Annotated in this window: 214 protein-coding genes, 7 tRNA genes and 4 pseudogenes (2 of these 225 running past the window's edge); 106 read left to right on the top strand and 119 right to left on the bottom strand. The window is 52.8% G+C overall.

All coding sequences use genetic code 11. The features are described from left to right. Together ACMYSL_RS11625 and ACMYSL_RS11620 are read left to right on the top strand one after the other, a co-directional pair. A protein-coding gene (locus tag ACMYSL_RS11625; RefSeq protein ID WP_434662945.1) for an ABC transporter substrate-binding protein crosses the window boundary here: on the top strand, positions 1-292 show its final stretch. 605 nt of this gene lie to the left of the window's left edge; only the last 292 of its 897 coding nucleotides appear in the window; its start codon lies off the left edge, out of view; it ends in the stop codon at positions 290-292. A gap of 46 nt (positions 293-338) precedes the next feature. After that, the gene (locus ACMYSL_RS11620) at positions 339-1,691 is read left to right on the top strand and encodes an LLM class flavin-dependent oxidoreductase (protein WP_434662943.1); all 1,353 of its coding nucleotides are present in this window, start codon (positions 339-341) and stop codon (positions 1,689-1,691) included. A 484-nt stretch (positions 1,692-2,175) separates the two neighbouring features. On the opposite strand, the gene ACMYSL_RS11615 is transcribed toward ACMYSL_RS11620, so the two are convergent. From ACMYSL_RS11615 to ACMYSL_RS11605, 3 genes are all read right to left on the bottom strand, one after another. Next, complete coding sequence (locus ACMYSL_RS11615; protein ID WP_434662939.1) at positions 2,176-2,976, bottom strand: phosphate/phosphite/phosphonate ABC transporter substrate-binding protein; 801 nt, start codon at positions 2,974-2,976, stop codon at positions 2,176-2,178. Then, complete coding sequence (locus tag ACMYSL_RS11610) at positions 2,969-3,952, bottom strand: fatty acid desaturase (protein ID WP_434662937.1); 984 nt, start codon at positions 3,950-3,952, stop codon at positions 2,969-2,971. Before ACMYSL_RS11610 ends, ACMYSL_RS11615 begins: the two co-directional genes overlap by 8 nt. 105 nt (positions 3,953-4,057) lie before the next feature. Continuing rightward, positions 4,058-5,197 (bottom strand): MFS transporter, encoded by a 1,140-nt coding sequence (locus ACMYSL_RS11605; RefSeq protein ID WP_434662935.1) that lies wholly within the window; start codon positions 5,195-5,197, stop codon positions 4,058-4,060. 93 nt (positions 5,198-5,290) lie between these two features. Between ACMYSL_RS11605 and ACMYSL_RS11600 the strand changes: the two genes are divergently transcribed. Continuing rightward, a complete protein-coding gene (locus ACMYSL_RS11600) occupies positions 5,291-6,058 on the top strand; it encodes an AraC family transcriptional regulator (RefSeq protein WP_434662932.1) in 768 nt (255 codons plus the stop codon). Here the strand turns inward: ACMYSL_RS11600 and ACMYSL_RS11595 are convergent. The 8 genes from ACMYSL_RS11595 to ACMYSL_RS11560 all read right to left on the bottom strand — a co-directional run bounded on the left by ACMYSL_RS11595 (position 6,043) and on the right by ACMYSL_RS11560 (position 16,911). Then, positions 6,043-6,795: a proteasome-type protease gene (locus ACMYSL_RS11595; protein WP_182239510.1), complete on the bottom strand. Its 753-nt coding sequence runs from the start codon at positions 6,793-6,795 to the stop codon at positions 6,043-6,045. The genes ACMYSL_RS11600 and ACMYSL_RS11595 overlap by 16 nt on opposite strands. Before the next feature lie 17 nt (positions 6,796-6,812). Beyond that, positions 6,813-7,628 carry a transglutaminase family protein gene (locus ACMYSL_RS11590; protein WP_181485839.1) on the bottom strand — a complete coding sequence of 272 codons (816 nt, stop codon included), beginning with the start codon at positions 7,626-7,628 and terminating at the stop codon, positions 6,813-6,815. After that, complete coding sequence (locus tag ACMYSL_RS11585; protein WP_182239514.1) at positions 7,625-8,554, bottom strand: alpha-E domain-containing protein; 930 nt, start codon at positions 8,552-8,554, stop codon at positions 7,625-7,627. The genes ACMYSL_RS11590 and ACMYSL_RS11585 overlap by 4 nt, the downstream gene beginning before the upstream one ends. Continuing rightward, positions 8,548-9,987, bottom strand: coding sequence for a circularly permuted type 2 ATP-grasp protein (locus ACMYSL_RS11580; RefSeq protein WP_181485837.1), 1,440 nt, complete (start codon positions 9,985-9,987; stop codon positions 8,548-8,550). The genes ACMYSL_RS11585 and ACMYSL_RS11580 overlap by 7 nt, the downstream gene beginning before the upstream one ends. A 196-nt stretch (positions 9,988-10,183) precedes the next feature. Beyond that, complete coding sequence (locus ACMYSL_RS11575; protein WP_434662926.1) at positions 10,184-11,074, bottom strand: alpha/beta hydrolase; 891 nt, start codon at positions 11,072-11,074, stop codon at positions 10,184-10,186. A gap of 117 nt (positions 11,075-11,191) precedes the next feature. After that, positions 11,192-13,972, bottom strand: coding sequence for a glycoside hydrolase family 3 protein (locus ACMYSL_RS11570; protein ID WP_434662923.1), 2,781 nt, complete (start codon positions 13,970-13,972; stop codon positions 11,192-11,194). An 84-nt stretch (positions 13,973-14,056) separates the two neighbouring features. Then, positions 14,057-15,448: a carbohydrate porin gene (locus tag ACMYSL_RS11565; RefSeq protein WP_434662921.1), complete on the bottom strand. Its 1,392-nt coding sequence runs from the start codon at positions 15,446-15,448 to the stop codon at positions 14,057-14,059. A 104-nt stretch (positions 15,449-15,552) separates the two neighbouring features. Then, positions 15,553-16,911 carry a glycoside-pentoside-hexuronide (GPH):cation symporter gene (locus ACMYSL_RS11560; RefSeq protein WP_434662918.1) on the bottom strand — a complete coding sequence of 453 codons (1,359 nt, stop codon included), beginning with the start codon at positions 16,909-16,911 and terminating at the stop codon, positions 15,553-15,555. A gap of 467 nt (positions 16,912-17,378) precedes the next feature. Between ACMYSL_RS11560 and ACMYSL_RS11555 the strand changes: the two genes are divergently transcribed. The 3 genes from ACMYSL_RS11555 to ACMYSL_RS11545 all read left to right on the top strand — a co-directional run bounded on the left by ACMYSL_RS11555 (position 17,379) and on the right by ACMYSL_RS11545 (position 20,952). Then, entirely contained in the window at positions 17,379-19,115 is a 1,737-nt protein-coding gene (locus tag ACMYSL_RS11555; RefSeq protein ID WP_434662915.1) for an alpha,alpha-trehalase, read from the top strand. Positions 19,116-19,263: 148 nt separating this feature from the next. Then, the gene (locus ACMYSL_RS11550) at positions 19,264-20,115 is read left to right on the top strand and encodes a hypothetical protein (RefSeq protein WP_434662913.1); all 852 of its coding nucleotides are present in this window, start codon (positions 19,264-19,266) and stop codon (positions 20,113-20,115) included. Between the two features lie 15 nt (positions 20,116-20,130). Continuing rightward, positions 20,131-20,952 (top strand): TIGR04222 domain-containing membrane protein, encoded by an 822-nt coding sequence (locus tag ACMYSL_RS11545; protein ID WP_434662911.1) that lies wholly within the window; start codon positions 20,131-20,133, stop codon positions 20,950-20,952. 55 nt (positions 20,953-21,007) lie between these two features. Here the strand turns inward: ACMYSL_RS11545 and emtA are convergent, their stop codons facing one another. After that, positions 21,008-21,619, bottom strand: a complete 612-nt coding sequence (emtA, locus tag ACMYSL_RS11540; protein ID WP_181485829.1) for a membrane-bound lytic murein transglycosylase EmtA — start codon at positions 21,617-21,619, stop codon at positions 21,008-21,010. A 95-nt stretch (positions 21,620-21,714) separates the two neighbouring features. Between emtA and ldcA the strand changes: the two genes are divergently transcribed. Together ldcA and ACMYSL_RS11530 are read left to right on the top strand one after the other, a co-directional pair. Further along, positions 21,715-22,629 carry a muramoyltetrapeptide carboxypeptidase gene (gene ldcA / locus ACMYSL_RS11535; RefSeq protein WP_434662908.1) on the top strand — a complete coding sequence of 305 codons (915 nt, stop codon included), beginning with the start codon at positions 21,715-21,717 and terminating at the stop codon, positions 22,627-22,629. 92 nt (positions 22,630-22,721) lie between these two features. Beyond that, positions 22,722-24,389, top strand: a pseudogene (locus ACMYSL_RS11530) (potassium/proton antiporter); the annotation flags it as partial. Positions 24,390-24,471: 82 nt separating this feature from the next. Here the strand turns inward: ACMYSL_RS11530 and dadX are convergent. Both dadX and ACMYSL_RS11520 read right to left on the bottom strand, forming a co-directional pair. Continuing rightward, positions 24,472-25,542, bottom strand: a complete 1,071-nt coding sequence (dadX, locus tag ACMYSL_RS11525; RefSeq protein WP_434662906.1) for a catabolic alanine racemase DadX — start codon at positions 25,540-25,542, stop codon at positions 24,472-24,474. Positions 25,543-25,554: 12 nt separating this feature from the next. Then, the gene (locus ACMYSL_RS11520) at positions 25,555-26,853 is read right to left on the bottom strand and encodes a D-amino acid dehydrogenase (RefSeq protein WP_182239530.1); all 1,299 of its coding nucleotides are present in this window, start codon (positions 26,851-26,853) and stop codon (positions 25,555-25,557) included. A 321-nt stretch (positions 26,854-27,174) separates the two neighbouring features. On the opposite strand from ACMYSL_RS11520, the gene ACMYSL_RS11515 reads away from it, so the two are divergent. Further along, complete coding sequence (locus tag ACMYSL_RS11515; RefSeq protein ID WP_110274239.1) at positions 27,175-28,707, top strand: SpoVR family protein; 1,533 nt, start codon at positions 27,175-27,177, stop codon at positions 28,705-28,707. Positions 28,708-28,764: 57 nt separating this feature from the next. Here ACMYSL_RS11515 and fadR read toward each other — a convergent pair whose 3' ends face one another. Further along, positions 28,765-29,484, bottom strand: coding sequence for a fatty acid metabolism transcriptional regulator FadR (fadR, locus tag ACMYSL_RS11510; RefSeq protein WP_110274240.1), 720 nt, complete (start codon positions 29,482-29,484; stop codon positions 28,765-28,767). Between the two features lie 245 nt (positions 29,485-29,729). On the opposite strand from fadR, the gene nhaB reads away from it, so the two are divergent. From nhaB to ACMYSL_RS11495, 3 genes are all read left to right on the top strand, one after another. Then, a complete protein-coding gene (gene nhaB / locus ACMYSL_RS11505; RefSeq protein WP_434664040.1) occupies positions 29,730-31,283 on the top strand; it encodes a Na(+)/H(+) antiporter NhaB in 1,554 nt (517 codons plus the stop codon). A 130-nt stretch (positions 31,284-31,413) separates the two neighbouring features. Continuing rightward, positions 31,414-31,944, top strand: coding sequence for a disulfide bond formation protein DsbB (gene dsbB / locus ACMYSL_RS11500; protein ID WP_110274241.1), 531 nt, complete (start codon positions 31,414-31,416; stop codon positions 31,942-31,944). Positions 31,945-32,060: 116 nt separating this feature from the next. Further along, positions 32,061-32,405, top strand: a complete 345-nt coding sequence (locus ACMYSL_RS11495; protein WP_434664037.1) for a DUF1971 domain-containing protein — start codon at positions 32,061-32,063, stop codon at positions 32,403-32,405. A gap of 9 nt (positions 32,406-32,414) precedes the next feature. On the opposite strand, the gene ACMYSL_RS11490 is transcribed toward ACMYSL_RS11495, so the two are convergent. From ACMYSL_RS11490 to ACMYSL_RS11480, 3 genes are all read right to left on the bottom strand, one after another. Continuing rightward, entirely contained in the window at positions 32,415-32,861 is a 447-nt protein-coding gene (locus ACMYSL_RS11490; protein ID WP_142670527.1) for a YcgN family cysteine cluster protein, read from the bottom strand. Between the two features lie 94 nt (positions 32,862-32,955). After that, positions 32,956-33,615 carry a fumarylacetoacetate hydrolase family protein gene (locus tag ACMYSL_RS11485; RefSeq protein ID WP_434662902.1) on the bottom strand — a complete coding sequence of 220 codons (660 nt, stop codon included), beginning with the start codon at positions 33,613-33,615 and terminating at the stop codon, positions 32,956-32,958. 17 nt (positions 33,616-33,632) lie between these two features. After that, on the bottom strand, positions 33,633-33,914 hold the full coding sequence (locus tag ACMYSL_RS11480) for a YcgL domain-containing protein (RefSeq protein WP_110274245.1): 282 nt from the start codon (positions 33,912-33,914) through the stop codon (positions 33,633-33,635). A gap of 126 nt (positions 33,915-34,040) precedes the next feature. Between ACMYSL_RS11480 and minC the strand changes: the two genes are divergently transcribed. The 3 genes from minC to minE are packed head-to-tail and all read left to right on the top strand — an operon-like array spanning position 34,041 to position 35,848. Further along, complete coding sequence (gene minC, locus ACMYSL_RS11475; protein ID WP_181486394.1) at positions 34,041-34,739, top strand: septum site-determining protein MinC; 699 nt, start codon at positions 34,041-34,043, stop codon at positions 34,737-34,739. A gap of 23 nt (positions 34,740-34,762) precedes the next feature. Continuing rightward, a complete protein-coding gene (minD, locus tag ACMYSL_RS11470; protein WP_110274247.1) occupies positions 34,763-35,575 on the top strand; it encodes a septum site-determining protein MinD in 813 nt (270 codons plus the stop codon). A gap of 3 nt (positions 35,576-35,578) precedes the next feature. Next, positions 35,579-35,848, top strand: coding sequence for a cell division topological specificity factor MinE (minE, locus tag ACMYSL_RS11465; protein WP_004103270.1), 270 nt, complete (start codon positions 35,579-35,581; stop codon positions 35,846-35,848). 86 nt (positions 35,849-35,934) lie between these two features. Here minE and rnd read toward each other — a convergent pair whose 3' ends face one another. The 5 genes from rnd to ACMYSL_RS11440 form a co-directional block, all read right to left on the bottom strand. Then, on the bottom strand, positions 35,935-37,050 hold the full coding sequence (rnd, locus tag ACMYSL_RS11460; protein WP_181486393.1) for a ribonuclease D: 1,116 nt from the start codon (positions 37,048-37,050) through the stop codon (positions 35,935-35,937). Positions 37,051-37,132: 82 nt separating this feature from the next. Then, positions 37,133-38,818, bottom strand: a complete 1,686-nt coding sequence (gene fadD, locus ACMYSL_RS11455; protein ID WP_110274249.1) for a long-chain-fatty-acid--CoA ligase FadD — start codon at positions 38,816-38,818, stop codon at positions 37,133-37,135. 208 nt (positions 38,819-39,026) lie between these two features. Then, positions 39,027-39,608, bottom strand: coding sequence for a Slp family lipoprotein (locus ACMYSL_RS11450; protein WP_331328969.1), 582 nt, complete (start codon positions 39,606-39,608; stop codon positions 39,027-39,029). Between the two features lie 44 nt (positions 39,609-39,652). Further along, the gene (gene tsaB / locus ACMYSL_RS11445; RefSeq protein ID WP_182239536.1) at positions 39,653-40,348 is read right to left on the bottom strand and encodes a tRNA (adenosine(37)-N6)-threonylcarbamoyltransferase complex dimerization subunit type 1 TsaB; all 696 of its coding nucleotides are present in this window, start codon (positions 40,346-40,348) and stop codon (positions 39,653-39,655) included. Positions 40,349-40,415: 67 nt separating this feature from the next. Next, positions 40,416-42,326, bottom strand: a complete 1,911-nt coding sequence (locus tag ACMYSL_RS11440) for an ATP-dependent DNA helicase (RefSeq protein ID WP_182239538.1) — start codon at positions 42,324-42,326, stop codon at positions 40,416-40,418. A gap of 132 nt (positions 42,327-42,458) precedes the next feature. Between ACMYSL_RS11440 and ACMYSL_RS11435 the strand changes: the two genes are divergently transcribed. Then, positions 42,459-42,803, top strand: a complete 345-nt coding sequence (locus tag ACMYSL_RS11435; RefSeq protein WP_004113724.1) for a RidA family protein — start codon at positions 42,459-42,461, stop codon at positions 42,801-42,803. Positions 42,804-42,921: 118 nt separating this feature from the next. Here the strand turns inward: ACMYSL_RS11435 and ACMYSL_RS11430 are convergent, their stop codons facing one another. From ACMYSL_RS11430 to ACMYSL_RS11410, 5 genes are read right to left on the bottom strand one after another with little or no spacing between them, the layout of a single operon-like run. Then, complete coding sequence (locus ACMYSL_RS11430) at positions 42,922-44,061, bottom strand: alginate lyase family protein (RefSeq protein ID WP_434664033.1); 1,140 nt, start codon at positions 44,059-44,061, stop codon at positions 42,922-42,924. 7 nt (positions 44,062-44,068) lie between these two features. Then, positions 44,069-45,163, bottom strand: a complete 1,095-nt coding sequence (locus ACMYSL_RS11425; RefSeq protein WP_304259874.1) for an ABC transporter ATP-binding protein — start codon at positions 45,161-45,163, stop codon at positions 44,069-44,071. Positions 45,164-45,173: 10 nt separating this feature from the next. Continuing rightward, positions 45,174-46,013, bottom strand: a complete 840-nt coding sequence (locus ACMYSL_RS11420; RefSeq protein WP_004121979.1) for a carbohydrate ABC transporter permease — start codon at positions 46,011-46,013, stop codon at positions 45,174-45,176. 9 nt (positions 46,014-46,022) lie between these two features. Next, a complete protein-coding gene (locus ACMYSL_RS11415) occupies positions 46,023-46,964 on the bottom strand; it encodes a carbohydrate ABC transporter permease (protein ID WP_228727498.1) in 942 nt (313 codons plus the stop codon). Between the two features lie 11 nt (positions 46,965-46,975). Continuing rightward, positions 46,976-48,265 (bottom strand): ABC transporter substrate-binding protein, encoded by a 1,290-nt coding sequence (locus ACMYSL_RS11410; RefSeq protein ID WP_434662898.1) that lies wholly within the window; start codon positions 48,263-48,265, stop codon positions 46,976-46,978. Positions 48,266-48,790: 525 nt separating this feature from the next. Between ACMYSL_RS11410 and ACMYSL_RS11405 the strand changes: the two genes are divergently transcribed. After that, the gene (locus ACMYSL_RS11405; RefSeq protein WP_434662896.1) at positions 48,791-50,029 is read left to right on the top strand and encodes an alginate lyase family protein; all 1,239 of its coding nucleotides are present in this window, start codon (positions 48,791-48,793) and stop codon (positions 50,027-50,029) included. Further along, on the top strand, positions 50,029-52,020 hold the full coding sequence (locus ACMYSL_RS11400; protein ID WP_434662895.1) for a heparinase II/III domain-containing protein: 1,992 nt from the start codon (positions 50,029-50,031) through the stop codon (positions 52,018-52,020). The genes ACMYSL_RS11405 and ACMYSL_RS11400 overlap by 1 nt, the downstream gene beginning before the upstream one ends. 52 nt (positions 52,021-52,072) lie before the next feature. On the opposite strand, the gene ACMYSL_RS11395 is transcribed toward ACMYSL_RS11400, so the two are convergent. Continuing rightward, on the bottom strand, positions 52,073-52,252 hold the full coding sequence (locus tag ACMYSL_RS11395; protein ID WP_110274258.1) for a YoaH family protein: 180 nt from the start codon (positions 52,250-52,252) through the stop codon (positions 52,073-52,075). Between the two features lie 90 nt (positions 52,253-52,342). Here ACMYSL_RS11395 and pabB point away from each other — a divergent pair, with 90 nt between their 5' ends. The 4 genes from pabB (at position 52,343) to ACMYSL_RS11375 (ending at position 57,492) form a co-directional block, all read left to right on the top strand. Then, positions 52,343-53,698, top strand: a complete 1,356-nt coding sequence (gene pabB, locus ACMYSL_RS11390; RefSeq protein ID WP_434662892.1) for an aminodeoxychorismate synthase component 1 — start codon at positions 52,343-52,345, stop codon at positions 53,696-53,698. A 3-nt stretch (positions 53,699-53,701) separates the two neighbouring features. Next, positions 53,702-54,280, top strand: a complete 579-nt coding sequence (locus ACMYSL_RS11385) for a CoA pyrophosphatase (RefSeq protein WP_110274260.1) — start codon at positions 53,702-53,704, stop codon at positions 54,278-54,280. Positions 54,281-54,442: 162 nt separating this feature from the next. Then, positions 54,443-55,807, top strand: coding sequence for an L-serine ammonia-lyase (sdaA, locus tag ACMYSL_RS11380; protein WP_181485818.1), 1,365 nt, complete (start codon positions 54,443-54,445; stop codon positions 55,805-55,807). Positions 55,808-55,926: 119 nt separating this feature from the next. Next, a complete protein-coding gene (locus ACMYSL_RS11375) occupies positions 55,927-57,492 on the top strand; it encodes an EAL domain-containing protein (RefSeq protein ID WP_434662889.1) in 1,566 nt (521 codons plus the stop codon). 45 nt (positions 57,493-57,537) lie between these two features. Here ACMYSL_RS11375 and yoaE read toward each other — a convergent pair whose 3' ends face one another. Further along, positions 57,538-59,097 carry a CNNM family cation transport protein YoaE gene (yoaE, locus tag ACMYSL_RS11370; protein WP_434662887.1) on the bottom strand — a complete coding sequence of 520 codons (1,560 nt, stop codon included), beginning with the start codon at positions 59,095-59,097 and terminating at the stop codon, positions 57,538-57,540. A gap of 446 nt (positions 59,098-59,543) precedes the next feature. Here yoaE and manX point away from each other — a divergent pair, with 446 nt between their 5' ends. From manX to mntP, 5 genes are all read left to right on the top strand, one after another. Continuing rightward, positions 59,544-60,512, top strand: a complete 969-nt coding sequence (manX, locus tag ACMYSL_RS11365) for a PTS mannose transporter subunit IIAB (RefSeq protein WP_304259892.1) — start codon at positions 59,544-59,546, stop codon at positions 60,510-60,512. A 60-nt stretch (positions 60,513-60,572) separates the two neighbouring features. After that, complete coding sequence (locus tag ACMYSL_RS11360) at positions 60,573-61,373, top strand: PTS mannose/fructose/sorbose transporter subunit IIC (RefSeq protein ID WP_110274265.1); 801 nt, start codon at positions 60,573-60,575, stop codon at positions 61,371-61,373. A 12-nt stretch (positions 61,374-61,385) separates the two neighbouring features. After that, on the top strand, positions 61,386-62,237 hold the full coding sequence (locus tag ACMYSL_RS11355) for a PTS mannose transporter subunit IID (RefSeq protein ID WP_110274266.1): 852 nt from the start codon (positions 61,386-61,388) through the stop codon (positions 62,235-62,237). A gap of 53 nt (positions 62,238-62,290) precedes the next feature. Next, a complete protein-coding gene (locus ACMYSL_RS11350) occupies positions 62,291-62,749 on the top strand; it encodes a DUF986 family protein (RefSeq protein WP_182239559.1) in 459 nt (152 codons plus the stop codon). A 421-nt stretch (positions 62,750-63,170) separates the two neighbouring features. After that, a complete protein-coding gene (gene mntP / locus ACMYSL_RS11345) occupies positions 63,171-63,737 on the top strand; it encodes a manganese efflux pump MntP (RefSeq protein ID WP_110274268.1) in 567 nt (188 codons plus the stop codon). A 3-nt stretch (positions 63,738-63,740) separates the two neighbouring features. Here mntP and rlmA read toward each other — a convergent pair whose 3' ends face one another. The 6 genes from rlmA to mgrB form a co-directional block, all read right to left on the bottom strand. Beyond that, a complete protein-coding gene (gene rlmA / locus ACMYSL_RS11340; protein WP_304259897.1) occupies positions 63,741-64,535 on the bottom strand; it encodes a 23S rRNA (guanine(745)-N(1))-methyltransferase in 795 nt (264 codons plus the stop codon). A gap of 61 nt (positions 64,536-64,596) precedes the next feature. Then, complete coding sequence (ftsI, locus tag ACMYSL_RS11335; protein WP_434662884.1) at positions 64,597-66,342, bottom strand: peptidoglycan glycosyltransferase FtsI; 1,746 nt, start codon at positions 66,340-66,342, stop codon at positions 64,597-64,599. Positions 66,343-66,533: 191 nt separating this feature from the next. Next, positions 66,534-66,743: a transcription antiterminator/RNA stability regulator CspE gene (gene cspE / locus ACMYSL_RS11330; RefSeq protein WP_001062678.1), complete on the bottom strand. Its 210-nt coding sequence runs from the start codon at positions 66,741-66,743 to the stop codon at positions 66,534-66,536. A 44-nt stretch (positions 66,744-66,787) separates the two neighbouring features. Further along, positions 66,788-66,904 (bottom strand): DUF2627 domain-containing protein, encoded by a 117-nt coding sequence (locus ACMYSL_RS11325; protein ID WP_071530300.1) that lies wholly within the window; start codon positions 66,902-66,904, stop codon positions 66,788-66,790. 623 nt (positions 66,905-67,527) lie between these two features. After that, positions 67,528-67,818 (bottom strand): YebO family protein, encoded by a 291-nt coding sequence (locus tag ACMYSL_RS11320; RefSeq protein ID WP_304259908.1) that lies wholly within the window; start codon positions 67,816-67,818, stop codon positions 67,528-67,530. 74 nt (positions 67,819-67,892) lie between these two features. Continuing rightward, positions 67,893-68,036, bottom strand: coding sequence for a PhoP/PhoQ regulator MgrB (gene mgrB / locus ACMYSL_RS11315; protein ID WP_002911375.1), 144 nt, complete (start codon positions 68,034-68,036; stop codon positions 67,893-67,895). Between the two features lie 159 nt (positions 68,037-68,195). On the opposite strand from mgrB, the gene ACMYSL_RS11310 reads away from it, so the two are divergent. Then, entirely contained in the window at positions 68,196-68,435 is a 240-nt protein-coding gene (locus tag ACMYSL_RS11310) for a YobH family protein (RefSeq protein ID WP_181485811.1), read from the top strand. Positions 68,436-68,488: 53 nt separating this feature from the next. On the opposite strand, the gene kdgR is transcribed toward ACMYSL_RS11310, so the two are convergent. Then, positions 68,489-69,280 (bottom strand): DNA-binding transcriptional regulator KdgR, encoded by a 792-nt coding sequence (gene kdgR / locus ACMYSL_RS11305; protein WP_110274273.1) that lies wholly within the window; start codon positions 69,278-69,280, stop codon positions 68,489-68,491. 177 nt (positions 69,281-69,457) lie between these two features. On the opposite strand from kdgR, the gene ACMYSL_RS11300 reads away from it, so the two are divergent. Beyond that, complete coding sequence (locus tag ACMYSL_RS11300; protein ID WP_304259910.1) at positions 69,458-70,831, top strand: MFS transporter; 1,374 nt, start codon at positions 69,458-69,460, stop codon at positions 70,829-70,831. A gap of 80 nt (positions 70,832-70,911) precedes the next feature. Here ACMYSL_RS11300 and htpX read toward each other — a convergent pair whose 3' ends face one another. From htpX to ACMYSL_RS11280, 4 genes and pseudogenes are all read right to left on the bottom strand, one after another. Continuing rightward, positions 70,912-71,793 carry a protease HtpX gene (gene htpX, locus ACMYSL_RS11295; protein WP_110274275.1) on the bottom strand — a complete coding sequence of 294 codons (882 nt, stop codon included), beginning with the start codon at positions 71,791-71,793 and terminating at the stop codon, positions 70,912-70,914. A 235-nt stretch (positions 71,794-72,028) separates the two neighbouring features. Then, positions 72,029-74,077, bottom strand: coding sequence for a carboxy terminal-processing peptidase (prc, locus tag ACMYSL_RS11290; RefSeq protein WP_110274276.1), 2,049 nt, complete (start codon positions 74,075-74,077; stop codon positions 72,029-72,031). 19 nt (positions 74,078-74,096) lie between these two features. Then, entirely contained in the window at positions 74,097-74,774 is a 678-nt protein-coding gene (proQ, locus tag ACMYSL_RS11285) for an RNA chaperone ProQ (RefSeq protein ID WP_110274277.1), read from the bottom strand. 81 nt (positions 74,775-74,855) lie between these two features. Next, positions 74,856-75,369, bottom strand: a pseudogene (locus tag ACMYSL_RS11280) (GAF domain-containing protein). A gap of 132 nt (positions 75,370-75,501) precedes the next feature. Here ACMYSL_RS11280 and yebS point away from each other — a divergent pair. From yebS to ACMYSL_RS11255, 5 genes are all read left to right on the top strand, one after another. Further along, positions 75,502-76,785: a membrane integrity lipid transport subunit YebS gene (gene yebS / locus ACMYSL_RS11275; protein ID WP_182239573.1), complete on the top strand. Its 1,284-nt coding sequence runs from the start codon at positions 75,502-75,504 to the stop codon at positions 76,783-76,785. Further along, positions 76,754-79,387 carry a PqiB family protein gene (locus ACMYSL_RS11270; RefSeq protein ID WP_182239575.1) on the top strand — a complete coding sequence of 878 codons (2,634 nt, stop codon included), beginning with the start codon at positions 76,754-76,756 and terminating at the stop codon, positions 79,385-79,387. Before yebS ends, ACMYSL_RS11270 begins: the two co-directional genes overlap by 32 nt. A 78-nt stretch (positions 79,388-79,465) precedes the next feature. Next, on the top strand, positions 79,466-80,899 hold the full coding sequence (rsmF, locus tag ACMYSL_RS11265; protein ID WP_182239577.1) for a 16S rRNA (cytosine(1407)-C(5))-methyltransferase RsmF: 1,434 nt from the start codon (positions 79,466-79,468) through the stop codon (positions 80,897-80,899). 115 nt (positions 80,900-81,014) lie between these two features. Then, positions 81,015-81,254 carry a YebV family protein gene (locus ACMYSL_RS11260; RefSeq protein WP_110274282.1) on the top strand — a complete coding sequence of 80 codons (240 nt, stop codon included), beginning with the start codon at positions 81,015-81,017 and terminating at the stop codon, positions 81,252-81,254. Positions 81,255-81,352: 98 nt separating this feature from the next. Next, complete coding sequence (locus ACMYSL_RS11255; protein ID WP_110274283.1) at positions 81,353-81,544, top strand: YebW family protein; 192 nt, start codon at positions 81,353-81,355, stop codon at positions 81,542-81,544. Here the strand turns inward: ACMYSL_RS11255 and pphA are convergent. Further along, entirely contained in the window at positions 81,541-82,194 is a 654-nt protein-coding gene (gene pphA / locus ACMYSL_RS11250; protein WP_304259915.1) for a protein-serine/threonine phosphatase, read from the bottom strand. The genes ACMYSL_RS11255 and pphA overlap by 4 nt on opposite strands. A gap of 165 nt (positions 82,195-82,359) precedes the next feature. Here pphA and ACMYSL_RS11245 point away from each other — a divergent pair, with 165 nt between their 5' ends. From ACMYSL_RS11245 to ACMYSL_RS11215, 7 genes are all read left to right on the top strand, one after another. Then, positions 82,360-83,304, top strand: a complete 945-nt coding sequence (locus ACMYSL_RS11245) for a VirK/YbjX family protein (RefSeq protein WP_304259917.1) — start codon at positions 82,360-82,362, stop codon at positions 83,302-83,304. Between the two features lie 118 nt (positions 83,305-83,422). Then, a complete protein-coding gene (locus ACMYSL_RS11240; protein ID WP_142514101.1) occupies positions 83,423-83,566 on the top strand; it encodes an Ecr family regulatory small membrane protein in 144 nt (47 codons plus the stop codon). 568 nt (positions 83,567-84,134) lie between these two features. Further along, a complete protein-coding gene (locus tag ACMYSL_RS11235; RefSeq protein WP_112213298.1) occupies positions 84,135-84,683 on the top strand; it encodes a Csu type fimbrial protein in 549 nt (182 codons plus the stop codon). A 22-nt stretch (positions 84,684-84,705) separates the two neighbouring features. After that, on the top strand, positions 84,706-85,224 hold the full coding sequence (locus tag ACMYSL_RS11230; protein ID WP_182239585.1) for a Csu type fimbrial protein: 519 nt from the start codon (positions 84,706-84,708) through the stop codon (positions 85,222-85,224). Positions 85,225-85,242: 18 nt separating this feature from the next. Then, positions 85,243-86,007, top strand: a complete 765-nt coding sequence (locus ACMYSL_RS11225) for a fimbrial biogenesis chaperone (protein WP_434662869.1) — start codon at positions 85,243-85,245, stop codon at positions 86,005-86,007. A 2-nt stretch (positions 86,008-86,009) separates the two neighbouring features. Further along, positions 86,010-88,337, top strand: a complete 2,328-nt coding sequence (locus ACMYSL_RS11220; protein WP_434662867.1) for a fimbria/pilus outer membrane usher protein — start codon at positions 86,010-86,012, stop codon at positions 88,335-88,337. A 17-nt stretch (positions 88,338-88,354) separates the two neighbouring features. Then, entirely contained in the window at positions 88,355-89,308 is a 954-nt protein-coding gene (locus tag ACMYSL_RS11215; RefSeq protein WP_434662864.1) for a Csu type fimbrial protein, read from the top strand. Positions 89,309-89,693: 385 nt separating this feature from the next. On the opposite strand, the gene ACMYSL_RS11210 is transcribed toward ACMYSL_RS11215, so the two are convergent. Genes ACMYSL_RS11210 through yobA form a run of 3 tightly spaced genes read right to left on the bottom strand, consistent with a single transcriptional unit; the run spans position 89,694 to position 91,297 of the window. Continuing rightward, on the bottom strand, positions 89,694-90,032 hold the full coding sequence (locus tag ACMYSL_RS11210; RefSeq protein WP_167492753.1) for a YebY family protein: 339 nt from the start codon (positions 90,030-90,032) through the stop codon (positions 89,694-89,696). A gap of 16 nt (positions 90,033-90,048) precedes the next feature. Continuing rightward, a complete protein-coding gene (gene copD / locus ACMYSL_RS11205) occupies positions 90,049-90,918 on the bottom strand; it encodes a copper homeostasis membrane protein CopD (protein ID WP_434662862.1) in 870 nt (289 codons plus the stop codon). Between the two features lie 4 nt (positions 90,919-90,922). Continuing rightward, positions 90,923-91,297 carry a CopC domain-containing protein YobA gene (gene yobA, locus ACMYSL_RS11200; protein WP_181485793.1) on the bottom strand — a complete coding sequence of 125 codons (375 nt, stop codon included), beginning with the start codon at positions 91,295-91,297 and terminating at the stop codon, positions 90,923-90,925. 135 nt (positions 91,298-91,432) lie between these two features. Here yobA and ACMYSL_RS11195 point away from each other — a divergent pair, with 135 nt between their 5' ends. Together ACMYSL_RS11195 and exoX are read left to right on the top strand one after the other, a co-directional pair. Continuing rightward, positions 91,433-91,663, top strand: coding sequence for a DNA polymerase III subunit theta (locus ACMYSL_RS11195; protein ID WP_110274295.1), 231 nt, complete (start codon positions 91,433-91,435; stop codon positions 91,661-91,663). Between the two features lie 78 nt (positions 91,664-91,741). Beyond that, positions 91,742-92,401: an exodeoxyribonuclease X gene (exoX, locus tag ACMYSL_RS11190; protein ID WP_182239597.1), complete on the top strand. Its 660-nt coding sequence runs from the start codon at positions 91,742-91,744 to the stop codon at positions 92,399-92,401. A 6-nt stretch (positions 92,402-92,407) separates the two neighbouring features. On the opposite strand, the gene ptrB is transcribed toward exoX, so the two are convergent. The 3 genes from ptrB to ACMYSL_RS11175 form a co-directional block, all read right to left on the bottom strand. Next, a complete protein-coding gene (gene ptrB, locus ACMYSL_RS11185; protein WP_434662860.1) occupies positions 92,408-94,468 on the bottom strand; it encodes an oligopeptidase B in 2,061 nt (686 codons plus the stop codon). Positions 94,469-94,587: 119 nt separating this feature from the next. After that, a complete protein-coding gene (locus ACMYSL_RS11180; protein ID WP_434662858.1) occupies positions 94,588-95,280 on the bottom strand; it encodes a tellurite resistance TerB family protein in 693 nt (230 codons plus the stop codon). A 151-nt stretch (positions 95,281-95,431) separates the two neighbouring features. After that, a complete protein-coding gene (locus ACMYSL_RS11175) occupies positions 95,432-95,788 on the bottom strand; it encodes a YebG family protein (RefSeq protein WP_434662857.1) in 357 nt (118 codons plus the stop codon). 134 nt (positions 95,789-95,922) lie between these two features. Between ACMYSL_RS11175 and purT the strand changes: the two genes are divergently transcribed. Continuing rightward, positions 95,923-97,101 carry a formate-dependent phosphoribosylglycinamide formyltransferase gene (gene purT / locus ACMYSL_RS11170; RefSeq protein ID WP_434662855.1) on the top strand — a complete coding sequence of 393 codons (1,179 nt, stop codon included), beginning with the start codon at positions 95,923-95,925 and terminating at the stop codon, positions 97,099-97,101. A 54-nt stretch (positions 97,102-97,155) separates the two neighbouring features. Here purT and ACMYSL_RS11165 read toward each other — a convergent pair whose 3' ends face one another. From ACMYSL_RS11165 to zwf, 3 genes are all read right to left on the bottom strand, one after another. Next, entirely contained in the window at positions 97,156-97,797 is a 642-nt protein-coding gene (locus tag ACMYSL_RS11165) for a bifunctional 4-hydroxy-2-oxoglutarate aldolase/2-dehydro-3-deoxy-phosphogluconate aldolase (RefSeq protein WP_110274301.1), read from the bottom strand. Positions 97,798-97,834: 37 nt separating this feature from the next. Beyond that, entirely contained in the window at positions 97,835-99,646 is a 1,812-nt protein-coding gene (gene edd, locus ACMYSL_RS11160; RefSeq protein WP_434662853.1) for a phosphogluconate dehydratase, read from the bottom strand. Positions 99,647-99,867: 221 nt separating this feature from the next. After that, positions 99,868-101,343 carry a glucose-6-phosphate dehydrogenase gene (gene zwf / locus ACMYSL_RS11155; RefSeq protein ID WP_110274303.1) on the bottom strand — a complete coding sequence of 492 codons (1,476 nt, stop codon included), beginning with the start codon at positions 101,341-101,343 and terminating at the stop codon, positions 99,868-99,870. Positions 101,344-101,663: 320 nt separating this feature from the next. On the opposite strand from zwf, the gene ACMYSL_RS11150 reads away from it, so the two are divergent. Both ACMYSL_RS11150 and pyk read left to right on the top strand, forming a co-directional pair. Further along, positions 101,664-102,569 (top strand): MurR/RpiR family transcriptional regulator, encoded by a 906-nt coding sequence (locus ACMYSL_RS11150; RefSeq protein WP_167492752.1) that lies wholly within the window; start codon positions 101,664-101,666, stop codon positions 102,567-102,569. A gap of 125 nt (positions 102,570-102,694) precedes the next feature. Beyond that, complete coding sequence (gene pyk, locus ACMYSL_RS11145) at positions 102,695-104,137, top strand: pyruvate kinase (RefSeq protein ID WP_110274305.1); 1,443 nt, start codon at positions 102,695-102,697, stop codon at positions 104,135-104,137. 73 nt (positions 104,138-104,210) lie between these two features. Here pyk and lpxM read toward each other — a convergent pair whose 3' ends face one another. The 3 genes from lpxM to znuA all read right to left on the bottom strand — a co-directional run bounded on the left by lpxM (position 104,211) and on the right by znuA (position 107,585). Beyond that, positions 104,211-105,185, bottom strand: a complete 975-nt coding sequence (gene lpxM / locus ACMYSL_RS11140; RefSeq protein WP_142514107.1) for a lauroyl-Kdo(2)-lipid IV(A) myristoyltransferase — start codon at positions 105,183-105,185, stop codon at positions 104,211-104,213. A 117-nt stretch (positions 105,186-105,302) separates the two neighbouring features. Beyond that, complete coding sequence (gene mepM / locus ACMYSL_RS11135; protein ID WP_304259958.1) at positions 105,303-106,625, bottom strand: murein DD-endopeptidase MepM; 1,323 nt, start codon at positions 106,623-106,625, stop codon at positions 105,303-105,305. A gap of 15 nt (positions 106,626-106,640) precedes the next feature. Further along, entirely contained in the window at positions 106,641-107,585 is a 945-nt protein-coding gene (gene znuA / locus ACMYSL_RS11130) for a zinc ABC transporter substrate-binding protein ZnuA (protein ID WP_304259961.1), read from the bottom strand. A gap of 78 nt (positions 107,586-107,663) precedes the next feature. On the opposite strand from znuA, the gene znuC reads away from it, so the two are divergent. Then, complete coding sequence (znuC, locus tag ACMYSL_RS11125; RefSeq protein WP_181485783.1) at positions 107,664-108,416, top strand: zinc ABC transporter ATP-binding protein ZnuC; 753 nt, start codon at positions 107,664-107,666, stop codon at positions 108,414-108,416. Further along, the gene (gene znuB / locus ACMYSL_RS11120) at positions 108,416-109,201 is read left to right on the top strand and encodes a zinc ABC transporter permease subunit ZnuB (RefSeq protein WP_434662849.1); all 786 of its coding nucleotides are present in this window, start codon (positions 108,416-108,418) and stop codon (positions 109,199-109,201) included. The genes znuC and znuB overlap by 1 nt, the downstream gene beginning before the upstream one ends. 50 nt (positions 109,202-109,251) lie before the next feature. On the opposite strand, the gene ruvB is transcribed toward znuB, so the two are convergent. Together ruvB and ruvA are read right to left on the bottom strand one after the other, a co-directional pair. Further along, entirely contained in the window at positions 109,252-110,262 is a 1,011-nt protein-coding gene (gene ruvB / locus ACMYSL_RS11115; RefSeq protein WP_112213280.1) for a Holliday junction branch migration DNA helicase RuvB, read from the bottom strand. An 8-nt stretch (positions 110,263-110,270) separates the two neighbouring features. Continuing rightward, positions 110,271-110,882: a Holliday junction branch migration protein RuvA gene (gene ruvA, locus ACMYSL_RS11110; protein ID WP_304259972.1), complete on the bottom strand. Its 612-nt coding sequence runs from the start codon at positions 110,880-110,882 to the stop codon at positions 110,271-110,273. Between the two features lie 457 nt (positions 110,883-111,339). Between ruvA and ACMYSL_RS11105 the strand changes: the two genes are divergently transcribed. Continuing rightward, positions 111,340-111,942 carry a YebB family permuted papain-like enzyme gene (locus tag ACMYSL_RS11105; RefSeq protein ID WP_434662845.1) on the top strand — a complete coding sequence of 201 codons (603 nt, stop codon included), beginning with the start codon at positions 111,340-111,342 and terminating at the stop codon, positions 111,940-111,942. 1 nt (position 111,943) lies between these two features. On the opposite strand, the gene ruvC is transcribed toward ACMYSL_RS11105, so the two are convergent. The 4 genes from ruvC to aspS form a co-directional block, all read right to left on the bottom strand. After that, positions 111,944-112,465 (bottom strand): crossover junction endodeoxyribonuclease RuvC, encoded by a 522-nt coding sequence (ruvC, locus tag ACMYSL_RS11100; RefSeq protein ID WP_110274314.1) that lies wholly within the window; start codon positions 112,463-112,465, stop codon positions 111,944-111,946. A 37-nt stretch (positions 112,466-112,502) separates the two neighbouring features. Then, the gene (locus tag ACMYSL_RS11095; RefSeq protein WP_182239618.1) at positions 112,503-113,243 is read right to left on the bottom strand and encodes a YebC/PmpR family DNA-binding transcriptional regulator; all 741 of its coding nucleotides are present in this window, start codon (positions 113,241-113,243) and stop codon (positions 112,503-112,505) included. A 149-nt stretch (positions 113,244-113,392) separates the two neighbouring features. Continuing rightward, on the bottom strand, positions 113,393-113,836 hold the full coding sequence (nudB, locus tag ACMYSL_RS11090) for a dihydroneopterin triphosphate diphosphatase (protein ID WP_181485778.1): 444 nt from the start codon (positions 113,834-113,836) through the stop codon (positions 113,393-113,395). 1 nt (position 113,837) lies between these two features. Beyond that, complete coding sequence (gene aspS, locus ACMYSL_RS11085) at positions 113,838-115,625, bottom strand: aspartate--tRNA ligase (RefSeq protein WP_434662842.1); 1,788 nt, start codon at positions 115,623-115,625, stop codon at positions 113,838-113,840. Between the two features lie 268 nt (positions 115,626-115,893). On the opposite strand from aspS, the gene ACMYSL_RS11080 reads away from it, so the two are divergent. Genes ACMYSL_RS11080 through cmoB form a run of 5 tightly spaced genes read left to right on the top strand, consistent with a single transcriptional unit; the run spans position 115,894 to position 119,523 of the window. Then, the gene (locus ACMYSL_RS11080; protein WP_434662840.1) at positions 115,894-116,460 is read left to right on the top strand and encodes a hydrolase; all 567 of its coding nucleotides are present in this window, start codon (positions 115,894-115,896) and stop codon (positions 116,458-116,460) included. Continuing rightward, the gene (locus ACMYSL_RS11075; RefSeq protein ID WP_434662837.1) at positions 116,457-117,275 is read left to right on the top strand and encodes a DUF72 domain-containing protein; all 819 of its coding nucleotides are present in this window, start codon (positions 116,457-116,459) and stop codon (positions 117,273-117,275) included. Before ACMYSL_RS11080 ends, ACMYSL_RS11075 begins: the two co-directional genes overlap by 4 nt. Before the next feature lie 53 nt (positions 117,276-117,328). Continuing rightward, entirely contained in the window at positions 117,329-117,724 is a 396-nt protein-coding gene (locus tag ACMYSL_RS11070) for an MAPEG family protein (protein ID WP_110274320.1), read from the top strand. Positions 117,725-117,763: 39 nt separating this feature from the next. Next, a complete protein-coding gene (gene cmoA, locus ACMYSL_RS11065; RefSeq protein ID WP_434662834.1) occupies positions 117,764-118,507 on the top strand; it encodes a carboxy-S-adenosyl-L-methionine synthase CmoA in 744 nt (247 codons plus the stop codon). After that, positions 118,504-119,523 (top strand): tRNA 5-methoxyuridine(34)/uridine 5-oxyacetic acid(34) synthase CmoB, encoded by a 1,020-nt coding sequence (gene cmoB / locus ACMYSL_RS11060; RefSeq protein ID WP_434662831.1) that lies wholly within the window; start codon positions 118,504-118,506, stop codon positions 119,521-119,523. Before cmoA ends, cmoB begins: the two co-directional genes overlap by 4 nt. Positions 119,524-119,620: 97 nt before the next feature. Here cmoB and cutC read toward each other — a convergent pair whose 3' ends face one another. Both cutC and ACMYSL_RS11050 read right to left on the bottom strand, forming a co-directional pair. Continuing rightward, on the bottom strand, positions 119,621-120,364 hold the full coding sequence (gene cutC, locus ACMYSL_RS11055) for a copper homeostasis protein CutC (RefSeq protein ID WP_434662828.1): 744 nt from the start codon (positions 120,362-120,364) through the stop codon (positions 119,621-119,623). Between the two features lie 76 nt (positions 120,365-120,440). Beyond that, entirely contained in the window at positions 120,441-121,010 is a 570-nt protein-coding gene (locus tag ACMYSL_RS11050) for a VOC family protein (RefSeq protein WP_434662825.1), read from the bottom strand. Between the two features lie 230 nt (positions 121,011-121,240). Here ACMYSL_RS11050 and argS point away from each other — a divergent pair, with 230 nt between their 5' ends. After that, positions 121,241-122,974 (top strand): arginine--tRNA ligase, encoded by a 1,734-nt coding sequence (argS, locus tag ACMYSL_RS11045; RefSeq protein ID WP_434662822.1) that lies wholly within the window; start codon positions 121,241-121,243, stop codon positions 122,972-122,974. Positions 122,975-123,150: 176 nt separating this feature from the next. Here the strand turns inward: argS and ACMYSL_RS11040 are convergent, their stop codons facing one another. Next, positions 123,151-124,290, bottom strand: a complete 1,140-nt coding sequence (locus tag ACMYSL_RS11040; protein ID WP_434662820.1) for a glycoside hydrolase family 88/105 protein — start codon at positions 124,288-124,290, stop codon at positions 123,151-123,153. 4 nt (positions 124,291-124,294) lie between these two features. Further along, a complete protein-coding gene (locus ACMYSL_RS11035; protein WP_434662817.1) occupies positions 124,295-125,878 on the bottom strand; it encodes an MFS transporter in 1,584 nt (527 codons plus the stop codon). 351 nt (positions 125,879-126,229) lie between these two features. On the opposite strand from ACMYSL_RS11035, the gene uspC reads away from it, so the two are divergent. Beyond that, positions 126,230-126,658: a universal stress protein UspC gene (gene uspC, locus ACMYSL_RS11030; RefSeq protein ID WP_434662815.1), complete on the top strand. Its 429-nt coding sequence runs from the start codon at positions 126,230-126,232 to the stop codon at positions 126,656-126,658. Between the two features lie 28 nt (positions 126,659-126,686). Here the strand turns inward: uspC and otsA are convergent, their stop codons facing one another. The 6 genes from otsA to ACMYSL_RS11000 all read right to left on the bottom strand — a co-directional run bounded on the left by otsA (position 126,687) and on the right by ACMYSL_RS11000 (position 133,459). Next, positions 126,687-128,111, bottom strand: a complete 1,425-nt coding sequence (gene otsA / locus ACMYSL_RS11025) for an alpha,alpha-trehalose-phosphate synthase (RefSeq protein ID WP_434662812.1) — start codon at positions 128,109-128,111, stop codon at positions 126,687-126,689. Beyond that, positions 128,086-128,889 (bottom strand): trehalose-phosphatase, encoded by an 804-nt coding sequence (gene otsB / locus ACMYSL_RS11020; RefSeq protein WP_434662810.1) that lies wholly within the window; start codon positions 128,887-128,889, stop codon positions 128,086-128,088. The genes otsA and otsB overlap by 26 nt, the downstream gene beginning before the upstream one ends. A gap of 160 nt (positions 128,890-129,049) precedes the next feature. Next, entirely contained in the window at positions 129,050-130,030 is a 981-nt protein-coding gene (gene araH / locus ACMYSL_RS11015) for an L-arabinose ABC transporter permease AraH (RefSeq protein WP_110274331.1), read from the bottom strand. 14 nt (positions 130,031-130,044) lie between these two features. After that, positions 130,045-131,559 carry an L-arabinose ABC transporter ATP-binding protein AraG gene (gene araG / locus ACMYSL_RS11010; RefSeq protein WP_434662807.1) on the bottom strand — a complete coding sequence of 505 codons (1,515 nt, stop codon included), beginning with the start codon at positions 131,557-131,559 and terminating at the stop codon, positions 130,045-130,047. Between the two features lie 62 nt (positions 131,560-131,621). Beyond that, complete coding sequence (locus tag ACMYSL_RS11005) at positions 131,622-132,602, bottom strand: arabinose ABC transporter substrate-binding protein (protein ID WP_434662805.1); 981 nt, start codon at positions 132,600-132,602, stop codon at positions 131,622-131,624. 299 nt (positions 132,603-132,901) lie between these two features. Beyond that, complete coding sequence (locus tag ACMYSL_RS11000; RefSeq protein WP_304260011.1) at positions 132,902-133,459, bottom strand: DJ-1/PfpI family protein; 558 nt, start codon at positions 133,457-133,459, stop codon at positions 132,902-132,904. Positions 133,460-134,010: 551 nt separating this feature from the next. Between ACMYSL_RS11000 and ACMYSL_RS10995 the strand changes: the two genes are divergently transcribed. Together ACMYSL_RS10995 and ACMYSL_RS10990 are read left to right on the top strand one after the other, a co-directional pair. After that, positions 134,011-134,514 (top strand): non-heme ferritin-like protein, encoded by a 504-nt coding sequence (locus tag ACMYSL_RS10995; protein ID WP_304260014.1) that lies wholly within the window; start codon positions 134,011-134,013, stop codon positions 134,512-134,514. Positions 134,515-134,836: 322 nt separating this feature from the next. After that, positions 134,837-136,348 carry an MFS transporter gene (locus ACMYSL_RS10990; protein WP_434664029.1) on the top strand — a complete coding sequence of 504 codons (1,512 nt, stop codon included), beginning with the start codon at positions 134,837-134,839 and terminating at the stop codon, positions 136,346-136,348. Between the two features lie 45 nt (positions 136,349-136,393). On the opposite strand, the gene ACMYSL_RS10985 is transcribed toward ACMYSL_RS10990, so the two are convergent. Both ACMYSL_RS10985 and azuC read right to left on the bottom strand, forming a co-directional pair. Beyond that, positions 136,394-136,645: a DUF2766 family protein gene (locus ACMYSL_RS10985; protein ID WP_110274338.1), complete on the bottom strand. Its 252-nt coding sequence runs from the start codon at positions 136,643-136,645 to the stop codon at positions 136,394-136,396. 79 nt (positions 136,646-136,724) lie between these two features. Beyond that, complete coding sequence (azuC, locus tag ACMYSL_RS10980) at positions 136,725-136,808, bottom strand: stress response protein AzuC (protein WP_004136622.1); 84 nt, start codon at positions 136,806-136,808, stop codon at positions 136,725-136,727. Positions 136,809-137,017: 209 nt separating this feature from the next. On the opposite strand from azuC, the gene ACMYSL_RS10975 reads away from it, so the two are divergent. Beyond that, positions 137,018-138,439 (top strand): MFS transporter, encoded by a 1,422-nt coding sequence (locus ACMYSL_RS10975; RefSeq protein WP_434662802.1) that lies wholly within the window; start codon positions 137,018-137,020, stop codon positions 138,437-138,439. 47 nt (positions 138,440-138,486) lie between these two features. Here ACMYSL_RS10975 and ACMYSL_RS10970 read toward each other — a convergent pair whose 3' ends face one another. Continuing rightward, positions 138,487-139,125, bottom strand: coding sequence for an RpiB/LacA/LacB family sugar-phosphate isomerase (locus tag ACMYSL_RS10970; protein ID WP_110274340.1), 639 nt, complete (start codon positions 139,123-139,125; stop codon positions 138,487-138,489). 435 nt (positions 139,126-139,560) lie between these two features. On the opposite strand from ACMYSL_RS10970, the gene ftnA reads away from it, so the two are divergent. Further along, a complete protein-coding gene (ftnA, locus tag ACMYSL_RS10965; protein WP_110274389.1) occupies positions 139,561-140,058 on the top strand; it encodes a non-heme ferritin in 498 nt (165 codons plus the stop codon). A 36-nt stretch (positions 140,059-140,094) separates the two neighbouring features. On the opposite strand, the gene ACMYSL_RS10960 is transcribed toward ftnA, so the two are convergent. Beyond that, positions 140,095-140,334: a YecH family metal-binding protein gene (locus ACMYSL_RS10960; RefSeq protein WP_434662799.1), complete on the bottom strand. Its 240-nt coding sequence runs from the start codon at positions 140,332-140,334 to the stop codon at positions 140,095-140,097. 194 nt (positions 140,335-140,528) lie between these two features. On the opposite strand from ACMYSL_RS10960, the gene tyrP reads away from it, so the two are divergent. Further along, entirely contained in the window at positions 140,529-141,740 is a 1,212-nt protein-coding gene (gene tyrP / locus ACMYSL_RS10955) for a tyrosine transporter TyrP (protein WP_434662796.1), read from the top strand. Between the two features lie 29 nt (positions 141,741-141,769). On the opposite strand, the gene ACMYSL_RS10950 is transcribed toward tyrP, so the two are convergent. From ACMYSL_RS10950 to uvrY, 7 genes are all read right to left on the bottom strand, one after another. Further along, positions 141,770-142,438, bottom strand: a complete 669-nt coding sequence (locus tag ACMYSL_RS10950) for a YecA family protein (protein WP_434662794.1) — start codon at positions 142,436-142,438, stop codon at positions 141,770-141,772. A 186-nt stretch (positions 142,439-142,624) separates the two neighbouring features. Next, a tRNA-Leu gene (locus tag ACMYSL_RS10945) sits at positions 142,625-142,711 on the bottom strand. A 13-nt stretch (positions 142,712-142,724) separates the two neighbouring features. Next, a tRNA-Cys gene (locus ACMYSL_RS10940) sits at positions 142,725-142,798 on the bottom strand. A gap of 39 nt (positions 142,799-142,837) precedes the next feature. After that, a tRNA-Gly gene (locus ACMYSL_RS10935) sits at positions 142,838-142,913 on the bottom strand. A gap of 151 nt (positions 142,914-143,064) precedes the next feature. Next, positions 143,065-143,613, bottom strand: a complete 549-nt coding sequence (gene pgsA, locus ACMYSL_RS10930) for a CDP-diacylglycerol--glycerol-3-phosphate 3-phosphatidyltransferase (RefSeq protein WP_112213254.1) — start codon at positions 143,611-143,613, stop codon at positions 143,065-143,067. A gap of 57 nt (positions 143,614-143,670) precedes the next feature. Further along, on the bottom strand, positions 143,671-145,503 hold the full coding sequence (gene uvrC / locus ACMYSL_RS10925) for an excinuclease ABC subunit UvrC (RefSeq protein WP_434662791.1): 1,833 nt from the start codon (positions 145,501-145,503) through the stop codon (positions 143,671-143,673). Continuing rightward, entirely contained in the window at positions 145,500-146,156 is a 657-nt protein-coding gene (gene uvrY, locus ACMYSL_RS10920) for a UvrY/SirA/GacA family response regulator transcription factor (RefSeq protein ID WP_110274346.1), read from the bottom strand. The genes uvrC and uvrY overlap by 4 nt, the downstream gene beginning before the upstream one ends. A gap of 462 nt (positions 146,157-146,618) precedes the next feature. Between uvrY and ACMYSL_RS10915 the strand changes: the two genes are divergently transcribed. Beyond that, complete coding sequence (locus ACMYSL_RS10915) at positions 146,619-146,843, top strand: DUF2594 family protein (protein WP_110274347.1); 225 nt, start codon at positions 146,619-146,621, stop codon at positions 146,841-146,843. A gap of 67 nt (positions 146,844-146,910) precedes the next feature. Here the strand turns inward: ACMYSL_RS10915 and sdiA are convergent, their stop codons facing one another. The 5 genes from sdiA to tcyJ all read right to left on the bottom strand — a co-directional run bounded on the left by sdiA (position 146,911) and on the right by tcyJ (position 151,261). Further along, entirely contained in the window at positions 146,911-147,633 is a 723-nt protein-coding gene (gene sdiA / locus ACMYSL_RS10910; RefSeq protein ID WP_112213252.1) for a transcriptional regulator SdiA, read from the bottom strand. A 312-nt stretch (positions 147,634-147,945) separates the two neighbouring features. Then, positions 147,946-148,698, bottom strand: coding sequence for an L-cystine ABC transporter ATP-binding protein TcyN (tcyN, locus tag ACMYSL_RS10905; RefSeq protein WP_182239662.1), 753 nt, complete (start codon positions 148,696-148,698; stop codon positions 147,946-147,948). Further along, positions 148,695-149,363 (bottom strand): cystine ABC transporter permease, encoded by a 669-nt coding sequence (gene tcyL, locus ACMYSL_RS10900; RefSeq protein ID WP_110274350.1) that lies wholly within the window; start codon positions 149,361-149,363, stop codon positions 148,695-148,697. The genes tcyN and tcyL overlap by 4 nt, the downstream gene beginning before the upstream one ends. Positions 149,364-149,378: 15 nt before the next feature. Continuing rightward, positions 149,379-150,365 carry a D-cysteine desulfhydrase gene (gene dcyD / locus ACMYSL_RS10895; protein WP_182239664.1) on the bottom strand — a complete coding sequence of 329 codons (987 nt, stop codon included), beginning with the start codon at positions 150,363-150,365 and terminating at the stop codon, positions 149,379-149,381. 95 nt (positions 150,366-150,460) lie between these two features. Beyond that, positions 150,461-151,261, bottom strand: coding sequence for a cystine ABC transporter substrate-binding protein (gene tcyJ, locus ACMYSL_RS10890; protein ID WP_434662785.1), 801 nt, complete (start codon positions 151,259-151,261; stop codon positions 150,461-150,463). 201 nt (positions 151,262-151,462) lie between these two features. On the opposite strand from tcyJ, the gene amyA reads away from it, so the two are divergent. Next, positions 151,463-152,950 (top strand): alpha-amylase, encoded by a 1,488-nt coding sequence (gene amyA, locus ACMYSL_RS10885; protein WP_434662782.1) that lies wholly within the window; start codon positions 151,463-151,465, stop codon positions 152,948-152,950. 47 nt (positions 152,951-152,997) lie between these two features. Here amyA and yedD read toward each other — a convergent pair whose 3' ends face one another. Continuing rightward, on the bottom strand, positions 152,998-153,414 hold the full coding sequence (gene yedD / locus ACMYSL_RS10880) for a lipoprotein YedD (RefSeq protein WP_434662780.1): 417 nt from the start codon (positions 153,412-153,414) through the stop codon (positions 152,998-153,000). A gap of 461 nt (positions 153,415-153,875) precedes the next feature. On the opposite strand from yedD, the gene rcsA reads away from it, so the two are divergent. Then, a complete protein-coding gene (gene rcsA, locus ACMYSL_RS10875) occupies positions 153,876-154,499 on the top strand; it encodes a transcriptional regulator RcsA (RefSeq protein WP_434662777.1) in 624 nt (207 codons plus the stop codon). A gap of 42 nt (positions 154,500-154,541) precedes the next feature. Here the strand turns inward: rcsA and dsrB are convergent, their stop codons facing one another. Then, positions 154,542-154,730, bottom strand: a complete 189-nt coding sequence (dsrB, locus tag ACMYSL_RS10870; RefSeq protein WP_112213245.1) for a protein DsrB — start codon at positions 154,728-154,730, stop codon at positions 154,542-154,544. Between the two features lie 131 nt (positions 154,731-154,861). Between dsrB and yodD the strand changes: the two genes are divergently transcribed. Continuing rightward, positions 154,862-155,077, top strand: a complete 216-nt coding sequence (yodD, locus tag ACMYSL_RS10865; protein ID WP_112213244.1) for a YodD family peroxide/acid resistance protein — start codon at positions 154,862-154,864, stop codon at positions 155,075-155,077. Positions 155,078-155,407: 330 nt separating this feature from the next. Here yodD and dgcQ read toward each other — a convergent pair whose 3' ends face one another. The 3 genes from dgcQ to ACMYSL_RS10850 all read right to left on the bottom strand — a co-directional run bounded on the left by dgcQ (position 155,408) and on the right by ACMYSL_RS10850 (position 158,350). Continuing rightward, positions 155,408-157,075 (bottom strand): cellulose biosynthesis regulator diguanylate cyclase DgcQ, encoded by a 1,668-nt coding sequence (gene dgcQ, locus ACMYSL_RS10860; protein ID WP_434662773.1) that lies wholly within the window; start codon positions 157,073-157,075, stop codon positions 155,408-155,410. 107 nt (positions 157,076-157,182) lie between these two features. Beyond that, positions 157,183-157,362, bottom strand: a complete 180-nt coding sequence (locus ACMYSL_RS10855) for a YodC family protein (protein WP_110274359.1) — start codon at positions 157,360-157,362, stop codon at positions 157,183-157,185. Positions 157,363-157,438: 76 nt separating this feature from the next. Then, positions 157,439-158,350: a DUF808 domain-containing protein gene (locus ACMYSL_RS10850; RefSeq protein WP_304260046.1), complete on the bottom strand. Its 912-nt coding sequence runs from the start codon at positions 158,348-158,350 to the stop codon at positions 157,439-157,441. A 183-nt stretch (positions 158,351-158,533) separates the two neighbouring features. On the opposite strand from ACMYSL_RS10850, the gene yedA reads away from it, so the two are divergent. Next, positions 158,534-159,445, top strand: a complete 912-nt coding sequence (gene yedA, locus ACMYSL_RS10845) for a drug/metabolite exporter YedA (protein WP_434662770.1) — start codon at positions 158,534-158,536, stop codon at positions 159,443-159,445. Here yedA and ACMYSL_RS10840 read toward each other — a convergent pair. After that, a complete protein-coding gene (locus tag ACMYSL_RS10840) occupies positions 159,420-159,914 on the bottom strand; it encodes a very short patch repair endonuclease (protein WP_434662768.1) in 495 nt (164 codons plus the stop codon). The genes yedA and ACMYSL_RS10840 overlap by 26 nt on opposite strands. Positions 159,915-159,933: 19 nt before the next feature. Then, positions 159,934-160,584, bottom strand: coding sequence for a GntR family transcriptional regulator (locus ACMYSL_RS10835; RefSeq protein WP_434662766.1), 651 nt, complete (start codon positions 160,582-160,584; stop codon positions 159,934-159,936). 242 nt (positions 160,585-160,826) lie between these two features. On the opposite strand from ACMYSL_RS10835, the gene ACMYSL_RS10830 reads away from it, so the two are divergent. The 7 genes from ACMYSL_RS10830 to ACMYSL_RS10800 all read left to right on the top strand — a co-directional run bounded on the left by ACMYSL_RS10830 (position 160,827) and on the right by ACMYSL_RS10800 (position 167,583). Then, positions 160,827-161,600 carry an SDR family NAD(P)-dependent oxidoreductase gene (locus ACMYSL_RS10830; protein WP_434662764.1) on the top strand — a complete coding sequence of 258 codons (774 nt, stop codon included), beginning with the start codon at positions 160,827-160,829 and terminating at the stop codon, positions 161,598-161,600. 14 nt (positions 161,601-161,614) lie between these two features. Further along, positions 161,615-162,337, top strand: coding sequence for an SDR family oxidoreductase (locus ACMYSL_RS10825; RefSeq protein WP_434662761.1), 723 nt, complete (start codon positions 161,615-161,617; stop codon positions 162,335-162,337). A gap of 71 nt (positions 162,338-162,408) precedes the next feature. Beyond that, positions 162,409-163,689, top strand: a complete 1,281-nt coding sequence (locus tag ACMYSL_RS10820; protein ID WP_434662759.1) for an MFS transporter — start codon at positions 162,409-162,411, stop codon at positions 163,687-163,689. 17 nt (positions 163,690-163,706) lie between these two features. Further along, positions 163,707-164,846 carry a mandelate racemase/muconate lactonizing enzyme family protein gene (locus tag ACMYSL_RS10815; RefSeq protein ID WP_434662758.1) on the top strand — a complete coding sequence of 380 codons (1,140 nt, stop codon included), beginning with the start codon at positions 163,707-163,709 and terminating at the stop codon, positions 164,844-164,846. A 4-nt stretch (positions 164,847-164,850) separates the two neighbouring features. Then, positions 164,851-165,732 carry a D-hexose-6-phosphate mutarotase gene (locus tag ACMYSL_RS10810; protein WP_434662756.1) on the top strand — a complete coding sequence of 294 codons (882 nt, stop codon included), beginning with the start codon at positions 164,851-164,853 and terminating at the stop codon, positions 165,730-165,732. A gap of 9 nt (positions 165,733-165,741) precedes the next feature. Then, entirely contained in the window at positions 165,742-166,860 is a 1,119-nt protein-coding gene (locus tag ACMYSL_RS10805; RefSeq protein ID WP_434662754.1) for a mandelate racemase/muconate lactonizing enzyme family protein, read from the top strand. A gap of 3 nt (positions 166,861-166,863) precedes the next feature. Beyond that, entirely contained in the window at positions 166,864-167,583 is a 720-nt protein-coding gene (locus ACMYSL_RS10800) for a serine aminopeptidase domain-containing protein (protein WP_434662751.1), read from the top strand. Between the two features lie 193 nt (positions 167,584-167,776). Here the strand turns inward: ACMYSL_RS10800 and ACMYSL_RS10795 are convergent, their stop codons facing one another. Beyond that, positions 167,777-168,490 carry a FadR/GntR family transcriptional regulator gene (locus ACMYSL_RS10795; protein WP_434662749.1) on the bottom strand — a complete coding sequence of 238 codons (714 nt, stop codon included), beginning with the start codon at positions 168,488-168,490 and terminating at the stop codon, positions 167,777-167,779. 272 nt (positions 168,491-168,762) lie between these two features. Between ACMYSL_RS10795 and ACMYSL_RS10790 the strand changes: the two genes are divergently transcribed. Genes ACMYSL_RS10790 through ACMYSL_RS10765 form a run of 6 tightly spaced genes read left to right on the top strand, consistent with a single transcriptional unit; the run spans position 168,763 to position 176,494 of the window. Further along, entirely contained in the window at positions 168,763-170,475 is a 1,713-nt protein-coding gene (locus ACMYSL_RS10790; RefSeq protein WP_434662747.1) for a dihydroxy-acid dehydratase, read from the top strand. Positions 170,476-170,527: 52 nt separating this feature from the next. After that, positions 170,528-171,832, top strand: a complete 1,305-nt coding sequence (locus ACMYSL_RS10785) for an FAD-dependent oxidoreductase (RefSeq protein ID WP_434662745.1) — start codon at positions 170,528-170,530, stop codon at positions 171,830-171,832. A gap of 11 nt (positions 171,833-171,843) precedes the next feature. Further along, positions 171,844-172,740, top strand: coding sequence for an NAD(P)-dependent oxidoreductase (locus tag ACMYSL_RS10780; protein ID WP_434662742.1), 897 nt, complete (start codon positions 171,844-171,846; stop codon positions 172,738-172,740). Position 172,741: 1 nt separating this feature from the next. Then, positions 172,742-173,503, top strand: a complete 762-nt coding sequence (locus ACMYSL_RS10775) for an HpcH/HpaI aldolase family protein (RefSeq protein ID WP_434662741.1) — start codon at positions 172,742-172,744, stop codon at positions 173,501-173,503. 57 nt (positions 173,504-173,560) lie between these two features. Beyond that, positions 173,561-174,913, top strand: coding sequence for an MFS transporter (locus ACMYSL_RS10770; protein WP_434662739.1), 1,353 nt, complete (start codon positions 173,561-173,563; stop codon positions 174,911-174,913). 57 nt (positions 174,914-174,970) lie between these two features. After that, positions 174,971-176,494, top strand: a complete 1,524-nt coding sequence (locus ACMYSL_RS10765; RefSeq protein ID WP_434662736.1) for a UxaA family hydrolase — start codon at positions 174,971-174,973, stop codon at positions 176,492-176,494. A 46-nt stretch (positions 176,495-176,540) separates the two neighbouring features. Here ACMYSL_RS10765 and ACMYSL_RS10760 read toward each other — a convergent pair whose 3' ends face one another. Genes ACMYSL_RS10760 through drpB form a run of 3 tightly spaced genes read right to left on the bottom strand, consistent with a single transcriptional unit; the run spans position 176,541 to position 179,044 of the window. Continuing rightward, complete coding sequence (locus ACMYSL_RS10760; RefSeq protein WP_434662733.1) at positions 176,541-177,968, bottom strand: DNA cytosine methyltransferase; 1,428 nt, start codon at positions 177,966-177,968, stop codon at positions 176,541-176,543. A 56-nt stretch (positions 177,969-178,024) separates the two neighbouring features. Further along, positions 178,025-178,720 (bottom strand): phosphohydrolase, encoded by a 696-nt coding sequence (locus ACMYSL_RS10755; protein ID WP_434662731.1) that lies wholly within the window; start codon positions 178,718-178,720, stop codon positions 178,025-178,027. A gap of 42 nt (positions 178,721-178,762) precedes the next feature. Further along, on the bottom strand, positions 178,763-179,044 hold the full coding sequence (gene drpB / locus ACMYSL_RS10750; RefSeq protein ID WP_182239685.1) for a cell division protein DrpB: 282 nt from the start codon (positions 179,042-179,044) through the stop codon (positions 178,763-178,765). A gap of 642 nt (positions 179,045-179,686) precedes the next feature. On the opposite strand from drpB, the gene ACMYSL_RS10745 reads away from it, so the two are divergent. The 3 genes and pseudogenes from ACMYSL_RS10745 (at position 179,687) to ACMYSL_RS10735 (ending at position 182,676) form a co-directional block, all read left to right on the top strand. Next, a complete protein-coding gene (locus ACMYSL_RS10745) occupies positions 179,687-180,751 on the top strand; it encodes a porin (protein WP_434662728.1) in 1,065 nt (354 codons plus the stop codon). Positions 180,752-180,753: 2 nt separating this feature from the next. Continuing rightward, positions 180,754-181,035: pseudogene (locus ACMYSL_RS10740) on the top strand (H-NS family histone-like protein); the annotation flags it as partial. A 348-nt stretch (positions 181,036-181,383) separates the two neighbouring features. Then, positions 181,384-182,676, top strand: a complete 1,293-nt coding sequence (locus ACMYSL_RS10735; protein ID WP_434662726.1) for a haloacid dehalogenase-like hydrolase — start codon at positions 181,384-181,386, stop codon at positions 182,674-182,676. Positions 182,677-182,776: 100 nt separating this feature from the next. Here ACMYSL_RS10735 and ACMYSL_RS10730 read toward each other — a convergent pair whose 3' ends face one another. Together ACMYSL_RS10730 and ACMYSL_RS10725 are read right to left on the bottom strand one after the other, a co-directional pair. Further along, on the bottom strand, positions 182,777-182,986 hold the full coding sequence (locus ACMYSL_RS10730; RefSeq protein ID WP_434664026.1) for a tetratricopeptide repeat protein: 210 nt from the start codon (positions 182,984-182,986) through the stop codon (positions 182,777-182,779). Positions 182,987-183,484: 498 nt separating this feature from the next. Beyond that, positions 183,485-183,574: transfer RNA gene (locus tag ACMYSL_RS10725), tRNA-Ser, on the bottom strand. A 90-nt stretch (positions 183,575-183,664) separates the two neighbouring features. Between ACMYSL_RS10725 and mtfA the strand changes: the two genes are divergently transcribed. Continuing rightward, on the top strand, positions 183,665-184,465 hold the full coding sequence (gene mtfA / locus ACMYSL_RS10720; protein ID WP_304260063.1) for a DgsA anti-repressor MtfA: 801 nt from the start codon (positions 183,665-183,667) through the stop codon (positions 184,463-184,465). 100 nt (positions 184,466-184,565) lie between these two features. Further along, positions 184,566-184,641 (top strand) — tRNA-Asn (locus ACMYSL_RS10715). A gap of 880 nt (positions 184,642-185,521) precedes the next feature. On the opposite strand, the gene ACMYSL_RS10710 is transcribed toward ACMYSL_RS10715, so the two are convergent. Beyond that, positions 185,522-185,665 carry an IS1 family transposase gene (locus ACMYSL_RS10710; RefSeq protein ID WP_434662724.1) on the bottom strand — a complete coding sequence of 48 codons (144 nt, stop codon included), beginning with the start codon at positions 185,663-185,665 and terminating at the stop codon, positions 185,522-185,524. Between the two features lie 383 nt (positions 185,666-186,048). Here ACMYSL_RS10710 and ACMYSL_RS10705 point away from each other — a divergent pair, with 383 nt between their 5' ends. The 3 genes and pseudogenes from ACMYSL_RS10705 to ACMYSL_RS10695 all read left to right on the top strand — a co-directional run bounded on the left by ACMYSL_RS10705 (position 186,049) and on the right by ACMYSL_RS10695 (position 190,317). Further along, on the top strand, positions 186,049-187,563 hold the full coding sequence (locus tag ACMYSL_RS10705) for a bifunctional metallophosphatase/5'-nucleotidase (protein WP_434664024.1): 1,515 nt from the start codon (positions 186,049-186,051) through the stop codon (positions 187,561-187,563). Positions 187,564-187,803: 240 nt separating this feature from the next. Beyond that, positions 187,804-188,684: pseudogene (locus ACMYSL_RS10700) on the top strand (nucleoside-specific channel-forming protein Tsx). Positions 188,685-188,706: 22 nt separating this feature from the next. Next, complete coding sequence (locus tag ACMYSL_RS10695; RefSeq protein WP_434662721.1) at positions 188,707-190,317, top strand: bifunctional metallophosphatase/5'-nucleotidase; 1,611 nt, start codon at positions 188,707-188,709, stop codon at positions 190,315-190,317. Between the two features lie 460 nt (positions 190,318-190,777). Here the strand turns inward: ACMYSL_RS10695 and ACMYSL_RS10690 are convergent, their stop codons facing one another. After that, positions 190,778-191,827 carry an alpha/beta hydrolase gene (locus ACMYSL_RS10690; protein ID WP_304260124.1) on the bottom strand — a complete coding sequence of 350 codons (1,050 nt, stop codon included), beginning with the start codon at positions 191,825-191,827 and terminating at the stop codon, positions 190,778-190,780. A gap of 227 nt (positions 191,828-192,054) precedes the next feature. Between ACMYSL_RS10690 and ACMYSL_RS10685 the strand changes: the two genes are divergently transcribed. The 5 genes from ACMYSL_RS10685 (at position 192,055) to ACMYSL_RS10665 (ending at position 196,642) form a co-directional block, all read left to right on the top strand. Then, positions 192,055-193,239: an aldo/keto reductase gene (locus ACMYSL_RS10685; RefSeq protein ID WP_434662718.1), complete on the top strand. Its 1,185-nt coding sequence runs from the start codon at positions 192,055-192,057 to the stop codon at positions 193,237-193,239. A 13-nt stretch (positions 193,240-193,252) separates the two neighbouring features. Then, the gene (locus ACMYSL_RS10680) at positions 193,253-193,954 is read left to right on the top strand and encodes a heavy metal response regulator transcription factor (protein WP_181485738.1); all 702 of its coding nucleotides are present in this window, start codon (positions 193,253-193,255) and stop codon (positions 193,952-193,954) included. Then, positions 193,947-195,356 (top strand): heavy metal sensor histidine kinase, encoded by a 1,410-nt coding sequence (locus ACMYSL_RS10675; RefSeq protein WP_434662716.1) that lies wholly within the window; start codon positions 193,947-193,949, stop codon positions 195,354-195,356. The genes ACMYSL_RS10680 and ACMYSL_RS10675 overlap by 8 nt, the downstream gene beginning before the upstream one ends. Before the next feature lie 70 nt (positions 195,357-195,426). Next, positions 195,427-195,906: a (R)-mandelonitrile lyase gene (locus ACMYSL_RS10670; protein ID WP_434662713.1), complete on the top strand. Its 480-nt coding sequence runs from the start codon at positions 195,427-195,429 to the stop codon at positions 195,904-195,906. Continuing rightward, entirely contained in the window at positions 195,884-196,642 is a 759-nt protein-coding gene (locus ACMYSL_RS10665; protein ID WP_434662711.1) for a carboxymuconolactone decarboxylase family protein, read from the top strand. The genes ACMYSL_RS10670 and ACMYSL_RS10665 overlap by 23 nt, the downstream gene beginning before the upstream one ends. Here ACMYSL_RS10665 and ACMYSL_RS10660 read toward each other — a convergent pair whose 3' ends face one another. Continuing rightward, complete coding sequence (locus tag ACMYSL_RS10660; protein WP_434664021.1) at positions 196,643-197,545, bottom strand: LysR family transcriptional regulator; 903 nt, start codon at positions 197,543-197,545, stop codon at positions 196,643-196,645. It abuts the gene before it with no gap. A gap of 128 nt (positions 197,546-197,673) precedes the next feature. Here ACMYSL_RS10660 and ACMYSL_RS10655 point away from each other — a divergent pair, with 128 nt between their 5' ends. The 3 genes from ACMYSL_RS10655 to ACMYSL_RS10645 all read left to right on the top strand — a co-directional run bounded on the left by ACMYSL_RS10655 (position 197,674) and on the right by ACMYSL_RS10645 (position 200,074). Further along, on the top strand, positions 197,674-198,081 hold the full coding sequence (locus ACMYSL_RS10655) for a cupin domain-containing protein (protein WP_181485734.1): 408 nt from the start codon (positions 197,674-197,676) through the stop codon (positions 198,079-198,081). A gap of 125 nt (positions 198,082-198,206) precedes the next feature. Then, entirely contained in the window at positions 198,207-199,058 is an 852-nt protein-coding gene (locus ACMYSL_RS10650) for an aldo/keto reductase (RefSeq protein ID WP_434662709.1), read from the top strand. 26 nt (positions 199,059-199,084) lie between these two features. After that, positions 199,085-200,074, top strand: coding sequence for an aldo/keto reductase (locus ACMYSL_RS10645; protein WP_434662707.1), 990 nt, complete (start codon positions 199,085-199,087; stop codon positions 200,072-200,074). 34 nt (positions 200,075-200,108) lie between these two features. On the opposite strand, the gene ACMYSL_RS10640 is transcribed toward ACMYSL_RS10645, so the two are convergent. Next, on the bottom strand, positions 200,109-201,002 hold the full coding sequence (locus ACMYSL_RS10640) for a LysR family transcriptional regulator (RefSeq protein ID WP_182239710.1): 894 nt from the start codon (positions 201,000-201,002) through the stop codon (positions 200,109-200,111). A 153-nt stretch (positions 201,003-201,155) separates the two neighbouring features. Here ACMYSL_RS10640 and ACMYSL_RS10635 point away from each other — a divergent pair, with 153 nt between their 5' ends. Together ACMYSL_RS10635 and ACMYSL_RS10630 are read left to right on the top strand one after the other, a co-directional pair. Then, entirely contained in the window at positions 201,156-201,935 is a 780-nt protein-coding gene (locus tag ACMYSL_RS10635; protein ID WP_434662705.1) for an SDR family oxidoreductase, read from the top strand. A gap of 310 nt (positions 201,936-202,245) precedes the next feature. Beyond that, positions 202,246-204,843, top strand: coding sequence for a hypothetical protein (locus ACMYSL_RS10630; protein WP_434662703.1), 2,598 nt, complete (start codon positions 202,246-202,248; stop codon positions 204,841-204,843). Between the two features lie 167 nt (positions 204,844-205,010). Here the strand turns inward: ACMYSL_RS10630 and ACMYSL_RS10625 are convergent, their stop codons facing one another. Next, positions 205,011-207,698, bottom strand: a complete 2,688-nt coding sequence (locus ACMYSL_RS10625; protein WP_434662700.1) for a cation-transporting P-type ATPase — start codon at positions 207,696-207,698, stop codon at positions 205,011-205,013. A 50-nt stretch (positions 207,699-207,748) separates the two neighbouring features. After that, on the bottom strand, positions 207,749-208,180 hold the full coding sequence (locus ACMYSL_RS10620; RefSeq protein ID WP_016241528.1) for a universal stress protein: 432 nt from the start codon (positions 208,178-208,180) through the stop codon (positions 207,749-207,751). A 524-nt stretch (positions 208,181-208,704) separates the two neighbouring features. Here ACMYSL_RS10620 and ACMYSL_RS10615 point away from each other — a divergent pair. From ACMYSL_RS10615 to ACMYSL_RS10605, 3 genes are all read left to right on the top strand, one after another. Then, a complete protein-coding gene (locus tag ACMYSL_RS10615) occupies positions 208,705-209,790 on the top strand; it encodes an efflux RND transporter periplasmic adaptor subunit (protein ID WP_016241530.1) in 1,086 nt (361 codons plus the stop codon). Then, positions 209,790-212,846: an efflux RND transporter permease subunit gene (locus ACMYSL_RS10610; protein ID WP_434662698.1), complete on the top strand. Its 3,057-nt coding sequence runs from the start codon at positions 209,790-209,792 to the stop codon at positions 212,844-212,846. Before ACMYSL_RS10615 ends, ACMYSL_RS10610 begins: the two co-directional genes overlap by 1 nt. A gap of 192 nt (positions 212,847-213,038) precedes the next feature. After that, positions 213,039-213,962, top strand: coding sequence for an acyltransferase (locus tag ACMYSL_RS10605; RefSeq protein ID WP_434664018.1), 924 nt, complete (start codon positions 213,039-213,041; stop codon positions 213,960-213,962). A 226-nt stretch (positions 213,963-214,188) separates the two neighbouring features. Here the strand turns inward: ACMYSL_RS10605 and pagP are convergent, their stop codons facing one another. Next, entirely contained in the window at positions 214,189-214,764 is a 576-nt protein-coding gene (gene pagP / locus ACMYSL_RS10600) for a lipid IV(A) palmitoyltransferase PagP (protein ID WP_045270086.1), read from the bottom strand. A 231-nt stretch (positions 214,765-214,995) separates the two neighbouring features. Between pagP and ACMYSL_RS10595 the strand changes: the two genes are divergently transcribed. After that, positions 214,996-215,928: a nucleoside recognition domain-containing protein gene (locus ACMYSL_RS10595; RefSeq protein ID WP_181485724.1), complete on the top strand. Its 933-nt coding sequence runs from the start codon at positions 214,996-214,998 to the stop codon at positions 215,926-215,928. Here ACMYSL_RS10595 and ACMYSL_RS10590 read toward each other — a convergent pair. Further along, the gene (locus tag ACMYSL_RS10590; protein ID WP_434662697.1) at positions 215,920-217,461 is read right to left on the bottom strand and encodes an alpha/beta hydrolase; all 1,542 of its coding nucleotides are present in this window, start codon (positions 217,459-217,461) and stop codon (positions 215,920-215,922) included. The genes ACMYSL_RS10595 and ACMYSL_RS10590 overlap by 9 nt on opposite strands. Positions 217,462-217,630: 169 nt before the next feature. Between ACMYSL_RS10590 and ACMYSL_RS10585 the strand changes: the two genes are divergently transcribed. Next, entirely contained in the window at positions 217,631-217,888 is a 258-nt protein-coding gene (locus ACMYSL_RS10585) for a histidine kinase (RefSeq protein WP_434662696.1), read from the top strand. A gap of 132 nt (positions 217,889-218,020) precedes the next feature. Further along, positions 218,021-219,475, top strand: coding sequence for an AMP nucleosidase (locus ACMYSL_RS10580; protein WP_142512872.1), 1,455 nt, complete (start codon positions 218,021-218,023; stop codon positions 219,473-219,475). Between the two features lie 50 nt (positions 219,476-219,525). Here ACMYSL_RS10580 and ACMYSL_RS10575 read toward each other — a convergent pair whose 3' ends face one another. From ACMYSL_RS10575 to ACMYSL_RS10560, 4 genes are all read right to left on the bottom strand, one after another. After that, complete coding sequence (locus ACMYSL_RS10575) at positions 219,526-220,176, bottom strand: LysE family translocator (protein ID WP_434662695.1); 651 nt, start codon at positions 220,174-220,176, stop codon at positions 219,526-219,528. 160 nt (positions 220,177-220,336) lie between these two features. Continuing rightward, positions 220,337-220,412: transfer RNA gene (locus tag ACMYSL_RS10570), tRNA-Asn, on the bottom strand. A gap of 127 nt (positions 220,413-220,539) precedes the next feature. Further along, complete coding sequence (locus ACMYSL_RS10565; protein WP_434662692.1) at positions 220,540-221,976, bottom strand: EmmdR/YeeO family multidrug/toxin efflux MATE transporter; 1,437 nt, start codon at positions 221,974-221,976, stop codon at positions 220,540-220,542. A 95-nt stretch (positions 221,977-222,071) separates the two neighbouring features. Next, positions 222,072-222,164, bottom strand: a complete 93-nt coding sequence (locus ACMYSL_RS10560; protein WP_220138898.1) for a DUF5951 family protein — start codon at positions 222,162-222,164, stop codon at positions 222,072-222,074. 6 nt (positions 222,165-222,170) lie between these two features. Between ACMYSL_RS10560 and ACMYSL_RS10555 the strand changes: the two genes are divergently transcribed. After that, positions 222,171-222,246 (top strand) — tRNA-Asn (locus ACMYSL_RS10555). A 132-nt stretch (positions 222,247-222,378) separates the two neighbouring features. Here ACMYSL_RS10555 and ACMYSL_RS10550 read toward each other — a convergent pair. Together ACMYSL_RS10550 and ACMYSL_RS10545 are read right to left on the bottom strand one after the other, a co-directional pair. Continuing rightward, positions 222,379-222,681 carry a helix-turn-helix domain-containing protein gene (locus ACMYSL_RS10550; protein WP_182239731.1) on the bottom strand — a complete coding sequence of 101 codons (303 nt, stop codon included), beginning with the start codon at positions 222,679-222,681 and terminating at the stop codon, positions 222,379-222,381. 301 nt (positions 222,682-222,982) lie between these two features. Further along, positions 222,983-223,870: a LysR substrate-binding domain-containing protein gene (locus ACMYSL_RS10545; RefSeq protein WP_434662689.1), complete on the bottom strand. Its 888-nt coding sequence runs from the start codon at positions 223,868-223,870 to the stop codon at positions 222,983-222,985. A 109-nt stretch (positions 223,871-223,979) separates the two neighbouring features. Here ACMYSL_RS10545 and ACMYSL_RS10540 point away from each other — a divergent pair, with 109 nt between their 5' ends. Together ACMYSL_RS10540 and dctP are read left to right on the top strand one after the other, a co-directional pair. Further along, entirely contained in the window at positions 223,980-224,570 is a 591-nt protein-coding gene (locus ACMYSL_RS10540) for a nuclear transport factor 2 family protein (RefSeq protein ID WP_434662687.1), read from the top strand. 47 nt (positions 224,571-224,617) lie between these two features. Next, positions 224,618-225,676: a TRAP transporter substrate-binding protein DctP gene (gene dctP / locus ACMYSL_RS10535; protein WP_434662685.1), complete on the top strand. Its 1,059-nt coding sequence runs from the start codon at positions 224,618-224,620 to the stop codon at positions 225,674-225,676. 56 nt (positions 225,677-225,732) lie between these two features. Here dctP and hxlB read toward each other — a convergent pair whose 3' ends face one another. The 6 genes from hxlB to cbl form a co-directional block, all read right to left on the bottom strand. Then, entirely contained in the window at positions 225,733-226,299 is a 567-nt protein-coding gene (hxlB, locus tag ACMYSL_RS10530) for a 6-phospho-3-hexuloisomerase (protein WP_182239738.1), read from the bottom strand. Beyond that, positions 226,296-226,934 (bottom strand): 3-hexulose-6-phosphate synthase, encoded by a 639-nt coding sequence (gene hxlA, locus ACMYSL_RS10525; RefSeq protein WP_434662683.1) that lies wholly within the window; start codon positions 226,932-226,934, stop codon positions 226,296-226,298. The genes hxlB and hxlA overlap by 4 nt, the downstream gene beginning before the upstream one ends. A gap of 20 nt (positions 226,935-226,954) precedes the next feature. Further along, positions 226,955-227,896: a class I mannose-6-phosphate isomerase gene (locus ACMYSL_RS10520; protein ID WP_434662680.1), complete on the bottom strand. Its 942-nt coding sequence runs from the start codon at positions 227,894-227,896 to the stop codon at positions 226,955-226,957. Between the two features lie 21 nt (positions 227,897-227,917). Then, the gene (locus tag ACMYSL_RS10515; RefSeq protein WP_434662678.1) at positions 227,918-228,676 is read right to left on the bottom strand and encodes a DeoR/GlpR family DNA-binding transcription regulator; all 759 of its coding nucleotides are present in this window, start codon (positions 228,674-228,676) and stop codon (positions 227,918-227,920) included. A gap of 381 nt (positions 228,677-229,057) precedes the next feature. Then, the gene (gene ldtA / locus ACMYSL_RS10510) at positions 229,058-229,990 is read right to left on the bottom strand and encodes a L,D-transpeptidase (protein ID WP_434662676.1); all 933 of its coding nucleotides are present in this window, start codon (positions 229,988-229,990) and stop codon (positions 229,058-229,060) included. A gap of 87 nt (positions 229,991-230,077) precedes the next feature. Beyond that, positions 230,078-230,686 carry the 3' portion of an HTH-type transcriptional regulator Cbl gene (gene cbl, locus ACMYSL_RS10505; RefSeq protein ID WP_434662673.1) on the bottom strand. 342 nt of this gene lie beyond the right edge of the window, so the window shows 609 of its 951 coding nt (coding positions 343-951); its start codon lies off the right edge, out of view — the gene reads right to left on this strand; it ends in the stop codon at positions 230,078-230,080.

Genomic DNA, 230,686 nt, shown 5'->3' with positions numbered 1-230,686 from the left:
GCTGAACTCCGGCAAAATCGACGTCGCCACGGTAGTTTCAACCCAGGGTAACCTCGCCAAAGAAGATTGGGTGGTGCTGGAGGATGATAAACATGAACAGCCGAGCCAGAACGTGGTGCCGCTGGTACGCAAAGCCAGCCTGACGCCCAAAATCAGCGAAGTGCTTAACAAGGTCTCCGACAAGCTCAACAACGCCGCGCTGATCGAGCTTAACCAGCAGGTCGATTTACAGCATAAAGACCCGGCGGCGGTAGCCGAACAGTGGGTCAAAACGAACCTCAATGGCAACTGATTGCCGCCGAGCCAGGGAAGGCATTACCTCCAACTGAGCCGAGAAAATGCCAAATAATCATATGATCCTGAACCTTTTCTTCTTCAATCCGCAGGGTGACTACCGCTTTTCCTGGCGTCACCCGCTGGCGCCGGAGAAAGAAATCTTCAGCCTCAAGTACTATGCCGGCCTAGCCCGCAAAGCCGAGGCCGCCACCCTCGATGCTATTTTTGTCGCCGACCATATCTCCATCTGGGATACCGTGCCCAGCGGTTTAACCCACTACGCCAACGCCCGGCTCGAACCTATTACTCTGCTTTCCGCCCTCGCGGCGGTGACGGAACATATTGGTTTGATGGCAACGGCCTCCACCTCTTATAACGAGCCCTATAATCTCGCTCGCTATTTTGCCTCTCTCGACTTTCTCAGCAACGGACGAGCCAGCTGGAATATTGTCACCTCGTGGCTGGAGGAGGAAGCGGCCAATTTCGGTCTTGACCAGCTCCCGCAACACGGCAATCGCTACCAGCGCGCGGGGGAATTTATTGATGTTGTCACGCGATTATGGGATTCGTGGGAGGACGGCGCGGTGCTCTACGACAAAGCCAGTGGGCTGTTTGCCGATTCGCGCAAGGTGCATCATCTCGACTTTAAGGGCGAGTTCTTCCGCGTTCGTGGGCCGCTAAACGTGCCGCGTCCGCCGCAGGGGCATCCGGTGCTGGTACAGGCCGGGTCATCAGAAGCGGGTAAAAACCTCGCTGCCGCCTGGTCCGATATGCATTTTGTGTTTATCAAATCTATTGAAGAGGGGTTGGCCTACCGCGAAGAGATGAACCAGCGGTTGCGCAGCCACGGGCGCGATCCGGCGCATTTCAAAATCATCGCCGGGGTTTTACCGGTGGTGGTCATTTCAAATGCGGAAAAAGAGGAGCGCCAGCGGCTTAACGAGCAGTTGATGAGCGACCAGATGGCCATCGACCTGCTCTCTTCCTATCTGCGCATGGATTTATCCGCTTATCCCGTTGACCAACCGCTGCCGCCGCTACCGGATGAGGCGTCGTTTGATGGGATCCGCACCGCGCTCAAGCTTATTCGCGATTACGATCCGCAGTTGACAGTCCTGGAGTTAGGCAAGCAGCTGTTACAAAGTTCCGATAGCTGGCTGCTGATCGGCAGCGCCGAGGAGGTCGCCAGCGCATTGACGGAAACCTGGCGCGCTGGCGCGGCTGACGGTTTCAACCTGATGTTCCCGCTGCTGCCGGGAGATTTTGACCGCTTTATTGAGCAGGTAGTGCCTATTCTGCAACGCAGCGGCGCGATGCGGGAATGCTACCCGTCCGGAACCCTGCGCGAAAAGCTTGGTCTGCCAGTCGTCGAAAACAGTTTCGCCCGCCGGGATGGCAAACCGCAGGAGTCATAGCGCAGCTATTCCCCGGTAGCGGCTAGCGCCTTACCGGGGCTACGGGTTCCCCGACCTCTGCGGGCTGGTAGCCCGGACAGGCGCGTCAAGCGCCGCCTCCGGGGAATGTGCTGTGTCTGAAACCTCAGCGCGGTTTCTTCCCGCTGGCGCTGCGCTGACCGGGCTACGGTTTCACCGACCTCTGCGGGACGGTAGCCCGGACAGGTGTGTCAAGCGCCGCCTCCGGGGAATATGCTGTGTCTGAAACTTCGGTGCGGTTTCTTCCCGGTAGCGCTGCGTTGACCAAGCTACGGGTTCACAGCCCTCTGCAAGACGGTAGCCCAGACTAGGCGCGTCAAGCGCCGCCTCCGGGAAATGAGCCAAACCTGATACATCATGCGCTGCTTCGTCCCGGTGGCGCTGCGCTGACCGGGCTACGGGTTCCGCGCCGTCTGCAGGACGGTAGCCCGGACAGGCGCGTCAAGCGCCGCCTCCGGGAAAGCGCTTATAGCCGCGCGAGGCCCCGCGCCGCAACGTCTTCGCGCCACGCCAGCAGCGGCAGGTAGCTCTCACGCCGTATATCGCTATAGCCGCTGATAAACAGCGCTTCGCAAAGCGACCGATAGTGTTCATCGCTAACCAACTGCTGCAGCGCCTCTCTGAGCACACCCAACGTCGCCGCCGGGGTCTTTGCCGAAGTAATCAGCGGCAATCCCGGCGCCAACGGGCTATGCGCAATAACCGCCAGCCCCGCCAGCGCATCGGGCTGATGACGCTGTAACAGCGCCCAGGTCACGCAATCAATGGCGGCGATATCCGCCGTTCTCTGTTGAAGCTCGCGCAGCGATTGCCGGTGGCTGCCGCTGAACACCACCGTTGAAAAGAAACGCCCATCGCGCGATAGCGGCGCGACCATTTTTAACAGCACGTTATAACCGGACTGCGAATCCGGCGAATTACACGCCACCCGACGCCCGCGAAAATCAGCCAGCGTCTGCCGGCTCTGCGCTTCACGCACCACCAGCAGACTACGGTAATTTCGCCCTTCGCAGCCCGGCGCCGAATAGTGAAAACAGCCCACCGTTTGTACATCCGCTAGCCGCGTCACCAGCGGATAGCCGCAGGTCTGACTCAGCAGCAGCTCCGGGTTTCGCCAATGTCCCAGCAGATCTTCGGGAACCGAATATGACAGCATATCTTCAGCCGCCACGCCGCGCGCCGCCAGCAGTTCCCGGACCGCCCACCATAGCGCCAGGGTATCCTGCTCATTTACCGCATACATCGGAAACGCCAGCCGTTCACTCATGATGTTCATCCACCTTACCCTGCTGGTTAAAACCGGGATGGACATTCACCTCCACCGATTTTGTCAAAAAACGCCGCAGCCATTCACCATATCCACGTACCACAAACCCACCGTTACGCTGCTGGTAATCCACCTGATGATGCAGATAGATCTTTCGCAGCCCGTACCACGGCACGCCCGGTAAATCGTGATGCACTGAATGGTAATTGAGATTCAAAAACAGCACTCGCCAGACCAGCCCGGCTTCATTAATCACCGAACGGGCCAACGGATCGTCCGCAGCACGATGTTCAAGAAAGGAGCGAACTTTGGTCAACGCCAGCGCCGGATAGCTGACAGCCAGCACAAAATAGAGCGGCGAAAAACCCTGCTGCGCCATCCACGAAAACAGTGCCACCAGCAGCAGACCGTGAACCAGCCACATCGCCATTGTTTTAAGCTGTCGGCGACGAAACGCCGCGAGCGCACTCGCGAGGGTTTGGGCAATATCCAGCAGCGGCGCCACCAGTAACCTGCCAATAAACGTATTACGCAGATGAATAAGCTTGCGCTGCCAGGGGGCAAAACGTTGCCAGCTCTGCGGGGTAAAATAGTAGGATTCCGGGTCATCAACGGGCTGAGTCAGCAGATGGTTATGATGATGCGCCAGATGCGAGTCGCGATACAGGCCATAGGGATACCAGACCGCCAGCGGCAGCGTCCCCAGCAGTTGATTAAACCACGGACGCGAGGTGGGATGACCGTGGATAAGCTCATGCTGCAAGGACATGTACCAGGCGGTAAACCAGATAAGCAGCAACGTGGCAGGAAAAAGCCCCAGCGCCCGCCACCAGATCAGCGAGGAAAACCAGCCGCCGTAAACCGCAAAAATCAGTAGCCAGGTCGGCAGTTCACTTCGCCACAGCCGGCTACGGGAAAGATAATGAATCCGCTCTCGCTGCTGCGGGTGCAAATAGACCGACCTGTTTTTTGCCATTCCTGCCACTACCTTTTCGCGTTATCGTTTTGCTCTCCCGAAGATGTGAGATAACGCGTTAAATAACAAAGAATTTAAATCACTTAGCTTTGCCAGAAATCGGCCTTACTCCTTGTGGAGAGGAGTAATATATCGCCATCCCGCAATAACGCTCAGTCCGGCACAAGTCAGTAACGCTGCCCCCAGCGATTGCCCCCATCCGGCAGCCAGCAGACCGGCGCCAATCAGCACATAATAAAACAGGCCGAAAAAGGCACCGGCGGTGCCCCGGCAGTCGCCGTAGGCGCTCAGCGCCGACCCCAGCACCAGCGGGATCGCCATCGCATAAGCGAGAGTGACCAACGATACCGGCAGAACAAACCATATTGATTCCCGCAGCGCGTACACCGCGATGCCGCCGACCAGATGAAAAAAGCACGCAATCGTCAGTATCCGCCCCAGCGAAACATTCTGGCGCAGCAGCCGGCGGTTAAGCAGCGCGCCGAGCAGCGAACCGGCAGCCAGCGCCATCCCGCTATAGCCAAACGTCAGAGCATCCAGCCCCAGACTGGCAAAAATAAAGGGAGCCAGGCTGTAATAGCTAAACAGGCTGACGTTAAATGCCGCGATCAGTATTGCCGCCAGCGCAATTTTTTTATCAACAACCATCCGCTGCAACACGGCAAGAAACGCCCCTCCCCCGACATTTTTTGGCCGCGTTTCCGGCATCAACCACAGGCTACACAGCAAAAGCGCTGCAGCCAGAAGCGCCAGAGCGCTAAACACGCCGCGCATGCCCCAGATAGCAGTGAGCCCGCCGCCGATATACACCCCGATAGCCGGGCTCACCGCCAGCGCCAGGCCGATAAACGAAAAAATACCCGCCAGCTGTCGCCCGCTAAAACAGTCCCGCAGAACCGTCTGCGTCACCACTGAACCAGTCGCCGCGCCGAAGGCCGTGACTATCCGCGCCATTAACAACAGCGAAAAATCCGCCACCCACAGGGCCATCAGACACCCCATCGCGTAAACGCCTAATCCGGCCAGTAACGCCGGACGCCGACCGTAGCGATCGCTAAATCCGCCCCAGAACAGAACGCCTGCGGCAAAACCGATAAAGTAGACGGAAAGCGTTTGCGCCGCCTGCGGCGCACTCACGGAAAAATAGGTGCTGATATCGGTCAGCGCCGGGCTATAAATCGTTTCCGCAATTTGCGGGAACATCAGCAGTGCGGTGACCAGCACCATCGCAGAACGCCCCAACATATCCACCTCCTGATAATTAGAGGCGCTATTGTAGGTAAGCGATTTATCGAACATTATAAACATAATGACTTTAAATATCGGAAATCGGACATTATGGCCTGGCTTGACGCGAAGGCGGCATTCAATCCGGATGCATTAACAAACAGCCTGATTGGCGTGCAATCAGCATTAGGGGATCACGATTCTGGTACTCACCAGCATGGAATGGCGCAGATTCTATTTACCCGTCAGGGATGCGTGCGATTGACGCTCAACGATGGCGCTCTGCTGTGTCTGCTTCCGCCAGGGCGCGCGGCGTGGATCCCGGCGGGGATTCCCCATCGCGCGGAGATGAAAAACATTGTCGACTACCGTTCTGTCTGGTTTCAGCCGCAGCGCTACCCCGCACTGCCGCCCCAGTCGGCGATATTGAACGTTGTGCCGCTGCTGCGCGAGCTATTAGAACGCATCAGCGCCAGCCCCTGGGATACCGACTGGGAAGCCGAGCCGGCACGGTATCTTGCCGCCTTGTGTCAGGCCGAAATTAACGCGGCAGCCCGGGAACCGATGATGCTCGCGCTACCGCAGGATAAACGGCTGGCGATGCTTTCAGGCATCGCATTACCGCCAACGCTTAAGGATTTGGCTGCCCGCTGCGGTGCCAGCGAAAAAACCATTAGTCGGCTGTTTCGCCGCGATACCGGCATAACCTACCAGCAATGGCGTCAACAATGGCGATTAATGAAAGCCGTCGAGATGCTGGCGACCGGAAAGCGCATTACCGATACAGCCCAGGCGCTTGACTTCGCCAGCGATAGCGCCTTTATCTACTTTTTTCGCACCATGACCGGCATGACGCCGGGACGCTACTTTTCCACCTGACCCTGGCCGCCTGGCGTGAACGGCGGCAGCGTCAAAAAAGTGCTTTGCAACCCTTCGGACCACGCTTTACGAATGCTGTTGAAGTAAGGATCGCTTTCGGTAATGCGATGTTGCCCGGCGCTGCTCAGGCTACCGCTGCGATAAAGCAGCGTATCCAGCGGCAGGCCCACCGACAGATTGCTGCGCAGCGTTGAATCAATGGAAATCAGCGCACAACACATCGCCTGCTCCAGCGGCGTCTCCACCGTCAGCACTCGATCAATAATCGGTTTGCCGTATTTACTCTCGCCAATCTGGAAATAAGGCGTATCGCGGGTGGCTTCGATAAAGTTACCTTCCGGATAGATGTGAAACAGGCGGTGCGTTTCCCCGGCAATCTGCCCGCCAAGCAGTAGATTGCAGTTGAAGTTGGTGTTACCACAGTTTTGTTGATTGCTGCTGTCGCGCTGAATCACCTCCTGCAGGGTTTTGCCGATCAACATCGCTGCATCGTAAAGCGAAGTCACCTGCATCAGATTCGGCTCCTGCTGGGTGCGAATGCGCCCGCTGAGCAGGCTGATCACGCTCTGGGTTGTGGCCAGGTTACCTGCAGATTGCAGCACCATGACCCGTTCGCCGTCCTGATGGAAAACGTGCAGTTTTTTAAAGGTTGCAATATGGTCCACTCCCGCATTGGTGCGGGAGTCTGAGGCAAATACCAGTCCATCTGACAAGCACATGGCCACACAGTAGGTCATCGTTTTCGTTCCTGCCGTTATTGCTGCTGCGCCTGTTGCGAATGTTCGCGCACTTCAGCGTTGGTTAACATAATTTCGCCACCGCCGCCGAGACGGGTGCCGCGTACCGGGCAGGCATCAAGGTAGTCCAGCCCGGTCGCCAGCCGCAGATGCTGGTTCAGCCTGCGGGTATTATTGGTGATATCAAACGACAGCCAGCGCCCGTTTAGCCATACTTCAGCCCACGCGTGCATGGCGACATGCTGGGCGTTATCGCTGTAAACATAGCCACTGACGTAGCGCGCCGGGATCTCCAGCGCCCTGCAGCAGGCGAGGAACACGTGAGTATGATCCTGGCAAACGCCTTTCGCCCGCGCAAACGCATCGGCGGCGGAATCCTGCACCTGCGTCGCTCCCGGCGAGTATGGCATCCTAATCAGCAGTTCCGCCATTAACCGGTTCAGGCTCTCTTCCTGGGCGCCAGCCTGATACCAGCGCTGAGCAAATTCGCGAATCGGACCATCGGCGCGGGTCAGCGGCGTACTGCGTAAAAAGACCAGCGGTGACAGCAACTCCTGTTCATCGACGCCGATATCCTCACCGTCTTCAGCGATGTCAACGACCCCGCTGGCGCGGATAGTCATCTCGCTATGCGGATTATCCAGCGTCAAGACGTGCAGGACGTTGCCCCACGCATCGGTGGTGGTGACCGCCGCCCCCTCCGGCAGAGTCAGCGTCCAGGAAGCAATTTTCTGCCGCCCGGTGCTGCGCGGGGTCAGGCGTAAGTACTGGGTAGAAAACTTCACTTCTTCATCGTAGCCGTAGCGGGTCAGGTGATCGATAACCAGTTTCATAACGCCTCCAGATAAGTTTGTCTGATGCTGTCTGAAAGCGCGTTAATTCGCGCCAGCAGTTCATTGAGAGTGACCTGTAAATCCGCCTGAACCAGATCGTCGCGAGTACTAAAGCGTAAATCGACGTTGAGCTGATGCGCCAGGCGCAGCGGTAGGTGTGACCGATCGTTGGCGATCTGTTCCAGTTGCCCGACCAGATCGGAAATACTGGCGCGCAGCGAACGGGGTACATCGTTACGTAGAATCAACAATTCCATCACCGTTTCGCGACTCACCGGCTGGCGATAAATGCTGTTATACGCCTCGCGGGCGCTGACCGCGTTGAGCAGCGTATCCAGGCGGTAATACTCGCGGACCGGGTCCGGATCGTTGGTTAACTGCTGATCCTTAATCAACAACAGTTGCGCGGTGGAGGACGCCCGCTCGATCAGCGTACCGATGCCTATGAAGCTGAGCGCATCGTTGCGCAGCAGCGTGCCAAGTATCGCGCCGCGAAACAGATGCACCCGCTCTTTCACCCATTCGAAAAAAGCGTCGTTGCCCAGCTCGCTGATTCCCCGCTGGCGCAGTTTGCGCAGCTCGATTCGCGTGGCGTTGATGCTCTCCCACACTTCCGCCGACAGGCTACCGCGCACCGCGTGGGCGTTGTTCCACGCCATCTCGACGCAGCTAAAAATGCTGTACGGGTTGTTGCCATCGAGAGCGAAAAAATTGAGCAGGTTGCTCATGGTGAAACGCGCGTGGCGCGCCTGAAACAGCTCATGGGTCAGCGACAAATTTAGCGGTAAGGCTAAATCCCGCGACTGCTGGCTGTGGCGCGGGATCATCGACAGCTTCCAGGTGACATCCAGCACCCGGGCATAGCTTTCTGCGCGCTCAAGGTAGCGCGCCATCCAGAAGAGTTCACTCGCTGTGCGACTTAACATGATTCATCATCCTCCATCACCCAGGTATCCTTGGTGCCGCCGCCCTGGGACGAGTTCACCACCAACGAGCCTTCGGTTAGCGCCACCCGCGTGAGCCCGCCGGGCACCAGGCGGATCTCTTGCCCCGAAAGCACATAGGGCCGCAAATCGATATGGCGCGGCGCCAGACCCTCGTCGATAAAGGTCGGGCAAGTCGACAGCGCCAGAGTGTCCTGAGCGATATAATTCGCCGGGTTCGCCAGCAGGCGCTGGCGAAACGCCTCGCGCTCCTCTTTGGTTGAGCGCGGGCCAACCAGCATGCCGTAGCCGCCTGCGCCGTGAACCTCTTTAACCACCATCAGCTCAAGGTTGCTCAGCACGTAGCTGAGGTCTTCTGCTTTACGGCATTGCCAGGTAGGAATGTTGCTCAGGATCGGCTGCTCGCCCAGATAGAAGCGAATCATCTCCGGCACGTAGGGATAGATCGATTTATCGTCGGCGACGCCGGTACCGATAGCATTCGCCAGCACCACGCCTCCGGCGCGATACACCGACAGAAGCCCAGGTACGCCTAGCATGGAGTCGGCGCGGAAGGCCAGCGGGTCAAGATAGTCATCATCAATACGGCGGTAAATCACATCGACGCGTCGCGGCCCCTCGGTGGTGCGCATATACACCGCCCCGGTTTTAATAAACAGATCGGCGCTCTCTACCAGCTCAACCCCCATCTGCTGGGCCAGAAAGCTGTGCTCAAAATAGGCGCTATTAAACCGCCCCGGCGTCATCACCACCACGCACGGGTCGTCCACCGGCGAGCTTTCGCGCAGCGTTTGCAATAAATAACTGGGATAGCGCTCCACTGGCGCAATATGGTGCTGTTCGAACATTTCGGGATACAACCGCATCATCATTTTGCGGTTTTCGAGCATATACGAGACGCCGGAAGGCGTGCGCAGATTGTCCTCCAGCACGTAATACTGGCCGTCGTTATTACGCACCATATCCACCCCGGTGATATGGGCGTAGGTATTGTTGGGTAAATTGATCCCCTGCATGCAGGGCTGATACTGTTCGTTCGCCAGCACCTGCTGTGCCGGAATCAGCCCCGCGCGGAGGATATTTTGCTCGTGGTAGATATCGTAAAGGAAAGCGTTGAGCGCTTTTACCCGCTGGCGAATGCCGCGATCAAGTCGCTGCCACTCTCCAGCAGGAATAATGCGCGGCACGCTATCAAAGGGGATCAGGCGCTCGGTCCCTTCATCTTCGCCATAGACGTTAAAGGTGATGCCGATACGGTGAAAGAGCAGTTCCGCCTGCTCTTTTTTCTGCCGGATAGAGAATTGATCGGTGCTGCGAAACCATTGCCACCAGGCGTTATAGTGCTGACGCTGCTCTCCCTGCGCGGTAAGCATCTCATCATAATAATGCCCGTCAGGAAGCGTTATTTTTATCATGGCCGTCTCCTCCGGTTGTACTCACTTTGGGGTAATCCCGGGAAGAGATAAGCATTAATTATGCCAGGTCACACAGCGCGATGGCTTCACCATGCGCCGTCAAGCCGCACCGTTTCATTGCATAAAAAACAACCAGACGCTTTGCTTATTTATCGCCAAAAACGCACCAATATGGCGCAAGTTGATTCGCGCGATGCTAGCGCTTTGCTAACCACTGCGCGTAATGCGCGGGCCACTCGACGGTGGGCGTGCCGGGGCGCCCCATGGCAAAACCGTGACCACCGCGGGCGTAGCGGTACATGCTGACGGCAACCTGATGCTCACGACAGGCGGCGGCCATGATTAGCGTATTGTGTGGGTCAGAGACTTTATCGTCCTCTGCCTGAGCGAGAAAACAGGGCGGCGTCTGCGCGCTAACGTAAGTTTGTACCGACCAGGCGCGATCGACCTCTTCGCTGGCATGAGGTCCGGCGAGAATTCGATGCGTAGCGGTATGGGTATACGGCGGTTCGAGGGAAATAATCGGGTAAATCAGCGCCGCGCCGTCGACCCGGGGTGATATGTCATCCACGGCGTCGACTGGCGAGTAAGCGGCAAAATCGGACCGACAGGCCGCCATGCCCAGCAGATGCCCGCCAGCGGAAAAGCCCAACAAACTGACTTTTCCCTCGCGCTGGCGAATCAGGCGCAGCGCTCGCTGGGCATCCTGCAATGGTGCGAAGCCGCCCGCTTTCCATCCTTCACCGGGAAGGCGGTAGGTCAGCACATAGGCCGTATAGCCGCGCGCGGTTAGCCAGCGCGCAGCGGGCCAGGCTTCTTTCGCCATTTCAATGCGCCGATATCCACCGCCTGCGGCAATTAACACACCGTGACCGAGCGGCACGGCAGGACGCCATACCGTCAATTCAGGCTGAGCGATATGGCTTAGCGCGCCGCGTTCGGATAAGCGTCTGGGTCCGTCAGGACCGCCACCGCCAGGAGGCTCGCCCGGCCACAGGCGCAGCGTTGTCTGCGCTTCCATAGCCCGCGCGCGGCTCACCGCAAGCAGCGCGGCGGCGCTAAAGAATAAAAAATGACGTCGGTTCACTGGCGGCTCCTGATACGGGTATGACGGCAATAACACCATAAACGTTTTACCGATATCACATAATAATGTAGGCCGGGCAAGGTGCCAGCCGCCGCCCGGCAGAACCATCAATCATGGCTAATCATTTACGTGTCTCAGCTCCAGCCAGTCCACCACCAGACCCGGTTTGATAAAATCAAAGCCGACGCGATATTTCCCCGGTTGCAGCTCAAGCCGACACAGCTTCTGTACGATTTCTCGCCCGAGGGTACCGTTGGTCTGGATCGTCGCCACAAACTGGTCATTAAGCAGCAGATTGCAGGCGGTTTGCGCCAGCGCCGCGCCGTTAGCGTACACGCTCACCAGTACGTCATAAATCGCCGTCTGTTCAACGCTCAACACCAGATCTTCGTCATAGCGCAGCCGCGACTGCTCGGCAATTTTAATTGCCCCCTGACAGGTTCCAGCGCGCCCGGGTTCTGCCGCCAGGCGAATGATATCCGCCCGCGGTTTATCCCCGCGTTTAAAGACCTGGGTCTGCATGATAAAGTCGAGAATATTGATCGCACAGCGCTGAAGCTCGCCCAGGGTTAATTGGCCTTTTGCCAGCGCCTCCAGAGTATTATCCCCGCCCGCATTAACCTCCGCACCGTTATTATTCACCACCATATAAAGATCGTTCTGCGCGCGGATCATCGCCGCAGTGTTGTGGGTGCTTGCCGCGCCTCCGCTGACCGGATCGTTCATCGTTGCCCACCAGTCGGTCATCACAATACCGCGAAAGCCCCACTCCTCGCGCAGCACGGTGGTGGTGAGATCGTAATTAGAGGCAGCGTGATAGCCATTGACCGGGTTATAGGCGGTCATCACCGCGCTAGCGCTGCCGAATTTCACCGCGTACTCAAAGCCTTTGAGGTAGATTTCACGCAGCGCGCGCTCCGACACCACCGAGTCCGCTTTGGCCCTGGCGAACTCCTGGTTATTGCAGGCAAAGTGCTTAAGCGTCGCAATTCCGCCGCCGCTGCGAATGCCGCGAACCACCGCCGCCGCCATCATCCCGGTCAGCAATGGATCTTCGGAGAAATATTCAAAATTGCGGCCGTTGAGCGGATGGCGCTGGATATTCATCCCCGGCCCCAGCAGCAGGTCGATACCGTTACGCAACAGCTCTTTGCCCTCCATGACATATAGCCGTTCAACGAGAATCGGGTCCCAACTGGAAGCCAGCAGCGTGCCGCTGGGGAGCAGGGTCGCCTTCGCGCCGTTATCCATGCGAATACCTGAAGGGCCGTCGGCGGTCGATGCCAGCGGAATGCCTTTTTCCAGCAGGCTGTCGGCTACCCCGCCGAAGGCTGATGCGACGCCGGGGGTCACTTTATGGCTGCACATCCCTTCCCCGCGCACCAGGCAGGCCAGCTCTTCAACCGACAGCTGGGCAATAAACGCGTTCATCGTGGCGCGTCCTTCGGCGACGTCGCTAAGAGTCAGCCCCTGATTACCGGTGAGAGTGATGGTCTGCGGAAGACGCTCTTCGATGCGCGCACGCAGATTAATCTCCCGACGCGGAACATCCTCCCACTCAATCTGATAGCTGCCATCCTCGCCATCGGCAACCGGCTTAATGCGTACAAACGGCACCGTCGGCGCCAGTACCTGCTGATGGCGAGAGAGGACCCGCAGCGTCTTCTGCGTGTACCCGGCTTCTCCATCAACCGTCAGCAATTGCAAATCGCGAACGCTATTGCCCATCAGCAGGCGGTAAAGCCCCGGCTCCATCACATAACAATGGGGATGTCCGGTGGCTCCGCTGTCGTCCAGCGAGGCAAAGCGCTCCAGTGGGATACGCAGGGTTAAGGTTTCGCTTTCTCCCGGCTGTAACAGACGCGTTTTGGCGAAGGCCACCAGCACGCGCGCAGGTTTCCCCAGTGCGCCCTGCGGTGCCTGAAGATAAATCTGTACCACCTCTTTCCCCGAGAAAACGTCGCCGCTATTGGTGACCGTCACCGACGCCTGAATATGGTCGCCGAAAGCTTCTGCCCGCGCTGATTGCAGGGTAAAACGGGTATAAGAGAGGCCGAAACCAAAAGGGAATTGCAGGCGTTGTGGGCAAAAGGTTTCAAAATAGCGATAGCCGACGTAAATATCTTCCTGATAGAGATTTTGCGCTTGTGCTCCCCAGCAGGGTGATGCCGGATGGTCATCCAGCGACATAACGATGCTGCCGACCAGCTTGCCGGAAGGCGTCACATCGCCATACAGTAGCGAGGCTGCCGCCTGCGCGCCATCGGAGCCGCCGAGCCAGACGTACAGTAACGCGCGTATGCGCTTACGCAACAGGGGATCGTCAGCCCACGACAAATCAATCAGTCCGGCGGTATTCAGCACCACGACGACTTCATCAAACTCACGGCACACCTGGTGCAGCAGGCGCATCTCATCAGCGGTTAACCGATAGCCTCCTTCGACATCAGCATTATCCTGATCTTCACCTGCGGTACGCCCCAGCACAATCACCGCCTGCGTTGAAACGGCTCGCGCCTGGCGAATCTGTTCATCGCTCAGCGGCATTTCCTGCTGAAACCAGGGCTCAGCCGCCCATGCACCGCCGCCGTTATCAAACGGGTGATCATTGACCCACTGCTCATAAAGCGCGGCCAGTGACTCATTGAGCGTTCCACTGCTTCGCGCCCGTAAAGCCTGTAATAAGGTGGTATGACTCACCACGTTGACCGCCCCGCCCGAACCGGTGCCGCTGCGATAGTAGTTAATCTGCGTGCGGCCAAACACTGACACGGGCTGCTGAGCGCTAAGCGGCAACATGCCGCGATCGTTTCTCAGCAACACCGCGCCTTCGGCGGCGGCGGCGGTAGCAAATTCAGCAAACCCTTCCAGCGGGGTTCCCGCTTTACTGTCAAACATGGTGTCGTCCTGTTAACTCGCGCCTCCGTGGGAGGCTAAATGGCATAATGAGCAGAGCCCGCAAAAATGCGGGCTCTGTTTTGATCAGAAGAAATATTTGAAGCGGAGACGGCCGCCGTAACGGGAGTCTTCATTACCGTCACCGTGGGTCGGATTGGACTCAATCCATGACGCGTAGGCACCCAGGTAGACGTTGAAGTTCTTCATATTCATGACGTTCGGGAACAGGTACGAAGCATGAATGGTGTGGATGTCGTAGTCGCCCGGATCGGAGATCCAGCAGTTATCATCGCAGTTAGCGGCAAAATTGGCGGTGTTAAAGCTTTCAATTTTGTTGTGCGCGTAAATATAACCAAGCTCAAAACCATGCCACAGTGAGTTCACGCCAGCGGTGAAGTCAGTTTCATCCTCAGCGTCCATATAAGCCACGTTGAGATTAGTCACGACGCCATCTTCCGGATCGGTTTTTTGTCCGTTCCATGTCATCGTGTAGCCATAACCGGTACGGCTGGACTGGTCGACCCATTGGCCTTTAGCATTGTGATACCCGTAGGCATTGTTAACCACGTTGCTTTCCATCGCGATGGCCGTGGAGAAGCGCCCGCTATTCCACGCAATAACCGGGCGCAAATAGGCAACGTTTTTCTCATTTTCCAGATCGGTACCGTGATACTGCTCGTCCTGGAACAGCGTACTGCCATTTTCCAACAAAGTATTGAGTTCGAAATACCAGTTATCAACGGTTTTGCTCATCAGGAAGTTGCCGCCGCTGCTGCTACGACCGCGCCCTTCTTTCATCATGTAGATATAGCCGTAACCGTCGCTGTAGAGATCGTTGGCGGTGTTGCCAGAGTATTCAACAAAGGTATCCTGATTCAGCGGGAACATATCGTAGGCCTCAAAGCGCCCCACCTTCACCTTCCAGTCATTCTCCTGGCCAAAGAAGAAGACCGCATCATCAAGATTCATTTTGCCGGTCAGATCGGCCAGCGGCTGGACGGAAAAACCGGCAAAATTGCCGTTATCCATTTTGCGCATTCCGTCAAAACCCAACAGCAGACGACCGTTGATATCCCAGCGCTCGTTATTACCCGGTGCCCAGTCTTTATTGGCGGAGGTTTTTACCGAAGTCAGGCTACCGCTGCTGCTGGCGCCGTCCATATTGAATTCCACATCGCCATAAAACTTAATATCGCCATAACCGGATAGCGTCAGTTTGGTCGGTTCAGTCCCCGGAGCGACAGGCTCCGCTGATTCTACCTTCACTGTCGGGACATTTTTCGCCGCGACGGCCTGCTGCTGCGTTAGCGTCTGGATCTGAGCTTCCGCATCCGCAGCGCGTTGTTCAGCGTTAATTAATCTTTGCTCGAGCTGCGCAAGGCGTTTATTAATATCTTCGGAGGGACTATTTTTTGCTGCCATTACGCCAGTGGAAAATACGGCACTAATAACCAGAGCTAGATATTTCACTTTCATTATTACCATCCCTAATTTCGTTATTGTTTATTTCTTTCATCCTGGGCATAGCAGGGGCTATGTAGAAAATAATCTATATAACCCCTAAACCTGCTTTTGTATTATCAGGATTCTGCGAAAGTTCCGTTTTTCAAATCATCAACAATGCCATTCATTTTATTTTCGGTTAAGCCATAGAACCGAATGGATACTGCGGTAAGAACATAAAACACGGAGGGAACAAGGGTAAACAACAGCATCACGCCCTGCACGGCTGAAGCCGACTGCACTGCGGTATTAGCGGCATAATGGTAGTAAGCCAGCACCCAGCCGAGGATTGCGCCACCTACGGCCACGCCCAGTTTGATAACAAAAATATTGGCCGCGACGTTCATCCCGGTAATACGGCGCTGGGTTTTCCATTCGCCATAGTTATTGACATCGGTGATCATGGACCACTGCAACGCACCGTTACCACCCTGAATGATGGAAATCAGAATATGTACGCCAAGCACCAGAATCCAATATTGCACTGGAACCATAAAGCACACTACGCCCAACGCAGCAGTAATCAGGTTAACCCAGAAGGAAAATTTAATTTTGCAATAACGCGTACCGAACGGTTTTGCCAGCACCGAACCCAGCATTGAGGCAAACATCCCGCCGAGCATAAATATCGTTATCACATCAGCGCCTTTATTCAGCACGCTATTGACGTAATACACTACCGCACCACCGCGAATCACCACGGCAACCAGCATCATAAAGTTGTAGACCGAAAGAATACGCCACTGATCGTTACGAAAGAGAATTTTGACGTCACGAGTAATATTCAGATTCTCTTCTTTAATCGGCTGAACGCGTTCCTTGGTGGTCGCGAAGCAGATAATAAACATCAGACAACCGATAACACCGAATAACGCCATGGAGACCTGAATCCCGGTAGCACGGTCGCCCGGATAAAGAAAGTCAGCCAGCGGCAGGATAAATGCGGTACCCAGCGCACCACCAATTGGGGTGATGGCAAAACGCCAGGATTGCAGGGAGAGACTTTCACGCGGATCGGAAGTCAACGCGGCGCCCAGCGAGCAGTAAGGAATATTAATGGCCGTATACATCAACGTCATAAATATATATGCCGCTACCGCATAAACCACTTTACCTGAATCGGAGAAAGATGGAATGGAGTAAACCAGTACGCAGCTCACCGCAAATGGGACGCAAATAGCCAGCAGCCACGGACGGAAACGCCCCCAGCGGGTTGAGGTGGCATCCGCAATGGCCCCCATAATCGGATCGGTAATCGCATCCAGCAGACGGACCAGCAAAAACATCGTCCCCATCACGGCGGGCGGTAGACCATAAATATCGGTATAAAAGTAGGCCAGGATGGCCACGGATGAGTCAAACACGATATGACTCGCCGCGTCCCCCAAGCTATAACCTACTTTTTCTCTGACTGAAATTTTGTCGCCAGCAGACATACACCACTCCTTTATGCAAAAAATGAAACCGGTTTCTGTAATGTCTGCATTTTTCACTTATCTGGAGTCCTGATGCCATTATGTTTTTTTATAAATTATTTATGTTTTTTTATTTATGTGATCCTGTCAGGCATCAACGGTATTAATGCGCGGATTTTTGTTTGTCAGATCACATGTTTTAATCCGTGGCAGCTTATTTTTGAGTAAAAGGGCTGAGGTTATAAAAACCCCCATATAAGAATGCCATAGTGCTTGTCTATTTATTTTTCTTACTAGTGGATTACGTTTTTTATCAATTTTCTATATTCACCAAAATAATGTTTCCATCATTGATGGCAGGTCTACGGTAAATAGTCTGTTTTGGCGCAAAATGTTACCTCCGACACGCGCAGCGGCGGATATTCGTCTAAGGTTTTCTGATAACCGAATGCAGTGGCGCAAAGTCTACATGATAAGGAGAACCATCAATGAAGTGTTCTGTTTCCCATCGCCCCGCAACCCTGCCTTATGTTCTACGTCTGGCACTCGGCGGCGCGCTCTTCACCCTGGCGACGTTGACGGTACAGGCTGAAGAGCCTCGCCCAACCCCGCAATCACCGGACGTTCTGCTTGGCCCGCTGTTTAACGATGTGCAAAGCGCTAAACTCTTCTCCGACCAGAAAACCTTTGCCGATGCCGTCCCTAACAGCGACCCGTTGATGATCCTTGCTGATTACCGCATGCAGAAGAATCAGACCAGCTTCGACTTACGCCACTTCGTCGAGCTCAACTTTACCCTGCCAGGAGAGAGCGACCAGTACGTGCCGCCAAAGGGGCAGACGTTACGCCAGCATATTGACGGGCTGTGGCCGGTGCTCACCCGCAGTACCGTGGAAGTGGAAAAATGGGATTCGCTGCTGCCGTTGCCAAAACCTTATGTCGTTCCCGGCGGACGCTTTCGCGAGGTCTACTACTGGGACAGCTATTTCACCATGCTTGGCCTGGCGGAGAGCGGGCACTGGGATAAAATCGAAGATATGGTCACCAACTTCGCCGCTGAAATTGACGCCTGGGGCCATATCCCCAACGGCAACCGAACCTACTATCTGAGCCGCTCGCAGCCGCCGTTTTTCTCGTTTATGGTTGAACTACTGGCGACACATGATGGTGACGAGGCGCTTAAAAAATGGCTGCCCCAGATGGAGAAAGAGTACCAGTACTGGATGGATGGCGCGCAGGCGCTTGAGCCCGGCGGCGCGCACAAGCGCGTGGTGCGCATGGCTGATGGCGCGCTGCTAAACCGCTACTGGGATGATAACGACACCCCGCGCCCGGAATCCTGGCTGGATGATGTCACGACCGCCAAAAATAACCCTAACCGTCCGGCGACTGAGATCTATCGCGATCTGCGTTCTGCCGCAGCTTCCGGCTGGGATTTCAGCTCCCGCTGGATGGATAATCCCCAGCAGCTTGGCACCATCCGCACCACGAGCATCGTTCCGGTCGATTTGAACTCATTGATGTTCCATATGGAAAAGACCATCGCCCGTGCCAGTAAAGCGGCGGGAGACAACGCAAAAGCCGCGCAGTTTGACGCCTTAGCCAACGCCCGGCAGAAAGCGCTGGAACAATACCTGTGGAATGATAAAGAGGGCTGGTACGCGGATTACGATCTGAAAAGCCATAAGGTACGCAATCAGCTGACCGCTGCGGCGCTGTTCCCGCTGTACGTCAACGCTGCCTCCAGCGAACGCGCGGCGAAAGTCGCCGCCGCGACCGAATCCCGTTTGCTCAAACCTGGCGGCATAACGACCACTACGGTGAACAGCGGCCAGCAGTGGGATGCGCCGAACGGCTGGGCACCGCTTCAGTGGGTCGCCGCTGAGGGCCTGCAAAAATATGGTCAGGAGAAAATAGCCATGGAGGTGAGTTGGCGTTTCCTGAGCAACGTTCAGCACACCTACGACAGCAAGCAGAAGCTGGTTGAAAAGTATGATGTCAGCTCGACGGGTACCGGCGGCGGCGGTGGCGAATATCCGTTACAGGACGGCTTTGGCTGGACCAACGGCGTCACGCTGAAGATGCTGGATCTGCTGTGTCCGAAAGAGAAACCGTGTGACTCCGTTCCCACTACGCGCCCGGCGGCAAATGACGACGTCGGTCAGGCGGCACAGCCCGCAGCGAATGAACCGGCTACGCCAGAGGATAAAAAAGCCACACAATAAACCTTCGCGCGGCGGGCTTCCGTCGCGCATCTTCCTTTAGAGTATTTCCGCTGTTATCTTTTTACGGGTATCTTGAGCACCATACCACTCTGGCTACCGGGAAGGATCTCCCGAAAAATCATGCCATGACTGACACAAGGAATAAAAAGTGAAAACAGCCGTCAGTTTTATCTCCGATTTACACCCATTATCCTTTATGGGCTATTACGTTTTATCCACCACGGTGATATATATCCTGGTAAATATCATTATCAAGATGGCTCGCCCTTGTGAGAAAGGCACTCCGGTACCGCCCCCCTATTCCATTCCTCCCTCTTTTTTAGCCTGGCTGCATAATAAAGGCACCAGCGTTATTCAGTTGGCGATGTTCAGGCTATTAAGAAAAAACTACGTCACTATTATTCACTCCGCCCAGGGTATCGAGCTATGCGCAAATCAGCAGTACGCCGAGGACAAAATGACCTGTGTAGAAAAAATACTCTTTGATCATTTTTCTACGCCAAAACCCAGCGACAAGGATTTACCCATAACCCTCTACGTCGCCGAGAAAAATCACTGGTCTGAAGATACCCGCTGCGCAGGCCTGATGCTAAGCCCCACGCAACAAACGTGGAACACGCTGCTAATTGCCGTTCCTTCGATTTTTTTAATCGCCACCTTAGCCTGGAAAACGTTGTTCGATAATAATGCTCTGCTGAATTCCGGCGTATTCAGCTGGCTTGTTATGCTTGTGGTTTCCGGCCTGTGGTGGCTATGGATGTTATTCATCACCTTAAATGCGACCCGCTTCGACAGGGAAGGAATCTCAATTAATCTTCTGCGTGGTTATGTTGATAAATTAAAGGATACCCTTATCGCCGATAAGGAACAGATGACGGATGAAATAGCCGACTATTGCGTCGCCATCGGCAAAACCAACCAGCTCCCCGAGAGATATCGCGAATACCAGGAAGTCATCAGACTGGTAAATTATCCATTTTCTGTGCAACGGCTCGATTAACCAAAGGGGAATAGCGTGTGGGATTTCATTATGCATATGCACCCTCTGGTGTTTCTCGTCTGTTTTGCCATTATCATTCCGGTCATTTATTTTCTTATAGGGATTATCATCACCCTGACACGGCCTGCGGCTAAAACTCAACTGAACGTTACCGATATCGACCCGTGGTTATTGGCGTGGATTGATGGTGAAGGGACAAGGGTGATTCAGCTGGCAATGTTTAGCTTATTATATAAAAAATATCTGTGGAGCCCGGAGGCCGTGCTGATTTTAGCCAATGGCCGCTATGCGTCCTGCGAAATGAACGTTATAGAAAGAATATTATTTGACCATTTCGAGGTACGAAAACCGTGTCACGAAGATCTGCCCTCCAGCCTCAGCATCGCCAGAATCAACATCTGGCAGGAACATATACGCAATGCAGGTATTGCCTTAAGTCCACTACGCCGCTGGTGTAATGTGCTGATGATCGGCATTCCTTCGATGACCCTGGGAGCAATATTAGTTTGTAGAGTGCTTATCTATCACAACATCGCCGACAGCATCTTTAGTTGGTTGTTAATGCTTATAGGCTGTTCGCTGTGGTTGCCATTATGGATAAGCACCATATGGGAGCAAAACCGTCTGGATTTCAACGGTATCTCTCATAATGCCGCCCATGCCTGCATTGATGCTTTACGAGCAAAACTCGCGAGCAATGGGGATGAAATGAATGACGCCACGGCCATGCTCTATGTTGCGGTAAACGGCATGGATTCCCTTTCTGAACACTATCGGGAATATAAAGAGTTGATTGGGCCGATAAGTGATATCACTTCGCTTCGCACAGAGGATTAGGTTGCCTGAAAAGTTTACCCCGCAGGACGCAATACCTGCGGGGTGAGGGGATGTCTTACATCGCGTCCAGCGCTTTCTGTAACTTCCAGATATAGCGCGGGGCCTGCGGGGCTGGATGTTTCTTCGCTACGTGCTCAAAAAAATCATCGGCATCCATATCGTTAATGTCATCAATCGCATCCTGGCGATTAGACGAGAACGTGCGCAGCAGCGCGCCCGCGCCGTTGGCATAGGAAACCACCACCGCATAACGCATCACCTGAGGGTCCTTAATACCGGCCAGCGGACCGTTTTCAAGGATGCTCAGATAAGCGGCGCCCATGGAAATATTGCGCTCAGGATTTTTCAGCTCGCTCACCGAAGGATCGCCGCTCCAGCCCATGCGCCGGTAGACGTCGCGACCGGATGTCGAAGGTTTAAGTTGCATCAGGCCAACCGCGCCCGATTTGCTGACCACCGTCGGGTTGCCACCGGACTCAATGGCGATGATTGCGGTAATCAGCTGCGGGTCAACGCCCCACGCCGCACCGGCTTTTTCACTGATTGGCATCCACTGCATCGCCCGCTTAACCGGGACTTCCGCGTTCCACGGCGGATTACGATAATCATGTTTCGAGCTACAACCGGCCAACAAGACCACTAAAAAAACACACCATCTCAATTTCACACATCTATCCTTATTGGCTGAAGTTTGCCGCCTGAAGATGACAATAAACGCTCCAGGCGGCATGATAACCCTTTCATTCTTAGCAAGGAATTGTCATGTCTCAGTTTTATCTCATCGCTCCTTCCGGTTATTGCATCAACCAGGAGGCGGCGAACCGCGGCGTTCAACGTCTGCAGGAGGCCGGACATCAGGTCACGCACGAAGAGGTTATCCCTCGCCGGGCGCTGCGTTTCGCCGGAGCTGAGAGTGAGCGCCTTGCCGATATCAACCAGCTCGCCTCTCTCGACGGCAAAAACCGCATCGTGCTGGCGGTACGCGGTGGCTACGGCGCGACTCGCCTGCTGCCGCACATTGACTGGTCAGGGCTGGTCGCTCGCCAGCAGCAGGATCCTCTACTCATTTGCGGCCATAGCGATTTCACCGCAATTCAAATAGGCCTGCTGGCAAAGGGTAGCATAATCACTTTTAGCGGCCCGATGCTGGCCGGAAACTTTGGCGCTGAAACGCTTAATGAATTTACCGATCATCATTTCTGGCAGGCGTTGCATAATCCGGCGTTTACGCTTGAATGGCACGGCGATGGGCCGAGCTGTCGCGCCGACGGCACCCTGTGGGGCGGTAATCTGGCGATGCTAACCTCGCTTATCGGTACGCCGTGGCTACCGCAAATTAGCGACGGCATTCTGGTCCTGGAGGATATTAACGAGCATCCGTTCCGCGTCGAAAGAATGCTGTTGCAGTTGCTCAATAGCGGCATTCTGGCGCGCCAGCGGGCGATTATTCTCGGCAGCTTTACCGGAGCAAACGCCAATGACTACGACGCCGGATATGACCTGCCGATGGTATACGACTACCTTCGCGCGCAGCTTAACATCCCTGTCATCAGCGGCCTGGATTTCGGCCATGAACAGCGTACCGTGACCCTACCGCTCGGTGCGCGGGCGCTGCTGGTGAACAACGCGTCCATCACCACGTTAACCATTAGTGGGCATCCGGTGCTGGCCGAATAAAAATTCCTCTAACGCATATCCTGATAAGCGTCAGATTGTTAAAATGGTGTAGTTTTTAATTAATCTTCACGCCAGTAAGGAGTACGTCAACATTGGACGCCGCTGCGGTCATTAGTCTGTTTATTCTGGGTTCTGTTTTAGTAACCTGTAGCATCTTATTAAGTTCCTTTTCCTCACGCCTCGGCATCCCCATTCTGGTTATCTTCTTAGCTATTGGGATGCTGGCAGGCGTTGACGGTATCGGCGGCATCCCGTTTGACAACTATCCTTTCGCCTATATGGTGAGCAACCTGGCGCTGGCGGTGATTCTGCTGGATGGCGGGATGCGCACCCAGGCCAGTTCCTTTCGCGTTGCTCTGTGGCCCGCGCTTTCACTCGCCACGGTGGGGGTATTAATAACCTCCGCCCTGACCGGCATGATGGCAGCCTGGCTATTCAACCTCAATCTGATTGAAGGAATGCTGATCGGCGCAATCGTCGGCTCGACCGATGCGGCGGCGGTATTCTCGCTGCTTGGTGGCAAAGGCCTGAACGAACGCGTCGGCTCCACGCTGGAGATAGAGTCCGGCAGCAACGATCCGATGGCGGTGTTCCTGACCATTACTCTTATCGAAATGATTCAGCAGCACGAAACCGGCCTGAGCTGGATATTCGTGGTGCATATCGTACAGCAGTTCGGACTGGGCATTGCCATTGGTCTCGGCGGCGGCTATCTGCTGCTACAGATGATCAACCGCATTGTGCTGCCTACCGGTCTTTACCCTCTGCTGGCGCTGAGCGGCGGGATCATGATTTTTGCTGTAACCACCTCACTGGACGGCAGCGGCATCCTCGCAGTGTATCTGTGCGGCTTCCTGCTGGGCAACCGACCGATTCGTAACCGCCACGGCATTCTGCAAAACTTTGATGGCCTGGCGTGGCTGGCGCAAATCGCCATGTTCCTTGTGCTTGGTCTGCTGGTGACACCGTCCGATCTCTGGCCCATCGCTATCCCGGCGCTGATCCTGTCGATGTGGATGATTTTTATCGCTCGACCGCTGTCGGTGTTTGCCGGTCTGCTGCCATTTCGCGGTTTTAATCTGCGCGAGCGCATTTTCATCAGCTGGGTCGGCCTGCGCGGCGCGGTGCCAATTATTCTCGCCGTCTTCCCGATGATGGCAGGGCTGGAGAACGCGCGCTTGTTCTTCAACGTGGCCTTCTTCGTGGTGTTGGTATCGCTGCTGCTGCAGGGAACATCGTTATCGTGGGCGGCGAAAAAGGCCAAAGTGGTGGTGCCGCCGATTGGTTCGCCTATCTCCCGCGTCGGGCTGGATATTCACCCGGAGAATCCGTGGGAACAGTTCGTCTATCAGCTCAGCGCTGAGAAGTGGTGCATTGGTGCGGCCTTGCGCGATCTTCATATGCCACCAGAAACGCGCATTGCGGCATTGTTTCGCGACAACGTTCTGCTGCACCCCACCGGCAGCACGCGCCTGCTGGAAGGCGACATTCTCTGCGTAATCGGCCGCGAGCGCGATCTGCCCGCACTGGGTAAAATGTTTAGCCAGTCGCCGCCGGTGGCGCTCGATCAGCGTTTCTTCGGTGATTTCATTCTTGATGCCAACGCGAAGTTCGCCGATGTGGCGCAGATTTACGGCATTGACGGCGGCGAAGAGTTCCGCGACCAGCAGCAGTCGCTAGGCGACGTTGTCCAGCATCTATTAGGCGCAGCACCGGTTGTCGGCGATCAGGTGGAGTTTGCCGGGATGGTGTGGACGGTGGCGGAAAAAGAGGAAGATCACGTCCTGAGAGTCGGCGTTCGGATGGCGGAAGATGAGGCGGAGTGATCCGCCTCACATTAAGTTACAGCGTCACAACCGGCACTCGCGGCGCAAGAGCGCACATGAGTTCATAACCGACGGTGCCGCTGGTCGCAGCGACATCGTCAATTTTAATCTCTTTACCCCACAGTTCGACCGGTGTGCCAATCCCCGCCTGCGGGCAAGGGGTTAAATCCACCGCCAGCATATCCATCGATATCCGCCCTACGGTTGTCGTGCGTATGCCGTCAACTAGCACTGGCGTACCGCTCGGCGCTAAGCGGGGATAACCATCGGCATATCCGCAGGCCACGATGCCAATTCGCTGCTCCTGCGTGGTCCTGTAAATGCCGCCATATCCCACAGCTTCACCGGGTTTCAGATTCTGCACGCCGATAATCTCGCTGCTTAACGTCATCACCGGCTTCAGCCCGGTATTAGCCACATCCTGCCACAGACCGGAAGGCGAAGCGCCATAGAGTACAATCCCCGGTCTGACCCAGTTAAAATGCGACTCCGGATGCCACAGGGTTGCCGCTGAGTTAGCCAGCGATCGCGGGCAATCCAGCCCTTCGGCAGCCTGCTCAATGCGCCGCATCGGCTCCACAATTCCATGCGGATTTTCCGCTTCGGCAAAGTGCGACATCAGCGTCATTTCACTGACGTTCTTGAGCCCCCGTAGCTGCTGCCAGACGATTTGCAGACGGTCCGGCATAAAGCCCAGCCGATTCATGCCGCTATTAACCTTGACGTAAATATCAAGCGGTGCGTGGAGTTTTGCTTGCTGTAGCGCTTTTATTTGCCAGTTACTGTGCACGCTGGTCGTCAGGCGGTATTTATCAAACAGCGCCAGTTCATCAGCGTGGAAGAAACCCTCCAGCATCAGTATCGGCCCTTTCCAGCCCAGTTCACGCAGCAGGATCGCCTCTTCCAGATTTAACATGGCGAAACCGTCTGCCGCGCTTAGCGCATTCCAGACCCTCGCCAGACCGTGGCCATATGCATTCGCTTTAACGACCGCCCACAGGCGCGAGCCAGGCGCCGCGCGGCGAACAATTTGCTGATTTTGTCGTAAGGCTGACATATCAATGCTGGCCTTGACCGGACGGGACATGAAAGCTCCTTGTTAATTGTGAACACCGTGCAGATGTTGAGCGCGAGTCGGGATAAAACCACGACCGTAGCGGGCAACGGCAAGATCATCATACGGGATCGCCGGAGTACGCCCGGAAATCAGATCGCTAATCAGCTGTCCGGAACCGCAAGCCATCGTCCAGCCCAGAGTACCGTGCCCGGTGTTCAACCACAGATTTTTATACGCTGTGCGACCGACCACTGGCGTACCATCTGGGGTCATTGGGCGCAGCCCGGTCCAGAATGTCGCTTGTTCAACGTGTCCACCGCGCGGGAACAGATCGCGTACCACCATCTCCAGCGTTTCACGCCTGGGCTGCAACAGCTCTTTATTAAAACCGACAATCTCCGCCATCCCGCCGACGCGAATACGATTATCAAAGCGGGTGATGGCGATTTTGTAAGTTTCATCAAGAATAGTCGATACCGGCGCGCCGTCTTCATGTGCAATTGGAATCGTTAGTGAATAGCCTTTCAGCGGATAAACCGGAATATCCACCAGCCCTTTCAGCATCGCCGTTGAATATGAACCCATAGCCATGACGTAAGCGTCGGCTTTGATGATTTCAGCTCCGCACTTCACACCGGAGATTTGCTCTCCTTCATATAACAGAGCATCTACTGAAGTATTAAACCGGAAAGTCACGCCCGCCTGCTCAGCCATCAACGCCAGACGCGTGGTAAAGAGCTGGCAGTCACCCGTTTCATCATTCGGTAAGCGCAAACCGCCAGTCAGCTTGTGGCTCACTTCAGCCAGTGCCGGTTCAACTTCCAGCAGTCGATTCGCTTCCAGTAGTTGATAAGGCACCCCCGCATCCTGCAGTACCGCGATATCACGGGTGGCATTTTCGAACTGTTTGTCGGTACGAAAAAGCTGGAGGGTGCCGCCCTGACGGCCTTCATACTGGATTCCGGTGCTTTCGCGCAGCGCTTTCAGGCAATCGCGACTATATTCCGCCAGCCGTACCATGCGCCCTTTATTTTCCATGTAGTGGCGAGTGTCGCAGTTGCGCAGCATCTGCCACATCCATTTCAACTGGAACTGGGTGCCATCAAGACCGATGGCCAGAGGAGCGTGTTTCTGGAACATCCATTTAATCGCCTTCAGCGGCACGCCTGGTGCCGCCCACGGTGCGGCATAGCCCGGAGAGATCTGTCCGGCGTTAGCAGCACTGGTCTCTTCAGCGGGACCCGGTTGGCGGTCGATAACCGTCACCTGATGTCCTGCCTGGCTTAAATACCATGCACTCGCGACCCCAACCACCCCACTTCCCAGTATGACGATTCGCATAGCGACTCCGTAATAGTTAAAGAACAATCATCTGATTACAAATTGATAACTCAGATGAAAATATTATTCAACATACGCTTTATTTATGGTGACTTATCTCACACGATGCCGCGTGATACCTGACACCAATGTTTTACTATCTCCTGCTACGCTTCATTTTTACGCAGAATAAAATTCTGATTAAAGTAATGAATAACGCCTTTAAGATTGTGAAATCGCGAAGAAAAGAAATTGCTGGCGGACGCAGTTTGTAGCACCGTGTTCTATGCTTGTTATGAGGTTTTCCGTACAGAGAGAACCATCAACAACGAGGGCGCGCTAATGGCTACGATTGATTCCATGAACAAGGACACAACCCGTTTAAGCGATGGACCCGACTGGACTTTTGAGCTGCTGGAGACCTATCTGGCAGAAGTCGATCGGGTAGCGAAGCTGTATCGTCTTGACACCTATCCGCACCAAATCGAAGTCATTACTTCCGAGCAGATGATGGATGCTTACTCCAGCGTCGGCATGCCGATTAACTACCCGCACTGGTCGTTCGGTAAAAAATTCATCGAGACCGAGCAAGCCTACAAACATGGTCAGCAAGGTCTGGCCTATGAAATCGTCATTAACTCCAACCCCTGCATCGCGTATTTGATGGAAGAGAACACCATTACCATGCAGGCACTGGTGATGGCGCACGCCTGTTACGGACATAACTCGTTCTTCAAAAACAACTACCTGTTCCGCAGTTGGACCGATGCCAGCTCGATCATTGACTATCTGATCTTTGCGCGTAAATACATCACCGAATGTGAAGAGCGCTATGGCGTTGATGAAGTCGAAAAACTGCTCGACTCCTGTCATGCGCTAATGAACTATGGCGTTGACCGCTACAAACGCCCACAGAAAATCTCCCTCCAGGAGGAGAAGGCGCGGCAGAAAAGCCGTGAGGAGTATCTGCAAAGCCAGGTGAATATGCTGTGGCGTACCTTGCCGAAGCGCGAGGAGGAAAAAACCATTGAAGCGGCGCGCCGCTATCCTTCCGAGCCACAGGAAAACCTGCTCTATTTCATGGAGAAAAACGCGCCGCTGCTGGAACCGTGGCAACGTGAAATCCTGCGCATCGTGCGCAAAGTCAGCCAGTACTTTTATCCGCAGAAGCAGACGCAAGTCATGAACGAAGGCTGGGCAACGTTCTGGCACTACACCATCCTTAATCATCTTTATGATGAAGGAAAAGTGACGGAGCGCTTTATGCTGGAGTTCCTGCACAGCCACACCAATGTCGTGTTCCAGCCGCCCTACAATAGCCAGTGGTACAGCGGGATTAACCCGTATGCTCTGGGCTTTGCGATGTTCCAGGATATTAAGCGTATTTGTCAGTCACCGACGGAAGAGGATAAATATTGGTTCCCGGATATTGCCGGTTCTGATTGGTTAGAAACGCTGCACTTTGCGATGCGTGATTTCAAAGATGAGAGCTTCATCAGCCAGTTCCTGTCGCCGAAAATCATGCGTGATTTCCGCTTCTTTACCGTGCTGGATGATGATCACAATAACTACCTGGAAATTTCAGCTATTCATAATGAAGAGGGTTATCGTGAGATTCGCGCGAAGCTTTCAGCACAGTACAACCTGAGCAACCTTGAGCCGAATATTCAGGTATGGAACGTCGATCTGCGCGGCGACCGCTCGTTAACTCTGCGCTACGTGCCGCATAACCGCGTGCCGCTGGATAAGGGACGCCGTGAGGTCCTCAAGCATGTGCACCGACTGTGGGGATTTGACGTTTTGCTGGAACAACAAAATGCCGATGGCAGCGTTGAATTGCTCGAACGCACTCCGCCGCGGCAAAACCCGCTATAACCTTGAAAAGCAAAACGCCCGGTTTCTCGCCGGGCGTTTTTTATCATATGGTCTTGCTTAACGCATATTCATGGCTAAGTCGCCCGGCAGGTTTTTCTGCATACGATGCCAAATCTCACCGCTGTCATGCCCGTAGCGACGCACGATTTCATAAACCTGTTCATGTAGGCCCTCTTCACACACCTTTGCCAACTGGTGATAGAAGCCAAGCGCCAGGCTACGCGCTTCCGGATTAGCAAAGTAGTGGCGGCCAATTCGGGTATACAGCCCCTTCATCCCATTGATAATCAGGCCATAAATCGGGTTGCCTGAAGCAAAAGCCAAACCGCGGAAAACGTTGTAATCCAGCTCAGCAAAGGCATCGGCATGATCTTCGATTTCGCGCGCCCGAGCCAGCACTTCCAGCGCTTTGTCCGGATGTTGACGGAAAGCGGTACGAATGAAGATAGTTGAAATATTGGTGCGAACCGACAGCAGATTATCAATCAACTGCGGTACGCTATCGTGATCAAGGCGCGCCAGGGTTTCAAGAATATTAAGCCCTGAGGTTTCCCAGAAATTATTCACCTTCGTAGGTTTGCCATGCTGAATGGTCAACCAGCCATCGCGGGCCAGACGTTGCAACACTTCACGTAAGGTTGTACGGGTCACACCAATCAGTTCAGAAAGTTCACGTTCAGCGGGAAGGATCGTGCCGGGAGGAAAACGGTTATTCCAGATACTTTCAATGATGTACTCTTCAGCGAAACCCGCCGGGCTTTGCGCCTTAATGACCATAATAAGATTTCCATTACACAGCGTTGCAAATTCTACTCATCATACCAGAGCCGCTATAGGGCAGATAGCGCCTGAAAGTAATTAAAAAGGGATCGCCGTTTCATTTTCAACTTTTCATTTCACACTTTCACTTCCTGATGAACGCGATGCGAAGAAAGTTGCGCCCCTTTTTGCGCAACTGGTAATCTTGCATATAGTAACGTATAAAATCTTGTTTCAATTTTGACGGAGAAAGGATGTCTGTCGTGGAAATCTCTTATGGTCGCGCCCTATGGCGCAATTTTCTTGGCCAGTCTCCGGACTGGTATAAGCTCACTCTCATTATTTTCTTAATTATTAACCCGATAGTGTTTTATCTTCATCCGTTTATTGCCGGATGGTTGCTGGTTATCGAGTTTATCTTCACTCTGGCGATGGCTCTCAAATGTTATCCGCTGCTGCCGGGCGGTCTGTTGGCCATTGAAGCTGTTTTTATTGGTATGACCAGTCCGGGGCATATCCGGGCAGAGGTTGCCAGTAATCTTGAAGTCCTGCTGCTGCTGATGTTCATGGTGGCGGGTATCTACTTCATGAAACAGCTGCTGCTATTCATCTTCACCCGTCTGCTATTAGGTATTCGCAGCAAAATGCTGTTGTCGCTGGCGTTTTGCGTCGCGTCCGCCTTTCTTTCCGCCTTTCTGGACGCGTTGACCGTTGTGGCGGTGGTGATTAGCGTCGCCGTTGGCTTTTATGGCATTTATCATAAGGTTGCTTCGGCGCGGCCGGACGATGACGATCTGCTCGACGATAGCCATATCGATCAGCACTATCGCGATGTGCTGGAGCAATTTCGCGGTTTCCTGCGCAGCCTGATGATGCATGCCGGGGTTGGTACAGCGCTTGGCGGCGTAATGACCATGGTTGGCGAGCCGCAGAACCTGATTATCGCCAAAGCCGCGGGTTGGCAATTTGGTGAGTTTTTCTTGCGTATGATGCCGGTCACGCTGCCGGTATTCGTGTGCGGCCTGGTCACCTGTCTGCTGCTGGAGAAGTTCCGTATCTTTGGCTATGGCGAACCGCTGCCACCCACCGTGCGTAAAGTGCTGCAAGATTTCGACGATCGCAGCCGCCAGACTCGTAGTCGCCAGGATCGCCTGCGTCTTATCGCTCAGGGTATTATTGGCGTCTGGCTTATCACAGCGCTGGCGCTGCACCTTGCTGAAGTTGGCCTGATTGGTCTGTCGGTGATCATTCTGGCTACCACCTTCTCCGGGATAACCGATGAACACGCTATCGGCAAAGCATTTACCGAGGCCCTGCCGTTTACCGCACTGCTAACGGTCTTTTTCGCCATAGTGGCAGTGATTATCGATCAGCAGCTGTTTGCCCCAGTGATTGAATTTGTCCTGGAGGCTTCGCCGCATGCCCAACTGTCACTGTTTTATCTGTTTAACGGTCTGCTGTCGTCGATTTCCGATAACGTCTTTGTTGGCACGGTCTACATCAATGAAGTAAAGGCAGCCCTGGAGCAAGGCACCATCAGCATGCAGCAATTTGAGCTGCTGGCGGTGGCCATTAATACCGGTACCAACCTGCCGTCTGTTGCCACGCCGAATGGTCAGGCGGCATTTCTGTTCCTGCTGACGTCCGCTCTGGCACCGCTGATCCGTCTCTCCTATGGTCGTATGGTGTGGATGGCGTTGCCTTATACCATCGTCCTGGCCCTGGTAGGCCTGGCATGCGTCGAGTATAGCTTGATGCCAGCCACCCAGTGGATGCTGGATCAAGGCTGGCTGGTTACGCCGCAGTTGCTTAAATAAAAACGGGAGTACCCAGGCGGCAAGTTTGGGTACTCCATATTCGTTTACGTAATATTTTCAGACTAGCTGCTGGCGTCGCTTCGGTTTTCGTTTACACTGCCATGATTTAGCATGTTCCAGGGAAATGATTATGTTGCGATTTTTAAACCAGTGCTCAAGGGGACGCGGTGCCTGGCTCCTGATGGCGCTAACCGCGTTTATTCTTGAATTGGTTGCACTGTGGTTCCAGCACGTGATGTTGCTACAACCGTGCGTACTGTGTATTTACGAACGCAGCGCGTTGTTCGGCGTGATGGGGGCTGGTATTGTCGGCGCCATTGCCCCAAAATCACCGCTGCGCTATGTAGCGATTGTTATCTGGCTCTACAGCGCCTTACGCGGGCTACAGCTGGCATGGGAGCACACCATGATTCAGCTTCACCCTTCCCCCTTCCAGACCTGTGATTTTGCCGCGCGCTTCCCAACTTGGCTGCCGCTGGATAAATGGCTGCCTCAGGTATTCGTCGCTACCGGCGACTGTTCCGTGCGCCAGTGGGAGTTCCTGACGCTGGAAATGCCGCAGTGGCTGGTTGGGATCTTTGCCGCCTACCTGGTTATCGGCGTACTGGTGCTTATCGCTCAGCCGTTCAAGCCGAAAAAGCGCGATCTCTTCGGCCGCTAAAACCAGTTACAACTAAGGCGCTCCTTCGGGAGCGTTTTTTTTGCCTGCGAGTTGACGTCAGCCCCTTAAAGTTGCATATTAAATACATCTTATTCGTATTCACTAAGGAGCTCATGATGTCTCATCTACGTATTCCCGCTAACTGGAAAGTAAAACGCTCCACCCCGTTCTTCACCAAACAGAACGTTCCTGCCGCTCTGCTGACGCACCACAATACCACCGCCGGTGTTTTCGGCCAGCTTTGCGTCATGGAAGGAACGGTGACGTACTATGGTTTTGCTGATGAGCAGGCGACGGAGCCAGAGGCGGAAGTGGTCATCAATGCCGGTCAGTTCGCCACCAGTCCGCCGCAGTACTGGCATCGTATCGAATTAAGCGACGATGCGCAGTTCAATATCAATTTCTGGGTTGAAGATGACGCTGACGGCGAAAGCGGGCTGTTTCACGCGAAGAAAGATTAACTGAGCGCCTTATTGCGCCCAATCTGGTTTATTCAGGATGTGATCTTGCCAGTCCACTACGTTGGACTCTTTAACGGCAATATGGCGAACGGAGATACGTTCGCCATGCATCGCGGCCTTCGAGCCGGTCAACAACGGGTGCCAGTGCGGCAGCGGTTTACCTTCAGCCAGTAAGCGATAAGCACAGCTCGGCGGCAGCCATTCAAACGTCGGTAAATTGTCGCGGGTTAGCTTAATGCAGTCCGGTTCATATTCGAAGCGGCGCTCGTAGTTGCGGCACTGACAAGTTTTGATATTAAGCTGACGGCAGGCGACGTTAGTAAAGTAGATTTCGTCGGTATCCTCATCCATCAGCTTATGCAGGCAGCACTGTCCGCAGCCGTCACACAGTGATTCCCACTCCGCGTCGGTCATTTCATCCAGTGTTTTTTGTTGCCAGAAAGGTTGTTCGCTCATTGGGATGTCCGTCATTGCAATTCAGGGTGCACCTTATAACCAGTCTGGCACGCCGATGCAAGTTTTGCCGCCCGGAGAAGGCGGCAAGCGGACGTTACAGCACGCGGGTGGTCAACGATAATCCGTTGAAACCCACTTCCAGTTCGTCGCCGCTGCTTAGCGGACCTACGCCTTCCGGCGTGCCGGTCAGCACCACATCACCCGCCTTCAGAGTGAAGAAGCGCGACATGTAGGCAATAAGCGGCACAATTTTATGGATCATGTCAGCGGTTGTGCCCTGCTGGCGCACATCACCATTAATCTTCAGGCTCAACGGCGTGTTTTGCGCGTCACCGTGAAATTCTGCCGCAGGAACAAATCCGGAGATTGGACAGGAGTTATCAAAACCCTTCGCCTTTTCCCACGGCTGACCGGCTTTTTTTAATTTACCCTGCAGGTCACGCAAAGTCAGATCCAGCGCCACGCCATAACCTGCAATCGCTTTTAGCACATGATCTTCGGTTGCCTGACGCAGCGTGCTGCCAATCAGCACCGCCAGTTCGATTTCATGATGTACCGAACCTAATCCTTCAGGAAGCACCAACGGCTGGCGGATATCGCATAGCGCCGTTTCAGGTTTAATAAACAGCACCGGCTCGTCCGGCGTTGCACTGCCCATCTCCTTAATGTGGTTGGCATAGTTGCTGCCCACGCAAACCACTTTGCTCACCGGATAATCCAGTAACGCACCCTGCCAGTTATGATGTTGATACATTTTTATCCCTCTATGGGTTAATCAGATTTATTCCCCTGTTCCGCCAGGTGTTTCTTGAGTAAATTTTCAGTCGGAGGGGGAAGTTGCAGGTAATAGCCTTGTTCGGTCAGGGCCTGTTTCACCTTATCCAGGTCGGCGTGAATGGTTTTTTTCCGCCCATCAAGCGGCAGAATCATTGCCAATTTTGGTGTACCGAAGCCTTGCATTAATTCGTCGGGAACGCGGGAGAAATCGTCCCTTTTTTCGACATATAAATAGGTTTGCTCACGTTTAGTACTTCGATAGATCACACAAAACATAGTTTTACTCGGAATTAGACCTGTGGTCACTTGCCTCAATATATGAGTGACTATAACATGCCTTTTAGTCTTCGGAATATCACCGCACTTCGGCGGGTGATAAACAGCAAATTGAGTAAGGCCAGGATGTCAAATACGCCAATCGAACTTAAGGGCAGTAGCTTCACCTTATCTGTCGTTCATTTGCACGATGCAAATCCCGAGGTTATTCGTCAGGCGTTAGAAGACAAAATCGCCCAGGCCCCCGCCTTTTTACGTCATGCTCCGGTGGTTGTGAATATTAGCAGCATTGAAGATGCCGTCGACTGGCGCGCTCTTCATGAAGCGATTGCGGTCACCGGTTTGCGTATTATGGGTGTGAGCGGGTGTAAACTTCCTCGCCTGAAAACGGAAATTGACCGCGCCGGGATCCCTTTATTAACCGAAGGGAAAGAAAAAATAACCCGTCAGGCAGCACCTGAACCTGTCGCCCCGCCGCCGGTTGTTAATCAGATCACAAAAACGCGTTTGATTGATCAGCCGGTACGTTCCGGTCAGCGCATTTATGCGCCACACTGTGATCTAATTGTTACAAACCATGTGAGTGCCGGAGCGGAACTTATCGCCGATGGTAATATTCATGTCTATGGCATGATGCGGGGACGGGCGCTTGCCGGGGCTGGCGGCGACAGAGATGCCCAAATATTTTGCACTAACCTCTCGGCGGAACTGGTGTCCATCGCGGGGGAATACTGGCTGAGTGATAACATTCCGGCCGAATTTTATGGCAAAGCGGCGCGCCTGCGTTTGGGCGGCAGCGCTTTGACAATTCAATCGTTGAATTAATCCCTTTTTAACAAGGAATTTCTATGGCACGCATTATTGTTGTGACTTCGGGTAAAGGAGGCGTTGGCAAGACCACCTCCAGCGCGGCCATCGCTACTGGTTTGGCGCAGAAGGGAAAGAAAACGGTCGTTATCGACTTCGATATTGGCCTGCGTAACCTTGACCTGATTATGGGCTGCGAGCGCCGGGTCGTTTATGACTTCGTTAACGTCATCCAGGGTGATGCCACGTTGAACCAGGCGCTCATCAAAGATAAGCGCACCGAGAATCTCTTTATCCTCCCGGCTTCCCAGACGCGTGATAAAGACGCCCTGACCCGCGAAGGCGTGGATAAGGTTCTCGAAGAACTGAAAAAGATGGAATTTGATTTTGTCGTCTGTGATTCCCCTGCAGGCATCGAAACCGGTGCGCTGATGGCGCTGTACTTTGCTGATGAAGCCATCATCACCACCAACCCGGAAGTCTCCTCCGTTCGTGACTCCGACCGTATCCTCGGCATTCTGGCCTCCAAATCCCGCCGGGCAGAAAGAGGCGAAGATCCGATTAAAGAGCATCTGCTGCTGACGCGTTACAACCCAGGCCGCGTTAACAAAGGCGACATGCTGAGCATGGAAGACGTGCTGGAAATTCTGCGCATCAATCTGGTGGGCGTGATTCCGGAAGATCAGTCCGTACTGCGCGCATCTAACCAGGGTGAACCGGTTATTCTGGATGATGCCTCGGATGCGGGTAAAGCCTATGCCGATACGGTTGAACGTCTGCTCGGAGAAGAACGTCCTTTCCGCTTCATTGAAGAAGAGAAGAAAGGTTTCCTCAAACGCCTGTTCGGAGGATAAATTATGGCATTACTCGACTTTTTTCTCTCGCGGAAAAAGAACACGGCCAATATTGCGAAAGAGCGCCTGCAGATCATCGTTGCAGAGCGTCGTCGCGGCGATGCCGAACCGCATTATCTGCCGCAGCTGCGCAAAGATATTCTGGAAGTGATTTGTAAATACGTGCAGATCGACCCGGAAATGGTCAGCGTACAGCTGGAGCAGAGAGACGGTGATATTTCGATTCTGGAGTTGAACGTGACTCTGCCGGAAACCGAAGAGTCGAAACCCTGACCCTTTAGCACCCGAAAATGTCATTAAAAAACCGGCAACGCTGTGCGAAGCCGGTTTTTTTGTCTGAAACATTAGCCCGGTGCTGGTTAGCGCGGATACTCGCTTAATAATGCATTCAGACGATCGGCCATCAATTCACCACGCCAGCCAGAAACCAGTTCAGGTTGACCGTTGCCATTTTTCAGCCCCCAGTGCCAGTTCAACAGCTGGTTAATCTGTCTTCTTGACGCCAACAGCTCTGCGCTGACCCCTTTCTCGGCGCTGACAGCCTGTACAAGCGCTTTAATGTCCTTAAACACCTTGCGATAGCCCGGCATATCAATCAGGTTCTGTAGCGGCTCTGGTAACGCTTCTTCCGGCAGCGCCTGCGCTTTTTCGACGAGACTTATCAGCGTTTTGCCATGGAAGCGAATTTCGCTACCCGATAATCCCAGGCTATCCAGCTCACCCAGGCTGCCTGGCATATAGCGAGCCACGTTCCACAGATGCTCTTCACGAACCACAAAGTTGACGGCCAGATCGCGCTCACGGGCTTTACGTAAACGCCAGTCGGCCAGCAGTTGCAAACAGCCCAATTGGCGGGTACGCAGTTGCCAGGCGTTGCCGATGTCGCGCCATGCCTGCGCCGGGTCCTGGATTTCCTGACGACGCTGCTGCATCAGCTGACATTCATCCAGCGCCGCAGAGAGCCAGCCTGCGCTTTCGGTCTCGGCCATCAATTTGCTGGCAATCGGTAGCAGGTACCAGACGTCTGCAGCAGCATAAATGCACTGGCGTTCGGTCAGCGGGCGTGCCAGCCAGTCGGTACGGGATTCACTCTTGTCCAGCGCTACGCCGGTATACTCTTCAACCATCGCAGCAAACCCCCATGACATCGGGCGACCGCAAAAAGCGGCCAGAATTTGCGTGTCGATCAGCGGTTGTGGCATCAGATGAAAGGCGTTGAGAAACACTTCTAAATCTTCGCTGCCAGCATGCAGAAATTTAGTCACATTTTGATTCAACAGCAGTTCACGCATTGGCGCCCAGTCGGTGATAACCAAAGGGTCAATCAGAGAAACCTGTTCACCGTCGAATAACTGGAGCAGACCGAGCTGCGGATAATAGGTGCGGGTGCGGACAAACTCTGTATCCAGCGCAACCGCCGGGACCGCGCTTGCCGCTTCACAGATGGCGCGCAGGCCATCGTCGGTGGTGATCATCTGATAGTTCACATCATACTCTCTTAACTTGCGCCCATAAAAAACGCCGGCTTAGCCGGCGTCTGGCGATTCACTCATAGCTTCAGGCTTTATTGTCTACTTTAGCGCGAGCTTCGTCACGTAGTTCTCGACGTAAAATTTTGCCGACGTTGGATTTCGGCAGTTCATCACGAAACTCGACCAGCTTAGGTACTTTGTAACCGGTCAGTTGACGGCGACAAAAGGTAATCAGCATCTCTTCCGTCAGCGCGGCGTCTTTTTTCACCACGAAGATTTTCACTGCTTCACCGCTGCTTCCTGACGGTACGCCAACGGCGGCAACTTCCTGAACGCCAGAATGCTGCATCACCACGTCTTCAATTTCATTCGGATAGACGTTGAAACCGGACACGAGGATCATATCTTTCTTACGGTCGACAATACGCAGAAAACCTTCATCATCCATCACTGCGATATCGCCGGTATGCAACCAGCCATTCTTAATGATTTCAGCCGTGGCGTCCGGACGCTGCCAGTATCCCAGCATCACCTGCGGGCCTTTGACGCACAGCTCGCCCGGTTCTCCCGGCGCGACTTCATTATCGTCGTCATCGACCAGCTTGGCTTCAGTCGAGGGTACCGGCAAACCAATACTGCCGCTGTGGTAGTCGATATCATGCGGGTTCACGCTCACCAACGGCGCGCACTCCGTCAGGCCATAGCCTTCCAGAAGATATTGCCCGGTCAGCTTAACCCAGCGCTCCGCAACCACTTGCTGCACCGGCATCCCGCCGCCCGCAGAAAGATGCAGAGAAGAAAAGTCGAGCTGCTGGAACTCTTTGTTATTGAGCAATGCGTTAAACAGGGTATTCACCCCGGTCATCGCGGTGAAGGGATATTTCGCCAGCTCTTTGACCAGACCCGGGATATCGCGCGGGTTGGTGATCAGCAGGTTCTGCCCGCCCAGCTCAATAAACAGCAGGCAGTTCATGGTCAGCGCAAAGATGTGGTACAGCGGCAACGCGGTAACCACCAACTCTTTTCCACGATGCAGCAGCGGCCCGTAGGTACCGTTCACCTGCTCAAGGTTCGCCAGCATATTACGGTGGGTCAGCATCGCCCCCTTCGCTACGCCGGTTGTCCCGCCGGTGTACTGGAGGAAAGCGAGATCCTGGGGGACGATTTCGGGCTTGATATACTGCATACGGTAACCGTTCTGCAGCGCACTACGAAATGAGATAGCATCCGGCAGGTGGTATTTTGGCACCAGGCGCTTAATGTACTTCACCACGAAGTTAACCAGCGTACCCTTCGCCGTTGAAAGCTGATCGCCCATGCGCGTTAAAATCACGTGCTTAACCTGGGTTTTATCGACGACCTTTTCAAGGGTATGCGCGAAGTTGGAGACAATCACAATGGCGGCGGCACCGCTGTCATTGAGCTGATGTTCCAGTTCACGCGGCGTGTACAGCGGGTTCACGTTCACAACGATCATGCCCGCGCGCAGGATACCAAATAGCGCCACCGGGTATTGCAGCAGGTTGGGCATCATCAGGGCGACGCGGTCGCCTTTTTGCAGGCCCAGGCCCTCCTGCAGATAAGCGGCGAACGCCCGACTGCGCTCCTCCAGCTTACGATAAGTCATCACCTCGCCCATGTTGATAAATGCCGGTTGGTCGGCATAGCGCGTGGTGGATTGTTCAAACAGTTCAACCAGGGATTGATAGCGGTCAGGGTTTATCTCCGCAGGAACATCCGCGGGATAACGGTTTAGCCAAACCTTTTTCACTGCATCACCTCTGAAATAATTATTCGTCGTCATCACAACCCCTGATCAACAAACATTTTGTTAACATTATATTAACTCAGCGCACCAGTTTATTAATTAGGCGTTTTACAGGTTGCGAAGCGCGTCACTATTTATTTTTCTTATTTGACTGAAAACAAAGAAACAGCGGACCAGCCGCTGTTTCTTTTTGTTTATAAAAACTACAAAATCATTCAGTTACGACGTTTCTGACTTCTGCAGGGCCTGGGTTATACCAGCCCCAACCGCCGTATCCGTAGCCCCACGGGCGCGGGCCAAACATCCACGGATCAATGGGCTGCGGCGGCATCACCACCTGCTGCACGACGTTCCAGCGCTTGTAACCGCTGGCATTCATTAGCATAAATTTGTACGGCGTGTTACCAACTTTACCGTCCACGACGCCGACTATCGGGCCAACCACGGTCACCAGTTGACCGCGAAAATCAACCGGATCGATAAAACCATTTACATCGGCAAAAATACGCCCACGCGAAGGTTCACCCAGTTCCGGACGCGCTGCGCCGTCCAGTTGGACAGTGGCAATCTCTAAGCGAGTTTTACCCTGCTGATTCTGTACGCGGACGACCTTACCGCCAAACCGCGCTTCCTGACCGACGTAAAGCTGCGGCGCGTTCATCACGCGGACTAAATCTTGCTGCGGCGTCGGGGTAGTGCCTTTAATAGCATCCGGTACCGAAGCACACCCACTTAGCGTAGCGACAACCGCTGTCGCGACTAACCAACGTACTACCGTTTTTTGACCCGCCATGACGCGACTCCTTCCTTCTTCTCAGACTTATTAGTTACTGAGATTCACTCGCGGCCAGGAAGTTTCTTCCAGGCGACTTCATTACGTAAATAAACTGGTTCTGCGTGCTCAACGGCCACGGTTTTCCCTACCGTGAGCAGATGGCAAGCCAGCGGCAGCATATCCTGCGCTTCCGGTAACTGAATTTCACCATCAGTTAATGTTAGTCCGGAATCGTTAGCCATATCTGGCCATGCCTGCCAGCCGGTACCGACGGTTGCCCACTGCCCTTCGAGCTGTTGCAGGCGTTCACTGACGCCTTCCGGCTTGAGCACCGCTTCGCTCTCTTCGCCATGCCAGACGCCCTGCTCATCGCGCTGATATTCCGCCCAGTAGACTTCGCCCATTCTGGCATCAATTGCCGCCAAAACGCGGGTTGCGCCGGTTTTACGCCACGCGCCCTGCGCCATGGTTGCCAGCGTGGAAACACCAATCATCGGTAGCTCTGCGCCTAATGCCAGTCCCTGAGCAATACCGATACCGATACGCACGCCGGTAAAGCTGCCTGGACCACGCCCAAAGGCCAGCGCATCGAGTTCAGTAAGCATGATGCCGCTTTCGTTGAGGACATCCTGCACCAGCGGCAGGATCCGTTGAGTATGTTCACGGGGACAGATTTCGAAATGAGCACTGAGGGTGCCATCATTCCACAGCGCCGCAGAGCAGGCCTCTGTGGCGGTATCGATAGCCAAAATTCGCATGGGTTGTCGCGCTCTCGCTCTAGCAGATTGACAAAATGGCGCGCAGCTTACCACATTTTGCCACGCATTACCTCGCTGGCGGCACCGCCAGGAAACGCACCGCCCGACGGATATCGCGAGTTCGCGGCGCGGGCGGCAGGCTAGCGAGGAACGTTGCACCATACGGACGCATCACCAGGCGGTTGTCGCAGATAACCAGCACGCCGCGATCGTCGATATCGCGAATCAAGCGCCCGACGCCCTGTTTTAAGGTGATAACCGCGTCCGGCAGTTGAACCTCATCAAATGGGTCGCCGCCGCGCAGACGGCAGTCTTCCATTCGCGCTTTGAGTAGCGGATCATCCGGTGAGGTGAAAGGCAGTTTATCGATAATCACCAACGAGAGCGCATCACCGCGCACGTCCACCCCTTCCCAGAAGCTGCTGGTCGCCACCAGCAGGGCGTTACCCGCGCTAACAAACTGCTGCAGAAGTTGGCCCTTACTGGTTTCCCCTTGCAAAAGAACCGGCAGCGTCATGGTGGCGCGGAATTGTTCAGCGAGATCGCGCATCATGGCGTGCGAGGTACACAGCATAAAGCAGCGACCATCGTTGGCTTCAATCAGCGGTTTGAGCATCGCCGCCAGATGCCTTGCTGCACCGGGTTGATTGGGCAATGGCAAATTTCGCGGCACGCACAGCAGCGCCTGATGAGCATAATCAAAGGGGCTGGGCAGCAGCAGCGTTTGCGCTTCGCCAATTCCCAGACGATCGGTGAAATGGTGCAGATCATCGTTAACCGACAGCGTCGCCGAGGTAAAGATCCAACTCCCCGGTTTTTGCACCATCACTTCTTTAAATTTATCCGCCACCGTCAAAGGCGTCAGCGCCAGCGTAAAGTGGCGGGAGTTGCATTCGTACCAATAGCTGTAACCGGGCTGATTGGTATCCTTCAGCCGTTTAAGCCGCCCGCGGTATAACGTCGCCCGCTCGAAGGCAGCATCAAGCAGCGCTGAGCGTCCGAGAGACAGTTTTGCCACGTCGTAACACAGCTCAAGGGCATCATCGAGCAGCAGCAGCGCACGCTGAATATTGTTATCCGCCAGGAGCTCACGCAGGTTACCGCGATAGCCCGGATCGCCTAATTGCAGGCGAAAATCCTGCGCGCTCTGGGCCAGACGGTCAGCGCATTTCTGTAGCTGCTGAGTATCTTTAAGCTCGGTGCGATAAGCAATGGTAATATCTTTTGCCAGGTCCAGCAGCTGGCGGCTGGAGAGCGATTGACCAAAATATTGGCTGGCGATGTCCGGCAACTGATGCGCTTCATCGAAGATCATCACTTCCGCTTCCGGAATCAATTCGCCAAAGCCGCTCTCTTTCACCACCATATCGGCGAGGAACAGATGGTGGTTAACGACCACCACATCGGCATCCATCGCCTTTTTCCGCGCTTTAACGACAAAGCAATCTTTATACAGGGGGCAGTCGCTACCCAGACAGTTGTCGTTGGTGCTGGTGACCAGCGGCCAGGCCTGAGAATCTTCCGCCACGCTCACGCAGGTGCTGATATCGCCATCAATAGTTTGGTTCGACCACGATCGCAGCAGAATGACGTCGCTGAGGGTTTGCACCGGCAGGTCGCCCCCGGCAAGCGCTTGTTGTTCAAGACGCTCAAGGCAGAGGTAGTTCGAGCGCCCTTTCAGCAAGGCCAGTTTCCCGGCGAACTTCAGCGCTTTGGCCACGGTGGGCAAATCCCGGCTATAGAGCTGATCCTGCAACGCTTTCGAGCCGGTGGAGATGATGACTTTTTTATTTGCACGCAGCGCTGGCGCCAGGTACGCGTAAGTTTTCCCGGTTCCTGTTCCCGCTTCAACCACCAGCGGACGGGTTTCTTCAATCGCGCTGGCGACGGCGAAAGCCATCTGGCGCTGCGGCTCGCGTGGTTTAAATCCCGCAATCGCGCTGGCCAACTGGCCGTCTGCTGCAAAATCGTCGATCACATTACCCCCTGGTTATTTGGACAGTGATTATGTCAGGGTGGGCTGGTTTTCGCCAGTACGGGTAGTGACGCAGATGAAACATTGTGGCAGTCTGGCCGCAGTTTGATGAACCGGAATAAAGAGGAAATAAAAATGACAATTACGCGTATCGATGCCGAAGCCCGCTGGTCTGATGTCGTGATCCACAACCAGACGCTGTACTACACCGGCGTACCATCAAATCTGGATGCCGACGCCTGCGCGCAAACCGCTGACACTCTGGCGCAGATTGACGCAGTGCTGGAAAAACAGGGCAGCAGCAAGTCGCGCATTCTTGATGCCACTATTTTCCTCGCCGACGGCGCTGATTTTGCGGCGATGAACCAGGCATGGGATGCCTGGGTTGTCGCAGGCCACGCGCCGGTACGCTGCACCGTACAGGCCAAACTGATGAATCCAAAATACAAAGTCGAGATTAAGATTATCGCCGCGGTGTAAATTTTTGCGCCGAGCTTCCCCGGGGTCGGCGTAAACGCCTCGCCCGGGCTACAAAATACAATGCCCCGGAGTGTAGTAGCCCGGCCAAGCGCAGCGCCGCCGGGAATATTCCGGGCTATCAGCCCGGACACCACATTAACTGTTCTTTGAGCTGCAAAGTCTCCCGCGGCAAACACTTCAGCACTTCACGATAGTTGGCCGACTGTTTCGGATAACCACGTACCGACTGCAACAACAGGCGCAGCGCGCTATCCCAGACAATCCCCTGCAAATCACTGTACGGCCAAAGATCCGGTTCGCGAATAAACGGCACCAGATAATCAATCCCCTGTTTCACCCCGCGCCCGTCGCGAATGTGATTCCAGCGGTCAAATTCCACGTGCTCGGCGTAACGGTTAAGCAACAGATGCGCTTCCAGGTTAAACAGCGAGTAGTGGAACGGAATGGTGCGCTCCAGCTCCATCGTCTGCTTACCGTCCTGGTCAATTTGCGCCGCCATCCGCTGGGTAATCCCCTGCTCGATAATGCGCGCCGCCAGCCCCTTATCGCCATAAAACAGCGCATTGACCGTGCGCTGGGCGTCATACCAGGTACCGTGGTTATTGTGCCAGACGTATTCGGAATGGCCGATTTCGCTGTAGTACATCCAGTGGTTAAAATCGCGAAACCACTGATGCAGGCCGATAATATCGTCAGTATCCAGAACGCTGGCGGCATTAATCAGCCCGATGGTATCCACCACCATCCACAGCAGACGCGTATCGATAAGCCCGGTGCCGCGCCCGGAGACAATCCCCGGGATCGCCTGACCGTAGTTCAGATGCGGATTCATCCGTGTCTCGGCATCGAGGAACCAGCAGCGAATCTGTTGTGCCGCTGCCAGCGCATACTGCCGCTGGCCGGTAAAGTACCAGGCTAACCCCAGCGTCAGGCAGCGCTCGCACATGCGGATGATGCGTGAGGTGTCGGTGTCGTTATTCTCGCACTGCGGATTGATATGCCCGTCGCGGCGGATATAGGGCAGCCCATTCGGCCGCCGTGGATTTGGCCACCAGTAGGTGCCCAGGCTGTAGTAATCGTGCGCGTCACCGCTCGCCGGGCGCAATTTTTTATGCACCACGCTTTCCGGCGGTTCGCGCCTCACGACATCGGCCTCAGAGACCAGTTGACTCAGCGCCAACTGGAGCGGCGAGAATGGCTGCTTTAAGCTTGCGCGAGCATTTTCCAGACAGACTTCATCCAGGGTGTACAGCTTCATCGCCACCTTATTTTTCCTCCCCACACGCGATGCGCAGGCCGCTTTGCGCGTCAAACAGATGCACGCCGGAGAGCTTCGGCTGCAGCCAGATGTTATCACCCTCTTTGACCGGCAGACGCTGCTTGAACACCGAGGTGAACGCCCCACCGCCGGTGTCGCAGAATAGCTGCATATCCGAGCCGGTATTCTCCACCGCTGTCACTTTCGCCGCCAGCGCGTCGTCGCGGGCTTCGTGCACCACGTTGACCTGCTCCGGACGAATCGCATACACCACCTGTTGACCGTTTTTCACCTGCAACCCGGCAGGCAGCGCCAGCAGCGAACCGTCTTTCAGGCGCAGGCTGGTCCCGCTGGCGTTCAGTACCACTTCACCCGGTAGCTGGTTGATTTCCGGCGAGCCGATAAACCCGGCGACAAACAGGTTGGCGGGCTGGTCGTATAGCTCCAGCGGCGTTCCCGCCTGCTCAATGCGCCCGTCGCGCAGCACGACAATCATCTGCCCCATGGTCATCGCTTCGATCTGGTCGTGGGTCACGTACACCGAGGTGGTTTTTAACCGGCGGTGCAGTTCGCGTATTTCGCCACGCACCTGGGTACGCAATTTGGCGTCGAGGTTCGATAACGGTTCGTCGAACAGAAACACCTGCGGCTTGCGCACTATGGCACGACCCATCGCCACACGCTGACGCTGACCACCGGAGAGATCTTTCGGTAGACGCTCCAGCAGCGGCTCCAGCCCCAGCAGCGCCGCCGCCTCATTAACCTTCTGGTTGATATCCGCTTTCGGCAAACGCGCCATCTTCAGGGCAAAACCCATATTTTCACGCACCGTCATTTGCGGGTACAGCGCATAGCTCTGGAACACCATCGCAATATCGCGCAGCTTCGGCTCAACCTCAGTGACGTTACGTTCGTTGATGTGCACTTCACCGCCGGAAATTTCCTCAAGACCCGCAATCATCCGCAGCAGCGTCGATTTACCGCAGCCACTGGGGCCGACGAGGACGCAAAATTCACCGTCCGGGATAGTCAACGACACATCCTTAATGACGTGAGCATCACCGTATGACTTGCGCACGCTATTCAATACAACAGATCCCATCGCTAACCCCTTATCCTTTGACCGCGCCGGACATAATCCCGCGATTAAAATGTTTTTGCAGACCCAGATAGACGATGATGCTTGGCAGCATCGCCAGTAACGTAATGGCGATAAAAATGTTCGGCGTGATGCTCTCATCGGTACGCAGCGTGCCGAGGATCACCGGAATGGTGTTCAGGCTGTCCTGGTTAACCACAATCAGCGGCAGCAGGTACTGGTCCCAAATCATAATGAATCCAAAGGTCACTACCGTGCCCAGCGCCGGTTTCACCAGCGGCAGGATCACATGGAAGAAAATCTGCCATTCGTTAGCACCATCAATACGCGCCGCCTCCTCCAGCTCTTTCGGAATGGCTGACATAAATTCGGTCAGCACGAAGATGGAGAACGCCCAGCCCACCACCGGCAAGATCATCCCGAGGTAACTGTTGTACAGCGAGGCGTCGATAAACGGCAGCCGCCAGTTGATAATCATGTACAGCGGAATGGCGATAACCTCTTCCGGTAGCATCATGGTGGAGAGGATAACGAGGCTTACCAGCGCCACGCCGCGAAACTTTTTACGTGCCAGCGCATAAGCCGCCAGCGCACTGACTGAGACCTGCAACACGGTGCCGAAGAACACCACCAGAATCGAGTTCAGCAAGTACTGCCAGACGCCGATATCCATCCACGCAAAGATGAAGTTCTCGAAGGAGAACTGATTTGGCCAGGCCAACAGTTCCCCCGGCTTCACCGGCGCGCCGCTAAAAGCGGTCGCGACAATGCCCCAGAACGGCCCGACGAAGACAATCAGCAGCAGCGCGTAGATGCACCAGCGCCCTGCGGTATCCCAACGTTTACTTAACATCACGGCTCCTTAGTAACGTGCGATACGTTTTTTCAGCGTCAGATGACAAATGGTTAACAGCACCGTAAAGGTGAACAGCAGGAACGACACCGCCGAGGCGTAGCCATAGTCAAACTGCTCGAAACCCAGTTTATAGATGTGGGTCATCACCATTTCCGTAGAGTTTGACGGCCCGCCGCCGGTGGTGGCGTACACTTCGGCAAACACGCGGAAGCCACGAATAAAGGAGAGCATCAGCACCACCGACAGCGCCGGGATCATGCCCGGCAGCGTGACGTAGCGCAGGCGGTTCCACCAGTTCGCGCCGTCAACGTTTGAGGCGTCGTACAGATCACGGCTGATGCCCGCCAGACCGGCGATAAAAATCACCATGTTGTACGGCACCGCTTTCCAGATATGCAGCAGCATAATGACCCCCAGCGCCTGGTCAGAGCTGGCGAGAAAACCCTGATCCGCCACGCCAAACCAGCTCAGGATATGGTTCATCACCCCGTTTGGCGTTGGGTTGAACAGGATTCGCCACATTTCCGCGACAATCGCCGCGCTGGTCACCGCCGGTAAGAAGATAGCGGTACGGATAAAGCGCAGGTGGCGCGCCGGGCCTTCCAGCAGCATGGCGAGGAAGAACGCGAGTATTGCGGCGGCGAACATGGTGACCACCACGTACAGCAGCGTATTGACCACCGCCGCATGCAGCTCAACGTCGGCGAAGGCGCGGGTAAAGTTGGCAAACCCCACCCACTCATTCGGCTGATTAAAGTTGACCTTGTAGAAGCTCATCACCAGACCCTGAATCATCGGGATGAACTTAAACCAGCTAAAAATAATCAGCGCGGGGGCCAGAAACAGCCACGGGATCAGCGCCCGCTTGCGTTTTGCCGTCAGCCATCCACTCGCGTCAGGCGAAGCGGCTTGCTTTAGCGGCGAGGACTTCGTCTCGTGCAGCGTCATAACGTCATTCCTCACTTAGCCAGCACATTTTGTTTTTCCAGCTCAGCGTTCACCTTGCCGTCAATCGTTTTCAGCTCAGCAGAAATGTCGCTGTTGCAGTCGGCAAAGATACGGTTAAAGCCATCGGCTGCCACCTGGCGTACCGGCGTCCAGTTTGGAATTTGCGGCACATAGCGACCCTGCTCGTTGTACAATTTGGCGAAGGTTTCCCAGCGCGCATCCTGATACACCGCTTTGACATCGACGTTCTTATTCACCGGCAGGCGGACAACGGGAATATGTTTACTGCCTTTGCCCATACCAATTTCCTGACCTTCCGGCGAAATCATAAATTCGATAAACTGGCGCGCCGCATCTTTCTGCTTGCTGCTCTTCATCATGAAGACCGTGGTGCCTTCGGCGAGAGTGGCCTCACCTTTTGGCCCAACGACAGGCACAACCTCAAAGTTGTCTTTCCCAGGATCTTTATCAAACAGCGCAATGTGATACGGGCCGCTAAAGAACATGCCGCTCTGACCTGAACGGAATGACGGGATAACATCGGCAGTCGTGGCGTTAATGGCTCCCGGCTGAGTCACTTTTTCGCACATCATGGTGCGCATAAAAGTCATCGCCTGAGCGACTTCCGGGGTATTGAGCGAGGCGCTGAATTTACCGTTATGGTCGCTGACGAAATCCCCACCAGCCTGCCAGATAAAGTTGCTCATAAACCAGCTGGCATAGCCACGGGTGGTGGACGCCGGGACGATAAAACCGTAGGTATCATTTTTACCGTTGCCGTCAGGATCTTGTGTGGTAAAGGCTTTGGCGAGGGTCTGGATATCATCCCAGCTTTTCGGCGACGGCAAGCCCAGCTTTTCACGCCAGTCTTTGCGCACGAACAGGGCGAAGGTTTGTGCCGAAGTTGGCACGCCGTAATATTTGCCGTCGATATAGCGGGTACTGTTCCAGGCCGTCTGATAGAGCTCGTCGCCGCCGTTTATCGCTTTGGGGTCGATTTCATCAGCAATACCGAGCTGGATAAACTGCCCCAGCGATGCCGCATCGTTAAAGATCAGATCAGGTAAGGCGTTGCCCGCTGTGGCACGTGCCAGACGCTGCTCGAAATCGGTGGTCGCGTTGAAGTATTCGATTTTGATTGCGGTTTTTTCTTCAAACTTTTCCGCCTCTTGTTTGTAGATATTTTTCGAGTCGTTGCTTGCACGGATCCAGACGTTAAGGGTTGTGGCGGCGTAACTCTGCCCGACGCCCAGTCCCAGAGCGGAAAGAAGTAACAATGAACGTAATTTATTCGCAGACATGATTGCATATCCTTTATTGTTGGGCACAAAGGTAATTAAATTCGCAAAAGTACATTTTCAGAGAAAAATAAAAATCATTTCGATATTAATTCAATATGCGTAAAAATATTTACGATCATTAAATAGAAATATATTTCCCAATACAACCACACAAAAAAGAAATCGTATTTCAAAAATCAAAAAATTGAAGCAGGTCACACACAAACGTGACACAAAAAGTGACATTGAATTTTAATTCATTAAAATCAATGTGTTGTGTTTTTACCAATTCCGTTAAAATTTTAAACAAAAATAGAAAAACGCTTAATTCTGTGACTCACCTTGCATTAAATGCGTCATTTTTTATCCATAGCGATAAGCTTGACACTCATCACAAAAAAAATAACTTTGTCTTTTACACTGCACCGCATCGCTTTCATAAACACATTATTTTTAATTAAACCGCCTGTCTCTTATGCCTCTTAAATACGTGGCAGGTATAATTCTGTTGTTATCTTTTCTCTTATTTGCAGAAGGGTTATCACGATGAACTCAATACCTCACCGGAGAATATTCGGCATTGCGCTGCTTTGTTCTGGTTTAAGCACATCACTGTACGCCGCCGAGCCTTATACGCTCGATGGCAAAGATTTGGCCTTCAGCCGCCAGCAAATCGCCGCCAAAGACCCGTTATTTGTCCAGGCACAAAGCGCGCTGTTAAAAAAAGCGGACCTTGCATTAAAACACCCGCTGTTTTCGGTGATGGATAAAACGCTGGTCGCCGCCAGCGGCAACAAGCACGACTATTACAGTTTCCCACCGTACTGGTGGCCAGACCCGAACACGAAAGACGGACTGCCGTACATTCGCAAAGATGGGCAAACCAACCCGGACGCCAACAGCGATGCCACCGACAAAAACCGGTTGGTGAAGATGAGTAACGATGTGTCCACGCTGGCGCTGGCGTGGTATTTCTCTGAGGATAATCGCTATGCGCAGAAAGCTGCCGAGCAGATTAAAAGCTGGTTCCTTAACCCAGAAACTCGCATGACGCCAAACCTGCAATACGCGCAAGCGATCCCTGGCATTAATACCGGACGCGGCATTGGTATCATCGACAGCCGGGCGCTGGTTGAGGTGGTTGACGCTATCGCGGTGTTGCAATCCTCCGGCGCATTAAGCGAGACCGAGGTGGCTGAGCTTAAGCAGTGGTTCGGTGAGTTTTATCACTGGATGACCACCAGCCAGAACGGTTTTGAAGAAGAGAATTGGCATAACAACCACGGCACCTATTTTGACATGCAGGCCGCTACGTTTGCCCTGTTCAGCGGCAAAACCGATGAGGCGAAAAAGCGTTTAACTATCACGCAACTGCGGCGCATTGCCGGACAGTTTGACGTTGAAGGGCGTCAGATGGCGGAGCTTGAGCGTACCCGTCCGTGGCACTACAGCAACTTCAACCTCGAAGCCTACAACCGCCTGGGGCGTCTGGGTGAGAAAGCGGGCGTTGATATCTGGAACTTCACCCTCGACGACCATAGCCTGCGCAAGGGCTATCAGTATGTCGCTGGATTTATTAACAGCGATACGCCATGGCCGTGGAAAGACCTCGACAAAATGGACGATAAGAAAGCGCTGCGTAATATTGCCACCGCCGCCCACGCCTGGCCGGATGACATGTTATTCCGCGAAAAAGCCCAGTGGTTGCGCGCGAAATACCCTGACGATATCACCACGCTCATCGCCCCGCTTCCCGCGTCAGCAGAGGTCAAGGATAACCACTGATGAAACAATTTTCTGGGCTATGGCCCGACATTGCCAGACGTGCAGCCGGCAATAACGGCCTGATTGAACAGCTCGTGAAGAATGCACAACCGATGCTCGACGCCGCCGTGTGCATCCCGCAAACCGGTATTGCGAGCTGGAATCTCTACTATTTTTGCCCGCACCATGGGGTGCGGCTCACCTGGCAGGCAGACTCCCCTCATCATCACGCCTGCCCGGTTGACGGCGAAGTTTTTAGCGGCGAGCCGTGGGACGGAGCCTGGTGGCGGGAGATGAACGGACGCAACGCCAGCGCCTGTCAGCAGTTGGGGCTGCTGTGGCAGTTGACCGGCGAAACGGTGTATCGCGATAAAGTCCGCACGTTGCTGATGGGGTATGCAGACGTGTACCCCGCCTATGAAGTCCACGGCGATATCCCCAACAACGGTCCGGGGAAAATGAACGCCCAAACGCTGTGTGAAGCGAACTGTATTCTGGAGATGGCGCTGGGATACGACCTTATTCGCGACGGTTTAACACCCGCCGAACAGCAGCACATCAGCCAAAACCTGCTGCGCTGCGCGGCGACGTTTTTACGCGAGCATCGCAGCCCGCAAATTCATAATCACGAGGTGAAAATCAGCGCTGCGCTCGGCGTGCTGGGTTTTGTCCTTGAAGATGATGCGCTACTGGAGTTTGCCGTTAACCAACCCTACGGCCTGCGCTGGCAACTTGAGCATGGGCTGCTGGCGGAAGGCTTGTGGTTTGAGGGGTCGGTACATTACCACTACTACGCGCTGCAGGGGTTCTTTGCTTTCGAGAAGCTGGCGCGCGGCACCCGCTGGAGCCTGATTGATGGCCCGTGGTATCAGCCGATGCTGAAGTTTCCCCTCTCATTACTGTTACCGGATGGCACCTTCCCACGGCTCAATGACTGCCTTGCCGGACAGGAGAAACTGCATCACCGGGATCTGTACGAGTTTGCCTGGTTTATCTGGCACGACCCGCAATACGCCGCGGTGTTGCAGTTTATCGACGCGGAGCCTGACGAGCGCGAAACGCTGCTGTGGCGCGATCGGCCGCTACCGGAAACCACGCTGGCACTTATCCCTCAGCAGTCGCTGTTTGCGCCGGGTGCGGGGATCACGCTCTGGCGACGGCCGCAAGAAGTGCTATTGATTAAACATAGTCCGTGGGGCGGCGAGCACGACCATTACGACCGGCTGGGGCTGATGCTCTGGCAGCGCGAGGGTTGGCTGCTGCCGGACATGGGTACCACCGGTTACGGTGCCAAAATGCACTATGACTATTACAAGAATAGTGCCACCCATAACACGTTGACGGTCAATCAGACCAACCAACCTCCGGCTAACCCGGATGTGCTGGGTTGGCATATGGGCGAGGATTATCTCTGGCTGGACAGCGAAGTAGACTGGAGCAAACCGCCACCGGAACTGAACAGTCATTCGCGGGTCGAGTGGGACGTTAATGCCTGGCGCGAAGTGCGCTTTCGCCGCCGCTTGCTGTGGCTGGACGATATGCTGATCGACCTGTCGACGGTGGAGAACCCGCATCGCCAGCAGCTCGACTGGACGCTACATCTGGCGGCACAGGCGCTGGACCAGAGCGGCACGCCGCAGCCCTTCTCGCTCAGCGGGCCGCTGCGTCATATGGAAGGTTCCACCATGACGCCGCTGCACGGCTGTCAGCCACGCCATTTTGCCCGTGACGGCGATACGGTAGCGCTGTGGTTGGCGGGTGACGGTGAGCTGTGGCAAGGGTTGGCTCCGGATAACCCGGCGGTAAGCAATCTCAGTTATCTGGTGTTACGCAACCATCTACCGCAGGCGAGATTTGTCTGTCTGTGGGACCTGACGAAGTCTGCGCCGTTAACCGAGGTCAGCGTGAACCACACGGCTACTAGCACACAGCTCACCTACTGGCGTGGCGAAAGCATGGCGCAGATAACGCTACACGACGATCCCGAACGGCTACCTGATGTCATCAATTGACTTTCCGCCTTCTGCCTAAGGAAGGTGGCATGACACGAATGACGGTATTAGCTTACTCGTCTTCATCCTCAAAGCGCGCCACAATCCGATCGCCGGTATGCGAGGCGCGCAGTTCGTTAGCCACTAAAGAGATAGCCTCGCCGCTGCTCATGCCCTGCGACATCAGTTCCTGAATTCGTTCTACTGCTTTTTGCTGTTGCTCGTGGCTCAGCGAAGGTAAACCTGCAAACATCACTCACTCCTGCTACATTGTGGGGCGTAATTATTTCACGCCGTCCTCTAGTATACCAGCAGGCGGTAACGATCAGGATTGAAGAAGACGATGTTGTCCCCCGCGATTATTTCCCTGCCCTGGCGTGCGGATGCCGCTGAACATTATTTTAAGCCATTAAGTTCACAACCCTGGGCAATGCTGCTGCACTCTGGTTTTGCCAATCATGCACATAGTCGGTTTGACGTTATCGTCGCTCAGCCGTGCGCAACGCTGGTGACCCACGGTCAAACTACCGTTATAAGCGAGGGCGAAACGACCACAACGTCAAGCGCCGATCCGCTCGCGCTCGTGCATCAACAACTGGTGAAGCATAATCTGCAACCGCAAGCTCACCCGCATCTGCCGTTTCTTGGCGGCGCGCTGGGGCTATTCGGCTACGATCTTGGGCGGCGTTTTGAAACGCTACCGTCGCAGGCGGATGCGGATATCGCCCTGGCGGATATGGCGGTGGGGATCTATGACTGGGCATTAATTGTCGACAATCAGCGCGAGGAAGTGTCGTTAATCAGCTATGACGATCCGCAGCGCTGCCTTGCGTGGCTGGAGGCGCAATCAGCCCCGGTCGTTGAGCCTTTTGAACTGACTTCGCCGTGGCGCTCAAATATGAGCCGCGAGGAGTACGGCAAAAAATTTCGCCAGATTCAGGCTTATCTGCACAGCGGCGACTGCTATCAGGTCAACCTGGCGCAGCGTTTTAAGGCCAGCTATCGCGGGGATGAATGGCAAGCGTTCTGCCAGCTTAATCGCGCCAATCGCGCACCGTTCAGCGCCTTTATCCGCCTGCCTGAAGGGGCAATATTGAGCCTGTCGCCCGAGCGCTTTATTCAGCTACATCAAAGTGAAATCCAGACCCGACCGATTAAAGGCACCTTGCCAAGACTGTCCGACCCCGAGCTGGATGCACAGCAGGCGAAAAAGCTGGCGAACTCGCCGAAAGACCACGCAGAAAACCTGATGATCGTCGATTTAATGCGCAACGACATTGGCCGGGTTGCCGTGCCCGGTAGCGTTCGCGTCCCCGAACTGTTCGTCGTTGAACCGTTCCCTGCCGTACATCATCTGGTGAGCACCATTACCGCCAGATTGCCCGCTCATCTTCACGCTACCGACCTGCTGCGCGCAGCGTTTCCCGGCGGCTCAATTACCGGCGCGCCGAAGGTCAGAGCGATGGAAATTATCGATGAACTGGAGCCGCAAAGGCGCAATGCGTGGTGCGGAAGCGTCGGCTATATCAGCTTCTGCGGCAATATGGATACCAGCATCACCATCCGCACGCTCACCGCCAGGCAGGGGCAGCTTTTCTGCTCCGCCGGTGGCGGTATTGTGGCCGATAGTGAAGAAGCAGCGGAATATCAGGAAACTTTTGATAAAGTTAATCGTATCCTGCATCAACTGGAGAGCTAGAACATGGCGGACAGCGCCCTCGACCTTGACGACTTTCTTTCTCGTTTTCAGCTTCTGCGACCACAGCCCGCAGCCAGTGCGCTCAACCAGCGCCAGGCTGCGGTTCTGGTGCCAATTGTTCGCCGTCAGCAGCCGGGGCTGTTGCTGACCCAACGCTCGCCGCTGATGCGTAAACATGCCGGACAGGTTGCTTTCCCAGGCGGCGCGGTGGATAACAGCGATGCCACGCTTATTGCCGCCGCGCTGCGCGAGGCGCAGGAAGAAGTAGCGATACCACCAGAGTCCGTTGAAATTATTGGTGTTCTTCCGCCAGTTGATAGCGTAACCGGTTTTCAGGTGACGCCGGTAGTCGGTATTATCCCGCCTAATCTGCACTATCATGCCAGTCAGGATGAAGTCGCGGCGGTCTTCGAAATGCCGCTGGCTGAGGCGCTACGACTCGGGCGCTATCACCCGCTGGATATTCATCGGCGCGGTAATTCACATCGCGTCTGGCTGTCGTGGTATCAGCATTATTTTGTCTGGGGCATGACCGCGGGCATTATTCGTGAACTGGCGCTACAGATAGGCTCCCGTCCTTAACTATACTTAAACTTGGACGATGCTCTCAGCATTAGTAAATTCTCGGTTATCCATTAGTTTAATTCATGTGAATACTTAAGCTGATGGCACGGTTCCCTCTTACACTATGCGCAGTTATTGCATCGTTACCGCACCCGCGGTAACCCTGTCAGGAGTGTTATCGTGATTAGTATATTCGACATGTTCAAGGTGGGGATCGGTCCCTCATCTTCCCATACTGTAGGCCCGATGAAGGCCGGTAAACAGTTCGTCGATGACCTGGTCGAAAAGGGATTGCTTAATGAAGTGACTCGCGTGGCGGTTGACGTCTACGGTTCACTGTCATTAACCGGCAAAGGCCACCACACAGATATTGCGATTATTATGGGACTGGCAGGCAATCAGCCTGATACGGTCGACATTGACGCAATTCCGGCATTTATCCGCGACGTTGAAGCGCGCGGTCGCCTGCTGCTGGCGCAAGGGCAGCATGAGGTCGATTTCCCGCAGGATGATGGTATGCGTTTTCGTAGCGATAACCTGCCGCTGCACGAGAACGGCATGACCATTCACGCCTGGGCTGGCGATAAAGAAATCTACAGCAAAACTTATTATTCCATCGGCGGGGGTTTTATCGTCGATGAAGAGCATTTCGGCAAAGAAAATGTTGGTGAAGTCAGCGTCCCATACCCGTTTAAATCCGCGCAGGAGATGCTGGGCTACTGCAAAGAAACCGGCATGTCGCTTTCCGGCATGGTGATGCAGAACGAGCTGGCGCTGCACAGTAAAAAAGAGATTGAAGATTACTTTGCTAACATCTGGCACACCATGAGCGCCTGTATCGATCGCGGCATCAATACCGAAGGCGTGCTGCCAGGACCACTGCGCGTTCCTCGTCGCGCCTCGGCGCTGCGGCGTCTGCTGGTCGCCAGCGATAAACTCTCTAACGATCCGATGAACGTGGTGGATTGGGTCAACATGTTCGCCCTGGCGGTCAATGAAGAGAACGCCGCCGGTGGCCGCGTAGTGACTGCGCCCACCAACGGTGCCTGCGGTATTGTTCCGGCGGTGTTGGCCTACTACGACCACTTTATCGAGTCCGTCAGCCCGGATATCTATATTCGCTACTTCCTGGCCTCTGGCGCTATCGGCGCGTTGTATAAGATGAATGCTTCAATTTCCGGTGCGGAAGTTGGCTGTCAGGGTGAAGTCGGCGTGGCCTGCTCAATGGCGGCGGCGGGCCTGGCTGAAATCCTCGGAGCCAGCCCGGAGCAGGTTTGCGTGGCCGCGGAAATCGGGATGGAGCATAACCTCGGTCTTACCTGCGACCCGGTAGCCGGACAGGTGCAGGTTCCCTGTATCGAGCGTAATGCGATTGCCTCGGTTAAAGCGATCAACGCCACCCGAATGGCAATGCGCCGAACCAGCGAACCGCGCGTCTCCCTCGATAAAGTCATTGAGACCATGTATGAGACCGGTAAAGATATGAACGCCAAATACCGGGAAACGTCGCGCGGCGGCCTGGCTATCAAAGTTCAGTGCGATTAATGATTATTTAAACGAATGCGTCCGTCGGACGCATTCTTCTTTTTTATCGATTCCCACTACTCTTGCCCTATGGCGGCTGTTACTCTCATTGACACGTTCTAGCCGACAAGGCGTCGCGCATGCAGACTGCACAAAAAGTCATCACGACATACCGCAGGAAACGTATCCTGGTATGTTTGCTCGTGGCGCTATTAACGCTAACAACAACGTTAGTGATTCGATTTATTTCGCAGCGTAGTTTAAATCAGCAGCGTGTCCAGACGAGCACCAACAAAATGGTGGAGGCGATGGATAATATTTTGCGCCCCCTGGCCGCTCAGCACACTGCACTGCTTCATCTGGTGAACCAACCCTGTCAGGATGCCCACCTTGCGCTTCGCAAGCTGGCCTCATCGTTGCAAACAGTACGCTCCATTGCGCTGGTCCAGTCAAACCAGCTCTATTGCTCTAGTATTTTTGGTCAGCGCCATATTCCGGTACATCAACTACAGCCTGCATTACCGACAAATCATCCCCTGTTAGTCTTCAGCTACGACGCTTCGCTGCTTAAAGGAACCCCGGTACTTATTCAGTGGTATCCCGCCTCGCTTAGCGGTGCTGACGGCGTGCTGCTGCTCATCAATATTGAGCTGTTAGGTGGGTTAATTTTCAATGCAAAATCATCGTTAATTACCGGGATTGGTCTGCAGGTTGGCGAGAAAAGCTTTATCAGCGGTTCGGGTCTGATAAGACAGGAGATGTTGCCGGGAGAGCAGATTATCTACCGCCAGCGTTCCACAGAATTTCCTTTTACTATCAATGTCAGCGGTCCCGGAGCCTCGGCGGTCGCCCTTAGCGATCTTCCCAATGAATTGCCGCTGGCGCTGATCCTTAGCATGTTAATGACCGGCATCGCCTGGCTGGCGACTGCGGGACGAATGAGTTTCTCTCGCGAAATTAATCTCGGCATTACTGCGCACGAGTTCGAGCTTTGGTGCCAACCTTTACAAGACCTGCATACCCGAAAGTGCTGTGGAGTTGAGATACTGCTGCGATGGAATAATCCGCGACGAGGGGCTATTTCACCGGATGTTTTTATTCCCATTGCTGAAGGCTATAACCTGATTATCCCCCTCACCCGCTATGTGATTTCACAAACCGCACATAAATTAGCGCTGTTTCCTCAGGACAAACATTTTCACATCGGGATTAACGTCGCCGCCCGCCACTTCGCCAATGGCGAACTGCTGCGCGACCTGCACCATTACTGGTTTAGCGCGCATCCGGTACAACAATTGGTTGTCGAACTCACTGAACGTGACGTGCTACAGGATGGCGATCACCATATGGCTGAACACCTGCATTTCAAGGGGGTACAGCTAGCGATTGATGATTTTGGCACTGGCAATAGTTCCCTTTCGTGGCTGGAAAAACTGCGTCCTGATGTGTTGAAAATTGATAAATCTTTCACCAGCGCTATTGGTATCGATAGCGTCAACGCCACGGTGACCGATATGATCATCGCCCTTGCGCGTCGGCTAAAAATTGTCACGATTGCTGAGGGAGTCGAGACCCGGGAGCAGGAGGAATACCTGCGCAGAAATGGCGTGGATTTATTGCAGGGTTTTTATTATGCCCGCCCGATGCCAATAGACGACTTTCCACAGTGGCTGGCATCTGAAAAACACAAAGGGGTATTTACGTAGGGAATACCCTGCCGGCTTCATGATAAAGCCGACAGGGTTCAACCATTACTCTTCTTCGTCGTTATCCTGGCGTACTTTCACGACCCGTACCAGGTCGACACGGTAGTCGTTGGCTTCGACAATCGTGAACTGCAAAGGCGGTAAATCAAGCACATCACCCGCACGAGGGATGTGGCCGTTAACCGCAATCACCAGCCCGGCAACCGTTGCGATATCTTCATCTTCATCAACCAGATGATCCAGCCCCAGCGCCTGCTGCAACGCATGCACGTCGGTTGAGCCTTTCACCAGCCAGCCATCACCATCAATGACTATTTCCGGGGTTTCGTCAGCGTCAGGGAATTCACCGGCAATCGCCTCCAGCACGTCCAGCGGCGTGACCAGCCCCTGCACCACGCCAAACTCGTTGGTCACGATAACAAAGCTGCCACGAGCACGGCGCAGCACGCCCAACAGGTTGATCGGATCCAAAGTTTCCGGAACCACGATCGCCGGAGAAGCCGAGGCCAGCGCAGCAACGTTATCCCCCGCTTCCAGCGCCACCAGCATCTCTTTCGCACGGACGATACCGATGATTTCATCCAGCTCGCCCCGGCATACCGGGAACAAGCTATGCGGTGAAGACAGAAGCTGGCGACGAATTTCCTCTTCGCTCTGCTCGGCGTTCACCCAGCTAATTTCCCCGCGCGGTGTCATGATGCTGCGCAATGAACGCTGGGCAAGGGTTAGGACGCCGTTAATCATATAGCGTTCTTCTTCGGCAAAGGCACCATCCGATACCGGCACCACTGACGGACGATCGCCATCCTGTACCACGGAGTTCTGTTTACGACTGCCCATCAGACGCAGAATCGCATCGGCGGTTCGCGCACGCAGCGGCAGCATCGACTGGTGGCGGATAAAGTTACGGCGCGCCACCTGGTTGAAGAATTCGATGGTTATCGAGAAACCAATTGCGGCGTACAGGTACCCCTTCGGTATATGGAAACCAAAACCTTCAGCCACCAGGCTCAGACCGATCATCAGCAGGAAGCTCAGACAGAGCACGACGACCGTCGGATGCTGGTTGACGAAGCGGGTCAACGGCTTCGAAGCCAATAGCATCACCGCCATCGCAATCACTACCGCCGCCATCATCACCGGCAGATGGTTAACCATCCCGACAGCCGTAATGACGGCATCCAGCGAGAACACGGCGTCAAGCACGACGATTTGCAGTACCACCACCCAGAAACTGGCGTATCCCTTACCATGACCGGAATCATGCTGGCGGTTTTCCAGCCGTTCGTGCAGTTCGGTGGTCGCCTTAAACAGCAAGAATATCCCCCCGAGCAGCATGATGAGGTCGCGCCCGGAAAACGCGTAATCGGCAACGCTGAAAAGCGGTTTGGTTAACGTCACCATCCAGGAGATGACCGACAGCAGGCCCAGACGCATAAACAGCGCCAGAGAGAGGCCGATCAAACGCGCTTTATCGCGCTGTTTTGGCGGCAGCTTGTCAGCAAGGATGGCAATAAACACCAGGTTGTCGATACCCAACACGATTTCGAGGACGACCAGCGTCAGCAAGCCAACCCAAATAGAGGGATCCATTAAGAATTCCATGAGCAGCTCCAGTTAACGACAGACATAGTCATCGCTGTGTCATGCACAGACGAGACACTTGTTGCTGGTAAAAAAACGTAGCAGATGATGGCGGCAGACGAGTGCCTGAAGGTGAAAAGACGTCGGTGACGATCCATATAGCGGGCTATGCCCTATACTCCTGAGTAATTAAACGGAACGTAAACATATCAAAATATAGAGCCAGATTGGAAAAAATTTACCTGTCTTTGCAATAGCTAAGACTATTTTTTGCGCTGCAAAATAATCCCAAACTTATACATCATTAGCGGAGCTTCATCACATTAATTATTTTTTCACTGTCTAAAATAATTCGCTGTAGTAATTACTTTATATCTTACACCCTTACTGAATCGATTTTGTTCGCAAGAGTGATTCAGTATGTATCACAACAGATGATGCATTCACGATTATAAAGGAGGTAGCAAGTGACGATTGCTATTGTAATAGGCACACATGGTTGGGCTGCAGAACAGCTGTTGAAAACGGCAGAAATGCTGCTGGGCGAGCAGGAAAACGTTGGCTGGATCGATTTCGTTCCTGGCGAAAACGCAGAAACGTTGATTGAGAAGTACAACGCTCAGCTAGCGAAGCTGGATACAGCAAAAGGCGTGTTATTTCTCGTCGATACATGGGGAGGCAGCCCGTTTAACGCAGCTAGCCGCATTGTCGTCGATAAAGAACATTATGAAGTCATCGCGGGTGTCAACATCCCGATGCTGGTGGAAACACTGATGGCGCGCGACGATAACCCGTCGTTCGATGAACTGGTCGCGCTGGCGGTGGAAACCGGCCGTGAAGGCGTGAAAGCACTGAAAGCGAAGCTGGTGGAAAAGGCCGCCCCGGCACCGGTTCAGGCAGCAGCACCGAAAGCGGCAGCACCATTAAAACCAATGGGGCCGAAAGATTATATGGTCATCGGGCTGGCACGCATCGATGACCGTCTGATCCATGGTCAGGTCGCTACCCGCTGGACAAAAGAAACTAACGTTACCCGCATTATCGTCGTCAGCGACGAAGTGGCGGCAGACACCGTGCGTAAAACGCTGCTAACTCAGGTTGCTCCTCCGGGCGTTACCGCCCACGTTGTAGACGTCGCGAAGATGATTCGTGTCTATAACAACCCGAAATACGCAGGCGAGCGCATCATGCTGCTGTTTACTAACCCAACTGACGTTGAGCGCGTTGTTGAAGGTGGGGTGAACATCACTACTGTCAACATCGGCGGTATGGCTTTCCGTCAGGGCAAAACGCAGGTGAACAACGCTATTTCGGTCGATGAGAAAGATATTGAAGCGTTTAAGAAACTGGACGCACGCGGTATCGAACTGGAAGCACGTAAAGTTTCCACCGACCAGAAACTGAAAATGATGGATCTGATCGCCAAGGTGAAATAAGTCACCCCGCGATTCGCAACCCAATTTTCAACTTAAGACTTAATCAACAGGAGAAGTACAATGGAGATTACCCTTCTTCAGATTGTGCTGGTGTTCATCGTCGCGTGTATTGCGGGTATGGAGTCGGTACTTGATGAATTTCAGTTCCACCGTCCGCTGGTGGCCTGTACGCTGATTGGCGCCGTTCTCGGTGATATGAAAACCGGTATCATCATCGGTGGTACCCTGGAAATGATCGCTTTGGGCTGGATGAACATCGGTGCCGCCGTTGCGCCTGATGCCGCTTTAGCGTCAATCATCTCAACCGTTCTGGTTATCGCAGGTCACCAAAGCATTGGCGCTGGTATCGCGCTGGCTATCCCGCTGGCAGCAGCAGGCCAGGTTCTGACCATTATCGTTCGTACCATCACCGTTGCTTTCCAGCACGCTGCGGATAAAGCCGCAGAGAGCGGAAACCTGACGGCCATTTCCTGGCTTCACGTTTCGTCTCTGTTCCTGCAGGCCATGCGTATCGCTATCCCGGCGGTTATCGTGGCGATCTCCGTCGGCACTAGCGAAGTACAGGGTCTGCTGAACGCCATTCCTGAAGTGGTAACCGGCGGTCTGAACATCGCAGGTGGCATGATCGTGGTAGTCGGTTACGCGATGGTCATCAACATGATGCGCGCAGGCTACCTGATGCCGTTCTTCTACCTGGGCTTCGTTACCGCTGCATTCACCGATTTCAACCTGGTTGCTCTGGGCGTGATTGGTACAGTAATGGCTGTCCTCTACATCCAGCTGAGCCCGAAATATAACCGCGTAGCGGGTGCGCCAGCGCAGGCTGCTGGTAATAACGATCTCGATAACGAACTGGACTAACAGGTGAGCGAAATGGTTGATATGACTAAAAATACCACCGAGAAAAAACTCACTCAGAGTGATATTCGTGGCGTGTTCATTCGTTCTAACCTGTTCCAGGGTTCATGGAACTTCGAACGTATGCAGGCGCTGGGCTTCTGCTTCTCTATGGTACCGGCAATTCGTCGCCTGTATCCTGAGAACAACGATGCGCGTAAACAGGCGATTAAACGTCACCTTGAGTTCTTTAACACCCACCCATACGTTGCCGCGCCGGTTCTCGGCGTAACGCTGGCGATGGAAGAGCAGCGTGCTAACGGCGCAGAAATCGACGATGGTGCCATCAACGGTATCAAAGTCGGTCTGATGGGTCCGCTGGCAGGCGTAGGCGACCCAATTTTCTGGGGTACCGTTCGTCCGGTATTCGCTGCGCTGGGTGCAGGTATCGCGATGAGCGGCAGCCTGCTTGGCCCTCTGCTGTTCTTTATCCTGTTTAACGCAGTACGTCTGCTGACCCGTTACTACGGCGTAGCGTACGGTTATCGTAAAGGTATCGACATCGTTAAAGATATGGGCGGCGGCTTCCTGCAGAAACTGACAGAGGGGGCGTCAATCCTCGGCCTGTTTGTTATGGGGGCGCTGGTTAACAAGTGGACGCACGTGAACATCCCGCTGGTGGTTTCTACCATCACCGGTCAGGATGGTCAGACTCGCGTCACTACCGTGCAGACTATCCTTGACCAGCTGATGCCGGGCCTGGTGCCGCTGCTGCTGACCTTCGCTTGTATGTGGCTGCTGCGTAAAAAAGTAAACGCCCTGTGGATCATCGTTGGCTTCTTCGTCATCGGTATCGCGGGCTACGCTGTCGGCCTGCTGGGCCTGTAATTATTGTGCTGTGCGCCGGGGGCTTGCCCCCGGCTTTTTTATTTGGAGGATGGATGACAATCACGGACCTGGTGTTAATCCTGTTTATTCTCGTTCTGCTCGCCTTTGCGGTTTACGACCAGTTCATTATGCCGCGTCGTAACGGCCCAAGTCTGCTGGCTATCCCCCTGCTCCGCCGCAGTCGTGTTGATGGCATTATCTTCGTCGGCCTTATCGGGATACTGATTTACAACAATATGGCCAACCAGGGCGAACTTATCACCACCTGGTTATTATCTGCCCTGGCATTAATGGGGCTGTATCTGTTCTGGATCCGCACTCCGAAGATCATCTTCAAAAAGAGTGGTTTTTTCTTCGCCAATATCTGGATTGAATATAAGCGAATTAAAGAGATGAATTTATCGGAAGATGGCGTGCTGGTGATGCAATTAGAGCAACGCCGTTTACTTATTCGTGTGCGCAATATCGACGATCTGGAGAAGATATACAAACTTCTCGTTTCAACTCAATGAGTTAAAAATATAGCTCACGCTATATCTCACTATTTCCCAACGGATGATGTATAGCCAGTGCTATATTTCATCCGTCAAATATCCTCATATTTATTAACGAGTCATTCACGCCTAAATTAAAATGAAAATCGTTATCATTTGGTTATCAAAATAACCTAACTCTGTTATTGTTTTATATTCTAAAATTATGTTAAGGTTGCGCCCGTCGTTGGGGAGTAGCCGATTTCCTGCCAGTCAGGAAATGTACGTGTCAACATACTCGTTGCAAAACGTGGCACGTACGGGTTGAAGAAAGTATTCAATCAGGCGAGACCATAGACACATCACTGCTGTACGCAGCGCTTCATCATCAGGATGAGCTGCGTATGCTTACTGGGGGTAGCGATGTGTCATATGGATTATCCCCGGTCAGGACGCTCTAATGAATATTTCCGCTACCATTCTTCTTGCCTTCGGCATGTCCATGGACGCCTTCGCGGCTTCTATCGGTAAGGGCGCGACCCTCCATAAACCCAAATTTTCCGAAGCCTTGCGCACGGGTCTTATCTTTGGCGCTATCGAAACGCTCACCCCGCTCGTCGGTTGGGGAATGGGGATGCTGGCCAGCCAGTTTGTTCTTGAATGGAATCACTGGATTGCCTTCATACTGCTGGTGTTTCTCGGCGGTCGTATGGTTATCGAAGGATTTCGCGGCAGCGACGACGAAGAGTGTGAAGCTCCCCGCCGTCACGGTTTCTGGCTGCTTGTCACCACCGCTTTCGCCACCAGTCTTGATGCCATGGCTGTCGGCGTTGGTCTGGCGTTCTTGCAGGTCAATATTATCGCCACCGCGCTGGCCATCGGCTGTGCCACGTTGATGATGTCGACGCTGGGCATTATGGTAGGACGCTTTATCGGCCCGCTGCTGGGCAAACGGGCCGAAATACTGGGTGGTATCGTTCTGATTGGCATTGGCGCCCAAATACTCTGGAGCCATTTTGCCGGCTAGCCATCAGGCATCGCGCTGCCAGCAGTGAATAGCAAAATCGGTCTGGCAGCCAAATAGTTCCTGCTGACGTAAGGTTTCTCGAACTGCCGGTTTTGCCCGCCACGCAAACGGCGTCATCTGTAGTAACGCTTCTGCCTCACTTCCATTTAGCTGCATCGGATAGGCCAACTGCTGCTGGTGGCATAGCGTGAATCCCGTCATCTCTTCCGTGTTCTGCTCATGCAGGCGCACGTCGTCGTAAATTAATCCTTTGAGTTCCAATAAATGACGCGGACCAGGCGTCGCGGTGATCACCCAGCCGCCGGGCCTGACAACACGCGCCAATTCTTGAGCATTACACGGGGCATAAATTCGCACGACTGCATCAAGGCTGGCATCGTCAAACGGCAAGCGCTGGCTGGATGCGACGCAAAAATTGACTTGCGGATAACGTTTAGCCGCGGCGCGAATAGCGGATTTAGAAACATCCAGCCCCCAGCTATGGGCGGCTATGGCGGCAAAAGCATGAGTGTAATACCCTTCCCCGCAGCCGATATCCAGTAAATCAATCGGAGCGAAGGTTTGCAAATAAGCGCTGATAGCGTCTCGCAGAGGTTGATAATGACCCGCATCGAGAAACGCCCGACGGGCCTGCATCATCTCCGCGCTGTCGCCAGGATCGCGAGACCGCTTAAACTGCACCGGCAGCAAATTAACGTAGCCCTCCTTCGCCAGATCGAACTGATGCCGCTGTGGGCAAATATAGCTATTGTCGCGGCGCTCAAGCGGTGCGTGGCAAAGTGGACAACTGTAAGACATGACAACTCCGGTGTCGCTGAAAGGGCGAAAGTGTAGCGCTATTCGCCCTTTCAGACCACTGTTACAGCGCGGGGGACAAGGCCTCGCCGTTGTGCATTACGATGAGGTTTTCTGAATCCTGCGGCATTCCATCCGGCATAACGTTCTCCAGGCGCAGGACATCGCCCATGATCTGGCTGAATACCGGCGCAGAAACCGCCCCGCCGTAATACGACCCGTTGCTGGGGTCGTTCATCACCACCACCAGCGCAAATTTCGGGTTGCTGGCCGGCGCAACGCCAGCGGTATAGGCAACGTACTTATCAATGTATTTACCATCCGGACCGATTTTTTTAGCGGTGCCGGTTTTCACCGCCACCCGATAGTCACGCACCGCCGCTTTGATCCCGCCGCCGCCCGGTAAGGCCACGCTCTCCATCATGTGCTCAACTTCATGTACGATTTGCTCCGGCATCACGCGAGTGCCAATGACCGGCGGGTCGATGCGCGTGATCGACAGCGGCCGCTCGATACCGTAGCCGCCAATGGTGGCATAAACATGTGCTAGCTGAAGCGGCGTCACCATCAGACCATAACCGAAGGCGAAAGTCGCCCGGTCCAGTTGTCCCCAATAGCGACGCTGCGGCATCAGCCCCGCGCTCTCACCGGTCAACCCCAATCCGGTAGAGTCGCCAAAACCGAATACCTTATAGGTATCAATAAGATGCTGGATCGGCATCGCCAGCGACAAATGAGAAACCCCGGTATCGCTGGATTTTTGCAGGATGCCGGTGAGGGTCAATTCCGGATAGTACCCCACGTCGCGAATGCGATGGCCATCCAGCACAAAGGGATGGGTATCCACCACGCTATCTGGCTGCACGATGCCCTGCTCAAGCGCGGTCATCAGCACTAACGGTTTTACTGTCGAACCGGGCTCAAAGGTGTCGCTGATCGCGCGATTGCGGAAGTCATCCAACTTTGCATTATCACGATTATTGGGATTGAAATCTGGATAGCTGGCCATCGACAGAATTTCTCCGGTGTCGATTTTAATCAACACAGCCGCCCCCGACTCTGCTTTATTCCAGCGCACGGCATTGTCCAGCGCATCTTCAGTCACCGTTTGCAGCCGCTCGTCAATGCTCAACTGCAAATTGTGGGCAGGAACCGCCGCCATTTCGGTAATGTTTTCAATAACGTTGCCATGACGGTCTTTACGCACCAGCCGACGCCCCGGCTTACCAGTTAGCTGGGCATTAAAACTTTTCTCAACCCCTTCAATACCCTGGTTGTCGATATTGGTAAAACCAAGCAGGTTAGCGGCGACGTGACCAGCCGGATAGAAGCGGCGCGACTCATCGCGCAGATTAATACCCGGTAGATGAAGTTTATCGATCCATTCCGCCTGCTCCGGGTTTATCTGGCGTGCCAGATAGAGAAACCGCGCATGAGGATGCGCTTCAACACGGTGGGCCAGGTCGTTGAGATTGAGGTGTAAAGCCTCGGCCATGGCCTGCCAGCGGGGACCGTATCCCACCCCACCCTTTTCGATGGTCGTTTGCGGATCGACCCAAATCGCGCTTACCGGTACACTAACCGCCAGCGGGCGGCCTTCGCGATCGCTAATCATCCCACGTTGAACGTCAACAGGCTCCTCGCGCAAGGAGCGCATATCTTCTTGTTTAACCAGATTGTCTGGGGAGACAATTTGTAGCCAGCCCACTCGAGCCAATAGCAGCCCAAGACAACTGAGAATCGCCACGCACAGCAACCCAAAACGGATCGGGGTAAAATTGGCGGCTGACTTAATTTTGTTCTTTTGCACCTTAGCTCCATCATTATTTTGCAACCCTATGATTTAACAGAAAATAAGCAAAAAAGACTGCTAAACAATGCGAATAAGGGTGTTGTTTTGCAACAAAGCACAACGGAGGGGGGAAAATAGAAACGTTTTGCAATAGAGACTAAAAAGCCCCGCACAGGCGAGGCTTTCTTACAAGATTCAGTGGTCTTGAATCAGATAGCAGTTACGTTAACTGCTGCTGGACCTTTCTGGCCGTCCTGAATTTCGAACTCAACGTTCTGGCCTTCAGCCAGAGTTTTGAAGCCGTTACCCTGGATTGCAGAGAAGTGTACGAACACATCTTTGCTGCCATCAGCAGGAGTAATGAAACCAAAACCTTTAGACTCGTTGAACCACTTAACTTGACCTTTAATCTTTGCCATTTGCAAAATTCCTTAGACTGTTTTCTTTCTTCGCCCTTAGGCGCTTACATAGATAAAACTGACACATAACTGCATGAGGCACTAATATAAGGTTCGGCAGAGAAGCGGTATTCAACGACAACGTGTTTACTCAGGACTTCTTTACTGAAAATGCCACACATAAACAGAACTGTACCTCGTTTAACCCGAACGGTGTTATCACATACAACGTAAATAATGGCAAGCCATTTTTAGACGGGTCTCGATCCCTCGCACAGATTATAAGATAATCATTTGATCATCTGCACATTTATGCGTCTTAGCTCCCACAGACGAATCCTTCACTGTCATGCAGTTCTAGTAATAACAGATCCCCCATAACTGCTGCTTTTTCAACATAGCTCAACGACTTCAGAGTGTTGTCGTCGGTTCGCATACGAACTGCCAATTTTAGGGGTATACAAAGAAAACTGCATAATGATGCACATAAAAGCTCATATCGATAGTTGAAAATTCGCGTTAACTATGCGCATTCCATAATAATGAAACGCGTTAATTAAAGTGCTCAAAATATTGTCTACATTGCACGATAATAATGAAGTATTGATGACATGATGTTTGTTCTGGCAATTGACCCACATCATAATTCTTTTATTTGCGTGTCTAAACAAATCACAGGAGCATGCGGAGGAAATCATATCTTAACAGTTCAGACTGGCGCTGAAAGCGGGTAAATAGATAAGGATTAGTTATAGTCAGCTGATATGCAGGCGCACACCGCAGCGGTGCACACCTGTCAGTCGGATTACCGTTCTGCGACAAGGCGGATGAAGTCGTCGTCGCCTTTTCCCTTCTCAATTGCAGAAGGCTCGGCAACGTCCTCTTTCTCAGGCTCATTGGCTTCACACAGACGGCGGAGCAGCGCATTCTGCCGCTTTTGCTGATCCAGCAAGGCTTGCAGCAGAGCAATCTGCTCATTGGCGCGCGAGCTGGCGCGATTAACAAAAAACCACAACAACAGGCCGACAAGCAACAGCACAACCGACAATGCTACTGACGCCAGATTTACGATCCCAGGATTTAATAACTCACTCATTTCACCACCTCAAAGAGAAGGCGTTCATTCTACCACCCACACAGCAGAAGAAAATCGGTCATATTAAAAATGTCTTACCAGGGTATAAACTTGTTGATAGTGCAGATGCCGCTGAAGAACTGTACATCCTGATCGCACATTACGTTAAGCATCTGAGTCCATAGCAGTAAACAACCCGCTATGATAACTATCAGCAAAACCCACCGTAATTTTTTCACTCCACTCTCCGCATCAGTATCAGATGTCGCCAGGATAACATGACCTTCTTAAACCGCGGCTAACTGTAATACGAAAGGCAAGTTTAGGAATCATAGACTTGTATCAACTCGTGTTCATGTCAGAATTAACGCAAGGATAATACAAATATTGAGGCAACAATGCGATTGATCATACGTACCATTGTGGTGCTGGCTATCTTGTGGATCGGCGTATTATTAAGCGGTTACGGCGTATTAATGGGCAGCAGTGAGAATGCCGGAGGACTAGGATTGCAATGTAAATATCTTACGGCTCGCGGCATCAGCACCGCACAATATGTTCATTCCAGTAGCGGTATTATCGGCATTACCGATTGCCCTATTCTGCGAAAAAGCGTCACGGTTGTTGATAACGGCTAGTTATGATTCGGGCTACAATGTCAGTAGCCCGAATTCACAACAATTAAGACCTGTCAGAACGGATAATCGTTGTAACCCATCTGCTCAGAAATCTTACGTGCTGCCGTGTGCAGCATCTCAACATACTCGTTCAAACGCTCTTCAGAAAAACGCAGCGTCGGGAAAGAGATACTCAGGCCAGCAATAACCACGCCAAAGCGGTCGAAAACCGGCACGCCAATACAGCGCAACCCTTCTTCCTGCTCTTCGTTATCTTCGCCATAACCCTGTTCACGGACCTTATCCAGAACCGATAACAACTCTTCAGTACTGGTGATGGTGCGGTCAGTGCTGCGCTTGTACTCTACGCCTTCGAGAATCTGCTCAACTTCTGCGCGATCGCGCCACGCCAGCAGAACTTTACCGATAGCGGTACTGTACAGCGGGTTGCGGCGACCAATGCGCGAATACATGCGCAAGTTGTACATTGAGTCGATTTTATGGATGTAGACAATACTGTCTTCGTCCAGAGCACCCAGGTGGACCGTCTCTTTCGTCAGGCGAGAAAGTTCGCGCATCTGAATATCCGCACTACGTACCAGATCAACATTCTGCAATGCCCGCGCGCCCAGTTCGAACAGCTTCAGGGTCAGGGAATATTTCTCAGACTCGCCTTCTTGTGCCACATATCCCAACGATTTCATGGTCTGCAAAAAGCGATAAACGGTGCTTTTTGACATCATGACGCGCTGGGACAGTTCGGTAATGCCGATTTCACGCTCTTCGCCAAGCGCCTGCAAAATGCCAAAAACCTTCAACACCGAAGAGACAGAATCTGGCTGTTTATCCAAATCTGCAACTGCCATTTATCACCTCATCGCAACTGTTTTATAAAAACTAGAACCGGTTTTTATTATAAATTCGCATGCCGATACCCGCAATCGTTCTTCTGCCTATTCGTTACAAATCTGCGACATGCCGCTGAATAATCAATGCTAAAATTATTGTCCAGTAAATAGTTTTCACTAAGACATAGATTTCACATGGATAAAAACACTTCCGATGGGCTGCCATTACCGCAGCGTTACGGCGCAATTCTGACCATTGTATTAGGTTTGACGATGGCGGTACTGGATGGTGCTATCGCCAACGTGGCGCTGCCGACAATCGCCAGCGATTTAAATGCTTCTCCGGCATCGTCTATTTGGATAGTTAATGCCTATCAAATTGCCATCGTTATCGCGTTACTACCGCTCTCTTTTCTCGGCGATATGGTCGGCTACAGACGCATTTATAAGATTGGACTGGTAGTCTTTACCTTCACCTCACTCGCCTGCGCGCTCTCCAGTAGTCTGGAAATGTTGACTCTGGCACGCGTCGCGCAGGGTCTTGGCGGTGCGGCGCTGATGAGCGTCAATACCGCACTGATACGCCTGATTTACCCTCAGCGGTTTCTCGGTCGCGGAATGGGGATCAACTCTTTTGTCGTGGCGGTATCATCCGCGGCAGGGCCGACAATTGCCGCAGCGATTCTCTCCGTTGCCTCCTGGCAATGGCTGTTCCTGATTAACATTCCGCTGGGCATCATTTCGCTGGTTCTGGCAATGCGCTATCTGCCTGTCAACGCCGGGCGGAGTAAAATTACCCGCTTCGATCTGCCCAGCGCAATTATGAATGCGCTGACTTTTGGCCTGCTGATTACTGCCCTCGGCGGCTTTGCCCAGGGCCAGTCTACACAACTGGTTCTGGCTGAGGTCGTGGCGATGCTGGTCGTTGGATTCTTTTTTGTTCGTCGTCAACTCCAGATGCCGGTCCCCTTGCTACCCGTTGATCTGCTGCGCATTCCGCTGTTTTCGCTTTCGATTTGTACCTCTATCTGCTCCTTCTGTGCCCAGATGCTGGCGATGGTTTCGCTGCCGTTCTTCCTGCAATCCGTGATGGGGCGCAGTGAGGTTGAAACCGGTCTGCTCCTGACGCCGTGGCCGCTGGCTACGATGGTGATGGCACCGCTGGCAGGGTATTTGATTGAGAGAGTCCATGCCGGCCTGTTGGGCGCAATTGGCCTGATTGTGATGGCCTGCGGTCTGTTCGGCCTCGCTTTGCTGCCCTCTTCTCCTTCGGACCTGGATATCATCTGGCGAATGGCGCTCTGTGGTGCAGGTTTTGGTCTGTTCCAGTCACCAAACAACCATACGATTGTGTCGTCAGCCCCTGCCCATCGCAGCGGTGGCGCGAGTGGGATGTTAGGTACTGCACGCCTGCTGGGGCAGAGCACCGGCGCGGCGCTGGTCGCATTGCTGTTTAACCTGCTGGGGAATAGCGGAACCCACACCGCACTTCTGCTGGCCGGCACGCTTGCCGTTGTCGCTGCCGCCGTCAGCGGCCTTCGCGTCACGCAGCCGCGCGCCAGACTGTAAGCCGCAACCAAAATCAGGCATAAAAAAATCCGCAGCCCGAAGGTTGCGGATTTTTTATTTTTATTACCGAAAGCAGATAATTACTTCAGATATTCCCCGCTACGCAGGGCTTCAATACGTTTATCCAGCGGCGGGTGCGTCATAAACAACTCGCTCATGGATTTTGCTTTGCCGTTGATACAGAAAGCCATCATGCTGCTGGCTTCCTGCGGCTCATAGCTGGTTTTCAAACGTTGCAGGGCAGCAATCATTTTCTCACGCCCAACCAGTTTTGCCGAACCGGCATCCGCATGGAACTCACGATAACGAGAGAACCACATGGTAATGATGCTGGCCAGAATACCAAATACCAGTTCCAGTACGGTTGCAACGGCAAAGTAGATCAATGGGTTGCCGTTGCTGTTCTCCCCCTCATCGCGGTTGCCGCCGAGGAAACCGGCTGCAATCTGTGCGATAACGCGGGAGATGAAAATAACGAAGGTGTTCACAACCCCCTGAATCAGCGTCATGGTGACCATATCACCATTGGCGATGTGGCTGATCTCGTGGGCAATAACCGCTTCCGCTTCATCACGGCTCATGTTTTGCAGCAGGCCGGTGCTGACGGCAACCAGCGAAGCATCACGACGTGCACCCGTAGCAAAAGCGTTAATATCCGGCGCATGGTAGATAGCCACCTGCGGCATTCCAATACCGGCCTGCCGCGCCTGCTGTGCGACGGTGTTGACTAGCCAGCGTTCCGTTTCATTACGCGGTTGCTCAATGACTTCCCCACCCACTGATTTCAGCGCCATCCATTTCGACATCAACAGCGAAATGATAGAACCACCAAAACCAAATAACAGCGCCATGATCAGCAGCCCGGTCATACTGCTTGACTGAATTCCCGTCAGGCTTAGCACGAGCCCGAATACCACCATCACTGCCAGGTTGGTCAGCAGGAAAAGCGCGATTCGCATCATAATTTTCTTTTAACCTCGATTTAACAAAACGCACTATGCGATTACCCACATGGTGTGGGTAGAACGCCAATTTTCAACCATCATGCCCCGCTAAGTCACGAAAAAAACACAACTTTACATTTTGTAGCACCTTGCTGACGCTCATCAAAAACGTTGACATTTTGTTGGATTCAGGAAAAAAGCAGGCGGGCGGCAGAAATGAAAACGGGCACAATAACTTGTGCCCGTTGGGTGCTTATTTGCTAGCTGGCGGTTCCACCGCTGGCCTGTCTTTTTCCAGATGGGCCAGGTCGAGCGCGATATGAACCGTTTCATCAAGATACGGGTCCGGCTCCTGGTAATCCTTCGGCAGATCTTCCAGTTTCTTCAGCAGAGGTTTACCTTCGCGTTTCAGGCGATCGTTCACACGAGACAGGCGAATCGCATCATCTTCCTCATTCTCTTTCTCACGCTGTGCGTAGTTCAGGGAAACGATGTTGCGTTTGTCTTTCATCGCGTTGTAACGGGCAATATCCTTCATGATGTACTGGAATTCCGGATCTTTAACGATACGCTCATCGTGACGTTTCAGAATTTCCGCTTCAAATGGCGTCAAATCACCATATTTCACGAAGGTCGCGGCGTTAACGCTATCCCACGGCAGCGCGTTATCTTCATACTGCTCGCCGGTTTCACGCTCTTCGGTACCGGTCGGCATCATGATTTCCGGCGTGACACCTTTACGCTGAGTACTGCCGCCGTTAATACGGTAGAACTTCTGGATGGTGTACTGCACGGAACCCAGCGCTGGCCAGTCCGGACGCAGCATTTGATCGTAAATGCGGTTCAGCGAACGATACTGCTGGACGGTGCCTTTACCGAAGGTCGGTTCACCAACAATCAGTGCACGACCGTAATCCTGCATGGCGGCAGCGAAAATTTCAGACGCCGAGGCGCTGAAACGATCGACCAGCACTACCAGCGGGCCTTTGTAATACACCACGCCATCGGTATCGCTGTCTTCACGTACCTTGCCGTTGTTATCACGTACCTGAACAACCGGGCCGGATGGGATAAACAGGCCAGAAAGCGAAACAGCTTCGGTTAACGCCCCGCCACCGTTAGTACGCAGGTCGATAATAATGCTGCTGACGTTCTGTTTTTCCAGTTTCTGCAGCTGTACCTTAACGTCATCCGTCAGGCCAACATAGAAGCCAGGAATATCCAGCACGCCGATTTTTTCTTTGCCGACGGTTTTCACTGACATTTTAACCGCGCGGTCTTCAAGACGAATACGCTCGCGGGTCAGAGTAACAATGCGCGTTTTTGCACCTTTGCCAGCAGGTAGAACTTCCAGGCGAACTTTGCTGCCCTTCGGCCCTTTAATCAGCGCCACCACGTCATCAAGACGCCAGCCAATCACATCGACCATGCCTTTACCCGGCTGACCAACGCCAACAATGCGGTCGCCGACGCTGATAGCTTTGCTCTTCGCCGCAGGACCACCCGCGACCAGTGAATTAATCACCGTATAGTCGTCATCCATCTGCAATACCGCGCCAATACCTTCCAGAGACAGACTCATTTCGGTATTAAACTGTTCGGTATTTCGCGGGGAGAGGTAGTTGGTATGCGGGTCGATCTCGCGCGCAAAGGAGGTCATCGCCAGCGAGAAAACGTCTTCGCTGTTAGTTTGTGCCAGACGACGAATCGCAAATTTGTAGCGACGCGTTAAGGTCTCGCGGATCTCTTTGTCATCTTTACCCGTCAGCTTCAGGCTGAGCTGGTCAAATTTCACCTTGGCATCCCACAGCGCGTTCAGCTCGGCCTCATCTTTCGGCCAGGGGGATTTGCTGCGATCAAGGTTGAAGTTGTCATTGCCGGTAAAGTCCATCGGACGTTCAAGCACTTTCAACGCGTATTGATAGCGTTCGAAACGACGTTTCTGCGCCAGGTTATACAGGTCGTAAAAAACGTCCAGTTTCCCGCTGCGCAGCTCATCGCCAATTTGATTCTTTTTACTAGCAAACTGCGCCACATCGCTGGCCAGTAGCACGTTATGGCTATAGTCCAGCAGATTCAGATAGCGGTCAAAAATTTTTGCCGAAAAGGCGTTGTCGAGATCAAACTGACGGTAATGAGAGCGGGTAAAGCGCGATGTCACGCGCTCGCTCACCGTCGCGTGCTGCGGCTCTTCTTTCAGCACGGGGATTTGATCAATCCGGGTAATATCGTCCACAGCAAAGGCCTGGCCAGCTATTGCTAGCAGGCCCGCAAGCGCGGTGAGCTTAAAGAATTTGTTCATGCCTGGCCCGGCCTCCGTTTCAGAACACCAGGTGTTCTGCGCGTACAATCATTGACATACCAGAAGTCAGCTGTACACGAACGCCATCTTTGGTGATTTCCAGGACGGTGGCGTCCATTGCATTATTGCCCGCTTTCACCTTCAGTGCCTGGCCAACGCTCAGTACAGACACATCCGATACCGGGGTATGACGCTCTTCACGCGGCGCTTTGGCAACGGCTGCCGGACGCGGTTTACGCTGCTCAGTGCCTTCTTTACGACGCACCTGAGGACGCGGCTTACGCTCGCGACGAACCTCCCCTTCCGGCTGACCCGCTGCGGCAGCGGCTTCGCGTTTCTTCGCTTGCTGGGCTGCACGCTGTACCTGAACGCGCGCTTTTGCTTCTTCAAGCTGCTGGCGAGCATGAGTGACGTGCTGTTCTTCCAGTTCACCACATGGGTTACCATCGAGGTCAACGCGGATAGCGCCAGGCTTAACGCCATACAGATAACGCCAGCTCGAAGTATAAAGACGTAGAGCGGCTCGAAGTTGGGTTTTACTGAGATTCATCTCTCCACCAACACGCTCAACAAGATCCTGAAAAATACCAATTTTCAGGGGGCGCGCTTCGCCTTCAGCGCTGAAACACTGAGGGAAACGTTCGGCCAGAAACGCGATTACTTCTTTACTGCTATTCAACTTAGGTTGATTTTCCATGAAATTTCCTGATTACAACGGACGTAGCCAACAAGCCGCAGGCATGAACAGGCGTCATTATAATGACGTCATCGCTAAATGCTACGTTATCCGTTGATTATCCTGCGACGTGGGTGAATATTTTTTGATAATCAGTCGCAGCAATGAGTTTTTCCAAATGCACGACCAGCTCAGTCAACCCTTTCTCATCTTCAATAGTGAAGCGAGAGTATGCCGTACTGTCGATGTCCAGAACGCCGATAACCTGATTGTTCACCCGCAATGGAAAGACGATTTCCGAATTGCTGGCGGCATCACAGGCAATGTGTCCGTCAAACGCGTGGACATCTTCCACTCGCTGTAGGCGATTCTCTGCAACAGCAGTACCACATACGCCACGTCCAACTGGAATACGCACGCAGGCCAGCTTGCCCTGGAACGGGCCAAGGACCAGCGTATCGCCTTCCAGCAAATAGAAGCCAGCCCAATTCACTTCAGCCAGGCGCTCAAATAGCAACGCGCTGGTATTAGAGATCATGGCCAGAAAACTGGTTTCGCCTGCCATTAACGCCTGAAAATCGCGGTTCAGATCCGCGTAGAATTCTTGTTTGTTCATTTTATAATCACTTAGTTGTCTTACTACCTTACACTTACAGCCTACTAAAATAAGCTTTAAATGCATTCATGCTCAAGATGAATTCATTCCTGGGTTAAGATAGAGAGATACATTCATTTCCGTACGCTATCAATGCCACTAAAAACACCCCGGATTACGCCAGCGAAAAAAATGATCGTACATTCGGTCAGCGCCCCTATTGCGCACGCCCACTATCAACGCTGCCCGCAGTGCGACCTGCTATTCCGCTTACCGGTCCTCAAAAAGAGCCAAAGTGCCTGGTGCCCTCGCTGCAACGCTAAAGTGCGCGATGGTCGCGATTGGTCTCTTACCCGCCTGGGGAGTATGGCTATTACCATGCTGCTACTGATGCCTTTTGCCTGGACTGAACCGCTTCTGCGTTTGCACCTGTTGGGCGTGCGTATCGACGCGAACGTCCTCCAGGGGATCTGGCAAATGACCGGTCAGGGCGATCCGTTGACCGCGGCAATGGTGTTATTTTGCGCCGTTGGCGCGCCGACCCTGCTGGTGATCTCTATCGCCTATCTGTGGCTCGGCAACGTGCTGGGGATGAATCTGCGACCGGTTCTGCTGATGCTGGAGCGGCTCAAAGAGTGGGTGATGCTGGATATTTACCTGGTCGGCATCGGCGTTGCCTCTATCAAGGTTCAGGATTATGCATTCCTGCAACCCGGCATTGGGTTGATTGCGTTTATCGCGCTCACCCTGCTCAGCATCCTGACGCTTATCCATTTGAACGTTGAAGAGCTATGGGAGCGTTTTTATCCCGAGCGCCCGGCGCTGAGGCCGGATAACAATTTACAAGTTTGCCTTGGCTGCCACTATACCGGACACCGCGATTCACGCGGGCGCTGCCGCCGCTGCCACACCCCCCTGCGCCACCGACGCCGTCAAAGTTTGCAAAAAAGCTGGGCGGCGCTGATTGCGTCGATGATTTTTTTGATTCCCGCGAATCTGTTGCCGATATCAATTATTTACGTCAACGGCGCGCGTCAGGATGACACCATCCTTTCCGGCATTATGTCGCTGGCCAACAGCAACGTTGCCATTGCCGGGGTGGTTTTCATCGCCAGTATTCTGGTTCCATTCACCAAAGTTATTGTGTTATTTACGCTGCTGGTCAGCATACAATTCAAGTGTGAACAGGGGCTACGTACCCGCATCCTGTTACTGCGGCTGATTACCTGGATTGGCCGCTGGTCTATGTTGGATCTTTTTGTCATCGCATTAACCATGTCGCTGATCAACCGCGATCAGCTCCTCGCGTTTACGATGGGGCCCGCCGCGGTCTATTTTGGCGCCGCGGTAATATTAACTATCCTTGCTGTTGAATGGCTGGACAGCCGCTTACTTTGGGACGCACATGAGTCAGGAAACGCCCGCTTCGCCGACTGAGGCCAAAATTAAAACCAAACGCCGCATCTCGCCATTCTGGCTGCTGCCGGTCATTGCGCTGATGATTGCCAGCTGGCTGATCTGGACCAGCTATCAGGATCGCGGTACGACGATTACCATCGATTTCCAGTCGGCCAATGGTATCGTGCCGGGGCGCACGCCTATCCGCTATCAAGGGGTAGAAGTCGGCACCGTAGAAAATATCTCGCTAAGCAAAGACCTGAGTAAGATCGAGGTTTCAGCCAGCGTCAAAGGCGATATGAAAGATGCGCTGCGCAAGGATACGCAGTTCTGGCTGGTGACGCCGAAGGCTTCTCTGGCCGGCGTTTCCGGCCTTGATGCGCTGGTTGGTGGTAACTATATCGGCATGATGCCCGGCCAGGGTGACCCCGAGGATCACTTTGTCGCCCTCGATACTCAGCCGAAATACCACATTAATAATGGTGAGCTGATGATTCACCTCCAGTCAGCGGATTTAGGCTCGTTAACCAGCGGCTCATTGGTCTATTTCCGTAAGATTCCGGTCGGCCGGGTTTATGACTTCGCGCTTAATCCGAACAATCAGGGCGTCACTATCGATGTACTGATCGAGCGGCGATTCACTAATCTGGTCAAAAAAGAGAGCCGCTTCTGGAATGTTTCCGGCATGAAAGCGGACGTCAGCTTAAGCGGAGCAAAAGTCCAGCTCGATAGCCTCTCGGCGCTGGTGAACGGTGCAATTGCCTTTGACTCCCCTGATAATTCGCCAGAAGCTCAGCAAAACACCGATTATCACCTGTATGAAGATCTGGCCCACAGCCAGCGCGGCGTGGTGGTGAAGCTGGAGCTTCCCGACGGTGCCGGCTTAAAAGCGGGCTCCACGCCGCTGATGTATCAGGGCCTGGAGGTTGGTCAGCTCAGCAAGTTGAATCTCAACCCCGATGGCAAAGTGACTGGCGAAATGACCGTCGACCCAAGCGTCGTCAGCCTGCTGCGCGAGAAAACGCTGATCCAGATGAAGAAACCCAGGATTTCTCTGGATAATCCCAGCGTCAGTGCCCTGCTGACCGGTACAACCTTTGAACTGGTGCCCGGAGAAGGCGAACCGCGTAACCAGTTTGCGGTACTGCCTGCCGATAAATCGCTGCTCGAAGAACCGGATGTCGCCACGGTGACGCTGAGTGCGCCGGAAAGCTACGGTGTCGATGCCGGACAGCCGCTGATCCTGCACGGCGTCCAGATTGGCCAGGTCCTGGAGCGCAAGCTGAATGCCGATGGCGTCACCTTCCAGGTGGCGGTCATGCCCGAGTACCGTTCACTGGTTCATGGCGATAGCAAATTCGTGGTCAATAGTCGTATCGATGTCAAAGTCGGCCTCGACGGCGTGCAGTTCCTCGGGGCCAGCGCCAGCGAGTGGGTCAACGGCGGGATCCGCATTATTCCAGGCGAAAAGGGAGCGATGCAAAGCCGCTACCCACTTTACGCTAACCTGGAAAAGGCGCTGGAAAACAGTATGAGCGACTTGCCAACCACTACGCTCAGCCTCTCCGCCGAGACTCTGCCGGACGTACAAGCCGGTTCCGTGGTGTTGTATCGTAAATTTGCGGTGGGTGAAATCATCACCGTTCAGCCGCGCAAAAATGCCTTTGAGATCAACATCCACATCAAACCGGAATATCGCCATTTGCTAACCAGCAACAGCGTGTTCTGGGCCGAGGGAGGTGCGAAAGTACAGCTTAACGGCAGCGGTTTGACGGTCCAGGCCTCTCCGCTTTCCCGGGCGCTGAAAGGCGCAATCAGCTTCGATAATCTGAGCGGGGCCAGCGCCAGCGCACGTATCGACAACAAACGCGTGCTGTATGCGTCCGAAACCACCGCCCGCGCGGTGGGCGGGCAGATAACCCTACATGCGTTTGATGCGGGGAAAATGGCCGAAGGGATGCCAATTCGCTATCTGGGTATCGACATTGGTCAGATTCAGTCACTGAATTTGATTACCGCCAATAACGAAGTGCAGGCAAAAGCGGTGTTGTATCCGGAATACGTCAATACGTTCGCCCGTGCCGGGACGCGTTTCTCGGTGATCACGCCGCAGATTTCCGCAGCCGGCGTCGAACACCTGGATACCCTCTTCCAGGCCTACATCAACGTAGAACCGGGCCGTGGCTCGCCGCGTCGTGATTTCGAAATTCAGGAAACCACGATTAGCGATTCTCGTTATATTGATGGCCTGAGCATTATCGTCGAAGTGCCGGAGGCCGGTTCTCTGGGTATTGGTACGCCGGTGCTGTTCCGCGGGCTCGAAGTGGGTACGGTAACGGGTCTGATGCTCGGCTCAATGTCAGACCGCGTGATGGTGCAGTTGCGCATCAGTAAACGTTATCAATATCTGGTGCGTAATAACTCCGTGTTCTGGCTGGCTTCCGGCTATAGCCTCGATTTTGGCCTGATTGGCGGTCTGGTGAAAACCGGTACCTTTAATCAGTTCATTCGCGGCGGTATCGCCTTTGCCACGCCGCCGGGCACGCCGCTGGCGCCGAAAGCGCAGGATGGTAAACATTTCCTGCTGCTGGAAAGCGAACCGAAAGAGTGGCGTGAATGGGGCACTGCCCTGCCGCGTTAAGCGTAAAAACGCTCCGGTGTCCGCCGCCGGAGCGTTTATGGTAAACTGCGCACCCTTTTTTGTTGTGGTGCGCTCCCCGTGGCTCAAAACGCTGTCTATCTTCCTGAAGAATTCCTCGCTCAAATGCGTGCGGCCATGCCGATGCATCTCTCTTTCGATGACTTTATTGCCGCCTGCCAACGCCCGCTGCGCCGAAGTATCCGCGTCAATACGCTGAAAATCACCGTCGCTGACTTTTTACAGCTGGTGGCTCCCCACAGCTGGCAGCTGACGCCGATTCCGTGGTGCGAGGAAGGTTTTTGGATCGAGCGCGAAGATGAAGACGCCCTGCCGCTGGGCAGCACTGCTGAACATCTCAGCGGGCTGTTTTATATCCAGGAAGCCAGCTCCATGCTGCCGGTTGCCGCGCTGTTTACCGACGGAGAGATGCCGCAACGGGTGATGGATGTCGCCGCCGCACCGGGTTCAAAAACCACCCAAATCGCCGCTCGCATGGGTAACGAGGGGGGGATCCTGGCGAATGAATACTCCGCCAGCCGGGTCAAAGTCCTGCATGCCAACATCAGCCGCTGCGGGATAAGCAACGTCGCCCTGACCCATTTCGATGGTCGAGTCTTCGGTGCCGCGCTACCAGAGTGTTTTGACGCTATCCTGCTCGACGCCCCCTGCTCCGGCGAAGGGGTGGTGCGTAAAGACCCCGATGCGCTGAAAAACTGGTCGCCTGAAAGTAACCAGGAGATCGCCGTCACCCAGCGTGAGCTTATCGACAGCGCCTTCCACGCCCTTCGCCCCGGCGGCACGCTGGTGTATTCCACATGCACCCTGAATCGCCAGGAAAACGAAGAGGTCGTCAACGGGCTGTTAGCGCGCTATCCGCAGGCAGTAGAGGTGTTACCACTCGGTTCGCTGTTCCCGCAAGCCGGTGAGGCGTTAACCGAAGAGGGATTCCTGCACGTCTTCCCACAGATTTTTGACTGCGAAGGCTTTTTCGTCGCCCGCCTGCGTAAAACCGCGGCCATTGAGTCTTTACCGGCACCGGGTTATAAAGTCGGCAAATTCCCCTTTATGCCGCTGAAAACCCGAGAATCCGCCGCCATCATTGCCGCCGCGGCCGCCGTTGGCTTGCAATGGGATGCAAGCCATACCCTGTGGCAGCGTGATAAAGAGATCTGGCTGTTTCCCCAGGCACTCGAAGGTTTATTCGGTAAAGTTCGCTTTTCACGCATCGGAGTTCGTCTGGCCGAAACCTACAACAAAGGGTATCGCTGGCAGCACGAGGCGGTTATTGCTCTGGCCGCACCAGCCAGGCCTTTCGAACTGACCCCGGCCGAAGCGGAAGAGTGGTATCGTGGGCGCGATGTTTATCCTGAAACGCTCCCGCAACAGGATGATGCCATCATCACTTTCCAGGGCGCGCCGTTAGGTCTGGTGAAAAAAATCGGATCGCGTTTAAAAAACAGCTATCCCCGCGAGCTGGTGCGTGACGGAAAGCTTTTTGCCGACAAGTCGTGACAGAGTGCAAAAAAACAGCATTTTTTAACTGGCGGTTTACGCCCTGTTGTCTACGCTGAAAAATGTCGGCCTTAACTGGTCGTACCACAACTCAGAAGACAAACGGGGTGAATTTATGAGTAAAACCAATGTACGTATTGGCGCGTTTGAAATAGACGACGCCGTGCTGCACGGCGAACAGCAGGGAGAGCGAACGTTAAGCATTCCTTGTAAATCCGATCCGGATTTATGTATGCAACTTGACGCGTGGGATGCTGACACCAGCGTGCCAGCCATTCTTGATGGTGAACATTCCGTCCTCTACCGTAAGCACTACGACCGCCAATCCGATGCCTGGGTCATGCGCCTCGCCTGACTCAAATGAACCCGTCGCCTGAGACGGGTTATTTATTCCCCCCACGCCCCTGACATCTCCTACACTTATCAATATGTTTTTCCAGACATGAGGCCAGGATGTTTGCCTTAGTGCTATTTATTTGTTACCTGGATGGGGGTTGCGAGGATATCGTGGTGGATATTTACGATAACGAGCGACAGTGCACGAGAGCGATGGACGACCAGCGGATACGCCATGGGGGCTGCTTTCCGGTAGAAGATTTTATAGATAGCTTCTGGCTTCCTGCCCGCGAATACAGCGACTTTTAATGAGTTAACTGTAGCGCTACCAGCGTTAGCTCCCCGCCAAACACCGCGCCGGTATCAATATAGTGCTGGTTATCGCTGTCATAACGCCGTTTGAGCGGCGTATGGCCAAACCAGAAATGATCCGCCCCGTCGATAGCACCATGACGGCCAGCAAAGTGATCTGTGAGGCGCTGTCGACTCCATAGCACCTGATGCTCATCCACCGACTGCTGCCAACGATAGACCCTTGCGGGATAATCAGCATGAGCAATCACATGTACCTGCTCTGCGCTGTGGAGTTCAATAATCAGCGGCAGGTATCGGCAGCGGGCAATAAGTTCCGCGAGGTGTCGCCGCTGATTCACTGAGCTTTGCGTATACCAGTTGCCGCCGTTCATCCCCCACAACATCATGTCGCTACCCTCGAGTACCTCCAACGCCATCTGTTCATGATTTCCACGCACCGCGTAAAACCACCGACAGCGCAGTAAATCCAGACACTCCGCGCTTTGCGGCCCGCGATCGATCAGGTCACCCACCGAAAGAAGCAGATCCTGATAAGGGTCAAATTTGCGCTCCCGAAGCGCTGCCATTAGCCGCGCAAAGCAGCCGTGCAGGTCGCCAACTAGCCAGATATTACGCCAGGCGGAACCCTCAATACGCTGATACATAATATCGTCCTCCTGACACAATTATAGGAAAATTCCGCCACTGTTGCGCTCGTGAATTTATACCTCAATCAATTTTAAACGAAAGCCAAATATAGTCCGCGGGGGCATTAAGCTCTCTACGATATATCCATAGAATAGAGGCCAGATAATAACGAGGTATTCATCGTGACGGATAACAGCCTGCATTCAGTCAGCGTACTTGAGCAACGTTCAAATCTTATTGCCGATCTGGTGATGGGCCGAATCACTCCTGCGCCAATTTGGCAAAAACGCAATTACCGGCTTAAGTTTTTACTGCGCACGGCCCTATTTTATACACCAACGCGCGACATGCTGGAGAACCTTTCAGCGCGTGCGGATTTCAATCAGCTACTGGCCGCACAGGTAACGCTGCCGGGTAAAGTCCATCGTCAGTATCTGACGCGCGGCTTGAACGCCAGCCAGCGTGCGCAGGCGATTATCAACCATTATCAATTTATCGACTCGCTGCCCGGATCGCGCCTTGCCGCCGCTATGACTTCAGCAAAAGAGATCCCGCTGCTGGCGCTTACAGGCAAAGACGATGCCCTGTTTACTCTTTTCGCTTCCTCTGCGGGCAAAGCCGAACGTGAAGGCGAAACGACCCTATGGTTACGTGACAGCGATAATAACGTGCTTGCCAGCGCGACCTTTAGCGTCACCCGGCAGCAGGATCAATGGCAGCTAACCATCGGTGGTCTGCAAGGGCCGCGCAGTAACATCTCTCATGAGGTGATCAAACGCGCGACTCGCGCCTGCCATGGGCTGTTTCCCAAACGCCTGTTGCTGGAGTTTATTTGGCTGCTGGCGGCACGTTGTCATATTCACGACATATATGGCGTGAGCGATAACGGCCACGTATTCCGCGCACTGCGCTATCGTCTGAGCAAAGGACGTCACTTTCACGCCAGCTATGATGAGTTCTGGCAGTCCATTGAGGGTGTTGCTGACGGGGCCTGGCGCTGGCGTTTGCCACTACGGCTGGAACGAAAAAGTCTGGAGAGCATTGCCAGTAAAAAACGCGCCGAATACCGCCGTCGTTTCCAGTTGCTGGATGACATGGCATTCCAGGTGACGACGCTTATGAGTTAATTTTCACGCTAGTTATCTACAAAATTAACGCCGTTTAGCACCACGGCGTTTGCATCTTCTACTGTGCTTTCGTTACTATCATGGCTTCCTCGCACTCCTCCAGGCAGCTATTGAAGTTATGAGTAAAACAGAAATTTTCCTGCTGGCTATGCTGTTGATTATTTTAGCCGTTGCCGTTTGGTTTATTTTCAGCGATGAAATCTGGGTTTTAGTAAGCACTATCGAGACCTGGCTATACCCTTCCTTTGTGGCACCAGAATAAATATTCTATTGTTATTTTTGGACTAAAAATCTTCTTCTCACCCCTTCAATCAATAAGCAGAAACAATCCATAACAAATAAAAGCAAATAAATTTTTGCTCATTATTTAATTTGTCATACAAATGTATATACTTAACCACTTCCGATGTAGGCCCGTAAACTTCACCTGCACCATGGGCCTGATTTCGTGCAGGTGTCTTCTCTCTTACCTACGCTAAAGCGATGCGTTCAGAGTCTATTCCTGCTTTTTTGTCCATATTTTTTGTTTCAAAATTTGCGCCTGATTGTGATTTTAGAAAAAATTTTTATTCTCCCATCCAACATCACCACACAAAGAAAAAACAAAACACCAACAATAAATTAACATGCAGCATTTATGTCCAACATATTCAAATATAACAGATTTAAAAACTATAAAAATAAAAAAATCCAGCTAATAATGCAACATTACGCTTATCTCGCAGAAGTAGTTATATGTTAATCAACTAAACCGGAGCGCATGTTCGGTGATAAAAGCATAAAGCTCCATCGTTGTTTTTCTTCCGCGGCTTTCCATCAAGAGGTTCTCCATGAACGTCAAAACGATATCGCGCAGTGTCTTAGGCGGCTTATTAAGCGCAATCGTCATCATTCAGCCATCTTTTGCCGCGGGCACGCTAAGCGGTCAGATTGGCGTTCAGCTTACGCTTGGTAGCGGATGCCGGGTGTCGAATGGTTCCAGAGAGGGAGAACTTAACAAATGGGGGAACATCAGTTTTGGCGCCTACGGCGATTTAGCCAACTCCATTGATGCCGGAATGGTCGGCAGCGGCGGAGCCACTGCGGTCTCCATCGCCTGTACTGCGGATCTGCAATCAACGCTGACGCTGGATGGCGGCCAGCAAGGGTCAGGAGATCTTCGTTATATGAAAAATACAACGGGTCCTGCGCTAATTGCCTATCACCTGTACTCCGATGTGGGTCGTAATAACGAAATCCTGCCAGATGGTAGTATCGCTATCACCGGAACCGGCAGCCCGCAAGAAATCCCTATTTTTGCGCGTATCCGCCCTGAAGACCAGGATGCCCCTACCGCTGGCGACTACAGCGACATCGTCACCGCGACGTTAACCTGGTAACGACATAAGGGAAATGGGCGTCATGCTTCGACCAATGTGGCTTACATTATTTCTGCTTTTTGCCTCGGGCGCCCATGCAGCCACTGCCCAGAAGACGTTAAAAGTCTCCGCACAGATAACCGCAGGCTGTGCGCTTGGCGCCGGAGACGGCTCCCAAACGACGGATTTCGGCACGTTGAATTTCGGCACCATGTCATCGCTCTACAGCAATGTTGATGTCGCCAGTACGCCAGGCGCGGGGTCGATTATCGTGACCTGCACGCCAGGCACTGCTATTTCAATCGCTCTCGACTATGGCGTTAACGGTGGCTCAGCAGCCCAGCGTTATATGTCGAACGGCGGCGGTAATACCCTGGCGTATCAGCTTTATCAGGATAGCAACCGTGCCACCGTATGGGGTAACAGCACGCAGGCTTTGAGCATCGCATCATTTCCGAGCACCACGCAAACCTACACGGTTTATGGCCGCCTTTTTGCCACGAATGGCTTCCCGGCGGTGGGCTCTTATACCGACACGGTCACCGTCACGCTGACCTATTAGATAATGCACAGGTTAACTATGACTCGCTGTAGATTTGCGCTGTTTTTATTCGCTTTATCCGCCCCAGTTTCCGTTCTGGCCGCCAGTTCCGTACTGGTCTGGCCGATATTTCAAACTATCGAAAGCCACGAAAAAGGTTCTGAGCTGTGGCTGGAGAATCGCGGCAACACGCCGGTAAATTTACAGCTGCGCGTTTTTTCCTGGGATCAAAAAGCATCATCCGATGCCTATGCCGATCAAAACGATGTCGTCGCCAGTCCACCCTTCACCACAGTCGCGCCGGGACAGCGTCAGTTGGTACGACTGATGCGCGTTGCTCCCGTCGCGAATGGAAAAGAAAAATCCTACCGCATCGTTATTGATGAGATCCCTCCTGCGCAACCGGCAGTGCAAACGGATAAAAACTCCGCAGGACTGAGAATGCGCATGCGCTACGTTCTGCCGCTGTTTACCTATGGGCAAGGCATCACGCCGCTAAAGAACGATGGCTCAGTCGAAGCGGTCAGGACAACGCTGCGCTGGTCACTTTCCCAGCAGAATAGCCGTCAGGCGCTTTGCATCGACAATACCGGCAATCAACACGCCCGACTTAGTTCGGTTTACTGGGCAAACGCCAGCGGTAAGAGTCAAATTTCTCAGGCTAACGGCCTTCTTGGCTACGTACTGGCGCAGAAAAAAAACTGTTTTCCGACCGCAGGCAAATCTGCTGTTCCGTCAGGGATGCATCTGTTTGCTAAATTAACCGATAACGGTCAGGCGGTGGAAATTCCGGCGAACCGTTAACCATGAGAGACCTGAAAAGGGCGACCTATGGGGGGCTGCTGGCGATTGCGTCGGTAACAGCTTACGCCGCAACCTACGATTCGTTGCCTGCGCCAGCGGCATCGTACAGCGAAAAGCAGGAATATGAGCTGTACCTCGGTTTATCGGTCAACGGTAATACCCCTGCGGGTACCGTTCCGGTCAAGGTCATCAATGGTCATTATTGGGTCTCAGCCAGCGTTTTGCAGCAGTCGCATATCCCATTGAAGACCAGCGACACGCTGGTGGATATCACCACCCTCCCTTCAGTGAAGGTGGAATATGACCAGACCGGGCAAATGCTCAAACTGCAGGTCCCGGACAACTGGCTTCCTGAGCAGAAAATCGGCGAGGCATCAGGGCAAAATTACCAGGCCGCGATTAGCAGTCCAGGGATTTTATTTAACTACGATGCCTACAACCTTTTTTCATCCGACGGCACGCAAACCACCAGCACCTACAGCGAAACGCGTCTTTTTGGCCCGGCAGGTATCCTCTCCAATAATGCGGTAATCCGACAAAACTGGTCTTCAACAGGTTATGAGCAGCAGGTCTATATGCGCTACGACACCCTGTGGAAGTACAGCGATAGCGAGCGGATGATAAGCTACCAGGCAGGTGATGTGGTGAGCAACGCGCTCACCTGGAGCAGCTCCGTGCGTATGGGTGGACTACGCGTGAGCCGCAATTTCAGCGTTCGCCCGGATCTGGTGACATATCCGCTGCTCAACTTATCCGGCAGCGCGGCGGTCCCTTCAAGTGTCGACCTGTTTATTAATGGTTTTAAAACCAGCTCTTCGCAGATTAATGGCGGCCCCTATACGCTGACCAATGTGCCCTATATCAGCGGCGCGGGTGAAGCTACCGTGGTAACGACCGACGCCCTTGGCCGCCAGGTTTCCACCAATATTCCCTTTTACGTCTCAAATACCCTCCTGCGGGAGGGTCTAAGCGATTTTGATTTCACCGTCGGCGCCCTGCGCAACAATTACGGCATCAAAAATGCCGATTATGGCACCGGCGCAGTAAGCGCGATTTACCGCTATGGGTTAAACAATTGGCTAACCCTCTCAGCGCATAGCGAAGACCGCAAAGGATTAACCAATGCCGGGGTTGGCGGCGATATCGGCGTGGGTAATCTGGGGACCCTCAGTCTGTCGACCAGCGCCAGCCGCGGCGAAGGAAATGGTAACCAGTTCACTGCGGGTTACTCCTACTATGGCAATAGCTGGGGGATTAATTACCAGCATATTCAACGCAGCGCTAACTATGACAACCTCAGCACCTACGGCTCGACCAGCATGCTAAGCCGCCAGTCAGACCAGGCCACGCTGAGCCTGAGCCCATGGGGACGCGTATTGGGCTCTTTTAGCATTGGCTACTTCGATATCAAGGCCGAGGATAATTCACGAACGCGCCTGATGAACCTCTCCTGGAGCCGCAGCCTGTGGAAAAGCAGCAGCTTCAGCCTGAGCGTAAACCGCGATCTGCAAGAAAATAGCTACGCCAGCATGCTGCAGGTCATCATCCCGTTCGATTCGCAAAGTTCAGTGCAGTTAAGCGGCCAGCGCTCCAGCTCCGGTCAATGGGGAGAAAATATCAGTGTGAGTCGCTCTGCCCCGGCAGAAGGTGGATTGGGCTGGAATCTCGCCCACTCGGTTGGCGGCGATAATTATAGCCAGGCGGATCTCACCTGGATCAACCGCGTATCAACGCTGAGCGGGGGTTACTACGGCTCACGTGACGATCATCACAGCTGGTTTGAAGCTACTGGTTCGGTGGTGCTGATGGATAACAGTCTGTTCTTCGCCCGGCAAATTAACGACGCCTTTATCGTTGTTTCCACCGGCAACTACCCGAATATTGCGGTTAATTATGAAAATCGTAAGGTCGGCGTGACGGATAAGAACGGTCATCTGCTGATCCCCTGGGCTGCGGCCTGGTACCCGGGAAAAGTCACCCTTGATACGCTTCCTCTGCCAACGGATACCGAAGCCGCCACGGTGGAGAAGCGTATTGCAGTCCGTGAAGGCAGCGGCGCGCTGGTTGATTTTCCGGTAAACCGCGTGCGCTCGGCGACGATTGTCTTCGTCGATGCCCAAGGGCAGCCGCTGCCGGTTGGTACGCCGGTTGAGGAGAAAAACAGTAAACAGCAAGGTCTGGTGGGCTACGACGGCGTGGTTTGGTTCTCGCATCTCACACGCAAAAATGACGTCACGATAAACGCCGGGGGGGTGCGATGCCACGTGCAGTTCGAACTCCCGGAATCAACGCCCGTCCCGCAGCGGATCGGCCCGGTTAGCTGCAACTGATGACAACGGAGACAACGTTGAAACACCTTCTATTTTTATGTGTTGCGCTATTTTTGCTGACTCAATCGGTCAGCGCACTGGCTGCCTGCAACATCGTAGCCAGTTCGCCCAAAATCGGCCCGGTCGATTCATTTACGCTCAACAGCACGCCGCTGGGCGTCCTGGCGGGCGCAGGCTTTTACTGCTCTCCAGAAGTGGCATCACTTAATTCGACCAATACCTTAACCGCCACGCTGTCTTCAACGAATCAGAGCAACAAAATTCCGCTACTGCTTAATGGCGCCGGCGATGCGGTCCCATATAGCATCTGCGTTGACTCTTCATGCTCACCGGCCTATCAGGATGGCGGCGTGATTAGCTGGAGCAGAACAACGCTGCTCGATTTATTGGGGTTATTTAACACCAGCGACGGGACCATGCCGCTTTACTTCAGAACCACCCCCGGAGCAAATATCCCTGCCGGTACCTATACCGATACATTAAAAATTACCTGGGTGTATAGATTCTGCTACGTCGGGCTCGACCTGCTGGGCATTAAGATATGTATTCCGAATAACGGAACCCTGATATCCACGGTGAATGTGTCGTTGCAGGTGACCAATTTTTGCTATATCGACAGCGCGCCGGAAGTCATATTTACCTCTGCCGCCCTGCCGTCCAGTTTTAGCGACTACAGCGGCCAACTCGCCATCCGCTGCACTAAAAATGCGGCCTATACCGTAAACCTCACCAGCATCACCAACACCAGCGTCGGCGACTGGCGGCGGATGAGCCTACCGCAACAGACGGCCTGGCTGCAGTATCAGTTTTACCAGGCTAACGGCAGCGCATGGACGGAGAGCAATAATCTCAGCGTCACCGGTTCCGGCACGGCGCAATCTGCGAGCTACACGGTAAAGATTAACCCAGCGCAGAGTAACCAGCCTGCAGGTACCTATAGCGACACTATTCTGGTGACCGTCACTTATTGAAGTCCGGCAGGCAATTTTTTTGTAAAAGAAATGTTTGGGAAATTATTGTTGTGGTATAAGAAAAAAGTCCCGAAAAAACCATCCGGGATTTTGCAATGGAATCTGCGGCGTTCTGAATAATAGATAAAAAAAGACCGAACACGATTCCTGTATTCGGTCCAGGGAAATGGCTCTTGGGAGAGAGCCGTGCGCTAAAAGTTGGCATTAATGCAGGCTAAGTCGCCTTGCCTTATAAGAATAGTTTACCGTGTCAGGTTTTCCAGTCCGCGACAAAAGTGGACGAATAATTCCTGTCAAAATTGCGAATGCCAACAAAAAACCGCCACTCCCGGCAAGGGACGATGGCGGTTTTTTTCATGCAAATACAGTTGGATACTAGTACCGATCAGCAGAGTTTCTGCGCACGCTCAATAAATGGCGTCAGGCTCATTTTTTGTCCTGGCTGCTGCGGATCATCGACCTGGATCACAGAAATCGGCTGGGCGTTGGTCTTGCCGTCTTTCATCTGCTGCTCGGCGACTTCATTTAGCGGGTACTGCACCAGGGTGCTGGGGTTAATGGCAAACAGCGCATTGCCGGGACGGCAGGTCAGCATCACCTCTTCACGATTAAACGCCCAGCTCTCCTTACCCACTTCAAAGCGGCTCACGGTAATCACCTTTGGCGCCGCCAGCGCAGCGCCAGAACTTGCCAATAACAACAGTGTCAAAACGATTTTTTTCATGATTTAACCAGTTAATTCAGTAAGGTTCCCAGGTCGCAAACAGGCTGACGGCAAACAGTGCCAGCGCGCCCAATACTATTTCCATCTGCGTGGTTCGCACGATGAGCTGTTCCGCCCGCGTTCCGCTTGCCGAGATGCGTGGCACCAAAACATACCGGTTCACCAGCGCAATTGCCACCATTGCGGCCACCAGGGCACATTTGAACAACAGCATCCGCCCCCAGGGCGAGTCGCTGATGAGCCCTCCCTGGATAAACAGCGCATTCACTATGCCGCTGGCGATGGCTCCGGCCACCGCCAGATGCCCGTAACGCGAAAAACGCATCATGGTGTAAATAGCGGCCTGCCGCCAGCGCCCATGCGCCAGGCGTAAACAATAGATAAACGGCAACAAACCGCCAAACCAGCTGGCGACACAAAACAGATGCACTGCATGGTTTGTCCGTTGCAGTATCCCCTGCCAGCCTTCATTCATCGCGGCATGGCCAACACCTGCCAGCAGCAATAATTGTGCGCAAAGGAGGATCAGCAGCAAGCGGGCCGGACGCCGTGGTTTCAGCCATACCACCACCAGCGCGACCAGGGCCAACAAAATTTGCCACACCCACGCGCTGCCGAACTGCGTCCCGGCAACCGCCTGCCAGATGGCGGGTTGCCAGACATCCGGCCAACCGTTGCCCATTAACCCCCCCTGCGCCATCAGCATCAACAGCGCTGACAGCGCGCTCGCCAACAATAAATGGCGCATCAGCGGATAGAAGCGCTGCATCAGCAAACGACGCAAGGTCACCGGCGCCCACCACGCACCGTAAAGCACGCAGCCGAAGGCGATCATCAGCGAGATAAAATGGATAAAACGTAAGCTGACATAGACTCCGCTAAGCATCGGCTTACTTCACGGTAAAGGTGTATTGTCCTTTGGTCTTATGGCCATCTACGGAGACCACATGCCAGTCAACGGTATATTCACCCGGCGTTAACGCCTGCTCGACGGGCACCGTCAGTTGGGATTTGTTGCTCTCATCGCGGGTGGGTTTGCCGAGGGCAACCGTTTTCTGCTGCGGCCCGGTCAGGGTCACGCCGCTAAATTGCGTTTCGATTCCTTCGGAGAAGCTCAGCGTCAGCGCCTGCGGGGACGCATTCACCTCAGCGTTAGCTGCCGGAAGCTGCTGTTGCAGGTGTGCGTGGGCAAATGCGCCTGCTGCAGTCAGGCTGCAGGCGAGAAATAGAGACAGACGCAGCGCGCGTCCGGCGATGATTGGCATAGTCGTCATTCCTTTTTGTTATGTATGTAGCACAGAGAATAACCCTGTATAATGACACAGTCGAGCTAAGCGTCTGAGACTTGCCTTTTTGCCGTATGCTTAGTACTTTTTGCGGCATTATCAAAGGAGAAACCGATGGAAAAGAACCTGGCTAAAATTTCCCAGGAGGAGATGGACAAAGTGAATGTCGATCTTGCTGCGGCCGGCGTCGCCTTTAAAGAGCGCTACAATATGCCGGTAGTCGCTGATTTAGTCGAAAGAGAGCAGCCAGCGCACCTGCGCGACTGGTTTCGCGAGCGGCTGATTGCCCATCGTCTGGCATCAGTTTCTCTTTCCCGCCTGCCGTATGAGCCGAAACAGAAATAATTCCCGTCCCCTGTGGACATCTGAGTTGGCAAGACCTGCGCATTCTATTACGCTGGTTTCTTTGGCCTGGAGCAAGCCATGCTGCGCGTAATCGATACAGAAACCTGCGGATTGCAGGGGGGCATTGTTGAAATTGCCTCGGTAGATATAGTGGACGGACAAATTACCAATCCGATGAGCCATCTGGTTCGCCCCGACCGCCCCATCAGCCCGCAGGCGATGGCAATTCATCATATTACAGAAGAGATGGTCGCCGATAAGCCGTGGATTGAGGAGATTGTGCCGCTGTACATGGGCAGCCCGTGGTACGTCGCGCACAACGCCAGCTTTGACCGTCGGGTGCTGCCGGAAATGCAGGGCGAGTGGATTTGCACCATGAAGCTGGCGCGCCGCCTGTGGCCGGGAATTAAGTACAGCAACATGGGGTTGTATAAATCGCGCAAGCTCAGCGTTACCACGCCACCGGGGCTGCATCATCACCGGGCGCTGTACGATTGCTATATCACCGCTGCCCTGCTGCTCGACATTATCAAAACTTCCGGCTGGTCGCCGGATGATATGGCCACGATTACCGGCCGCCCGGCGCTGCTATCCACCTTCACCTTCGGCAAATATCGCGGCCAGGCGGTCTCTGAAATAGCGGAAAACGACCCCGGCTATTTGCGTTGGTTATTCAATAACCTGGATCGTATGAGCCCCGAGCTGCGCTTGACGCTTAAACACTATCTCGGGGAGTAACCAGCCCTACGCCTGTGCCCGGCCTGGCAGCGTCCCCTGCGCCAGGCCAATCAGAAACGCGAACTCCAGCGCCACGCCCTCGTAGCTTTTAAAGCGTCCGGATTTACCACCGTGACCGGAATCCATGTCGGTACACAGCAACAGCAGGTTGTCGTCGGTTTTCAGCTCGCGCAGTTTTGCCACCCATTTTGCCGGTTCCCAGTATTGCACCTGCGAGTCATGCAAACCCGTAGTCACCAGCATGTGCGGGTACGCCTGCGCCAGAATGCCGTCGTAAGGACTGTAGCTCTTCATATAGTGGTAATACTCTGCATCCTGCGGGTTACCCCACTCTTCAAACTCACCGGTGGTCAGCGGGATCGACTCATCAAGCATCGTCGTCACGACATCAACAAAAGGAACTTGGGCGACCACGCCGTGAAACAGTTCCGGTCGCTGGTTAATCGCCACGCCCATCAGCATACCGCCCGCGCTGCCGCCCATACCGTAGCATAAGTGGGGCGCGCCGTAGCCCTGCGCCAGCAGCGCATCGCAGACGTCGAGGTAATCGTTGAAGGTATTTTTCTTGCATAGAAACTTGCCGTCTTCATACCACTGCTGGCCCAGTTCGCCGCCGCCGCGAATATGAGCGATAGCAAAAACAAAACCGCGGTCGAGCAGGCTCAGGCGGCTGGCGCTGAAATCCGCATCCATGCTGGCGCCATAGGAACCATAGCCGTATACCAGCAGCGGGCTGGCTCCTTTGCGGAAATGTTCATGCCGGTAGACCAGAGACACCGGAACCTCAACGCCGTCACGAGCTTTGATCCACAGGTGCTCGCTGCGGTAATGGCTGGCATCAAAACCTTTTACTTCCTGTTGTTTGAGTACCCGCCGCTCGCCGGTATTCATGTCCAGTTCAAATAGCGTATCCGGCGTGGTCATGGAGGAGTAGCCGTAACGCAGACGGGAAGTTTCTGGCTCCGGGTTATAAGAGAGCCAGGTCACATAGGCCGGATCGTCAAACGCAATGCCCTGTGACTCCCGCATTTTGCGATTGATCTGCCGCAGACTAGTCAGCCCATGCTGACGTTCTTCGACCACCAACCAGTCGGTAAACAGGGTAAAGCCTTCCAGCATCACCTCGTGGCGGGCAGGAATTAAGGTTTCCCACTGTTGCTCATCGCGCAGCGTGCTGCGATAAAGGCCAAAGTTCTTACCTTCACGGTTAGATCGCAGATAAAAGGCATGCTGATAGTGATCGAGACTGTATTCATGATCTTTGCGACGCGGCAGAAAACAGATCGGCTCGGCATCGGTCATCTCTGCATTCAGCAGCAGTACTTCGCTGGTGGTCGCGCTGGCCAGATAAATCACCACAAACTGTTGGGAGGTGGTTTTGTGAACGCTGACGTAGAAGGTATCGTCCTGCTCTTCATATACCAGGATATCTGAACTGGCTGGGGTACCAAGACGATGGCGCCAGACCTGATACGGCAGCAGCGTGGTCGGGTGTTTACGCACATACCACAGGGTCTGTGAATCGTTACTCCAGGCAAAATCAGGCGAGACGTTTTCCAGCACCTCTGGGTATTCGTTATCGTTGTGCAGAGAGTACAAGCGCAAGCTATATTGCCGCCGTGAAAGATAATCTTCCGCGACCGCCATGATGTGGTTATCCGGTGAGATCCCTAAGCCGCCGAGGGTATAGAACTCGCTACCGGCCGCCCGTTTGTTACCGTCGAGCAGAACATCCCACTCATCCCACTCTTCTTTTAGCACCGACTGGCGTTGATAAATAGCGTATTCGCAGCCCGGCTCATAGACCTGACGGTAACGATAGCCATTTTTGCTGTACGGTGCCGATACTTCGCGCGGTGGAATACGATCAATAATTTCCTTCAGTACCCTGTCCTGCAGACTACTTTGCGAAGACATGACTTTTTTCCCGTACTCGTTTTCCTGGCGCAGATAATCAAGCACTTCCGGCTGAGAGCGCTCGTCATCACGCAGCCAGTAGTAATTATCAATTCGGGTATCGCCATGTAAGGTCATGGCATGAGGGATTCGTTTTGCTTTTGGTGGCATCTGCTTCGTCTTCTGCGGCTTATATTATTTATCCTTCAGCATGCCCCAAAGCGTGCTGAAGGATGACAGGTATATAAGGGTGGCAAAAGTCGCCAGCGATGCAAGCGAAACGTGAGGATTTAAGGCGCTATTGCCTGTTTTTGCGCCTGAATATCCTGTTCGATATCTTTGCGAACGTCCTGCGGCAGGTTTAGCGCTTCGCCGAGCGCATTCAGATAGCTGCGCTCCATAAAGTGGTCAATATCAATGACCGCACAGCTGATGTAATACACTTCGAGCGCCTCTTGCTCGTTGCTGATGCCCTGCGCCAGGCGCTGAGGGTCGAGAGGCTGAGACAGCGCCCTGTCGATTAATACCCGCCCCTGCACGTCAATGTTTGCTGCACGTAGCTGCTCTTCAATGCTGGCCCGTTCGCGTTCGTCAATATGCCCGTCGCTTTTGGCGGCGAAGACCAGCGCCATAATCAGCCGTTCACTGCGGGCGTCGAGCTCGACTTGCGTTGAAGATTGCGCCTGAATGGGCGCAGAGGCTGAAGGTGAGTAAGCCGGTTCCTGTGGCGAGCCTGCACGCATTTTTTGCTGATATTTATTCCACAACACGCTGCCTGCGATCGCCCCACCGCCGACCAGCAGCGCGCCAGTGCCGTATTTGGCCAACAGTTTACGCGATGATTTGCTGGCAACCAGTAGCCCTGCCAGCCCGCCAAGCGCACCCGGCAACAGCAGATTTTTGCCGCTTGATTGATCGTCAGATGAAGAAGACAGCCCCTGCTGACCCAGCAGAGACTGCAGTTGATTAAGCCAGTTAGCCATACTTTTCCTCGTTGCGCGATAAGCGATACCACCAGCCTAAACGACGCGATGTCAGGAAATGTTATGGGCTGCTAAAGAAGCGCAAATTTAGCCTCAAAAAGGGGCTTAACCGAATTTTTGCCGCCAGAGAACCCGGCGGCAGAGAGCACACTCAGGCGGCTTTTACTTTACGCGGTTTAGCCTGAACTTCAGCTGCTGCTTCAGGGACGGCGTCGGCATTATCCTCGACGATCTCCGCCTGGGCGTGTTGTTCATCAGCGCTGCTTTCGGCTTCCGGCAGTTTCCCGGACCGCAGAATATGATTTAAGGTCTCTTTGCGCTCGGCCAGCCACATTGACATGCTATCGCGCTGGGTTTCATCAAGCGTCAGCGGACAGTCAACTAGCCAGTCGTTGAGCACTTCCGCCAGATCGAGCATTTTGTCGTAAGCATCGGCCTCTTTTTTGCTGGCAAAAGACATTTTTTCCTCACCTTCGCGAATCACCACATATTTAATTTCAACCGCCATGATGCAGCCTCTTTATACTGTATTTTTATACAGTATAGCAAATTTTCGCGCTGAACTCAAATTACACACATAAAGACAGACGCAAACGTTTTCGTTTATAATGCGGCGCATGTTTTTTACTGCGGAAGAGAGTTATGACTGTATTAGGCACGGCGCTGCGCCCTGCGGCAACAAAGGTAATGCTGTTAGGGTCCGGCGAACTGGGTAAAGAAGTGGCTATCGAATGCCAGCGCCTGGGGATTGAAACCATCGCCGTCGACCGTTACCCGGACGCGCCAGCGATGCAGGTAGCGCACCGTTCACATGTCATCAATATGCTGCACGGCGAAACCTTGCAGGCGCTAATCGAACAGGAAAAACCTGACTTCATCGTACCGGAAATTGAAGCTATCGCCACCGATACCCTGGTGGCGCTGGAGCAAGCCGGGAAAAAGGTCGTCCCTACCGCGCGGGCGGCGAAGCTCACCATGAACCGCGAAGGAATCCGTCGCCTGGCTGCCGAAGAGCTGAAGTTACCGACCTCAGCCTATCGTTTTGCCGATAGCGAAGCGGCGTTTCGTGAAGCTGTCGCAGGGATCGGCCTGCCGTGCATCGTCAAGCCAGTGATGAGCTCTTCCGGCAAAGGTCAGAGCTTTATTCGCTCCAGCGAACAGCTGGCTGAAGCCTGGCAGTATGCACAGCAAGGCGGGCGCGCCGGAGCCGGTCGCGTTATCGTTGAAGGCGTGGTGAATTTTGATTTTGAAATTACCCTGCTGACCGTGAGCGCCGTGGATGGCGTACATTTCTGCGCACCGGTCGGTCATCGTCAGGAAGATGGCGACTATCGTGAATCCTGGCAGCCACAGCAGATGAGCGATTTGGCGCTGGAACGTGCGCAGGAAATAGCCCGCGAAGTGGTGCTGGCTCTGGGCGGTCACGGCCTGTTCGGCGTCGAGCTGTTCGTCTGCGGTGATGATGTAATTTTTAGCGAAGTCTCACCGCGCCCGCACGACACCGGCATGGTCACGCTGATTTCGCAGGATTTATCAGAGTTCGCCCTGCACGTTCGCGCCTTCCTCGGCCTGCCGATTGGCGCAATCCGCCAGTACGGCACGGCGGCCTCGGCGGTGATCCTGCCGCAGTTAAGTAGCCAGAACGTCACCTTCAGTAATATCCAGGCGGCGGTTGGCGCAGGTCTGCAACTGCGTCTGTTTGGCAAGCCGGAAATTGACGGTTCTCGTCGACTGGGCGTGACGCTGGCGATAGCAGATAGCGTTGATGAAGCGGTTGCGCGCGCCAAAACGGCGGCAGCGGCGGTCATGGTGACAGGATAAAATATAAAAGCCCGGTAGCTTGCGCAGACCGGGCCTCAGTTTAAAGCGCGAAGATTACTTCGCGCCTTCTACCGCTTCGCGAGCCAGTTTGGTAATACGGTCGTAATCACCAGCTTCCAGCGCATCCGCTGGCACCAGCCATGAACCACCGATGCACAGGACGCTGTTCAGCGCCAGATAATCGCGATAGTTAGCCGGAGAAATGCCGCCAGTCGGGCAGAAACGAATGTGCGCGAACGGGCCGCCAATCGCCTGCAGCGCTTTCACGCCGCCGTTAGCTTCAGCCGGGAAGAATTTGAACTCTTTCAGGCCATACTGCATACCCAGCATCAGCTCGGATACGGTGCTGATCCCCGGGATCAGCGGAATGGTGCCTTCGCCGGTTGCCGCTTTCAGCAGGGATTCGGTCAGACCCGGGCTGATGGCAAACTGCGCACCAGCTTCGGTGACTTCTTTCAGTTGCTCAACGTTAGTGACGGTACCCGCACCAACAATCGCTTCCGGGACTTCTTTAGCGATCGCACGGATAGCGTCCATTGCGCAGTCGGTACGCAGAGTCACTTCCAGTACGCGTACGCCACCTGCAACCAGCGCTTTCGCCATCGGCACAGCGTGTTCCAGCTTTTTCACCACGATTACCGGTACAACCGGGCCGGAGGTGAGGATTGCTTCTGCAGTTGTTTTCCAGTTTTTCATCAGATTTTCTCTCGCCAGATCTATAAATCGAATCGTCTTAAAAATTGATGCAGGTTGCGCCCTGTTCCGCTCCGGAGAGTTTCTCACGCAGCGCAGCAAACATTTCCCGGCCGGTTCCCACACGCGAACCGCTCAGGTCAGGAATATGCGGCTGACGCGCAGCCAGTTCAGCCTCATCCACCAGCAGCGTAAGTTCGCCGGTCTGGCCATTGACGCGGATGATATCGCCATCACGCACCTTCGCCAGCAGACCACCATCGTACGCTTCAGGCGTCACGTGGATTGCTGATGGAACTTTACCTGATGCGCCGGAAAGTCGACCATCGGTCACCAGCGCAATTTTGAAACGGCGGTCCAATAATACACCAAGTGGCGGCATAAGTTTATGTAATTCTGGCATGCCGTTCGCTTTTGGCCCTTGATGACGAACCACTACCACGCAATCTTTGTCCAGCAGCCCAGCTTCAAAGGCTGGCAGCACGTCGTGCTGACTCTCAAACACAATCGCCGGCGCTTCAATAATCTGGTTTTCTACCGGTACAGCGGAAGTTTTCATCACCGCGCGACCAAGATTGCCGCTCAGCACTTTAGTGCCGCCATGGCGAGAGAACGGTTTGTCAAAGGTGGCAATAACCTGGTCGTCCAGCGGCGCGGTCGCCCCTTCGCGCCAGTCAAGCTCGCCATTATTCAGCCACGGTTCCATGGTGTAGCGAGAGAGGCCAAAACCGGCCACGGTGTTAACGTCTTCGTGCAACAGGCCACCTTTCATCAGCTCGCGTACCAATACCGGTACGCCACCCGCCGCCTGGAAGTGGTTGATATCCGCCGGGCCGTTCGGGTAAAGACGCGCCAGCAGCGGTACCACGTCTGAGAGGTCAGAGAAATCATCCCAGTTGATGATGATCCCCGCCGCACGCGCCATCGCCACCAGGTGCATGGTATGGTTGGTAGAGCCACCGGTCGCCAGTAGCGCCACAATCCCATTGACCACCACTTTTTCGTCAAACATTTTGCCCAGCGGCATCCACTCATTACCGTTACCGGTCAGGCGGGTTACCTGGCGGGCAGCAGCAGCGGTTAATACTTCACGCAGCGGCGCATCCGGATGAACGAATGATGATCCCGGCAATTGCATCCCCATAAACTCAACCACCATCTGGTTGGTATTGGCGGTGCCGTAGAAGGTGCAAGTGCCTGGCGCATGGTAAGAGGCGGCTTCAGACTCCAGCAGCGCCATGCGGTCGACTTTCCCTTCCGCGTACAGTTGGCGGATGCGTACTTTTTCTTTGTTCGCCAGACCGCTGGCCATCGGGCCGGACGGAATAAAGATGGACGGCAAATGACCAAATGCAAGCGCTGCCATGGTCAGGCCAGGGACGATTTTGTCGCAAACCCCCAGGTACAGCGCGCCGTCAAACATATTATGCGACAGGCCGATCGCGGCAGACATGGCGATAACCTCGCGGCTTAGCAGCGACAGCTCCATCCCGTCCTGCCCCTGCGTCACGCCATCGCACATCGCCGGAACGCCACCCGCCACCTGGCCAACCGCATTAGCTGAGTGCAACGCTTTACGGATAATATCCGGATAATATTCATAGGGTTGGTGGGCGGACAGCATGTCGTTATAAGAGGTGATGATGGCGATGTTATTGCGCAGCATGCTTTTCAGCGAAGCTTTATCATCCGCCTGACAGGCGGCGAAGCCGTGTGCCAGGTTACCGCAGGCCAGTTGGGCACGATGGACGGTATCGGTTTTGGCCTGGTTAATCCGTGCGAGGTAGGCGCTGCGGGTGTCGCGTGACCGTTCGATAATGCGTTTTGTTACCCGTAACATTTCAGAATTCATAAAGGCTCCTCAAATTTCATCTGTCCGGCCACAGCGTTCTGACGATGTCTCTTGATGCTTAAGGCACCAGTACCGGGGCTCAGGGGCAAAATACTGAGTGCAGTGTAATAAAAAAAGCTCCGGGGGTGAATCCTCCCGGAGCTTAAAAGATTAAAAACTACGCGACTTTCTGCGTCAGATCATGTTACCGGTAAAATAACTCAACCGGATTAGCCTGTCGGTTACTCAAACTCGTTCCATGAACGGCCATCGCGGGTGATCATCGCCACGGAGGCGACCGGCCCCCAGGTGCCCGCCTGATAAGGCTTCGGCGCATCACGATCGGCAGCCCAGGCTTCGGTAATGGAGTCAACCCACTTCCACGCTTCTTCCACTTCATCACGACGCACGAACAACGCCTGAATACCGCGCATGGTTTCCAGCAGCAAACGCTCATAAGCATCCGCCAGATGCGTTTGATTAAAGGTTTCTGAGTAGCTCAGATCCAGCTTGGTGATCTGCAGGTTGTGCTTGTGATCAAGCCCAGGAACCTTGTTCAGTACCTGAATATCGACCCCTTCGTCAGGCTGCAGACGAATGGTCAATTTGTTCTGCGGCAGCTCCTGCCAGGTTTCTTTAAACAGGTTAAGTTCCGGCGTTTTGAAGTAAACCACGACTTCAGAGCACTTGGTCGGCAGACGCTTGCCGGTACGCAGGTAGAACGGCACGCCCGCCCAGCGCCAGTTGTCGATATCCACGCGGATAGCCACAAAGGTCTCGGTATGGCTGGCTTTATTCGCGCCCTCTTCTTCAAGGTAGCCCGGCACTTTTTTGCCTTGCGCAAAACCGGCAGAGTACTGGCCGCGTACCGTTTTTTCACGCACATTAGTGCGGTCGATACGGCGCAGAGACTTCAGCACTTTTACTTTCTCATCGCGGATGCTGTCAGCGCTCAGGTCCGACGGCGGCGACATCGCAATCATGCACAGAATTTGCAGCAGGTGGTTCTGGATCATATCGCGCATCTGCCCGGCCTGATCGAAGTAACCCCAGCGACCTTCAATACCGACCTCTTCCGCCACGGTGATCTCGACGTGATCGATAGTGCGGCTATCCCAGTTATTGACGAACAGCGAGTTGGCGAAACGCAGTGCCAACAGATTCAGTACCGTCTCTTTGCCCAGATAGTGGTCGATACGGTAGACCTGGCACTCTTCGAAAAACTCACCGACTTGATCGTTGATCTCGCGGGAGGTTTCAAGGGAGGTACCCAGCGGTTTCTCCATCACTACCCGCGCCGGTTTGGCGTTCAGTTTCGCTTCGCCCAGTCCTTTGCAAATCGCGCCAAACGTGCTTGGCGGCATGGCGAAGTAGTTGATGGTGACCCGCTCTTTCTGGTCGAGCATTTTACCCAGGCGGGTAAATGCTTTGGTGTCGTTGACATCAAGGTTACAAAAGTCCAGACGCCCGCTCAGGGTATCCCACAAACCTTCATCAATTTTTTCCTTCATGAAGGTTTCCATCGCTTCACGTACTACCTTGGTGTAAGCGTCTTTATCCCAGTCGGCACGCCCAACACCGATGATGCGAGTGTCAGGGTGAAGCTGGCCAGCTTTCTCAAGCTGATACAGGGAAGGCAGCAATTTACGTCGCGCCAGGTCACCCTTCGCGCCGAAAATGACCAGATCGCATGCCTGGGCCGTTTGCGTTACCGCCATGTCATTCTCCTTAGTTGATAGACTGGTGCTTGTGCCAGGCTATATTTGTAATTTTCTTTCACTGCATCGTACTGTGTTTACGAATTTCCCGAAACCCTCTGCCCCGGTTCCCGCGGCTAAATCGCACAGGGGGGAAAAATACAGGGCGACATTTTGGGCATACGGCTAATATTGTTCGTTGTTTCGACCGATTCTCAGTTACTAAAATACGACTCTGATCATGTAATGAAAAAAAACAACATTTTTTAAGGTCATTCCTCACCGTTTCCGACTACGGAGAGGTATATTCTTGCTAAAACGCCTGATGATTTCACCCATTAATGAAATCGTTTCCATTGATGAGCGCCTTGTTAATAATGAACATGCTGGAAAAAATCCAGTCCCGACTGGAACACCTTAGCAAATCTGAACGCAAAGTGGCGGAAGTCATCCTTGCAACCCCCGCGCAGGCCATTCATTCGAGCATCGCGGCCCTGGCCCTTGAAGCTGGCGTTAGTGAGCCGACTGTTAACCGTTTTTGCCGCAGTCTGGAAACCCGTGGTTTCCCGGATTTCAAACTGCATCTGGCCCAAAGCCTGGCACACGGGACACTCTATGTTAACCGCAACGTCGACGAAGACGACAGCGTAGAGGCCTACACGGGGAAGATTTTTGAATCGGCAATGGCCAGTTTAGATCAGGTCCACCATTCTCTCGACATGTCGGCCATCAATCGTGCGGTCGATCTGTTAACACAGGCCAAAAAAATTGCCTTTTTTGGCCTCGGCTCTTCAGCCGCCGTCGCCCACGATGCGATGAACAAATTTTTCCGCTTCAACGTACCGGTCATTTACTCCGACGACATTGTTCTGCAACGCATGAGTTGTATGAACTGTAATGACGACGACGTCGTGGTGATTATCTCACACACAGGTCGGACCAAAAGCCTGGTGGAGCTAGCGCAGCTAGCCCGTGAAAACGATGCTATGGTGATCGCTATTACCTCTCCCGGCACGCCGCTCTCTCGCGAGTCAACGTTAGCCATTACGCTGGATGTCCCGGAAGATACCGATATCTATATGCCGATGGTCTCCCGGCTGGCGCAGTTGACGGTGATTGACGTGCTGGCAACCGGCTTTACCCTGCGTCGGGGCGCAAAATTCAGAGATAACTTGAAGAGGGTCAAGGAAGCGCTCAAGGAATCGCGCTTTGATAAAGAGCTCAGTGTACACAGCAATGACCAATAAAAGTAGAAACAAAGCAGTAACCTATTACACCGTCGGTAATGTTCTGGCATAGCAACTTTGCTCGCTGGCGCTACCGAATCCATGTTCACGCAACACCAAAGTTGTTTCAGTCAACGGAGTATTACATGTCCAGAAGGCTTCGCAGAACCAAAATCGTTACCACCTTAGGCCCGGCAACCGATCGCGACAACAACCTTGAGAAGGTTATCGCCGCTGGCGCTAACGTGGTACGTATGAACTTCTCTCACGGTACCGCGGAAGATCACCAAATCCGTGCGGATAAGGTTCGTGAGATTGCGGCAAAACTGGGTCGTCATGTTGCGATTCTCGGAGACCTACAGGGTCCGAAAATCCGCGTATCTACCTTCAAAGAAGGCAAAATCTTCCTCAATATCGGCGATAAATTCCTGCTTGACGCTAACCTGGGTAAAGGTGAAGGCGACAAAGAGAAAGTCGGTATCGATTATAAAGGCCTGCCGGCTGATGTGGTTCCGGGCGATATCTTGCTGCTGGATGATGGTCGCGTACAGCTGAAAGTGCTTGAAGTGCAGGGTCTGAAAGTGTTCACCGAAGTCACCGTTGGGGGGCCGTTGTCCAACAACAAAGGCATCAACAAACTCGGCGGCGGCCTCTCAGCAGAAGCGCTGACTGATAAAGACAAAGCCGATATTATTACCGCCGCAAAAATTGGCGTTGATTACCTGGCCGTCTCCTTCCCGCGCTGCGGCGAAGACCTGAACTACGCACGCCGCCTGGCGCGCGATGCCGGCTGCGATGCTAAAATCGTTGCCAAGGTAGAGCGTGCGGAAGCGGTTTGCAGCCAGGACGCAATGGATGATGTGATTCTGGCATCCGACGTCGTGATGGTCGCCCGTGGCGATCTCGGCGTAGAAATTGGCGATCCGGAGCTGGTCGGCATTCAGAAAGCATTGATCCGCCGCGCTCGTCAGTTGAACCGTTCAGTCATTACCGCGACTCAGATGATGGAGTCAATGATCACCAACCCGATGCCAACCCGCGCTGAAGTTATGGACGTGGCGAACGCCGTGCTGGATGGGACCGACGCCGTAATGCTGTCAGCAGAAACCGCCGCAGGCCAGTACCCGTCAGAGACCGTTGCCGCGATGGCCCGCGTCTGCGTCGGTGCGGAAAAAATCCCTAGCCTCAACGTTTCTAAACACCGTCTGGACATCCAGTTCGACAATGTGGAAGAAGCCATTGCGATGTCAGCAATGTACGCGGCCAACCACCTGAAAGGCGTCACCGCCATTATCACCATGACCGAATCTGGCCGTACCGCACTGATGACCTCGCGCATCAGCTCCGGCCTGCCGATTTTTGCGCTGTCTCGTCATGAACGCACGTTGAACCTGACGGCACTGTACCGCGGCGTGACCCCGGTTCATTTCGACAGCGAAAGTGATGGCGTCGCCGCAGCCCATGACGCAGTGAATCTGCTGCGCGATAAAGGCTATCTGGTCACCGGCGACCTGGTTATCGTGACCCAGGGTGATGTAATGAGCACCATCGGTACCACCAACACCACCCGTATCCTGACCGTCGAGTAATTTTTCTCTGCCATAAAAAAACCTGCCAGCATTCGCCGGCAGGTTTTTTTTCGTCCGCACGCGTAAACGCGGATTACTTCTTTTTCGGATACAGCTCTTTGCGCTTATATGGCTCAATTTCGCCCGGCTTACGGGTTTTCAACAGCTTAAGGATCCAGGTGTATTGCTCGGTATTGGGCTTGACGAAAATTTCGACTTCTTCGTTCATCCGCCGGGCGATAGTGTTATCGTCCGCCTCCAGCAGGTCGTCCATTGGCGGGCGCACCAGCACCGTCAGGCGATGCGTTTTGCCATCATAAACCGGGAACAGCGGCACAACGCGGGCGCGGCACACTTTCATTAAACGCCCAATCGCCGGTAGCGTCGCTTTATAAGTAGCAAAGAAATCGACAAACTCGCTGTGCTCAGCACCGTGGTCCTGATCCGGCAAGTAGTACCCCCAGTAGCCCTGACGCACCGACTGAATAAACGGCTTTATGCCATCATTGCGCGCATGCATTCGTCCGCCAAAACGACGGCGTACGGTGTTCCAGACGTAGTCAAATACCGGGTTGCCCTGATTATGGAACATCGCCGCCATTTTTTGCCCGCCGGAAGCCATCAGCATCGCTGGAATATCGACCCCCCAGGCATGAGGTACCAGAAAGATCACTTTCTCGTTATTGCGCTGCATCTCGTCGATGATCTCTTTGCCCTGCCAGTCAACGCGGGAAAGAATTCGCTGCGGGTCACGCAGACCCAGTTCAGCCATCATCACCATCGCCTGCGGCGCAGACGCATACATCTGATCAATAATTTCTTCGCGTTCCTGCTCACTCTTTTCCGGGAAACAGTACAGCAGATTGATCTGCGCCCGGCGGCGCGAACTCTTTGCGAGGCGACCGACAAAGCGGCCCAGCTTGCCCAGAATAGGGTCGCGAAACGAGGCTGGCGTCAGGGCAATACCGGCGAATGCGAAAACCCCCAGCCAGGCGCCCCAATAGCGCGGCAGTAAAAAGGATTTTTCAAACGTTGGAATAAACTCACTATTATTTTTTTTCGTTTCCATGCCCAATCCGCAGAAGTTCCACTCAATAAAGATAATGGCTTAGTTTAGCGATACGTTGGGTAACGTACAAAAGAAAAAGCCGGCGCGCTATGGGCACCGGCTTTAACTGGCGGGTTGTTAGTCAAAGCGAAGCTGTGGGATAACCTCTTTTGCCTGCGCCAGATAATCCTTACGGTCGGAACCGCTAAGCCCTTCTGTACGCGGCAGTTTCGCCGTCAACGGGTTAACCGCCTGCTGGTTAATCCACACTTCATAGTGCAGATGCGGGCCGGTAGAACGCCCGGTATTGCCCGACAGCGCAATGCGGTCGCCGCGTTTCACCTTCTGACCGGGTTTCACCAGCAGCTTACGCAAGTGCATATAGCGCGTGGTATAGGTCCGACCGTGACGAACGGCAACGTAGTAACCTGCTGCGCCGCTGCGTTTAGCCACCACCACTTCACCATCACCCACTGACAGCACCGGCGTCCCCTGCGGCATCGCAAAATCGACGCCGCGGTGCGGGGCGACACGACCGGTAACTGGGTTAAGACGACGCGGGTTAAAGTTCGATGAAACGCGGAACTGACGCGCGGTCGGGAAGCGCATAAAGCCTTTTGCCAGCCCGGTACCGTTGCGGTCATAGAATTTGCCATCTTCGGCGCGAATCGCGAAGTAATCTTTGCCGTCGGAACGCAAACGTACGCCAAGCAGTTGGCTCTGCTCACGTTTGCCATCAAGCATTTCACGCGACATCAGGACCGAAAATTCATCGCCTTTTTTCAGTTTACGGAAATCCATCTGCCACTGCATGGCTTTGATGACCGCGCTGATTTCGGTGCTGGTGAGGCCAGCATCGCGGGCGCTGGAGACGAAGCTGCCGCCAACGGTACCTTTGAGTACATTGTTGACCCAATCGCCTTTTTGCAGTTCGCTGCTCATTTTGAAAGCGTTGGCCACCCGGTCGTAGGTTCGGGTTTCACGGCGCGACATCTCCCAGGTCAGGCTTTGCAAATCGCCATCCGCCGTTAGAGTCCAGGAGAGTTGCTGGCCGATTTTCAGATTACGCAGTTCCTTATCTGCCGAGGAAAGCCGCGCGATATCGCCCATATCAATGCCGTACTGGTTAAGAATGCTGCTGAGCGTGTCGCCTGTGGATACCACGTACTCGTGACCGCCAGAATCGCTATCCGCTTTATCATCCAGTTCATCTTGTGGGATGGCTTCTTCTTCCTGCGCCGCCTGATCAATGGGTTCTGAGGCTTCCGGCAGCAGTGAGCGAATTTCGCTTTTCTCCAGCTCGATAGTTCTGACAATAGGCGCGGATTCTGGATGGTGGTAGATATAGGGTCGCCAGACGGCGACCGCTAAGGTAAGAACGCTAAGTGACCCCAGCATAACGCGGTGAGGTCGTGGCAGATTGTTAAATGCCTGAGTGACAGCGCGGGCTATCTGTTGCACGTATTCACTTCCTCGTTATTCTCCTTTCAGGCAGCTTGAATACTGATTCGCCATTTGGCTCAGGAATTGTGGATAACTTTCTTTACCCAGCTTAATTCCGATTCCAAGTGGATCCAGGGTTCCCATGCGCACGGATGTTCCCCTGGCGACAGCTTCTATAACCGCTGGCCTGAACTGTGGCTCAGCAAAAACGCAAGTTGCTTTTTGCTCAACCAGCTGTGTTCTGATTTCGTGTAAACGCTGCGCACCAGGCTGTATTTCAGGGTTGACGGTAAAGTGGCCCAATGAGGTCAAACCGTAATGTTTTTCAAAGTAGCCATAGGCATCATGAAAAACGAAATATCCCTTCCCTTTCAGCGGTGCCAGCTCGGTCCCAACCTGTTTGTCGGTTGCGGCTAATTTTGCCTCAAAATCCTTCAGGTTGGCGTCAAGTTTGGCTCGACTCTGCGGCATAAGTTCCAATAATTTATCGTGGATTGCAACCGCCGATAGCCGCGCTATCTCTGGGGAAAGCCATAGATGCATGTTATAGATGCCATGATGGTGATCATCGTCACTTTTTTCACCGGCAGCATGATCGTGACCATCATGGTCGTCGTCATCGTCTGCCCCTTTCATGAGCAACGGTTTCACGCCGTCAAGCTGGGCAATCGTCACCTTTTTATTCGACGCAATGCTTTGCGTTGACTTATCCATAAACGCTTCCATCTCAGGACCAATCCAGACAACTAAGTCTGCGTTCTGTAAGCGTTTTGCATCTGATGGACGCAGTGAATAATCATGCTCTGAGGCCCCATCGGGCAGCAAAACCTGGGTATCCGTTACGCCATCGGCGATGGCTGAAGCGATAAAGCCCAGCGGTTTAAGCGATGTGACAACTGCGGCGTTTACCAACGGTGAATGGGCGAACAAAAAAGCGGCGCTAAGTCCAGCGCAAAGAAGCGTATTTTTATGTAACATAATGAGTCTAATCATCGTAATGAATGAGAAAGATGTGATATTATAACATTCACTCGCTTGTGCAACCCTTAATTTGACATGACAAATCTAATAACTCTGGAAAACGTCTCGGTGGTCTTCGGCCAAAGGCGCGTGCTGTCTGACATTTCGCTCTCCTTAAAACCAGGCAAAATTTTAACCTTGCTGGGCCCTAATGGTGCTGGCAAATCCACCCTTGTGCGAGTTGTTCTTGGTCTGGTAGCACCAACTGACGGTGTTATCAAACAGGATGGTCACCTGCGTATCGGCTATGTCCCGCAAAAGCTGCACCTTGATGCCACCATGCCGCTGACCGTCAGCCGCTTTATGCGCCTGCGTCCGGGTACCCATAAACGGGACATTCTGCCCGCGCTAAAACGCGTGCAGGCAGGCCATCTGATTGACGCTCCAATGCAAAAACTCTCCGGCGGCGAAACGCAGCGCGTCTTGTTGGCTCGCTCTTTACTCAATCAACCGCAACTGTTGGTGCTCGACGAGCCGACCCAGGGCGTGGATGTCAACGGCCAGGTGGCGCTCTATGATCTGATTAACCAACTGCGCCAGGAGCTTAACTGCGCCGTGCTGATGGTTTCCCACGACCTGCATCTGGTAATGGCGAAAACCGATGAAGTATTGTGTCTGAACCAACATATCTGCTGCTCCGGCGCGCCGGAAGTAGTCTCCATGCATCCGGAATTTATCTCAATGTTCGGCCAGCGCGGCGCGGAACAGCTGGGAATTTATCGTCATAATCATAATCACCGCCACGACCTGCAGGGGCGGATTGTACTGCGTCGGGGAAATGACCGCTGATGATTGAATTACTCTTACCCGGTTGGCTGGCCGGCGTTATGCTCGCCTGTGCGGCAGGCCCGCTCGGTTCGTTCGTCGTGTGGCGCCGTATGTCCTACTTCGGCGATACTCTTGCTCACGCCTCTCTGCTCGGAGTCGCTTTTGGTTTACTGCTGAACGTCAACCCTTTCTATGCGGTTATCGTTGTGACGTTACTGCTGGGGGGCGGCCTGGTATGGCTGGAGAAACGCCCTCACCTGGCAATAGATACTCTGTTGGGGATTATGGCGCACAGCGCGCTGTCGCTGGGTCTGGTGGTCGTCAGCCTGATGTCGAACGTGCGCGTTGACCTGATGGCCTACCTGTTTGGCGATCTGCTGGCAGTGACGCCTGAAGATTTGATTTCAATCGCTATCGGCGTCGTTATCGTGCTGGCGATTCTGTTCTGGCAATGGCGCAATCTGCTGTCGATGACTATCAGCCCGGACCTGGCTTTTGTTGATGGCGTGAAGCTACAGCGGGTGAAGTTGCTTTTAATGCTGGTCACCGCACTGACCATTGGCGTCGCGATGAAGTTTGTTGGGGCGCTGATTATCACTTCGCTGTTGATTATCCCCGCAGCGACGGCGCGTCGCTTTGCCCGTACGCCGGAGCAAATGGCAGGCGTAGCGGTTGGCGTGGGGATAATTGCGGTAACGGGTGGATTGACCTTCTCAGCGTTCTACGATACCCCAGCGGGGCCTTCGGTGGTGCTGTGCGCCGCGCTGTTGTTTATTATCAGCATGAGCAAGAAATCCGCAACCTGACCTGCGAGCATTGACGCAAACCCGTTGTCCGGGCATCGCCCGGGCAACGATTACGGCATTTCCGGCGGCGTGATACCAAAGTGATTCCAGGCCCGCACCGTCGCCATCCGCCCGCGCGGTGTACGCTGTAAAAAGCCCTGCTGGATCAGATACGGCTCCAGCACATCTTCAATGGTTTCCCGCTCTTCCCCTATCGCCGCTGCCAGGTTATCCAGCCCCACCGGCCCGCCGAAGAATTTGTCGATTACCGCCAGCAGCAGCTTACGGTCCATATAATCGAAGCCCTCGGCATCTACGTTAAGCATATCCAGCGCCTTCGCGGCAATCTCTACCGAAATGGTGCCGTCATGCTTCACTTCGGCATAATCGCGTACGCGCCTGAGCAGGCGGTTGGCAATACGCGGCGTACCGCGCGCGCGACGCGCGACTTCCAGCGCCCCTTCCTCGCTCATCTCCAGCCCCATAAAACGAGCGCTGCGCCCAACGATATATTGCAGGTCAGGCACCTGATAAAACTCCAGACGTTGCACAATACCAAAACGGTCACGTAACGGAGAAGTCAATGAACCGGCGCGGGTGGTAGCGCCAATCAGAGTGAACGGCGGCAGATCGATTTTTATTGAACGAGCCGCCGGTCCTTCGCCAATCATGATATCCAGCTGATAATCTTCCATTGCCGGATATAACACTTCTTCAACGACCGGCGAAAGGCGATGGATCTCATCGATAAACAAGACATCGTGCGGTTCAAGGTTGGTCAGCATCGCCGCCAGATCGCCCGCCTTTTCCAGTACCGGGCCGGAAGTGGTGCGCAGATTTACACCCATCTCGTTGGCAACAATGTTCGCCAGCGTGGTTTTCCCAAGCCCTGGGGGGCCAAAAATCAGCAGGTGATCGAGCGCATCACCGCGCAGCTTCGCCGCCTGGATAAAAATCTCCATTTGCGAGCGGACGTGCGGCTGGCCCACATATTCGGCCAGCATTTTAGGACGGATTGCACGGTCAGCCGCTTCTTCAAAACCGGTGCTGTCCGCCGATACCAGCCTGTCAGCTTCAATCATCCCTTACCTCACAGCGCAGCGCGTAGCGCTTCGCGAATTAGCGTTTCACTATTAGCATCCGGACGAACGATTTTGCTTATCATTCGGCTGGCCTCTTGAGGTTTATAGCCCAGCGCCACCAGCGCAGCAACCGCTTCCTGTTCTGCATCATCGTCAGCCGGACCTGCGGGCGATGTCAGTACCAGATCGGCCGCCGGAGTGAACAGATCGCCATGTAACCCTTTAAAGCGGTCCTTCATTTCAACGATCAGTCGTTCCGCAGTTTTCTTACCGATTCCCGGCAGTTTCACCAGCGCTGCCAGCTCTTCGCGTTCAACGGCATTAACAAACTGCTGTGCCGACATGCCAGAGAGGATTGCCAGCGCTAGTTTCGGACCAACGCCGTTGGTCTTAATCAGCTCTTTAAACAGTGTGCGCTCCTGTTTGTTATTGAAACCAAACAGCAGTTGAGCATCTTCACGGACGATAAAATGGGTAAAAATTATCGCCTCGTTGCCCACATCCGGCAGCTCATAAAAGCAGGTCATCGGCATGTGAACCTCATAGCCTACGCCTCCCGTTTCGAGTAAAACCAGCGGGGGTTGTTTTTCGAGAATGATGCCTCTGAGTCTGCCTATCACATGGAGCTCCTGGATTAAGGGCTGAAAGTCTAATGCAGTATCATAAAAAAAGGCTGGATAGATATCCAGATGAAAAACACATTATCCCTGTACATCTGCTGTCCGCAAACTGTTTGACCTGGACACGGCTAACCTTGTGGCGCTTTTTTAACCTCATGCAAAATAATCCTTCCGTCATTTGTGATTCTCTTACATTCCGAATATTTTTCATTCCAAAAAGACGCTGGATTTATATCGATAACAGTCAAGAGGTGGTATTTATTATTTTCAACGCATTTCTTTTTATGCATCACGAGAAAAATGGTGTTCGCGACTCCAATTTTTACAGAGGTTAATTAACCTAAGCCCTGACATGTTATTTATCAAATCTTTACTAATACTTTTCCATCAATGACGAATTGCCAGGATATGATAGCGGATACATCGTCTTTTTGTATAAAGCCAAAGGAATGACAAAATGCTTATTGATTCCTCCGTTAAATATGAAACCGGAGATATTGTTTTCACCTGTATTGGCACGGCATTATTTGGCCAGATATCAACGGCCTCTCAGTGCTGGTGTAACCATGTGGGTATCATTATTGGTCATAATGGTGATGATTACCTGGTGGCGGAAAGTCGGGTCCCACTTTCAGGAGTAACCACCCTAACGCAGTTTATTCACCGCTCAGCCAACCATAGTTACGCTGTTCGCCGTCTGCGCGGCGGTTTAACCACTGAGCAAAAGCTCTCGCTCATGGAACAAGTTCCCTCACGTCTGCATAAGCTTTATCACACCGGGTTTAAATACGATTCATCGCGTCAGTTCTGTTCAAAATTTGTGTTTGATATTTATAAAGATGCGTTATGTATTCCGGTGGGTAATGTTGAAACGTTTGAACAACTGCTGCACAGTAACCCGGAAGCAAAATTGCGATTCTGGAAGTTTTGGTTTTTAGGCTCTATTCCGTGGGAACGAAAAACGGTCACTCCGGCCAGCCTCTGGCTGCATCCAAATTTAGAGTTAATTTCAGCGAATGGAGTAGAAACGCCTCAGCCAGCAGTCGCCGAGGCGGTATAGATTAGCGTAACCGTCCACGCGCCAGATTCAGACGGCTTTCGCCTATCTGGGCGACGTTCTGGCTGACGTGGCAGTGGGTAATGGCGATAGCCAAAGCATCTGCCGCATCGGCCTGCGGGTTAGCCGGAAGCTTGAGCAACGTGCGCACCATGTGCTGCACCTGGCTCTTCTCTGCGCTGCCAATACCGACGACGGTTTGCTTCACCTGCCTGGCAGCATACTCAAACACCGGCAGATCCTGATTCGTCGCGGCGACAATTGCCACTCCGCGAGCCTGCCCAAGCTTTAACGCCGAGTCGGCATTCTTCGCCATAAAAACTTGTTCGATGGCGAAATAATCCGGCTGGAACTGAGTAATAATTTCCGTGACGCCCGCATAAATCAGCTTCAGGCGAGACGGTAAATCATCCACTTTGGTACGAATGCATCCACTGCCCAGATAGCTCAGCTGGCGTCCAACCTGACGGATGACGCCGTAACCAGTGACGCGCGACCCCGGGTCAATACCGAGAATAATAGCCATCACGCGCCTCCGGTTAGTCGTTTAACGGTCGGCAACATTAGAGCGTTGCGGCGACCTCATCAGAGATCTCACCATTATGATAAACTTCCTGCACGTCGTCGCAGTCTTCAAGCATATCGATCAGACGCAGCAGTTTCGGTGCAGTTTCTGCATCCATGTCCGCTTTGGTTGACGGGATCATAGAAACTTCAGCAGCATCTGCTTTCAGGCCAGCAGCTTCCAGCGCATCACGTACCGCACCCATCTCTTCCCATGCAGTGTAAACGTCAATCGCACCGTCATCATAGGTCACAACGTCTTCAGCACCCGCTTCCAGCGCCGCTTCCATCACTGCGTCTTCATCGCCAGCTTCAAAGGAGATAACGCCTTTTTTGCTGAACAGATAAGAGACCGAACCGTCAGTTCCAAGGTTGCCACCGGTTTTGGTGAACGCATGACGCACTTCAGCAACGGTACGGTTGCGGTTGTCGCTCAGGCATTCCACCATAACCGCGGTGCCGCCAGGGCCGTAACCTTCATAAATGATGGTTTCCATGTTCGCGTCATCATCACCGCCAACGCCGCGTGCGATAGCACGGTTCAGCGTGTCGCGCGTCATGTTGTTAGCCAGCGCTTTATCGATTGCCGCACGCAGACGTGGGTTAGAACCCGCATCGCCGCCGCCCAGACGCGCTGCGGTAACCAGCTCGCGAATGATTTTAGTAAAGATCTTACCGCGCTTGGCATCCTGTGCCGCTTTGCGGTGTTTGGTGTTGGCCCATTTACTATGACCTGCCATAAAATAATATCTCCAAAAAAGCCTTTTTCCGTCGCCTTTTAGCCCTCAGGCGCGTTGGCTACATTGGCCCTCACCCATCACTTACTCAAGTAAGCTCAGGGTGAAGTCCCAACTTGCCGCCTTCCTGATAACTAAAATTCTGGGGAAAATTAGTTGGCGTTAATTACAAATTCTTCAATCGCCTGCCGGTTGCTCCAGGACTTGGTCAACGTGGCGGCTTCCGACGCATCAACCCAGCGGTAATCCAGATGTTCCGTAAAGACAATCTGGCGTTCATGGGGGAGCGCAAGACGGAACCAAAATTCCGTATTACGCTCGACGCCCGGCGCATAGCGATGACGTAAATGAGAAAATATCTCGAATTCTACCGTGCGCTGACAGTCAACCAAAGCCAGTTGCTCACAAGCAACGTCAATGGCGACCTCTTCCATTACTTCACGCGCGGCAGCCTGCGGCGCGGTTTCACCCTCTTCCAGGCTGCCGGTGACCGACTGCCAGAACGCAGGATCGTCGCGACGCTGCAACATCAGCACCCGCTTCGTATCTTCGGCATAAATCACCACCAGAACGGAAACGGGCAGCTTGAATGACATCTTACTTATTCTCCAGAGACTCTTTTGTCTCTTTCGCCACAACCTGAATACCCAGTTCGCCCAAGGACGCCGGATTCGCGAAACTTGGCGCTTCGGTCATCAGGCAGGCAGCAGCGGTAGTTTTCGGGAAAGCGATAACGTCACGGATATTATCGGTACCCGTCAGCAACATGGTCAAACGGTCAAGACCAAATGCCAGACCGGCGTGCGGGGGAGTACCGTATTTCAACGCGTCCAGCAGGAAGCCAAACTTCTCGCGCTGCTCTTGTTCGTCAATGCCCAGAATACCGAACACGGTCTGCTGCATTTCGCCGCTGTGGATACGCACGGAACCACCGCCAACTTCATAGCCGTTAATGACCATATCGTAGGCGTTAGCAACAGCGTCTTCCGGCGCCGCTTTCAGCTCGGCGGCAGACATATCTTTCGGCGAGGTGAACGGATGGTGCATCGCGGTCAGGCCGCCTTCACCATCGTCTTCAAACATCGGGAAGTCGATAACCCACAGCGGGGCCCACTTGGCTTCGTCAGTCAGATTCAGGTCTTTACCCAGCTTCAGACGCAGCGCGCCCAGCGCATCGGCAACCACTTTTTTGTTATCTGCGCCGAAGAAGATCATATCGCCATCCTGCGCACCGGTGCGCTCAAGAATGGCTTCAACGATTTCGGCGTTGAGGAATTTAGCTACCGGGCTATTGATGCCTTCGAGGCCTTTCGCCCGCTCGGTCACTTTAATGTAAGCCAGGCCTTTCGCGCCGTAGATCTGCACAAACTTGCCGTATTCATCAATCTGCTTACGCGTCAGCGCGGAACCGCCCGGAACGCGCAGCGCCGCAACGCGGCCTTTGGCATCGTTAGCTGGACCCGCGAAGACCGCGAACTCAACGGATTTGACCAGATCGGCCACGTCCACCAGCTCCATCGGGTTACGCAGGTCTGGTTTGTCTGAACCATAACGGCGTTCGGCTTCAGCGAAGGTCATGATTGGGAAGTCACCCAGCTCCACGCCTTTCACGTCATTCCACAGACTGCGCACCAGCGCTTCCATCACTTCACGCACCTGCTCGGCGGTCATGAAAGAGGTTTCGACGTCGATCTGGGTGAATTCCGGCTGGCGGTCAGCGCGCAGGTCTTCGTCACGGAAGCATTTAACAATCTGATAGTAGCGGTCGAAGCCTGACATCATCAGCAGCTGTTTGAACAGCTGTGGAGACTGCGGCAGCGCGTAGAATTTACCTTTATGAACGCGAGAAGGCACCAGATAGTCACGCGCACCTTCCGGCGTGGCTTTGGTCAGCATCGGCGTTTCGATATCAAGGAAGCCGTGGTCGTCCATAAAGCGGCGTACGAGGCTGGTGATTTTGGCACGGGTTTTCAGGCGCTGAGCCATTTCCGGGCGACGCAGGTCCAGATAGCGGTATTTCAGACGCGCTTCTTCGGTGTTGACGTGGTTGGAATCCAGCGGCAGCGCTTCGGAGCGGTTGATAATGGTCAGATCGGACGCCAGCACTTCGATTGCGCCAGTTGGCATATCGTTGTTGACGTTTCTTTCGTCACGCGCACGCACGGTGCCGGTTATCTGGATGCAGAACTCATTACGCAGTTCGGAGGCCAGCTTTAATGCATCCGCACGATCCGGATCGAAAAACACCTGCACGATGCCTTCGCGGTCACGCATATCGATAAAGATAAGGCTACCAAGATCACGACGACGGTTGACCCAACCACACAGAGTCACTTGCTGCCCTACGTGGGACAGACGGAGCTGTCCGCAATATTCTGTACGCATGAGATATCCCTTAACTTAGCCGCAGGCGGATTGTTGCCTGCCTTGCAGGCGACGAGGTCGCAGCTTTAGCTGATGTCACAACTGAATGAAAAAAGGCGGCTATTATACTGGAAATTATGCCGTACGATAAGCCCGGCACAGCGTGCTGCGTTGCTTTGCTGTGCGCTTATTGCCTGTGCTCACAAAAATTAACAAAATTTGTTACCCTTGAGCAGGATCGGCAACGGTATTGTAGCGGCCAGACAACAAAAGAAGATACGGGGATATCATGTTAGAACTCAATGCAAAAAATACCGCGCTGGTGATCATCGACCTGCAAGAAGGTATTTTACCCTTTGCTGGTGGTCCGCACCGCGCCGATGAAGTGGTTGCCCAGGCGGCACGTCTGGCGCAAAAGTGCCGCCAGCAGGGTTCCCCGGTGGTGATGGTACGCGTTGGCTGGTCGGCTGATTTCGCTGAAGCACTGAAGCAGCCTGTTGACGCCCAGGCTGGCGCGCACGCATTGCCAGAAAACTGGTGGACCTATCCGCTCGCGCTGGGTAAGCAGGATAGCGATATTGAAGTCACTAAACGCCAGTGGGGCGCGTTTTACGGCACCGACCTTGAATTACAGCTCCGCCGTCGCGGTATCGATACCATTATTCTGTGCGGTATTTCGACCAATATCGGCGTCGAATCTACAGCGCGTAACGCTTGGGAACTGGGCTTTAATCTGATTATTGCCGAAGACGCCTGCAGCGCAGCCTCCGCCGACCAGCACCAGGGCAGCATGACGAATATCTTCCCGCGTATCGCCCGCGTGCGCAGCACCGAGGAAGTCCTTTCGGCTTTATGATTTATATTGGGCTTCCCCAGTGGGCGCATCCGAAGTGGGTGCGCCTGGGTATCACCAGCCTTGAAGAGTATGCTCGCCACTTTAACTGCGTGGAGGGCAACACCACCCTGTACGCCTTACCGAAAGCCGAGATTGTCAGCCGCTGGTATGAACAAACTCACGATGACTTTCGCTTTTGCTTTAAGTTTCCGGCCACCATTTCGCACCAGGCGGCGCTGCGCAACTGCGACGACTTAAGTCATGAATTTTTCACCCGGCTGGCCCCGCTGGCATCGCGCATCGGTCAATACTGGCTACAGCTGCCCGCCACCTTCGGCCCACGGGATCTCCCTGCCCTGTGGAACTTCCTCGACGCTCTTCCGCGTGAGTTCAGCTACGGTGTTGAGGTACGACACCCGGAATTTTTCGCTAAAGGCGAAGCGGAACAACAATTCAATCGCGGACTACATCAGCGTAGCGTCAATCGCGTGATCCTCGATAGCCGCCCGGTGCATAGCGCCGTCGCCCGAACCCCGGCGATGATCGATGCGCAAAAAAAGAAGCCTAAAGTACCGGTCCATGCGCTGGTGACGGCCCACCACCCACTGGTGCGTTTTATCGGCAGCGACGATATGGCGCAAAATCGCGATCTCTTTGGCGTCTGGTTGCAAAAATTACCGCAGTGGACGCAAACAACAACGCCGTATTTATTCCTCCACACCCCAGACATTACCCAAGCTCCGGAGCTGGTCGATACTCTGTGGAACGATCTGCGCTCTGCCCTACCGGAAATAGGTGATGCGCCGTCAATTCCGCAGCAAAGCACTCTTTTCTGATATCCTGCTATCCTGAATGGAGCCACCGGACGGAATGAAAGGGAGTTTTTAGTATGGTCAGCGCGCTGTATGCCGTTTTAGGTGCGTTATTGCTTATTAAGTTTTCTTACGACGTTGTCCGCCTGCGAACACAATATCGCGTCGGCTACGGCGACGGCGGTTTCAGCGAGCTGCAGGTTGCTATCCGCGTACATGGAAACGCAGTCGAATATGTTCCCATCGGACTGATTTTGCTACTGTTTATGGAAATGAACGGTGCGCAGATCTGGATGATTCACGTTTGCGGAATTTTACTGATTGCCGGACGCCTGATGCACTCTTACGGTTTTCATCATCGTCTGTATCGCTGGCGTCGTTCCGGCATGAGCGCCACCTGGTGCTCATTGTTGCTGATGGTGCTGGCTAACTTCTGGTATATGCCCTGGGAGTTGGTTTTCTCCGTCCGTTAGCGCACAATACGCCGTTTTCGATTTTTCGGGTTTAACGTTATGTCTCACCGCGATACGCTTTTTTCCGCGCCGATTGCCAGTCTCGGCGACTGGACCTTTGATGAACGGGTTGCTGAAGTCTTCCCGGATATGATCCAGCGTTCTGTTCCCGGCTATTCCAATATTATTTCGATGATCGGCATGCTGGCTGAGCGCTTCGTTCAGCCAGACACCCAGGTCTACGATCTTGGCTGCTCGCTCGGCGCGGCGACGCTGTCTATACGCCGCAACATTGCACATTCTGGCTGCAAAATTATTGCTATCGATAACTCCCCGGCGATGGTCGAGCGCTGTCGTCGTCATATTGACGCCTATAAAGCGCCGACGCCAGTCGACGTTATTGAAGGCGACATCCGCCACGTCACTATTGAGAACGCCTCAATGGTGGTGCTGAATTTCACGATTCAGTTTCTGGAGCCAGGCGAACGCCAGGCCATTCTGGATAAAGTCTATCAGGGGTTGAATCCGGGCGGCGCATTGGTGCTGTCGGAGAAATTCAGCTTCGAAGATGACAATGTCGGCGAGCTGCTGTTTAACATGCATCACGACTTTAAACGCGCCAACGGCTATAGCGAGCTGGAAATCAGCCAAAAGCGCAGCATGCTGGAAAACGTCATGCTCACCGATTCCGTAGAGACCCACAAAGCGCGCCTGCGTAAAGCGGGTTTCGAACATGCTGAACTGTGGTTCCAGTGCTTTAACTTCGGGTCGTTAATCGCCGTAAAATCCGGGGAAGTGGCATGATTGATTTCAGCAATTTTTATCAGTTGATTGCCAAAAGCCCGCTATCGCACTGGCTGGAGACCCTGCCCGCGCAGGTTGCGACCTGGCAACGCGAAGCGCTGCACGGCAAATATCGTGAGTGGGAACGTGCCGTTGAATTTCTGCCTGAATTTGCGCCGTACCGCCTGGATCTGCTGCACAGCGTGACCGCTGAGAGCGAAAAACCGCTCGGCGAGGGCCACCGACTGCGCATTGAAAATCTGCTTAAGAATTTGATGCCGTGGCGTAAAGGGCCTTATTCGCTTTACGGCGTGAATATCGATACTGAATGGCGTTCCGACTGGAAATGGGAACGCGTGTTGCCGCATCTTTCTGACCTCACCGGGCGCACTATTCTTGATGTCGGCTGCGGCAGTGGCTACCACATGTGGCGCATGATTGGCGCCGGAGCCCATCTGGCGGTCGGCATCGATCCAACGCAGTTGTTCCTTTGCCAGTTTGAAGCGGTACGTAAACTGCTGGGCAATGACCAGCGTGCGCATCTGCTGCCGCTGGGCATCGAGCAACTTCCGGCGCTGAACGCCTTTGATACCGTATTTTCAATGGGCGTGCTCTACCATCGCCGCTCCCCGCTCGATCACCTGTGGCAGCTAAAAGATCAGCTGGTTCCCGGCGGTGAGCTGGTACTTGAAACGCTGGTGGTTGAAGGGGACGAAAATACCGTTCTGGTCCCGGGTGATCGCTATGCCCAGATGCGTAACGTCTACTTTATCCCGTCTGCCGCCGCGCTGAAGATGTGGCTGGAGAAGTGCGGGTTTATCGACGTGCGCATTGTTGATGCATGTGTGACCTCAACTGACGAGCAGCGCCGCACCGAGTGGATGCCCACCGAATCGCTGGCCGAATTCCTCGACCCGAACGACCGCAGCAAAACGCTTGAAGGCTACCCAGCCCCGCTGCGCGCGGTGATTATTGCGACCAAACCAGAAACGCAGCAGTCGTTAGCGGCGAAAGAAAAAAGCAGGATGATAAGCTAACGCGGATTTTGGATAAAAAAAGGCCCCTGTTTAATGGGCAGGGGCCTGGTACGGGCAATCATCATATTGGGCGACATGATGTGCAGCTAAAAACGGTTTAATCTCTCTGCGCGGTAACAATACGCTTCATTTCCGCTACCGCTTCGCCATTCACGGCGTAGCGTAAGTATTCATCAGCGTCGGCATCCGTAGACATCGATAATCCGGGATTGCGAAAGCGCATCGGCGACGGTAACCACTGGCCTGCCGAGCTGTGTACCTCTTTAACCCCCGCCTGCAAAAACACCGACAGGTTGGCAGCGCGGACTCCTGCACCAGCCATAATGATTGGAGTATCGCTTCGGGAAATAAGTTCCCTGATTAATGAAATTCCTTTTTCGGCGGACGCCTGTTGGCCTGATGTCAGGATACGCTTAATGCCGAGATCTGACAGCTCAGAGCAGGCCTGGCGCGGGTCGGCGCACATATCAAAGGCACGGTGAAAAGTGACTGCAAGCGTTCCCGCTGCTACCATAATTTTTTCCATTCGCGTCGTATCAATCTGGCCGTCGGCATCCAGAATACCGACAACCAGCCCGGGAAACCCTAATTCTCGTACAGCGATGACATCATCAAGCATCGCCGCAAACTCGCCTGCGGTGTAGCAAAAGTCACCGCCGCGCGGACGAATAATCGGATGAACGGGGATCGTCACCGTATCACGAACCGATTTAAGAACGCCCAGCGAAGGCGTCAGGCCGCCTTCCTGCGGCGCGGCGCAAAGCTCAATGCGATCGGCACCGCTACGCTGCGCTTCTTGCGCGCACTCCATGCTGTAACAGCACACTTCCAGTAAAGTCATTCTTCTCTCCGTTGACATCGCAGGCACGACAGAATGTCACGATTTTTTGCTGCAGACACCGCGTCACTTCACACTGTCACCGTTCAGATTTTTCGCTGGCGACAATTTGCTCAATCGACCACGGATGGAATTTGATAGTGACCTTACCATCCGTCACCGCCAGCGTCGGGTTCGGCAGTCGCTCGTGTTCACCTTTCGGTGAGCTGGTTTTCACAAAAATCCCCGGCTGGCTGAGCCCTTCATCAGAAAGCAGCGCCAGCGCACGGGAATTCAGCGATTCAGGCTCACCTGGCAGAACGATTTCGACATGCTCCCAGCCCTCATGCGGATAGCGTTTTTCGCCCGGCCACGGCAGTTCAACGATGCTAAAACGCCAGTGCGCCATGCAAATCGGCTCATCCAGTTTAAATAAACAGATCGGGCGACCGTTGATGATATTCTCCGACAGCAGCGTACCGCATTGTTCAAAGCCGCGCCTCCAGCGCTCTGCCGTCGTATTCTGGTGGCAGCGCAGGGAAATATGGTCGGCATCATGCGGCGCAATATCGAGACCAAGCCGGCTAGCAAGCGCATTTAGCGCCTCGGTGAAACGCGGCAGGTCCGCGGAAATATCGTCCAGTTCATCAATTTGCTGCCAGTTTGCCATTGTAAGCCTCGGTACTCGCTAAAAAGAGCTAATCTAGCGCGTTTCCCCAGCCTGACCAACCCGCAATATTCAGTAATAACCCGTGAAAAGTTATTCATTAAGCGCGTGGCTTAGCAACCTATGCGCGATGCTGACTCATGGGCGCAAATGCAGTATACTCCCGCTCTTATTTGTCCACATTCCAGCGCCGCCCCGTCAGGGTCACGGTGTGTTAAACGTAAGGTATTTCGGTGAATATTCAGGCTCTTCTCTCAGAAAAAGTCAGCCACGCCCTGATCGCGGCAGGTGCGCCCGCCGATTGCGAACCTCAGGTTCGCCAGTCAGCAAAAGTCCAGTTCGGTGACTATCAGGCCAATGGCGTGATGGCCGTTGCTAAAAAACTGGGCATGGCGCCGCGACAACTTGCAGAGCAGGTACTGTCTCATCTTGACCTGAACGGCATTGCCAACAAGGTCGAAATCGCCGGTCCGGGCTTTATCAATATTTTCCTCGATCCGCTATTCCTGGCGGAAAACGTCAGCAATGCGCTGAAATCAGAGCGTCTGGGCGTAGCTCAGCCGCAGGCGCAAACTGTGGTCGTAGACTACTCCGCACCGAACGTGGCGAAAGAGATGCACGTGGGTCACCTGCGCTCGACCATTATTGGCGATGCCGCAGTGCGAACCCTGGAGTTCCTCGGCCATAAAGTGATCCGCGCTAACCACGTTGGCGACTGGGGCACCCAGTTCGGTATGCTGATCGCTTATCTGGAAAAACAACAGCAGGAAAACGCCGGTGAAATGGCGCTGGCGGACCTCGAAGGTTTCTATCGCGAAGCGAAAAAACACTACGACGAAGATGAAGCCTTCGCCGAACGCGCACGTAGTTACGTGGTTAAGCTACAGGGCGGCGATGAGTATTTCCGCGAAATGTGGCGCAAGCTCGTTGACATAACTATGTCGCAAAACCAGCTAACCTATAACCGCCTGAACGTGACGCTGACCCGTGACGACGTGATGGGTGAAAGCCTGTATAACCCGATGCTGCCGGGTATCGTTGCTGACCTGAAAGCCAAAGGTCTGGCTGTGGAGAGCGAAGGTGCAACCGTGGTGTTCCTTGATGAGTACAAAAACAAGGAAGGCGAACCGATGGGCGTCATCATCCAGAAGAAGGATGGCGGCTACCTCTACACCACCACCGATATCGCCTGCGCAAAATACCGTTACGAGAATCTGCATGCCGATCGCGTGCTGTATTACATCGATTCACGCCAGCACCAGCACCTGATGCAGGCGTGGACCATCGTGCGTAAAGCAGGTTACCTGCCGGATTCTGTGCCGCTGGAGCACCACATGTTCGGCATGATGCTCGGCAAAGATGGCAAACCGTTTAAAACCCGTGCCGGTGGCACCGTGAAGCTTGCCGACCTTCTGGACGAGGCGCTGGAACGCGCCCGCCGTCTGGTGGCTGAGAAAAACCCGGATATGCCTGCCGAAGAGCTGGAAAAACTGGCGAACGCCGTCGGGATTGGCGCGGTGAAATACGCCGATCTGTCGAAAAACCGGACCACCGACTATATCTTCGACTGGGACAACATGCTGGCATTTGAGGGCAACACCGCGCCTTACATGCAGTATGCTTATACCCGCGTGCTCTCGGTATTCCGTAAAGCGGATATTGATGAAAGCGCGCTGGCGGCGGCTCCGGTTATTATCACCGAAGACCGTGAAACCCAGTTGGCTGCCCGCCTGCTGCAGTTTGAAGAGACGCTAACCGTTGTCGCACGCGAAGGCACTCCGCATGTGATGTGCTCTTACCTCTACGATCTGGCGGGCCTGTTCTCGGGTTTCTACGAGCACTGCCCGATCCTGAGCGCCGAAAGCGAAGAAACGCGCAACAGCCGCCTGAAGCTGGCGCAGCTGACCGCGAAAACGCTGAAGCTGGGTCTGGATACGCTGGGTATTGAGACCGTAGAGCGTATGTAATTTGCAGGAAAAACCCGGCAAGCGCCGGGTTTGAGACCGATGACAGAGATTGCCCGGCGGCGCTTCGCTTGCGCGGGCCTACAGATACTGCGTGTTTTGTAGGCCGGCGTAAGGCGTTAGCCGCCACCCGGTTAAGATGCTAATATCCTTTTCACAGCTCGCCTCCTCCCGAATTTTCAAAAATATTTCCGTAAGTATTCCGTCAGGCACAGAATTGCCATCGCCTGGCCATACGGCATCGACGTGAGCGGAATTTCACGATAAAAATCAAGATTCGAGCCCATTCCGGTACCGAATGAGGTTTGCAGCAATTCCCCTTCAGGAGAGATATTCTGCACGATACCGCGAATCGCTTTCTCCGCCACTTCTGCATATTCCTGGCTCACATAGCGCTTGCGTACCGCTTTTAGGATCCCGTAGGCAAAACCGGCGGTGGCCGACGCTTCCAGATAGGAGTTTGGGTCATCAAGCAGCGTATGCCACAGGCCGCTGTCGTCCTGGCAGCGAGCCAGCGCCGCGATCTGCGCATTCAGCACCTGCACCAGATAACGGCGAACGGCGCTGCTTTCAGGTAGATCCACCAGCTCAAGGAAATCCGGGATCACAATCGTCAACCAGCTATTGCCGCGTGCCCAGCGAGCCCTGGCAAAATTATGCTGCCCCTGGTAGCTCCAGCCGTGGAACCACAGTCCGGTCTCCCGGTCCATCAGATTCTGTACATGCAGCAGGAACTGATACACCGCTTCCTCTACATATTCCGGGCGGTTGAGCAGTTTGCCGATTTTGGCCAGCGGCAGGACGGTCATCATCAACGTGTCGTCCCACATCTGCTGATGGTTCTCTTCCGCCAGGGTGATGTGCTGCATGCCGCCAAACTCGGTACGCGGCATATCGCGCATCGCCCACTCTGCCCAGCTGTCGAGCCAGGGCAGATATGCGCTATTGCCCGTCTCTTCATAGCGGTAAGCCAGGGTCAGAAACGGCGCCATCGTGTTGACGTTTTTGGTGGTTGCTCCTTCAGCAAAGCGATCAGTGAACCAGCTATCGATAATCTCGCGCATCGCGATATCACCAGTCTGCTGGTAATACTGATAGATGCCGTACAGGCCAACCCCGTGGGTCCACTCCCAGCCGTTCCAGCCTTTGGTGTCAATGATGCGCCCATCGTCCAGCCGCAGTAAAAATTTCCCGCTTTCATCCTTAATATTGACCAGGTTGTGCGTTACCTTCTGGATCAGCGCTTGCAGCTCATTACGGGCGATAAAACGCTCTGGCTGACGCAGTAATGGGCTATGTTTGACAGGCCAAACCTTCATATCCTTAACCTCTGTTATATGTCGAATTCAATTCTGAACGTTGTTTCAACGGCGGCGCGGCAGGTTTATTGCGATTCAGGTAGCCGATATTGTTGTTGCCCCACAGGGATTCGTACGGCATCCCGGCCAGCATCTCCACCACTTCACGATCCTGAGCGGTCGCCGTTTCCGGCTGCGCTCGACCGGACTCGCGCATTTTAAGCGTTTCCGCACGCAGGACGCTGTGGGTTTGCAGGTTGAGCTTAAAACGTAGAGAGACAAGAAAACCGCAGGCCAGTACCACTAATGTCCCCACGCTGAGAATCAGCAGGATTGTGTGGCTGACTTCATAAGGCTGGGTTTTCTGTCCGGAGACAAAGCCGGAAAATTGCATAATGATCCCCACCAGCATCACCGCGCCCGCCTGGGAGGCTTTACGGGTTAGAGTCATGATCCCGGCAAAGATCCCTTCACGGCGCTGTCCGGTAATCACTTCATCCACGTCAGCAATATAGGTGTAGGTATTCCATGGTACATAGTTGATACCGCCGCGTCCCAGGCCTGCAACTGCGGAAATCAGCAGCAGCAGCGAGTAAACATCGCTGAGCCCGGCGTAATACAGCACCGCGTAGGAGAGCGAGCTCAGACCAAACAACACCACCACCATCCGGTAGGATGGGGCTGGTCCGAAGCGGATGCACAGCGGGATCATGGCGATAACCGCGATAAACTGGAAGATAGCCATGGTGCCGAGCAGGTTAGAGGCCATGGAGGCTTCCTGCATCAACACAAACACCACATAGTAGGTAAAGACCGCGTTGAACACGTCCTGAGCGATATAGCCTCCCAGATACATGCCCAGATGCTGGCGGAAAATCTTAATCCGCAAGGTGGAGCTTAACTCAATAAACAGGCGGTTAAGGCTCTGGGACAGGGTCAGGTTTTGCTTCTCCTCTTCTGCCCGTAGCGCCGCTTCCGTCCACCCTTCTCGCGGGCGCTCCCAGGTAAAGAACCAGACAAAGGTCAGCATCATTGCGCACAGTACCGAGAACACCAGACTCGCATAGAAGAAAGAGACCGCATTATCCTTACCGAAGATAGTCAGCAGGACGCCCGGCAGGAAGGAAGCCAGGATCGCCGACATCTGCGCCATCGAAATACGCGCGCCGGAGAATTTGGTTTTCTGTTTAAAGTCATCGGTCATTTCCGGCACCAACGTTTCATACGGCACCAGAATCATGGTGTAGACAATATCAAACAGCAGATAAGTCAGCAGGTAGTACCAGAAGCCCATGTCCCCTACCCACATAATGGAGTAGCTAAAGACGAGCGGGATACCCAGCAGGATAAAGAACTTACGTCTGCCAAAACGTTTACCCAGCCAGGTCGAACCGAAGTTATCCGTCAGGAAGCCCATCAGCGGACTGATCACTGCATCCAGAACCCTGGCAGTGGCAAAGATAAGCGTCGCCTCAATAGGGGAAAGACCGCAAAAGGTGGTGTAGAAGTAGAGCAGCCATGCTGCAGTCAGTGCTGTGGTCCCCGCACCGAGGAAATCGCCCGATCCGTAGGCAAGGTAGTTAACCAAACCGATTTTACGTGTTTTCATCGCCGTAAATCCTGTGTCTTTTTTTAGAGAACTCCGACAATCCTTTTGGCGACTTCAGCCAAAAATGGAGTTGATATAGGACTACAGTAAGAGCATGGAAACGGCGTTACCTTTTCATTTTTGCCAGCCAAAAGCGTTCGATGGCAAAAATACAAAGAGTAGAGGAACACGCTTCACTTATTTATAAAACAACGTTTCTTTTAATGCAAAAGATCGGACCATTAATGAGAAATGGCTCTTTTTCAGATGAAACATAGCTCTTTTTTTCCGCTGCTGATAAACCTTGCGAAAGCTAAGGAATCGGAGTAAAGACAATAGAAAGGGTTATTTTGCGTATCTCAAGGAGGCTTGATGCCCTACTCACATCTGTTAGTCGCCGTTGCGCCGACCCCGGAAAGCCGGGTGCTGATTCAAAAAGCCGTTTCTATCGCCCGTCCGGTCAAAGCCAAAGTTAGCCTGATCACGCTGGCGACGGACCCGGAGCTGTATAACCAGTTTGCAGCGCCGATGATGGAAAACTTACGGGAAATAATGCAGGAAGAGACGCGCGGTTTTCTGGCCGAACTCGCTCACCACGCCGATTACCCTATCGAGAAGACGATTATCGCCAGCGGCGGGTTAGGTCATCACGTGAAGGATTTTTGCCAGCAGCATCGCGTTGACCTGGTGATTTGCGGTAACCACAACCAAAGCCTGTTTTCGCGCGCTACCTGCTCAGCGAAGGATATCGTCGGCAGCAGCGGCGTTGACGTGCTGCTGGTTTGTCTTGAAAAGGGCTAGCGCCGGGGAGACGCCAGCCGTTCAGCCTCTAGGCGAGTTTGGGGAAGGTCGCCACCTTGCGTTCTAAGTGGCTCTCCTCGCTCCTTGGCTCAATCTGCTTTAGATCGGCAATAAACCGCGCCTGCCAGTGGTGAATATCGTTCTCTTTAATCACCGCTAACATAGCCGAATGGCGCGTGATGCGTTCTGCCAGCGGCATGGTTAATGCCCGGTCCAGCGCGGCAGCGACCTCATCACGATCGTAAGGATTGACGATTAACGCTGTAGGCAGTTCATTCGCCGCGCCGGCAAACTGCGACAACACCAGCACGCCCGGGTTTTGCGGATCCTGGGCGGCCACATACTCTTTCGCCACCAGATTCATGCCATCGCGCAGCGGCGTGACCAGGCCAACATCTGAATAGCGGAAGATTTTCATCAACAGCTTGCGTTCAAAATGCTGGTTCAGGTAATAGAGCGGCGTCCAGCCCAACTGACCATACTGACCGTTAATCCGTCCGGCTGCGGTTTCCAACTGATGACGAATATCCTGATAGGCCTGAACATCACCGCGCGAAGTCGGCGCAATTTGGGTATAGCGAATCTTGCCGTGATGCTGCGGATAGTTCTCCAGCAGCGCCTCATAGGCCAGAAAACGTTCAGGTAAACCTTTCGAATAGTCCAGCCGTTCAACGGAAAAGATATTTTGTACGCCCTTAAGTTCGCTTTTCAGTTGCGCCAGTTTTGGCGGTAACGGCCCTTTTGCGCTGCGCGCAATTTCATCGGGATCGATGCCTATCGGATAAACTTCTGTGTGGAAAGGCTTGCCCCACGCGAGATGCTTTTTCCCACCGCGTGTCGTCACGCGGGTCTGCATTGATACGCTGTCGAGAAACGCCAGCCGGTCACTCTCGGTCTGGAATCCCAGCAGGTCGTAATCGCAAAGTCCCTCAAGCAGTTCAGCATGCGGCGGCAACGCATTAAAAATTTCTGGCGTCGGAAACGGGATATGCAAAAAGAAGCCAATGCGATTATTTACCCCGCGCTGACGCAGTTCACTGGCCAATGGCAGTAAGTGATAATCATGGATCCAGACGGTGTCGTCAGGTTCAATTAGCGGCAGCAGCTTATCTGCCAGCGTGGAATTCACCCGCTGATACCCTTCCCAGGCCTCGCGCTGAAAATTCACTAAATCAAGGCGATAGTGAAACGCGGGCCACAATACGGCATTGGAAAAACGATTGTAATATTCGTCGTGGTCCTGCTCGCTAAGGTTGAAAGAGGCCCAGGTAATATTCCCCTGAGTCACCTTTTTCAGCGGCTGCTGGTCATCGCCAATTTCCCCACTCCAGCCGAACCACAATCCTCCCGCTGCTTTTAACGCCCCCATAATCCCCACGGCCAGGCCACCGGCGCTGGCCTTTTTATCATCCGGCGGGGCAATACGATTAGATACTACGACTAAGCGACCCATAGCCATCTCTCCTGTCGGTTAGCGCGTCTGGTTGTTGCCCATTATTCGCGATGTTATTTATCCAAAGATGTACTGCGGCCACGTCCGGCAAGCGCCAGCGCGCCTGCGTTTCGCCACCCGCCACTTTGACCGATACGCCACCCAATTGATTGACGACGCCAAAACCCGCTTCATCGGTTAAGTCATCACCGACGAATACCGGTTTACGTCCCTTGAATGGCGCTTCCTGCATAAAAGCGGCAATCGCCTCGCCCTTATTCACTCCGCGCGGTTTGATCTCCACCACGCATTTACCTGGCTGCAGCGCCAAAATAGGATGGCGCTGCACGATTTCTTGTGCCAGCGCTAGCACCGCGCTTTGCTGCTGCGGCGCCTGGCGATAGTGCAACGCGAAAGCCATCCCCTTACTTTCCAGCTCGCAACCCGGTAGTGCACCCATCGCCGCTGTCAGCTGTGTTGAAAGGGTCTTGAGGAGTGAGTCAGGCAGAGTGACGATATGTGTTTCACCATTGATGTCACGGCGCTCAGCCCCGTGGACGCCGGCAAGCGGCAGTCGGAAAGGATGGGTAAGCTCATCGAGCTCAGCCATTGAGCGCCCTGAAATCAATGCCACCGCTCCATTTTGCTGCTGCACAAGCTGGCGCAGCGTTTGTAGAACATCAGCAGGAATAACCACCTGATCTGGATGGGGTTTGATACTGGCAAGCGTGCCGTCGAGGTCAAAGAAAAAAGCGTAGTTTCCGGTTAACGCAGGCGGTACGGAAATCTGGTCAGCCACCCTGGTTCCTCCTTATCATGGCCAGCACAATGCTGGGTGTTAACTAAATGTTAGCCATGTAAGTATAGACAGTGTGACCAGCCTCGCCATTTTTGATAGTCATTGCCAGCACAGCGGGCGCTGGCAATGGTTTAGGATTAAACTGAAAGGTTGGGGATAATCAAACCGTACGTTTCGCTTTTTGTTTGTAGCGGTCAAAGATTACCGCCGCCAGCAGAATCACGCCGCGCACCACATACTGCGAGAACGGCGAGATGTTCAGCAAGTTCATGGCATTTTCCACGGTCCCGAGGATCAGGATCCCGGCAACCACGTAGGAAATCTTACCAATCCCGCCTTTTAACGACACGCCGCCCAGCACGCAGGCCGAAATCACAATCAGCTCATAGCCAATCGAGGTCATCGGCTGACCGCTGGTCATACGCGAGGCCAGAATAATCCCTGCCGCTGCGGAAACCAGGCCGGAGAGGACAAAAATGATAATCTTGGTCCGCACCACCGGGACGCCTGCCAGACGCGCGGCTTCTTCGTTGCCGCCAATCGCCAGGGTATTACGGCCAAAGGTGGTTTTATTCAACAGCAGGCCAAAGATAATCAGGCAGCCAACCGTCAGCCAGATTGGCGCAGGCAGACCAAACCAGTTGGCATAGCCCAGGGTAAAGAAACGCTCATCCTCAATCCCGACCGCTTTACCGTCAGAAATAATATAGGCCAGACCACGGACGATCTGCATCGTCGCAAGCGTGGTGATCAGGGCGTTGATCTTTAAGCGGGCAATGACAAAACCGTTCACCAGACCGCTCAGTGCGCCTAGCAGCAGGCCAGCCGTAATGCCAATCCACATGCTTTCGGTCAGGTTAATCACCACCGCCGTGGTGACCCCCGCACAGGCGATAACCGAAGCAACCGACAGGTCAAAGTCACCGGATGCCAGGCAAAATAGCATCCCACAGGCCACCATCCCGGACATCGAGATAGCCAGCCCCAGACCTTTCATATTGATAAATGAGGCAAAATTGGGCACAAAAATCACGCAGCCGATAAACAGCACGGCGAAAACAACCAGCATGCCAAACTGATCCCAGATGCGGGAGAAGCTGAAAGCCGACCGGGAAGTACCTGAAGAGGTAACTGATGACATCATAAACTCCTTACTCAGGCGACCGCCTGGCTCACTTTGGGCATCGCAAGGCTCAATGCCTGCTGTTCATTCGCATGTTCATGCAACAATTCACCGGCGATTTCGCCCTCGCGCATCACCACGATACGGTCAGCGACGCCGAGAACTTCGGGTAAATCGCTGGAGGCAAAGACCACCGCGACGCCTGATGCCGCTAATGCGTAAATAACGTTGTAAATTTCATGCTTAGCGCCGACATCAATGCCGCGCGTCGGCTCATCGAGCAGGATCACTTTCATCTCTTCCGATAACCAACGGCCAAGAATAGCTTTCTGCTGATTGCCGCCAGAGAGATTCATAATCAGCTGCTCCGGGCCCGGCGTTTTGATGTTGAGCGATTTGATATGCTGGTCAGCGTTTTCCTCTTCCCAGGCGTTGTTAATCACGCATCCTGCAAGAATATGCTTACGACGTGCGCTGATATTGATGTTGTCGCGCACCGAGTGAACCGGAATAATCCCTTCGGCTTTGCGGTCTTCCGGACAGAGCATCATTCCAGCCTGAATCGCCTGCGCGGGTTTGCGGATGTCGATAGCCTGGCCGTCAATGTAGACCTGGCCACTGGTTATCCTGCTGCCGCCAAATAAGCCTTTCATCAGCTCGCTGCGCCCGGCCCCAACCAGCCCGAACAGGCCAACGATTTCACCGCTGCGCACCGACAGGCTGATCGGCTGACGCACGCCCGGTGCCTTCACCTGCTCCAGACGCAAGCGTTCGTTGCCGTATTCACGCGGTTGCCAGCCGTAGATATCGCCCAGTTCACGGCCCACCATCGCCTGCACCAGGGCGTCGTGGTTAACCTCTTGCATATTGTCAAATGTGCGCACGTAGCGACCATCTTTGAACACGGTGATGGCATCACTTAATGCAAAAATCTCTTCCATACGGTGAGAGACATAAATAATGACCCTCCCCTCCTCGCGCAGTTCGCGAATAACCCGGAACAGGTTTTCGATTTCCCGCGCAGACAGGGAGCTGGTTGGCTCATCAAAGGCGATGATTTTGGCGTTACGCGCCAGCGCTTTAGCAATCTCCACCATTTGCCACTGACCGATAGAGAGATATTTGAGCGGTGTTTCCGGGTCGATATCGAGTCCCAGATGCTCAAGCTGTAAGCGGGCTTCATAATTAAGTAGCGAGCGGTTAACGATCCCGCCCTTGTGTGGAAGCTGTCCGAGGTAGATATTTTCCGCCACGGTCATTTCCGGGATCAGATGCAGTTCCTGATAAATAATCGCCACTCCGGCATTCAAGGCTTCGGTGGTGTGGTTAAACGCCATCTGCTGGCCGCTGATTTGCAGGCTGCCGGCCGTCGGTATGTAGTTGCCGCTGAGCACTTTCAGCAGCGTAGATTTCCCGGCGCCGTTTTCTCCCATCAGGGCGTGAACCTGTCCGGCATAGCAGTCAAAGCTAATATCGGACAGCGCTTTAACGCCCGGGAAAGTCATGGTGATGCCGTGGAATGAGAGATAAGGGGTAGACTGTTGCATAACGACTCCGCTTTTCTGGACTGAGCCTCCCGCTTAATACGAGAGGCCCGGTCAACCAGGCCTTACAGCCCTTTTTTCGCCAGCTCTTCTTTAAAGTTGTCGCGGGTAATCAGCACCACGTCGGTAACCGCAGTGAATTTCGGCGGTTCGACGTCCTTCGTTACCCAGTTGTAGAGCATTTCGCTGGTTTTATAACCGTGAATGTCCGGGCTCGGCAGCAGAGAACCATAGAAACCGGTGGCCTGCGCTTTGGAGAGTTCATTGACTGCATCCACGCCGTTAATGCCGATACCGATGACGTCAGTGGCTTTAAAACTCTGGCCTTCGGTCGCACGCACGCCACCCAGTACGGTGTTGTCGTTCATGCCGACAATTAACCAATGTTTAACCTGCGGATGTTGAACCAGCATGGAGTTACCGGCATCGAACGCGCCGGGGATATCGTTAGATTTGGTTGGCACGCGATAGATCTGATTTTCCGGAAAGCCAGCGGCTTTCAGCGCATCCATCGAGCCGGTGGTGCGGCGACGGGCAGTGTCCAGCTCATCAGAGGTGATCGCCATGACCGCGGTATCTTTCACGTCCCACCCGCGTTTCTGCATCTCTTTGTACAGCTCCTGCCCCTGACGGGCGCCGATTTCGCTGGCAGCCATCATCACCAGCGGAACGCTGTCCATTGGTTTGCCTTTGGCGTTAACGAGCTGGTCGTCGACGGTGATCACTTTCATATCATAGCCGCGCGCTTTGGCGACAATAGCAGCCCCTAGTTTCGGGTCCGGGGTGCAGATAACGAAACCTTTAGCTCCGCTGGCCGCCAGGCTATCAATAGCATTCAGGGTTTTCTCGCCGTCAGGTACGGCAATTTTAATCACATCAAAACCTAAATCTTTACCGGCCTTATCGGCAAATTTCCACTCAGTTTGAAACCACGGTTCTTCTGGCTGTTTCACCAGAAAGCCAAGCTTAAGCGTCTCAGCCATAGCTGATTGTGACATAACTGCGGCGAAACCAATCGCCGCCAGCGCTTTAGTAAATTTGTGCATGGTAAACTCCAGCTTTAATTCGCTTTTATGTAGGGAATAATAAGACTTAAAATTTTAATCGGACGTAAAACAAGGCATTAGGAAAACCTGATTCATTACTGCCGTTGTTAAAATAGTATTAACCGGAAATTATTTCTCCATACGAGAGCGCTATCACATCGCGGAATTACAGTAATTGCGTGCATAAAAACAGCGAAAAAAGACATAAAAAAAGCGCTAATTGTCAGACAATTAACGCTCGCATTAGCAATATTATCTATATCACCAGCAGACTTATCCTTGTGGATTCAGATTTTCCATCACCAGCGGCAATAAATATGCTCGGCATGATTGCGCACGGGGGCTTCATCGCCCAACAAGCGTGCCGCAACGGTGAAAGAGAAATCAAAAACGTAACCAAAGCCTTTACCGCTGATCAGGTTGCCGTCTTCCACTACCGGCGCATCAACGTATTCTCCCCCGCTCACGTTCTGCCAGAGATCCCCGGAGCAGACATAGCGACGCCCCTTCAGCAAACCGTTGCCGCCCAATACCCGCGCCGCCGCCGAACAAATTGGGCAGATCAGCTTACCGGCTGTGTCGTGAGCCGCAATAAACGCCACCACTTCCTGGCTGGCGGCAAGATTCACGCTTCCTTGTGGGCCGCCAGGCAGAACCACCGCGTCATAAAGCGTCTGTGCTCGTTCTGTTAACGTGCTGTCTGCGACCATAGGAATATCGTGATAGCTCACCACCGCGCGCGATTCGGCGCAGGACAGTAGTTCTACATTGATGTGCAAGCGACGAAGAATATCAATAATCACAATCGCTTCACCTTCCTCGAAACCAGGTGCTAACAGCACCGCTACTTTTTTCATTTCTGACTCCTTCAGATAGCCAAATAACAATCGTGTGTTTACAAAAGCAGTATTTTTTTAAATTATCGTTATGCCTTGTTTCTAAAATCACAAAAAACATGATCTAACGCAATTTACACCTTTTACAAAGAACAGATTAACACATAATCAAAACTATAACCCAATATAAATGAAACGTAATTTCATATAGTTACTTAGAACCACTACAAATCAACGACAAAAACAATAAATATCATTTAAAATCATGCATATAAAAACAATGATGACCTAATGATAATAGTTACCATTACATAAACACACTTAAATAAAGTTAATTATGGATGGTGTAACGAAACGTAAATAACATCATATGAGAGTTTCCTTAATCACCAAGTGGCGCTATTCTACATTCATCGGTAATCGCAATTTAATTACCCCTCATATATTTGAAGTACAGATAATTATTATTCTGGTACTTTACCTGCACGTCATGTGTCCCGAATTAAGACTCTCTAAGGAAGATGATTCAGGATGTAGCCAGGACTCCTTTACAGGTTAATAAGGATATTTTTATGATCGTCCCAGGAATGGTTAAGAAACTGAATAACCAAATGAATCTTGAATTCCATGCATCAAACTTATATCTACATTTAAGTGAGTGGTGTACTCAGCAACGGTTAAACGGTACCGCAACGTTTTTGCGCAGCAGGGCACAATCCAGGGTAACCCAGATGATGCGGGTTTTTGATTTTATGAAAAAAACCGGCGCCGTGCCGGTGGTGAAATCTGAAGGTTCCAGCCAACCAGAGTGTGCTTCCCTCGAAGATCTTTTTGCTACCACCGTTGCTGATTATCAGCAACGCAGCAGTATATTGATCGACCTGACGGAAGAAGCTAAAGCGCAAAGCGACGATGCCACCTGGCGTTTTTTAACGCTGCTGGAAAAAGAACAGCGCCAGGACGGTATCCTGCTGGAAACCATTCTCGATGAAGTGCGCAATGCGGATAAGGATGGAACGTGCGTGCAACAAACCGACCTTCGTTTGTTAGATCTGGTCAGCAACCAACATAATTAACGCTCACAGCAAATGGTGTATCGCTGATAAATGCCCAAAAACCATATATTAATATCATCAATGTCCTTATAGACAATTCTCACCAACCCATCTTTTTCGGCGCTTCGGCGCCGTTTTTATTCCTAAAAAGCATTAAAAACTTTTAACTGGATCTCATTAATGCTCAGGCATGGGATTTAGCCGGTTTTTAGTGATGTAGATCACGTTCAAACTCATCGCTTAAGAATATAAAAACATCGTTTCAAAAATTTAAAACACGGAGTTTATTTTAATGGCAAGATACGCGGCTTCAGCCCCTCAGGGGCTGCAGGGAAGACCGATTTTGTTACGCCATCAGTTAGCCTACGGCGGCGGGAATTTACTGGGAAGCGGCGCGCTGGCAATCAGCGGCGCATGGCTGCTTTATTTTTATACAACCTTTTGTGGGCTGACGCTGATCGAGGCTTCGCTCATTTTCTCCGTCGCCAGTATTATCGACGCGATCAGTAATCCTCTTATGGGTTATCTCACCGATAATTTTGGTAAAACGCGTCTCGGCAAACGCTTCGGACGCCGCCGCTTCTTTTTATTAATCGGTATTCCGCTCATGATGTTCTACCCGCTGCTTTGGGTAGAAGGTCTTGGGTTCTGGTACTACCTATGCACTTATGTAGTCTTTGAAATCATTTATACCTCGATCATGGTCCCCTATGAAACATTGGCGACCGAAATGACCGACGATTTTTCACTACGCTCAAAGCTTACTGGCTACAAAGCGATCTTCGGTAAACTGGCTAACTTCCTGGCAGCATTTATTCCAGGTCAGTTCATCCTGCTTTATGGCAAAGAATCCGCGACCCCATTTTTCCTGACTGGCCTGACCTATGGGGTCATTCTCATCGTTGCGATCTCCTGCTTGTGGTACTGCAGCTGGGAACGTCCGCGCGAAGAGGAAGTCAGCAATAGTGAGAAAAAAGGCTTACTCAATACTCTGCTTATGCTGGCGAAGGATATGCGTTCTACCTTTTATCTGCGCGTGTTCCGTAAACATCTGGGCATGTACCTCTGTGGTTTCGGCGCAGAATGGCTGTTTGCATCTATCTTTACCTACTTTGTTATTTTCGTCCTGCAGCACGATCCGGCGATGGTCGCCGGGCTAAATAGCCTGAACTCCATCCTGCAACTGGTCTCTACGGCGCTGTTTATCGGCCTGTGCGTGAAAAAAGGGTTTAGTAAGCCCTACATTCTGGCGCTGAGCGTGGTTATTTTTGCCGTACTGCTTTATACCTCGCTGTGGTTCTTCCATTTGCCTGCACATCTGGCAACTATCCTGATGTTTGGTATCACCGTCCTGTTCGGACTGGGCACGGGCGGCGTGTACTACATCCCCTGGACCGTATATACCTTTTTAGCCGACGTTGACGAAATCTATACTGGCCGTCGCCGTGAAGGTATCTATGCTGGCGCAATGACCTTTTCCGGGAAAATCCTACGCTCTATCATCGTCTTCACAATGGGCGCTATCCTCAGCTTCTACGGCTTCCAGTCAAAAGCGCATTCGCAACCTGAAAGCGCGGTAACCGCTATTGCGGTCGTGTTCTGTGCGGGCGTGGTCCTGCTGGCTTTGGCGGCGATAGTCTTCAGTAAGCAGATGAAGCTGGATCGCAAAGCGCATATGGTGGTCTTGCAGGAAGTCGCGCGGATTAAAGCTGGCGGCAAAATTGCAGACATCACACCGGATGTGCGCCTCATCGTTGAAGATTTAGTCGGTCACCGCTACGAAGAGTGCTGGGGCAACAGCAAGTTATTTAACAATACTCAGGAGACGCCGGCCCGTACCGCCGTTTCCCACTAACCACATAACGACGCCCCGCCATCACCTGATGGCGGGGCTATGCATTTAGTGTGCCTCACCTTGCGGAGTGAACTTCAGTTCAATTAAGGCAATGGCTTTTTGTACCGCCCGCAGCGTAACCGGATCGGCCGATGCAGGATGACTGGCAAAATCGATGGCTTTTAACTGAGTGGTCATTTTCTCGCGCACTTCGACAGGGGCGATGATATCAATAACGTCGAGAATCTGTTTGATGACCAGTTGGCAGGCAACCACGTCGGAAACCAGCTCGTCATTTTCGGTGAGATGTTGAGACATTTTTTACTCCTTTTTTCAGGAGCGTAATAGTAACCTAAATCTTAAGAGATAAAAAAACCTGCCGCAGCAGGTTTTTTTATCAGAACATACCGCCAGGGGGTACGTCTTTGAAGGTTTTGCAGTAGTTTTCAAACATGCTTTTGAGGATTTTGCGCAGCTTCATGGATTGACTCCGTTTTTGTTATGCAGGTGTTAATGTCTACAGGACTATAATATGACTTACATCACAAAAATCAATATGAACATGCGTCAAATCACACTGTTTTTACAAAAATAATTTAAATATTAAACAAAAATGAGCTGAATCGAACAGTTAGAGCAACATGCTCTGCGTCGAGTTTGGCCCCTCTTTGCTATGGCAGCGACACGACAATGAGCACAAACATCTCTTCCAGGGACGATCGTTCTTTTTCAGCACCCGCACTGCTGGTGGCTGGCGCTTTTTTTATGGAGTTCCTCGACGGCACGGTGATCGCCACTGCCCTGCCGGACATGGCGAAAGACTTTGGCGTCACAGCGGTCGATCTCAATATCGGTATCAGCGCCTATCTCATTACGCTGGCCGTGCTGATACCGGCCAGCGGCTGGATAGCCGATCGCTTCGGCGCACGCAAAATCTTCACTCTCGCGCTGGCGATTTTCACGCTGGCTTCTGTTTTTTGCGGGTTATCAACCAACGTCGACATCTTCGTGGCGATGCGAATTCTGCAAGGAATAGGCGGCGCGCTGATGGTTCCAGTAGGCCGACTGGCAGTTTTGCGAACGACACCGAAGCATCAGCTCATTAAGGCGATTGCCACCCTGACCTGGCCGGCATTAGTGGCCCCCATTATCGGCCCGCCGCTGGGCGGATTTATCACCAGCTATGCCAGTTGGCACTGGATTTTCTTTATTAACGTGCCCCTTGGGCTCATCGCTATGGCCCTGTCTTTGCGCATCATCCCAAACATTCGTGAAGATGAACCACGGCCTTTTGACCTTCCCGGCTTCCTTGCCACTTCAATCGCCATGATTAGCCTGGTTACCGCCATGGAATTTCTCGGCGATCGTCAACCTTTGAGTTGGCAAACTCCGGCGCTGCTGGTATTAGGCCTTGGCAGCATGTTGTTCTCACTGCGCCATTTCCGTCGCGCAGCCTGGCCGATGGTGCGCCTCGATGCGCTGCAAATACCGACCTTCAAGGTCACTATGTACGGCGGCTCGCTGTTCCGTGCCTCAATTAGCGCCGTCCCTTTCCTGCTGCCGCTGCTGTTTCAGGTCGGGTTTGGTATGGACCCATTCCACTCAGGGTTGCTGGTGCTGGCCGTTTTCGTTGGTAATTTAACCATCAAGCCCGCGACAACGCCGTTAATTCGCTGGCTGGGTTTTCGCCGCCTGCTGCTGATCAACGGTGCGCTGAATGTACTCTCGCTGCTGGCCTGCGCTTTTTTAACACCACAAACGCCAGTCTGGCTGATTTTCATGATTCTCTATCTCGGCGGGGTATTCCGCTCTATTCAATTTACCGGCGTCAGCACCCTTGCTTTTGCCGATGTGCCTTCGGCGCAAATGAGCTATGCCAATACGTTGTTCAGCACCGCTTCGCAGCTGGCCGTTGGGCTTGGGATTACGCTCGGGGCGATCGGTATTCGTATTGGGGAGAAGTTCAGTGAATGGTTTAATCTCACAAGTCTGCCGGGGATCAGCTTCCGTCTGTCGTTTATTTTTATTGCGTTGATTTGTCTGGTGGGAATGATTGATAGCCTGCACCTGGCAAAAGATGCCGGTAGCAACGTGTCCAACAAAAAGAAATAGCCCAAAAGAAAAGGCCAGCAGCGCTGGCCCTGGATATTTGCAGGAGATTAACCGACGATCTGGCGAACGAACGCTTCGATCTCTTTGTCCTGGCAATTTTCGAAGAAGCACTGCTGGAAGCGCGGGCCAGACACGGCAGTTTTCACCAGCTCTGGGTCGATAGCACGCAGCGTATCCAGATAGTTATCTTTCACTACTGCGGCCTTAACGGTGTTCAGAATGCCAGCGTTACGTACCTGAGGCTCTTTACGCTCCGGCGGATACCCTTCGCCGTTACGCCCTGTGAACGCTTTCTCGAAAATAAAGCGTACGTTCAGCTCTGCGCCCCAGCCAAAACCTTTCGCGAATGGCAGAGAAAGCGCGTTACCGTTGTTAATCTGCGCAAACAGGAACGCATCAGCAGGATCAATACAGTAGCCACAAACTACGCCCGGATGGATGTTCAGAGACATCATTGCACCCTGGCCGGTACCGCAGCCGGTGATCACGAAGTCTACCGCTTTAGAGTTCAGCAGGATGCTGGCCATGATACCCAGATGGATATAGGTCAGGTGGTGATCGTTTTCATCGCTCATGCCGACGTTGTAAACCGGAAAACCTTTCTCGTCTGCAACAGCGTTTAACTCGTTGAGGATGATGGCGTTTTTGTTCGCCTGGCTGTTTTCCATCATCAGTGCGATTTTCATGCTTTACTCTCCTGAATGCTGTGCGGGTTTTCCCGCGATAGTTCGTTAACGTTGTGAAGAACAATACTACCTTACGAACATACTTTCAAATTTTATGAAAAGTTGTTTTATAAATTGCATATCGCCTCACACTTTCATCTCCCACAGCATCCGGGCGTTGCTTTCTTACCCCCCACCCTTTTCTCACCAGGCTAACCCAAGCGCTCATAGCCACTCGAAGTCGCGCGTCCCTTTTTCAAGAATAAGTCGGACCCATAATTAATATTGATAATATTAAATTAAAACCATTCTCATTATTTATTAAATTGCCAATGCGTGTTATTCCCATTTGCATTAGTAATAAATGAATTTATTAATTTACTTTTTGCAAATAAATTAATAACAAATTATAGTGACGGCACAATCACCTTTGACTTTATTTGCGGAGCAAGCCAGATGCTGAAAACTGAAATGATCGACAAACTTAATGCACAGATGAACCTTGAACTTTATTCTTCTCTGCTTTATCAGCAAATGAGCGCATGGTGCAGCTACCACAGCTTTGAAGGCGCCGCCGCGTTTCTGCGCCGCCACGCGCAAGAAGAGATGACCCATATGCAGCGTCTGTTCGACTACCTGACCGATACCGGCAGCCTGCCGTGCATCAATGCCATCGCCTCACCGTTTGCCGAATATACTTCACTGGACGACCTGTTCCGCGTCACCTACGAACACGAACAACTCATTACGCAGAAAATTAACGAACTGGCTCATGCGGCAATGTCCAGCCAGGATTATCCGACCTTTAATTTCCTGCAATGGTATGTTGCTGAGCAACATGAAGAAGAGAAACTGTTTAAATCCGTTATTGATAAACTGACCCTCGCAGGTAAAAGCGGCGAAGGTCTGTACTTTATTGATAAAGAGCTGGCAACGCTCGATACCCAAAATTAATGAAGACGGCGGCGACGCTTAGCGATCGCCGCCCTATTAATGGCGACAAATTTTACTTTCGTGCGTATTAAACCCTTCCTCTGCGGCAATAAATTTGCCCTTTTTCTGCAAGAATGCCACTAACTCCGCCGCACTCAGGTTTTCCGCCGAACAGGTATGGAATCGTGCATCCGTCCCGAAACGGCTGGTAATCGCCGCTTCCAGACTGGCCACGGTGTGAGGTTCGCCTGAAGCGATCATCATCTGTAGAACTTCATGACCATGAATTGATTGCATAATATCCCCCATAAAACGCACAGGATAACCCCGCTTATTATTCCGATTCTTGCGCCAGCGCAGGCTTAGCGTAAACGTTCAAAATCGTAAACTAATTATTACACACACTGTAACCTGCATTTGACGAAATCACTGATTTCACATACTCTGCGCGGCATAATTCATTGTGTAATCCGTCATGGATAGAGAAAAGCGTGAAGAACCGCACTCTTGGTAGTATTTTAATCGTCGCTGGCACCACCATCGGCGCAGGGATGTTGGCGATGCCTTTGGCATCAGCAGGCGTAGGTTTCGGCGTAACGTTAGTTTTGCTGATCGCCCTGTGGGCGCTGATGTGTTACACCGCGTTACTGTTGCTTGAAGTTTATCAGCACGTTCCGGCTGACACGGGGCTGGGCTCCCTGGCGGCGCGCTATCTGGGGCGTTACGGGCAGTGGGCCACCGGTGTTTGCATGCTGTTCTTACTGTACGCACTTACCGCGGCCTATATTAGCGGTGCCGGTGAACTGCTGGCTTCAAGTCTCAATCAATGGCTGGGCTGGACGCTACCACCTGCGGTTGGAGTACTGCTGTTTACAGGCTTCGGCGGGACGGTGGTTTGTATCGGTACGTCACTGGTTGATCTCTTTAACCGCTTTCTGTTCAGCGCCAAAATCATTTTCCTCGCTATTATGCTGGCGCTTCTTCTACCGCATATTCATCAGATAAACTTGTTGACCCTGCCGCTACAGCAAGGGCTGGCGCTGTCGGCGATTCCAGTAATTTTTACCTCGTTTGGTTTTCACGGCAGCATACCCAGCGTCGTCAGCTATCTGAACGGGGATATACGCAAGCTGCGTCGGGTATTTGTCATCGGAAGCTTTATTCCACTGGTTGCCTATATTTTCTGGCAACTGGCAACCCTGGGCAGTATTGATTCTCCAACTTTTACCGCTCTGCTGGCACAAAATGCCGGACTCAACGGGCTGTTAGAAGCGATTCGTGAAGTCGTTGCCTCGTCGCACGTTGAGCTGGCGGTTCATCTTTTTGCAGACCTGGCGCTGGCGACTTCATTTCTCGGCGTCGCGCTTGGCCTGTTTGACTACCTGGCCGATTTGTTCCAACGTAAAAATGGTCCGGCCGGGCGTATACAGAGTGGTGTAATCACCTTTTTACCCCCTCTGGCGTTCGCCCTATTCTATCCACGCGGTTTCGTGATGGCCTTAGGTTATGCAGGGGTCGCGCTGGCGGTATTGGCGCTAATGCTACCTTCGTTATTAGTGATGAAAAGCCGTAAGCAGCATCCTGACTCCGCCTGGCGAGTCGCTGGGGGGTCACCCGCGCTGTGGTTGGTTCTGCTGTGCGGAATCGGAATTGTGGCCATTCAGTTTGCTATCGTCGCAGGATTTCTGCCTGCGGTGGGATAAAAAATCAGGGGCCAAATTGGCCCCTTTACTTATTTTGCTAAGCAGCACTGCTTATATTTCTTACCGCTACCGCATGGGCAAGGATCGTTACGCCCAATTTTCGCCTCATTTCGTATTGGCTGCTGGACGTCAGCCGGCTGAGCATGCTCAGTCCAGTAGTTGTAAAGCGCCAGGGCCGCCGGACGAATACGCTCTACGCTGGCAATGAACTCTTCAGCGGATAATTCATCAAGCGCTTCAAATCGCTCCTCGGTGCCGTGCAGGGCGATGGCATCCAGTTCAGCTTGTAGCTCAGTTGGTAAAGCAGACCAGTCACTGAGGCCGACGCCGCGCATATAACCGAAGCACCACTCTTCTACGATGGTTAACTCCTGTCCTTCCTCTTCACGGCAGCCAAACATGGGTTCGAACTGTTCAGGATAATCGCTTAAGCGCTCGGCTGTATCGCTCATATGTTGCAGCGTCAGGTTCACAAAGCGATCGCGTTCGCGATCGTTGGCCCAACGCGGCACTTTATCCGCCCCGCCCCAGATAGCCAACAACCACTGCGCAGGTTCAATTTCCGTCGGCCCGGAGAGAATTGCCGTCAGCAATCCATCAAGTTCGGCAACATCCATGATGGTGCCTTCTTCTGCATATTTCGACAGGATCTCATCCAGCCATTCAACTTCGCTTTCGTTCAGGGGTCCGGTTTTCATAAACAGTCTCGTGGTCGTAGAAAAATGGCGCTTACAGTAGCGGAAATAGCGAGAGAAAACCACCTGACATCACCCATTCAGGAGAGTTAATCTTTTTAATAATAGACTGGGGACAAAAACAAAAAAACCACCCGGAGGTGGTTTCACGACACTGCTTATTGCTTTGATTATTCTGCTATATCCCAATGGTACCCGGAGCGGGACTTGAACCCGCACAGCGCGAACGCCGAGGGATTTTAAATCCCTTGTGTCTACCGATTCCACCACCCGGGCTCGGGATAGTAATTGGAGGCGCGTTCCGGAGTCGAACCGGACTAGACGGATTTGCAATCCGCTACATAACCGCTTTGCTAACGCGCCTTAATACTGCAACACCCGCAATTGCCGATGTTTTTATATTGGAGCGGGAAACGAGACTCGAACTCGCGACCCCGACCTTGGCAAGGTCGTGCTCTACCAACTGAGCTATTCCCGCATCATCAAGCTAAATTGCTAATCGCTTGATTTTGTTATCGTCTGGCAGACCGTGCTGCCGTTCGATGCGTTGCATTCTACTTACCTGGCGCAATGAGTCAACGTTATTTTTTAAAACCTTGTGTTGTTTGCTGAAAATTGCGCCGAAACGATCACTGATCAAGCAAATCGCCGCGTGCAGCGTTCAAATATTGCAGCATTGACCACAGCGTCAGCACCGCCGCTACGAGGAACAGGCCAATACCCGCCCATTCAACCCAGATATTTGGCCGCCACAGCATCCACACCAGTGCCGCCATCTGTGCCGTTGTTTTCACTTTACCGATCCACGAAACCGCCACGCTGCTGCGTTTACCCAGCTCAGCCATCCACTCACGCAAGGCGGAGATAATAATTTCACGGGCAATCATCGTTGCGGCCGGTAGCGTCACCCACCAGGTGTGATAATGCTCAGCGACCAGCACCATCGCGATCGCAACCATGACTTTATCCGCAACCGGATCCAGGAAGGCACCAAAGCGCGTGCTCTGATTCCAGCGACGCGCCAGATAGCCATCAAACCAGTCGGTTACGGCAGCGACAAAGAAAATCAGCGCGCAAGCAAAGGGAGCCCAAACAAACGGCAGGTAAAATGCCAGTACAAAGAAAGGGATAAGAATGACGCGAAACAGAGTAAGCAACGTAGGGATATTAAATCGCATAGTAACGGGTAACTATCTGTTGTAAGTAAAAATTAGCCCTATGTTGCTACAGAGCCCCTAATGTTTCAACGAGTAGAAGATCTTTTCTGCCAGACCGTGAGATATACCCGGCACTTTAGCAATTTCTTCAACGCTGGCTTTCTGTAGCCCCTGCAGACCGCCCATATATTTCAACAACATTTGCCGGCGCTTTGGCCCCACCCCTTCGATGGTTTCCAGCGTACTGGTACTTTTCACTTTCGCCCGTTTTTTACGGTGACCAGTGATGGCATGATCGTGTGATTCATCGCGAATATGCTGGATAACATGCAACACAGGTGAATCCGGCGGAAGACTAAAGCCCTCCCCTTCAGGTTCGAAGAATAACGTCTCCAGCCCTGCTTTACGATCGCTGCCTTTTGCTACGCCCAATAGCAGAGGGTGGTTTTTATCCCACGGCACATCCAGCTCGGCAAAGACCATTTTCGCCTGTCCGAGCTGCCCTTTACCACCATCTATCAGGATAACATCAGGAATTTTACTCTCTTCGATTGCCTTGCCGTAACGACGGCGCAGAACCTGATTCATCGCGGCATAATCATCACCCGGAGTGATACCGGTAATATTATAGCGACGATATTCCGCCCGCAGCGGCCCATTGCTGTCAAAAACGACGCACGACGCGACCGTTTGTTCCCCCATCGTGTGGCTGATATCAAAGCACTCCATCCGATTGATGGCGGGGAGCTTAAGCAACGTCGTCAGTGCCTGTAAGCGTTGGGTAATAGTCGAATGCTGAGAGAGCTTGGTCGTCAACGCCGTGGCGGCATTGGTTCGCGCCAGTTTCAAATAGCGTGCACGATCGCCACGAGGCTTGGTCTGTACGTTAACACGGCGTCCGGCCAGTTCTGAGAGCGAATCAGCCAGTAGGGTTTTGTCGCCCAGGTTGAAATCCAGCAGGATCTCACCCGGTAGCGTTCGCATCTGGCTACCCTGTAAATAGAACTGACCGACAAAAGTTTCCACCACTTCCCCAAGCTCGGTTCCGCTGGGTACCTTCGGGAAATAGCTGCGGCTGCCCAGCACCTTACCCTGACGAATAAACAGCACGTGCACACAGGCCATTCCGGCCTCAAAAGCTACGCCGATGACATCAAGATCGTCACCGTTGTTAGAAACAAACTGCTTCTCCGTGACCCGGCGTACGGCCTGAATCTGGTCACGGATCCGTGCAGCTTCTTCAAACTCTAGCGACTGGCTGGCTTTCTCCATGCGAGCGATCAACTGCGTTAACACCTGATCGTCCTTACCCGCCAGGAACAAGCGCACGTAATCAACCTGCTGAGCGTACTCTTCCTCGCTGACCAACCCGGCGACACACGGCCCCAGACAGCGACCAATCTGGTACTGCAGGCATGGACGCGAGCGGTTGCGGTACACGCTGTTCTCACATTGACGGATTGGGAAAATTTTTTGCAGCAGAGCTAAAGTTTCACGAACCGCATAGCCGTTTGGAAATGGGCCAAAATACTCGCCTTTAGCGTGCTTTGCACCGCGATGCGTGGCCAGCCGGGGATGGGTATCACCGCTAAGGAAAATGAAAGGGTAGGATTTATCATCTCGCAGCAGCACGTTATAACGCGGCTGATACAGCTTAATGTAATTATGCTCGAGCAGCAGCGCTTCCGTTTCAGTATGCGTGACGGTGACATCAATTTGCGCGATAAGCGCCACCAACGCTTCGGTTTTACGCGAAGCCAGGTTGCTGCGAAAATAGCTACTGAGCCGCTTTTTCAGATCTTTTGCTTTACCCACATAGATGACAGTACCGCCAGCATCATACATACGATAGACGCCCGGCTGGCTGGTCACTGTCTTCAGGAAAGCTTTTGCGTCAAAAACATCACTCACTGACTTGCTAACGACTCCGCATTACACAGGCCATGGCGGATTGCCAGGTGCGTCAGCTCCACATCGCCATGAATATTCAGTTTGCTGAACATTCGGTAACGGTAGCTGTTCACCGTCTTAGGACTCAGATTTAACTGTTCTGAGATCTCATTGACCTTTTGACCTTTAGTGATCATCAGCATAATCTGCAATTCACGCTCAGACAAACTGGCAAACGGCGATTCTGCCTTTTCAGGCTCAATCTGGCTGAGCGCCATCTGCTGGGCGATATCTGAAGCTATATAGCGCTGGCCTGATGCCACACAGCGAATCGCATTCACGACCTCTTGCGGTGCAGCACCTTTACTAAGGTAACCAGCCGCACCGGCCTGCATCACTTTCGCCGGAAGCGGGTTTTCGGTATGAACAGTGAGCATAATCACTTTGGCGTCAGCCACGGAACGGGCAATTTTGCGGGTAGCCTCAAGCCCCCCGATACCCGGCATATTCATATCCATCAGGACAACATCGACGGGATTAGCGCGACACCATTTCACAGCGTCCTCACCACAGCACGCTTCACCGACAACTTTAATTCCTTTTATATCTTCCAGAATGCGTCGTATCCCTGCGCGCACTAGTTCGTGATCATCAACAAGAAGGACGTTGATCAAAGGAATAATCTCCAGAATTAGGGATAACGCTACTGATAGCTTATCGCATACATATTACCGGGTTTTATCGTAACTTTAAAAGCCAAAAAAATGTCCTATGAAAGATTTCTTACTGACTTATGGAAATCTGCCTGCACACTAAGTGGAAAGTCATACATAACAGTGATTTGCATTATGTAAATTTTTTAACATTCATCATACAGATTATGCAAGAACACAACACATCTCGCAGATGATAAATACGAAACAAGATATGTAACAATTATTAACGATAGAGGACTGGTGTAGAAAATTAACGCGCTTAGATCTCATGAATACGTATTATTCAGTGAATTAAATCATTCACAGCTTAGATGAAAGAACAGAAACCAAGCACTCCTTTTTTTCCCTTTGCTTGTGCTATACTTCGCCGCCTTCACTTTTAGTAATGCGCATTTGCGCAGAGAGCAAACGAGGATATCGATGAGCACACCAGATTTTTCCACTGCAGAAAATAATCAAGAACTGGCACAGGAAGTTTCCTGCCTGAAAGCGCTGTTAACGCTGATGCTTCAAGCCATGGGCCAGGCGGATGCAGGTCGCGTGATGATTAAAATGGAAAGGCAAATTGCGCAGATGGAAGATGAGGCTCAGGCCGCCGTATTCTCCAGCACCGTCAAGCAAATTAAGCAGGCATATCGTCAGTAACTATTCACCGGCTGAAAGTATTACTGACAGCCGGTATCACGTCTGGCACGCAGAACAAAGGATTAGCTCAAATTAACCCCGTTGCCACGGCATAGCAGGCAATCTGCGTTTTGTTTGGTGCATTGAATTTCCGTTGCATATTCTTTTGATGGAAATTGACGGTATTTTCTGAGATAGACAGAATCATAGCGACCTCAGCCGAGGTTTTTCCTTCCGCTGTCCATTTCAAAATCTCCAGTTCGCGTCGGCTAAATTTCATTTCCGGCGGCATGACCATCTCATCTTCCAGCCGTAATAGCGTCAATAAACTCAACTCAATCAGCGTTCTTAAGCGCATCTCCAGTTCATCTTCCGCCAGGGGGCCCGGACTGCGACTTTCGCCCGAAACGGATAAGAATCCCTGGGCATGGTTCGGTAGCGTCAGACACTGCGTCACGCCTTTTCGCAACCCATGATCGCGAGCACCATTCCATAACTCAGGCGTATCATGGAATAATTTGTCGTCCCATGGCAAATGCCCGCGAAGGAAATTTTCGCTGCGTAGTACCGGGTCGATAGCAAAGTAATTCTCGGCTTGATAGTGCGACATCCAGGCCTGCGGATAAGTCGACTTCAGGGTCACCCGGGGGCGAGTAAAGGGCACGGGATGCCGTACGCAGAGCGCGAAGTAGTCATATTCCAGTTCTTCTGATTGCTGTTGAAGAAGATTATAAACGCCCTCTCCCGCAGCAACGGACTGGAATTGTTGCAGCATTTCCCGCCGCCAGCTGAAAAAATCATTGTCCCTCATAACTGACCAAATAACTCCTGATTGATAATCATTATTATAAATACATAAAGCTAACACATAAATCTTATTTATATGTATAAAATATCGTAGCCATCGCACTTATTAGATTGCAGTTGTCGCGACGGGAGGATTCTGTCGGAAAGTATGCCGACTGGTGCCACTGGAATCTTTGATGTGCATAACAGGTCTGACTTCTTAGTCAGTACGAAAGCATTCAACTTTCTGATGAAAAGAAAAATGGGCAGAAACGTCGATAATCTGTCAGCGTCCGACCGTTTTTTTCCCAGTCGTAACGCTGCCAGCGGATTAGGGCTACTGCATCAGGAATTTTTCAAGAAACTGACGGGTACGTGACTGTTGAGGGTTGGAAAATAGCGATTTTGCCTCACCCTGTTCAACGATACGCCCCTGATCCATAAAGATGGCTCGATCAGCCACATCGCGGGCGAAGCTCATTTCATGGGTCACGATAACCATGGTACGTTTCTCCTGCGCGAGTTGACGAATGGTATTCAACACCTCCCCCACCAGCTCGGGATCTAACGCCGATGTCGGCTCATCAAACAAAATCACATCGGGCCGCATCGCCAGCGCTCTGGCAATCGCCACACGCTGCTGCTGGCCACCGGACAAACGACGCGGATAGCTGTTTTCCTTCCCCGTCAGGCCCACTTTCGCCAGCAATTCACGTGCGCGGGTGATGGATTCATTTTTATCCTCCCCTTTCACGATAACCGGCCCTTCAATAATGTTTTCCATCACCGTGCGATGCGGAAACAGATTAAAGCTCTGGAACACAAAGCCTACATGCTGGCGCAGGCGGCGAATGGCCGTTTTTTGCTGACTGATGCTGCGTGCAGTATCAATAGTCACATCGCCTACACGAATCGTCCCGCTTTCCGGCTGTTCCAGCAGATTAATGCTGCGCAGCAAGGTGGTTTTACCCGAGCCGCTGGGACCGATGATCGCCACGACTTCACCTTCCTGTACTTCAAGATCGATACCGTGAAGCACTGTTTGACCATGGAACTGTTTCACCAGGTTTTTAACTTCGATGGCACTCATTTCGGATCACGCTCCTGGCGGTTCAGCTGGTTTTCAAAATAGTTCTGTAGCGTCGACAGCACCGTCGCCATCACCCAGTAGATCAGCGAAGCAGCCAGGTACATAGTGAAAACTTCCAGCGTACGCGAGGTAATCAGCTGGGCCTGACGGAATAGCTCAGGGACCTGGATGGTCGCCGCCAGCGAGGTATCTTTCACCAGGCTGATAAAACTATTAGAGAGCGGCGGCAGCGCCACGCGCGCAGCCTGCGGCAAAATGGCACGACGCATCGCCTGCCAGGGCGTCATACCGATACTTGCCGCCGCTTCCCACTGCCCTTTATCAATAGAGGCAATCGCTGCACGCAGCGTTTCTGCCGCGTAAGCTGCAGTATTGAGCGACAAGCCAATCATCGCCGCTGGAATAGGATCCAGTTCAATACCAAATTGCGGCAGACCGTAATAGATCATAAACAGCTGCGCAATCAACGGCGTGCCGCGAAAAATTGAGATGTACATCCGCGCCAGCCATTTGATTGGCCAGACGGGTGACATGCGCATAAGTGCCAGAATAAACCCCAGAACCAGGCCGAAAAACATCCCGCCAAGACTGAGCTGTAGCGTAAATACTGCACCTTTCAGCAGAAAAGGTGCGGAATCAATAACCAGTTGGATACTCTCTTGCATTCTATTTGTTCTGCATTAGATATGAGGATGATAAGCAAACAGTGCGGGCGCACCGCCAGTATGAATAAACAAAATCGGCCCTTCATCCTTAAAGCGGTTTTGGTTGATACCATCAATCAGCCCGGCCATCGCCTTTCCGGTATATACCGGGTCCAGCAAAATACCTTCAAGCTGCGCCAACAATCTCACCGCGTCCATCCCTTCATCGTTTGGCGTGCCGTAGCCAGGTGCAAAATAATCATCCCACAGCTGGATCCCTGCCCTGGCTTCCAGCTCCAGGCTGTTTGCCACCGCTTGCTGCAACGCAATCACTTTTGGCAGTTGGTCAGCAACTTTGCGCGAGACGGTCACACCGATCAATTCAGCATTCGGCATCAGTTGTTCAAGACCCACGGCCAGGCCGGCATGAGTGCCTGCGCTACCGGATGCAACAACCACAGAAGACAGCTCAACCGCCCCTTCACACTGCTGAGCAATTTCCAGCGCACTTTCGACATAACCCAGTGCGCCAAGGGCGTTAGAACCCCCAACCGGGATCACATACGGGCGATAGCCCTGGGCTTCAATTCGGGTCGCCAGCTCTTCCAACTGGGCATTAGGATCGGTCAGCGCATCACACATCTCAACCTGCGTATTAAACAGATCAAGCAGCAGGCGATTGCCGTTCGTCAGATAGTTTTCGGCGCGGGTCCCAATCGGATTTTCCAGCAGCGCTACGCAGTGCAGGCCTAGTTTGGCCGCTACCGCCGCCGTCTGGCGAACATGGTTTGACTGGATTGCCCCTGCGGTAATCAGCGTATCCGCGCCCTCTCGCAGCGCATCTGCCGCCAGAAACTCAAGCTTACGCAGCTTATTGCCGCCCATCGCCAGTGGCGTAACATCATCGCGCTTGATAAAGATTTCACGCCCCAGGTGATCGGACAAACGCGGCAGGTATTCCAGCGGCGTTGGCGCGCCAATCAGTTCCAGACGCGGGAAAAGGGTTAAATTTTGCAGTGACATAAGACCTCCAGACTGAGTTATCCCTAATTATGCACGCAGATACGCGCGAAATAAAAAAAGGCGCTATCAAGAGCGCCTTTTTTCACCGCTGGTCGTTATTTCGTCACGTCAGCGCCAAACCATTTTTCCGACAAAGCTTTGAGGCTACCGTCTTTTTGCATATCCGCAATGGCGCCATCAACCGCTTTCAGCAGGTCTTCGTTACCTTTACGCAGCGCAACGCCAGACTCCTGCCGGGAGAAAGCTTCACCGGTGACCGCCAGGGTATTATTGGTTTTCTTCACCAGATCGAGCGCCGCCAGACGGTCAACCAGGATGGCGTCGATACGACCTACGCGCAGATCCTGGTATTTCGTCGGATCATCATCATAAGTACGGATATCGACACCCTGTACATTCTGGCGCAGCCACTCTTCATAGTTAGTGCCCAGGCCAACGCCAACTTTCTTACCTTTCAGGTCGGCTGCGGTTTTAATCACGCCTTCGTTACCCTTTTTCACCAGCGCCTGAATACCGGACACAGTGTAGGGGGTAGAGAAGTCATATTTTTTCTTGCGCTGATCGGAAATGGTGACCTGATTAATCACCACATCAATACGTTTGGAATCCAGCGATGCCAGCATGCCGTCCCATTTTGTTGGCTTGAGATCGGCCTTCACGCCAAGATGCTTCGCCAGCTCATTAGCAAAATCCACTTCGAAACCGGTAAGTTTCCCGTCATCACCCTGATAGCTGAATGGCGGATAAGTGCCTTCCAGACCTACACGTAGGGTGCCACGCTCTTTAACCTGATTGAGCAAATTTTCAGCAGCAAACGTTTTTGTGCTGACGCCAGCCATTAAAACGACGGCCATCGCGCCTATCAGCGCCTGGCGACCCAGAAGTGCTAATTTCATAGAGACTCCTAACAGAGTGATATTTTGCTTTAGTGTAAGGCGGTTAGCCTCAGCTACCAACATCGATAAGCTACATCTTATTCCAAATAATTATATACGATGCCTTTTAGTACATAGTGAAAGCGAAGCGTAAATTCCTCCATTTTGCTGGATATCTCTCATACTGCAATGGTCAGCTTGATGACTTCTGGAGCATGGAAGATGAAAAACCCCACGTTATTGCAGTGTTTTCACTGGTACTACCCAACCGGCGGTGAACTATGGCGTGAAGTCGAAGCCCTGGCGCCAAACCTGAATGAAATCGGCATAAATATGATTTGGTTGCCTCCTGCCTACAAAGGAGCCTCCGGCGGTTACTCTGTCGGATATGACAGCTACGACCTTTTTGACCTCGGCGAATTTGATCAAAAAGGCTCTGTTGCGACCAAGTATGGCGATAAATCCCAACTGCTGGCCGCCATTGCTGCGCTACGCCAGCACGATATCGCCATCCTGCTCGATGTGGTGGTCAATCACAAAATGGGGGCTGATGAAAAAGAGGCCGTGCATATTCAACGTGTCGATGAGCAAGACCGCACGCAAATCTCGGAGGAGGTCGTGGCGTGCGAAGCCTGGACGCGATACACCTTCCCCGTTCGTGCAGGGCAGTACTCCGAGTTTATTTGGGATTACAAATGCTTTAGCGGAATCGACCATATTGAAAATCCGGATGAAGACGGTGTGTTTAAAATCGTCAACGACTACACCGGCGAAGGCTGGAACGATCAGGTCGATGATGAAATGGGTAATTTCGACTACCTGATGGGCGAAAATATCGATTATCGCAATCGGGCAGTAACCGAGGAGATTAAGTACTGGGCGCGCTGGGTCATGGAGCAGACCGGGTGTGATGGTTTCCGCCTTGACGCAGTTAAACACATTCCAGCCTGGTTTTATAAAGAGTGGATCGACCACGTCCAGGAAGTCGCGACAAAACCGCTGTTTATCGTTGCAGAATACTGGTCCCACGAGGTGGATAAGCTTCAGCAATATATCGCGCTGGTCGACGGTAAAACATTGCTGTTTGATGCGCCCCTGCAGATGAAATTCCACGAGGCATCGCGCCAGGGTCGTGACTATGACATGAGCCAGATTTTTAGCGGTACGCTGGTCGAAGCTGATCCTTTCCATGCCGTAACGCTGGTGACTAATCATGATACGCAGCCGCTTCAGGCGCTTGAAGCGCCAGTAGAACCGTGGTTTAAACCATTGGCGTATGCGTTGATTCTGCTGCGCGAAAATGGGGTGCCGTCGGTTTTTTATGCCGACCTCTTCGGTGCCAGCTATGAAGATACCGGAGGTGATGGCCAGACCTACGCCATTGAAATGCCGGTTATTGAGCAGTTACACGAACTGATCGATGCCCGTCAGCAATTTGCTCACGGTGTTCAGACGCTATGGTTCGATCATCCAAACTGTATCGCCTTCAGCCGCAGCGGCACCGATGAAGATCCGGGCTGCGTAGTCGTACTTTCAAATGGTGATGATGGAGAGAAATCACTCCCTCTCGGCGCAAACTATGGCAATAAGCGCTGGCGGGATTTTCTCAACAACCGCGAGGAAGTGATTGAAACCGATGATGAAGGCAACGGAGTTTTCACCTGTAACGGCGGCAGCGTTAGCGTTTGGGTAATTGAAGAAGTGCTCTAGCAGAAAGGAAAATCGCGGGCTGAAAATGGAATCAGCCCGCTAAACAGCTATTGTTCGTTTTTATCCGTCACGGCCTTTTTCCACGCCACTTCGCACTCTGGAGTGAGGCGATCGACCCGCTTTAGCGTCATACGATCGTAACGTAACATATTGCCTTCGCGTTCGACAGGATAAACATCCAAAGCAGAGGTCACATTGTAGACCGCGTCATCGCGTTTCATTAATTTACCCGGCACGGTAATCACCCGCTGCCATTGTCGGCAGTCAAGGGTATCGCCATCTTTGGTCACAATCAGGCTAGCAATTGCATCCGGGCTCATCATTTCACTCTGCGGACCCGCCGATTGCCAGTATCCTTCCAGCCCTGCGGGCGCTGGCGCCTTAACGACATCGCTATAGTTATCAACCTGAACGCATCCGGTCAGAGCCAACAACGCGCCAGCAAACACAATCTTTTTCATCATTCATCCCACAAACCGATAAAAAAGCATTGTGGCATTAAAGCGTTAAGCCCGCCACTCTTCCTGGGGAGGAGGTGAATGAAGCAGGATCGTCGTACATAACAAGCAAGTGGCATCAACATTCCATAGGCATATGCTCAATTATTCTTACCCATCAATTTCAACCCATCATTTACAAGGTGATAATTTAAGCACTCAATATAAGGATAATCCTATTTTAAAATAAGCCCAAAATGGCAACCTTATATGCACCGGGTATTTATTGTTTTTAAATCTACCACATAGCGATTCACAGCCTTTACTTTGAGAATATTCCTGGCAGATTATAGGCATTATTTCAAAATAGTTCAGACTGCTTAATGGTTCCAGCATAGCAGCTGTTTGTTTATGACTAACTAAAATGGACTTCATCGCGCTTGTTGGCGAAGGATAAATTATCGTTACGTGTTGATTGAGGATGGGCCATGTCAACGATTATTATGGATTTGTGCAGTTTTACCCGGTTGGGATTAACCGGGTATCTGACTAGTCGGGGGATAAAGAAGCGCGATATCACTGAGGTACATAACGCCGCTAGCCTGAAAGCACTCTGCGAGTCATGCCGTCCGGCAGTGGTATTTATCAATGAAGATTGCTTTATTCACCAGCAAGAGAGTAACCAGCTTATCCGGCAAATCATCAATCAGAATCCAGGTACGCTATTTTTTATCTTTATGTCGCTGGCGAATATTCATTTCGAACACTATCTTCTGGTACGCAAAAACTTGCTTATTAGCTCAAAATCACTGACCGCAAAAGACCTTGACGATATTCTGGCCAATCGCCTGAAGTATGAGAATTATCGCACTGCACGGATTAATATCCCAACGCTTACCCTAAGCCAGACTGAATCAAATATGTTACAGATGTGGATGGCCGGATATGGGACCACCCACATCTCCGCACAGATGAACATTAAGGCTAAAACCGTTTCATCGCACAAAGGCAATATTAAAAAGAAAATTCAGACTCACAATAAGCAGGTGATTTATCACATTGTGCGACTGGCCGAGAACATTACTTCCGGGATCCACGTCAATATACGTTGAAGAGTACTGGCGGCAGAAGCCGCCAGCGTGCCTGATTGAGCGTTAATCTTCTTTTTCAACAAATACGCCGTCAGAATGCCCTATCTCGTTGAAAAACCAGATCCCCAGGGGATAGTCTTCCAGCGACACCAGATACATTACCCCCTCGCTAAACGACTCTATTGCCAGCACAACTCCCGATCGACGTGGGCCACCATCGGTCTTTACCGTGACACGATCGTTTACCTGCATAACTCATCTCCTCTATTTTTGAGCCAGTGTAGAACAAAACGGACGATCGCGCAGCGCTCACCCCCATAACTGATGTTTTTGTAAACCATCTATACTTAAACAGCGTATCCGGGTTAAGCGAGGTAGCCAGAATGAATACCGCCAAACAGAGCAAGGGCGGGGAAAGTGTCGATGTTGACGCCCTGCTGGCAGCGATTAATGAAATCAGTGAAAGTGAGGTACAGCGAGCGCGGGACGATCCGCATCATGTAAGCATTGATGGTCGTGATTATCACACCTGGCGCGAGCTGGCTGAAGCCTTCGAACTTGATGTTCATGACTTCAGCGTGACTGAAATCAATCGCTAATTCCAGGCGAAAAAAATCCCGACTCGCAGGAGTCGGGATGAAACTTGCTAATGCAAGAAGCACTTGAAAATTCGTTACACCAGGAAATCCGATGCGTTGCAAACATTACCCTCAATTATTTTGCATGACAATAGTCATTCATGGAGTAAATTATTGAGAAATATCCCTAATGTCACCATCACCGCTGGCAAGGCTGACCAGGCAAGGGATTGTGCGGTTCGTTCTTCTACGAACGGCGGTTCATACGGAAATATTTTTTAAGATAAATCTCATAAAAGTAACTATCAAAGATGACCTGGCGAACAATTCATCCACCATACAAATGTAACATCATCCTTCAGCACAGACCTGATTACGCCCATTTTGCTTAGCCAGGTACAGCCGATGATCGGCAATCGACTGCAAGTTTTCAAAGTTGAACTCATTTGAATCGTCACTACTGCTTACGCCAAAGGAGGCACTAATACGCAGACTTGTCCTGTTCCGCAGTAAAATCTCACGGCTATTGATGCGAACTCGAATCCGTTCTGCAATGGCCGTCGCTTCATGTAGCGTCGTATTCGGCATCACAATACAAAACTCTTCCCCGCCAACCCGACCAGCAAGGTCGCCCTCGCGAATATGACTCGCGATAGTACTGCCCACCAGCGACAATACGCGATCGCCGGCCTGATGCCCGTGTCGATCATTAACGCCTTTGAAATAGTCCAGATCGAGCTGAATCACCGCGATAGGTCGTTTCAGTCGCTCGTTTAAGGTGGTCGCCTCGCTAGCGCGTTCAAACAGCGCACCGCGGTTTAACAAACGCGTCAGCGCATCATGCCAGGCACGCCACTCAAGAGACGTTTGCAACACGCTCATATTGCGCACCATTCGGCGAATAACCAGCCAGGAGATCATCAGCATCAGGGTGAACATTAGCCACATCAGCATCAAAGCAATGGTGATGCGGCCAAAATCATCGCGAACACCTTCTTTAAGCGAGTGAATACGCAGCAGCACTCCGTCGAAGTTACGTAGTTTTTCCCAGCTGATATAACGGGTTAATAAACGAATCCCCCCCTGATTGCTATGGGAAAAAGCACTCCGCAGCTGTTCTTGTTCCTGCGGTGATAACAGGGTTAACACGTTATCAGACGCGGAAGACGCAATTAAATTGAGGCGATTATCATAAAGTTGATATTCACCTTCCTGGCCATTCTTTACTGCGTTAACAAGAAAGGTCCTCATTTCGCGTACGGAGAAATCCATCGCCAGTACGCCTAGCCAGTAGCGTTGATAATCAAGAGGGATAGAGGCCGTCACCACCTGCGCTTCGCGCTGCGGTTCATCACCAGGAAAAGTTTGCCAGACAATACCGCGAGCCGGGTTATTGCGCTGCGTTTGCTGAATAAACCACGAAGCGCTAATTGCCCGTGAATACAGCCCCAGCGCCTGAGTCGAATTCTTCGGCGGTTCCGTAGTGATAAAAAAACCGCTGCGCGAAACATACAGCATACGCTCGGTAAAGCCCCGGTTGTTATTGGCCAGGCGCAACAAATACCCGAGCTCAAGGCTCGCCATCAGCTCATTACCGGAAAATGGAGTATCGCGAGAAAGAAGATCGTCACTATCGACAAAAGCATCGGCTACACCATACACGGGCAGCGTCCGCCGGTTATGTATCTCGACAGACCATATTGGCTCATGCCGCTTTTCTAAATAATCCTGCTCGGCCTTTCGCAGCACCGCAAAATCCAACGGAGTTCCCAGCGCCGACTGCATGCCATTGCGAAAAAAGATCATTCTGTCGATATTGAACTGCAGCAGGCCATCCAGTTCATGGGTGACGTTTTCAAGATTGTTACGCTGATTTGCAACGTACGCTTCTTCCAGGATCTTGACCTCACGCCATATCAACAGCGTGGAAAAGCAGAAAACGATAAAAAAGCAGAGATTAACCACATATCCGGGGCTTAACACACGGCGAAGTTTTTTCACCCACATCGGCTTATCCATCGTTCTCTCGCAGCACGGTCAAAGAAGCAAAGGTCATCAACGTCCCATATTAGTCAGGTACTCAATCATATAAAAAACGCCCGACTCATGCCGGGCGCTTATCAGGTTCAGGAATGATTCGGCTTCCCTCCCCCTCCGCGGATTAATTCATCCTCGCGAAATGCTTCGCGCTTAACACCATGACCGTCATACCAACGACACTCGACCATACCGCTGGCGAAACCGGTCACGACCATGCGTGGGCCGCCATTTTTCCGCCTTACTTCATCACTGACCAACAAGACCATTTTTTGCCTCCGGTATCAGGAAGAAACAAACTTACCTTAGACGAAGCTGAGCCACTTTGCACAGCCTGGAGCTAATTTACTCCGCAGGGCGACGCAAACTGGCGATGGCTTTCACGCCAGCCAGCACCACGGCACCAACGATGAACCCCAGTACCAGGTTCGCTACCATCGGCAGCAGCGAAGCAATCATACTATTCTGCCCCAGAGCCAGATTTTCGATGGCCTGGTACAAAGGGTGAATTCCATGAACCACAATGCCGCCGCCAACCAGAAACATCGCCAGCGTCCCTACTACAGAAAGGGTTTTCATCAGGCGCGGTGCAATAGCCAGCAGGGCTTTACCCAACCACTGCGCCAACGTACTGGTTTTCTCCACCAGCCAGTAACCCATATCATCGAGCTTAACAATGACCCCCACCAGTCCATACACACCCACGGTCACCAGCAGAGCGATACCAGACAGGATGAGAATCTGATTTAGCAACGGCGCTTCGGCCACAATACCAAGGGTAATCGCAACAATTTCAGCTGAAAGGATAAAGTCGGTGCGAATTGCCCCTTTCACTTTATCCCGCTCAAAGGCCATTGGGTCCTGGTTTGCCAGAGCCTCAAGCCGCTGTTGGCGAACCTGCGGATCTTCTTTATGTTTACGGGCCTGCAAGGTATGCAGCACCTTCTCAACGCCTTCAAAGCATAGAAACGCGCCGCCCAGCATGAGTAACGGCGTAATGGCCCAAGGAATAAACGCGCTGATTAATAACGCCAGCGGTACCAGAATCACTTTATTAATAAATGAACCTTTGGCAACTCCCCAAACTACTGGCAGTTCACGGTTAGCCCGCACGCCAGTAACCTGCTGAGCATTAAGCGATAAATCGTCACCCAGCACGCCCGCTGTCTTTTTCGCCGCCAGTTTTCCCATGACAGAAATATCGTCAAGTAGAGTCGCGATATCATCCAATAAGGTTAAAAGACTACTTCCCGCCAAAATTGCATTCCTTCATTTATGGTTATTCCTCCTGAAGTATGAAGCAAAAGCGCTTTTTCGCCCACAGGTGTCTAGAGTCAACAAAAATTTAACCATAGCAGGCGAATTAAAGCGCTCGCCAGCACGATAGTTTTCACGTTTACTATGTGTCCCCTTTCTATCTCTGCACCATCGTGAGGAAGTATGTCTACCCGTCAGCTGTTACCGCTCATCGGGGCGTTGTTTGCGCTGTATATCATTTGGGGTTCCACCTATTTTGCCATTGCTATTGGCGTGGCCAGTTGGCCTCCGCTGATGATGGCTGGTGTGCGCTTTCTTTCCGCAGGCGCGGTGCTGACCGCATGGTTACTGGCAACCGGGCATAAGCTTCCTGCGCGAAAACCGCTGCTCAACGCAGCGCTGATTGGTATTTTACTGCTGGCCGTCGGTAACGGCTTTGTCACCCTCGCCGAGCACCAGCACGTACCATCCGGGATTGCAGCAGTGATGGTCGCGACGGTACCGCTATTCACGCTATGTTTTAGCCGCTTTTTTGGTATTGCGACTCGCAAGCTGGAGTGGTTAGGTATCGCCATTGGCCTCGCGGGGATTGTGCTGCTCAACAGCGGTGGCAACCTTAACGGCAACCCGTGGGGTGCGCTGCTGATTCTTATTGGCTCGATGAGCTGGGCGTTTGGTTCCGTCTACGGTTCGCGAGTTGAGCTGCCGACGGGGATGATGGCGGGTGCTATTGAGATGCTGGCGGCAGGAATTGTTCTGATGGTCGCCTCCGTGCTGACTGGCGAAAAATTAACCCAGATGCCATCCTGGCCCGGCATATTGGCCGTCGCTTACCTGGCTATATTTGGCTCTCTTATTGCCATTAATGCCTATATGTATCTGATTCGTAACGTGACGCCAGCCGTTGCAACCAGTTATGCCTACGTTAACCCGGTGGTCGCCGTACTGCTCGGCACCAGTTTCGCCGGGGAGAGCCTGTCGCCGGTCGAGTGGCTGGCGCTCGGGGTTATTATCTTTGCGGTGGTGTTGGTGACGCTCGGGAAGTACCTGTTCCCTGCACGCAGCGAAATTACATCTTGTAAGGCAGAGAAGTAATCTTCAGCAAGCCAATGCCTTGAGTGTCGATCTGCGCGCTGTCGCCACCGCCGCAGATCCACTCTTCCAGACGCTCACCAAGCGCTTCATCACTTAACTTCTGCCGCCCACGTAGCGCGCACTCCCAAACCACCAGCACCCGCCATCCCTGCTCTGCCAGCAGCCCAATATCGCGACCATCGCGCACCACGTTCTTGCCGATTTTATCCAGCCAGAACCCGGTGCGCGTCGCGGGGATTTTAAACAGATAGCAATCATGATGATGCCAGAAACAACCGTGGGTAAAGATAACGCACCGATAGTCGGTCACCACAAAATCCGGACGCCCCGGTAGCGCGGCATCCTGGACGGTAAAGGAAAACCCAGAGTGGGCCAGCAGCCCCGCCAGCCGTTTTTCAATCGCGGTATCGCGCGTGCCGATAGCGCGCATATTTTTGCTGCGAGTGGCTTTATCGTGGACGTCGGCCATGGTTAATCTCGTATTTTAATCAGCGGGTTAGAGACTTATAGGTAAACTCGGTGAAGTAATCGTTGACGTTCTTCGATGCGCAGGCCGCCAGTTCTTCATCACCATGACAAATATCACGCAACATTGTCGCATTCAGTTGCGAGGCTTTGACCAGATCTTGCTCATTACTCGCGCTAAGCTGTGCAAACCAAAAACGGCTGGAAAGACCCTGCAGCGGAGAAAGACACGGCTGGAGATACTCGTTCTCAGCGGCCAGGCCAATCAGGGCATAGGTTTGTTTCAATAGCGCGCCGAACTGACGCATATGCGAAATATCACTAATCGCTTCAAAAGATTCCGCCAGCTGCAGCATCTCTTTCTTCTGCTGGTGCGTACCACGCCGGGTGGCGAGACGTACGGCAAATTCCCCCACGCAGCGGCGCAGCTCAAGCACTTTGAGCTGAACTTCAACGGAAATGGCCGGAATGAAAACACCTTTATAAGGATAGATTTCTACCAGCCTGTCATTTGCCAGACGCTGTAGTGCTTCCCGTACCGGACTACGGCCAAGTCCGGTCAGTTCCATAAGCTGCGCTTCAGACACCATCGAACCCGGTACAAGATCCTGAAAAATAATCATGTTTTCGATGGCTTCATAAGCCTGGTTCATTTTATTGACGGGTGGATTCATGAGCATTCTCCCTGCTGAACTGCGGCATTATCCGCCTCACAGTAAAAAAAATCTAAAATTCTCGGTTAATTAATCAGTTACGACAAAATTTGTGATCTTCATCGTATTTAACCCAACAGATGATGGATGTTTTTTTCGCAAAGTGCAAATCTAATAACCAACTAATATATTAGTTGTTGATTAAGTGACTAAGACATCGTCAACGCTGCTCATCACGCGTTGCACACTAAAAGGAGAAAGTCGTGAGTCTACATAACCAGGTCGCACTGGTGACGGGTGCGGGAAACATGAAAGGGATCGGCAAAGGCATTGCCTGCGCCCTTGCTGCAGCTGGCGCTGATATCGTCATCAACTACGTTGTGAACCCAGAAGAAGCAGAACAAGTTGCCGGTATTATCCGCGGGCTCGGAAGGCGCGCCCTGCTTGTCCAGGCCGATATCTCACATCCTGAACAAATACGCCAGATGTTTAATGATGTCGATGCCCATTTTGGACGCCTCGATATTCTGGTTAACAACGCCGGCGTATGCGTCTGGGAACCGTTCCTCGAAATCAGTAAACCGGCCTTTGACCATGCGGTGAACATCAATATTAAAGGGACCTATGACTGTGCCCGTCACGCAGCCCGCATGATGGTGAAAAAAGGGATCCGCGGGCGCATCATCAACGTCGCTTCAGGCCACGCGCGCCGTCCAATGGCGCTGATGGGGGTCTACGCTGCCACCAAAGCCGCTATCGATCAGATGAGTCAGTCGATGGCCTTCGAGCTGGCGCGCTACGGCATCACGGTAAACCAGCTCTGGCCGGGGTTTGTCGATACGAATATCAACGATCCTAAACCTGAACTGGCCACGCACGAAGGGCGCAAGAAACTGCTGGCGACAATTCCTGTTGGTCAGCCAGCAACCATCGAAGAGCTTGGCGCGGCTGCAGTGTATTTAGCCGAGGACAAAGGCGCTGTAATTACCGGTGATTTTATTAAAATTGATGGCGGCCAGCATATCCGCTGTATTTAATCAGGAGAATGAAGATGGAACACAAAAATACGATTCTGATTGCCGGCGGCCAGGCCGAACCCGAACTGCTATCCACGCTGGAAAATCAGTATTTACAGCAGGGTTGGGAGGTTTATTTTAGCCAGCAAAGCGAATATGCAAAAATAACTCAGGCTATCGATACCATTATTATTGGCGAACGAAAGCTAAACGCTTTTATTTATATTTCACCACCGCCGCTTCGTGGCTCAATGCTGGACGACGATGATAATATTATCGCGAACACCATGAGCGACGATCTGGAACGCGGACTATGGTGGGTACAAAACGCCTGTAAAAAGATGGTGCAACAGGGCGTCCAGGGGCGCGTCGTCACGCTGGCGCACATCGCCGCGCTGGTGCCGACGGAATATTACTCTTATGGTGCCGCCAGCCAGCTGGCGCTGATGAATACCTGCCGCTCCGGCATTCAGGAACTTGTGCATTATGGCATAAAAATCAACACCCTATTTCGCGGTTTCACCGAAGAAGATCCGCAGCAAAAAACGTTCGTCGAGCAGCTCAGGCAGCTGCATAAAGATGATGGTATTCCGCTGCTGGAATATACCGGCGCAGCAGAGATCGCTAAAACCTGCACATTGTTAACCGATCCGCAAATTCACAGTTTTAATGGCGCAATGTTAACGCTCGACGGCGGTTTTTACATCACCCGAAAAATACGCTACCTGGATCCCATCAGGGAGTACAAAGCAAAATAATAATAACCAGAAAAATAATCATTATGAAAATCGTGCATTAATCTTATATTTCATTCGTGAAAGGTACCCCTATGAATACACAATTCCGTCGTGTCATTTTAGTTATGCTGACGCTGGCGATGGTCATTAATTATCTTGACCGTTCTGCTCTGGCCTATGCTATGCCCTTTATTACCCAGGATTTTCATCTGACGCCTGAAGAAAAAGGGATTATTTTTGGTAGTTTCTCTATTGGTTATGCGTTATTTAATTTTATCGGCGGCGTGCTGGCCGATAAATTTGGCCCGAAACGGGTATTTAGCTGGTCGATGTCCGTCTGGTCGATTATCTGCGGCCTGACCGCAGGCTGCTTTAACTTCTGGAGTATGTTTATTGCCCGCGCCTTCTTCGGTGCCGGGGAAGGCCCAATCTCCACAACAGCCAACAAAGTGGTCAACAACTGGTTTCCGCTCAATGAGCGCGCCCGCGCGGTCGGCATTAACCAAGCCGGCGGCCCGCTGGGCGGTGCCATTTCCGGCCCCGTAGTGGGTTTTCTGTGCTTAACGTTTAACTGGCGGATTTCATTTGTCATTATCGCGTTTATTGGTATTACCTGGGCCATTATCTGGGCGCTGATCGCGACCGATAAACCACGAGATAACAAACGCGTTTCTGCGACGGAAGCACAGTTGATTGAAGGTGAAGAGGAAGTAGTGGCTCCGCAGACCGTGCCAGGAACGCCCATCCCATCAATGTGGAGTGCGATCCTCCAGCCTTCCATTCTGGCCACCGCCCTGTCACTGTTTTGCTTCAACTACGTGCTGTTCTTTTTTATGAACTGGTTCCCGACCTTTCTCGTTGATACTACCGGAATCAGCCTGAAGGACATGAGCCTGGTCGGCGTACTACCATGGGTTGCCGGAACGCTTGGCTACGTATCCGGCGGGTTCATTATCGACTTTATCTACCGTAAAACCGGCAAGCAGCTTTTCTCTCGTAAAGTAGTGCTGGTGACCTGCTTCGGCATCTGTTCTATCTGCGTAGGGCTGATCAGCCAGACGCAGACCGCAATGGGTGCCGTCACGCTGATGACTATCGCCTTCGGTTTTATGCAAATCGCCGCACCGGCCTACTGGACACTCATTCAGGACGCTGCGCCGAAAGAGTACGTTGGCAGCGCTGGCGGGCTGATGCATGGACTGGCGAATATCTCCGGCATCGTCGCGCCAACTGTCACCGGCTTTATTGTTGGCTCCGGCTCCTATTCCGCCGCCTTTATTCTTGCGGGCTGCCTCGGGGTACTCGGCGCAACCGTGGTTGCTCTGTTCGTCAAAAAAGCCGCCCAGCGCGATGGGCATAAAGCCCTGGCCTGACCCTGGAGGAGAAGAACGTGAAAATTATCGATTTTGAATCCGGGCTGTACCGCGTGCCGCTTACCGAAAGTTGGGGATCGTCGAACTACGCGTTCTCCAGTCTGGAATTTGTCGTACTGTGGCTAAAAACCGATACCGGGCATACCGGCACCGGCTGGACGTTCAGCACGGGCAACGGCGGCAGCGCGTTTAAGAACCTGATTGACCATTATCTTGTCGCTAAAGTGATGGGCGAAGATCCGCTGAACGTCGAGCGGCTGTGGAGCCGCATGTGGCTGGAGAGCCACGATATAGGCTCGGCGGGCGTCACGACACACGCAATCGCCGCAGTGGATATCGCGCTATGGGATCTGATTGGCCAGCAGCTCAATCAGCCGTTGTATCGCCTGCTTGGCGGCTATCGGGAGTCGCTCCCCGGTTACGGCAGCGGCGTCAACCTGCATCTCTCTATCGACGCCCTGCTCGCACAGATGGAAGTTTTTTTAAGCGCGGGCTACCGCACGGTAAAAATGAAAATCGGCAGTGAAGACGTGGAAGACGATCTAATGCGTCTGCTGGCGGTACGTAAATTTGTGGGGCCTACAGTCAACATCGCCGTGGATGCCAACAAGAAGTGGTCTTCCGGCGATGCTGCGCGCCGTATGGCGGTACTCAAAAACGCCGGAGTGTACTGGCTGGAAGAGCCGCTGCTTAGCGACGATATCAACGGCCACCGTTTGCTGCGTCAGAAATGTCCGGTCCCCATTGCCGTGGGAGAAAGCCTGTACACCAAATACCAGTTCGCCCACTGGATCGGACAAGAGGCCTGCGACTACATCCAACCGGATATTTATCGCGTGGGCGGAATTACCGAATTTGTGAAGATCGCAAAATTAGCCGAAAGCCACAATATTCCCGTAATCCCGCATTTTGGCATGGAGCTAATCGCGCATCTGGGCTGCGGTTTGCCCAACATCCAGCTATTTGAGGGGCTTAAAGGCGCAGGTCTGAGCGAGATGGGAATTATCACTAACCCTTGCATGGTGATAAACGGCGCGATTCGACCTGGTAAAAATCCAGGGCACGGCATCGAATTCGATCGCCCGGCGCTGGCGCGCTATGCCATGAACGACGCGCAGCTTCGGCAACAAAATATTACTACCCGCACGGATGTCTGAACCGATGAATCTGATTAAACAGCTATTTACCTTGCCGGTGGTGGAGACGCTAGGCCCCGGCATTACCAGGCGAAAAATGGATGAGCTGGAAATTCTGGTCATTCAGACGCCCTTCTGCAAGGCCGCTATTGCGCTTCAGGGCGCGCATTTACTGACCTGGAAACCGCCCCGACAGGCAAACCCCGTACTGTGGCTAAGTGACTGGACGCCGTTTAAAAGCGGCGTGCCCATTCGCGGCGGCGTGCCTGTCTGCTGGCCGTGGTTTACCGATCTCGGCGGCGAGCCGTTTCACGGTTTTGCCCGTGTTCTGCCATGGCGGCTGACGGCGCTTGATAATAGCAGCACGTCGACCTCGCTAACGTTGACGCTCAATGATACGCCACAAACGCGTCAGCTCTGGGATCGCACTTTTCAACTGGAGATGACGCTGACCTTCACGGCGGAAGTTTGCGAATTGCTGCTCACCGCCCACGGTAACTTCAGCTTCAGCGCCGCTCTGCACAGCTATCTCTCCACACCGGATATTCACACCACGCATATTCATGGCGTGGGCACGCAAGGCTATGACACCGTCGCCGGGCAACCTCTACAGAACCTGCCGTCACCTCTTTCAATTAGCGGTGAATTTGGCGCGATCTGTTCGCAAGCAGAACCCCAAACGGAGCTTGTCACCCGCGAGCGAACCCTGAGGCTTACCCACGTTAATAACAGCAACGTGGTGGTATGGAATCCCTGGCAACAGCGGGCAGAACAGATAAGCGATATGCCGGACGACGGCTGGCAAAAATTTGTTTGTCTGGAAACGGCGGCTATCGACAGGCCTCTTGTCAGCACGCCTCAACATCCGGCGTCGCTGGGCGTGCAGTTCGCGCTATCACATCATTAAGGACACGTTATGCGTATTACGAACATAGAAAGCTTTCTGGTCCGTCTGCCTTATACACCAGCACTAACACGCACCACCGACAAAGAGGGGCGCTTTAACGCCGCGCGGGCGCTGCACCCTACGCTGGATGCGCTGTTAGTGAAAGTCGAAACCGACACGGGCCTGACAGGCTGGGGAGAGGCGTTTGGCCACGCCTGTAACCCGGCCAGCATGGCATTGCTAAGCGGCCTGCTCGCCCCCTTCTTTACGGGTGAGGAATGCGATGACCCGGCGGCGTTAATGCAGAGGGCACATTACGCCTTTCACAGCTACGGCCGTGGCGGGGTGATGATGTATGCGCTTTCCGCACTGGATATCGCCCTGTGGGATCTGCGCGCTAAAGCGGAGAATGTTCCGCTGTGGCAATTGCTCGGCGGTACCCGTGCGCAGGTGGAACTATACCCCAGCATGGCCAGCTTCGATGGCGATGTCGCTAAATTAATGGCTTGCATTAACCCATTAATTAACAAGGGCTATCGATATATAAAACTGCACGAGCGGGATCCCCTGGCGATTGCGGAAGTCGCCAAGGCGCTGCCGGATAATATCACCTTGATGGTTGACACCAACTGCGCGTGGGATATCCCGCTGGCGGAGCAGATCCTGCCGCAGTTGCAGGCGGCTGGCGTCGCGTTTGTGGAAGAGCCAACCTTCCCGCCGGAAAATTTAAGCCAGCTCCGCTATCTGCGCCAGACGACGGGCGCGCGCATTGCTGCGGGTGAAAACTTTAGTACCAGCGAGGAGTTCGCGGTCTGTATGGCCTTAGACGCAGTTGATGTATTGCAGCCGAGCGTAGCCAAAATTGGCGGTATCTCCGCTGTACTGGAGATTATCAAACACGCGCGCGAGCATGAAAACGTCAGCCTGCTACCGCACTGTTTTTACTACGGCCCAGGCCTGCTCGCCAGCGCTCACCTGCTCAGCGTGATGCCAGAACCCGTTCCGCTGGAAGTGCCGTGGCTGATGTTCGAACAAACGCTGCATCCGTTTATGCGCTTCCAGCCGGTGATGGATCTGCCGAATGCGCCGGGTCTCGGTTTTAATCCGGATTTCGATGTACTGGAACGCCATCTGATTGCACAGGGATAATCCATGGATATCGTTATTTCGGACCGCCTGCTGGTAAAAACGCCCGTACTTTGGTTCCGGGCAGATGATGGCGCAGCCAGTGACAGGCCGCTTATCATTTTGTTTCATCGCTTTATGGCATCCAGAGAGCTGGATGCCAATCTAGGATATATGCTGGCGCAGGCGGGCTACAGCGTGATGTGTCCGCAGGCGGCGATGCATAGCGCCGGGGATGATGCTACGCTTCGCGCCGCCTCTTTCTGGCCAATTTTACAGCACACGCTGGAGAGATTTCCCGCGCTGCTGGCCGCCTGCCAGCAGGAAAAGCTCGGCGATGTTTCAAGACTGGGCGTAATGGGCACTTCGATGGGCGGTTTCGCTGTACTGGGGGCGATGGCGCAGTATCCGGAAATTCAGGCCGGAGCCGCCTATATGGCAAGTGGTTATTTTGCCGATGCAATAAGCGAGATCCATCCCCCAACGGCCAGCGCGCTGGCAGCCTGCCTGCATGGGATTGCGCCTTATGACATCGCAGGGAAAGAAGAACGGTTGGCGCAACGTCCGCTGTTTGTCTGGCACGGCCAGCAGGACACCGTTGTTGATGTTAAATATGCTGAACACCTCAGAGAGGCCATCGGCAGTGGCAACCTCACCTGTCTTATCGATCCGCTGTCGGGCCATAAAATCAACCAGCAATCGGTTGAGGCGGGCATCGATTTTTTCCACCGGGTTCTGCCGGTTTAACAGCATTAACTCAGTACAGTTATGCCTGAAATCCCCGGGTCGCGGCGTAAACGCCTTACCCGGACCGCCCCCATGCATCCGCCCCGGCACATTTCCCGGAGGCGGTGCTGGCGCACCTGTCCGGGCTACCGGCCCGTCGTAGTCCGGCTAAGCGCAGCGCAAGCCGGGGAAAAAACCACGTATGACGGCCAGCTCAGTCAATCTCTTTATCTACATGCTGCACAATCAGATCCGCCACCCGCTGCGAGTTTTTCGCCGCCAGCGCATCCAGAATACCTAAATGCTCCTCCTGCAATACCTGGGTCTGCTCCGGGGTAAAACCATACTGTTTCCACGCCAGTACCCAAAGATGGTGGAGCTGTTCCTGCATGTTGATCAAAATAGGGTTACCGCCGAGTTGCGCCACTTTTTTCTCGAAGCTCAGATCCAGCGCGCTATCGTCGTCATCGCAATCCTGACGCGAAAACTTTTCCCGGTTAAACTCGATAAGCTCCCGCAGTTGATTAATCCCCGATTTGTTAGCACGCCAAGCGTAGTCTTCAAAGATGGCTCGTTCAATAGAGGTCCGCGCCACGATAAGATTACGCAGAAACTCTCTCGTCACCCCACCTTCAATCAGCTTCGACAGGCTATGAGTATCGCTGAGCGACACCGCCGGCGGCTCGGTCAAAAAAGTCCCGCTGCCAACGCGAGTCTCAATGCGCCCGGAGGATTCAAGCACCTTCAGCGCCTGGCGCACCGATGTGCGGCTGACGTTGAGCATCTCGGCAAGCTCGCGCTCGGAAGGCAGCCGCTCGCCGGGTTTGATCTGCTTGCTATCGAGCAGATTAGTAATGTGTTGAATGATTGTCTGAAAAACGTCCGTGCGCTTAATAGGGATCATCGTAAATTTATTCTTGTCCGGCATACCGTTACCTCTTCCCAACGACGTTTCGCGCTTACGACCGGTTATTTTCCCTGCGCGGCGTCGCCATCAATTTTTGCAACCATAAATTGGATGGACCACTGTACCATTATTGGCTTTCCCGCGCGCTATTTTTCCCTCGCCATGGGCAAAAACGTTTGAAAACCCTCCATTATGTGATCTCAATTACACTTCTCTTAAAAATTGGTTGGACAACCAACCCAAACGGAGGATATTTCGGATCGTAAAACCACAACCCGATAAAGGAATTCAAGATGTACAGAAGCAATTTCAAGCCGGGATCCACCCGCTGGGCAGTACGTCGTGCACAATGGCGCAGTATGGGGATCCGCGAAGAAGACATGCATAAACCGAAGATCGCGATCATCAATACCTCTAACAAACTCTCCTGCTGCTATGTCCATCTGGATGAGCTGTGCCGGATCGTCGAGCAGGCAATCCGCGATGCGGGCGGGCTACCGTTTGAAGTACGCACCGTCGCCCCCAGCGACTTCGTCACCAGCGCCGGGAAAAAAGCGCGTTATCTGATGCCGACCCGCGACCTGATGGTCAATGAAGTGGAATGCATGATGGAAGGCGCGGTGCTGGACGGGATGATCTGCCTATCCTCCTGCGATAAAACCACTCCAGCGCATCTGATGTCGGCGGCGCGGCTGAATGTCCCTTCCCTGCTGCTGACCTGTGGTTATCAGGTGGGCGGCAAGTGTTCAAACGAAAAATTCGACGATCAGTTCTTCGATATTGATGACGTTTACGAGCAGGTTGGCGCGCTGGCAACGGGAGCCATCAGCGAAAAAGATCTTACCGACATGACTGATGTCGCAATCCAGTCACCGGGCGTCTGCGCCGGTCTGGGTACCGCTAACTCCATGCATATCGTCGCCGAAGCATTAGGTATGACGCTGCCAGGCAACTCACCGATCTGGGCCAATGGCCGCAAGGTGAAAGAGTACGCCCAGGCCGCCGGGAAACGAATCGTCGAACTCACTCAGCAGCAGGTTTTGCCGCGCGACATACTTACCGAAAAAGCGATTCAGAACGCAGTGATGACCGTGCTGGCGGTCGGCGGTTCGGTCAATACCGTTCGCCATCTTTCAGCGGTTGCCACCGAGGCAGAACTGCCGATCGATGTGGTTGGCCTATATGAAAAGTACGGCAAAAACATCAAATTACTGACCTCTGTTCGCCCTAACGGCCCGTTCCGCACGGAAGATCTGGAAGCGGCGGGCGGCACCACGGCGGTGATGAATCAGCTGCGCAATTTCCTCAACCTGGATGCGCTGACGGTCACGCAAAAAACCGTCGGTGAGAACATTAAAGACGCGGTAGTGAAAAACCACGAGGTGATCCGCACGCTGGATAACCCGGTCAGCCAGCGCCCTGGCGTCGCTATCCTGCGCGGCAACCTCGCCCCGGACGGCGCGATTGTCAAGCTCTCCGCCGTACCGGGAGAACTGGAACAATTTACCGGTCCAGCCAATATCTGCGAAGGTGAAGACGAAGCCATTGAAGCGTTGGGCGAAGGGAAAATCCAGAAAGGCGACGTGATTGTTCTGCGCAATATGGGCCCGGCTGGCGGCCCCGGTACGGTGTTTGCCTGTAGCTTTGTAGCAGCCCTCAACGGCGCGGGGATCGCGGCGCACGTAGCGGTGATCACCGATGGTGAACTCTCGGGCCTGAATCGCGGCATTATCGTCGGCCAACTGATGCCTGAAGCTGCCGCTGGCGGGCCATTGGCGGTGATAGAACAAGGTGAGACCGTACATATCAACTTCGTCGACCTCAGCATCAATATGGATGTTCCGCAGGAAGTGATTGATGCCCGTCTGGCGCAATGGCAGCCCAAACCTCTGCCGCTGGGCGGCGGAAGCGGCACCTATCTGTCGCAATATGCCCAACTGGTCCAGCCGATTGCGCAGGGCGCAGTGCTGGGGAAACGACGCATCCACGCGAAAAACATCGATTAATCATTAAATTATGAGGGTGACAGCCTCACCCTCATGACAGAGGAGGCACGTCATGCAAACCTGGCACGAAGTCGCCAACGAGATCCCCGTCACCTATGACGTTGACGTTCTGGTGGTGGGTGGTGGTCCAACCGGTGTTGCCGCAGCCACCGCCGCCGCGCGCGCTGGTGAAAACACCCTGCTGATTGAACGCTACGGTTTTTGCGGCGGTATGGCGACAGCGGGTATGTCGGGCGCGATTTGTGGTCTGTTTACTTCAGGCAAAGGTCCTCATGAGCAGCTGGTGCACGGCTTTGCCGGTGAATTTTACCAGCATCTGAAACACCGCGGTGCCGTGAGCGAACCGTTCCCGTTTGGCGAAACGCGCCTGGTCGTCCATGAGCCACACACCTGGAAAGAGGTGGCCGACGATTTACTCGCTGACAGCGGCGCGCAGATGCTGTTCCACACCCTTGCCACCGACGTGGTGATGGAGGGCAATCAGCTGCAAGGGGTGATTATCGAAAACAAAAGCGGACGGCAGTTAATTACCGCCCGTCGCTTTATCGATGCCACCGGCGACGGTGATCTCTGCGTCAAAGCAGGCGTACCTTACACCTGCGGACGCAACGGTCTGGTCCAGTATCCAACAATGGTGTTCCGTATGGGCAACGTCGATATCGAACGCGGCATTGGTCACCCGGTCGCCCAACTGGAAGCCTGGGTCGAAGCCGCACAGGCACAAGGCTATCACCTGCCTCGCAAGCATATTTATCTGCTGCCCTCGCCTCGCCCCGGCGAAGTGATGTGCAACGTCACCAGCATTTTGCGTGACGATGGCAGACCGATTGATGCCACATGCGCAGAAGATCTGACCTTTGCCGAACTCAAGGGGCGCAAGCAGGTACGCGAATACGAGCGTTTCCTGCTCGCCCGGGTTCCGGGATTCGAGCAGGCGCACCTGAACGATGTCGCGGCGCAAATTGGCATCCGCCAGAGTCGGACCATTGCAGGTCGCTACCGCCTGACCAACGACGATGTTTTCCAGGCGCGCAAAAGCGAACGCAAAGTTGCCAGCAGCGCCTGGTGCATCGAAGCACACGGTCAGGACGGCATCTTTATGTTCTACCTCGACAACGACTGGTACGACATTCCGTACGACACATTGGTGCCAGAAAACGTTCCAAACCTGATTACAGCAGGCCGTACGCTATGCGCCGAGCATGAAGCGTTGGCCTCGGCCCGCGTCACCGCGCAATGCTTTTTGACGGGCTTCGCTGCCGGAACCGCCGCCTGGTTAAGCCATCGCGAAGGGTGCGCATTCGCAGATATCGATGTTGCGGAGCTGCGCAGCATTATTGAATACCAAACTTATTAAGGGTGATACAGATGAAACCAGTTTTAGGCTTTATTGGTCTGGGCATTATGGGCAAACCGATGGTGCGCAATCTGCTGAAAGCAGGCTATAGCGTCAATGTTTACAGCATCGTGGCGCAGGATGTGGAAGAGATTGCCCGTGATGGCGCTATCGGTCAGGCATCCGCTCGTGCGGTCGCCGAAGCGGCAGATATTACCATCACCATGGTACCGAATACGCCGCAGGTGGAAGATGTCCTGTTTGGCGAAAACGGCCTGGCACCAGCGCTGCGTGAAGGTAAAGTCGTTATCGATATGAGCACCATCTCTTCGCTGGCGACAAAACAATTTGCTGACACCATCAAGTCGCTGGGAGCACGAATGCTCGATGCCCCGGTAAGCGGCGGTGATAAAGGCGCGAAAGGGGGTACGTTGTCAATTATGGTGGGCGGCGAAGCCGAGGTCTTTGAACGCTGTAAACCGATCCTCGAAGTGCTTGGCTGCCGCGTCACTCATGTCGGCGACAACGGCGCAGGCCAGGTCGTGAAATCCTGCAACCAGGTTCTGGCCGCCGCCACCATGGCCGCGCTGGGGGAATCGCTGGTAATGGGGGCAAAAGCAGGCGTCGATCCGGCCAAAATCGTCGAGGTGCTCTCAGCAGGATACGCCCGTTGTGGCGCGCTGGATATTCGCGGCAGCCTGCTGCTGGAGCGCAATTTCGACCCCGGTTTTATGACTCGTCTGCAGTACAAAGACCTCAATCTGGCAATGGAGCTCAGCCAGGGAATTGACTCCCCCATGCCGATCGCCAGCCTGGTGCGCGAACTGTATAAAACCTGTATGGCGCAGGGCATCGGCAACGAGGATCACTCCAACATTATTAAAGTGTTTGAGCAGCTATCCGGTATCGAAATCAAAGCAAGGAGCTAACATGCGTTTTCCCGATTTAAAACAACGGCTCCGCGAGGGGCCGCTACACGGCTGCTTTGTCACCTTCCCTTCAGCGGCGATAACTGAATTTACCGCTGCTATCGGATTTGATTTTGTGCTTATCGATAACGAGCACGGCAATATGAATCCGGAGACGATAGAAGATATGGTACGCGCCTCGCACGGTCAGCAGGTGCCCTGCCTGGTGCGGGTTCCTTACAATCGCGCCGAATATATGCGCAAAGCGCTGGATTTCGGCGCCGATGGCGTGCAGGTACCGCTGGTCAATACCGTAGAAGATGCTCGCGCCGCCGCCCTGCCCACACTGTTTCCACCGCAGGGCGAACGCGGAGTCGCCTTCCTGCCGCGCGCAGCCAACTACGGTATGTGCGCCGATAAAGCGCGATATCTGGCCGAAGCCAACGCCTCGCGGGTGCTATCGGTACATATTGAAACAACAGAAGCAGTAGAGAATCTGGATGAGATCCTCGCCGCAGGGCTGGCCGATGTATATTTCATCGGGCCGGGGGATTTGGCCGTTTCGATGGGCTACGGTCACGATCTCAACCATTCCGATGTACTGGCAACCATAGAGCGCTGTATTCGCAAAATCGCCGCCAGCGGCAATATTGCCGGGACCTACGTGGGAACCCCGGAGCGTGCCGCAGAAGCGATAAGCTGGGGCGCGCACTACCTGGTGACGGCCATCACACCGCATATGGTGAGCGGCGCAAAACACTACTTACAAATAAAAAACCAATAACGACTCTCTATCCTACAAACTTTTCCGGCGTTAACTGCCGGAACGGGAGAATGCACAATGAGCATTGCAGGCAAGAAAACGCACGCCCGATATTACATCTTATTTATGATAACCCTCGTCTTAACCCTAGCGACCGGAGATCGCGCCACGCTCTCCGTTGCCGGGCCGGAGATGCAAAAAGAGCTGGGTATCAGCGCCGTTGAAATTGGTTATCTCTTTTCCGCGTTCAGTTGGGCGTACGTCATCAGTATGACGCCTGCAGGCTGGGTGGCCGATAAAGTTGGCTCCAAACGGGCTATGTTTCTCGGGATCCTGCTGTGGTCAGTGATGACGGTATTTATGGGATTAGTCAGCTACGTCACCTTTGTCGTCCCCGCCCTGTTGATCCTGCGTTTCCTGCTCGGCGTATGCGAATCACCGGTTGGCCCCTCAGCCGGTCGTATCATCGCCGCCTGGTTTCCCTCTCAGGAGCGTGGCGTAGCAGGTGCCATCTTCAACAGCGCACAGTACGCTTCACTGGCGATATTCACTCCGCTGATGGCCTGGCTATGCCACGCCTTCGGCTGGGACCACGTATTTATCGTCATGGGGGTCATCGGCATTATGATCGCCTTCTGCTGGTCGAAATTCTTTTACGTCCCGACTAAGCATCCGGGAATCAATAACGAAGAGCTGGAGTACCTGAAGGAAGGCGGCGCGCTGGTTGAACTGGACACCGTGGCGAGCGTAAAAGGCGAACGTAAGCGCACAGGATGGCAGGAAATCGGCCAGCTGTTCAAAAGCCGGATGCTGATCGGCATTTTCATCGGCCAGTACTGCATCTCTGCGATTACCTGGTTCTTTATGACCTGGTTCCCGATTTATCTGGTGAAAGAGCGCGGGATGTCAATTCTTCAGGCCGGATTTATGGCCTCCGTCCCGGCGATTTGCGGCCTGATTGGCGGCATTATGAGCGGCTTTTTCTCAGACTGGCTACTGCGTAAAACCAACAACCTGAGCCTGGCGCGTAAGGTCCCGATCACCATCGGTCTGACCATGAGCGCCAGTATGATCCTTTGCAACTACGTCGGCTCAGAAGCGCTGGTGATGTTCCTGATGAGCGCCGCGTTCTTCGGCAAAGGCTTCGGCTCGCTGGGCTGGGCGGTTGTCGCGGATACCGCGCCGAAAGAGATCATCGGTACCACCGGCGGCCTGTTCAACTCTCTGGGCAATATCGCTGGGATCGTCACTCCCGTGGTGATCGGCTACATCCTGCAAGAAACAGGCTCTTTCGCCAACGCGCTGGTCTTCGTTGGAACCCACGGCATCATCGCCGTCTGCAGCTACTGGTTCATCGTCGGCAAGATTGAGCGCCTGAAAATTGCTCCGCGCGATGACGACGCTGTCCCTATGCAAAAACGTGAAGCCTGAACCCTAAATTCTGCTCGCCGGTAGGCGGGCAGAAACAAAAAATAAGGAAGCAATGTTATGACAAAATCTCCGGTTATTCGCCTTGATGAGAAAGACAACGTTGTGGTCGCCCGGGTCGCCATCGCCGCAGGTACCCCAATCGCTGGCGAGAACATCACCACGCTGCAGGATGTTCCGCTGGGCCACAAGGTAGCAACAAGACTCATTAAAAAAGACGAACCGATCCTCAAGTACAACACGGTCATCGGCTTCGCGCCTGAAGACCTCCCGCCAGGTACCTGGCTGCACAGCCACAACATCGTATTTGAGGATTTTCAGCGTGACTACGCCTTTAGTCGCGACTATCGCCCGGTACAAACCGTGCCACCAGAACAGCGCCGCACCTTCGATGGCTACGTGCGTGAAGATGGTCGAGTCGGGACGCGCAATATTCTCGGCGTGTTCGTGGTCGGAAACTGCGGCGCGACGGTGGCGCGTAAAATAGCCGCTCACTTTACCGAAGAACGCCTGCAAGCATGGCCAAACGTTGACAACGTAGTGCCCTACGTTCATGAACTGGGCTGCGGCATGGAGATGAGCGGGGAACCGATGGATCTACTGCGCCGCACCTTAGCAGGGTATATCAATAACCCCAACACTGCGGGCGCGCTGGTTGTGGCGCTGGGCTGCGAGCGTAACAACATCCACGGTTTCTTTGAACAAATGGGTCTGAAAGAGACTCCGATGCTGCGCAAACTGGTGATTCAAGATACTGGCGGAACGCGAAAAACCATCGATGAAGGTATCGCTATTATCGAATCCATGCTGCCACAAGCTAATGCCGTCAAACGCCAGCCGGTCTCCGTTGAGCATCTGACCGTCGGGCTACAATGCGGTGGTTCCGACGGTTTCTCCGGGCTTTCCGCCAACCCGGCGCTGGGCGTTGCGATGGATCTTCTGGTCGAACAAGGAGGAACCGCAATTCTCTCAGAAACCACTGAAATATTCGGCGTGGAGCACACCCTCACCGCGCGCGCTGTCACCCCCGAAGTGGGTCAAAAGCTCGTCGACTGTATCAACTGGTGGCTGGAGTATAATAAAGGACGCGATTGTCAGATTAATGGCCGGGTTAGCCCTGGCAACAACGCGGGCGGGCTGGCAAACGTACTGGAGAAATCACTGGGCGGGGCCAAAAAAGGCGGTAACTCTCCGCTAATGGAGGTTTACCGCTATGCATACCCGGTTACGCAAAAAGGGTTGGTCTTTATGGACACCCCCGGCTATGACCCGGTTTCAGCAACCGGTCAGGTTGCTGGCGGTGCCAATATGATTGCCTTCACCACCGGGCGCGGTTCCTGCTTTGGCTCAATGCCCGCACCAACGGTGAAGCTTGCCAGCAACACTCCGATGTATCAGCGTATGACGGAAGATATGGATCTCAATTGCGGTGTGGTCATTGATGGTGATGCCACGCTACGTCAAATGGGGGAAGCGATTTTTGAAAAAATCATCGCCATTGCCTCCGGTGAACAAAGCAAGAGCGAAGCATTGGGATTGGGGGAAAACGAGTTTGTTCCCTGGCCAATCGGGGTTCTGGCGTGAATCTTTAACATCATATACGGCATGGTGAGCCCATGCCGTAGGACTATCATTGGCTTTCGCTGACTTTAGCCGATTCACGAATAGCAACCGCCATCGCAATACGCGACTCCAGCAGCTTCGCCACCGCAGCAAACACCGGCACTACTACTGAATTGCCGAACTGACGATAGGCCTGAGTATCCGAAACCGGAATGCGAAAATGATAGCCCTGCGGCGATTCAAACCCCATCAGACGCGCGCACTCGCGGGGCGTCAGCCTGCGTGGACGACGAAGCTGGTTTTCAGGGTCATCAAAATGCTTTTCACCCAGAGGACGATCCCAACCGCGATCGATGAGGATCTCCGCACCATCTTTGTAGTAGCGCGCCGACAGCGTACGCGCCACGCTGTGCGGATTCATAGGGTCAACTAATCCGTAACCAAAGCCGTTACCCCGCTCCTGGTGCTTGCGCGCATAGCGATAGAGATACTTCCACAGCACCTGGGTGAGAATAAATTTAGCATCCACCGCGGGCTCCAGCAGCTCGCCAAATGTCAGGCGCTTAGCCGGATAGAGCGTGGAGATATCACGTAGGGTAAACCCTTCATGCAGTTGCAAATCGCGACGGAAGCCAACCAGCACAATACGCTCGCGGTGCTGAGGTAAAAAATGGCGTCCATCGATGACCTTCGGATCGTCCGCTCCGGTATGATCGGCATCGGCGACTTCATAGCCCAGCTCGTCCAGCGTCTGCATAATGATGCGAAACGTTCGCCCCTTGTCGTGACTCTTTAGGTTTTTGACGTTTTCCAGCACAAAAATAGCGGGTTGCCTGGCGGCAATAATCCTGACAACGTCAAAAAACAGCGTCCCTTGCGTTTCGCAGGCAAAACCATGCGCCCGACCAAGAGCATTCTTCTTTGATACGCCAGCCAAAGAAAAAGGTTGGCAAGGAAAACCAGCCAGCAGAACATCATGCTGCGGGATAGCCTCGCGAATATGCTGCGCAGCTTCCTCATCGCGCACATCCTGACGATGGCTAAGGGTAATATCGCGAATATCCTCATTAAAACGATGCTGCTCAGGGTCGCAGTACCAATTGGCTTTATAGGTACGCACCGCATGCTTATTCCACTCGCTGGTGAAAACGCATTGCCCGCCAATCGCCTCGAAACCATTACGAATACCGCCGATACCGGCAAACAGATCGACAAAGCGGAATCCATAGTGCGGATGATGCGCTGGCGGCTGCGGCAGGAGCGTCAACAGATGGGCTCTCTCCTGTGCGTTTAAACGATTTGCTGCGTGAGGCACCGTCGCTACGCGCTTCAGGATGGCCGGGCTCCAGTGCTGCTCACCAACAGAGATTAACTGTGCCACCAGCGTTTTTACATCGTATATCGCCATCATCTGACGCAACAACGCCTGGGCGTCCTCTCCGTTATGCTCGGCCTTCAAAGATGGGAGACTTTCCTTGGATAAATTTTGCGACATAACCTCAACCAGCCCGACTATTTTTGCAGAGGTTACCATAAATAGCGCAAGCCGTTTTATGCCAGTGGATCAAAGCGCTGTAAAACCGCCTCATCAAGGGCCAGAGGGTCTCCGCAAAGCTCCGCACTTAACTTAGCCATAAACTGCACCAGAAAACGCGCATTGTGCACCGCCATTGCCCTGCCCTTTTCGGTTTGCATGGTTTCAGGCAAGCGCAACAACTTGCACTGGAAATGATCCAGCGCGTACTTCTTGTCATTTAATTCGCGTCTGTCGGCAAAGGGATCGTCGGCATCAAACAAAATATTGTTGAGCGCGCCGGACACGGCAAAAACGCGCGCCAGACCAATCGCCCCCAATGCTTCGAGTCGGTCGGCATCCTGAACAATCTTTGCTTCTTCACTCTGCGGGGGAATTGCAGCGCTAAAACTGTGCGCTTCTATAGCATGCAAGACCGCCGGATAGCGGTCTGCGGGGAAGTCAGGAAAAGATGACTGCAGGATGGCCAGCGTTTTTTCCGCCGCCATCGCCGAGGAGCGACTTCGCTCAGGATGATTTTTCGCCAGGCTGATGACGTCATGAAAATAGCAGGCGGTCAGGATCACCAGCCGATCAACATCAGTATCTTTGGCCAACTGCTGAGCCGTTGCCCAAACCCGGCGAAAGTGTGAAATATCGTGAGCAGAATCCTCTTGCGAGTGATGTCCGATTAACCATGATTCAAACCGCTGCTGCCAGTCAACAAGTTCCATGCGCGTTCCTTTGTGATAAGGCCAGAAACGAGCATAGCAACTTTAATCGTGATGTTCATACATCTGTGGATTAGGTCGCGTGTACCAGGCGATCGCACCGAGAACGACGCCAACGATACCCAACACCAAAAAACCCAGCAATGCACCGATCCATTTACCTGCCGTTGAACCTAACTCGCCGTCAATCGTCACGCCAGGTACGCTCTGGATCTGCCCAACAACCCACCAGTAGCGCGCCATCGCCCAGAGGAAGTAACCGCAAAAGACATAAAATGCCCACAGCGCAAGTTTACCTCCAGGACTCCGTTTCGCTTTATCTTCCATTAGCTTACTCTCCATTTACTCAACAACAGATACCGCCGACAGCAGTCAAAAATAGTGATATTTGTCACATTGTATAATAAAAATGCTTTCCAGGCAGCAGATCTCTCTATCCTCTTTAAGCCTGGTTCTCGCTCCATTCGCTCTACTGCTAATCGCCACATATTTTCAATGAATTCTATCTTATTTTAAATAATGCAAATTGATGAAAGCAGGTGAGAATTTTCCTGCACTTTCCTGCTGATTCCATCTAAACAAGATTAATACCCTAAGTTTATTCCCCGTAAAGTCTCATCACCCCATCATTTTGAAATGGCGCATGCAAAAAACGAATTTACCCGTGAACATTACCCACAAAAATATAAATTACAAAATCATTTAAATTGTAAATTTCATCAATAATACAAATTACTTATAAAAACACATAAGTTCATGTTATTGAAAAACATACACACAAGAAATAAATTAAAACAAATCAATAGATTTTAAATATAAAGAATCACTCAGAAACATTTTGTAATATTAGATATAATTTACTTACATCTTTCATTTAAAGAAAAATGAACTTAATCGCTAGTATCAAATAGTCTCCCCGGAGGGAATGACAACATTCATATTAATTATGATTAAAAGGGAATATATATAATGAAAAGAAAAGTACTGGCAATTCTGGTTCCAGCTTTATTAGTCGCTGGTGCCGCTAACGCAGCAGAAATCTATAATAAGAACGGCAACAAACTGGATTTCTACGGAAAAATGGTTGGCGAGCACATCATGACCCATGATGGCGACAACAACAACTCTGACGATACCTCCTATGCACGTTTCGGTATCAAAGGCGAAACTCAGATTAGCAGCGAACTGACCGGTTATGGCCAGTTTGAATACAACATCAAAGCGGACAAACCAGAAGGTCAGCAGTCTGATGACACCCGTCTGGCGTTTGCTGGCCTGAAATTCGGTGAATACGGTTCATTTGACTACGGCCGTAACTACGGCGTTGTTTATGACGCAGCGGGTTACACCGATATGCTGGTTGAGTGGGGCGGCGACGGCCTGGTCTACACTGACAACTTCATGACCGGTCGTACCAACGGCGTAGCGACCTACCGTAACACCGACTTCTTCGGTATGGTTGATGGTCTGAACTTTGCCCTGCAGTATCAAGGTAAAAACAATGATACTTCTACCCCTGCAGAAGCAAACGGCGACGGTTTCGGTTTCTCTGTTAACTACAACATCGACGGCTTCGGCTTAGTAGGCGCTTATAGCAACGCTGACCGCGTTGACGAGCAAGCTCGTGACCATAAAGGCGAAACAGCAGAAGTCTGGGATTTGGCTGCCAAATATGATGCAAACAATGTTTACGCATCAGTTATGTACGGTGAATCCCATAACATGACCCCGATGGAAAAAGGTGGTTTCGCCAACAAGACTCAGAACATTGAAGCCGTTGTTCAGTACCAGTTCGACTTCGGTCTGCGTCCGTCTCTGGGCTATGTCTATGCGAAAGGCAAAGATCTGGGTCCAAGACAAGATACCAATGCTGATATCATGAACTACGTTGAACTGGGTACCTGGTACTACTTCAATAAAAACTTCAACGTATACACTGCATACAAATTCAACCTGATGGATGACGAAGATGCAGCTGTTACTGGCGCGTCTACCGACGACCAGTTCGCTGTAGGTATCACCTACCAGTTCTAAGTTTGTTAATTAATCTCAAGCCCGCCTCGTGCGGGCTTTTTTTGTTTTTGGCAACTCTGGAAGAGATGCTGGAAAAACTCTCTTCTGTCGCTGAAGATTGTCGTGAGGAAGAAAGTACCGTCCGTAAAGAACAAGAAGAACGTCAGGCTAAATTACAAGCCTTCCGCCAGAAACTGTTAGAAGATGGTATTGATCCTGCTGAACTATTCGCAGCGGTTGGTTTATCTCATCCTAAAACCAAATCGGCACGCACTCCACGCCCTGCTAAATACAAATATACAGATGCATTGGTGCTTTAGCATACCCGTTTGCATATTACGCTTTAGAAGTATCAGCACAGAGGATAGTGTCAAAAAAATCCTGGGACAGACATTTTGGTGATTTAGGTTCATCAAGGGTGTTGTTCTTGTCCATTTATATATTTTGTATATTATTTATTACTCCTCTCCTTACATTATATTTTTTCATATCAAATAAACACCAATATTGGGCACTGGCATCTGGAGGTTTGCAGGTTATAGGCGCATAAAACATGATAACCATCACATTCATGATAAAGGTGCCAATTTTTGATATAGATGGTTTTTACTTTTTGCTACAGATGATAATGCACCCTAAAAAAGGAATTAACCATGAAAATGACAATAATATACACACTGATATCTGTAATTTTTGGAGTATATGGAACCACAGCCATTGCCGGTAACACAAATCGAGTATCACAAAATTTAGCAACCGTAGTTTCCCAAGAAAAGCAATCAGTTATAGGCAATTGGGACGAGTTCAACTCGAGAAAAATTGATAGACTAATTCAAGAGGCAAAGCAGAAGCCTGCACACTCTTTATATGCTGTTTTTGATTTTGACAACACGACAGCTTTTCTAGATATCGAAGAGGCAACTCTTATATATCAACTGGAAAACCTTAGATTTGCTATGAAACCTGAGATATTGAAAGAGATAATTTACAAAGATATACCGACCTCTAGCTTTAACTCTGATTATAATAATAAAAACAATCAAGCGGTTAATATAAATCTCATTGGTCAAGATATTGTTGATAGCTACACATGGCTATACCATAATTACAATGGATTTGAGGGTAATAAAACGATTGATGAAATTAAAACAAATCCTAATTATATGAATTTTATAGTAAAAATGAGATATTTATATGATGCAATAGGTGGGTCATTCGACCATGAGGTATCTTATCCATGGGTAACGTATCTTTTTTCTGGTATGTCCAAAAAAGAAATATCTGATTTAGTAGACGATACTATTGAGTGGCAAAATAAACAGCCTATCACAAAGGTAACATGGGTAAGCCCAGCAGATATGGCAGGCCGGGCTGGTATCGTATCAGTAACATGGAAAAATGGATTTAGGCTGCTTCCAGAAATGCAGACATTATACAAAAACCTACAGGAGGCAGGGGTTGATGTTTATGTAATTTCCGCTTCTGCTTTAGACGTTATAAAAAGTATCGTTACTATAGATAAATATGGCTTTTCTGTTCCTGAATCTCATGTCTATGCAATGCATCCCTTATACGATAAAGAAGGTAAATTGACTCATAGCCTCGATCCGTACTACCCTCAAACGCAAGGAAAAGGTAAAACCGAAACCATAAAGAAATTTATACAACAACGTTACAAAAATACAGGGCCAATATTCGTTGCTGGCGATAGTGAAGGAGATCAAAACATGATGTCCGACTTTAATGACACAAAGTTAGTTCTCATTATTAACCGGCTACGTTCATCTGACACCATTATTGGTAAATTATCAGCTAAAGCTGTTCGTGACTATAATAAAAATGATGCAAAAATATTATTGCAGGGACGAGATGAAAATAAAGGAGAATTTTTACCATCACAGAGTAGCATACTAATGGGTACTAATAACGAAATATCTTTACCATAGTTGTCGATTTACAGCAATGTCTCTTTTCCAATTAAGAGGCATTGCTACCGAAAGGATATTAAATATTATATTTATAATAACGTCTCACTCCGATATTTCTTTACTTTTTCAACAAATATTCCTGACGTTTACAACCGTCCTTATGCCCATTCTTGCATGCTAGCCCAAACCAAGTTATCGCTTGCCCTGTGTTGATATTTCCCCCTTCACCACGTTCATTCATCACACCGATTTTGACCTGCGCACGCGGATCATTTTGGGCAGCAGCTTTTTCATACCAAATCTTTGCCTGCTGATAATCAACATCCAGTATTTCTCCATATAAATATATGAGACCTAAGGCATACTGAGCTTCTACATCTCCATTTTCACCTGCCGCTTTTAACTTAGAAAGCTGAGAGTCCCTCTCACTGGTCGTGTAAGCACACCCTTTTTAGTTCCACGCACTTTTTGAGATTTCCGTGTTTTCGGCCATCAGCCTGTATTCTTCCAACGCTTTCCTGATTTCACTTCTTTTCATCCATACTCCAACAAACCATTCCCTTTAGACACCCTCACAGGTATCCGTATGAAACACATGCAGTTCAACAATTTTGTTATCCGAGATGCGAGATGGGCTAAGTTGTTGTTTAAGAGTGTGAGCTTGTGAACTAAAGAAGATAAAAGTGGATGCCCTACAAGGAGCAACATGGTAAAAATGACAGCGTTAGAGGTGAGAAAACAGAGCGATAGCAAGAAATTTTAATGCAGGGATTTATGCAGGGCAAAATCAAAAAATCTTCGCAACTTATTGATTTATTTTAATAATTGGCGGAGAGAGGGGGATTTGAACCCCCGGTAGAGTTGCCCCTACTCCGGTTTTCGAGACCGGTCCATTCAGCCGCTCTGGCATCTCTCCGCTGTTGAGGTTGCTATAATGCCAGGTTCTTTGGCATTTTAATAGTTCCTGTCTCTTTAATTCAGTTCAAGTGACGACTTTGCGAGCAATATGATGTTTAAATGGCCCTGGAAAGTAGATGAAGAGTCTGGCAACGCAGAAATCCCCTGGGAACAGGCGCTTGCCATTCCAGTTTTAGCCAATCTCTCCGAGCAGGAGCAGCGGCAACTTGCACAAATGGCAAACCGTTTTTTACAGCAGAAGCGTCTCGTTGCGTTACAAGGACTTGAGCTTACCCCCCTTCATAGCGCCCGTATCGCACTACTGTTTTGCCTGCCGGTTCTCGAACTTGGGATCGAATGGTTAGACGGCTTCCACGAAGTGCTCATCTACCCTGCTCCGTTTGTCGTCGATGATGAATGGGAAGATGATATCGGCCTGGTGCATAACCAACGAATCGTGCAATCCGGGCAAAGCTGGCAGCAAGGCCCCATTGTTCTCAACTGGCTCGACATCCAGGACTCCTTCGACGCCTCCGGTTTTAACCTTATCGTCCACGAAGTTGCGCATAAGCTGGATACCCGCAATGGCGATCGCGCAAGTGGTGTGCCATTCATTCCACTCCGCGAAGTCGCAGGTTGGGAGCACGATCTTCACGCAGCGATGAACAATATTCAGGATGAGATCGATCTGGTCGGCGAAAGCGCCGCAAGCGTTGATGCCTATGCCGCTACCGATCCTGCCGAATGTTTTGCCGTGCTCTCTGAATATTTCTTCAGTGCCCCTGAGCTCTTTGCCCCGCGTTTTCCTGCACTTTGGCAACGTTTCTGCCACTTCTATCGCCAGGACCCGCTGGAGAGATTACGTGAAAATAGCCCACAGAATGAAGGTGATAACCCAGCAGTACACTAAAACAACGGTTTGCACTAAATTTAACCATTTGAATCAGCAAGTTAAATTTAGTGTTGACACAAAAATACGAGGCCAGTAGTATTCGCCTCGTTCACACGATTCCTCTGTAGTTCAGTCGGTAGAACGGCGGACTGTTAATCCGTATGTCACTGGTTCGAGTCCAGTCAGAGGAGCCAAATTTCGATTCTTATGCTTCCCTGTGAGTCTTTATCTATTTTTGATTCAACAGGTTAGCGTAAAAATCCTTCCCGATGCGTATCTTGTCTTTTTCCGCGCCGGTGAAATTAGTTCGCTATAGTAGTGCCCCCGATATCCCTTAATGATTCAAAAAATCCGCAACTTAAAACCCATATCTAAACCCATCAAACTGTCTGATTCGCACTGTCTATTTGATACCAACAACAAGCAACGTATTGCGATAGAAGCGATATGCAGGAAGCATCTGTTATCAGCCCAGTTGCCATGTGACAGTACCTTGTACTATATGAAAGCCGTTGACGATCAATGAAATGGTCGTAGGTCATGAATTCATAGCAGAGGAAATTCATCCGGATATAAATCGCCAGCAGTCGCTGTAAGCTCGCAGTTGTAGTCTTGTGCCAAAGAATGCAGTATTTGCGCTTCGCGCCCTGCAGATAACTGGGTATTGTGGGTAAAACCGTTTGTTTCTACAGCCAGTGGATCTAATGCCTGCTAGCCGCTAATGAGAGCGTTTTAGCGTTATTGCTATCCCCCCCGAAACCATCTTACGATTTTTTCCTGCCCCCAAAGCTGCCACTGGCTTTCCCAGCAGCCAATGCTGTGTTGTTCCCTGGAAATTCCAGGGAATACTAATATCACAGTCATTTATATCTTCATCTATAAACTAAACCTCCCCTTGTTGTCGACGAAACCAGTCTTCCCAGGCAGTAATTACTGCTCCTCGAAGAAAGCATTCACGTGAAATAACATGCGTCTTTACCTTAGGAAAAAGGAGATTCAGTGCTCAAAAATATCCGTGAACCACAATAACCGGACGCACAATCAGAGGAACCGATTCAATCCGTTCTGGTTGCTCTATTTCCCTATGTAACTACTGTTTGGGTATCCAGACCCTTTACAAGCGCGACATTGAATGCGCTGTGTTCCCTGTGGATTATGGCCATCATAAATAGTTTCTTTGCCATAACATACAGGACAAAAAACCTCTTTCAGAGGCATATACGGTTAAGTGAACAGATCGCTATTCATTAAATTGTTGCTCATTAAACAGAGGGGGATAACTTCCACATACCCAGCATGTGGAATGCTGGATATCCCAACCTGTATTCTGACCAACTGTAATCTACAAATGCTGATATTGACAGTCCCAAATTGAGGCAACCAAACGATTTGCAGGTATTCATTGTAAATAGAGTCAATATAAGCCACCAACGATTTCAATGGGTCGCTTATTTTTCCTCATAACTCTTGCTTAATTTTGTGAGTAGACACACATAAAAAACCATTTCAGAACGTAAAGTAACGAATCTTTATATGACTGAAAGGAACTGATTATGAAAATAAAAACAAAACTTAGTTTAATTACATTATGTCTGTCCGCAATGTTAGTCACACCCGTTAATGCCAGGGATGTGACTATTTATTATACCAATGATTTACATGCTCATGTCTCTCCTGGTAAAATCCCAGCCGTCGACAAAGAACGTCTGGTAGGTGGTTTTGCTAACATAGCGACCATCGTTAATGATGCTAAGAAAAAAAGTAAAGATGTCTTTTTCTTTGATGCAGGAGATTACTTTACCGGTCCCTATATAAGCACCCTCACCAAGGGTGAAGCTATCATTGATATAATGAATACAATGCCTTTTGATGCGGTATCTGTGGGTAACCACGAATTTGACCATGGTGTTGATAATATGGTTAAGCAGTTATCAAAAGCGAACTTCCCCGTTTTGCTGGGTAATGTTTTTTATACCAACAGTGATAAACCCGTTTGGAATAATCCCTGGACGATTGTCGAAAAAGATGGCCTAAAAATTGGCGTAATTGGAGTACATCAAAAATTTGCATTTTATGACACTATTGCGGCGAAGGCATATGCTGGCTCAGAAGCTCGTGATGAAGTGCCTTATATTCAAAAAGGGCTTGATGCGTTAAAAGGCAAAGTTGATATCATCGTGCTGCTTATCCATGAAGGTACACCAGCGCGTCAATCGAGTTATGGGAACAAAGACGTAGCCAGAATGTTGCAAGCCGATATCGATACCGCAAAGAAATTTAAGGGTATTGATGTGCTAATCACAGGACATGCTCATGTCGGTACGCCTGAGCCAATTAAAGTCAATGACACGCTCGTTGTTTCCACGGATGCGTATGGTACTGATATTGGTAAATTAATATTGGATTTTAACCCTCAGACTAAAAAAATTGAAGGTTATAACGGTAAATTAATCACAGTATTTGCTGACGAATATAAACCAGATCCAAAAGTACAAGCCAAGATAGATGAGTGGAATGCTAAGCTGAAAAATATCACTGACCAGGTTATTGGGTCGACAACGGCACCATTCACTCGCTCTTATGGTGAATCGTCACCTGTTGGTAATTTAGTTCTTGATGCCATGATGGCTAAAGCACCGGACGCCATCGTGGGATTACAAAACAGCGGAGGATTGCGTGCTGATTTTCCACAAGGACATTTAAAATATGGTGATGTAATTACTACTTTCCCATTTAATAACGAACTGGTTGAAATGGACCTTACCGGAAAGGATCTCACCGATTTAATGATTCACGCAACTAATCTCACTAATGGGGTTTTGCAAGTGTCAAAAAGCGTTCATGTTGAATATGACAGTAAAAAACCTCTGGGTGAGCGAATCATTAAATTCACAATTAATAATCAACCGGTAGATCCAACCAAAACATATCGGGTTGTTACACACTCATTTTGTGCGACTGGTGGCGATGGGTTTGAGGCGTTCCTGAAAGGAACGAATGTCAAAACGATCAACAGTACCACTTCTGCAGAGTCAATCATTGATTATGTCAAGACTCATAATCCTTTAAAACCTGATCTTGAAATGAGAGTGACTGATGTAAGTGCCGCCAAATAGATCCAATAATAGAGTGATAGAAAACAGACCTGTATTTTAAATAATCAAATACAGTTGATACTAACTTTCCAATAAAACTTGTTTTCTAACATGTTCAGGTATGATTGAGTGGTTAACATCCCTCAATCATATCATAGCGAAGCATTAAAAATAAAATAACCACCTTATATTGGCAAAATGCATAGATTTTATTACAGAGATAGTCTTTTTCAACAAACCTCAATAAATGGAATTATACGCATGAAAAAAATAAAATATTTTTTATCGGGAACACTTATATTATTACCTATCGTAACGTTTGCAGACTCTGGAAATGATGAATATCTATCAGACTGGTGGCATCAAAGCGTTAATATAGTAGGCAGCAATTCTACTCGCTTTGGGCCACAAAAAAGATCAGATCTATATCCAGAGTATCGTGCATGGGCGCATGTAGATTGGTTTGATTTTTATGGCTATGCAGATTTACCAAAATTTTTTGGTTTAGGAAATGATAACGATATCGGCATTTGGGATAATGGTTCTCCATTTTTCGCAGAAATAGAACCTCGTTTTAGCATCGACAAATTAACGGGTGTCGATCTGAGCTTTGGTCCCTTTAAAGAATGGTATTTTGCCCACAACTATATCTATGATGCGGGAACTAACGAAGGGCAGCGCCAGAGTACCTGGTATATGGGCTAGGGACGGATATTGACACAGGGCTACCGATGACTTTATCTGCTAACATCTATGCTAAATACCAAGGAAATAATTATAATGCTGCCAACGAAAATGAATGGGATGGATATCGCTTTAAATTAAAATATTTTATTCCCATTACTACTCTTTTTGGTGGAAAGCTAAATTACGTCGGCTTTACTAATTTTGATTTCGGTTCAGATTTAAAAGAAAAATCAGGTGGTGAACAACAATTTTACTCCCGTACAAATAGCTCGATAGTTACCACCAATGTACTCAGCTTAGTTTATCCTCACTGGAACTATGGAGCGACCCTTCGTTATTTCTATCATGGTCGGCAATTTGAAGAGGGTAGTAAAGCATTTAACAGCAAAGGTCAGATCACCCGCATAGACTCGACGGGATGGGCCTACTATTTAACTGTTGGTTACACTTTTTAAATATGACTAAAAGGAATTGGCTATGAAGATAAAAATGATTGCAGCAGGTATTCTGTTGACGTTGCCATTTTTGGCTTGCGCGAAAGATGTCACCATTATTTATACCAATGATCTCCATGCTCATGTTGATGCATACAAACTCCCGTATATCGCAGACGGAAAGCGGGCAATTGGCGGATTTGCTAATATAACGACATTAGTAAAGCAGGAAAAAGAAAAAAACAAAGCCACCTTTTATTTTGACGCCGGCGACTATTTTACTGGACCATATATCAGCAGCCTGACAAAGGGTCAGGCAATAATTGATATTATGAATACTATGCCCTTTGATGCGGTATCCATTGGTAATCATGAATTTGATCATGGTTGGGATAATCTCTTACGCCAGCTAAGTAAGGCGAACTTCCCCGTTTTATTGGGGAATGTGTTCCACAAGGATAGCGAGATACCTTTCTGGAACAAACCGTATACCATCCTGGAAAAAGATGGCGTAAAAATTGGAGTTATTGGGCTACACGGTGTATTTGCGTTTAATGACACGATTTCAGAGCTCTCGCTCCAGGGTCTCGATAATGATAAAAACAACCGCTTTGATAAATCAGCAGAAGTCCTCAAGAATCAGGGGATTGAGGCTCGCGATGAAGTGAAATATCTGCAGCACTATCTGGATGAATTACGGGGCAAAGTTAACGTCACCGTCGCACTTGTTCATGAAGGCGTTCCAGCACGTCAGTCCAGTATTGGTAATACAGATGTCAGGCGTGCACTGGATAAAGATATTCAGACCGCAACTCAGGTTAACGGACTTGATATTCTCATCACCGGGCACGCTCATGTAGGAACACCAGAACCTATCAAGGTGGGAAATACGTTAATCCTTTCTACTGACAGCGGCGGTATCGATGTGGGTAAATTAGTACTCAATGTTGAACCTGCAACCCGTACTCATGAAGTGAAAAGCTTCGAGCTAAAAACACTTTATGCTGATGAATGGAAACCTGATCCAACAACGCAGAAAGTTATCGATGGCTGGAATCAAAAACTCGCGGATATCGTGCGCCAACCAGTCGGTGAATCACCTGTCACGTTAACCCGCGCCTATGGCGAGTCATCACAACTTGGCAACCTGTTTACAGATGCAATGCTTGTCGCCGCGCCAAATGCACAGATCGCGCTGATTAATTCCGGTAGCTTACGGGCCGATCTCAACGCGGGGCCTATTACCTTTGGCGACATTACCAGTACATTCCCCTTCAAGAATGAGCTTACAGAGATGGATCTCAGCGGCAAGGATCTGCGTAATCTGATGGAACATGGGGCAGCACTCACTAATGGCATATTACAAATGTCAAAGGGTGCTGAAATGCGTTATATGCCGCAGAAACCAGTCGGGCAGCGCATGGTGTCTTTCACAATCAACGGCAAAGCGATTGTGGATACGGAGAGTTACCATGTCGCAACCACGACGTTCCTTGCTTTAGGAGGCGATGGTTTTCTGGCATTTAAAGAAGGGAAAAATATACAAGTCCGTGCCGGGGATAATATGTCTGATCTCGTGATTGATTATCTGAAGTCAGGGCACAAAATTGTCCCTGCGCAAGTTAATGAAATGCGGGTAAAAGTCAGCAAGTAATAAAACGATGATGCCGTTTATTCTATATACCCGTAATACTTCAAGTTGCATGTACGTTGGCTGCTTTCGTTCACCCCAGTCACTTACCTGAGTAAGCTCCTGGGGATTCGCTCACTTGCCGCGTTACTCGGCCTGCGGCCTCGCCCCTTCGGGGCCAACGCAATCGCTGTTCAAGGCACGAGTGCCTTGTCCTGCAACTCGAATTATTTAGGGTATAGATGGCATCATTTTTTTCAAATATTATCAAAACGCCCCCTTGTCCAACCCCTCCGTCAAACATTTCTCTGATTGAACCAGACGCCCTCCCCCACAGCCCGCATTCTGAATACAAACCGCGAAACTCCGTTTAATGAATTATGCTCATAGCGCCTATTTATTGAACGTAATTATCTTAGCCGCCAACTCCGTTACTCTGAATGCAGAGAAACGGCCAACCTCCTGATGAAGCTGGCCTTACGACTTAAATATTGCTATCGAAGAAGTTGTCGAGCTTGCTCATGGCCTGGTCGACATAACGCGGCACCCAGTAGGTCTCAATATGCGTCGCTCCGTCGATAAGGAACAGTTCTTTATTTGCGGTACCGGTGGCCTTTTTAAACGCGCTTTCGGTCATATACAGCGAATCTGCTTTGGTACCGGCCATCATCAGCAGCGGCTGGTTGATAAGGTCCATATTGCTTTGCGCATCAAAGCGCATTAAATCGAGCAGGCTGCTGGTGGTATAGCGGAAGGTTGAGTTCGGATGAGCATGGGTTTTCCAGTAGTACTCGTAGCCCTGGCGATACAGATCAAATGGGAGTTTGGCGATTTGTTCATCGGTCAGGTTAGCATCACCGGAATAGCTGACCTCACCCGTGGTGACTTCTTTGATACGCGCGTCGGTTGCCTGCTTCAGACGTTCCTGGATAGTGGAAATCTGTGAATCCTGATAGCCATTGCGGCGCACCAGCCCGGAGTCAAACATGCTGAGCGTCGCCAGCGCTTTAAAACGTTTATCGGTCTGCGCCGCTTTTAGCGAATAGCCGCCACCGCCGCAGATGCCCAGTAGGCCAATACGCGCGGTATCAACGCCGGGATACTGGCTGAGATAGTCAGCCATGCCGTGAATATCCTCAATGCGATTGGCTGGTTTATCCACGCTGCGCGGCATACCGCCGCTGGCTCCCTGATAAGCCGCATCGGCGGTAATTGTAATATATCCATGCTCCGCCAGGCGCTGAGCATATAACCCGGCAACCTGCTCTTTCACGCCACCATTAGGATGGGCAACAACCACCGCCGGATATTTTTTAGCCGGATCGTAATTGGCCGGGGTGTATACATTGGCGGCAATCTGGATGCCGTGCAGATCATATTTTACCGGGTGAATGTTGACCTTGCCTTTGACATTTTCAGTTATCGCTCCGTCATACACCAGAGTAAAAGGATTTTGTTTGTAATCAGCGGCATGCACCGATGAAATACTCATCATGGCCGTCAGTAAAACGGTATTTAAAAGCGTAATTTTCATGATCTCTCCCGAATAAATAATGGCCTGAATTCACCAGGCTGGCGATGGCAAATAACGTATTCAGATTAGGAAGAGAGAACTGTCAGCATCATGACGAATGAATAACAATTTTGTCAGAAATATCTTGCACAGGTTTCTGACATCGCTGTCAGGAAACGGTCAGCTTTATGTTGGCAAACGGGAGTCAGAATAAGCGCAGGCCAAACTACCGAGAAAAGGAGCCTTTCATGAGCAATAAACAACGATTCACCGACGACGCAGACGTCCCTTCTATGCCAGCACGGCGTAAATTGCTGATTGCAGGGGCCGGGGTCGCTGCAGCCTCGCTGGTCTCTCACGTTTACGCGACAGAAAAAATCGCTAGCGCCGGAGGTCAAAGCAACCTGCATTCTGCCGCACCGGATAAACGCAAACTGGGCAACCTCGAAGTGTCCGCTATCGGTCTGGGCGTACAGAACATGAGCCGTAAATACGACACTTCCGTGCCCTGGCGTCCGGAGATGGTGAATATCATTCGCCAGGCCTTCGATCGCGGCATCACGCTATTTGATGCGGCGGAAGCCTACGGCCCGTTTGAAGTTGAAAAAATCCTCGGCGAAGGTGTGGCCCCTTTTCGCGACAAAATTGTTATCGCCACCAAGTTTGGCTGGAACATCGATCAGCAGACCGGCAAGCGCCTTCCTGGCCTAAACAGTCGCCCGGAGCATATCAAACAAGTCGTCGAAAACATGCTTAAACGCCTGCGAACCGATCGCATCGACCTGCTGTATCAGCATCGGGTCGATCCACAGATCCCGATTGAGGACGTCGCGGGCGCCGTAAAAGACCTAATGGCTCAAGGAAAGGTACTGCACTGGGGATTATCGGAAATGGGCGTTAATACGCTAAGACGCGCCCACGCGGCATTACCGGTAACCGCAGTCCAAAGCGAATATTCGATGCTCTGGCGCGGCCCGGAAAAAAGCGCGCTGCCGGTATGCGAAGAGTTGGGGATTGGTTTCGTGCCGTGGAGCCCGCTGGGCGTACAGTTTTTAACTGGCTGGATAGATGCCAATACCCGATTTGCTCCCGGCGATTTCCGCGCCACGGAATCTCGTTTTGCTCCGGATAATCTGGCGCACAATCTCCAGCTCGTCGAGTTACTAAAAAGCTGGGCGCTAAGAAAAAATGCCGCGCCGGGCCAAATTGCGCTGGCGTGGCTGCTGGCAAGCAAACCCTGGATTGTGCCAATTCCCGGCACCACCAACCGCGACCATATGCTGCAAAACACTGCCGCAGCTGCCATCAAGCTGACAAACGCTGAAATGACCGAGCTCACCCGTTCACTGGATGCCATAACCATCAGAGGCCAAAGGCTACCCGATGCGGTACAGGTTTATTCCGATGTCGAAGCCCCCTTAAAAAACGGATAAGGATAGGATTGCTATGCGCCTGCTGTTAGTGGAAGACGAAGAAAAAACATCAAGCTACCTGACGCGCGCGCTGGGCGAATCGGGGTTCACGGTTGATGTCTCTGCCGATGGAGCCGAAGGCCTGCACTACGCGCAGGAGTTCGACTACGACGCGATAATCCTTGATGTCATGCTGCCGGGCATGGACGGTTACCGGGTACTGGAAAACCTTCGCACCAGTAAACAAACACCAGTACTCATGCTATCCGCCAGGGGGTCCGTCGATGAGCGAGTTAAAGGCCTGCGCCTGGGTGCCGATGATTATCTGCCCAAACCCTTTTCCCTGATTGAACTGGTGGCGCGCATTCAGGCGCTAGTGCGTCGCCGCTCAGCCGACGGCGCAGATATTACGCAGTTGCAAATACACGACCTGCACCTGGATCTGCTGGCTCGCCGGGTATTGCGCGCCGGAACGCGCCTGGAGCTGACCGCCAAAGAGTTTTCCCTGCTCAGCCTGCTGGCCCGTCACCAGGGAGAGATCCTGTCCAAAATGATGATCGCCGAACAGGTCTGGGATATGAATTTCGACAGCGACGCGAACGTCGTGGAAGTCGCCATCAAACGCCTGCGTGCCAAAGTTGATGCGCCGTTCGGGATCAAGCTGCTGCATACCGTGCGCGGCATGGGCTATGTTCTTGAAGTCAGGCCTGAAGAAGTGATGGAAAAACATGTTTAAGCGCGCCATCTCGGTACATCTGGCGTTGATGTTCGCGTTGTCCGCCCTACTGATCGTCTCGACCATCGGCATTTTGCTGCGAAGCTCGCTGCATGACTCACTGCAAAAACAGATGCATAACGAGCTACTGTTTCGCGAATCATTAATGAGCCCGTGGATCGTATCGCGCACCTCCGCCGACGGCTGGTCTACGCTTGCCAGTAAATTTACCGTTCTGGCCAACTCTGAAGGCGAGCGGGTTCGCTACTGGATAGTCAGCGATAACCCTCATTTTAACGTGGGCGGAGCGCCCCCCTTCGGGGTTCAGTGGTCTTCGCTGACGGAGGGTTTCAATAAAATGCCCGGCGCTTCGCAAGGCGCATGTTCGCTTTTTCTGCTGGTCAAAACGATCCCCGCCAACGGTGAAAGGCCGGCGCTACGCTATGTGGTCGCCATCGATTCCACACCATACATGGGCACGCTGGAAGCGTTCACGCGCACGCTGCTGATTATTACCGCACTGGGCGTGGTTATTGTCGCGCTGCTGGGATACATGGTCGCCAGAATTGGCCTGCGCCCGGTTAGCGCCCTAAGCCAGCAGGCGCAGCATCTGGCACCGGGCGATCATGGTCAGCGGCTCGATAGCACCGCGCTGCCTGAGGAGTTGCAGCAGCTGGCACGGTCATTTAATGGTGTGCTGGAACGTCAGGAAATTGCCTGGCGGCAACTTGAAAGCTTTAACGCCGACGTGGCCCACGAGCTACGTACCCCACTCACCAACCTGATTGGCCAAACACAGCTCGGACTATCGCGCCGACGCTCGCATGATGAACTTGAAGAACTGCTGGGTTCAAACCTAGAAGAACTTGAGCGGATGACGTCAATCGTTAACGACATGCTGTTCCTGTCACATGCCCACGCCGGTGTTCATGCCGCGCAGTTAAGCCGCGTCTCGCTACGTGAAGAGACGCTGAAAACGGCAGAATACGTGGAACCCTCCTTCGCTGAAAAACAGCTCACGCTGGAGATCGAAGGCGATGTCTCCGCCCATATCGACCGGCGGTTGTTCCACCGTTCACTGGCTAATCTGCTGGAAAACAGCGCAAGGCACGCGCCACCATGCAGTACGATTATCGTCCGCTTAAGCGAAAGTCACAATCAGGCTTGTGTCGCAGTATCGAACCCCGGAGAGCCGATCGCCTCTGCCCATTTACATCGCCTTTTTGAACGTTTTTATCGCGTTGATGCTTCTCGCGCTAAGAGCGATACCCATCACGGACTGGGGCTCTCAATCGTTCATGCCGTGGCCATTATGCACCGGGGCGAGGTTTTTGCGCGCAGCGAAGGGGGCCACAATACCTTTGGCCTCACCTTCGCCCTCGCACCGCCAACTGACAACAATGTCAGCCAACCGTCAGCCTGACGACATGGAACGCCCATTAGAATTATCGCAACGCAGTACCCCCCTTCATTGACATAAAAGGACGCCCTGCATGATTGGAAAATTAGGTTACCTCGCGCTGTTACTGCCGTTTGTCGCTTTCTCTTCATTGGCCGAGGGGCAAAACGCCTCGGTGCAGATTACGCCCGCCGGGAGCCAAAGCGCGATGGCAGGCCCCGCTGAAAACTTTACCGGACGCGTGCGGGTCGACCCGTTATTCAGCGCCGACAAAGACATTAGCGCCTCCGGCGCATACGTTACCTTTGAGCCCGGTGCGCGTTCTGCCTGGCACACCCATCCTGCCGGTCAAAGGCTAATCGTGACCTCCGGCGTCGGCCTGACTCAGGAGGAAGGACAACCCGTGCAAACCATCCGCCCCGGCGATGTCGTGGTATGCCCGCCAGGGGTTAAGCACTGGCATGGGGCCGCGCCCGGCAGCGCAATGACGCATCTGGCCGTAACGGGTACGGTCGCGGGTAAAAACGTTAAATGGATGGAGAAAGTGACGGATGAACAATACCACGCGCATTAAAACGCTAACGGCAGCGGCATTGCTGATTTTTGGTTGTAACCTTTCGGTGAATGCGGCCCCGACGACGCAAGGAGCCTCTACGATGGAGAACCAACAAACCGCCTCCACTACGCTATCTGCTCGCCAGCAGGCGATCCCGCTGATCGCCGCATCAATGGCCAGCAGCCAGATGGACAAGCTGAACACAGCGCTAAATCAGGGTCTGGATGCCGGGCTCACGATTAATGAAACCAAAGAAATCCTCGTCCAGCTCTATGCCTACACCGGCTTCCCTCGTAGCCTTAACGGATTGAATGAATTGATGAAGGTGGTTGAAACGCGTAAACAACGCGGCATCAATGACATCGAAGGAAAAGAGCCAGCCAGTCCGATTCCCGTCGGCGCGGAGCTGCGCGCCGTGGGTACCGCAAACCAGACCAAAATCTCAGGCGCACCGGTACAGGGGCCGCTTTTTGAATTTGTCCCGGTGATTAATCAGTTCCTGCAAACGCATCTGTTTGGCGATATCTTTGCCCGCGACAACCTCGACTGGCAAAGCCGAGAGCTGGCAACGGTTGGTGCGCTCGCCGCCACGCCGGGCGTGGAATCGCAGCTGCTGTCGCACACGCGGGCCAGTCTGCGGGTTGGACTCACTGCCGAGCAGCTACGCCAGTTGGCGCAGGTGCTACGAGAAAATGGCGAAAGCGAAGCGGCTATGCGTGCTGACCATGCGCTACAGCAGGCGCTGTCCAGCTGATCAAGCCCGTCGGTGCCAGCGCAAAGCGTCAACCACCAGCGTAAACGCCGTCGGGAGATGCTGGCGACCGGGGTAATAAAGATAGTACCCCGGAAAATGCGGGCACCAGTCGGCAAGCAAGGGTATCAGCGATTTAGTGGTGATATATTTCGCCACTAAATCGCGGGGCACATAGGCGATACCGGCCCCGTCCAGCGCCGCCTGAATCATCAAAAAGGTATTGTTAAAAACGGTTTGCCCATCGACCCGAACGTTAATTTTTTGACTGCCCTTTTCAAACTCCCAGGCATACAGCGCGCCGTGGGTGGGCAACCGCAGATTGATGCAGTTATGCGCCATCAGATCTTCAGGGCATGTTACCGCCGCCCTGCCGGAAAGATAACCGGGTGCTGCAACCACCGCCATCGGCACATCGGGGGTAATGCGCACCGCAATCATGTCTTTGTCCACCTGATCGCCCATCCGCACCCCGGCATCAAAGCGTTGGGCCGCAATATCGGTCAGTTCATAGCCGACGCTGAATTCAATGTTGATATCGGGGTGTTCATTTAATAAAGGCTGAAGTCGGGGCCAGAGTACGGTGACGATGGCATGATCGTTGGCGGTAATACGCACCGTTCCGGCAGGCTTATCACGTGAAGCACGCAGCGAGATCAATTCCGTCTCAATCTCATCCAGGCGCGGTGCGAGCACGGCCAGCAAGCGGTTTCCGGCATCGGTTGGCGAGACGCTACGCGTGGTACGGATTAATAACCGCACTCCCAGGCGCTCTTCCAGCCCCAGCAGCGTATGGCTCAGCGCCGAACGCGAGATGCCCAATACCGCCGCCGCTCGGGTAAAACTACGCTCCTGGGCCACCGTCACAAAAGCCTGTAAATCGTTTAATTTTTCTTTGCTCATAATTGGTGAATTTTTTGCACCAGTGTATTCATATTTGAGCATCTTATCATTTAATCAGGCTTTCACTACACTTTACACAGTGGATCCCGATGGACAACGTCGGGACGCTTAAATTAAAACGCGGAGACAACATGAACGAACAATTTGACGGTAACGGTATCTTCCCTAAAGGGGAGAAAAACGAAGCCTATGCGCAGTATTTTCAGGGCACCAGCTACCTGAGCATGCTCTCCACGGAAGGGGTTAATATCGGTAACGTGGTCTTTGAGCCAGGTTGTCGTAACCACTGGCATATTCATCATAAGGGCGGACAAATCCTGCTGGTGACCGGCGGACGCGGCTGGTATCAGGAGTGGAACCAACCGGCGCGTGAGCTGACCGCCGGGGATGTGGTCAATATCCCTGCGGGAGTCAAACACTGGCACGGCGCGGCAGCCGACAGCTGGTTTGCCCACCTCGCCGTGGCGGTTCCCGCTGAAGGTGCATCCAACGAATGGCTGGAGCCGGTGGCCGACGAAGAGTACCGTCAGTTGCCTTAAGTTTCGCAACAGCAGGGTTCGCCAATTTATGAATCCTGCTAATTAACCCTAGAAAATTACGCCCTCTAATCGAATAAATCACTCTGCGCTATGCTTCTCTGACACAAAAGAGGAAGGATAACGTCATGCAAACGGTAACACTGAACAACGGTATTGAAATGCCCCTGCTGGGCTTTGGCGTCTTTCAAATGACGGATGCCGCAGAGTGCGAGCGCGCCGTTGTCGAGGCGATTGAAACGGGCTACCGCCTGATTGATACCGCCGCCTCCTACCTGAACGAAACTCAGGTCGGCAACGCGCTCAAGCAGAGCGGCATTGCGCGCGATGAGCTTTTCGTCACCACCAAACTGTGGATGCAGGACGCCAGCTACGAAGGCGCCAAAGCGCAGTTTGAGCGTTCGATAAATCGCCTGCAGTTGGATTACGTCGATCTCTATTTGATTCATCAGCCTTATGGCGACGTTCACGGTGCATGGCGCGCCATGGAGGAGCTACAGCAGGCCGGGAAAATTCGCGCGATTGGCGTGAGCAACTTCCACCCGGACCGCCTCGCCGATCTCATCGCCTTCAATAACGTGGTGCCTGCCGTCAACCAAATTGAGGTGAACCCGTTTAATCAGCAGCTCCACGCCGTGCCGTGGATGCTGACCCGCGGCATTCAGCCTGAAGCGTGGGCACCTTTTGCTGAAGGCAAAAACGGTCTGTTCCAGCATCCGGAGTTAACCGCCATTGGCGAAAAATATGGCAAAAGCGTCGGCCAGGTCGTCCTGCGCTGGATCCTCCAGCGCGGCATCGTCTCGCTGGCGAAAACCGTGCGTAAAGAGCGCATGGTCGAAAATATCAACGTGCTGGACTTCGAGCTGAGCGCCGACGAAATGCTGCACATTACCGCCATCGACACCGCCACCAGCGCCTTTTTCTCACATCGCGACCCCGCCCGAGTGGAATGGCTGGCCGGTCGTAAGCTGGACGTTTAATCAGAAACCCACGGAGATGTAACGCAATGCAAAAACGTTTTCTTGGTCAGTCCGGGCTTGAAGTCTCGGCACTCGGCCTGGGCTGTATGGGTCTGAGCCACGGCTACGGCCCGGCGACCGATACCCGTCAGGCCATCGAACTGATTCGTGCCGCCGTTGAGCGCGGCGTAACCTTCTTCGATACCGCCGAAGTGTACGGCCCGTATCTGAATGAAGAAGTGGTCGGCGAAGCGTTAAAACCGTTCCGCGACCAAGTCGTTATCGCCACTAAATTTGGCTTTACCTTCGGCGATGACAACAAGCAGCAGATTTTAAACAGCCGCCCGGAGCATATCCGCGTCGCGGTGGAAGGCTCGCTGCGTCGTCTGAAAACCGACGTCATCGACCTGCTGTACCAGCACCGCGTTGACCCCGACGTGCCGATCGAAGACGTCGCCGGCGTGGTGAAAGACCTGATTGCCGAAGGCAAGGTTAAACACTTCGGCCTTTCCGAAGCAGGCGTGCAAACCATTCGCCGCGCCCATGCCGTGCAGCCGGTTGCCGCGCTGCAAAGCGAATACTCAATGTGGTGGCGCGAGCCTGAGCAGGCGATCCTGCCGGTACTGGAAGAGCTGGGGATTGGCTTTGTGCCGTTCAGCCCGCTGGGCAAAGGCTTTTTAACCGGCGCGATCAAAGCCGGTACCACGTTCGGTGAAGATGATTTCAGAAGCAAAGTGCCACGCTTTGCCGCCGAGGCTATTGCAGCCAATGAACAACTGGTCACCCTGCTTGGCGAGCTGGCTGCCGAAAAAGGCGTAACTCCGGCGCAGATTGCGCTGGCCTGGCTGCTGGCGCAAAAACCGTGGATTGTGCCGATCCCCGGCACCACCAAGCTGCATCGACTGGAAGAGAATCTGGGCGCTGCTGAACTCGTCCTTTCAGCGGAGGATTTGCGTAAAATCACCCAGGCGCTGGAAACGGTGAAAATCGTCGGCGAGCGCTACCCTGCCGCCTTAATGGCCCGCGTCGGGCGTTAAGGTTAAATTCGGTCTGCGGGTTGCCGTAGGCCGTTTACTCAGAATAACGCAGCGCATCAATCAGCAAGGCAAAGGCCGGTGGGTGCTGTTTACGGCTGGGATAATAAAGGTAATATCCCGGAAAAGAGGGGCACCATTCATCGAGAACCTGAATCAGATCTCCTGATTTCACCAGACCCTCAATCGTATCCTCCGGCACGCAGGCAATACCGAACCCGGACAGGGCCGCGTCAATTCTTTCCGATAGCAGATTGAACGTCAGCTGCCCCTCCACCCTGACGCGCAGCGGTTTACCGTCTCGCTCAAACTCCCAGTGATAGAGTCCCCCGGCGGTCGGCAGGCGCATGTTGATACAGCGATGATTTTGTAGTTCATGTGGAGTTTGGGGAATTTTATGTTCCGCGAAATAGCCGGGTGAACCCACCAGCGCCATGCGCATATCCGGGCCGATTTTCACGGCGATCATATCTTTATCGACGCTTTCGCCAAGGCGGATACCGGCGTCAAAACGCCCCTCCACAATATTCACAAAGCCATTATCCGCCACCAGCTCAACGTTGATTTCCGGATACTCCTTGAGAAAAGGCTTAAGCTTCGGCCATACCAGACTGCGCGCGGAGTGCTCGCCTGCCGAGAGCCGAATATTGCCGGATGGCGCGCGATTGAGCTGAATAACGGCTTCCAGCTCCTGTTCCAGATCGGCAATGCGCGGCTCCAGGCAGGCAATAATGCGCTCACCGGCTTCGGTCGGCGCGACGCTACGGGTGGTTCGGGTCAAAAGACGGATGTCTAAACGCTCCTCCAGGCCCTTTATGGCGTGGCTGAGCGCCGACTGTGAAACGCCAAGCTTACCCGCCGCTTTGGTAAAGCTTCGCTCCCTCGCAACGATCAGAAAGATCTGCAGTTCGTTGAAGTTCTCTTTAAGCATCGGTGGGCTCCTTCGTTAACTTGATTGCCCGCACGCAGAACTTATGAAGGCGATTCATAGACGCAATCATTTTAGCCTCGTTACTCTACATAATGGCAATTGATATCCTGTTTTTAACCTATTTATTTCTGCATTAAATCCAGGATATCACTCATGAAAATACTCATTGCAGGCGCGACGGGCAGTATCGGTCTTCACGTCGTTGAAACCGCGATCGAAATGGGCCATCAGCCCATAGCGTTGGTCAGAAATCGGCGCAAAGTCAAACTGCTCCCCCGCGACGCGCAGGTTGTCTACGGCGACGTCTCCATGCCGGAGACCTTAACGGATGTGGTGAAAGATATTGATGCCGTCATCTTCACCCTTGGCTCCGATGGTCAGGGACGTATTGGCGCGCGAGCGATAGACTACGGCGGCGTGCGCAATATCCTGAAGCTGCTTAAATCAACCCAGGTGCGAATTGCGCTGATGACCACCATCGGCGTTACCGAGCGGCTCAGTTCATTTAACCAACGCACGGAAGTGCATGACTGGAAGCGTCGGGCCGAGCGCCTGCTGAGGGCCAGCGGTCATCCCTACACCATCGTCAGACCGGGCTGGTTCGATTACAACCATGAGAATGAGCATAAGTTACTGATGCTACAGGGCGATCGCCGCCATGCCGGCACCCCGGACGATGGCGTAATCTCGCGAAAACAAATTGCCAAAGTTCTGGTTTCAGCTCTGACCAACGACACGGCAATCAATAAAACCTTTGAGCTGGTAGCCGAGCGTGGCCCGGAGCAACCTGACTTCACGCCATTATTTGCCGCATTGCAGTCTGATAATTCGCAAAAAATAGACGCAATTGCGGATATGGACAATATGCCGCTGGTCGATGAACCCGAGTGTATCGTCAGAGAATTAAATACGTTTTTGAAGCAACGTATTTAAACGCAGAGCCAACTCAGTACGGGACACGGCGGGAACAGGCTCTTCCCGCCCCATCATACAGACCATCACATTCCCCTCATTAACCTCATCACTCACCTAATATTCCTCACTGATTAAACAGTGCGGGATATTCGTTATCATATTAAATCAGCGCGCCTCATTTTATCGGTAATATGCATGCACTTTTATTTCGACTCATTTATAACTAAAAGCGCTTGAGCACTGAATTACACCAACACCAGACAAATTCAGCCGGGATGGCAATTAACATATGGTCCTTTGATCATGCATATTTTCATGGAGATAAAAAATGCAATTAGATTTCACACTTAATATTAGTAACGACACCTGGTACCCGACAGCCGATATTAGTGGGTTCAAATCCGCTACCGGCGCCAGCGTTGATATTAAAGAAAAAATGATCCTGACTTTTATCGCACCAGGTAAAATTACCGCCGGGGATATTAACGTATCGACAAACCCATGGTGTCTAACAAGCACAAATATTGAATCAAGCGAAGTGTCCAGCGGCATCTTTGATATTAAGCTGACGATAACTGCCGCCGATGGTTCTGCCTTAGGCAACTCTATTTCCAATATTCATATGGGCGTCAATGCGTCCTCCGATACCGTGCCAAAATGGGAGACTTTCCGCAGCACCTTCACCGCTGCCGCTGATGAAGAAGCAGACGTTGCCGGTGAACTAGCCGTGACCTGTGCCGTCTTCCCGGCCGGACTGGAAAACACCGCTCTTACGCTGGTTTTGCTTCGCGGTGAGAAAAGCGAAACGCTTCTTCCGAAAGCAGGCATCACCAATTTTGATATCGACGCAGGCGTTTACACGGTCAGCGCGGCAGAGCTGCGCACCGCAGAAGGTACCGTTAGCGCGGCAGTACAATTAAGCGCAACGGAGCTGACCATCACTAAAGGCCAGCGCACCCCGCTTGATATTACCTTTGCCCAGGCTGAACGTAGCACCACTCTGGACGTGGCGGTAAATTTACCGGCCACCCACGCGCTGTATAACGAAGATCTGAACGTTGTTTATCTGGAAAACGGCGTTGCCAAACAGCACTTCACCATGCGCGCAGGTCAAAAACAACGCCTGGAGCGTCTACCGATCGCCGGGACTTATTCCGTTTGCATCGATGACATCAAACTGAACAATATTCACTACAGCTTTGATGCGGCGAACGGCGCGCTGGACAACCAGCTTCACGATATCGCCTTCACCAGCGCTAACCAGCGCGACGAGTCTCAGTCCGCCTCTGCGAAATTAACCCTCAAAGTTGTTGCCGAAAAAACGGTTGCCGATACTTTCGCTCTGCGTCTGGTTGATGGCAGCGACGTTCCGCGTCAGTACTCTTTCGCCGATCTGGCGATGCAAACCGGCAGCATTACGCCGTCGATTGCGCTGGCACCGGGCGTTTATCAGGTTGAATCCGCTACCGTTATCCATAACGGCGTTGTGTACTATATCGATGTCGCCACGCAGACGCTGAACGTTGAGAAAAACACCCCGCTGACGCTGGTCATCGCGATCGTTGAAGGGGCCAACCTGTGCGTAAAAGGTTTCCCTGAGTTCCTGAGCTTCGGCGGCTGCGCCAATATGTCACCAAGCAACGTGGATGACCTGGCCGAAGCGCGCGTCTCTTCCCTGTTCAAATACTCCGGTGATGACGGCATGGGCGATGCGTCCGGGTATCTGGATCCGGCGAAAGAGCCGACTTCAAAAATCATCCAGATGGCTCGTGATGTTTCCGCGAAAACTGGCGACAGCGTGCTGCCGATGATGGTCTCCTACACCTGCAACCTGTCGCTGGGTGACGTGGAAAACATTATTGACGATCCTGAGCGTCATCAATTCAGCTTTGCCAACTTCATTCAGGCGCTGCAAATGGCGCAGGCGATGAAAGATGACGAGCATCCGGTTCCGGGCGGCTTTATCGTCAACCCTGATTACCTTGGCGAATGTCAGAAGTACGGTTTCTCTCCCGACTATGTGATTCCGGTTCGCAAGCCGCTGGCGGAAGCTCTGGCACACCATGGCGTGAATATCGCCGTTCCTGCCGCGATTACCGATACCCTGAAAGGCTATATCAAAGGCGTCAACTGGCTGGTGCGCGCAGTGGCACCGGATGTGGTGCTGGGCTGGCAGGTGAACCTGTGGAGCGTCGGCGGTTCACAGTGGGTTTATAATGATTTCACCTATGACGATGTGTTTGATGCCGTAGACGGCACCAGGAAAAAAATGACCATCGACCCGACTCTGGCAGGCAAGCTGACCGCCGAATACGCGCTGCTGGTCGGTGTCTTTGAGGATATCGAATACATCAATGCGAATGGGGTCACCGTTGTGGCTAAGGGCGCAGACTTTATGGCCGCAGACCGCTATGAGGCGGATGACTTTACCGCTCGCGCCTACAAAAACGGCTACTGCTACTCACCGTTTGAATGGGATCGCACCTTCGAATTCTGCGCGGCGCTGAGCCGTTATCTGCGCCAGCCGGTGCTGCCATGGCAGGTTCCGGCCAGCCGTCTGGCCACCGTCTCCGAGCAAGTTGGGGCGTTAGAGGCGAAATTCTGGGGCACCGGCGGCAGCTACCTGATGGGCCATGCGGAAATCGGCAGTTCTATGGAGGCCATTAACGCTGACCTGTTGGACATCGAGTTCCTTGATGTTCACGCCAGCATGATGGGCAAAAATCCGCGCGAGCTGTTCAAGCGTCATGAGTGGGATTTCACTGAACCAAAATATGTGGATTTCCCGTCACGCGGTATTTTCCATGTGCAGGTCGGCGGCGGTGCCACCACCGGCGTGGTGAGCGCGGTCAATAACAACAGCAGCAGTTGGATGCGCGCGAAGCTGGCGGCCTATCGTAATAACCCGGTTAAACTCAAAGATTGATCCATTAAGATCGTGTTCTTTGTCTGAAACGGAAAAGCCGACGCGTTATGCGTCGGCTTTTGTTTTTTGGTTTTCCACGGTGGCGGCGCGCTGCGTCTGTCCGGGCTACCGATTATGCGGCTGTCTGGTAGCCCGGACAGGTGCGCAGCACCGCCTCCGGGAATGACTCAGGCCGTGCGCCACTTGCGCGTCAGCGGCTTCTCAATTTCCACAATCAGGAACATCACAAAACCGATAATAAAGGTGATCACCCAGTAGCGGAACGGCAGCGCTTCGGTACCGAACAGCATCTGCATAAACGGCGCGTAGATAATCAGCAGTTGCAGCACCAGCAACACGCCGCTGACAATCCAGATACCCCGGTTCGCCAGCAGCCCTTTGCTCAGTGAGAAACCATCCGCCACCCGGCAGTTGAGCATATAAAACCACTGCGCGGTGACCAGCGTCTGCAACAGTACGGTGCGGATAAACTCAGGTGAGTAGCCTCGCGGCTGTAGCCAGGCCTCCAGCACAAAGGCGCTCACGGCGATCATCGAACCGACAAAAATTACCCGCCAGATGGCAAAGCCGTCCATCACATGCAGCTTAGGATCGCGCGGCGGACGGCGCATGATGTTCTTTTCACCGGCTTCGAACGCCAGACCAAACGACAGCGTAGCCGACGTCGCCATGTTCATCCACAAAATCAACACCGGCGTCAGCGGAATCAAATTCCCCGCCAGCAGCGCGATAATGATTAACAACCCCTGCGCCAGGTTGGTTGGCATAATGAACAAGATCGTTTTCTTCAGGTTATCGTAAACCCGCCGCCCTTCCCTGACTGCACTGGCGATGGTGGCGAAGTTATCATCGGTCAGCACCATATCAGCGGCCTCTTTGGTCACTTCGGTGCCCTTGATGCCCATCGCGATACCAACATCGGCTTGCTTCAGCGCCGGGGCGTCGTTCACCCCATCACCGGTCATCCCGACCACCTCTTTCCTGCTTTGCAGCGCCTGGACCAGACGGAACTTATCTTCCGGACTGGTACGGGCAAAAATATCGAATTTCTGCGCCGCTTCACTCAGTTGGATATCGTCCATCACCTCCAGCTCGCGCCCGGTAATGGCGTTCCCGGCGTTGCCGATCCCCAGCATCTTGCCGATACTCATCGCCGTTTGCGGGTGGTCCCCGGTGATCATCTTCACGCGGATCCCCGCCTGCAGGCAGTCGCCGATAGCGGTAATGGCCTCCGGTCGCGGCGGGTCCATCATCCCGGCGATCCCTAACAGAATGACGCCCTGCTGCAAATCCTGATGGGTGAGTTCGGTTTGCCCGTCAGCCGCCGGTTTCCACGCTGCCGCCACCATTCGCAGCCCTTCCCGCGCGTACTCTTCAATTTTCGCTTCCCAATACGGCTGGTCCAGCGGATCCAGCCCATGGTCGGTTTGCTGATGCTGGCACAGGCGGAACAGCACATCTGGCGCACCGGTAATTAAAATCGTCTCTTCATTGCCGATGCGGTACAGCGTCGACATATATTTGTATTGCGAATCAAAGGGGATCTTACTGCGCAATTCGGTGCTCGCCGGTGGAAGCGTCACTTTCGCCGCCAGCACCTTCAGCGCCCCTTCAGTAGGGCCGCCAGTGATTTTCCACAACCCGCTTTCATCTTTGATTAGCTGGCTGTCGTTACACAGGTCGATGGTGCGCAGATAACGCTCCAGCAGCGTGCCCGGCGCGACGGTTATCGGGTCCGGCTCATCGATCGGGTGAATATTCCCCACCGGCTCGTAGCTGTCCCCTTCCACCCGATAGACTTTATCGGCGGTGATAACGGCCTTAACCGTCATCTCGTTCATGGTCAGCGTCCCGGTTTTATCCGAGCAAATAACCGTCATCGCCCCGAGGGTTTCGACCGTCGGCAGCTTGCGGATAATCGCCTTCTGCCGGGCCATGGTTTGCACGCCAAGCGAGAGGATAATCGAGATAATCGCCGGCAGCCCTTCCGGTACCGACGCCACCGCCAGGCTAATCAGCGACAGCATCAGTTCAGAAACCGGCATATCGCGGAACAGCAGGCTAAAGACGAATAGCGCAGCCATCATCACCAAAATGATGATAAAGATGGCTTTGCCGAGCTTATCCATCTGCACCAACAGCGGAGTACGGTGTTTCTCGATATCCGCCATCATCTGGTTAATGTGGCCCAGCTCGGTATCGCCACCGGTTGCCACCACCAGGCCTTTGCCACCACCGGAGCTTACCGTGGTGCCTGAGAACAACAGGTTCGTCCGGTCACCCAACGGCAGTTCGCCGCTAAGCGCTTCGGTACTTTTCTCCACCACCGTTGATTCACCGGTCAGAATCGCCTCTTCCACCCGTAGGTTATGCGCTTCGATAACCCGCAGGTCTGCTGGAATGCGGTCGCCGGCGCGGATCACCACGATATCGCCGGGAACCAGCGCCGTGGTCGGAATGGTTTCATGATTCCCCTGACGAACCACCACCGCTTCGCTGGAGAGCATATTGCGAATGCTCTGGAGCGATTTTTCGGCGTTACTCTCCTGAATATGACCAATCAGGGCGTTGATCACCGCCACGCCGAGGATCACCAGAGTATCGACCCAGTGGCCCATCACCGCCGTCAATAGCGCCGCCGCCAGCAAGACGTAAATCAGCACATCATTAAAATGCGCCAGAAAACGCAGCCATGCCGGTTTACCCGCTTTTTGCGGTAGCGCATTTTCACCGTACTGCTGTAAGCGCGCCGTCGCTTCAGCGCTGCTGATGCCATCGGGAGTGCTGTTGGTGCTGGTCAGGGTTTCATCCACGGAGAGCTGATAAAACGAGCCGCCCGGTTTTTCTGTATTCATAGTTATCTCCTCACTCCTGTAACGGAAATCAGGACAGCCTCAGGCTGCCCTTAGCGCACCACAAAAACCGGCACATGGGCATAACGCACGATACTTGCCGCCTCTGAACCCAACAGATGGGTTTGAATATTGGGATTGCGTGAGCCAATGATCACCACATCCGCCTTCAGTTCATCTGCCAGTTTCGTCACTTCATCGCGGACGTTGCCGCTGCGAATATGAATCTGGACATCGCTTTCCTTCAGAGAGAGTTTATTGATGAGTTCAGCGAGTTTTTCTTTTGAATTATTAACCAGATAGTCTTCCATTTTTCGCGCATCGGAAATAAATCCGCGCGTCAGTGCAGGAGAAAATGTCGGGATGACGTTGAGTAAATGAATCTGCCCGGAGGAGCTTTGCGCGAGGAATTGAGCATGGGACAAAGCCTTGTCCGCAAGGCCGGTTTCAAACACATCAACCGGGACGAGGATATTTTTATACATAGAGACAATCCTTTTATTACCTATAAAAAAAGGTGGTGAAAACAGCGCAGACAATGGCGCTGAGGAAGAAATCTCGATTCGAAGTATGATGGGTATAATTAAACGTAGCACACGGCGATTAACATTATTAAGATGCCAATTAATATATTGAAAAATATCACAGACTCAGTCGACCTCAGACAATTCAACTGAAAACCCAGCGAAATCGTCAACATTACCGCAAATTTTACTCTTTTTAACATTTCCGTTTTTCAACGACTATGCTCATTATCAGAGGCCTGTGCGCCTCTAAAAACCATTCAATAATTATGTAGATAAGAATCTACTTAGCACAAGGTTGATACCAGAGGAGGAGCAATGTTCGGCTACAGCCTGTTTCGCCTGGGCCTGTTTATTGCCCTGGCAATAATCGCCTGTACGGCTTCCGGGTTATTTACCTATTTAGTGGTCTCAGCGCTGGCTGAATAAAGCCGGCATTTGTGAAAAATATGTAAAATAAAACCTTTAGCACCGAGGGGAATACAGTGAACCGTTATTTTTCTCTCATTCCCGTTGTTATTTTAATAACAACGGCTTGCGATCAGAAAGCACCGCAAGTTACCCCGCTGCCGCGGATGGTAAAAGTTGCGGATGTCGTCGCCATTGGTGATTCACAGCAGCGCATTTTTCCTGCCCGTATTGAATCCGGGGATTCTACCGATCTGTCGTTCAAACGCGGCGGACAGATTGAATCCCTTGATGTGCGTCAGGGAGCCAGTATCTCTCAGGGGCAAGCGCTCGCCCGGCTCAACGCCCGGGAAGCGCAGCAACGCGTCAACGAACGGCAGACCGCTGCAACCCTCGCTCAGCGGCAGTTCGACCGCTTCCAGACGCTGGCCGGTCGCCAGGCCATTTCAAAAGCGGAAATGGATATCCAGCGGGCCAACCGTGATTCCGCCAACGCTGCGCTAAAAATCGCCCGCGAAGAGCTAAGTCAAATGACGCTCACCGCGCCGTTTAGCGGTATTGCCGCCAGCGTCCCGATCCGTAATCACCAGGTTGTCGCCGCCGGACAGCCGATCGTCACCCTGACGCGAACCGATCTGCTCGACGTGGTGTTCAGCATTCCGGAGAATCTTTTTACAACTATTGATATCCGCAATGCGCAGTATCGTCCGGTGGTGAAAATCAACTCTATGCCGGACCGTCAGTTCACCGCCGAATATAAAGAACATACCGGTAGCAGCGACAGCAACACTCTGACCTGGCAGATCATTTTAACCATGCCGCGCCCGGCCGATTTTCCGTCAGTGGGCGGCGTGAGTGGGACCGTGACGGTCAATCTGGCAAACCTGCCCGCCAGCGCGGGCGATAAAGCCGTCGTGGTGCCGGTTGAAGCGGTATTTAATCCGGATAATCGCCAGCGCAATGAGCCCCACGTCTGGGTAGTTAAAGGCGAAGGCGAACAGCTACAGCTTGAGGACAGAAAAGTTGGCGTCGGCCAGGTCACCTCTCAGGGAGTGGTCATTACCGAAGGGCTCAGCGTCGGCGAGCGCGTCGTGGCGGCAGGCGTCAGTGAACTGCATGCGCAGCAACCGGTTCGAATCTGGACGCGTGAACGAGGTTTGTAATGGATATCTCTCGTCAGTTTATTAACAACCCGATTCGCGTCTGGCTGACTATTTTACTGCTGGGCATCGGGGGTATTTTCGCCCTGCTGAATATCGGTCGCCTGGAAGACCCGGCGTTTACCATCAAGACCGCCGTGGTCATCACCCACTATCCGGGAGCCTCGGCGCAGCAGGTTGAGGAAGAAGTCACCCTGCCGCTGGAGAACGCGCTGCAACAGCTGCCCTATCTGGACAACGTCAGCTCAATTTCCTCCAATGGTCTGTCGCAAATCACCGTCAATATCGCCTCGAATTATCACTCCAGCGAGCTGCCGCAAATCTGGGATGAGCTGCGCCGTCGGGTAGGAGACGCCGCCCGGATGTTCCCGCCCGGCGTGGCCTCCCCCTTTGTGAACGACGATTTTGGCGATGTCTTTGGCTTCTTCTTTGCTATCTCCGGCGAGAGCTTTACCAACCCTGAGCTGGTCCGCTACGCCGAGCAGCTCAGGCGCGAACTGGTGCTGGTTCCCGGCGTTGGCAAAGTCGCTATCGGCGGTGCGATCCCACAACAAATCAATATCGATATCTCGCTGGCAAAAATGACCGCCCGCGGTATCACGCTCAACCAACTGGCGGCAATCCTCAGCCGCTTGAACGTAGTGTCTAACGCCGGTGAGATTAAATCCGGCAGCGAGTCAATTCGCCTGCATCCAACGGGGGAGTTTGAAAATCTCGACGAGCTGGGCGATTTGTTAATCAGCCCGCACGGCTCAGGTTCAGCGACGCGATTGCGCGATATTGCCACGCTATCGCGCGGGCTCAGCGAATCTCCCTCCAGCATTTATCACGCTAATGGCCGCCAGGCGGTCACTATGGGGGTGTCGTTTATCCCCGGCGTCAACGTCATTGACGTTGGTCGCGCGCTGGAAAGCAAACTGGATCAGATGTCGGCGGAAAAACCGGCAGGGATTAAAATCGACCTGTTCTACGACCAGGCTGCAGAAGTGGCTCACTCGGTGAACGGCTTTATCACTAACTTCCTGATGGCACTGGCCATTGTCGTCGGCGTGCTGCTGATCTTTATGGGCGTGCGCAGCGGTATCATTATTGCCCTGTCGTTAGCGCTTAACGTGCTCGGCACGCTGCTGATTATGTATCTGTGGGGGATCGAGCTACAGCGTATCTCGCTGGGGGCGCTGATTATCGCCCTGAGTATGCTGGTCGATAATGCCATCGTCATCGTCGAAGGGGTACTCATTGCCCGCCAGCAGGGTTCGACGCTGCTCACGGCGATTAATTATGTGATTCGCCGCTCGGCGCTGCCGCTGCTGGGGGCAACGGTGATTGCCATTCTCGCCTTTGCGCCGATTGGCCTGTCGCAGGACTCCACCGGAGAATACTGCAAATCACTGTTCCAGGTGCTGCTGATTTCACTGATGCTGAGCTGGTTCTCAGCGTTAACCATCACGCCAGTACTGATTAAATGGTGGCTGTTCAAAGGGCAACAGCCGCCTGCTGAAACCCCGGATACCGACCCCTACAGCGGGCGCTTTTATCGCATTTATCAGCAGATTCTGCACACCCTACTGATGCGCAAAGCGATCACCCTGACCGTCATGGCGGCGCTGCTGGCAGCTTCGATATGGGGATTCGGTTCGGTGCGGCAGAACTTTTTCCCCTCATCGAACACGCCTATCTTCTTTGTTGACCTCTGGCTTCCCTATGGCACTGATATTGCGACAACCGAAAAGATGGCCAGCGATATTGAAACCTCGATTAACGGCCAGCCGGGCGTTGTCACCACCATCGCCACCGTTGGTCAGGGCAGTATGCGTTTTATCCTCACCTACAGCGGGCAACGGCAATACAGCAACTACGCGCAGATCATGGTACGCATGGACGACCAGCGCAGTATTAACGCTCTGACGCAGCATGTTGACAGCTATATTGCGCGCAACTATCCGCAGGTTAATGCCAGCAGCAAACGCGTGATGTTCGGCCCTTCCGGCGATAGCGCCATTGAAGTGCGCATCAAAGGCCCGGATCCCGACCGCCTGCGCCTGCTCGCCAGCCAGGTGGGCGATATTCTCTCCGCAGACCCGGCCACCGACGGCGTGCGCAACGACTGGCAGAACCGCAGCAAGGTTATCCGCCCACAATATTCCGCTAGCTTAGGCCGCGAACTGGGAGTAGATAAACAGGATATCGATAACGCGCTGGAGATGAATTTCTCCGGTAGCCGTGCGGGACTCTATCGCGAAGGGGCTGACCTGCTGCCGGTGGTGGTTCGCCCACCAGCCGCAGAGCGCCAGGATGCTAACCACCTGAATAATGTGCTGGTCTGGAGCCAAAACCGCCAGCAGTATATCCCGCTCAGTAACGTGGTCAGCGGCTTTAATCTCGAGTGGGAAGATCCTTTGATCCTGCGCCGCGACCGCAGCCGCGTACTGACCGTGCAGACCGACCCCGATCCGCTGAGCAATCAAACCTCAGGCGATATTCTGGCGCGCGTGAAGCCGCAAATCGATGCCCTCGCCCTACCGCACGGCTACAGTATTGAGTGGGGCGGCGACGCGGAGAATTCCCGCGAAGCGCAGCAGGGGTTGTTCACCACCCTGCCGCTGGGCTATCTGGTGATGTTTGTTATCACTGTGCTGATGTTTAGTTCACTGAAAAACGCGGTCGCCATCTGGCTGACGGTGCCGCTGGCGCTGATTGGCGTGACGCCGGGCTTTTTGCTGACCGGGATACCCTTTGGCTTTATGGCATTGATAGGCTTGCTTAGCCTGAGCGGGATGTTGATTCGTAACGGCATCGTGCTGGTTGAGGAAATTGAGCAGCAGAAGCAGGAAAAAGCACAGCAGGAAGCCATTATTTATGCCGCCACCTCGCGTCTGCGCCCTATTCTGCTGACCGCCTTCACCACCGTTCTCGGTCTGGCCCCTTTATTATTGGATGTCTTCTTCCAGAGTATGGCGGTGGTTATTATGTTTGGTCTGGGTTTTGCTACTATTCTGACGCTGCTGGTTCTGCCAGTGATTTACGCCTGTTTCCATAATAAGAGCCTATCCCAGTAGGCGTATATTGTTGCAGCCAGTTTGGGCACGGACAGCGCGCAACAACCGAAGCGTACACGCAGTACGTGAGGCTTGTGAGCACTGCCCAGGACCAAAATGGCAAATAAAATAGCCTAATGGGATAGGCTCTAAGGATATGAAGCCACAATAATGAACAGTACCGGATTAAATATTATTAAAACGCTGGGATGCATGACGGCGGTGACCTTCTTCACCATTTATAACACCTGGGATCACTATGATTACGACTATCACTGGATCCTCGGTTTTCTGACGTTTATTTCGACCATAGCCACGCCGCTGTTTTTTGTGGTGGCGGGCTATCTGGATTCGCAGTCACGGCACGATGCGCAGTGGCAAATGGGTAAAATCAAAAGCGTAGTTATCGTCTTCCTGTTCTGGATGACAGTGTACTATCTCTGGGAACCCTACCAGCGCGGTTATCTTATCCAGCCGTGGTTTGTTTTTGCCTTTATTGTGATTTACACCTTTCATCCGCTTATCGAGTGGCTCAGCCAGCGACGCAAGCTATTTTTCGGCGTGGTATTTGCGCTGCTGTTGCTCTCATATGGCTACGATCTGCTGTCCGCGCTGTATCCTGATGTTCATGCGCTAAGCCTGGCCCCGCAGTACCGTTTGTGGACCTGGCTGCTGTTTTACCTGACCGGCCAGCTGTTCAGCGATCCGCTGGTCGCCAGTTGGCTGGCCCGCGAGAGAGTGGTGAAAGGCGCGATGATCGCCATTCCGTTTATTTATCTCTTCACCTGGTTTTACGAGCGCCATTTCTTCTTCGCCCTGTTTAAGGCTGACAGAAATGCGTTCATTCTTACCGGATCACAAATTTATATTTTGGTGGTGGCGCTGGTGATTGCCGCCAATGGCGTGCGGTTTCGTAAAAACAGCGAGTTTAAAGAGACCATTCTGGCGACTATCAGTAAAACGATGACCGGCGTATATATTCTTCACTACTCCGTTTTTCATCTGCTGACCGCGCTTATCCCAATTAGCTCGCTGGGGACCAAGTTAATGCTGATTGTCCTGACGTTCATCGCCTCGGTGTTAATTTCAATGCTGGCGCTGTCCAATTCGCTGGTGAAAAAGGTGATTACGATTTGATGGTTTCTGATTGTTGGTAACGTGCGTTTTGTGGGATTGCCCGGTGGCGGCTAACGCCTTACCGGGCCTACGGGAAGTGCATAACGTGATGATATTGGTGGTTTTGTAGGTCGGGTAAGGCGTCAGCAGCCACCCGACAAGAAGCCAGCACAATGCCTAAGAACAATACCTGATACAGATTTTCATCTACCTCAGGCCATCCCCTCTCAATAACCTGTCGCCTCATTTAAAAACCGTAGCGCAGCCACGCAAACAACACGTTGCCGTTATTGTAGGTGCCAGGAATATAGGTGAACTGCACGCTCAGGCGGCGATAGCTGGCGGAAAAGAGCGGCAAAATAATCGGTAGCGGTACGTAGTTGGCGAAGTCTTCTCGGGCGGTGATCCCGGCGGTCACCCCAAGCCCCAGGCGAAAATCGCGACTACTGTCCAGATACCAGCCCTTCTCCCAACCGTAGCCGATAATCGGCTGCCACTCGTTGTGCGAATCCTTAAACATCATCGCGTAGAGCGAGCTCCAGTTACCTTCTTCATTATATCTTGAGACACCAAATCCCCCGCCCCACGGCATCTCATTGTAGTTATCGGTTTTCTCTTTATCGTACATAAAGCGGTTGTGCCAGCTGAGAAATGGCAGATACAGGTCGTAGTTTTGCGGCTGATTCCAGGTTTGCGAGACATCGTCTTTTAGCCAGTTCCACCAGCCGCTGACACGTTGTTCGCCATAAACCTTTGTTTCCGCCTGTACCGCAAAGGCGAAAATAAACAGAGTTCCCCACACTATCCGCAGACAACGTCGCATTGTTTTATCCTTAAAGAAAAGAAAGTCGCCCGGTGTTAATTCAGTTTGGGAACAAAAAACAGGCTTTGCAAATATCAGAGGACAAATTTTCCGCACCCGGCGGCGCTAATTGCAAGTCCAGTTCGCAACCCTTTTCAGGACAGAGAGAGCCTTCACGGCGATTTCATTTCCTCCCCTCTGGGATTATGATGGCGCTAATTATCCTTTCTGTCCGCAGTGATTGAGAAATAGATGGATTTCATCAGCATTATTATGTCGGCGGGAAAAACCTCCGTCGACGTGGCGCTTTATACGCTGCTGCCGATCATGGTTGTCATGCTCATCGTGATGAAATATCTGGAAGTGCGCGGGGTCCTGGACGTTATCGTTCGCTGGCTCGCCCCGCTGCTCAAGCCGTTTGGCCTGACCGGAATGAGCGCTTTCGCTCTGATCCAAATGAATTTTGTTAGCTTTGCCGCCCCGCTGGCAACGTTAGCCATCATGGACAAACGCGGCGCTTCTGACCGACAAATGGCCGCCACCCTGGCGATGCTCTTCGCCATGGGACAAGGCAACGTTTTCTATCCGTTAACGCCTTTTGGTTTGCACTGGCTGGCCTCGATAGTCATTTCGATTGTTGGCGGGCTATGTGCCGCGGCGGTGACCTGGCATATCACCGGCCGCAAGCTGTCTATTGTTGAGAATGCGCGGGCCGAAGATCTGCCGAATGCCGAGCAAAATAATCAGGGAATTATCGCGGTTATCAATAGCGCCGGCGCCGATGCCATTCGCCTGGCGCTCGGCGCGGTGCCGATGCTGATCCTGTCGCTGGCTATCGTCGGGTTTATGCAGGCGGCGGGACTCATTGAGATGCTCCAGCGCCTCCTGTTACCGCTGCTGCTGTGGCTGAATATTCCGGTTAACTTCGTGCTCCCGGCGCTGGTCAAATGTGTTGCGGGCGGTACGGCCTATTTCGGTGTGGTTTCTGAACTCGTACAGCAGGGCAAGGTGACGGTTAGCCAGATTAACGCTTCCGCGGGTCTGTTAATCCAGACTTTTGACCTTCCCGGTATCGGCATCTTTTTAGGCGTCAGTTCCCGTTTCGTACGCCTGTTCCGCTTTGCCGCCACCGGAGCTATCGCCGGGATCGCCATTCGCACCATTATGCACGTGACGCTATTCTGAAGCCGCAGCCTCCGGGCGAAGGCAGGCGGCCACATCGGCCTGCTCGCTACAGGCAATATGATGGTTAATTCTCACCATCATCCACGGATAAAACGGGTTGGAGGTGACGCGCATTAGCGTATCCAGCCCGACGCTTAGCGTTGAGGTTTCACCGCGCAGCGAAATTGTGCCAATGCTAATCCCGTAGCGATTCTTCTCTGCCGGTTCACGGCCATACAGCGAGTCGGTCAGCGGGAACGGCACCGCCACGTGCGACAGCGAATACATATCCTGCGGCCAGGCAATATGCAGCGGCGTGACGGTTTCCGTCCGGGTTCCGGCAAGCGTTGTGCGAGCTACCGTTTCGTAGGTGTCGGGAGCGGCATTAGTAATCACCGTAGTGCCGTAGGGGCGCGGCGCGGGCGGCAATAACGTATTCACCGCCGAGTATAACGAGGGCCGGAACAGCGCACGTAAATTCGCCGCCTGGTTAATATCAAAAATCACCAGTTCGCTGCCGTTATCGGGTAAATACCGATAAAGCGAATCCACCACCGCCCGCGTGCTCACCGTTGAGTCCATCACAGACTGGAAGGTCAAAACTGGCGCTAACTCTTCCAGCCGCTGACTTTGCGCTTCCTGGACGATTTGCTGTTGCAGCGCCTGTGATAACAGCCACGACTGCCTGGCCGCCTTAACCGGGAACGAATTGTATTTATAGGGATTAAATTCCGGGACGACGTTCAGCCATGCCGCGCGGGCGAAAGCCGGAAATATCGCGGGTAACCCGGCCAGCCCGGCAAAGCGGGCAAACGCGGTGACGCCAATCATCGGTGACAGCAGGATTATTTGTTGCGGCCGACGCAGCGATTTATCTTCCAGACTATCAAGAGCATATTTGAGCGCCAGCGCCCCGCCGTTAGAGTAGCCAATCACGTGCAGCGGCACGTCTGGCCCCGCCAGCCGCGTTGCTTCACGCACCGCCAGACGCGTGGTGGCAATCCACTCATCCCGATCGACACCGGTCAACGCGCCCGGTGCGGTACCGTGTCCCGGTAACCTCGGCGCAACGGCGATAAACCCCTGCTGCTGATAGCGTTGCGCCAAATAGTGCACGCTGTAGGGGGAATCCGTCAGGCCGTGGAGCAATACCGCAGCGCCGCGCGGTTTGCCCTGCGGCAACAAAATAAAGGAGCGGTTCCAGTCGGGCTGAAACTTATCCGGAAAAACCAGACTTTGCGCGTAAAAACGGTTAATCGCCGTTTTTTCATCGTCGCTCAGCGTATCGGTCACTTTGCTTTTCATATCGCGGAAAATAGCCTCTTCCCGCGCCTGGTATTGGGCAAACGCGGCATGGTCTATCTCGCTGGCAGTCATTTCATCCGCCGTCCAGGTATGCCAGCGGTGCAGCGCCGGACCGCGTTGGGATTCGTAAATACGGCCAATAAAAAAGACAATCACTACTACCACCAGGCCAATCGCCGCCTTCTTTGCCAAAGAGACCATTGTTAAGCCAGACTTATTCAAAAGCCGGGTAAAACGCACCATTGCCATATTTCTGTCCGAATTATCTCTTTGCACGCCAGGGAGGGGTTATTACGCAGACCGAATCAGATCCTGCGATTCTCTTTTTAAACATAGACTAAACCAAGCGGCTATTCTTATTGCCAGAAGAGGAGCAAACATTAATTATCGCCCAAATGTAACAGCTCAGGGATAAAAAATGGAATGGTGGGTTAAGAAAGTACGCAAGGAGTCGGCGTCAGCGCACACCACAGTGGTCTTACAAAGCGGCCAGTTAATGATTATTGCCGAAATCACCCTCTGCCGCCGCCGTTTGCAGGAAGGTGACAAGCTAACGCCGCTGGCGAACGCGTTGTATTGCATTAATGGTGATAAGGCTTTAACGGTAAAAGTGCTCAATGCCACGCACTTTAGTGCTGAACGTTGGGCTAACATCGACAATATTGTCGCGAATTAATCAGCGTATACCATCATCAACTGCTTCTAATCTCAGTACTTTCTTAACTAAACAGGTGAAATTCTCCGACGCATATTCCAGTCTGTGACATACTAAGCAAAACGTCAGCAGAGCAGAAACAAGGAGTAAGTCATGAACCAGCAAGCCGCCAGGCTGACCCCAGAACAGGCGCTTACGCAACTCGAAGCGCTGTATGAGAAATCGGTCACTGCGCTGCGTAAAGCCATCGGCGAATATATCAACCATAATACTCTGCCCGATAATAACGCCCGCGCCGCAGGGTTATTCGTCTACCCGCAGCTGTCGGTTTCATGGGACGGTGCCGAGCATAAAGCCTTAAAAACTCGCGCCTGGGGCCGCTTCACCCATAGCGGTTGCTATACCACCACCATTACTAACCCTAAACTGTTTCGCACCTATCTGCTGGAACAGCTCACCATGTTGTATCAGGACTACGATGCCTGTATCTCCGTCGAGCTATCGCAGCATGAAATTCCCTATCCGTACGTCATCGATGGCTCTGAATTAACGCTCGATCGCTCGATGAGCGCCGGTCTGACCCGCTTTTTCCCGACCACCGAGCTGTCGCAGATTGGCGATGAAACCGCCGATGGTCTGTTCCATTCGACCGAGTACTACCCGCTTTCACACTTCGACGCTCGCCGCGTTGATTTCTCGCTGGCGCGCCTGCGCCACTACACCGGTACGCCGGTTGACCATTTCCAGCCGTATATGCTGTTTACCAACTATACCCGCTATGTCGATGAGTTCGTGCGCTGGGGTTGTAGTCAGATCCTTGATCCCGATAGCCCATACATCGCCCTCTCCTGCGCGGGCGGGATCTGGATAACGGCGGATACGCAAGCCCCGGAAGAGGCGATTTCCGATCTGGCGTGGAAAAAGCACCAGATGCCTGCCTGGCACCTTATCACCAAAGACGGACAGGGGATCACGCTGATTAATATTGGTGTAGGCCCGGCGAATGCTAAAAATATCTGCGATCATTTAGCGGTGCTGCGCCCGGACGTCTGGTTGATGATTGGCCACTGCGGCGGCCTGCGTGAAAGCCAGACCATTGGCGACTACGTGCTCGCCCATGCCTATCTGCGCGACGACCATGTGCTGGATGCGGTACTACCACCGGATATCCCTATTCCGAGCATCGCCGAAGTCCAGCGCGCGCTCTACGACGCCACTAAACAGGTCAGCGGGATGCCCGGTGAAGAGGTTAAGCAACGTCTGCGTACCGGAACGGTGGTCACTACTGACGATCGTAACTGGGAGCTGCGCTACTCGGCCTCCGCGCTGCGCTTTAATCTCAGTCGTGCAGTGGCTATCGATATGGAAAGCGCCACTATCGCCGCGCAGGGTTACCGCTTCCGCGTCCCCTACGGCACCCTGCTTTGTGTGTCCGATAAACCGCTTCACGGCGAGATTAAGTTACCAGGTCAGGCCAACCGCTTCTATGAAGGGGCGATTTCCGAGCATTTGCAGATTGGTATTCGAGCAATTGACCTGCTGCGTGCCGAAGGCGATCACATGCACTCGCGTAAGCTGAGAACCTTTAACGAACCGCCGTTCCGTTAATCAGCACTTCCCTGCACAGCCACGACCGTGCAGGGAATTCTTATGCATATTTACTTCATCGCACCCGATGATGTGCTTCCACCCAGCAGCATCTTCAGCCCAAGCCCGATCATAACCAGTCCGGTGAAACGCTCCTGCCATTTAAGAAATCCAGGATGCTTACCAAGCCATGCGCCAAAAGTGCCTGAAGCAAACGCGACAGAGCCAAGAGACACTATCCCGGTTAGTTTCTGAATCGTTCCCAGAATAAGAAGCTGCAACCAAATCGGACCAACGGCAGGATTAACAAACTGCGGAAGAAACGCGAACATAAAGAGCAATGATTTTGGGTTTGTCAGGCTATTGATTGCCCCCTGCTTAACCGCCTCACACCCGGTGATCCGTACCGTCTCTTTTATCTTCGTATCCGCCCCCGAACTCGCCAGCATTTTGACGCCAAGCCAAATCAGGTAGGCGGCTCCGGCCCAGCGCAGAAGATCGAGCGCTATCGGCCACGCATGAACGAGCGAAACTAATCCCAGAACGAGAAATGAAACCTGTACGAAACCAGCAACAAAAACATTGCCGAGCACCGTCAGAAAGGCAATACGCCGCCCCTGGCCGATACCTCTGGCAATTGTCAGCATCATATCTGGCCCTGGAGAAATTTCTAACAAAAACAATGCAAAAAGAAAGGTCAAAAAGGTTTCAACGGTTGGCATAGTCAGGCCATACAAAATTGAGTGTGCCAATAGATTAGCCCTCAACGGCAAACGCCCCAATAACTTTTAACGGCACGGGTGATAGAGAGTGTGTAAATAGCCTGGAACGGCTAAAAGCAAAAAGCCCGCTTAAGTTTCCTTAAGCGGGCTTCTCTAAATATGGCTCCTCTGACTGGACTCGAACCAGTGACATACGGATTAACAGTCCGCCGTTCTACCGACTGAACTACAGAGGAATCGTGTGAACGGGGCGAATATTAACGATCGCGCCCAACCTTGTCAAAGGCTGTTTTCCACATTTCAAACCGTTTGTCGAATTATTCCCCACTTTGGGCAAAAAGTACCGTTTTGCCTACATTGAGTTTACGTTTCTTCAGTTTGCGCCTTGCGTCGCGGATACTTCCACAACCAACGCCCACTGACCATTCGGCAATAAAACAGCACGCCACGGACTGCCCAATCGAGCACCATTCCCAACCAAACCCCTACCACGCCCATCCCGAGCACAATCCCTAGCGTGTAGCCCGCCACCACGCGACAGCCCCACATGCCCAGCATCGATACCCACATGGTATAGCGCACGTCACGCGCACCTTTAAAAGCGCACGGCAGCGTCCAGGCCATCGCCCAAATCGGCATAAAGAAGGCGTTCAGCCACAATAGTTCTTTGACTACAACTTTGACATCGTCTTCGCTGGTATAGAACGAGGCGATCAGGCTGGCAAATGGCGCGGTCCCCCAGGCAATCAACGTCAGGATAATCGTTGACAACCAAAAGACGTGCCACGCCTGACGCTCTGCCTGCCCTATTTGCCCTTTTCCAAGACGTTTACCGGTAATAATCGTTGATGCCGAACCGAGGGCGTTCCCCGGCAGGTTGATCAATGCCGCCACCGAGAAAGCGATAAAGTTACCGGCAATCACATTTGTTCCCATACCAGCAACGAACATCTGCGTCAGCAGTTTGCCGCCATTGAACAAAACGGACTCAATACTGGCGGGAATGCCAATCCCCATCACTTCCCAAATAATGGCGAAGTTAAACGGCTTAAAATAACTCTTCAGCGAAATCCGCAGAGCCGGGTTAAAACCGATCATTAATACCCAAATGGTTGCCACGGCACCAATATAGCGGGCAATGGTTAGCCCAAGACCTGCGCCGACAAATCCCAGACCTGGCCAGGAAAAAATGCCGTAAATCAGGATACTGCTGATGATGATATTGAGAATGTTCATCCCGCCGTTAATGATCAGCGGAATTTTGGTTGTCCCTGCTCCGCGCAGCGCGCCGCTGCCGATAAGGGCAATTGCCGCCGCCGGGTAGCTCAACACCGTCAGCTCAAGATAGTTCAGGGCCAGACCTTTTACCTGTTCTGTGGCATCCCCGGCGACAACATTAATAATCTGCTCACCGAAGGCGTGTATCACCACCGCCAGAATGATGGAAAACAGCGTCATGATGGCCAGCGACTGTCGCGCGGCTGCTCTTGCTCGTTTCCGGTCACGTTTGCCCAGACTAAACGCCACCACCACCGTCGTCCCCAGGTCGATCGCCGCAAAGAATGAGAGGATCACCATATTGAAGCTATCAGCCAGGCCCACGCCCGCCATCGCTTCTTTACCCAGCCAACTGACCAAAAAGGTACTCAGTACGCCCATCAGCAAAACGCAGGCGTTTTCCAGCAGAATCGGTACCGCAAGAGGGCTGATTTCACGCCAGTAAAGGACGCGGTAGCTCTTGCGTTTTTTGAACCAGGACGTACGTTCGACAGCCTGGCGTAATGCGGAGGTGACGTTCAAGGGAGACCTTAGTGAGAAAAGTTGAAACTACATTTCAAATGATGATAGAGAAAAGCTAATCCTGCAAAGCATTTTTCCCGATGAATTGTCGGTAATTACGACAAATTGTTGATGGATACGCCAGTTGAAAGGCGGATGGCGAATTGATGTTTGACAAAAGTTTTTTCGCCGCTAAGATACGACTCCACAACGATTCCTCTGTAGTTCAGTCGGTAGAACGGCGGACTGTTAATCCGTATGTCACTGGTTCGAGTCCAGTCAGAGGAGCCATACATAGAAAAGCCTGCTTTCGAGCAGGCTTTTTGCTTTTCAGATAATGCCGTTACCCGCCGGGCTTAATACATTTGCCAGAAGACTTCTCTCCTGACTGGATGACATGGAAATGTGGGCCAGAGCCAGTATTTACAGTACAAACCCGTAATGCGACCCATCCGGCAGCTCAACATTGAGGCTTAGCTTACCGCCCGCCGCTTCAACGTAACGTTTGAGCGTGGAGAGCTTCAGGTCGCGGCCCGGTTTTTCCATTCCCGCGACGGTCGGCTGCTTGATACCTAATTCCTGCGCCATTTCCACCTGCGTTTTCTGCACCCTCTCACGCAACTCAGCAAGATGAATATTGAGCAAAATATCCTTAGCCATAGCCTGGGCTTCGGCCACAACTTCAGGTTTTTCATCCGCAATAAGCTGTTCCAGCGTTCTGCCCATCGCGTTACTCCTTCTCTTTTAATGTGTTCAGCCAGTTCGTGTATTCCCGGTCAGTATCGTTGAGCAAAGTAAACCAGCGATCAAACGTATCCGTTGTTTTAATCGTCCACACGAGAACTCCTTATAAAATATAGCTCATATACTATATAGGTTTAAATCTATAAAGGAGTGTGCCGCAGAGATATGAGGGATGCATGCGCCTCTGATCAAAAGCTGAAGGCGCATTCGAATATTTCAGTGAACAACGTGCAAGGTATTCACCATCTTACGACCGGGGCCGAAAAAACAGCTCAGGGAATTTTCACCTACCCGCGTTTTCACGCGCTATCTGCAGAAATGCCTGCACGGCGCCATTATTCTCCTTCCGCCTGCTGATAAGCATCAGATTCGCCGACAGTTCCGACGCATCCAGTGGCCGGTATACCAACCCCGGAATACTCACATGTTTCAGCGGATCGGGCACCAGCGCCAGCCCCTGCCCGGCGGCGGCGAGCGCCAGCACGCTAAGGGTGCTGGCGGTGCAATGAGCAATACGCGGCGCATGGCCCATAATCGTGGTGAGCGCCGTATAAAGCGGCTCATCAGCACCATGGGTGTCATAGAAAATGAGTGGTTCCTCAACCAGCATCGCTATCGTCAGAGCCGCCTGACTGGCCAGCGGATGATCATCAGCCATCGCGACCTGGCGGTGCCAGAGACCAACCTCTTCCGCCATTAGCGCTGAATCATGGATCTTGCTGTGATCGGGGGTATAACCAACGTCGAGCTGACCCGCCAAGATGGCATCGGCTTGCAGTAGAGGTGCGACTTCACTCACTACCAAATCAGCATCAGGATAGGTTCTGCGAAAAGCGCGCAGATCGTTGGTTAATCTGCCGCTAAATACAGCATTACCCGCAAAGCCAACGCGCACATGGCCCGTTTCACCGCGTATCGACCGCTGTACGGTTAGTCGGGTGCGTTCGGCCTGTTCCAGCGTCCGCCGTGCTTCGGTCTGCAATAGCAGCCCGGCTTCGGTTAGCTCAACTTTGCGACTGGTGCGCACAAACAGCGGGCCGCCCAGTTCCTCTTCCAGCGCTTTGATTTGCATACTCAGCGCAGGCTGGACGATATGCAGGCGCTGGGCAGCGCGGCCGAAATGGCCTTCTTCGGCAACGGCCAGAAAGTAGCGCAGGTGGCGTAGATCCATGCGTCAGCTCCATCATCAAATAAAATGATTAATCAGTCATATCTATCTATTTGAGTTTATCGCTATTCACGACGAAACTGAAATCCGTCAACTAACCGGAGTACATGTTATGCACAATCTTCTCGACGATCGCCTGCAAATCACCGACCTTCTCACCGGCTGGATGCACCGCGATCTGGGTGAATGGGACCAACTGCGCAATCTGTTTCACCCGGACGGCACCATCGAAATCACCTGGTTTGAGGGGCTCGCCAGCGATTTTGTTGACGGCTCAATGCGGATGGGAGCGTCGGATGTGCGCACCAAACATCTGATCGGTACGCCGGTGGTGACATTCAATGCCGAGGCGACAAGGGCGATTGTTGAAACCAATGCGATGATTATCGGCGAGAACGTTAAGCTGAATCTGGGCTGCATTGGTCATAACCGCTTCTATGATATGGCGGAAAAGCGCGCTGGCGTATGGAAACTGTTTCACCGCCAGAGTATTTACGATATGGCCAGCTTCACTTTTCCGCTCGGCGTGGTCCCGGTTGACCAAAGTACGGTGGAGAAATATCCGCGCGAATACGCAGCGCTGGCTTACCTGCTGGAAAAAAGCGGCTTTCCGGTTCAGCGCGTTTTTGCCACGCGCGGTAGTATTCTCGAACAACAAATGAAAGCCGACGGAAAACGCTGGCTATCCGGGCAGCCGATCTGATCGGTCGCCAACATCCCTCATTAATATCAGCAACGCAAAGGAAATGTATGCAACCCACTAAACCAATCGGAAAATATCTGGCAATCCTGCTCGCCGCCCTGCTGCTGCCCACCGCAGCTTCGGCCGCGCAAACCCTGACCTACAGCGACCATGAACCGCTGGGAGGAATGCGCACCCGCTTTATCAATGACGTGCTCTTCCCCGCCATTGAGAAGGAATCTGACGGGCGACTGAAAATAGAGGCGCATTGGGGAGGCGAACTCAGTAACGGCTACGATGCGTTACGCAACGTCGGCAAAGAAAGGAAGGCGGATATGGCGATTGTCGTGCCCGAATATGCCTCCGACGCGCTGCCGCTAAACCAGATCTTTAAAAGCTTTCCCGTCGGCCCTGCCGGTGAGCAACAGGTGGCCTTCTTCCGCCGCGTTTACGCTGATATCCCGGCATTCCCGGCAGAGCTTGAGAAAAACAACGTGGTGAGCATTTTTCTCGCTACCGGTTACCCGCTCTCCTTTTTCAGTGCTAAGCCAATGGCGACGCTGAACTATATCAAAGGAGGGACATGGCGATCCGCCAGCTTCTGGCAGCGGGACTTTTTGCAAAGCGCCGGGGCTAAACCGGTGACCATGCCCTGGGGTGAAGAAACCTACAACGCGCTGAAAAGCGGCGCTATCGACGGCATGATGCTGAACGTAGACAGCGGCTACGAGCTAAAGGCATACCAGTTCGCGCCCAACGTGCTGATCTCCAAAGATCTGTGGCTGGGGCATCTCTATATTTTGACGATGAACAAACAGACCTGGAACATGCTTCCTTCTGAAGATCGGGCCGCCATTGGGCGTGCTGCGCAAACGGCATATCAATCCCTGGGGTCGGTGATGGACAGCAGTTTTAGCACCCAGATAGAGGACTTACGCAAAGCAGGCGCAACGGTGCGCGTTCTGCAACCGCAAGAGGTCGCGCAATGGGAAACCGCTACCCGCTACCGGTCAGGGCAAGATAAGTGGGTAAAAGAGCAGGAAGCAAAAGGCGTCAAAGATGCAGGAACGGTGATGGAACAGGTCAACGCCATCATGGATGAAACGATGCCGAAAAAAGTGCCCTGATACTGGCAGGCCCCCTTCATCAATATCAAGGGGGCCTACGAATCCAACTCACGCATCTATTCCAGGTTGGCGTGACGTCCGAACATCGTATCGCTTGTCTGATGTACACGAAGCATTAACGTCATAATCATCGCGTCATAGACCACAAGGGATAACTGTTCAAAGCCTGAGCCCATTGGCTGAATGCTTGCGCGCTGCGGCTCACCTGCGAGGACTTTCGGCGAAGCGCCAGGCAGCACGCAAACCGCATCGGCCAGATTCGCAATAGTTGAACCCGGAGCCATGGTAATAAGCGCAACGTTGAGATGATTGTTTTTCGCTTTTTGCGACATTGCGACCAGGCTCTGCGTTTCACCCGAGCCCGAACCAATAATTAACAGGTCTCCTTCCTTCGCAAAGGTGGTGGTCACATCGCCAATAACCTGAACATTAAAGCCCAGATGCATCAGACGGTTGGCGAATGCGCGGATGACCAGCCCGGAACGACCTGCGCCCGCGAGGAAAATACGCCTGGCCGCCACGATTTCATCCAGAAATGAGTTAAACCCTTCGGCTTCAATCAAATCAGCATTACGCGTCAGCTCACCAAGAATCTCCTTTACGTTCTCGATTACGTCGCTCATTGCGCAGCCTCCTTTAAAGCCCCGGCAATCAGCCGTGCTTCTCGCTCGGGATCCTGAGCATTGAGGATACCGCTGCCAACAATCACGATATCCGGACGAAACGCCAGGTAGCTTTTAATGGTTTTACTGCTGATGCCACCGGCAACGGCAATTTGTGTTTTTTTAACATGACGACGCAGTTCCGCCAGATCCTGTAAAGGCGTCCGACCGCTTGCCTGCTGATCGGCTCCGGTGTGTACGGCGATAACATCCACGCCCAGCGCTTCCAGCGTCGGGACACGGGACACAAAGTCAGTCACGCAAATCATATCGACCAGTACTTTCTTACCCTGCTTTTTAGCCTGGTCTACACAGCCCTTAATAGTCAGATCATCCGTAACGGCCAGAACGGTGACGTAATCTGCACCAACATCATAGGCCAGCTTTGCCTCATAACCACCCGCATCCATAATTTTGGCATCGCACAGTACTTCTTTATCAGGAAATGTATTTTTTAACTGTTTTACGGCTTCACGCCCGGCATCAATAAGAAACGGCGTCCCTACTTCAATAATATCGATATATTTTTCTAATGTTTTCACTGCGGATAATGCCTGAGCAAGGTTCAGCTCATCAATAGCGAGTTGTAGTTTCATGGAGATGTTCCTTTGATATGTTATTCGTTTTCATAGCTGGCAATAAAGCAATCCATTCCTCCCTGAAAAAAGAGATCGCCAAAGCTATCGGGGACAAAAATTGTTTCGCCTTTTTTAATCTCTACGCCATTAATATAACCATCACCTTCAACTACGGTAATAAAAGAAAAACGAGGCTGTGAATAGTGACCTGCGGTTACGGTTTTCAGGCGAGTTAACGTGTACAGACCCGGTTCATTCCAGTAGTGGGTTAATATACAACCAGCTTCCTCAGTGCTATCAAACCACTGAAAGTTTTTGCTATCGTCTGGCACAACGACATTATCGATAACCTTATTAATATGCAATTCACGTTCATGTCCCGTGGTGGGATCGATGCGATGGTAGTCAAATAAGCGATAGGTCAGGTCCGCATTGCGCGAAATATTATAAGTCAGAACATCTTTGCCAATAGCGTGCAGCGTCCCGGCAGGAATATCCAGGTACCAGTCTTTTTTGGCCGGGATATAACGAACCAGCTTATCGAACGCGTGGCTTTCGCTCAGTTGCTTAAACTCTTCCCGAGATTTGGCATAATGCCCAAAGGCGATACGACCATCAGCAGGCGTATCCAGAATGACCCACGCCTCCGGCTTACCGCGAGAACTATCGTGCTGCAACGCGTAGGCATCGTCCGGGTGAAGTTGTACGGACAGATCGTCCAGCGGATCGAGAATATTGACCCGAATCGGCAATTGCGCGGTATCACAATTAAACCATTCTGGTTTTTCTCTATAGAGCTGTGAAAGCGTTTTGCCCGTGCCGCTTACCAGACAGTCAGCCTGGCCCGGCAAAGCCACGACATTATAGACTTCGCCAACGGGGGTTATCTCTGTTTTATAGCCATAACGTTCTTTCAATCTCTCTCCGCCCCATATACGTGGCTCGAAGAAAGGCTCAACTTTTAAAAGTTGCTTTTCCATATATCACCTCAGATTGCTATTTTATGGATGTAACATTTTCAGGGTTTCAGGAAATAATATTTTCTCTTCCTTTTTAAGTGGACGCTCAATGATAAAAGAGTCAAAGGCGCTGAAGGATGAATACATATACATCCCGGCCTGTTGAAATTTACTACTGTCAGCCATCAGGACCGACATTTTCGCACAGGACATAGCCGTTTCTTTAATATCCAGCTCGCGAAAGGATCGTATCGACGGACCCTCGCGGTGAAAACCATCACAAGCCATAAAGGCAATATCAACTTTAACCTGCTGAAACGCTCTTCGCGCCCAACTACCGACATAAGAATAACTTGCCTGGCGCAATTCCCCTCCGGTAACCAAAAGCTGATTACGGGTATTTTGCAGAATCTGCGCAGCAATCATTGAATTGGTCACAATCGTCAGGTCGTCGCGTAAATTCAGCTGTTTCGCCAGCTGCGCGACGGTGGCGCCTGAATCAAGAAAAACCACTCCGCGTTCAGGAATAAGACTCGCAGCCAGCAAAGCTATTTGTGTTTTCGCCTCAATATCCTTCCCTTCCTTTACGGTATAAGGATTTTCAAGATAGGAGCTGGAAGGCGTCACAAATCCGTGCCCCTTTTCAAGGATTTTCATTTCCTGAAGCCAGGCAATATCTTTACGGACGGTTTCCGTCGTGACGCCCAGCATTTCGGCTAAATCATTCACTTTAGCATGACCATGAGAAACAACATGGTTGATAATCCGATTCTTACGATCATGATCGATTGGCTTAGCCATAAAACACCCGCGATAAAACAAACAATAACAAAATTATTAATCTTTGATTGTCGGTCAGCCAAGGCATTATTAGCTTGGTTTTATACGCGAATATTTAAAAAATCATTATACATCAACACAATATAACTTTGTTTTAAGTTGGTTTTATTTTGTTTTTAAAATAAGACGATTAAATACAAGCGGATGAAATTTATAGGAGATTAAGATTTTATTTTCCTGAATTGCAGGTTTCGCCCAAAAAATGATGAGTTTTATTCAGCGGGAGGGAACATTGCGGTTTAGGGTCAGCTGTGTTCGGTAAATCACCCTGACAGCCAACAGCGCCCAACAATAAAGGGCGCTTTCTTTGAATTATTGACTCAGTTCAGCTACGGGGAAAGGTTAAAAATGACTACCGGTATGGGTAGAAGACGTCGCGATCTCCACCGGCATACCAGAACGACGCTCAAGCGCCTGCTCCGCGCGATTCATATCAACCCCCTCACCTTTCACAAAAGCCTGAATGGCGGTCGTTGTCGGTAGCGGAACCTTTCTGTCGGATTCATATTCCGCGCGATTACGCGACAATGGCTCATGGACTTCAACCCAACGGCTACCATCCGGTTCGGTGGTGTATTTCACCGGCTGATCGATTATTTGCACGCGGGTCCCCACCGGCACGGTGTCAAACAGGTATTTAATATCATCGTTACGCAGGCGGATGCAGCCCTGGCTCACGCGCAGACCAATACCGAAATTGGCATTGGTGCCGTGAATGGCGTAGAGCCTGCCGATATAAATTGCGTACAGCCCCATCGGGTTATCCGGACCGGCCGGAACAAACGCAGGCAAACTTTCGCCTCGACTGGCGTATTCACGACGGGTATTGGCAGTCGGCGTCCATGACGGCGCTTCCTGCTTGCGTTCGACCGTAGTCACCCAGTTGCGCGGCGTTTCTCGCCCTGCCTGGCCAATGCCAATCGGCAGAATCTCAACCGTTGCACCATCGGGGGGGTAGTAATAGAGGCGCATTTCAGCAACGTTGATCACGATGCCGTTGCGTACCGTGGCGGGTAGAATAACCTGCTGTGGTATTACCAGCGTGGACCCCGATTTCGGCAGGAACACATCGACGCCAGGGTTGGCCTCAAGCATGTTGCTCAGGCCCTGACCGTACTGAGCGGCAAACGCCTCCAGCGGCTGGGTATTGCTTTGCGGAACAGTGATGGTCAGCGGGCTGCCCACCAGACGGCTTCCTTCCGGCGGTAACGGGTAGCTCACCGCCAGAGCGCTCTGGCTGGTGAGGATCATAATAAGAGAACAAAGCAGTTTCATACGCCGCACAATTTCCCTTCCTCTGTGGCGACAATCGTGAATGAATTATAGCTTTGTTTACTACCTCATACCCTGATTATCAGCCAGCTAAATTTGATAATCGATCGCCGCCTCTTCCGGTTCCATCGCCTGGCGTTTAATTTCATCCAGAGACAGGCCCGCATTGCACAGCTCGATAAAGCGCCAGACGTAGTTACGCTGCAGCTGTCCGCGCTTAAGGCCTAACCAGACGGTGTTGGCATCAAACAAATGGCGGGTTTCCAGACGGGTAAAGGTATCAGACTCGCGGGTATCGCCCGACTGCTCTGCGACCAGCCCTACCCCGAGACCGAGCTCAACGTAGGTTTTAATCACATCGGAGTCCTGAGCGCTCAGCACAATATCCGGCACCAGGCCTTTACGGTTGAAGGCTTCATCAATACGCGAACGCCCGGTAATTCCCTGACGGTAGGTGATCAGCGGCCAGCGGGAAATAGCTTCCAGCGTTAAGGGCACAACCTGAGTTAACGGGTGATCTTTTGGCACCAGCAGGCTGTGGTGCCAACGGAACCAGGGGAAAGCCACCAGCGTCGGATCATTGCTCAAGCGCTCGCTGGCGATACCGATATCCGCGCCGCCGTTGTGCAGCAGCGTCTCAATTTCCTGCGGTGTCCCCTGAACCAGCTCAAGACGCACGTCAGAAAAGAGTTCACGAAA

This window comes from Klebsiella sp. MISC125 (assembly GCF_051131775.1).
GTDB lineage: Bacteria > Pseudomonadota > Gammaproteobacteria > Enterobacterales > Enterobacteriaceae > Klebsiella.
This window is presented reverse-complemented; position numbering and strand designations above follow the sequence as displayed.

What these genes read in the sequence shown, in the direction of transcription:
- ACMYSL_RS11620 (WP_434662943.1), top strand. Translation starts at nt 339, where the DNA reads ATGCCAAATAATCATATGATCCTGAACCTTTTCTTCTTCAATCCGCAG.
- ACMYSL_RS11615 (WP_434662939.1), bottom strand. Translation starts at nt 2,976, where the DNA reads ATGAGTGAACGGCTGGCGTTTCCGATGTATGCGGTAAATGAGCAGGAT.
- ACMYSL_RS11610 (WP_434662937.1), bottom strand. Translation starts at nt 3,952, where the DNA reads ATGGCAAAAAACAGGTCGGTCTATTTGCACCCGCAGCAGCGAGAGCGG.
- ACMYSL_RS11605 (WP_434662935.1), bottom strand. Translation starts at nt 5,197, where the DNA reads ATGTTGGGGCGTTCTGCGATGGTGCTGGTCACCGCACTGCTGATGTTC.
- ACMYSL_RS11600 (WP_434662932.1), top strand. Translation starts at nt 5,291, where the DNA reads ATGGCCTGGCTTGACGCGAAGGCGGCATTCAATCCGGATGCATTAACA.
- ACMYSL_RS11595 (WP_182239510.1), bottom strand. Translation starts at nt 6,795, where the DNA reads ATGACCTACTGTGTGGCCATGTGCTTGTCAGATGGACTGGTATTTGCC.
- ACMYSL_RS11590 (WP_181485839.1), bottom strand. Translation starts at nt 7,628, where the DNA reads ATGAAACTGGTTATCGATCACCTGACCCGCTACGGCTACGATGAAGAA.
- ACMYSL_RS11585 (WP_182239514.1), bottom strand. Translation starts at nt 8,554, where the DNA reads ATGTTAAGTCGCACAGCGAGTGAACTCTTCTGGATGGCGCGCTACCTT.
- ACMYSL_RS11580 (WP_181485837.1), bottom strand. Translation starts at nt 9,987, where the DNA reads ATGATAAAAATAACGCTTCCTGACGGGCATTATTATGATGAGATGCTT.
- ACMYSL_RS11570 (WP_434662923.1), bottom strand. Translation starts at nt 13,972, where the DNA reads ATGTTTGACAGTAAAGCGGGAACCCCGCTGGAAGGGTTTGCTGAATTT.
- ACMYSL_RS11565 (WP_434662921.1), bottom strand. Translation starts at nt 15,448, where the DNA reads ATGAAAGTGAAATATCTAGCTCTGGTTATTAGTGCCGTATTTTCCACT.
- ACMYSL_RS11560 (WP_434662918.1), bottom strand. Translation starts at nt 16,911, where the DNA reads ATGTCTGCTGGCGACAAAATTTCAGTCAGAGAAAAAGTAGGTTATAGC.
- ACMYSL_RS11555 (WP_434662915.1), top strand. Translation starts at nt 17,379, where the DNA reads ATGAAGTGTTCTGTTTCCCATCGCCCCGCAACCCTGCCTTATGTTCTA.
- ldcA (WP_434662908.1), top strand. Translation starts at nt 21,715, where the DNA reads ATGTCTCAGTTTTATCTCATCGCTCCTTCCGGTTATTGCATCAACCAG.
- dadX (WP_434662906.1), bottom strand. Translation starts at nt 25,542, where the DNA reads ATGTCCCGTCCGGTCAAGGCCAGCATTGATATGTCAGCCTTACGACAA.
- ACMYSL_RS11520 (WP_182239530.1), bottom strand. Translation starts at nt 26,853, where the DNA reads ATGCGAATCGTCATACTGGGAAGTGGGGTGGTTGGGGTCGCGAGTGCA.
- ACMYSL_RS11515 (WP_110274239.1), top strand. Translation starts at nt 27,175, where the DNA reads ATGGCTACGATTGATTCCATGAACAAGGACACAACCCGTTTAAGCGAT.
- fadR (WP_110274240.1), bottom strand. Translation starts at nt 29,484, where the DNA reads ATGGTCATTAAGGCGCAAAGCCCGGCGGGTTTCGCTGAAGAGTACATC.
- dsbB (WP_110274241.1), top strand. Translation starts at nt 31,414, where the DNA reads ATGTTGCGATTTTTAAACCAGTGCTCAAGGGGACGCGGTGCCTGGCTC.
- ACMYSL_RS11495 (WP_434664037.1), top strand. Translation starts at nt 32,061, where the DNA reads ATGTCTCATCTACGTATTCCCGCTAACTGGAAAGTAAAACGCTCCACC.
- ACMYSL_RS11490 (WP_142670527.1), bottom strand. Translation starts at nt 32,861, where the DNA reads ATGAGCGAACAACCTTTCTGGCAACAAAAAACACTGGATGAAATGACC.
- ACMYSL_RS11485 (WP_434662902.1), bottom strand. Translation starts at nt 33,615, where the DNA reads ATGTATCAACATCATAACTGGCAGGGTGCGTTACTGGATTATCCGGTG.
- ACMYSL_RS11480 (WP_110274245.1), bottom strand. Translation starts at nt 33,914, where the DNA reads ATGTTTTGTGTGATCTATCGAAGTACTAAACGTGAGCAAACCTATTTA.
- minC (WP_181486394.1), top strand. Translation starts at nt 34,041, where the DNA reads ATGTCAAATACGCCAATCGAACTTAAGGGCAGTAGCTTCACCTTATCT.
- minD (WP_110274247.1), top strand. Translation starts at nt 34,763, where the DNA reads ATGGCACGCATTATTGTTGTGACTTCGGGTAAAGGAGGCGTTGGCAAG.
- minE (WP_004103270.1), top strand. Translation starts at nt 35,579, where the DNA reads ATGGCATTACTCGACTTTTTTCTCTCGCGGAAAAAGAACACGGCCAAT.
- rnd (WP_181486393.1), bottom strand. Translation starts at nt 37,050, where the DNA reads ATGATCACCACCGACGATGGCCTGCGCGCCATCTGTGAAGCGGCAAGC.
- ACMYSL_RS11450 (WP_331328969.1), bottom strand. Translation starts at nt 39,608, where the DNA reads ATGGCGGGTCAAAAAACGGTAGTACGTTGGTTAGTCGCGACAGCGGTT.
- tsaB (WP_182239536.1), bottom strand. Translation starts at nt 40,348, where the DNA reads ATGCGAATTTTGGCTATCGATACCGCCACAGAGGCCTGCTCTGCGGCG.
- ACMYSL_RS11435 (WP_004113724.1), top strand. Translation starts at nt 42,459, where the DNA reads ATGACAATTACGCGTATCGATGCCGAAGCCCGCTGGTCTGATGTCGTG.
- ACMYSL_RS11430 (WP_434664033.1), bottom strand. Translation starts at nt 44,061, where the DNA reads ATGAAGCTGTACACCCTGGATGAAGTCTGTCTGGAAAATGCTCGCGCA.
- ACMYSL_RS11425 (WP_304259874.1), bottom strand. Translation starts at nt 45,163, where the DNA reads ATGGGATCTGTTGTATTGAATAGCGTGCGCAAGTCATACGGTGATGCT.
- ACMYSL_RS11420 (WP_004121979.1), bottom strand. Translation starts at nt 46,013, where the DNA reads ATGTTAAGTAAACGTTGGGATACCGCAGGGCGCTGGTGCATCTACGCG.
- ACMYSL_RS11415 (WP_228727498.1), bottom strand. Translation starts at nt 46,964, where the DNA reads ATGACGCTGCACGAGACGAAGTCCTCGCCGCTAAAGCAAGCCGCTTCG.
- ACMYSL_RS11410 (WP_434662898.1), bottom strand. Translation starts at nt 48,265, where the DNA reads ATGTCTGCGAATAAATTACGTTCATTGTTACTTCTTTCCGCTCTGGGA.
- ACMYSL_RS11405 (WP_434662896.1), top strand. Translation starts at nt 48,791, where the DNA reads ATGAACTCAATACCTCACCGGAGAATATTCGGCATTGCGCTGCTTTGT.
- ACMYSL_RS11400 (WP_434662895.1), top strand. Translation starts at nt 50,029, where the DNA reads ATGAAACAATTTTCTGGGCTATGGCCCGACATTGCCAGACGTGCAGCC.
- ACMYSL_RS11395 (WP_110274258.1), bottom strand. Translation starts at nt 52,252, where the DNA reads ATGTTTGCAGGTTTACCTTCGCTGAGCCACGAGCAACAGCAAAAAGCA.
- pabB (WP_434662892.1), top strand. Translation starts at nt 52,343, where the DNA reads ATGTTGTCCCCCGCGATTATTTCCCTGCCCTGGCGTGCGGATGCCGCT.
- ACMYSL_RS11385 (WP_110274260.1), top strand. Translation starts at nt 53,702, where the DNA reads ATGGCGGACAGCGCCCTCGACCTTGACGACTTTCTTTCTCGTTTTCAG.
- ACMYSL_RS11375 (WP_434662889.1), top strand. Translation starts at nt 55,927, where the DNA reads ATGCAGACTGCACAAAAAGTCATCACGACATACCGCAGGAAACGTATC.
- yoaE (WP_434662887.1), bottom strand. Translation starts at nt 59,097, where the DNA reads ATGGAATTCTTAATGGATCCCTCTATTTGGGTTGGCTTGCTGACGCTG.
- ACMYSL_RS11360 (WP_110274265.1), top strand. Translation starts at nt 60,573, where the DNA reads ATGGAGATTACCCTTCTTCAGATTGTGCTGGTGTTCATCGTCGCGTGT.
- ACMYSL_RS11355 (WP_110274266.1), top strand. Translation starts at nt 61,386, where the DNA reads ATGGTTGATATGACTAAAAATACCACCGAGAAAAAACTCACTCAGAGT.
- ACMYSL_RS11350 (WP_182239559.1), top strand. Translation starts at nt 62,291, where the DNA reads ATGACAATCACGGACCTGGTGTTAATCCTGTTTATTCTCGTTCTGCTC.
- mntP (WP_110274268.1), top strand. Translation starts at nt 63,171, where the DNA reads ATGAATATTTCCGCTACCATTCTTCTTGCCTTCGGCATGTCCATGGAC.
- rlmA (WP_304259897.1), bottom strand. Translation starts at nt 64,535, where the DNA reads ATGTCTTACAGTTGTCCACTTTGCCACGCACCGCTTGAGCGCCGCGAC.
- cspE (WP_001062678.1), bottom strand. Translation starts at nt 66,743, where the DNA reads ATGGCAAAGATTAAAGGTCAAGTTAAGTGGTTCAACGAGTCTAAAGGT.
- ACMYSL_RS11325 (WP_071530300.1), bottom strand. Translation starts at nt 66,904, where the DNA reads ATGTGTGGCATTTTCAGTAAAGAAGTCCTGAGTAAACACGTTGTCGTT.
- ACMYSL_RS11320 (WP_304259908.1), bottom strand. Translation starts at nt 67,818, where the DNA reads ATGAGTGAGTTATTAAATCCTGGGATCGTAAATCTGGCGTCAGTAGCA.
- ACMYSL_RS11310 (WP_181485811.1), top strand. Translation starts at nt 68,196, where the DNA reads ATGCGATTGATCATACGTACCATTGTGGTGCTGGCTATCTTGTGGATC.
- kdgR (WP_110274273.1), bottom strand. Translation starts at nt 69,280, where the DNA reads ATGGCAGTTGCAGATTTGGATAAACAGCCAGATTCTGTCTCTTCGGTG.
- ACMYSL_RS11300 (WP_304259910.1), top strand. Translation starts at nt 69,458, where the DNA reads ATGGATAAAAACACTTCCGATGGGCTGCCATTACCGCAGCGTTACGGC.
- htpX (WP_110274275.1), bottom strand. Translation starts at nt 71,793, where the DNA reads ATGATGCGAATCGCGCTTTTCCTGCTGACCAACCTGGCAGTGATGGTG.
- prc (WP_110274276.1), bottom strand. Translation starts at nt 74,077, where the DNA reads ATGAACAAATTCTTTAAGCTCACCGCGCTTGCGGGCCTGCTAGCAATA.
- proQ (WP_110274277.1), bottom strand. Translation starts at nt 74,774, where the DNA reads ATGGAAAATCAACCTAAGTTGAATAGCAGTAAAGAAGTAATCGCGTTT.
- yebS (WP_182239573.1), top strand. Translation starts at nt 75,502, where the DNA reads ATGCCACTAAAAACACCCCGGATTACGCCAGCGAAAAAAATGATCGTA.
- ACMYSL_RS11270 (WP_182239575.1), top strand. Translation starts at nt 76,754, where the DNA reads ATGAGTCAGGAAACGCCCGCTTCGCCGACTGAGGCCAAAATTAAAACC.
- ACMYSL_RS11260 (WP_110274282.1), top strand. Translation starts at nt 81,015, where the DNA reads ATGAGTAAAACCAATGTACGTATTGGCGCGTTTGAAATAGACGACGCC.
- ACMYSL_RS11255 (WP_110274283.1), top strand. Translation starts at nt 81,353, where the DNA reads ATGTTTGCCTTAGTGCTATTTATTTGTTACCTGGATGGGGGTTGCGAG.
- pphA (WP_304259915.1), bottom strand. Translation starts at nt 82,194, where the DNA reads ATGTATCAGCGTATTGAGGGTTCCGCCTGGCGTAATATCTGGCTAGTT.
- ACMYSL_RS11240 (WP_142514101.1), top strand. Translation starts at nt 83,423, where the DNA reads ATGAGTAAAACAGAAATTTTCCTGCTGGCTATGCTGTTGATTATTTTA.
- ACMYSL_RS11235 (WP_112213298.1), top strand. Translation starts at nt 84,135, where the DNA reads ATGAACGTCAAAACGATATCGCGCAGTGTCTTAGGCGGCTTATTAAGC.
- ACMYSL_RS11230 (WP_182239585.1), top strand. Translation starts at nt 84,706, where the DNA reads ATGCTTCGACCAATGTGGCTTACATTATTTCTGCTTTTTGCCTCGGGC.
- ACMYSL_RS11225 (WP_434662869.1), top strand. Translation starts at nt 85,243, where the DNA reads ATGACTCGCTGTAGATTTGCGCTGTTTTTATTCGCTTTATCCGCCCCA.
- ACMYSL_RS11220 (WP_434662867.1), top strand. Translation starts at nt 86,010, where the DNA reads ATGAGAGACCTGAAAAGGGCGACCTATGGGGGGCTGCTGGCGATTGCG.
- ACMYSL_RS11210 (WP_167492753.1), bottom strand. Translation starts at nt 90,032, where the DNA reads ATGAAAAAAATCGTTTTGACACTGTTGTTATTGGCAAGTTCTGGCGCT.
- copD (WP_434662862.1), bottom strand. Translation starts at nt 90,918, where the DNA reads ATGCTTAGCGGAGTCTATGTCAGCTTACGTTTTATCCATTTTATCTCG.
- yobA (WP_181485793.1), bottom strand. Translation starts at nt 91,297, where the DNA reads ATGCCAATCATCGCCGGACGCGCGCTGCGTCTGTCTCTATTTCTCGCC.
- ACMYSL_RS11195 (WP_110274295.1), top strand. Translation starts at nt 91,433, where the DNA reads ATGGAAAAGAACCTGGCTAAAATTTCCCAGGAGGAGATGGACAAAGTG.
- exoX (WP_182239597.1), top strand. Translation starts at nt 91,742, where the DNA reads ATGCTGCGCGTAATCGATACAGAAACCTGCGGATTGCAGGGGGGCATT.
- ptrB (WP_434662860.1), bottom strand. Translation starts at nt 94,468, where the DNA reads ATGCCACCAAAAGCAAAACGAATCCCTCATGCCATGACCTTACATGGC.
- ACMYSL_RS11180 (WP_434662858.1), bottom strand. Translation starts at nt 95,280, where the DNA reads ATGGCTAACTGGCTTAATCAACTGCAGTCTCTGCTGGGTCAGCAGGGG.
- ACMYSL_RS11175 (WP_434662857.1), bottom strand. Translation starts at nt 95,788, where the DNA reads ATGGCGGTTGAAATTAAATATGTGGTGATTCGCGAAGGTGAGGAAAAA.
- purT (WP_434662855.1), top strand. Translation starts at nt 95,923, where the DNA reads ATGACTGTATTAGGCACGGCGCTGCGCCCTGCGGCAACAAAGGTAATG.
- ACMYSL_RS11165 (WP_110274301.1), bottom strand. Translation starts at nt 97,797, where the DNA reads ATGAAAAACTGGAAAACAACTGCAGAAGCAATCCTCACCTCCGGCCCG.
- edd (WP_434662853.1), bottom strand. Translation starts at nt 99,646, where the DNA reads ATGAATTCTGAAATGTTACGGGTAACAAAACGCATTATCGAACGGTCA.
- zwf (WP_110274303.1), bottom strand. Translation starts at nt 101,343, where the DNA reads ATGGCGGTAACGCAAACGGCCCAGGCATGCGATCTGGTCATTTTCGGC.
- ACMYSL_RS11150 (WP_167492752.1), top strand. Translation starts at nt 101,664, where the DNA reads ATGAAATCGTTTCCATTGATGAGCGCCTTGTTAATAATGAACATGCTG.
- pyk (WP_110274305.1), top strand. Translation starts at nt 102,695, where the DNA reads ATGTCCAGAAGGCTTCGCAGAACCAAAATCGTTACCACCTTAGGCCCG.
- lpxM (WP_142514107.1), bottom strand. Translation starts at nt 105,185, where the DNA reads ATGGAAACGAAAAAAAATAATAGTGAGTTTATTCCAACGTTTGAAAAA.
- znuA (WP_304259961.1), bottom strand. Translation starts at nt 107,585, where the DNA reads ATGTTACATAAAAATACGCTTCTTTGCGCTGGACTTAGCGCCGCTTTT.
- znuC (WP_181485783.1), top strand. Translation starts at nt 107,664, where the DNA reads ATGACAAATCTAATAACTCTGGAAAACGTCTCGGTGGTCTTCGGCCAA.
- znuB (WP_434662849.1), top strand. Translation starts at nt 108,416, where the DNA reads ATGATTGAATTACTCTTACCCGGTTGGCTGGCCGGCGTTATGCTCGCC.
- ruvB (WP_112213280.1), bottom strand. Translation starts at nt 110,262, where the DNA reads ATGATTGAAGCTGACAGGCTGGTATCGGCGGACAGCACCGGTTTTGAA.
- ACMYSL_RS11105 (WP_434662845.1), top strand. Translation starts at nt 111,340, where the DNA reads ATGCTTATTGATTCCTCCGTTAAATATGAAACCGGAGATATTGTTTTC.
- ruvC (WP_110274314.1), bottom strand. Translation starts at nt 112,465, where the DNA reads ATGGCTATTATTCTCGGTATTGACCCGGGGTCGCGCGTCACTGGTTAC.
- ACMYSL_RS11095 (WP_182239618.1), bottom strand. Translation starts at nt 113,243, where the DNA reads ATGGCAGGTCATAGTAAATGGGCCAACACCAAACACCGCAAAGCGGCA.
- nudB (WP_181485778.1), bottom strand. Translation starts at nt 113,836, where the DNA reads ATGTCATTCAAGCTGCCCGTTTCCGTTCTGGTGGTGATTTATGCCGAA.
- aspS (WP_434662842.1), bottom strand. Translation starts at nt 115,625, where the DNA reads ATGCGTACAGAATATTGCGGACAGCTCCGTCTGTCCCACGTAGGGCAG.
- ACMYSL_RS11080 (WP_434662840.1), top strand. Translation starts at nt 115,894, where the DNA reads ATGTTAGAACTCAATGCAAAAAATACCGCGCTGGTGATCATCGACCTG.
- ACMYSL_RS11075 (WP_434662837.1), top strand. Translation starts at nt 116,457, where the DNA reads ATGATTTATATTGGGCTTCCCCAGTGGGCGCATCCGAAGTGGGTGCGC.
- ACMYSL_RS11070 (WP_110274320.1), top strand. Translation starts at nt 117,329, where the DNA reads ATGGTCAGCGCGCTGTATGCCGTTTTAGGTGCGTTATTGCTTATTAAG.
- cmoA (WP_434662834.1), top strand. Translation starts at nt 117,764, where the DNA reads ATGTCTCACCGCGATACGCTTTTTTCCGCGCCGATTGCCAGTCTCGGC.
- cmoB (WP_434662831.1), top strand. Translation starts at nt 118,504, where the DNA reads ATGATTGATTTCAGCAATTTTTATCAGTTGATTGCCAAAAGCCCGCTA.
- cutC (WP_434662828.1), bottom strand. Translation starts at nt 120,364, where the DNA reads ATGACTTTACTGGAAGTGTGCTGTTACAGCATGGAGTGCGCGCAAGAA.
- ACMYSL_RS11050 (WP_434662825.1), bottom strand. Translation starts at nt 121,010, where the DNA reads ATGGCAAACTGGCAGCAAATTGATGAACTGGACGATATTTCCGCGGAC.
- ACMYSL_RS11040 (WP_434662820.1), bottom strand. Translation starts at nt 124,290, where the DNA reads ATGAAGGTTTGGCCTGTCAAACATAGCCCATTACTGCGTCAGCCAGAG.
- ACMYSL_RS11035 (WP_434662817.1), bottom strand. Translation starts at nt 125,878, where the DNA reads ATGAAAACACGTAAAATCGGTTTGGTTAACTACCTTGCCTACGGATCG.
- uspC (WP_434662815.1), top strand. Translation starts at nt 126,230, where the DNA reads ATGCCCTACTCACATCTGTTAGTCGCCGTTGCGCCGACCCCGGAAAGC.
- otsA (WP_434662812.1), bottom strand. Translation starts at nt 128,111, where the DNA reads ATGGGTCGCTTAGTCGTAGTATCTAATCGTATTGCCCCGCCGGATGAT.
- araH (WP_110274331.1), bottom strand. Translation starts at nt 130,030, where the DNA reads ATGTCATCAGTTACCTCTTCAGGTACTTCCCGGTCGGCTTTCAGCTTC.
- araG (WP_434662807.1), bottom strand. Translation starts at nt 131,559, where the DNA reads ATGCAACAGTCTACCCCTTATCTCTCATTCCACGGCATCACCATGACT.
- ACMYSL_RS11005 (WP_434662805.1), bottom strand. Translation starts at nt 132,602, where the DNA reads ATGCACAAATTTACTAAAGCGCTGGCGGCGATTGGTTTCGCCGCAGTT.
- ACMYSL_RS11000 (WP_304260011.1), bottom strand. Translation starts at nt 133,459, where the DNA reads ATGAAAAAAGTAGCGGTGCTGTTAGCACCTGGTTTCGAGGAAGGTGAA.
- ACMYSL_RS10995 (WP_304260014.1), top strand. Translation starts at nt 134,011, where the DNA reads ATGATCGTCCCAGGAATGGTTAAGAAACTGAATAACCAAATGAATCTT.
- ACMYSL_RS10985 (WP_110274338.1), bottom strand. Translation starts at nt 136,645, where the DNA reads ATGTCTCAACATCTCACCGAAAATGACGAGCTGGTTTCCGACGTGGTT.
- azuC (WP_004136622.1), bottom strand. Translation starts at nt 136,808, where the DNA reads ATGAAGCTGCGCAAAATCCTCAAAAGCATGTTTGAAAACTACTGCAAA.
- ACMYSL_RS10975 (WP_434662802.1), top strand. Translation starts at nt 137,018, where the DNA reads ATGAGCACAAACATCTCTTCCAGGGACGATCGTTCTTTTTCAGCACCC.
- ACMYSL_RS10970 (WP_110274340.1), bottom strand. Translation starts at nt 139,125, where the DNA reads ATGAAAATCGCACTGATGATGGAAAACAGCCAGGCGAACAAAAACGCC.
- ftnA (WP_110274389.1), top strand. Translation starts at nt 139,561, where the DNA reads ATGCTGAAAACTGAAATGATCGACAAACTTAATGCACAGATGAACCTT.
- ACMYSL_RS10960 (WP_434662799.1), bottom strand. Translation starts at nt 140,334, where the DNA reads ATGCAATCAATTCATGGTCATGAAGTTCTACAGATGATGATCGCTTCA.
- ACMYSL_RS10950 (WP_434662794.1), bottom strand. Translation starts at nt 142,438, where the DNA reads ATGAAAACCGGACCCCTGAACGAAAGCGAAGTTGAATGGCTGGATGAG.
- pgsA (WP_112213254.1), bottom strand. Translation starts at nt 143,613, where the DNA reads ATGCGATTTAATATCCCTACGTTGCTTACTCTGTTTCGCGTCATTCTT.
- ACMYSL_RS10915 (WP_110274347.1), top strand. Translation starts at nt 146,619, where the DNA reads ATGAGCACACCAGATTTTTCCACTGCAGAAAATAATCAAGAACTGGCA.
- sdiA (WP_112213252.1), bottom strand. Translation starts at nt 147,633, where the DNA reads ATGAGGGACAATGATTTTTTCAGCTGGCGGCGGGAAATGCTGCAACAA.
- tcyN (WP_182239662.1), bottom strand. Translation starts at nt 148,698, where the DNA reads ATGAGTGCCATCGAAGTTAAAAACCTGGTGAAACAGTTCCATGGTCAA.
- tcyL (WP_110274350.1), bottom strand. Translation starts at nt 149,363, where the DNA reads ATGCAAGAGAGTATCCAACTGGTTATTGATTCCGCACCTTTTCTGCTG.
- dcyD (WP_182239664.1), bottom strand. Translation starts at nt 150,365, where the DNA reads ATGTCACTGCAAAATTTAACCCTTTTCCCGCGTCTGGAACTGATTGGC.
- tcyJ (WP_434662785.1), bottom strand. Translation starts at nt 151,261, where the DNA reads ATGAAATTAGCACTTCTGGGTCGCCAGGCGCTGATAGGCGCGATGGCC.
- amyA (WP_434662782.1), top strand. Translation starts at nt 151,463, where the DNA reads ATGAAAAACCCCACGTTATTGCAGTGTTTTCACTGGTACTACCCAACC.
- yedD (WP_434662780.1), bottom strand. Translation starts at nt 153,414, where the DNA reads ATGATGAAAAAGATTGTGTTTGCTGGCGCGTTGTTGGCTCTGACCGGA.
- rcsA (WP_434662777.1), top strand. Translation starts at nt 153,876, where the DNA reads ATGTCAACGATTATTATGGATTTGTGCAGTTTTACCCGGTTGGGATTA.
- dsrB (WP_112213245.1), bottom strand. Translation starts at nt 154,730, where the DNA reads ATGCAGGTAAACGATCGTGTCACGGTAAAGACCGATGGTGGCCCACGT.
- yodD (WP_112213244.1), top strand. Translation starts at nt 154,862, where the DNA reads ATGAATACCGCCAAACAGAGCAAGGGCGGGGAAAGTGTCGATGTTGAC.
- dgcQ (WP_434662773.1), bottom strand. Translation starts at nt 157,075, where the DNA reads ATGGATAAGCCGATGTGGGTGAAAAAACTTCGCCGTGTGTTAAGCCCC.
- ACMYSL_RS10855 (WP_110274359.1), bottom strand. Translation starts at nt 157,362, where the DNA reads ATGGTCTTGTTGGTCAGTGATGAAGTAAGGCGGAAAAATGGCGGCCCA.
- yedA (WP_434662770.1), top strand. Translation starts at nt 158,534, where the DNA reads ATGTCTACCCGTCAGCTGTTACCGCTCATCGGGGCGTTGTTTGCGCTG.
- ACMYSL_RS10840 (WP_434662768.1), bottom strand. Translation starts at nt 159,914, where the DNA reads ATGGCCGACGTCCACGATAAAGCCACTCGCAGCAAAAATATGCGCGCT.
- ACMYSL_RS10835 (WP_434662766.1), bottom strand. Translation starts at nt 160,584, where the DNA reads ATGAATCCACCCGTCAATAAAATGAACCAGGCTTATGAAGCCATCGAA.
- ACMYSL_RS10825 (WP_434662761.1), top strand. Translation starts at nt 161,615, where the DNA reads ATGGAACACAAAAATACGATTCTGATTGCCGGCGGCCAGGCCGAACCC.
- ACMYSL_RS10820 (WP_434662759.1), top strand. Translation starts at nt 162,409, where the DNA reads ATGAATACACAATTCCGTCGTGTCATTTTAGTTATGCTGACGCTGGCG.
- ACMYSL_RS10810 (WP_434662756.1), top strand. Translation starts at nt 164,851, where the DNA reads ATGAATCTGATTAAACAGCTATTTACCTTGCCGGTGGTGGAGACGCTA.
- ACMYSL_RS10805 (WP_434662754.1), top strand. Translation starts at nt 165,742, where the DNA reads ATGCGTATTACGAACATAGAAAGCTTTCTGGTCCGTCTGCCTTATACA.
- ACMYSL_RS10800 (WP_434662751.1), top strand. Translation starts at nt 166,864, where the DNA reads ATGGATATCGTTATTTCGGACCGCCTGCTGGTAAAAACGCCCGTACTT.
- ACMYSL_RS10795 (WP_434662749.1), bottom strand. Translation starts at nt 168,490, where the DNA reads ATGCCGGACAAGAATAAATTTACGATGATCCCTATTAAGCGCACGGAC.
- ACMYSL_RS10790 (WP_434662747.1), top strand. Translation starts at nt 168,763, where the DNA reads ATGTACAGAAGCAATTTCAAGCCGGGATCCACCCGCTGGGCAGTACGT.
- ACMYSL_RS10785 (WP_434662745.1), top strand. Translation starts at nt 170,528, where the DNA reads ATGCAAACCTGGCACGAAGTCGCCAACGAGATCCCCGTCACCTATGAC.
- ACMYSL_RS10780 (WP_434662742.1), top strand. Translation starts at nt 171,844, where the DNA reads ATGAAACCAGTTTTAGGCTTTATTGGTCTGGGCATTATGGGCAAACCG.
- ACMYSL_RS10775 (WP_434662741.1), top strand. Translation starts at nt 172,742, where the DNA reads ATGCGTTTTCCCGATTTAAAACAACGGCTCCGCGAGGGGCCGCTACAC.
- ACMYSL_RS10770 (WP_434662739.1), top strand. Translation starts at nt 173,561, where the DNA reads ATGAGCATTGCAGGCAAGAAAACGCACGCCCGATATTACATCTTATTT.
- ACMYSL_RS10765 (WP_434662736.1), top strand. Translation starts at nt 174,971, where the DNA reads ATGACAAAATCTCCGGTTATTCGCCTTGATGAGAAAGACAACGTTGTG.
- ACMYSL_RS10760 (WP_434662733.1), bottom strand. Translation starts at nt 177,968, where the DNA reads ATGTCGCAAAATTTATCCAAGGAAAGTCTCCCATCTTTGAAGGCCGAG.
- ACMYSL_RS10755 (WP_434662731.1), bottom strand. Translation starts at nt 178,720, where the DNA reads ATGGAACTTGTTGACTGGCAGCAGCGGTTTGAATCATGGTTAATCGGA.
- drpB (WP_182239685.1), bottom strand. Translation starts at nt 179,044, where the DNA reads ATGGAAGATAAAGCGAAACGGAGTCCTGGAGGTAAACTTGCGCTGTGG.
- ACMYSL_RS10745 (WP_434662728.1), top strand. Translation starts at nt 179,687, where the DNA reads ATGAAAAGAAAAGTACTGGCAATTCTGGTTCCAGCTTTATTAGTCGCT.
- ACMYSL_RS10735 (WP_434662726.1), top strand. Translation starts at nt 181,384, where the DNA reads ATGAAAATGACAATAATATACACACTGATATCTGTAATTTTTGGAGTA.
- mtfA (WP_304260063.1), top strand. Translation starts at nt 183,665, where the DNA reads ATGATGTTTAAATGGCCCTGGAAAGTAGATGAAGAGTCTGGCAACGCA.
- ACMYSL_RS10710 (WP_434662724.1), bottom strand. Translation starts at nt 185,665, where the DNA reads ATGCCTCTGAAAGAGGTTTTTTGTCCTGTATGTTATGGCAAAGAAACT.
- ACMYSL_RS10705 (WP_434664024.1), top strand. Translation starts at nt 186,049, where the DNA reads ATGTTAGTCACACCCGTTAATGCCAGGGATGTGACTATTTATTATACC.
- ACMYSL_RS10695 (WP_434662721.1), top strand. Translation starts at nt 188,707, where the DNA reads ATGAAGATAAAAATGATTGCAGCAGGTATTCTGTTGACGTTGCCATTT.
- ACMYSL_RS10690 (WP_304260124.1), bottom strand. Translation starts at nt 191,827, where the DNA reads ATGAAAATTACGCTTTTAAATACCGTTTTACTGACGGCCATGATGAGT.
- ACMYSL_RS10685 (WP_434662718.1), top strand. Translation starts at nt 192,055, where the DNA reads ATGAGCAATAAACAACGATTCACCGACGACGCAGACGTCCCTTCTATG.
- ACMYSL_RS10680 (WP_181485738.1), top strand. Translation starts at nt 193,253, where the DNA reads ATGCGCCTGCTGTTAGTGGAAGACGAAGAAAAAACATCAAGCTACCTG.
- ACMYSL_RS10675 (WP_434662716.1), top strand. Translation starts at nt 193,947, where the DNA reads ATGTTTAAGCGCGCCATCTCGGTACATCTGGCGTTGATGTTCGCGTTG.
- ACMYSL_RS10670 (WP_434662713.1), top strand. Translation starts at nt 195,427, where the DNA reads ATGATTGGAAAATTAGGTTACCTCGCGCTGTTACTGCCGTTTGTCGCT.
- ACMYSL_RS10665 (WP_434662711.1), top strand. Translation starts at nt 195,884, where the DNA reads ATGAACAATACCACGCGCATTAAAACGCTAACGGCAGCGGCATTGCTG.
- ACMYSL_RS10655 (WP_181485734.1), top strand. Translation starts at nt 197,674, where the DNA reads ATGAACGAACAATTTGACGGTAACGGTATCTTCCCTAAAGGGGAGAAA.
- ACMYSL_RS10650 (WP_434662709.1), top strand. Translation starts at nt 198,207, where the DNA reads ATGCAAACGGTAACACTGAACAACGGTATTGAAATGCCCCTGCTGGGC.
- ACMYSL_RS10645 (WP_434662707.1), top strand. Translation starts at nt 199,085, where the DNA reads ATGCAAAAACGTTTTCTTGGTCAGTCCGGGCTTGAAGTCTCGGCACTC.
- ACMYSL_RS10640 (WP_182239710.1), bottom strand. Translation starts at nt 201,002, where the DNA reads ATGCTTAAAGAGAACTTCAACGAACTGCAGATCTTTCTGATCGTTGCG.
- ACMYSL_RS10635 (WP_434662705.1), top strand. Translation starts at nt 201,156, where the DNA reads ATGAAAATACTCATTGCAGGCGCGACGGGCAGTATCGGTCTTCACGTC.
- ACMYSL_RS10630 (WP_434662703.1), top strand. Translation starts at nt 202,246, where the DNA reads ATGCAATTAGATTTCACACTTAATATTAGTAACGACACCTGGTACCCG.
- ACMYSL_RS10625 (WP_434662700.1), bottom strand. Translation starts at nt 207,698, where the DNA reads ATGAATACAGAAAAACCGGGCGGCTCGTTTTATCAGCTCTCCGTGGAT.
- ACMYSL_RS10620 (WP_016241528.1), bottom strand. Translation starts at nt 208,180, where the DNA reads ATGTATAAAAATATCCTCGTCCCGGTTGATGTGTTTGAAACCGGCCTT.
- ACMYSL_RS10610 (WP_434662698.1), top strand. Translation starts at nt 209,790, where the DNA reads ATGGATATCTCTCGTCAGTTTATTAACAACCCGATTCGCGTCTGGCTG.
- ACMYSL_RS10605 (WP_434664018.1), top strand. Translation starts at nt 213,039, where the DNA reads ATGACGGCGGTGACCTTCTTCACCATTTATAACACCTGGGATCACTAT.
- pagP (WP_045270086.1), bottom strand. Translation starts at nt 214,764, where the DNA reads ATGCGACGTTGTCTGCGGATAGTGTGGGGAACTCTGTTTATTTTCGCC.
- ACMYSL_RS10595 (WP_181485724.1), top strand. Translation starts at nt 214,996, where the DNA reads ATGGATTTCATCAGCATTATTATGTCGGCGGGAAAAACCTCCGTCGAC.
- ACMYSL_RS10590 (WP_434662697.1), bottom strand. Translation starts at nt 217,461, where the DNA reads ATGGCAATGGTGCGTTTTACCCGGCTTTTGAATAAGTCTGGCTTAACA.
- ACMYSL_RS10585 (WP_434662696.1), top strand. Translation starts at nt 217,631, where the DNA reads ATGGAATGGTGGGTTAAGAAAGTACGCAAGGAGTCGGCGTCAGCGCAC.
- ACMYSL_RS10580 (WP_142512872.1), top strand. Translation starts at nt 218,021, where the DNA reads ATGAACCAGCAAGCCGCCAGGCTGACCCCAGAACAGGCGCTTACGCAA.
- ACMYSL_RS10575 (WP_434662695.1), bottom strand. Translation starts at nt 220,176, where the DNA reads ATGCCAACCGTTGAAACCTTTTTGACCTTTCTTTTTGCATTGTTTTTG.
- ACMYSL_RS10550 (WP_182239731.1), bottom strand. Translation starts at nt 222,681, where the DNA reads ATGGGCAGAACGCTGGAACAGCTTATTGCGGATGAAAAACCTGAAGTT.
- ACMYSL_RS10545 (WP_434662689.1), bottom strand. Translation starts at nt 223,870, where the DNA reads ATGGATCTACGCCACCTGCGCTACTTTCTGGCCGTTGCCGAAGAAGGC.
- ACMYSL_RS10540 (WP_434662687.1), top strand. Translation starts at nt 223,980, where the DNA reads ATGCACAATCTTCTCGACGATCGCCTGCAAATCACCGACCTTCTCACC.
- dctP (WP_434662685.1), top strand. Translation starts at nt 224,618, where the DNA reads ATGCAACCCACTAAACCAATCGGAAAATATCTGGCAATCCTGCTCGCC.
- hxlB (WP_182239738.1), bottom strand. Translation starts at nt 226,299, where the DNA reads ATGAGCGACGTAATCGAGAACGTAAAGGAGATTCTTGGTGAGCTGACG.
- hxlA (WP_434662683.1), bottom strand. Translation starts at nt 226,934, where the DNA reads ATGAAACTACAACTCGCTATTGATGAGCTGAACCTTGCTCAGGCATTA.
- ACMYSL_RS10520 (WP_434662680.1), bottom strand. Translation starts at nt 227,896, where the DNA reads ATGGAAAAGCAACTTTTAAAAGTTGAGCCTTTCTTCGAGCCACGTATA.
- ACMYSL_RS10515 (WP_434662678.1), bottom strand. Translation starts at nt 228,676, where the DNA reads ATGGCTAAGCCAATCGATCATGATCGTAAGAATCGGATTATCAACCAT.
- ldtA (WP_434662676.1), bottom strand. Translation starts at nt 229,990, where the DNA reads ATGAAACTGCTTTGTTCTCTTATTATGATCCTCACCAGCCAGAGCGCT.